The 230686-nt window shown below is 59.5% G+C and carries 207 protein-coding genes and 3 pseudogenes (1 of these 210 cut by a window edge); 85 read left to right on the top strand and 125 right to left on the bottom strand.

Translation table 11 applies throughout. The features are described 5' to 3' along the window. Window positions 1-640 (top strand): VWA domain-containing protein (locus J4E42_RS07695; protein WP_207284944.1); only part of this gene is annotated, 640 nt, incomplete at its 5' end. A 114-nt stretch (window positions 641-754) separates the two neighbouring features. On the opposite strand, the gene J4E42_RS07700 is transcribed toward J4E42_RS07695, so the two are convergent. Both J4E42_RS07700 and J4E42_RS07705 read right to left on the bottom strand, forming a co-directional pair. After that, complete coding sequence (locus tag J4E42_RS07700; RefSeq protein WP_008030537.1) at window positions 755-2731, bottom strand: methyl-accepting chemotaxis protein; 1977 nt, start codon at window positions 2729-2731, stop codon at window positions 755-757. A 181-nt stretch (window positions 2732-2912) separates the two neighbouring features. Further along, a complete protein-coding gene (locus J4E42_RS07705; protein ID WP_008030538.1) occupies window positions 2913-3833 on the bottom strand; it encodes a LysR substrate-binding domain-containing protein in 921 nt (306 codons plus the stop codon). 158 nt (window positions 3834-3991) lie between these two features. Between J4E42_RS07705 and J4E42_RS07710 the strand changes: the two genes are divergently transcribed. Further along, a complete protein-coding gene (locus J4E42_RS07710) occupies window positions 3992-5380 on the top strand; it encodes a NorM family multidrug efflux MATE transporter (protein WP_207284945.1) in 1389 nt (462 codons plus the stop codon). A gap of 105 nt (window positions 5381-5485) precedes the next feature. On the opposite strand, the gene J4E42_RS07715 is transcribed toward J4E42_RS07710, so the two are convergent. Beyond that, window positions 5486-7159 carry a bifunctional diguanylate cyclase/phosphodiesterase gene (locus J4E42_RS07715; RefSeq protein ID WP_008037990.1) on the bottom strand — a complete coding sequence of 558 codons (1674 nt, stop codon included), beginning with the start codon at window positions 7157-7159 and terminating at the stop codon, window positions 5486-5488. A 263-nt stretch (window positions 7160-7422) separates the two neighbouring features. Between J4E42_RS07715 and rep the strand changes: the two genes are divergently transcribed. Both rep and J4E42_RS07725 read left to right on the top strand, forming a co-directional pair. Next, window positions 7423-9432 (top strand): DNA helicase Rep, encoded by a 2010-nt coding sequence (gene rep, locus J4E42_RS07720; protein WP_008030544.1) that lies wholly within the window; start codon window positions 7423-7425, stop codon window positions 9430-9432. A 69-nt stretch (window positions 9433-9501) separates the two neighbouring features. Continuing rightward, complete coding sequence (locus J4E42_RS07725) at window positions 9502-10074, top strand: xanthine phosphoribosyltransferase (protein WP_008030547.1); 573 nt, start codon at window positions 9502-9504, stop codon at window positions 10072-10074. 128 nt (window positions 10075-10202) lie between these two features. Here the strand turns inward: J4E42_RS07725 and J4E42_RS07730 are convergent, their stop codons facing one another. The 6 genes from J4E42_RS07730 to dadA all read right to left on the bottom strand — a co-directional run bounded on the left by J4E42_RS07730 (window position 10203) and on the right by dadA (window position 16434). Beyond that, window positions 10203-12125, bottom strand: coding sequence for an acetyl-CoA hydrolase/transferase C-terminal domain-containing protein (locus tag J4E42_RS07730; protein WP_207284946.1), 1923 nt, complete (start codon window positions 12123-12125; stop codon window positions 10203-10205). A gap of 239 nt (window positions 12126-12364) precedes the next feature. Then, window positions 12365-12778 (bottom strand): cytochrome c5 family protein, encoded by a 414-nt coding sequence (locus J4E42_RS07735; RefSeq protein WP_032828815.1) that lies wholly within the window; start codon window positions 12776-12778, stop codon window positions 12365-12367. 182 nt (window positions 12779-12960) lie between these two features. Beyond that, a complete protein-coding gene (locus tag J4E42_RS07740) occupies window positions 12961-13509 on the bottom strand; it encodes a cupin domain-containing protein (protein ID WP_007947433.1) in 549 nt (182 codons plus the stop codon). 124 nt (window positions 13510-13633) lie between these two features. Further along, window positions 13634-14707 carry an alanine racemase gene (gene alr / locus J4E42_RS07745; protein WP_207284947.1) on the bottom strand — a complete coding sequence of 358 codons (1074 nt, stop codon included), beginning with the start codon at window positions 14705-14707 and terminating at the stop codon, window positions 13634-13636. Between the two features lie 97 nt (window positions 14708-14804). Further along, the gene (locus J4E42_RS07750; RefSeq protein WP_207284948.1) at window positions 14805-15158 is read right to left on the bottom strand and encodes a RidA family protein; all 354 of its coding nucleotides are present in this window, start codon (window positions 15156-15158) and stop codon (window positions 14805-14807) included. Further along, window positions 15130-16434: a D-amino acid dehydrogenase gene (gene dadA, locus J4E42_RS07755; protein ID WP_008030556.1), complete on the bottom strand. Its 1305-nt coding sequence runs from the start codon at window positions 16432-16434 to the stop codon at window positions 15130-15132. The genes J4E42_RS07750 and dadA overlap by 29 nt, the downstream gene beginning before the upstream one ends. A gap of 156 nt (window positions 16435-16590) precedes the next feature. Here dadA and J4E42_RS07760 point away from each other — a divergent pair, with 156 nt between their 5' ends. After that, window positions 16591-17079 carry an Lrp/AsnC ligand binding domain-containing protein gene (locus tag J4E42_RS07760; protein WP_003177284.1) on the top strand — a complete coding sequence of 163 codons (489 nt, stop codon included), beginning with the start codon at window positions 16591-16593 and terminating at the stop codon, window positions 17077-17079. A 112-nt stretch (window positions 17080-17191) separates the two neighbouring features. Here J4E42_RS07760 and J4E42_RS07765 read toward each other — a convergent pair whose 3' ends face one another. Continuing rightward, window positions 17192-17545 (bottom strand): YkgJ family cysteine cluster protein, encoded by a 354-nt coding sequence (locus J4E42_RS07765; protein WP_007947437.1) that lies wholly within the window; start codon window positions 17543-17545, stop codon window positions 17192-17194. Window positions 17546-17692: 147 nt separating this feature from the next. Between J4E42_RS07765 and J4E42_RS07770 the strand changes: the two genes are divergently transcribed. Beyond that, window positions 17693-18985 carry an FAD-binding oxidoreductase gene (locus tag J4E42_RS07770; RefSeq protein WP_207284949.1) on the top strand — a complete coding sequence of 431 codons (1293 nt, stop codon included), beginning with the start codon at window positions 17693-17695 and terminating at the stop codon, window positions 18983-18985. 117 nt (window positions 18986-19102) lie between these two features. Here J4E42_RS07770 and J4E42_RS07775 read toward each other — a convergent pair whose 3' ends face one another. Continuing rightward, window positions 19103-19348, bottom strand: a complete 246-nt coding sequence (locus tag J4E42_RS07775) for a DUF1127 domain-containing protein (RefSeq protein WP_207284950.1) — start codon at window positions 19346-19348, stop codon at window positions 19103-19105. A gap of 179 nt (window positions 19349-19527) precedes the next feature. On the opposite strand from J4E42_RS07775, the gene J4E42_RS07780 reads away from it, so the two are divergent. Together J4E42_RS07780 and J4E42_RS07785 are read left to right on the top strand one after the other, a co-directional pair. Next, window positions 19528-20961, top strand: coding sequence for a PLP-dependent aminotransferase family protein (locus tag J4E42_RS07780; protein WP_192228205.1), 1434 nt, complete (start codon window positions 19528-19530; stop codon window positions 20959-20961). 60 nt (window positions 20962-21021) lie between these two features. Next, complete coding sequence (locus tag J4E42_RS07785) at window positions 21022-22590, top strand: phospholipase D family protein (protein WP_192228204.1); 1569 nt, start codon at window positions 21022-21024, stop codon at window positions 22588-22590. Window positions 22591-22697: 107 nt separating this feature from the next. Here the strand turns inward: J4E42_RS07785 and J4E42_RS07790 are convergent, their stop codons facing one another. Together J4E42_RS07790 and J4E42_RS07795 are read right to left on the bottom strand one after the other, a co-directional pair. Further along, a complete protein-coding gene (locus J4E42_RS07790; RefSeq protein WP_084317777.1) occupies window positions 22698-23843 on the bottom strand; it encodes an MFS transporter in 1146 nt (381 codons plus the stop codon). A gap of 184 nt (window positions 23844-24027) precedes the next feature. Further along, window positions 24028-25521 (bottom strand): aldehyde dehydrogenase, encoded by a 1494-nt coding sequence (locus tag J4E42_RS07795; protein ID WP_008038003.1) that lies wholly within the window; start codon window positions 25519-25521, stop codon window positions 24028-24030. 249 nt (window positions 25522-25770) lie between these two features. Here J4E42_RS07795 and J4E42_RS07800 point away from each other — a divergent pair, with 249 nt between their 5' ends. Then, complete coding sequence (locus J4E42_RS07800; protein ID WP_008030568.1) at window positions 25771-26133, top strand: cupin domain-containing protein; 363 nt, start codon at window positions 25771-25773, stop codon at window positions 26131-26133. Between the two features lie 196 nt (window positions 26134-26329). Here the strand turns inward: J4E42_RS07800 and rpmG are convergent, their stop codons facing one another. Both rpmG and rpmB read right to left on the bottom strand, forming a co-directional pair. Beyond that, window positions 26330-26485, bottom strand: coding sequence for a 50S ribosomal protein L33 (rpmG, locus tag J4E42_RS07805; RefSeq protein WP_007894709.1), 156 nt, complete (start codon window positions 26483-26485; stop codon window positions 26330-26332). An 11-nt stretch (window positions 26486-26496) separates the two neighbouring features. Beyond that, complete coding sequence (gene rpmB, locus J4E42_RS07810) at window positions 26497-26730, bottom strand: 50S ribosomal protein L28 (protein ID WP_003176907.1); 234 nt, start codon at window positions 26728-26730, stop codon at window positions 26497-26499. A gap of 446 nt (window positions 26731-27176) precedes the next feature. On the opposite strand from rpmB, the gene J4E42_RS07815 reads away from it, so the two are divergent. After that, entirely contained in the window at window positions 27177-28763 is a 1587-nt protein-coding gene (locus J4E42_RS07815) for an ABC transporter substrate-binding protein (RefSeq protein ID WP_008038017.1), read from the top strand. Between the two features lie 129 nt (window positions 28764-28892). On the opposite strand, the gene radC is transcribed toward J4E42_RS07815, so the two are convergent. Then, on the bottom strand, window positions 28893-29567 hold the full coding sequence (radC, locus tag J4E42_RS07820) for a DNA repair protein RadC (RefSeq protein ID WP_008038019.1): 675 nt from the start codon (window positions 29565-29567) through the stop codon (window positions 28893-28895). 135 nt (window positions 29568-29702) lie between these two features. On the opposite strand from radC, the gene coaBC reads away from it, so the two are divergent. The 4 genes and pseudogenes from coaBC to argB all read left to right on the top strand — a co-directional run bounded on the left by coaBC (window position 29703) and on the right by argB (window position 33955). Continuing rightward, a complete protein-coding gene (gene coaBC / locus J4E42_RS07825) occupies window positions 29703-30911 on the top strand; it encodes a bifunctional phosphopantothenoylcysteine decarboxylase/phosphopantothenate--cysteine ligase CoaBC (protein ID WP_008030577.1) in 1209 nt (402 codons plus the stop codon). A gap of 5 nt (window positions 30912-30916) precedes the next feature. Further along, complete coding sequence (dut, locus tag J4E42_RS07830; RefSeq protein ID WP_008030580.1) at window positions 30917-31372, top strand: dUTP diphosphatase; 456 nt, start codon at window positions 30917-30919, stop codon at window positions 31370-31372. A 283-nt stretch (window positions 31373-31655) separates the two neighbouring features. Beyond that, a pseudogene (locus tag J4E42_RS07835) lies at window positions 31656-33032 on the top strand (phosphomannomutase/phosphoglucomutase); the annotation flags it as partial. 17 nt (window positions 33033-33049) lie between these two features. Continuing rightward, a complete protein-coding gene (gene argB, locus J4E42_RS07840; RefSeq protein WP_008030582.1) occupies window positions 33050-33955 on the top strand; it encodes an acetylglutamate kinase in 906 nt (301 codons plus the stop codon). 212 nt (window positions 33956-34167) lie between these two features. Here argB and pyrE read toward each other — a convergent pair whose 3' ends face one another. Next, window positions 34168-34812, bottom strand: a complete 645-nt coding sequence (gene pyrE / locus J4E42_RS07845) for an orotate phosphoribosyltransferase (RefSeq protein WP_008038033.1) — start codon at window positions 34810-34812, stop codon at window positions 34168-34170. 82 nt (window positions 34813-34894) lie between these two features. Here pyrE and J4E42_RS07850 point away from each other — a divergent pair, with 82 nt between their 5' ends. Continuing rightward, window positions 34895-35674 (top strand): exodeoxyribonuclease III, encoded by a 780-nt coding sequence (locus J4E42_RS07850; protein WP_008030595.1) that lies wholly within the window; start codon window positions 34895-34897, stop codon window positions 35672-35674. Between the two features lie 168 nt (window positions 35675-35842). On the opposite strand, the gene J4E42_RS07855 is transcribed toward J4E42_RS07850, so the two are convergent. Continuing rightward, window positions 35843-36211, bottom strand: coding sequence for a DUF4870 domain-containing protein (locus J4E42_RS07855; RefSeq protein WP_008038052.1), 369 nt, complete (start codon window positions 36209-36211; stop codon window positions 35843-35845). 29 nt (window positions 36212-36240) lie between these two features. Next, entirely contained in the window at window positions 36241-36963 is a 723-nt protein-coding gene (gene rph / locus J4E42_RS07860; protein WP_008030600.1) for a ribonuclease PH, read from the bottom strand. A 281-nt stretch (window positions 36964-37244) separates the two neighbouring features. On the opposite strand from rph, the gene J4E42_RS07865 reads away from it, so the two are divergent. The 6 genes from J4E42_RS07865 (at window position 37245) to J4E42_RS07890 (ending at window position 42537) form a co-directional block, all read left to right on the top strand. Further along, entirely contained in the window at window positions 37245-38108 is an 864-nt protein-coding gene (locus J4E42_RS07865; RefSeq protein WP_008030602.1) for a YicC/YloC family endoribonuclease, read from the top strand. A gap of 12 nt (window positions 38109-38120) precedes the next feature. Then, the gene (gene gmk / locus J4E42_RS07870) at window positions 38121-38741 is read left to right on the top strand and encodes a guanylate kinase (RefSeq protein WP_192420542.1); all 621 of its coding nucleotides are present in this window, start codon (window positions 38121-38123) and stop codon (window positions 38739-38741) included. 167 nt (window positions 38742-38908) lie between these two features. Further along, window positions 38909-39172 (top strand): DNA-directed RNA polymerase subunit omega, encoded by a 264-nt coding sequence (rpoZ, locus tag J4E42_RS07875; protein ID WP_008030604.1) that lies wholly within the window; start codon window positions 38909-38911, stop codon window positions 39170-39172. Between the two features lie 57 nt (window positions 39173-39229). Further along, window positions 39230-41335 carry a bifunctional GTP diphosphokinase/guanosine-3',5'-bis pyrophosphate 3'-pyrophosphohydrolase gene (spoT, locus tag J4E42_RS07880; RefSeq protein ID WP_008038056.1) on the top strand — a complete coding sequence of 702 codons (2106 nt, stop codon included), beginning with the start codon at window positions 39230-39232 and terminating at the stop codon, window positions 41333-41335. A 25-nt stretch (window positions 41336-41360) separates the two neighbouring features. Beyond that, entirely contained in the window at window positions 41361-41741 is a 381-nt protein-coding gene (locus tag J4E42_RS07885) for a RidA family protein (RefSeq protein ID WP_003229509.1), read from the top strand. 55 nt (window positions 41742-41796) lie between these two features. Beyond that, window positions 41797-42537 carry a hypothetical protein gene (locus J4E42_RS07890; RefSeq protein WP_207284952.1) on the top strand — a complete coding sequence of 247 codons (741 nt, stop codon included), beginning with the start codon at window positions 41797-41799 and terminating at the stop codon, window positions 42535-42537. Between the two features lie 138 nt (window positions 42538-42675). Here the strand turns inward: J4E42_RS07890 and J4E42_RS07895 are convergent, their stop codons facing one another. Further along, window positions 42676-43533, bottom strand: coding sequence for an SDR family oxidoreductase (locus J4E42_RS07895; protein ID WP_207284953.1), 858 nt, complete (start codon window positions 43531-43533; stop codon window positions 42676-42678). A 188-nt stretch (window positions 43534-43721) separates the two neighbouring features. Between J4E42_RS07895 and exbB the strand changes: the two genes are divergently transcribed. From exbB to J4E42_RS07925, 6 genes are all read left to right on the top strand, one after another. Beyond that, entirely contained in the window at window positions 43722-44690 is a 969-nt protein-coding gene (gene exbB, locus J4E42_RS07900) for a tonB-system energizer ExbB (protein WP_008038060.1), read from the top strand. Window positions 44691-44696: 6 nt separating this feature from the next. After that, the gene (exbD, locus tag J4E42_RS07905; RefSeq protein WP_008030611.1) at window positions 44697-45125 is read left to right on the top strand and encodes a TonB system transport protein ExbD; all 429 of its coding nucleotides are present in this window, start codon (window positions 44697-44699) and stop codon (window positions 45123-45125) included. Further along, entirely contained in the window at window positions 45122-45868 is a 747-nt protein-coding gene (locus J4E42_RS07910) for an energy transducer TonB (RefSeq protein WP_008038061.1), read from the top strand. The genes exbD and J4E42_RS07910 overlap by 4 nt, the downstream gene beginning before the upstream one ends. Before the next feature lie 269 nt (window positions 45869-46137). After that, window positions 46138-47067 carry a hydrogen peroxide-inducible genes activator gene (locus tag J4E42_RS07915; RefSeq protein WP_008030615.1) on the top strand — a complete coding sequence of 310 codons (930 nt, stop codon included), beginning with the start codon at window positions 46138-46140 and terminating at the stop codon, window positions 47065-47067. 9 nt (window positions 47068-47076) lie between these two features. After that, window positions 47077-49152 (top strand): ATP-dependent DNA helicase RecG, encoded by a 2076-nt coding sequence (gene recG, locus J4E42_RS07920; RefSeq protein WP_008038062.1) that lies wholly within the window; start codon window positions 47077-47079, stop codon window positions 49150-49152. 78 nt (window positions 49153-49230) lie between these two features. After that, entirely contained in the window at window positions 49231-50631 is a 1401-nt protein-coding gene (locus J4E42_RS07925) for an aminoacyl-tRNA deacylase and HDOD domain-containing protein (RefSeq protein ID WP_008030618.1), read from the top strand. A gap of 96 nt (window positions 50632-50727) precedes the next feature. Here the strand turns inward: J4E42_RS07925 and J4E42_RS07930 are convergent, their stop codons facing one another. Then, window positions 50728-51117, bottom strand: coding sequence for a hypothetical protein (locus tag J4E42_RS07930; RefSeq protein ID WP_008038063.1), 390 nt, complete (start codon window positions 51115-51117; stop codon window positions 50728-50730). 487 nt (window positions 51118-51604) lie between these two features. On the opposite strand from J4E42_RS07930, the gene J4E42_RS07935 reads away from it, so the two are divergent. Continuing rightward, window positions 51605-52003: a DUF6124 family protein gene (locus tag J4E42_RS07935; protein ID WP_207284954.1), complete on the top strand. Its 399-nt coding sequence runs from the start codon at window positions 51605-51607 to the stop codon at window positions 52001-52003. Between the two features lie 72 nt (window positions 52004-52075). Here J4E42_RS07935 and J4E42_RS07940 read toward each other — a convergent pair whose 3' ends face one another. From J4E42_RS07940 to J4E42_RS07955, 4 genes are all read right to left on the bottom strand, one after another. Then, the gene (locus J4E42_RS07940) at window positions 52076-52480 is read right to left on the bottom strand and encodes a hypothetical protein (protein ID WP_207284955.1); all 405 of its coding nucleotides are present in this window, start codon (window positions 52478-52480) and stop codon (window positions 52076-52078) included. 81 nt (window positions 52481-52561) lie between these two features. After that, on the bottom strand, window positions 52562-53560 hold the full coding sequence (locus tag J4E42_RS07945; RefSeq protein ID WP_207284956.1) for a hypothetical protein: 999 nt from the start codon (window positions 53558-53560) through the stop codon (window positions 52562-52564). A gap of 99 nt (window positions 53561-53659) precedes the next feature. Next, entirely contained in the window at window positions 53660-54484 is an 825-nt protein-coding gene (locus J4E42_RS07950; protein ID WP_259331669.1) for a type IV pilus biogenesis/stability protein PilW, read from the bottom strand. A gap of 10 nt (window positions 54485-54494) precedes the next feature. Further along, window positions 54495-55043, bottom strand: coding sequence for a hypothetical protein (locus J4E42_RS07955; RefSeq protein ID WP_207284958.1), 549 nt, complete (start codon window positions 55041-55043; stop codon window positions 54495-54497). Window positions 55044-55208: 165 nt separating this feature from the next. On the opposite strand from J4E42_RS07955, the pseudogene J4E42_RS29415 reads away from it, so the two are divergent. Next, window positions 55209-55445, top strand: a pseudogene (locus J4E42_RS29415) (DUF6124 family protein); the annotation flags it as partial. Between the two features lie 60 nt (window positions 55446-55505). Here the strand turns inward: J4E42_RS29415 and J4E42_RS07960 are convergent. The 27 genes and pseudogenes from J4E42_RS07960 to tssA form a co-directional block, all read right to left on the bottom strand. Further along, complete coding sequence (locus J4E42_RS07960; protein ID WP_207284959.1) at window positions 55506-56873, bottom strand: lysozyme inhibitor LprI family protein; 1368 nt, start codon at window positions 56871-56873, stop codon at window positions 55506-55508. Window positions 56874-56914: 41 nt separating this feature from the next. After that, window positions 56915-57370 (bottom strand): XAC2610-related protein, encoded by a 456-nt coding sequence (locus J4E42_RS07965; protein ID WP_207284960.1) that lies wholly within the window; start codon window positions 57368-57370, stop codon window positions 56915-56917. 95 nt (window positions 57371-57465) lie between these two features. Further along, complete coding sequence (locus tag J4E42_RS07970; protein WP_207285032.1) at window positions 57466-58041, bottom strand: lysozyme inhibitor LprI family protein; 576 nt, start codon at window positions 58039-58041, stop codon at window positions 57466-57468. Between the two features lie 88 nt (window positions 58042-58129). Then, complete coding sequence (locus J4E42_RS07975; RefSeq protein WP_207284961.1) at window positions 58130-59212, bottom strand: M48 family metallopeptidase; 1083 nt, start codon at window positions 59210-59212, stop codon at window positions 58130-58132. Between the two features lie 165 nt (window positions 59213-59377). Continuing rightward, entirely contained in the window at window positions 59378-59881 is a 504-nt protein-coding gene (locus J4E42_RS07980; RefSeq protein WP_259331670.1) for a hypothetical protein, read from the bottom strand. 1 nt (window position 59882) lies between these two features. Continuing rightward, window positions 59883-61643, bottom strand: coding sequence for a peptidoglycan-binding protein (locus J4E42_RS07985; RefSeq protein ID WP_207284963.1), 1761 nt, complete (start codon window positions 61641-61643; stop codon window positions 59883-59885). An 11-nt stretch (window positions 61644-61654) separates the two neighbouring features. Further along, window positions 61655-62053: a peptidoglycan-binding protein gene (locus J4E42_RS29610; RefSeq protein ID WP_404943244.1), complete on the bottom strand. Its 399-nt coding sequence runs from the start codon at window positions 62051-62053 to the stop codon at window positions 61655-61657. Window positions 62054-62062: 9 nt separating this feature from the next. Beyond that, window positions 62063-64090: pseudogene (gene tssI / locus J4E42_RS07990) on the bottom strand (type VI secretion system tip protein TssI/VgrG); the annotation flags it as partial. Between the two features lie 28 nt (window positions 64091-64118). Beyond that, window positions 64119-65120, bottom strand: coding sequence for a serine/threonine-protein kinase (locus J4E42_RS07995; RefSeq protein WP_207284965.1), 1002 nt, complete (start codon window positions 65118-65120; stop codon window positions 64119-64121). Beyond that, a complete protein-coding gene (locus J4E42_RS08000) occupies window positions 65117-65845 on the bottom strand; it encodes a PP2C family serine/threonine-protein phosphatase (protein WP_008030650.1) in 729 nt (242 codons plus the stop codon). The genes J4E42_RS07995 and J4E42_RS08000 overlap by 4 nt, the downstream gene beginning before the upstream one ends. Further along, a complete protein-coding gene (gene tssM / locus J4E42_RS08005; RefSeq protein WP_008038087.1) occupies window positions 65845-69384 on the bottom strand; it encodes a type VI secretion system membrane subunit TssM in 3540 nt (1179 codons plus the stop codon). The genes J4E42_RS08000 and tssM overlap by 1 nt, the downstream gene beginning before the upstream one ends. Before the next feature lie 13 nt (window positions 69385-69397). Continuing rightward, on the bottom strand, window positions 69398-70273 hold the full coding sequence (icmH, locus tag J4E42_RS08010) for a type IVB secretion system protein IcmH/DotU (RefSeq protein ID WP_008030654.1): 876 nt from the start codon (window positions 70271-70273) through the stop codon (window positions 69398-69400). Between the two features lie 5 nt (window positions 70274-70278). Next, window positions 70279-71610, bottom strand: a complete 1332-nt coding sequence (gene tssK, locus J4E42_RS08015) for a type VI secretion system baseplate subunit TssK (RefSeq protein ID WP_008030656.1) — start codon at window positions 71608-71610, stop codon at window positions 70279-70281. A gap of 2 nt (window positions 71611-71612) precedes the next feature. Beyond that, window positions 71613-72113: a type VI secretion system lipoprotein TssJ gene (gene tssJ / locus J4E42_RS08020; protein WP_008030657.1), complete on the bottom strand. Its 501-nt coding sequence runs from the start codon at window positions 72111-72113 to the stop codon at window positions 71613-71615. A 5-nt stretch (window positions 72114-72118) separates the two neighbouring features. Continuing rightward, complete coding sequence (gene tagH / locus J4E42_RS08025) at window positions 72119-73315, bottom strand: type VI secretion system-associated FHA domain protein TagH (protein ID WP_008038089.1); 1197 nt, start codon at window positions 73313-73315, stop codon at window positions 72119-72121. 17 nt (window positions 73316-73332) lie between these two features. After that, window positions 73333-73473, bottom strand: a complete 141-nt coding sequence (locus J4E42_RS08030) for a hypothetical protein (protein WP_008030659.1) — start codon at window positions 73471-73473, stop codon at window positions 73333-73335. Window positions 73474-73566: 93 nt separating this feature from the next. Further along, complete coding sequence (locus J4E42_RS08035) at window positions 73567-75084, bottom strand: sigma-54-dependent Fis family transcriptional regulator (RefSeq protein ID WP_192420516.1); 1518 nt, start codon at window positions 75082-75084, stop codon at window positions 73567-73569. Window positions 75085-75094: 10 nt separating this feature from the next. After that, window positions 75095-77737, bottom strand: a complete 2643-nt coding sequence (tssH, locus tag J4E42_RS08040; protein WP_207284966.1) for a type VI secretion system ATPase TssH — start codon at window positions 77735-77737, stop codon at window positions 75095-75097. Between the two features lie 13 nt (window positions 77738-77750). Next, a complete protein-coding gene (gene tssG, locus J4E42_RS08045) occupies window positions 77751-78758 on the bottom strand; it encodes a type VI secretion system baseplate subunit TssG (RefSeq protein WP_008030662.1) in 1008 nt (335 codons plus the stop codon). Further along, a complete protein-coding gene (gene tssF, locus J4E42_RS08050) occupies window positions 78722-80509 on the bottom strand; it encodes a type VI secretion system baseplate subunit TssF (protein WP_207284967.1) in 1788 nt (595 codons plus the stop codon). Before tssF ends, tssG begins: the two co-directional genes overlap by 37 nt. Before the next feature lie 3 nt (window positions 80510-80512). Continuing rightward, window positions 80513-80899 carry a hypothetical protein gene (locus tag J4E42_RS08055; protein ID WP_081500188.1) on the bottom strand — a complete coding sequence of 129 codons (387 nt, stop codon included), beginning with the start codon at window positions 80897-80899 and terminating at the stop codon, window positions 80513-80515. Further along, window positions 80896-81747, bottom strand: coding sequence for a hypothetical protein (locus J4E42_RS08060; RefSeq protein WP_008038099.1), 852 nt, complete (start codon window positions 81745-81747; stop codon window positions 80896-80898). Before J4E42_RS08060 ends, J4E42_RS08055 begins: the two co-directional genes overlap by 4 nt. A gap of 4 nt (window positions 81748-81751) precedes the next feature. Continuing rightward, window positions 81752-82255: a PAAR domain-containing protein gene (locus J4E42_RS08065; protein ID WP_207284968.1), complete on the bottom strand. Its 504-nt coding sequence runs from the start codon at window positions 82253-82255 to the stop codon at window positions 81752-81754. Window positions 82256-82265: 10 nt separating this feature from the next. Beyond that, a complete protein-coding gene (gene tssE, locus J4E42_RS08070) occupies window positions 82266-82673 on the bottom strand; it encodes a type VI secretion system baseplate subunit TssE (protein WP_008038101.1) in 408 nt (135 codons plus the stop codon). Between the two features lie 13 nt (window positions 82674-82686). Further along, entirely contained in the window at window positions 82687-84162 is a 1476-nt protein-coding gene (tssC, locus tag J4E42_RS08075; RefSeq protein WP_008030678.1) for a type VI secretion system contractile sheath large subunit, read from the bottom strand. 25 nt (window positions 84163-84187) lie between these two features. Continuing rightward, entirely contained in the window at window positions 84188-84691 is a 504-nt protein-coding gene (tssB, locus tag J4E42_RS08080) for a type VI secretion system contractile sheath small subunit (protein ID WP_008030679.1), read from the bottom strand. A gap of 32 nt (window positions 84692-84723) precedes the next feature. Continuing rightward, window positions 84724-86280 carry a type VI secretion system protein TssA gene (tssA, locus tag J4E42_RS08085; protein ID WP_207284969.1) on the bottom strand — a complete coding sequence of 519 codons (1557 nt, stop codon included), beginning with the start codon at window positions 86278-86280 and terminating at the stop codon, window positions 84724-84726. Window positions 86281-86954: 674 nt separating this feature from the next. Between tssA and tssI (J4E42_RS08090) the strand changes: the two genes are divergently transcribed. The 3 genes from tssI (J4E42_RS08090) to J4E42_RS08100 all read left to right on the top strand — a co-directional run bounded on the left by tssI (J4E42_RS08090) (window position 86955) and on the right by J4E42_RS08100 (window position 91832). Further along, the gene (tssI, locus tag J4E42_RS08090; protein WP_207284970.1) at window positions 86955-90374 is read left to right on the top strand and encodes a type VI secretion system tip protein TssI/VgrG; all 3420 of its coding nucleotides are present in this window, start codon (window positions 86955-86957) and stop codon (window positions 90372-90374) included. Beyond that, on the top strand, window positions 90367-91053 hold the full coding sequence (locus J4E42_RS08095) for a DUF2931 family protein (RefSeq protein WP_207284971.1): 687 nt from the start codon (window positions 90367-90369) through the stop codon (window positions 91051-91053). The genes tssI (J4E42_RS08090) and J4E42_RS08095 overlap by 8 nt, the downstream gene beginning before the upstream one ends. A 383-nt stretch (window positions 91054-91436) precedes the next feature. Next, entirely contained in the window at window positions 91437-91832 is a 396-nt protein-coding gene (locus J4E42_RS08100; RefSeq protein ID WP_207284972.1) for a DUF6124 family protein, read from the top strand. A 389-nt stretch (window positions 91833-92221) separates the two neighbouring features. Here the strand turns inward: J4E42_RS08100 and J4E42_RS08105 are convergent, their stop codons facing one another. The 3 genes from J4E42_RS08105 to J4E42_RS08115 all read right to left on the bottom strand — a co-directional run bounded on the left by J4E42_RS08105 (window position 92222) and on the right by J4E42_RS08115 (window position 94026). Beyond that, window positions 92222-92497, bottom strand: coding sequence for an HU family DNA-binding protein (locus tag J4E42_RS08105; RefSeq protein WP_003213368.1), 276 nt, complete (start codon window positions 92495-92497; stop codon window positions 92222-92224). Window positions 92498-92689: 192 nt separating this feature from the next. After that, window positions 92690-93838, bottom strand: coding sequence for an NAD(P)/FAD-dependent oxidoreductase (locus J4E42_RS08110; RefSeq protein ID WP_207284973.1), 1149 nt, complete (start codon window positions 93836-93838; stop codon window positions 92690-92692). Window positions 93839-93858: 20 nt separating this feature from the next. Next, window positions 93859-94026 carry a rubredoxin gene (locus J4E42_RS08115; protein WP_007954349.1) on the bottom strand — a complete coding sequence of 56 codons (168 nt, stop codon included), beginning with the start codon at window positions 94024-94026 and terminating at the stop codon, window positions 93859-93861. 201 nt (window positions 94027-94227) lie between these two features. Here J4E42_RS08115 and J4E42_RS08120 point away from each other — a divergent pair, with 201 nt between their 5' ends. Then, window positions 94228-94779 (top strand): chorismate lyase, encoded by a 552-nt coding sequence (locus J4E42_RS08120; RefSeq protein WP_008038114.1) that lies wholly within the window; start codon window positions 94228-94230, stop codon window positions 94777-94779. Further along, window positions 94779-95669, top strand: coding sequence for a 4-hydroxybenzoate octaprenyltransferase (ubiA, locus tag J4E42_RS08125; protein ID WP_008038125.1), 891 nt, complete (start codon window positions 94779-94781; stop codon window positions 95667-95669). Before J4E42_RS08120 ends, ubiA begins: the two co-directional genes overlap by 1 nt. A 66-nt stretch (window positions 95670-95735) precedes the next feature. Here ubiA and J4E42_RS08130 read toward each other — a convergent pair whose 3' ends face one another. Beyond that, window positions 95736-96125: a hypothetical protein gene (locus tag J4E42_RS08130; protein WP_192228182.1), complete on the bottom strand. Its 390-nt coding sequence runs from the start codon at window positions 96123-96125 to the stop codon at window positions 95736-95738. Between the two features lie 153 nt (window positions 96126-96278). Here J4E42_RS08130 and phoB point away from each other — a divergent pair, with 153 nt between their 5' ends. The 3 genes from phoB (at window position 96279) to J4E42_RS08145 (ending at window position 99800) form a co-directional block, all read left to right on the top strand. After that, on the top strand, window positions 96279-96968 hold the full coding sequence (phoB, locus tag J4E42_RS08135) for a phosphate regulon transcriptional regulator PhoB (RefSeq protein ID WP_007896474.1): 690 nt from the start codon (window positions 96279-96281) through the stop codon (window positions 96966-96968). An 81-nt stretch (window positions 96969-97049) separates the two neighbouring features. After that, window positions 97050-98336: a phosphate regulon sensor histidine kinase PhoR gene (phoR, locus tag J4E42_RS08140; RefSeq protein ID WP_219739792.1), complete on the top strand. Its 1287-nt coding sequence runs from the start codon at window positions 97050-97052 to the stop codon at window positions 98334-98336. 123 nt (window positions 98337-98459) lie between these two features. Then, entirely contained in the window at window positions 98460-99800 is a 1341-nt protein-coding gene (locus tag J4E42_RS08145; RefSeq protein WP_008030693.1) for a hemolysin family protein, read from the top strand. A gap of 123 nt (window positions 99801-99923) precedes the next feature. Here J4E42_RS08145 and J4E42_RS08150 read toward each other — a convergent pair whose 3' ends face one another. From J4E42_RS08150 to J4E42_RS08175, 6 genes are all read right to left on the bottom strand, one after another. Continuing rightward, a complete protein-coding gene (locus tag J4E42_RS08150; protein ID WP_008038129.1) occupies window positions 99924-100820 on the bottom strand; it encodes a peptidoglycan DD-metalloendopeptidase family protein in 897 nt (298 codons plus the stop codon). A 206-nt stretch (window positions 100821-101026) separates the two neighbouring features. Further along, a complete protein-coding gene (locus tag J4E42_RS08155) occupies window positions 101027-101983 on the bottom strand; it encodes a response regulator (RefSeq protein WP_008038130.1) in 957 nt (318 codons plus the stop codon). Between the two features lie 168 nt (window positions 101984-102151). Continuing rightward, window positions 102152-102913: a phosphate signaling complex protein PhoU gene (phoU, locus tag J4E42_RS08160; RefSeq protein WP_008030696.1), complete on the bottom strand. Its 762-nt coding sequence runs from the start codon at window positions 102911-102913 to the stop codon at window positions 102152-102154. 71 nt (window positions 102914-102984) lie between these two features. Next, window positions 102985-103818: a phosphate ABC transporter ATP-binding protein PstB gene (pstB, locus tag J4E42_RS08165; RefSeq protein ID WP_008030698.1), complete on the bottom strand. Its 834-nt coding sequence runs from the start codon at window positions 103816-103818 to the stop codon at window positions 102985-102987. Between the two features lie 160 nt (window positions 103819-103978). Continuing rightward, the gene (pstA, locus tag J4E42_RS08170) at window positions 103979-105649 is read right to left on the bottom strand and encodes a phosphate ABC transporter permease PstA (RefSeq protein WP_008030699.1); all 1671 of its coding nucleotides are present in this window, start codon (window positions 105647-105649) and stop codon (window positions 103979-103981) included. Window positions 105650-105664: 15 nt separating this feature from the next. Further along, entirely contained in the window at window positions 105665-107947 is a 2283-nt protein-coding gene (locus J4E42_RS08175) for an ABC transporter permease subunit (protein WP_008030700.1), read from the bottom strand. 44 nt (window positions 107948-107991) lie between these two features. Between J4E42_RS08175 and J4E42_RS08180 the strand changes: the two genes are divergently transcribed. Continuing rightward, a complete protein-coding gene (locus J4E42_RS08180) occupies window positions 107992-108138 on the top strand; it encodes a hypothetical protein (protein WP_157222763.1) in 147 nt (48 codons plus the stop codon). Window positions 108139-108200: 62 nt separating this feature from the next. Here the strand turns inward: J4E42_RS08180 and J4E42_RS08185 are convergent, their stop codons facing one another. Together J4E42_RS08185 and J4E42_RS08190 are read right to left on the bottom strand one after the other, a co-directional pair. Beyond that, entirely contained in the window at window positions 108201-109202 is a 1002-nt protein-coding gene (locus J4E42_RS08185) for a phosphate ABC transporter substrate-binding protein PstS (RefSeq protein WP_008038131.1), read from the bottom strand. A gap of 220 nt (window positions 109203-109422) precedes the next feature. Next, complete coding sequence (locus J4E42_RS08190) at window positions 109423-110721, bottom strand: MFS transporter (RefSeq protein ID WP_008030702.1); 1299 nt, start codon at window positions 110719-110721, stop codon at window positions 109423-109425. A gap of 361 nt (window positions 110722-111082) precedes the next feature. Here J4E42_RS08190 and J4E42_RS08195 point away from each other — a divergent pair, with 361 nt between their 5' ends. Beyond that, window positions 111083-111487: an acyl-CoA thioesterase gene (locus J4E42_RS08195; RefSeq protein WP_007896491.1), complete on the top strand. Its 405-nt coding sequence runs from the start codon at window positions 111083-111085 to the stop codon at window positions 111485-111487. A 57-nt stretch (window positions 111488-111544) separates the two neighbouring features. Beyond that, the gene (locus J4E42_RS08200; RefSeq protein WP_207284974.1) at window positions 111545-112444 is read left to right on the top strand and encodes a D-hexose-6-phosphate mutarotase; all 900 of its coding nucleotides are present in this window, start codon (window positions 111545-111547) and stop codon (window positions 112442-112444) included. 120 nt (window positions 112445-112564) lie between these two features. Here the strand turns inward: J4E42_RS08200 and J4E42_RS08205 are convergent, their stop codons facing one another. The 5 genes from J4E42_RS08205 to J4E42_RS08225 all read right to left on the bottom strand — a co-directional run bounded on the left by J4E42_RS08205 (window position 112565) and on the right by J4E42_RS08225 (window position 116346). Further along, window positions 112565-113101, bottom strand: a complete 537-nt coding sequence (locus J4E42_RS08205) for a DUF3299 domain-containing protein (RefSeq protein ID WP_008030706.1) — start codon at window positions 113099-113101, stop codon at window positions 112565-112567. A gap of 87 nt (window positions 113102-113188) precedes the next feature. After that, window positions 113189-113434, bottom strand: coding sequence for a GlsB/YeaQ/YmgE family stress response membrane protein (locus J4E42_RS08210; protein ID WP_008030708.1), 246 nt, complete (start codon window positions 113432-113434; stop codon window positions 113189-113191). Window positions 113435-113544: 110 nt separating this feature from the next. Further along, window positions 113545-114627 carry a 5-(carboxyamino)imidazole ribonucleotide synthase gene (locus J4E42_RS08215; RefSeq protein WP_008030711.1) on the bottom strand — a complete coding sequence of 361 codons (1083 nt, stop codon included), beginning with the start codon at window positions 114625-114627 and terminating at the stop codon, window positions 113545-113547. A gap of 11 nt (window positions 114628-114638) precedes the next feature. Then, window positions 114639-115130 carry a 5-(carboxyamino)imidazole ribonucleotide mutase gene (gene purE, locus J4E42_RS08220; RefSeq protein ID WP_008030713.1) on the bottom strand — a complete coding sequence of 164 codons (492 nt, stop codon included), beginning with the start codon at window positions 115128-115130 and terminating at the stop codon, window positions 114639-114641. A gap of 298 nt (window positions 115131-115428) precedes the next feature. After that, window positions 115429-116346, bottom strand: coding sequence for a LysR substrate-binding domain-containing protein (locus tag J4E42_RS08225; protein WP_008030714.1), 918 nt, complete (start codon window positions 116344-116346; stop codon window positions 115429-115431). Window positions 116347-116526: 180 nt separating this feature from the next. Here J4E42_RS08225 and aspA point away from each other — a divergent pair, with 180 nt between their 5' ends. The 7 genes from aspA (at window position 116527) to J4E42_RS08260 (ending at window position 129325) form a co-directional block, all read left to right on the top strand. Beyond that, complete coding sequence (gene aspA / locus J4E42_RS08230; RefSeq protein ID WP_008030715.1) at window positions 116527-117951, top strand: aspartate ammonia-lyase; 1425 nt, start codon at window positions 116527-116529, stop codon at window positions 117949-117951. A gap of 499 nt (window positions 117952-118450) precedes the next feature. After that, window positions 118451-119902, top strand: coding sequence for a sodium:alanine symporter family protein (locus J4E42_RS08235; protein WP_207284975.1), 1452 nt, complete (start codon window positions 118451-118453; stop codon window positions 119900-119902). A gap of 141 nt (window positions 119903-120043) precedes the next feature. Then, window positions 120044-121048: an asparaginase gene (locus J4E42_RS08240; protein WP_207284976.1), complete on the top strand. Its 1005-nt coding sequence runs from the start codon at window positions 120044-120046 to the stop codon at window positions 121046-121048. A 163-nt stretch (window positions 121049-121211) separates the two neighbouring features. Further along, window positions 121212-122204 carry an AraC family transcriptional regulator gene (locus tag J4E42_RS08245; RefSeq protein WP_207284977.1) on the top strand — a complete coding sequence of 331 codons (993 nt, stop codon included), beginning with the start codon at window positions 121212-121214 and terminating at the stop codon, window positions 122202-122204. Window positions 122205-122444: 240 nt separating this feature from the next. Next, complete coding sequence (locus J4E42_RS08250) at window positions 122445-123482, top strand: histone deacetylase family protein (RefSeq protein WP_008038135.1); 1038 nt, start codon at window positions 122445-122447, stop codon at window positions 123480-123482. 5 nt (window positions 123483-123487) lie between these two features. Next, window positions 123488-124588: a polyamine ABC transporter substrate-binding protein gene (locus J4E42_RS08255; protein WP_008038136.1), complete on the top strand. Its 1101-nt coding sequence runs from the start codon at window positions 123488-123490 to the stop codon at window positions 124586-124588. Window positions 124589-124738: 150 nt separating this feature from the next. Continuing rightward, complete coding sequence (locus J4E42_RS08260) at window positions 124739-129325, top strand: dermonecrotic toxin domain-containing protein (protein ID WP_207284978.1); 4587 nt, start codon at window positions 124739-124741, stop codon at window positions 129323-129325. 27 nt (window positions 129326-129352) lie between these two features. On the opposite strand, the gene J4E42_RS08265 is transcribed toward J4E42_RS08260, so the two are convergent. Next, a complete protein-coding gene (locus J4E42_RS08265; protein WP_207284979.1) occupies window positions 129353-130903 on the bottom strand; it encodes a PLP-dependent aminotransferase family protein in 1551 nt (516 codons plus the stop codon). 90 nt (window positions 130904-130993) lie between these two features. On the opposite strand from J4E42_RS08265, the gene J4E42_RS08270 reads away from it, so the two are divergent. The 3 genes from J4E42_RS08270 to J4E42_RS08280 are packed head-to-tail and all read left to right on the top strand — an operon-like array spanning window position 130994 to window position 132762. After that, complete coding sequence (locus J4E42_RS08270; protein ID WP_207284980.1) at window positions 130994-131617, top strand: FMN-binding negative transcriptional regulator; 624 nt, start codon at window positions 130994-130996, stop codon at window positions 131615-131617. A 9-nt stretch (window positions 131618-131626) separates the two neighbouring features. Next, window positions 131627-132073: a GNAT family N-acetyltransferase gene (locus tag J4E42_RS08275; protein ID WP_008038140.1), complete on the top strand. Its 447-nt coding sequence runs from the start codon at window positions 131627-131629 to the stop codon at window positions 132071-132073. Window positions 132074-132090: 17 nt separating this feature from the next. Continuing rightward, window positions 132091-132762, top strand: coding sequence for a GNAT family N-acetyltransferase (locus tag J4E42_RS08280; RefSeq protein ID WP_008030727.1), 672 nt, complete (start codon window positions 132091-132093; stop codon window positions 132760-132762). A gap of 93 nt (window positions 132763-132855) precedes the next feature. On the opposite strand, the gene J4E42_RS08285 is transcribed toward J4E42_RS08280, so the two are convergent. Further along, window positions 132856-133755: a homocysteine S-methyltransferase family protein gene (locus J4E42_RS08285; RefSeq protein ID WP_207284981.1), complete on the bottom strand. Its 900-nt coding sequence runs from the start codon at window positions 133753-133755 to the stop codon at window positions 132856-132858. Between the two features lie 112 nt (window positions 133756-133867). Here J4E42_RS08285 and J4E42_RS08290 point away from each other — a divergent pair, with 112 nt between their 5' ends. From J4E42_RS08290 to J4E42_RS08300, 3 genes are all read left to right on the top strand, one after another. Further along, a complete protein-coding gene (locus tag J4E42_RS08290; protein ID WP_207284982.1) occupies window positions 133868-134689 on the top strand; it encodes an ABC transporter substrate-binding protein in 822 nt (273 codons plus the stop codon). Then, entirely contained in the window at window positions 134686-135522 is an 837-nt protein-coding gene (locus J4E42_RS08295; protein WP_008030736.1) for an amino acid ABC transporter permease, read from the top strand. Before J4E42_RS08290 ends, J4E42_RS08295 begins: the two co-directional genes overlap by 4 nt. 457 nt (window positions 135523-135979) lie before the next feature. After that, window positions 135980-138235 (top strand): autotransporter domain-containing protein, encoded by a 2256-nt coding sequence (locus J4E42_RS08300; protein WP_259331671.1) that lies wholly within the window; start codon window positions 135980-135982, stop codon window positions 138233-138235. 79 nt (window positions 138236-138314) lie between these two features. Here the strand turns inward: J4E42_RS08300 and oadA are convergent, their stop codons facing one another. Next, window positions 138315-140123, bottom strand: coding sequence for a sodium-extruding oxaloacetate decarboxylase subunit alpha (gene oadA, locus J4E42_RS08305; RefSeq protein ID WP_008038148.1), 1809 nt, complete (start codon window positions 140121-140123; stop codon window positions 138315-138317). Window positions 140124-140134: 11 nt separating this feature from the next. After that, the gene (locus tag J4E42_RS08310) at window positions 140135-141550 is read right to left on the bottom strand and encodes an acetyl-CoA carboxylase biotin carboxylase subunit (protein WP_008030739.1); all 1416 of its coding nucleotides are present in this window, start codon (window positions 141548-141550) and stop codon (window positions 140135-140137) included. Between the two features lie 190 nt (window positions 141551-141740). Between J4E42_RS08310 and J4E42_RS08315 the strand changes: the two genes are divergently transcribed. Further along, window positions 141741-142703, top strand: a complete 963-nt coding sequence (locus J4E42_RS08315; RefSeq protein ID WP_008038154.1) for a LysR family transcriptional regulator — start codon at window positions 141741-141743, stop codon at window positions 142701-142703. Here J4E42_RS08315 and J4E42_RS08320 read toward each other — a convergent pair. Together J4E42_RS08320 and hexR are read right to left on the bottom strand one after the other, a co-directional pair. Further along, window positions 142645-142854, bottom strand: a complete 210-nt coding sequence (locus J4E42_RS08320) for a PA3496 family putative envelope integrity protein (protein WP_008030742.1) — start codon at window positions 142852-142854, stop codon at window positions 142645-142647. The genes J4E42_RS08315 and J4E42_RS08320 overlap by 59 nt on opposite strands. 188 nt (window positions 142855-143042) lie before the next feature. Further along, window positions 143043-143909, bottom strand: coding sequence for a transcriptional regulator HexR (gene hexR, locus J4E42_RS08325; protein ID WP_008027445.1), 867 nt, complete (start codon window positions 143907-143909; stop codon window positions 143043-143045). A gap of 352 nt (window positions 143910-144261) precedes the next feature. Here hexR and J4E42_RS08330 point away from each other — a divergent pair, with 352 nt between their 5' ends. Next, window positions 144262-144576 (top strand): hypothetical protein, encoded by a 315-nt coding sequence (locus J4E42_RS08330; protein ID WP_008038170.1) that lies wholly within the window; start codon window positions 144262-144264, stop codon window positions 144574-144576. Window positions 144577-144635: 59 nt separating this feature from the next. Here J4E42_RS08330 and J4E42_RS08335 read toward each other — a convergent pair whose 3' ends face one another. Then, entirely contained in the window at window positions 144636-147503 is a 2868-nt protein-coding gene (locus tag J4E42_RS08335) for an EAL domain-containing protein (RefSeq protein ID WP_207284983.1), read from the bottom strand. Window positions 147504-147761: 258 nt separating this feature from the next. Here J4E42_RS08335 and uvrD point away from each other — a divergent pair, with 258 nt between their 5' ends. The 4 genes from uvrD to J4E42_RS08355 all read left to right on the top strand — a co-directional run bounded on the left by uvrD (window position 147762) and on the right by J4E42_RS08355 (window position 152138). Continuing rightward, window positions 147762-149945: a DNA helicase II gene (uvrD, locus tag J4E42_RS08340; RefSeq protein WP_008027451.1), complete on the top strand. Its 2184-nt coding sequence runs from the start codon at window positions 147762-147764 to the stop codon at window positions 149943-149945. A gap of 156 nt (window positions 149946-150101) precedes the next feature. Then, on the top strand, window positions 150102-150542 hold the full coding sequence (locus tag J4E42_RS08345) for an EamA family transporter (protein ID WP_007934436.1): 441 nt from the start codon (window positions 150102-150104) through the stop codon (window positions 150540-150542). Window positions 150543-150720: 178 nt separating this feature from the next. After that, window positions 150721-151593, top strand: coding sequence for a Tim44 domain-containing protein (locus J4E42_RS08350; RefSeq protein ID WP_192229995.1), 873 nt, complete (start codon window positions 150721-150723; stop codon window positions 151591-151593). A gap of 137 nt (window positions 151594-151730) precedes the next feature. Then, a complete protein-coding gene (locus J4E42_RS08355) occupies window positions 151731-152138 on the top strand; it encodes an SMI1/KNR4 family protein (RefSeq protein ID WP_003187120.1) in 408 nt (135 codons plus the stop codon). Between the two features lie 21 nt (window positions 152139-152159). Here J4E42_RS08355 and J4E42_RS08360 read toward each other — a convergent pair whose 3' ends face one another. Further along, entirely contained in the window at window positions 152160-153923 is a 1764-nt protein-coding gene (locus tag J4E42_RS08360; RefSeq protein ID WP_008027455.1) for a cation:proton antiporter, read from the bottom strand. A gap of 201 nt (window positions 153924-154124) precedes the next feature. Between J4E42_RS08360 and J4E42_RS08365 the strand changes: the two genes are divergently transcribed. Then, window positions 154125-154607: an acyl-CoA thioesterase gene (locus J4E42_RS08365; RefSeq protein WP_008027457.1), complete on the top strand. Its 483-nt coding sequence runs from the start codon at window positions 154125-154127 to the stop codon at window positions 154605-154607. A 92-nt stretch (window positions 154608-154699) separates the two neighbouring features. Here J4E42_RS08365 and pdxY read toward each other — a convergent pair whose 3' ends face one another. Further along, a complete protein-coding gene (pdxY, locus tag J4E42_RS08370) occupies window positions 154700-155572 on the bottom strand; it encodes a pyridoxal kinase PdxY (protein WP_008041336.1) in 873 nt (290 codons plus the stop codon). 120 nt (window positions 155573-155692) lie between these two features. Here pdxY and J4E42_RS08375 point away from each other — a divergent pair, with 120 nt between their 5' ends. Then, entirely contained in the window at window positions 155693-156106 is a 414-nt protein-coding gene (locus tag J4E42_RS08375; RefSeq protein WP_008027461.1) for a DUF3301 domain-containing protein, read from the top strand. On the opposite strand, the gene J4E42_RS08380 is transcribed toward J4E42_RS08375, so the two are convergent. After that, window positions 156103-157068 (bottom strand): GTP-binding protein, encoded by a 966-nt coding sequence (locus tag J4E42_RS08380; RefSeq protein ID WP_207284984.1) that lies wholly within the window; start codon window positions 157066-157068, stop codon window positions 156103-156105. The genes J4E42_RS08375 and J4E42_RS08380 overlap by 4 nt on opposite strands. A gap of 27 nt (window positions 157069-157095) precedes the next feature. Here J4E42_RS08380 and J4E42_RS08385 point away from each other — a divergent pair, with 27 nt between their 5' ends. Then, entirely contained in the window at window positions 157096-157452 is a 357-nt protein-coding gene (locus J4E42_RS08385) for an NADH:ubiquinone oxidoreductase (protein ID WP_207284985.1), read from the top strand. Window positions 157453-157456: 4 nt separating this feature from the next. On the opposite strand, the gene J4E42_RS08390 is transcribed toward J4E42_RS08385, so the two are convergent. After that, window positions 157457-158107, bottom strand: coding sequence for a DUF1826 domain-containing protein (locus J4E42_RS08390; RefSeq protein WP_207284986.1), 651 nt, complete (start codon window positions 158105-158107; stop codon window positions 157457-157459). Then, complete coding sequence (gene zigA / locus J4E42_RS08395) at window positions 158107-159315, bottom strand: zinc metallochaperone GTPase ZigA (RefSeq protein WP_008027470.1); 1209 nt, start codon at window positions 159313-159315, stop codon at window positions 158107-158109. Before zigA ends, J4E42_RS08390 begins: the two co-directional genes overlap by 1 nt. A 144-nt stretch (window positions 159316-159459) precedes the next feature. Between zigA and J4E42_RS08400 the strand changes: the two genes are divergently transcribed. Beyond that, window positions 159460-159837 carry a glutamine synthetase gene (locus J4E42_RS08400; RefSeq protein WP_207284987.1) on the top strand — a complete coding sequence of 126 codons (378 nt, stop codon included), beginning with the start codon at window positions 159460-159462 and terminating at the stop codon, window positions 159835-159837. On the opposite strand, the gene J4E42_RS08405 is transcribed toward J4E42_RS08400, so the two are convergent. Beyond that, entirely contained in the window at window positions 159834-161030 is a 1197-nt protein-coding gene (locus tag J4E42_RS08405) for an N-acetylmuramoyl-L-alanine amidase (protein ID WP_008041344.1), read from the bottom strand. The genes J4E42_RS08400 and J4E42_RS08405 overlap by 4 nt on opposite strands. Before the next feature lie 85 nt (window positions 161031-161115). Between J4E42_RS08405 and folE2 the strand changes: the two genes are divergently transcribed. Genes folE2 through J4E42_RS08440 form a run of 7 tightly spaced genes read left to right on the top strand, consistent with a single transcriptional unit; the run spans window position 161116 to window position 167255 of the window. Next, window positions 161116-162012: a GTP cyclohydrolase FolE2 gene (gene folE2 / locus J4E42_RS08410; RefSeq protein ID WP_008041346.1), complete on the top strand. Its 897-nt coding sequence runs from the start codon at window positions 161116-161118 to the stop codon at window positions 162010-162012. After that, window positions 162009-162677 carry a metal ABC transporter ATP-binding protein gene (locus J4E42_RS08415; RefSeq protein ID WP_207284988.1) on the top strand — a complete coding sequence of 223 codons (669 nt, stop codon included), beginning with the start codon at window positions 162009-162011 and terminating at the stop codon, window positions 162675-162677. The genes folE2 and J4E42_RS08415 overlap by 4 nt, the downstream gene beginning before the upstream one ends. Beyond that, complete coding sequence (locus J4E42_RS08420; RefSeq protein WP_008041350.1) at window positions 162677-163543, top strand: metal ABC transporter permease; 867 nt, start codon at window positions 162677-162679, stop codon at window positions 163541-163543. The genes J4E42_RS08415 and J4E42_RS08420 overlap by 1 nt, the downstream gene beginning before the upstream one ends. Window positions 163544-163554: 11 nt before the next feature. Continuing rightward, window positions 163555-164430, top strand: coding sequence for a metal ABC transporter substrate-binding protein (locus J4E42_RS08425; RefSeq protein WP_207284989.1), 876 nt, complete (start codon window positions 163555-163557; stop codon window positions 164428-164430). Further along, window positions 164427-164987 (top strand): DapH/DapD/GlmU-related protein, encoded by a 561-nt coding sequence (locus tag J4E42_RS08430; RefSeq protein ID WP_207284990.1) that lies wholly within the window; start codon window positions 164427-164429, stop codon window positions 164985-164987. The genes J4E42_RS08425 and J4E42_RS08430 overlap by 4 nt, the downstream gene beginning before the upstream one ends. 2 nt (window positions 164988-164989) lie before the next feature. Further along, window positions 164990-166327: a dihydroorotase gene (locus tag J4E42_RS08435; protein ID WP_192228160.1), complete on the top strand. Its 1338-nt coding sequence runs from the start codon at window positions 164990-164992 to the stop codon at window positions 166325-166327. A gap of 22 nt (window positions 166328-166349) precedes the next feature. Next, entirely contained in the window at window positions 166350-167255 is a 906-nt protein-coding gene (locus J4E42_RS08440; RefSeq protein ID WP_207284991.1) for a His/Gly/Thr/Pro-type tRNA ligase C-terminal domain-containing protein, read from the top strand. 79 nt (window positions 167256-167334) lie between these two features. Here the strand turns inward: J4E42_RS08440 and J4E42_RS08445 are convergent, their stop codons facing one another. Next, window positions 167335-167856 carry a DUF3617 domain-containing protein gene (locus J4E42_RS08445; protein ID WP_008041357.1) on the bottom strand — a complete coding sequence of 174 codons (522 nt, stop codon included), beginning with the start codon at window positions 167854-167856 and terminating at the stop codon, window positions 167335-167337. Window positions 167857-167988: 132 nt separating this feature from the next. On the opposite strand from J4E42_RS08445, the gene cls reads away from it, so the two are divergent. Further along, window positions 167989-169428, top strand: a complete 1440-nt coding sequence (gene cls, locus J4E42_RS08450) for a cardiolipin synthase (protein WP_207284992.1) — start codon at window positions 167989-167991, stop codon at window positions 169426-169428. Here cls and cfaB read toward each other — a convergent pair. The 5 genes from cfaB to hflK (J4E42_RS08475) form a co-directional block, all read right to left on the bottom strand. Further along, on the bottom strand, window positions 169425-170609 hold the full coding sequence (gene cfaB, locus J4E42_RS08455; RefSeq protein ID WP_008041360.1) for a C17 cyclopropane fatty acid synthase CfaB: 1185 nt from the start codon (window positions 170607-170609) through the stop codon (window positions 169425-169427). The genes cls and cfaB overlap by 4 nt on opposite strands. A gap of 190 nt (window positions 170610-170799) precedes the next feature. Further along, window positions 170800-172710 (bottom strand): cation-translocating P-type ATPase, encoded by a 1911-nt coding sequence (locus J4E42_RS08460; RefSeq protein WP_008027494.1) that lies wholly within the window; start codon window positions 172708-172710, stop codon window positions 170800-170802. Beyond that, on the bottom strand, window positions 172707-173765 hold the full coding sequence (gene hflK, locus J4E42_RS08465; RefSeq protein ID WP_008027495.1) for a protease modulator HflK: 1059 nt from the start codon (window positions 173763-173765) through the stop codon (window positions 172707-172709). The genes J4E42_RS08460 and hflK (J4E42_RS08465) overlap by 4 nt, the downstream gene beginning before the upstream one ends. Beyond that, complete coding sequence (hflC, locus tag J4E42_RS08470) at window positions 173762-174802, bottom strand: protease modulator HflC (protein ID WP_032828679.1); 1041 nt, start codon at window positions 174800-174802, stop codon at window positions 173762-173764. Before hflC ends, hflK (J4E42_RS08465) begins: the two co-directional genes overlap by 4 nt. Next, the gene (hflK, locus tag J4E42_RS08475) at window positions 174799-176757 is read right to left on the bottom strand and encodes a protease modulator HflK (protein WP_207285034.1); all 1959 of its coding nucleotides are present in this window, start codon (window positions 176755-176757) and stop codon (window positions 174799-174801) included. The genes hflC and hflK (J4E42_RS08475) overlap by 4 nt, the downstream gene beginning before the upstream one ends. Window positions 176758-176974: 217 nt before the next feature. On the opposite strand from hflK (J4E42_RS08475), the gene lpdA reads away from it, so the two are divergent. Then, window positions 176975-178375, top strand: coding sequence for a dihydrolipoyl dehydrogenase (gene lpdA / locus J4E42_RS08480; protein WP_192228156.1), 1401 nt, complete (start codon window positions 176975-176977; stop codon window positions 178373-178375). Between the two features lie 121 nt (window positions 178376-178496). Here the strand turns inward: lpdA and J4E42_RS08485 are convergent, their stop codons facing one another. After that, window positions 178497-178970, bottom strand: a complete 474-nt coding sequence (locus J4E42_RS08485) for an Lrp/AsnC family transcriptional regulator (protein WP_008027506.1) — start codon at window positions 178968-178970, stop codon at window positions 178497-178499. Window positions 178971-179114: 144 nt separating this feature from the next. Between J4E42_RS08485 and J4E42_RS08490 the strand changes: the two genes are divergently transcribed. After that, window positions 179115-179744, top strand: coding sequence for a LysE family translocator (locus tag J4E42_RS08490; RefSeq protein WP_008041366.1), 630 nt, complete (start codon window positions 179115-179117; stop codon window positions 179742-179744). A gap of 3 nt (window positions 179745-179747) precedes the next feature. On the opposite strand, the gene J4E42_RS08495 is transcribed toward J4E42_RS08490, so the two are convergent. The 5 genes from J4E42_RS08495 to J4E42_RS08515 form a co-directional block, all read right to left on the bottom strand. Beyond that, window positions 179748-181865 carry a hypothetical protein gene (locus J4E42_RS08495; protein WP_207284993.1) on the bottom strand — a complete coding sequence of 706 codons (2118 nt, stop codon included), beginning with the start codon at window positions 181863-181865 and terminating at the stop codon, window positions 179748-179750. Further along, window positions 181852-183048, bottom strand: coding sequence for a DUF3142 domain-containing protein (locus J4E42_RS08500; RefSeq protein WP_207284994.1), 1197 nt, complete (start codon window positions 183046-183048; stop codon window positions 181852-181854). The genes J4E42_RS08495 and J4E42_RS08500 overlap by 14 nt, the downstream gene beginning before the upstream one ends. 129 nt (window positions 183049-183177) lie before the next feature. Next, window positions 183178-185208 carry a pyridoxamine 5'-phosphate oxidase family protein gene (locus J4E42_RS08505; RefSeq protein ID WP_207284995.1) on the bottom strand — a complete coding sequence of 677 codons (2031 nt, stop codon included), beginning with the start codon at window positions 185206-185208 and terminating at the stop codon, window positions 183178-183180. Window positions 185209-185271: 63 nt separating this feature from the next. Beyond that, a complete protein-coding gene (locus J4E42_RS08510; protein ID WP_008041372.1) occupies window positions 185272-185898 on the bottom strand; it encodes a glutathione S-transferase family protein in 627 nt (208 codons plus the stop codon). Window positions 185899-186028: 130 nt separating this feature from the next. Next, the gene (locus J4E42_RS08515) at window positions 186029-186931 is read right to left on the bottom strand and encodes a LysR family transcriptional regulator (RefSeq protein WP_008041374.1); all 903 of its coding nucleotides are present in this window, start codon (window positions 186929-186931) and stop codon (window positions 186029-186031) included. Between the two features lie 106 nt (window positions 186932-187037). Between J4E42_RS08515 and ppk2 the strand changes: the two genes are divergently transcribed. Next, window positions 187038-187859, top strand: coding sequence for a polyphosphate kinase 2 (ppk2, locus tag J4E42_RS08520; RefSeq protein WP_008027519.1), 822 nt, complete (start codon window positions 187038-187040; stop codon window positions 187857-187859). 69 nt (window positions 187860-187928) lie between these two features. Here ppk2 and glmS read toward each other — a convergent pair whose 3' ends face one another. The 21 genes from glmS to rpmH all read right to left on the bottom strand — a co-directional run bounded on the left by glmS (window position 187929) and on the right by rpmH (window position 208214). Further along, a complete protein-coding gene (glmS, locus tag J4E42_RS08525) occupies window positions 187929-189761 on the bottom strand; it encodes a glutamine--fructose-6-phosphate transaminase (isomerizing) (RefSeq protein WP_008041429.1) in 1833 nt (610 codons plus the stop codon). 1 nt (window position 189762) lies between these two features. Beyond that, a complete protein-coding gene (locus J4E42_RS08530) occupies window positions 189763-190539 on the bottom strand; it encodes a DeoR family transcriptional regulator (RefSeq protein ID WP_008027522.1) in 777 nt (258 codons plus the stop codon). A 209-nt stretch (window positions 190540-190748) separates the two neighbouring features. Further along, on the bottom strand, window positions 190749-192116 hold the full coding sequence (gene glmU, locus J4E42_RS08535; protein ID WP_032832630.1) for a bifunctional UDP-N-acetylglucosamine diphosphorylase/glucosamine-1-phosphate N-acetyltransferase GlmU: 1368 nt from the start codon (window positions 192114-192116) through the stop codon (window positions 190749-190751). Between the two features lie 116 nt (window positions 192117-192232). Further along, complete coding sequence (locus J4E42_RS08540) at window positions 192233-192658, bottom strand: F0F1 ATP synthase subunit epsilon (RefSeq protein ID WP_007969909.1); 426 nt, start codon at window positions 192656-192658, stop codon at window positions 192233-192235. Window positions 192659-192703: 45 nt separating this feature from the next. Then, window positions 192704-194083 carry a F0F1 ATP synthase subunit beta gene (gene atpD, locus J4E42_RS08545; RefSeq protein ID WP_008027526.1) on the bottom strand — a complete coding sequence of 460 codons (1380 nt, stop codon included), beginning with the start codon at window positions 194081-194083 and terminating at the stop codon, window positions 192704-192706. A 27-nt stretch (window positions 194084-194110) separates the two neighbouring features. Further along, window positions 194111-194971, bottom strand: coding sequence for a F0F1 ATP synthase subunit gamma (atpG, locus tag J4E42_RS08550; protein WP_008027528.1), 861 nt, complete (start codon window positions 194969-194971; stop codon window positions 194111-194113). A gap of 50 nt (window positions 194972-195021) precedes the next feature. Beyond that, window positions 195022-196566 (bottom strand): F0F1 ATP synthase subunit alpha, encoded by a 1545-nt coding sequence (gene atpA, locus J4E42_RS08555; protein WP_008041439.1) that lies wholly within the window; start codon window positions 196564-196566, stop codon window positions 195022-195024. A gap of 21 nt (window positions 196567-196587) precedes the next feature. Then, the gene (locus tag J4E42_RS08560) at window positions 196588-197124 is read right to left on the bottom strand and encodes a F0F1 ATP synthase subunit delta (RefSeq protein ID WP_008027533.1); all 537 of its coding nucleotides are present in this window, start codon (window positions 197122-197124) and stop codon (window positions 196588-196590) included. 12 nt (window positions 197125-197136) lie between these two features. Beyond that, the gene (locus J4E42_RS08565) at window positions 197137-197607 is read right to left on the bottom strand and encodes a F0F1 ATP synthase subunit B (protein ID WP_008027535.1); all 471 of its coding nucleotides are present in this window, start codon (window positions 197605-197607) and stop codon (window positions 197137-197139) included. 56 nt (window positions 197608-197663) lie between these two features. Beyond that, the gene (gene atpE / locus J4E42_RS08570; RefSeq protein ID WP_002555987.1) at window positions 197664-197921 is read right to left on the bottom strand and encodes a F0F1 ATP synthase subunit C; all 258 of its coding nucleotides are present in this window, start codon (window positions 197919-197921) and stop codon (window positions 197664-197666) included. 133 nt (window positions 197922-198054) lie between these two features. After that, the gene (gene atpB, locus J4E42_RS08575; RefSeq protein ID WP_008027537.1) at window positions 198055-198924 is read right to left on the bottom strand and encodes a F0F1 ATP synthase subunit A; all 870 of its coding nucleotides are present in this window, start codon (window positions 198922-198924) and stop codon (window positions 198055-198057) included. A 16-nt stretch (window positions 198925-198940) separates the two neighbouring features. Beyond that, a complete protein-coding gene (locus J4E42_RS08580; protein WP_008027539.1) occupies window positions 198941-199348 on the bottom strand; it encodes a F0F1 ATP synthase subunit I in 408 nt (135 codons plus the stop codon). Window positions 199349-199496: 148 nt separating this feature from the next. Beyond that, entirely contained in the window at window positions 199497-200369 is an 873-nt protein-coding gene (locus J4E42_RS08585; protein WP_008027541.1) for a ParB/RepB/Spo0J family partition protein, read from the bottom strand. A 9-nt stretch (window positions 200370-200378) separates the two neighbouring features. Next, window positions 200379-201176, bottom strand: coding sequence for a ParA family protein (locus tag J4E42_RS08590; RefSeq protein WP_008027543.1), 798 nt, complete (start codon window positions 201174-201176; stop codon window positions 200379-200381). Window positions 201177-201194: 18 nt separating this feature from the next. Continuing rightward, on the bottom strand, window positions 201195-201839 hold the full coding sequence (gene rsmG, locus J4E42_RS08595) for a 16S rRNA (guanine(527)-N(7))-methyltransferase RsmG (protein WP_007948096.1): 645 nt from the start codon (window positions 201837-201839) through the stop codon (window positions 201195-201197). Then, on the bottom strand, window positions 201836-203734 hold the full coding sequence (mnmG, locus tag J4E42_RS08600; RefSeq protein ID WP_008027545.1) for a tRNA uridine-5-carboxymethylaminomethyl(34) synthesis enzyme MnmG: 1899 nt from the start codon (window positions 203732-203734) through the stop codon (window positions 201836-201838). The genes rsmG and mnmG overlap by 4 nt, the downstream gene beginning before the upstream one ends. A 551-nt stretch (window positions 203735-204285) precedes the next feature. After that, window positions 204286-205656 (bottom strand): tRNA uridine-5-carboxymethylaminomethyl(34) synthesis GTPase MnmE, encoded by a 1371-nt coding sequence (gene mnmE, locus J4E42_RS08605; RefSeq protein WP_192228145.1) that lies wholly within the window; start codon window positions 205654-205656, stop codon window positions 204286-204288. A 79-nt stretch (window positions 205657-205735) separates the two neighbouring features. Beyond that, window positions 205736-207421 (bottom strand): membrane protein insertase YidC, encoded by a 1686-nt coding sequence (gene yidC, locus J4E42_RS08610; RefSeq protein ID WP_207284996.1) that lies wholly within the window; start codon window positions 207419-207421, stop codon window positions 205736-205738. A gap of 2 nt (window positions 207422-207423) precedes the next feature. After that, window positions 207424-207669 (bottom strand): membrane protein insertion efficiency factor YidD, encoded by a 246-nt coding sequence (yidD, locus tag J4E42_RS08615; RefSeq protein ID WP_010207715.1) that lies wholly within the window; start codon window positions 207667-207669, stop codon window positions 207424-207426. Further along, the gene (rnpA, locus tag J4E42_RS08620) at window positions 207662-208063 is read right to left on the bottom strand and encodes a ribonuclease P protein component (protein WP_028620331.1); all 402 of its coding nucleotides are present in this window, start codon (window positions 208061-208063) and stop codon (window positions 207662-207664) included. Before rnpA ends, yidD begins: the two co-directional genes overlap by 8 nt. A gap of 16 nt (window positions 208064-208079) precedes the next feature. Beyond that, complete coding sequence (rpmH, locus tag J4E42_RS08625; protein ID WP_003213577.1) at window positions 208080-208214, bottom strand: 50S ribosomal protein L34; 135 nt, start codon at window positions 208212-208214, stop codon at window positions 208080-208082. A 566-nt stretch (window positions 208215-208780) separates the two neighbouring features. Between rpmH and dnaA the strand changes: the two genes are divergently transcribed. The 5 genes from dnaA (at window position 208781) to J4E42_RS08650 (ending at window position 215747) form a co-directional block, all read left to right on the top strand. Then, window positions 208781-210301 (top strand): chromosomal replication initiator protein DnaA, encoded by a 1521-nt coding sequence (dnaA, locus tag J4E42_RS08630; protein ID WP_192228143.1) that lies wholly within the window; start codon window positions 208781-208783, stop codon window positions 210299-210301. Window positions 210302-210340: 39 nt separating this feature from the next. Continuing rightward, the gene (dnaN, locus tag J4E42_RS08635; protein ID WP_008027555.1) at window positions 210341-211444 is read left to right on the top strand and encodes a DNA polymerase III subunit beta; all 1104 of its coding nucleotides are present in this window, start codon (window positions 210341-210343) and stop codon (window positions 211442-211444) included. 20 nt (window positions 211445-211464) lie between these two features. Further along, complete coding sequence (recF, locus tag J4E42_RS08640) at window positions 211465-212568, top strand: DNA replication/repair protein RecF (RefSeq protein ID WP_008041454.1); 1104 nt, start codon at window positions 211465-211467, stop codon at window positions 212566-212568. Between the two features lie 5 nt (window positions 212569-212573). Continuing rightward, window positions 212574-214991 (top strand): DNA topoisomerase (ATP-hydrolyzing) subunit B, encoded by a 2418-nt coding sequence (gene gyrB, locus J4E42_RS08645; RefSeq protein WP_008027559.1) that lies wholly within the window; start codon window positions 212574-212576, stop codon window positions 214989-214991. A 237-nt stretch (window positions 214992-215228) separates the two neighbouring features. Continuing rightward, window positions 215229-215747 (top strand): Hcp family type VI secretion system effector, encoded by a 519-nt coding sequence (locus J4E42_RS08650; RefSeq protein ID WP_032832632.1) that lies wholly within the window; start codon window positions 215229-215231, stop codon window positions 215745-215747. A gap of 185 nt (window positions 215748-215932) precedes the next feature. Here J4E42_RS08650 and J4E42_RS08655 read toward each other — a convergent pair whose 3' ends face one another. The 4 genes from J4E42_RS08655 to glyQ form a co-directional block, all read right to left on the bottom strand. Continuing rightward, entirely contained in the window at window positions 215933-216712 is a 780-nt protein-coding gene (locus tag J4E42_RS08655) for a 1-acyl-sn-glycerol-3-phosphate acyltransferase (RefSeq protein ID WP_008027562.1), read from the bottom strand. A gap of 82 nt (window positions 216713-216794) precedes the next feature. Next, the gene (gene gmhB / locus J4E42_RS08660; RefSeq protein WP_008027564.1) at window positions 216795-217328 is read right to left on the bottom strand and encodes a D-glycero-beta-D-manno-heptose 1,7-bisphosphate 7-phosphatase; all 534 of its coding nucleotides are present in this window, start codon (window positions 217326-217328) and stop codon (window positions 216795-216797) included. 6 nt (window positions 217329-217334) lie between these two features. Beyond that, the gene (gene glyS, locus J4E42_RS08665; protein ID WP_207284997.1) at window positions 217335-219389 is read right to left on the bottom strand and encodes a glycine--tRNA ligase subunit beta; all 2055 of its coding nucleotides are present in this window, start codon (window positions 219387-219389) and stop codon (window positions 217335-217337) included. Further along, complete coding sequence (gene glyQ, locus J4E42_RS08670) at window positions 219386-220339, bottom strand: glycine--tRNA ligase subunit alpha (RefSeq protein ID WP_003213601.1); 954 nt, start codon at window positions 220337-220339, stop codon at window positions 219386-219388. Before glyQ ends, glyS begins: the two co-directional genes overlap by 4 nt. Window positions 220340-220420: 81 nt before the next feature. Here glyQ and tag point away from each other — a divergent pair, with 81 nt between their 5' ends. The 3 genes from tag to J4E42_RS08685 all read left to right on the top strand — a co-directional run bounded on the left by tag (window position 220421) and on the right by J4E42_RS08685 (window position 222307). Further along, the gene (tag, locus tag J4E42_RS08675; protein WP_207284998.1) at window positions 220421-220978 is read left to right on the top strand and encodes a DNA-3-methyladenine glycosylase I; all 558 of its coding nucleotides are present in this window, start codon (window positions 220421-220423) and stop codon (window positions 220976-220978) included. Window positions 220979-221018: 40 nt separating this feature from the next. Next, window positions 221019-221906 carry a lysophospholipid acyltransferase gene (locus J4E42_RS08680; RefSeq protein WP_192228140.1) on the top strand — a complete coding sequence of 296 codons (888 nt, stop codon included), beginning with the start codon at window positions 221019-221021 and terminating at the stop codon, window positions 221904-221906. 161 nt (window positions 221907-222067) lie between these two features. Further along, a complete protein-coding gene (locus J4E42_RS08685) occupies window positions 222068-222307 on the top strand; it encodes a PilZ domain-containing protein (RefSeq protein ID WP_207284999.1) in 240 nt (79 codons plus the stop codon). Here J4E42_RS08685 and J4E42_RS08690 read toward each other — a convergent pair whose 3' ends face one another. The 5 genes from J4E42_RS08690 to def form a co-directional block, all read right to left on the bottom strand. After that, window positions 222308-222622, bottom strand: coding sequence for a tetratricopeptide repeat protein (locus J4E42_RS08690; RefSeq protein ID WP_207285000.1), 315 nt, complete (start codon window positions 222620-222622; stop codon window positions 222308-222310). A gap of 116 nt (window positions 222623-222738) precedes the next feature. After that, entirely contained in the window at window positions 222739-224112 is a 1374-nt protein-coding gene (gene trkA, locus J4E42_RS08695; RefSeq protein ID WP_008027578.1) for a Trk system potassium transporter TrkA, read from the bottom strand. Between the two features lie 22 nt (window positions 224113-224134). Next, the gene (gene rsmB / locus J4E42_RS08700; protein ID WP_207285001.1) at window positions 224135-225445 is read right to left on the bottom strand and encodes a 16S rRNA (cytosine(967)-C(5))-methyltransferase RsmB; all 1311 of its coding nucleotides are present in this window, start codon (window positions 225443-225445) and stop codon (window positions 224135-224137) included. Continuing rightward, window positions 225442-226401, bottom strand: coding sequence for a methionyl-tRNA formyltransferase (fmt, locus tag J4E42_RS08705; protein WP_008027581.1), 960 nt, complete (start codon window positions 226399-226401; stop codon window positions 225442-225444). Before fmt ends, rsmB begins: the two co-directional genes overlap by 4 nt. A 71-nt stretch (window positions 226402-226472) precedes the next feature. Beyond that, complete coding sequence (def, locus tag J4E42_RS08710; RefSeq protein WP_008027583.1) at window positions 226473-226979, bottom strand: peptide deformylase; 507 nt, start codon at window positions 226977-226979, stop codon at window positions 226473-226475. A 171-nt stretch (window positions 226980-227150) separates the two neighbouring features. Between def and J4E42_RS08715 the strand changes: the two genes are divergently transcribed. From J4E42_RS08715 to J4E42_RS08725, 3 genes are all read left to right on the top strand, one after another. After that, entirely contained in the window at window positions 227151-228176 is a 1026-nt protein-coding gene (locus tag J4E42_RS08715) for a LysM peptidoglycan-binding domain-containing protein (RefSeq protein ID WP_207285002.1), read from the top strand. Window positions 228177-228256: 80 nt separating this feature from the next. Beyond that, on the top strand, window positions 228257-229357 hold the full coding sequence (dprA, locus tag J4E42_RS08720; RefSeq protein WP_207285003.1) for a DNA-processing protein DprA: 1101 nt from the start codon (window positions 228257-228259) through the stop codon (window positions 229355-229357). Between the two features lie 54 nt (window positions 229358-229411). Continuing rightward, window positions 229412-229969 (top strand): L-threonylcarbamoyladenylate synthase, encoded by a 558-nt coding sequence (locus J4E42_RS08725; protein ID WP_192228136.1) that lies wholly within the window; start codon window positions 229412-229414, stop codon window positions 229967-229969. Between the two features lie 111 nt (window positions 229970-230080). On the opposite strand, the gene J4E42_RS08730 is transcribed toward J4E42_RS08725, so the two are convergent. Further along, window positions 230081-230686: the 3' portion of an NADPH:quinone reductase gene (locus J4E42_RS08730; RefSeq protein WP_207285004.1), read on the bottom strand. Its footprint extends 372 nt past the window's final position; the window shows 606 of its 978 coding nt (coding positions 373-978); the start codon falls outside the window, past its right edge — the gene reads right to left on this strand; it ends in the stop codon at window positions 230081-230083.

The following is a 230686-nucleotide window of genomic DNA, read 5'->3' on the forward strand; positions in this document are numbered from 1 at the left end:
AGAGATCCCGCAGTTCGTGGTGGTGCTCGATACCTCGGGTTCGATGGATTTGAACATCAAGTCCGTGAAAGCCGATGAGGACTGGTTCTTCGGCAACGAACTCAACAAGTACCTGGACGCGAACCGCACCATGCAGATCTTCGCCAAACCCAGCCGCATGGACGTCGCCAAGGACTCGCTGGCCGGCATGATCAACGGGCTGGACCCGAAGATCGACACGCGCCTCATCACCTTCGCCGGCTGCGAACGCACACCGGACCAGGGCGTGTTCAAGTTTGGCGACCGGCCACGGCTGATCAACGGGATTCGAGGGCTGGTTCCCAATGACGGCACACCGCTGGCCGACAGCCTGGCTTACGCGGCAAGCACCGTCGACGGGCGTAATAACGATGCCGTGATCGTGATGTTCGTCGACGGTGAGGACGGTTGCCAGAAAGACGCTTGCGCGGTGTCCCGCCAAATCGCCAGGGAACAACCACGCCTGCGGGTCAACGTGGTGAAAATCGGTGCCGGTGGCCCGTCACGCTGCATTGCTGAAAACACCGGTGGCCGGGTTTACAACAGCACCAACGCGGCAGAACTGGCCAAGCAGTTGAAACTCGCAACCAAGGAAGTGTCGAGCAACGCCAAGTGTGATTGATTGGCAGATCTGAATATTGCGGTGTAGCCTTCGCGGGCAAGCCTCGCTCCTACAGGGGTCAACGCTGAACCTGTAGGAGCGGGGCTTGCCCGCGAAGGCGATTTCAGAGGCGACTCAACGAAACCGGTCAACCTCTTGGCGCAGTTCCGCCGCCAGGCTCTCCAGCTCTTTGGCGGTCACCGCCAGGTTCGACACCACTTCCCGCTGCTCGCTGTTCGCCAGCGCAATGCTTTGCAGGTTGCTGCTGAGCAGCGTCGCGGTGCTGCTCTGCTCCTGGGTCGCGGTGGTGATCGCGGCGAACTGTTCACCGGCGGAACGGCTTTGCTCATCGATCCGCGCCAGTGCCGAGGCGACATTGGCGTTACGCGACAAGCCTTCCTGCATCAAGACTTTGCCCTGCTCCATGGTGCTGATGGCGTTGCCGGTTTCCTGCTGGATGCTCTGAATCATCCCGGAAATTTCGTCGGTGGCCTGGCGAGTGCGTGAAGCCAGGTTGCGCACTTCATCGGCCACCACCGCAAAACCACGGCCCTGCTCACCGGCACGCGCCGCTTCGATGGCCGCGTTGAGCGCCAGCAAGTTGGTTTGCTCGGCAATCGAGGTGATCACCCCGACAATGCCACCGATTTCCTGAGAACGCTGGCCCAAGGTGTTGATCACCGTGGCAGTGCTGTTCAGCGCGCCAGCGATTTGCTCCAGGGACGAGGACGCTTCACCCATCGACGTACGACCGATCTGGGTTTGCTGTGCGTTTTCCTGCGCCAGACGCTGAGTGCTGCCCATGTTGTCGGCAATGTTCAACGAGGTGGCGCTGAATTCTTCCACGGCGCCGGCCATGCTGGTGATTTCGCCGGACTGCTGCTCCATGCCCTCATAGGCACCGCCAGACAAACCGGACAAGGCCTGGGCACGGCTGTTGACCTCTTGCGAGGCCCGGCGGATGTGCTCGACCATCGTCGACAACGCCTGGCTCATCTGGTTGAAGGCGCGGGCCAGCTGACCGATCTCGTCGTTGCTCGACACGTCCAGACGCACGCTCAGGTCGCCGGCCCCCAGGGCTTCGGCCTGACGCACCAGATCACCCAGCGGCGCGAGTTTGCTGCGCAGCAGCCAGACTGCCGAGCCGACCGCGATCAACATTGCCAGCAGGCTGCCGATCGCCAATTGAATCCCGACGCTCCAGGTCACCGCGCTGATTTCGTCTTGCGGCATGCTCGCCACGACCGACCACGGGCCGTCCTGGAACGGCACGGAAACACTGTAGAAGTCTTCGGACGTGTCGCTCCAGAAACCGCCCTCGCTCGGGGTTTTCGCCAGGGCGGTGATGGCTGGAACGGCTTTATCCAGCGCTTCCACGCCGGCGATCGGTACCAGCCATTTGTTCTGCTCGTCGAGCAACGCCAAGGAACCGGTCTTGCCGATGCGGAATCGCTTGAGGTTTTCGAACTGGGCTTTCTGCGCGTCGGTGTAGTCGAAACCGACATACAGCACGGCAATGACCTTGCCGCCGCTGTCGCGTACCGGGGTGTACTGCGACATGTAGTAGCGTTCAAAAAGCAAAGACCGTCCGACGAAACTCTGCCCCGCCATCAAACGGGCGTAAGCCGGGTTCGCATGATCGAGAACAGTGCCAATGGCACGACTGCCATCCTGTTTGGTGACGTTGGTACTGACCCGAATGAAGTCCTCGCCGCTGCGCACGAACACCGTGGCCACGCCGGCGGTCATCTGCTTGAACTCGTCCACTTCCTTGAAGTTGTTATTGAGCACTTCGCCGCCCAGTTGCAGGCCCGGAGTCTGGGTGCCCGCCACGTTCACCGGCGCATCCGGGTGCACGCTCAGCCCGCCACTGAAACGCTTTTCGAACAACCCCGCAAGGCGCAGGGTACTTTCACGCAATGTGCCGTGAAACGTACTCAACTGGTCGGCCAGCAACCGCGCCTCACTGGCCAGGTGCTCTTCGCGGGTGGCGAGGTTGGCCGTGTCCAGTGAACGCAGGGCAAACAGGGTACTGCCGCTGATGACAATCGCCAGGATAATGGCGAGCGCAAGGCCAAGCTGTGAAGCGATCCGGGCACGAGGTTGAGACATGACAGCTCCTGGCCGAGCGATCTGATCCTCCTTGATCGGCTACTCAGCAAAATTTCTAATAATGGGAATTACGTCGAACCTGCACGAAGGTTCCATCTGCAGATTTTCGGCGGCAAACCTGAATACTTGAGTAAATAGCCGGGATATGGCTCAAGGCCGCTATTTCGAGGGCTCTATCGATTCAGCACAAGTGTTCGACGTCCGGCAATTTCATCGCCCGCACCTCGCCTTGCAGGAAATCACTGAGGCGGCGCAAACGTTCACCTCCCGGGCGGGTTTTCGGCCAGACGAGGTAATAATTCTCACCACTGGCGACGGCGGTCGGCCACGGCAAACTCAGACGGCCCTGCGCCACATCTTCGGCCACCATCAGCAGATCGCCCATCGACACGCCATACCCCCGGGCGGCGGCGATCATGCCCAGCTCCAGCGTATCGAACACCTGCCCGCCCTTGAGCGACACCTGATCCGTCAGCCCCATGCGCTCCAGCCAGTTGCGCCAGTCACGCCGGTCCGGCGTCGGGTGCAGCAGTTCGGCATGGGCGAGACGCGCGACGTCCCACGGTTGGTCCTTCAGAAGATTCGGTGCACCGACCGGAATCAGCTCCTCCGGGAACAGCAGGCTCGCCTCCCAGTCCGGCGGAAAATGCCCGTTGCTGAGGATCACGGCGCAGTCGAACGGCTCATGGTTGAAGTCCACTGAATCGACGTCCATCCAGGCGCTGGTCAGTTGCACTTCGTTGCCCGGTTGCAGGTGGCGGAAACGGCTGAGCCGCGCCAACAGCCAGCGCATGGTCAGGGTCGACGGTGCTTTCATGCGCAGGATGTCATCTTCGGCGCGCAAGGTATTGCAGGCCCGCTCAAGAGCGGTGAAGCCTTCGCGAATGCCCGGCAGGATCAGCCGCGCCGACTCGGTCAATTGCAAATTGCGCCCGCTGCGATGAAACAGCCGACAGGCAAAATGCTCTTCAAGCGTACGAATATGCCGACTGACCGCACTCTGCGTAATCGACAACTCTTCAGCGGCACGGGTAAACGAGCTATGCCGCGCCGCCGCTTCAAATGCACGAAGGGCATACAAGGGAGGAAGACGACGAGACATGCGGAAAGCTCCTATGGCGCAATTTCGTCAACTTATCAGAAACTCCCCAGGATGAGTTTTAATCATGCCATCCATCCTTTTTATCCCTTTGTGCAAACCCCGCAGAGCGCCGAGAATCGACGCTTTCCTGTTCTCTTTGATAATCGGGCGTGATGACCATGCAGCATCCAGCACGTATTGAACTCTGGGCCATCCTGCGGCTGGCGGGGCCGTTGATTGCCTCGCAGTTGGCGCACATGCTGATGGTCCTCACCGACACCTTGATGATGGCGCGCCTGAGCCCCGAGGCATTGGCCGGCGGCGGACTCGGCGCGGCGACCTATTCGTTTGTGTCGATCTTTTGCATCGGCGTGATTGCGGCGGTCGGCACGTTGGTGGCGATCCGTCAGGGCGCGGGCGATATCGTTGGCGCGGCACGGCTGACCCAGGCCGGGTTGTGGCTGGCGTGGTTGATGGCTTTGGTCGCCGGATTGCTGCTGTGGAACCTCAAACCGGTGTTGCTGATGTTTGGCCAGACCGAAACCAACGTCCAGTCAGCCGGGCAGTTCCTGTTGATTTTGCCGTTCGCCTTGCCCGGCTACCTGAGCTTCATGGCCCTGCGCGGTTTCACCAGCGCGATTGGCCGGGCGACGCCGGTGATGGTCATCAGCCTCGGTGGCACGGTGGCCAACTTCGTGCTCAATTATGCGTTGATCACCGGGATGTTCGGCCTGCCGAAAATGGGCCTGGTGGGTATCGGTCTGGTCACGGCAATTGTTGCCAACCTGATGGCCGTGGCGTTGGCGCTGCATATTCGGCGGCATCCGGCGTACGACGCCTATCCATTGCGCCAGGGCTTGTCGCGGCCAAACCGGCAGTACCTGAAGGAGTTGTGGCGCCTGGGTCTGCCGATTGGCGGCACCTACGCAGTGGAAGTCGGGCTGTTTGCCTTCGCCGCGCTGTGCATGGGCACCATGGGCAGTACGCAATTGGGCGCGCACCAGATCGCGCTGCAGATTGTCTCGGTGGCGTTCATGATTCCGGCGGGGCTTTCCTATGCGATCACCATGCGCATCGGCCAGCATTACGGCGCCGGGCAGTTGCTGGACGCGCGGCTTGCCGGGCGGGTCGGGATCGCCTTTGGCGCAGCGGCGATGCTCGGTTTCGCGATGGTCTTCTGGCTGTTGCCGAATCAGTTGATCGGCCTGTTTCTCGATCACAACGACCCCGCGTTCCGCGACGTCATCAACCTGGCTGTGAGCCTGTTGGCGGTGGCGGCTTGGTTCGAGCTGTTCGACGGCACGCAAACCATCGCCATGGGCTGCATTCGCGGGCTCAAGGACGCCAAGACCACGTTCCTGGTCGGGTTGGGTTGCTATTGGCTGATTGGCGCACCCGCCGCGTGGTGGATGGCGTTCCATTTGCACTGGGGGCCGACGGGTGTCTGGTGGGGCTTGGCGTTGGGCCTGGCGTGCGCGGCGGTGAGCCTGACGCTGGCGTTCGAGTGGAAGATGAAGCGGATGATTCGGCGGGAGCCGTCGTCAGCTCAGCGTTTCGAGATCGCCTAACCCTGTAGGAGCGAGGCTTGCCCGCGAAGGCGTCGTGTCAGTAACAACAATGTCGACTGACTCGACGCCTTCGCGGGCAAGCCTCGCTCCTACAGGGATTCGTCTTTAGCTCACGATCTCTAGCATCGGCTGCTGACTGCTGCCAAAACTCAAATACTCAATCAGCTCCGTCAACGGCAACGGCTTGCTGATCAAATACCCTTGCACCTGATCGCAACCAAACCCGCGCAACAGATCCAGCTGCTCCGGCGTCTCCACGCCCTCGGCGACCACTTCAAGATTGAGGTTGTGCGCGAGATTGATCATCGCGTGCACCAGTTTGCGATTCTCTTCGCGCCCTTCCATTCCGCCGACGAAACTCTTGTCGACCTTCAACAAGGCAATCGGCAGGCTGTTGAGGTGCACGAAAGACGAAAACCCGGTGCCAAAGTCGTCGAGCGAGAAGCGCACGCCCAGGCGCCCGAGGGCATCCATGGTCTGTTTCACCAGATCGCTGCGGCGCATGACCGCCGTTTCGGTCAGTTCGAATTCCAGCCACTGCGCTTCGACGCCACGTTCGGCAATCAGCCGGCTCAGGGTCGACAGCAACTGACTGTCCTGAAACTGGCGGAACGACAGGTTGATCGCCATGTGCAGCGCCGGCAGACCGAGCTCGCGCAACGCCTGCATGTCGCGCAACGCGCGGGAAATCACCCAGTAACCGAGTGGCACGATCAAGCCGCTTTGCTCGGCCAGTGGCACGAACTCGCTCGGTGGCAGCAACCCACGCTCGGCATGGCGCCAGCGCACCAGGGCTTCGAGGCCGACGATCTGCCCGTCTTCAAGGTTCAGGCGTGGCTGGTAATGAAGTTCCAGCTCATCGCGACGCAACGCCCGGCGCAGCTCGCTTTCGAGGTCGGCCATGCTGCGGGCATTGCGGTTGATGCGTTCGTTGAAGATGTGAAAGGTGCAGCCTTGAGTGCTCTTGGCCTGCTGCATGGCGATGTGCGCGTGCCACATCAACGGATCGGCGCCGGCCTGGGCGCGGGCATGGGCGATGCCCAGGCTGGAACCGATCAACAGGCTTTCGCCGTCGACCCAATAGGGCTCAGCCAACGCTTCGGTGATGCGTTCGGCCATCCATTCGGCGCGTTGCGGTGCGCGGCGGGTGTCGATCAGCAGGGCGAACTCATCGCTGCCCAGCCGCGCCAGTTGATCGCCGGCCTCGAGCTGGCTTTTCAGGCGCGCGACCACTTGCAGGATCAAGCGGTCGCCGGCCTGATGGCCGAGGGCGTCGTTGGCGTGGCGGAAGTTGTCGAGGTCAAGGTGCCCAAGGGCCAGGCCACGGCCGTCGTTTTCCGCCAGTCGCGCGGCCAGCAAGGTCTGGAAGCCCTGGCGGTTGGCGATGCCGGTCAGCGGGTCTTGCTCGGCCAGGCGTTGCAGGGTGTTTTCCAGCACGCCGCGCTCGCGCACATGGCGCAGGCAACGGCGCAACATGCCAGGGTCGAGATGATCGCGCACCAGCCAGTCGCTCACGCCATCGGGCGGCAACAGCGGCTCCTGTTCGAGCAACAACACCGTTGGCAAACTGCAACGGCCGGGCGCCGGCTGAAGGGCCGGGATCGTCAACAACACCGCGCTGCGGTTGTCATCAAACAGAGCGCTGACCGACTCCCAGCTCGGAGCGCTGATGAGCACGGCCGAGCTCCCCATCGGAGCCAGACACTCGCGCAACAACGCTGCCCACGCTGGCTCTTCGGCCAATAGCAGCAAACGCAAGGGTTCGACAGGCGTAGACAAGCTAGCTCCCTAGACTCTGCAATGATGTAGGCGGCGGGCATTATGCCGTGCCGATAACCAATGACCAACGACATCAGTTATCAAACGAGGCCTTTGTATCCGGAATTACGAACATTAGTCGCAAATTCGTTGCGCATCCTGCGTGAAAGTAACAAAACCGGCAAATATAGATAGCGTGTTACGTCACAAGTCGGAGAGAGCAGCACAATTCGCTGAGCCTGTTAAAATGCCGGCCCATTTCGTACTGACTCCTGAATTTACGTATGTCCCGACTCAATCCCCGGCAGCAAGAAGCCGTGAGCTACGTCGGCGGCCCTCTTTTGGTGCTCGCCGGTGCAGGCTCCGGCAAGACCAGTGTGATCACGCGCAAAATCGCGCACCTGATCCAGAACTGCGGCATCCGCGCCCAGTACATCGTCGCCATGACCTTTACCAACAAGGCCGCGCGCGAGATGAAGGAACGGGTCGGCACCCTGCTCAAAGGCGGCGAAGGCCGTGGCCTGACGGTGTGCACCTTCCACAACCTGGGCCTCAACATCATCCGCAAGGAACACGTGCGGCTGGGCTACAAACCGGGCTTCTCGATCTTCGACGAGACCGACGTCAAAGCCCTGATGACCGACATCATGCAGAAGGAATACGCGGGCGACGACGGCGTCGACGAGATCAAGAACATGATCGGCTCGTGGAAAAACGACCTGATCCTGCCCGCCGAAGCCCTGGAAAACTCGCGCAACCCCAAGGAACAGACCGCCGCCATCGTCTACACCCACTACCAGCGCACGCTCAAGGCGTTCAACGCGGTGGACTTCGACGACCTGATCCTGCTGCCGGTGAAACTGTTCCAGGAACACGCCGACATCCTCGAAAAGTGGCAGAACAAAGTCCGCTACCTGCTGGTGGACGAATACCAGGACACCAACGCCAGCCAGTATTTGCTGGTGAAGTTGCTGATCGGTACGCGCAACCAGTTCACCGTGGTGGGCGATGACGACCAGTCGATCTACGCCTGGCGCGGCGCGCGCCCGGAAAACCTGATGCTGCTCAAGGACGACTACCCGTCCCTGAAAGTGGTGATGCTGGAGCAGAACTATCGCTCCACCAGCCGCATCCTGCGCTGCGCCAACGTGCTGATCTCGAACAACCCGCACGAATTCGAAAAGCAACTGTGGAGCGAGATGGGTCACGGCGACGAGATCCGCGTGATCCGCTGCCGCAACGAAGACGCCGAAGCCGAGCGCGTGGCCGTGGAATTGCTGACGCTGCACTTGCGCACCGACCGGCCCTACAGCGATTTCGCGATCCTGTATCGCGGTAACTACCAGGCCAAGCTGATCGAGCTGAAGCTGCAACACCACCAGATTCCGTATCGGTTATCCGGTGGCAACAGCTTTTTCGGACGCCAGGAAGTGAAGGACCTGATGGCCTACTTCCGCCTGATCGTGAACCCGGACGACGACAACGCCTTCCTGCGGGTGATCAACGTCCCACGCCGGGAGATCGGTTCGACGACGCTTGAGAAGCTCGGCAACTACGCCACCGAACGCAAAATCTCGATGTACGCCGCCACCGACGAAATCGGCCTGGGCGAGCATCTGGATGCGCGTTTCACCGATCGCCTGTCGCGCTTCAAGCGTTTCATGGACAAGGTCCGCGAGCAGTGCGCCGGCGAAGACCCGATTTCGGCGTTACGCAGCATGGTCATGGACATCGACTACGAGAACTGGCTGCGCACCAACAGCTCCAGCGACAAGGCCGCCGACTACCGCATGGGTAACGTCTGGTTCCTGATCGAGGCGTTGAAAAACACCCTGGAGAAAGACGAAGAAGGCGAGATGACCGTCGAGGACGCCATCGGCAAACTCGTCCTGCGCGACATGCTGGAACGTCAGCAGGAAGAGGAAGACGGCGCCGAAGGCGTGCAGATGATGACCCTGCATGCCTCCAAGGGCCTGGAATTCCCTTACGTGTTCATCATGGGCATGGAAGAGGAAATCCTCCCGCACCGCTCCAGCATCGAAGCCGACACCATCGAAGAAGAACGCCGCCTGGCCTATGTTGGCATTACCCGCGCACGTCAGACCCTGGCCTTCACCTTCGCGGCCAAGCGCAAGCAGTACGGCGAGATCATCGACTGCGCGCCCAGCCGCTTCCTCGATGAACTGCCGCCAGACGACCTGGCCTGGGAAGGCACCGACGACACGCCGGTAGAAGTCAAAGCCGTTCGCGGCAATACCGCATTGGCCGATATACGGGCGATGTTAAAGCGCTAGAATTGAGCACTTTTTAACCGACACCTTTTGACAAACTAGGCGCACATGGCGCCAGTAGAGGAACGCTTCATGGAAGCACTGCACCAGAAAATTCGCGAACAAGGCATCGTGCTTTCCGATCAGGTCCTGAAGGTCGACGCCTTTTTGAACCACCAGATCGACCCGGCGCTGATGAAACTGATCGGCGACGAGTTCGCTGCGCTGTTCAAGGACTCGGGCATCACCAAGATCGTCACCATCGAAGCCTCGGGCATCGCGCCGGCGATCATGACCGGCCTGAACCTGGGCGTACCGGTGATTTTCGCGCGCAAGCATCAGTCCCTGACCCTGACCGAAAACCTGCTGTCGGCGACCGTTTACTCGTTCACCAAACAGACCGAAAGCACCGTGGCGATCTCCCCGCGCCACCTGACCAGCAGCGACCGCGTGCTGATCATCGATGACTTTTTGGCCAACGGTAAGGCGTCGCAAGCGCTGATCTCGATCATCAAACAGGCCGGCGCGACCGTGGCCGGTCTGGGTATCGTGATCGAGAAGTCGTTCCAGGGTGGACGTGCGGAACTGGATGCGCAGGGTTATCGCGTTGAATCGCTGGCTCGCGTTAAGTCGCTGGCTGGCGGCGTCGTGACCTTTATCGAATAACCAGCAGCACCGCATTTCCCCTGTGGGAGCCAGCCTGCTGGCGATGGCGTCGTGTCAGTCAAAATCTTCATGCCTGACAGACCGTCATCGCCAGCAGGCTGGCTCCCACAGTTGTTTTGGGTTGGCTGTTATTGCGCGGTGGCCTTGAGGCCGGTGAGCAGCAGCCGCTGAAACAGGTCCTCTTTCAGCCCTTCCGGGTTGGTCAGTTGCATGCGCTCCAGATGCTCGGGAAACGCTGCCGGTTCGGGCGCATCCAGCGCCGCCTTGCCCAGCTCCAGAATTTCCGTCAGCTTGAACTTGCTCTTCAACCAGTTCAGCGCCCGCAACAAATCCCGCTCATGCGCGGTGAAATCACTCCCCAGCGGATACTCCGGAAACAACTGCGGATGCCGCGCCTGAATCGCCTGTAAACGTTCTGGTCGGTTGTCGGCAAAACGCGGATCGAGACGAAAACTCTTCGGCAGTTTCCCGGCACTCTGCGCCTGCTCGATCAACCCGGGCTGGAACCGTGAATCGCTGATGTTCAGCAACGCCTCGATCACCGCTGCATCGGTCTTGCCACGCAAATCCGCGATACCGTATTCAGTGACCACGATGTCCCGTAGATGCCGCGGGATCGTGCAATGGCCGTACTCCCAGACGATGTTGGAACTGACCTCCCCGCCCGACTCGCGCCAGCTTCGCAGCAGCAGAATCGAACGCGCGCCTTCCAGCGCATGGCCTTGGGCGACGAAGTTGTATTGCCCGCCAACACCGCTCAGCACCCGCCCGTCTTCAAGCTGATCGGCCACGCCGGCGCCAAGCAACGTCATGGTGAATACGGTGTTGATGAAGCGTGCATCCAGGCGCTGCAAGCGTTTGAGTTCCTCCTGACCGTACAGCTCGTTGATGTAGCTGATACGGGTCATGTTGAATTCGAGCCGCTTGCTTTGCGGCAGCTCTCGAAGACGCTCGTAGAAACTGCGCGGCCCGAGGAAGAACCCGCCGTGCACCGAAATGCCGTCGGTCTGCGCCGCTTCATCCAATGTGCCGGCATTCGCCTGTTGTTGGGTGGGCACATCGGGGTAGACCTTGCGCCGCACGATGCCGGCGTCGACCAGCACCAGCAGGCCGTTGACGAACATTTCGCTGCAACCGTAAAGGCCTTTGGCGAACGGTTCCAACCCCCCTTCGCGGTCTATCATCTGCGCCCACTGGCTCAGATTCACATCCGCCAACAACGCCTTGTATCCGTCGTTATCCGCCTGCCGCGCCAGCAACGCCGCCGTCAGCGCGTCGCCCATGGCGCCGATGCCGATTTGCAAGGTGCCGCCATCGCGGACCAGCGCGCTGGCGTGCAGGCCGATGAAATGGTCCTGGAAACCCACCGGCATGTTCGGCGTCGAGAACAGCGTGGTGTTGTCTTTCTCGTCGACCAGCAGGTCGAAAGTGTCGATGCCGATTTCCGCGTCACCGGGCATGTACGGCAAGTCGTTGTGTACCTGGCCCACGAGCAGGACCGTCTCCCCCGCCGCCCTGCGCTTGGCGATCATCGGAAACAGGTCGAGGGTGATGTCCGGGTTGCAGCTCAGGCTCAGGCGATCCGGGTGGTCGGAGTGGCTGGCCACCAATTGCGCGACCAGGTTCAAACCGGCCGCGTTAATGTCCCGTGCGGCGTGGCTGTAGTTGCTGCTCACGTAGTCCTGCTGGGCGGATTCGCTATGAAGCAGGCTGCCGGGCTGCATGAAAAACTGTTGAATATGGATGTTGGGCGGCAGGTTGTCCTTGCGCAGGCCCGCGAGGAAATCCAGCTCCGGATAATCGCCGAATACCCGTTCGATGAAGGGTTCGAGGAAGCGCTTCTGCAAGCCGTCGCCCAATGCAGGACGGCCCAGGCACAGCGCGGTGTAGATCGTCAGCTTGCGCTCGGGCAATTGCGCAACGCGTTGATACAGCGCGTTGACGAAGTGGTTGGGTTTGCCCAGACCGAGGGGCAGGCCCATGTGGATATGCGCCGGCAACCGCGCCAGCACCTCATCGACCGCTTGCTCGATAGAACACAGCTGCACCATCTGATCCTCCCTTACATTCCATGAATTGGGGTTGGACCGAGCTTGCCGGGTCTTTGCTGTAATGAACAGCCCCGGATGCCAACACAAAACCTTGTAGGAGCCGGCTTGCCGGCGATCCAGGCGCCGCGGTTAGCCAGACAAACCGTGTGATCGTTCATCGCCGGCAAGCCGGCTCCTACAGGTGAACAGGCACAAAAAAGCCGCCCGGAGGCGGCTTTTTCGCTAACGATGCGGGCGTGTTACAGGCCGGACATCTCTTTGATGGCGCCTTTCAGCTCGTCGTCGGAGCAGTCGGCGCAGGTGCCTTTAGGCGGCATCGCATTGATACCGGTAATGGCTTTGGCCAGGATGCCGTCGAGGCCGCCCTGGTGATCGGCGCGTTCTTTCCAGGCAGCCTTGTCGCCGATTTTCGGCGCGCCCAACAGGCCGGTGCCGTGGCAAGCGTTGCAATGTTTTGCAATCACGTCTTTAGGTGCCTTGGCACCGCCACCGCCGCCAGAAGCAGCAGCGACTTCCATCCCCTTGCACTCTTGACCCTGAACACAAACTTGGCCAACTGGATCAAGGCGTTTTGCAATATCGTCATTCGTCGCAGCTTGAGCGCTGACAGCCCAAAGGGCCAATACGGTTGCTGGTGCAGCCAGCATTTTCATAATTAGGTTCACGCGTTCACCCTCAATGGTGGCTAGTCACGCCTACGGCCACGGTTCGCAGGCGGGCGCAAGTATAGCGGTAAGCCCGCCGCACTGAAACAACCCCAAAGTCGAAGGGGTCTTGTTGCGCCGCGGAAAAACCCTTTGGGTGCCGCTGCCGTGCTGGCAGGACGCCTCTTCTCTTAGAAATTCGCTGGCGTGGCTGCGCTGATTAGTCGCGCCGGCGCGTCGAACGGATTACGGAAACGGTGCGGCTTGGTACTTTCAAAGTAGTAGCTATCACCGGCTTCGAGCACAAAAGTTTCCAGCCCGACCACCAGTTCCAGGCGCCCTTCCACCAGAATCCCGGTTTCCTCGCCCTCATGGGTGAGCATCTCGTCACCGGTGTCGGCGCCTGGCGGGTAGATTTCATTGAGGAAGGCAATGGCGCGGCTCGGGTGAGCCCGGCCGACCAGTTTCATGGTCACTGCGCCATCGGAAATATCGATCAGCTCGTTAGCCTTGTAGACGATCTGAGTCGGTTTTTCCTGCAGGATCTCTTCGGAAAAGAACTCGACCATCGACATGGGAATCCCGCCCAGAACCTTGCGCAGCGAACTGATCGAGGGGCTGACGCTGTTCTTCTCGATCATCGAAATGGTGCTGTTGGTGACGCCCGCGCGTTTGGCGAGTTCACGCTGCGAAAGACCTTTGAGCTTACGGATGGATTGCAGTCGTTCACCGACGTCCAAGCTTGCGCCTCCAGGATTCAGGTTGTAGGAATATGAGCGTTATCATGGCGACAGCGTTCAGTATTTACAACACTTTGGCCTGAATCCTGTTCGGCGAAGCGACTTCCGGTCCGTGCGGTTCGGGTCAAGCCCCGGAATAGAGCAGCGGAACCCGGCGCAGGTTGCAGAAGATCTGATAGGGAATCGTGTCTGCGGCTTCCGCCACGGTGCTGGCGAGCACGTTTTTGCCCCACAACTCGACGGTCGAACCCAGCCCGGCTTGCGGTACATCGGTCAGATCGATGCAGAGCATGTCCATCGACACCCGGCCGATCAACTGGCTGAGCTGCCCGGCGACCATCACCGGCGTACCGGTCGGTGCGTGACGCGGATAGCCATCGGCATAACCCATCGCCACCACGCCAACGCGCATCGGCTTCTGGGTGATGAATTTGGCGCCGTAACCGATCGGCTCGCCGGCCGACAGTTCACGCACGCAAATCACTTTCGATTCCAGGGTCATCACCGGTTGCAGGCGCGAGGCCACGGCGTTGGCTTCTTCGAAAGGCGTGGCGCCGTAGAGCATGATGCCCGGACGCACCCAGTCACTCGGAATCTGCGGCCAACCGAGCACTGCCGGCGAGTTGCGCAGGCTGATCTCGGCGGACAAACCCTGACGGGCCGCTTCAAACACGGCCACCTGCTCGGCACTGGCTTGACTGTGCAGCTCATCGGCGCGGGCGAAGTGGCTCATCAGCACCACTTTCGCGACCTTGCCGCTGGCCAGCAGCCGTTGATAGGCCGATTGGTAATCCTTTGGATGCAGACCGACCCGGTGCATGCCCGAATCGAGTTTGAGCCAGACAGTGATCGGCTTGCTCAGCGCGGCTTTTTCGATGGCTTCAAGCTGCCACAGCGAATGCACCACGCACCAGAAATCATGCTCGACGATCAGCGCCAGCTCGTCGGCTTCGAAAAAACCTTCCAGCAACAACACCGGCGCGCGAATGCCGGCAGCGCGCAGTTCCAGTGCTTCTTCGATGCACGCCACGGCAAACCCGTCCGCCTCGGCTTCCAGCGCCTGGGCGCAACGCACCGCGCCATGGCCGTAGGCATCCGCCTTGATCACCGCGAGGGCCTTGGCCCCAGTGAGTTCACGGGCGATCCGGTAGTTGTGACGCAGGGCTTGAAGGTCGATCAGGGCACGGGCTGGACGCATGGCGGCAGGGCTTCTAGGCGGTCATGGGAATAAAAACCGGCGCTGGCTGACAGCGTGAACCGCCAACAGCACCGGGAGAGGGATCTTTCTGACAGGCTTACGGCAGAGCGGCTACAACCGACAGCTCGATCAGGATTTCCGGTTCGCACAGCTTCGACTCAACCGTTGCACGGGCCGGTGCGACGCCTTTTGGCAGCCACTTGTCCCACACCGCGTTCATGCCTTCGAAGTGCGCGTCGATGTCTTTCAGGTAAATCGTCACCGACAGCAAATGGTGCTTGTCGGTACCCGCCATATCCAGCAAACGCTCGATATTGGCGAGGGTTTCGCGAGTCTGCTGTTCAATCCCGGCGTTCAGGTCGTCGCCGACCTGCCCTGCCAAATACACCGTACCGTTGTGAGCGACGATCTGACTCATGCGCTCATTGGTGAGCTGGCGCTGGATTGCCATGTTTTGCGGGCTCCTGGACTTTGCTGCCATAACGGGAAATATCGAGGCCTTCTGCACTGATCTGCGGCGTTTTCTTCGCCATCAGGTCGGCCAGCAAGCGACCGGAGCCGCACGCCATGGTCCAGCCGAGGGTGCCGTGACCGGTGTTCAGGAACAGGTTGCTGAACGGCGTTGCACCCACAATCGGCGTGCCATCCGGCGTGGTCGGACGCAGACCGGTCCAGAAACTTGCCTGGGCCAGATCGCCGCCCTGAGGATAAAGGTCGTTGACGATCATCTCCAGGGTTTCGCGCCGACGCGGGTTCAGCGACAGGTCAAAACCGGCGATTTCAGCCATGCCGCCGACGCGGATGCGGTTGTCGAAACGGGTGATCGCGACCTTGTAGGTCTCGTCGAGAATGGTCGACGTCGGGGCCATCGCCGGGTTGGTGATCGGCACGGTCAGGGAGTAACCCTTGAGCGGGTAAACCGGTGCCTTGATGCCCAGCGGCTTGAGCAACTGCGGCGAGTAGCTGCCGAGTGCCAATACGTAGCGGTCAGCGGTTTCCAGCTTGCCGTCGATCCACACACCGTTGATGCGATCACCGGCGTAGTCGAGCTTCTGAATGTCTTGGCCGAAGCGAAATTCCACACCCAGTTTCACAGCCATTTCGGCCAGGCGACTGGTGAACATCTGGCAATCGCCGGTCTGGTCGTTCGGCAGGCGCAGGGCACCGGCGAGGATATCGGTCACGCTGGCCAGCGCCGGCTCAACGCGAGCAATGCCGGCACGGTCGAGCAGTTCGAACGGCACGCCGGACTCTTTCAGTACGGCGATGTCTTTCGCGGCGCCGTCGAGTTGAGCCTGGGTGCGGAACAATTGAGTAGTACCGAGGCTGCGGCCTTCGTAGGCAATGCCGGTTTCGGCGCGCAGTTCGTCGAGGCAGTCACGGCTGTACTCGGACAGACGGACCATGCGCTCCTTGTTCACCGCATAACGGCTGGCGGTACAGTTGCGCAGCATCTGCGCCATCCACAGGTATTGGTCGATGTCGGCAGTGGCCTTGATCGCCAGCGGTGCGTGGCGCTGCAACAGCCACTTGATGGCCTTGAGCGGCACACCCGGCGCGGCCCACGGCGAGGCATAACCCGGCGAAACCTGCCCGGCGTTGGCGAAACTGGTCTCCATGGCCGCAGCCGGCTGACGGTCCACCACCACCACTTCGAACCCGGCACGCGCCAGATAATAAGCACTGGTGGTACCGATGACGCCGCTACCCAAGACCATAACGCGCATTTTCATATCCCTCATCGCGGCGTGCCGCTGACGTTTGTAGAACAGACCGTAGATGTGGGCAGTTTAAAAAAGATTAGCCAGTGCATTTCACTATATAAGCACCTATATTTGGCGACAATTCTCGGCAAAAACGCTTTTCACGGAGGCGCATCCCCTATGCGTACCAACACTCAGACCAAACGTGAGCTGGACAAGATCGACCGCAACATCCTGCGGATCCTGCAAGCGGACGGGCGTATCTCCTTCACGGAGCTTGGGGAAAAGGTCGGGCTCTCGACCACGCCCTGCACCGAGCGGGTCCGGCGCCTGGAGCGCGAAGGGATCATCATGGGCTACAACGCCCGGCTGAACCCGCAGCACCTCAAGGGTAGTCTGCTGGTGTTCGTCGAGATCAGCCTCGACTACAAATCCGGCGATACTTTCGAAGAGTTCCGACGCGCGGTGCTGAAACTGCCCCACGTGCTGGAATGCCATTTGGTGTCAGGGGATTTCGACTACCTGGTGAAGGCGCGGATCTCGGAGATGGCGTCTTATCGCAAGCTGCTGGGCGACATCCTGCTCAAGCTGCCGCATGTGCGCGAATCCAAGAGTTATATCGTGATGGAAGAGGTGAAGGAGAGTTTGAGTCTGCCGATTCCGGATTGAGACTTTGTGGTGCCTGTTCAGACCCCATCGCTAGCAGGCTAGCTCCCACAGTTGAAATGCATTCCAATGTGGGAGCTAGCCTGCTGGCGATTACAGGCGACTCGGTCTCGACTTAGACGAGCACCTGCCGGGTGGAAGCCATGTACTCATGAATCTGCTTCTCCACCCGCGGATGAATCAGCTCCACCGGCCCCCGCCCATTCGGGCACGGCAAGGTCTTGGTGGTGCCGAACAACCGGCAAATCAACGGCCGCTCGTCATACACCGTGCAGCCGTTGGGCCCCAAGTGCACGCAGTTGAGCTCATCCATCGCCGCATCCTGCTCGGCGCGGGTCTTGCGCGGCAGGCGGGACATTTCTTCCGGCGAGGTGGTCACCGGTCCGCAGCAGTCATGGCAGCCGGGCACGCACTCGAACGAGGGGATCTGCTGTCGTAACGTGCGGATTTTCTGACTGTTGCAGCTCATCGAAACGGTGACCCAAAGCGGACTGAAGCGCGATTCTGACGCAAACGCGCCGATCCAGACAGCCACAACCGACCAGTGTTGCCCGCGCCGGAAGGTCCGGCTTATGCTCCGTCAAATTTTCTAAACACAAAAATCAGGATGATGCGCATGAATGCCCGTGCTCAGCACACCGCCTCTTATTACGCCGCCAGCAGCCTGCCGCAGCCCGATCATCCGGCGTTGAAAGGTGAGCTGGTAGCCGATGTGTGCGTGGTCGGCGGCGGGTTTTCCGGGCTGAACACCGCGCTTGAGCTGGCGGAGCGCGGCCTCAGCGTGGTGCTGCTCGAAGCGCACAAGATTGGCTGGGGCGCCAGCGGCCGTAATGGTGGGCAACTGATTCGTGGCGTCGGTCATGGGCTCGATCAGTTCGCCAACGTGATCGGCACGGACGGCGTGCGTCAGATGAAACTCATGGGCCTGGAAGCCGTGGAAATCGTCCGACAACGCGTCGAGCGTTTTCAGATCCCTTGCGACCTGACCTGGGGTTACTGCGATCTCGCCAACAAACCCCGCGACCTCGAAGGATTCGCCGAAGACGCCGAAGAACTGCGCAGCCTTGGGTACCGCTACGAAACCCGATTGCTGCAAGCGCATGAGATGCACAGCGTGGTGGGTTCCAATCGCTACGTCGGCGGCCTGATCGACATGGGTTCGGGCCATTTGCACCCACTGAATCTGGCATTGGGCGAAGCCGCCGCCGCGCAACAACTGGGCGCCAGACTGTTTGAGCAATCGGCAGTGACCCGCATTGATTACGGCCCGGAGGTGAAGGTCCATACGGCTCAAGGATCGGTTCGCGCAAAAACCCTGGTGCTGGGCTGCAACGCCTACCTCAACCAACTCAACCCCGAACTCAGCGGCAAGGTGTTGCCCGCCGGCAGCTACATCATCGCCACCGAACCCTTGAGCGAAGAACAGGCACATGAACTGCTGCCGCAGAACATGGCGGTGTGTGATCAAAGGGTGGCGCTGGATTACTACCGGCTCTCGGCGGATCGTCGCTTGCTGTTCGGTGGCGCCTGCCATTATTCAGGTCGCGACCCGAAGGACATCGCCGCGTACATGCGGCCGAAGATGCTTGAGGTGTTCCCGCAACTGGCTGGTGCGAGGATTGATTATCAGTGGGGCGGGATGATCGGCATCGGCGCAAACCGATTGCCGCAGATTGGCCGGCTCAAGGACCAGCCGAATGTGTATTACGCCCAGGCTTATTCAGGTCACGGCGTGAATGCCACGCATCTGGCGGGCAAGTTGCTGGCCGAAGCGATCAGTGGTCAGCAGGGTGGCGGGTTCGATCTGTTTGCCAAGGTGCCGCACATTACCTTCCCCGGCGGGAAGCATTTGCGTTCGCCGTTGTTGGCGTTGGGGATGTTGTGGCATCGGCTTAAAGAGTTGGTCTGAGGGATTTGTGGCGTCAGTGAAGACGCCTTCGCGGGCAAGCCTCGCTCCTACAGTTGAACGCACATCCTGTAGGAGCGAGGCTTGCCCGCGAAGGCGTCCGGGAGAACGCCACACATTTCAAACCCGCCAAAACGGCTTAAGCCCCTCATCCCGCGCCTGCTCCCGGCTCAACCCGACATCCCGCAATTGCTCCGGCGTCAGTTCCAGCAACGCCTTGCGCGTGTGCAGACGATGCCAGAACAGACCCCAGCGACTCAGGCCCGACGGTGCGTTGCGCATCAACGCCTCGCGCGTACCGTTGATTTGCCCTGCCGCCAGTTCCTGACTGCGTAACGTCAGCCGCACATCGCTCAAGCCGTTCATTTTGATTGCTCCTGTTTACTTGGGTAGCCAGAGCTTTCATGATGCGCGGACGGCGAAAAGCATTACAGATTCAACCAGCCTGTATTAATTCCATACAGATTTGGCGTTTTAGCCTCTGAATTACAATTTTTTGCCTGATCTGTACTGGTCAACCGAATCACTCACACCGAGACTGCGCCATGACCCTTTACGTCAACCTCGCCGAATTGCTCGGCACGCGGATCGAACAGGGCTTCTATCGCCCCGGCGACCGGCTGCCGTCGGTGCGGGCATTGAGCGTCGAACACGGGGTCAGCCTGAGCACGGTGCAGCAGGCCTATCGAGTGCTGGAAGACAGCGGCCTGGCGATGCCGAAACCCAAGTCCGGCTACTTCGTCCCGGCCAGCCGCGACCTGCCGGAACTGCCGGCGATTGGCCGTCCGGCGCAACGTCCTGTGGATATCTCGCAGTGGGACCAGGTGCTGGAACTGATCCGTGCGGTGCCACGCAAAGACGTGGTGCAACTGGGTCGCGGCATGCCGGACATCACCACGCCAACCATGAAACCGTTGCTGCGCAACCTCGCGCGCATCAGTCGGCGACAGGACATGCCCGGCCTGTATTACGACAACATCCACGGCACCCTCGAACTGCGTGAGCAAATCGCCCGCCTGATGCTCGACTCCGGCTGCCAACTGACGGCCAACGACCTGGTGATCACCACCGGCTGCCACGAAGCGCTGTCCACCAGCATTCGCTCCATCTGTGAGCCGGGCGACATCGTCGCGGTGGATTCGCCAAGCTTTCATGGCGCCATGCAGACGCTCAAGGGCTTGAACATGAAAGCCCTGGAAATCCCCACCGACCCGCTGACCGGGATCAGCCTCGATGCACTGGAACTGGCTCTGGAGCAATGGCCGATCAAGGCCATACAGTTGACCCCCAACTGCAACAACCCGTTGGGCTACATCATGCCGGAATCGCGCAAACGCGCGTTGTTGACGCTTGCACAGCGTTTCGACGTGGCGATTATCGAAGACGATGTGTATGGCGAACTGGCCTACAACTACCCGCGACCGCGCACGATCAAATCCTTCGACGAAGACGGCCGCGTCCTGCTCTGCAGTTCCTTCTCCAAAACGCTGGCACCCGGCCTGCGCATCGGCTGGGTTGCACCGGGCCGCTATCTGGAGCGGGTGCTGCACATGAAATACATCAGCACCGGCAGCACAGCGCCGCAGCCGCAGATTGCCATCGCCGAATTCCTCAAGGCCGGTCACTTCGAGCCTCATTTGCGGCGGGTGCGCACACAATACCAGCGCAATCGCGACATCATGATCGATTGGGTCAGCCGCTATTTTCCCGCCGGCACCCGCGCCAGTCGGCCGCAAGGCAGTTTCATGCTCTGGGTCGAACTGCCCGATGGCTTCGACACCCTGAAACTGAACCGCGCCCTGCATGACCAAGGCGTACAGATTGCCGTCGGCAGCATCTTTTCGCCCTCGGGCAAATACCGCAATTGCCTGCGGATGAACTACGCTGCCAAGCCAACACCACAGATCGAAGACGCGGTGCGCAAGGTCGGCGCGGCGGCAATCAAACTGCTGGCGGAAAATGAGAACTTCACTGACTGACCTTTAGCTGAGATCCAGCGTCCATATGTCGACACCTGCCGCCAATCGGACCGATCCCACGTGAGAGTCAGACAGCCCCTACTCGCTCTTCTGCTACTCGCCTCGCTCCTGGGCGGTTGCGCCAGTCTCGATGTTCAACGCGAACCGAGCCAGGCGCTGCCCGCCAGCGACTCGGCATTCGGTCGATCAATCCAGGCCCAGGCCGCGCCCCATGAGGGCAAGTCCGGCTTTCGTCTGCTGTCCAATAGCGGCGAAGCGTTCATGGCCCGTGCCGAGCTGATCCGCAACGCCCAAAGCAGCCTCGACTTGCAGTACTACATCGTCCATGACGGCATCAGCACACGGATGCTGGTGGACGAACTGCTCAAGGCTGCCGACCGTGGCGTACGCGTGAGAATCCTGCTCGACGACACCACCAGCGATGGCCTCGACTGGATCATCGCCACGCTGGCGGCGCACCCGCAGATCCAGATCCGCCTGTTCAACCCGCTGCACCTGGGCCGTAGCACCGGCGTGACGCGGACCATGGGGCGGCTGTTCAATCTGTCGCTGCAACACCGGCGCATGCACAACAAGCTGTGGCTGGCGGACAACAGCGCCGCCATCGTTGGCGGCCGTAACCTGGGGGACGAGTATTTCGATGCCGAGCCCAACCTGAATTTCACCGACATCGACATGCTCGGCGTCGGCCCGGTCGCCGAGCAGTTGGGCCACAGCTTCGACCAGTATTGGAACAGTGCGCTGAGCAAGCCGATCGATGAATTCCTGTCGAGCCGACCGACGCAAAAGGACCTGCAAAACACCCGCACGCGCCTGGAAGAATCACTGGAAGAGACGCGCAAACAGAATCACGCGTTGTATCAGCGGCTGATGACTTACACCACAAACCCGCGCATGGACACTTGGCGCCGGGAGCTGATCTGGGCCTGGAACCAGGCGTTGTGGGACGCACCGAGCAAGGTTTTGTCAGACGGCGAGCCCGATCCTCAATTGCTGCTGACCACGCAGTTGGCGCCTGAGCTGAACGGGGTCAGCAAAGAGCTGATCATGATCTCGGCTTACTTCGTACCGGGTCAGCCAGGGCTGGTTTACCTGACCGGCCGCGCCGATGCCGGGGTCTCTGTCAGCCTACTGACCAACTCGCTGGAAGCCACCGACGTACCGGCGGTGCATGGCGGTTACGCGCCCTATCGCCGGGCGCTGCTGGAACATGGCGTGAAGTTGTACGAATTGCGTCGCCAGCCCGGCGAAGGCGGCGGCAGCGGACCGCATATTTTCTACAGCAAGCCATACCGGGGTTCCGATTCGAGTCTGCACAGCAAAGCGATGATCTTCGACCAGCAGAAATCCTTCATCGGCTCGTTCAACTTCGACCCGCGCTCGCTGCTGTGGAACACCGAGGTCGGGGTGCTGGTAGACAGCCCCGAACTCGCTGTCTATGTGCGCAAGGCGGCGCTGGAAGGTATGGCGCCGCCTCTGAGTTATGAGGTGAAACTGGAAAACAATCGGATTGTCTGGGTGACCGAAGACGACGGAAAAATGCACACATTGACCGATGAACCGGGAAGCTGGTGGCGCCATTTCAATGGGTGGATGAGCACCGCCGTGGGACTGGAGAAGATGCTCTAACCCACAATAAACACCCCTGTAGGAGCGAGCCTGCTCGCGATGGTGTGTCAGTCAAACCTATGTGGCTGACACACCATCGCGAGCAGGCTCGCTCCTACAATTTGGGGTCAGGCAGGCTCGGCAACCGTGCCGAACGCACCTTGGCGCGACAGCAAAATCACCAGCCCAAACGCACCCGCCGCCATCAACAGCGGCAACGCATGACCGCTGATCCACTGACTACCAGCGCCAGCCGCCAATGGTCCGACCAGGCAACCAATGCCCCACAACTGCGCAATATGCGCATTGGCCCGTACCAGCGCATCGTCGCGATAACGCTCGCCAATCAGGATCAGCGACAAGGTGAACAAGCCCCCGGCACTGGCGCCGAACAACACCCACAATGGCCAGATCAGCAACGTGTCGATCAGCAATGGAATCGCCAGGCTCGAGAGCATCAGCACCACAGCGCAACCGGTGAACAACGTGCGTCGCGACAAGCGATCCGCCAGTGCGCCAATCGGCAATTGCAGCAAGGCATCGCCCACCACCACAGTGCTGACCATCGCCAACGCGATTTCCGTGGTAAAGCCCTGACGCAGGCAATAGACCGGCAGCAAGGTCAGGATCATCGCCTCGAACGCCGCGAACAGCGCCACGCCCCAGGCAATCGCCGGCAGGCCTCGGCAAAAGCCCCACAAGTCGCTGAAGGTCACGCTGCAGGCTTCGCTGGTCGGCGCACCGCTGCGGCCGAGCAACAGGAACGGCGCCGCCGTCAGCAAACCGACCCCGACCCAGAATCCATAATCGTGTTCGGTACCCAGAACACCCAACAACAAAGGCCCGGCCAGCTGACTCAGCGCATAGCTACTGCCATACAGCGCCACCAACCGGCCGCGCCATTGCTCGACCACCAACTGGTTGATCCAGCTTTCACCCAGGATGAAGACGAGGGTCAGGATCACCCCGATCATCAGCCGCAGCACCAGCCACACTGGATAACTCGGCAACAGTGCCAGCAAACCGATGGAGACCGCCCCGGCCCACAGGCACAAGCGCATCAGATTGGCCGTGCCGAGCCGCGCCGCCAGATGGCTGGAGATCTTCGCCCCCAGCAATACGCCAATCGCCGGCATCGCGGCCATCACGCCGATGGCGAACGAACCGTAACCCCAGCCCTCCAGGCGAAACGAAACCAGCGGCATGCTGACACCCAGGGCCAGGCCGACACTCAAGACAGACGCCAACACGGCGAAATAAGTCGCCCAACGCATGTTCCACGCTCCTGTGGATATTTTTTGTGCAACACAAAACACTGTGGGAGCGAGCCTGCTCGCGATGACGGAGCAACATTCAACATTTTCGTCGACTGTTACACCGCAATCGCGAGCAGGCTCGCTCCCACAGGGGATTCGCGTCCTGAGGGGGAACCTGTTTTAGACAGGCTCCCCTACTGGCTTACAACTTGATCCAGGTCGCCTTCAGCTCGGTGTACTTGTCGAACGCGTGCAGCGATTTGTCACGGCCGTTGCCCGACTGCTTGAAGCCACCAAACGGTGCGGTCATGTCGCCGCCGTCGTACTGGTTGACCCACACGCTACCGGCACGCAAGGCCCGGGCGGTCAGGTGAGCCTTCGAGATGTCCTTGGTCCACACCGCAGCGGCCAGGCCGTAAGGCGTGTCGTTGGCAATCGCGACGGCTTCTTCGGCGGTATCGAAAGCGATGACCGACAGCACCGGGCCAAAGATTTCTTCCTGGGCGATTTTCATCGCGTTGCTGACGCCGTCGAAAATCGTCGGCTCAACGTAGGTGCCGCCGGTTTCCTGCAGCGTGCGCTTGCCGCCAGCAACCAGTTTGGCGCCGTCGGTGTGGCCGGATTCGATGTAGGACAGCACGGTGTTCATCTGCTGGGTGTCCACCAGCGCGCCGACGTTGGTCGCCGGGTCCAGCGGGTTGCCCGGCTTCCAGGCTTTCAAGGCCTCGATTACCAGCGGCAGGAATTGGTCCTTGATCGAACGCTCGACCAGCAGACGCGAACCGGCGGTGCAAACTTCGCCCTGGTTGAAGGCGATGGCGCCCGCAGCCGCTTCGGCAGCTTCCTGCAGGTTCGGGGCATCGGCGAATACGATGTTCGGGCTCTTGCCGCCAGCTTCGAGCCAGACGCGCTTCATGTTCGATTCGCCCGAGTAGATCAGCAGTTGCTTGGCGATCTTGGTCGAACCGGTGAACACCAGCGTGTCGACATCGTTGTGCAGGGCCAAGGCCTTGCCGACCGTGTGACCGTAGCCCGGCAGCACGTTCAGCACGCCTTTCGGGATGCCGGCTTCAACGGCCAGCGCAGCAATGCGGATGGCGGTCAGCGGTGATTTTTCGGATGGCTTGAGGATCACCGAGTTACCGGTGGACAGCGCCGGGCCGAGTTTCCAGCAGGCCATCATCAGCGGGAAGTTCCACGGCACGATGGCGCCGACAACGCCGACCGGCTCGCGAGTGACAAGACCCAACTGATCGTGCGGGGTTGCGGCGACCTCGTCGTAGATCTTGTCGATAGCCTCACCGCTCCAGCTCAGGGCTTGCGCCGCACCGGGAACGTCGATGTACAGCGAATCGCTGATTGGCTTGCCCATATCGAGGGTTTCAAGCAGGGCCAGCTCTTCGGCGTGCTGTTTCAGCAGGCCGGCGAAACGGATCATGGTGGCTTTGCGTTTGGTCGGGGCCAAACGCGACCAGGCGCCGGAATTGAACGTGGCGCGAGCGTTTTCAACAGCGCGCTGGGCGTCGGCGGCGTCACAGCTGGCAATCTTGCCCAGCAGACGGCCATCGACCGGGCTGATGCACTCGAAGGTCTCGCTGGAGACGGCATCAGTGTATTCGCCATTGATGTAGGCACGGCCTTCGATCTTCAGATCGCGAGCCCGTTGTTCCCAATCGGCACGAGTCAGGGTGGTCATTCGAGTGTCCTCCTCTTATTGAATACGAGCGCCCCGCGTTCTTCGCGGACGTCCCCAGGAATTCTGCCCAGCCAGCCTGCAATTCGGCCGAAGGCAACCGTCACCCTAAACCAGTGGCCGGGGTTGTTTCAATATATTTGACATAAGGTCGGTAAACGGCCTTGCGGTGTTCATTTTAATAAACATAGACTTTGGGCTTTCCGACCATCTTTCCAGCCACTCGCGCCGCAATCACGGGGGATAACAATAATGAGCATCCAGAATATCGTCGATTTTAGCCAAGCCACTACCGAGCCCGAGCGCTACAGGCCGGACCCGGCGAAAATCTTGAAGGGCGACCCCGAGCAAGTGGTTTACAACCACTACAACAGCCCTTGCGGCCAGTTGAATGCCGGTGTGTGGGAAGGCGCCGTCGGTCAGTGGACGGTGAACTTCACCGAGCACGAATACTGCGAAATCGTTCAGGGTGTTTCAGTGCTGCGTGACCTCGACGGCAATGCCAAGACACTGCGCGTGGGTGATCGCTTCGTGATCCCGGCGGGCTTTCGTGGCACCTGGGAAGTGCTGGAGCCATGCCGCAAGATTTATGTGGCGTTTGAACAGAAGGCCTGAAGATTTGCGTTGTTCGGGCCGGCCCCTTCGCGGGCAAGCCTCGCTCCTACAGGGCGGACGCAATCCACTGTAGGAGCGAGCGGTGCGACGATTCGACTTGCCCGCGAAGGCGCCCTGGCAGACAACACAAACCTCAGGCAACAAAAAAGGCCCGTATCTCGCGATACGGGCCTTTTTCGTAAGAGGGAAAAATCAATTACTTGATTTTGCCTTCTTTGTAGATCACGTGCTTGCGAACAACCGGATCAAATTTCTTGATCTCGATTTTGTCCGGAGTAGTGCGCTTGTTCTTGTCGGTAGTGTAGAAGTGACCAGTACCGGCGCTCGAAATCAAACGAATCAATTCACGCATGATTAGCTCCCTTAGATCTTGCCAGCGGCGCGGATTTCGGCCAGCACGACAGTGATGCCACGCTTGTCGATGATACGCATGCCTTTGGCAGATACGCGCAGACGCACGAAACGTTTCTCTTCTTCAACCCAGAAGCGGTGATGCTGCAGGTTCGGCAGGAAACGACGACGGGTTTTGTTGTTTGCGTGGGAAATGTTATTCCCAGTCACCGGACCCTTACCGGTAACTTGACATACTCTCGACATGCCTCAGCCCTCTAAAACCACATGCCCAACCCGGCATGGGTTGGCCGCTTAATCTCTCAGTCATTTGGCGCCAGGCGCCGCGTTTCTTTAGAGGTCTTACCGGCTACACCTACAGTGAAGGAACCGGGCCCCTAGAAAAGAGCGCTGCTTTATACCAGAAAGACTGAGGTGCAACAACATTCCGTGCGCACAGACTTGATAAAAACCCCATTTTTCAGGCTGCGAGCGCCTTGGGTAAAGGCTATCGTCGATAAAGACCGCTCGTCGCAGAAAATCGGCCAACCGGCCAATCCAGGGGTTTTCTCGGCCGGCACTCACCGAAAACGATCGCACATAGTCCCCTTAAAATGAAAAAGGGGATAGTCATTTACAAAAGAGCCCTCTAGGGTAAGCCTTTTCCAGACTGCACTTGCAGATGGGCCTTCGATCTGTAAAGGAATCCGACCATGCGCCTCGCTGCCCTACCGCTGTTGCTCGCCCCGCTTCTACTGAGCCCGCTGGCCCACGCCGCCGCCCTGAGTGTCTGCACCGAGGCCAGCCCGGAAGGGTTCGACGTGGTGCAATACAACTCGCTGACCACCACCAACGCCTCGGCCGACGTGCTGATGAACCGTTTGGTGGACTTCGATACCGCCAGCGGCAAAGTGGTCGCAGGCCTCGCGGACAGCTGGGAAGTCAGCCCGGATGGCCTGACCTACGTGTTCAAGTTGCACCCGCAGGTGAAATTCCACCGCACCGAATATTTCAGCCCGACCCGCGAACTGACCGCCGAAGACGTGAAATTCAGCTTCGAGCGCATGCTCGACCCGGCCAACCCTTGGCACAAAGTGGCGCAGAGCGGCTTCCCGCACGCGCAGTCGATGCAATTGCCGGCACTGATCAAGAAAATCGACGCGCTGGACCCGCTGACCGTGCGCTTCACCCTCGATCATCCGGAATCGACGTTCCTGCCGACCCTGAGCATGGGCTTCGCCTCGATCTACTCCGCCGAATACGCCGACCAGTTGCTGAAAGCCGGCACCCCGGAGAAGCTCAACAGCCAACCGATCGGCAGCGGCCCGTTCGTGTTCACGCGTTTTCAGAAGGACGCCACGATCCGCTACAAAGCCAACCCGGATTACTTCCGTGGCAAGCCTTCGGTGGACCCCTTGATCTTCGCCATCACCCCGGACGCCAACGTGCGATTGCAGAAACTGCGTCGTAACGAGTGCCAGATCGCCCTCTCGCCGAAACCGCTGGACGTACAAGCCGCGCTGAAAGAGCCGACACTGAAAGTCGAAAAGACTGATGCGTTCATGACCGCGTTCGTTGCCATCAACAGCCAGCATCCGCCACTGGACAAGCCTGAAGTGCGCCAGGCGATCAACCTCGCGTTCGACAAGGCCAACTACGTCAAAGCCGTGTTCGAAGACACCGCCGAAGCCGCCAACGGCCCGTATCCGCCAAATACCTGGAGCTACGCCAAAGGCTTGCCGGGCTACGCGCATGACGTTGAAAAAGCCAAGGCATTGATGGCCAAGGCCGGCCTGAAAGACGGTTTCCAGACGACGATCTGGACCCGCCCGTCCGGAAGCCTGCTGAACCCCAATCCAAGCCTCGGCGCGCAACTGCTCCAGTCGGACCTGGCGGAAATCGGCATTCAGGCCGAGATACGCGTGATCGAATGGGGCGAAGTGATCCGCCGCGCCAAGGCCGGCGAACACGACCTGCTGTTCATGGGCTGGGCTGGCGACAACGGCGACCCGGATAACTTCCTGACGCCGCAGTTCTCCTGCGCGGCGGTCAAGTCCGGCACCAACTTCGCCCGTTACTGCAACCAGGACCTGGACAAGCTGATCAGTGCCGGCAAGACCACCTCCGAGCAAGGTGTACGCACCAAGCTCTATGAACAGGCTCAGGCGCAGATCCAGCAGCAGGCGCTGTGGCTACCGCTGGCCCACCCGACGGCCTTCGCGCTGATGCGCAAGGAAGTAGACGGGTACTCGGTCAGCCCCTTCGGCCGCCAGGACTACTCCAAGGTCAACCTCAAATAACAGCCACACGCAAAACCTTGTAGGAGCCAGCTTGCTGGCGATGGCGTCAGCACATTCAACACCCAAGCTGAATTTACTGGCCTCATCGCCAGCAAGCTGGCTCCTACAGGGTTCGCGCTTTGCCCTGCATCACATCCACCCATACTCGGCCATCGACAGCGGATCACCGTCGCCGATGATGAAATGGTCAAGTATCCGTACATCGATCAAGTCCAGCGCCTCTTGCAGGCGCTTGGTCAGCTTTCGGTCGGCATGACTAGGGTCGGGATTGCCTGAGGGATGGTTGTGGCAAAGGATCAAAGCTGCGGCGTTGTGAGCCAAAGCACGCTTGACCACTTGACGCGGATAAACGCTGGTGCAGTCGATAGAGCCGCGAAACAGTGATTCAAACGCCAGTACTCGATGTTTCGAATCGAGGAACAGACAACCAAATACTTCATGAGGCTCATGTCGCAGCATCGACTTGAGGTAATCACGCACCATCAGCGGATTCTCCAACACGGAGCTGTGGCGCAAGCGCTCAGCCAGATGCCGACGGGCCATTTCCAACACTGCCTGCAACTGCGCAAACTTTGCCGGCCCGAGCCCCAACTGTCCGCTGAATGCCTTTAGATCGGCCTCCAGCAAGGCGCGCAGGCTGCCAAATTGACTCAACAAATGTCGCGCCAGATCCACTGCGCTTTTACCCGACACGCCAGTCCGTAAAAAAATCGCCAACAGCTCAGCGTCCGAAAGGCTCGCCGAACCCAACTCCAGTAACCTCTCCCGCGGCCGCTCGGCCACCGGCCAATCGCGAATACTCATAGCACCTCCCTGTCTGTGGGCGCCGCTGTTCCGTAGCGGTCGCTGTGATATCGTAGCCCATCTTTTTTGTGGGCGATTTCACTCCTGGGGAGGGGGTATCGCTACGCAGTCATCAACGAAATGAAAGGCAGACCTATGCAGCGGCTGTATCGGAAACGCATCGTTCTGGGCGTCGGCGGCGGTATTGCTGCCTACAAGAGCGCCGATCTGGTTCGCCGCCTGATCGATCAGGGCGCCGAAGTGCGCGTGGTCATGACCCGTGGCGGTGCCGAGTTCATCACTCCGCTGACCATGCAGGCCCTGTCCGGGCACCCGGTCCACCTGGACCTGCTGGACCCGGCGGCCGAAGCGGCGATGGGCCACATCGAACTCGCCAAGTGGGCCGACATGGTGCTGATCGCTCCGGCGACCGCGGACCTGATCGCCCGTCTGGCCCAAGGCATCGCCGACGACCTGCTGACCACGCTGGTGCTGGCCACCGACGCCGTGGTCGCCGTCGCCCCGGCGATGAACCAGGCCATGTGGCGCGACCCGGCGACCCAGGCCAACCTGCAAACCCTCGAAAGCCGCAGCATCAAGGCCTTCGGCCCGGCCTCGGGCAGCCAGGCCTGTGGTGACGTTGGTCTGGGCCGCATGCTCGAAGCCGTCGAACTCGCCCAATGCGCGGCGGACTGCTTCCAGCGTCAGGCGCTGACCGGTAAACACGTACTGATCACCGCCGGCCCGACCCAGGAAAACATCGACCCGGTGCGCTACATCACCAACCACAGCTCTGGGAAAATGGGCTTTGCCCTGGCCGAAGCCGCCGTTGAAGCAGGCGCCCGCGTGACCCTGATCACCGGCCCGGTGCACCTGCCGACGCCGGATCGCGTTACCCGCATCGACGTGGTCAGCGCCCGCGACATGCTCGCCGCTTGCGAAGCCGCGATCCCTTGCGACCTGTTCATCGCCTCGGCAGCAGTCGCGGACTACCGCCCCGAAGTCGTCGCCCCACAGAAACTCAAGAAAGACCCTACGAACGGCGACGGCTTGCTACTACAAATGGTCCGCAACCCAGACATTCTGGCCACCATCGCCACGCGCCCCGACCGCCCATTCAGTGTCGGTTTCGCCGCTGAAACCGAACACCTGCTCGATTACGCTGCGCGCAAGTTGAAAGACAAGAACCTCGATTTGATCGTCGCCAACGACGTCGCCAACCCGAGCATTGGCTTCAACAGCGAAGAAAACGCCTGCAGCGTGATCGACCGTGAGCTCCACGCCACACTTTTCGCCCAGACCAGCAAGAGCAAGATTGCTCGCCAGCTGATCACTTTTATCGCCGAACGTCTGAACCAGGTTTAATTTACATGCACGCTTTGCAAGCCAAGATCCTCGACCCACGCATCGGTACTGAATTCCCGCTGCCGCAATACGCCACCCCAGGCTCCGCCGGCCTCGACCTGCGCGCCATGCTGGAAAAAGACATCGTGATCAAACCGGGTGAAACCGTGCTGATCCCGACCGGCCTGTCCGTCTACATTGGCGATCCTGGCCTGGCGGCGCTGATTCTGCCGCGCTCCGGCCTGGGCCATAAGCACGGCATCGTGCTGGGCAACCTGGTCGGCCTGATTGACTCCGATTACCAGGGTCCGTTGATGGTTTCGTGCTGGAACCGCGGCCAGACCGATTTCAACATGGTGGTTGGCGAGCGTTTGGCCCAGCTGGTTCTGGTGCCGGTGGTTCAAGCGCACTTCGAGATGGTCGAAGAGTTCGTTGAAACCGAGCGCGGTGCGGGCGGTTTCGGGCATTCCGGCAAGCATTGATTTCTGGTTTTCAGGCTGGGCGCCCTGCCCGGCCTGAAGGGTGCTCTGCATTTTCAGAATGAAAATTGCATAGCCGTCATCTGGAAGGTTTAACACTGGAAAACAAGGCATTGGCTGGCCAAATCCTGGTTGGCGTTGGTGGCATGGCCTTTTCGCACCACGAACTCTCTGCGAAAAACGCCGTCATACCCTTCAGTTCGAGCCCGCCGAAGCGTTCTTCGCGCGCAGGTCCAGCCACTTTCGAGATGGAGCATTCCCACAGATGAGCAACCCAGCCCAAGTCGCACCCAAGTTCCCCGACAGCATTTTCCGCGCGTACGACATTCGCGGCACCGTCCCGGAATTCTTGAACGCTGAAACCGCTTACTGGCTCGGTCGCGCCATTGGCGCCCAAAGCCTGGCCCAGGACGAACCGAACGTCTCCGTTGGCCGCGACGGTCGCCTGTCTGGCCCGGAACTGGTCGAGCAGCTGATCAAAGGCCTGGCCGAGGCCGGTTGCCACGTCAGCGACGTCGGCCTGGTGCCAACCCCGGCGCTGTACTACGCCGCCAACGTATTGGCCGGCAAATCGGGCGTGATGCTGACCGGCAGCCACAACCCGTCGAACTACAACGGCTTCAAGATCGTCATCGCTGGTGACACCTTGGCCAACGAACAGATCCAGGCCCTGCACGACCGCCTCAAGACCAACAACCTGAGCAGCGGCAAGGGCAGCATCACCAAGGTCGAGATCCTCGATCGCTACAACACCGAAATCGTCCAGGACATCAAACTGTCCCGCCGCCTCAAAGTCGTGGTCGACTGTGGCAACGGCGCGGCCGGCGTGATCGCTCCGCAATTGATCGAAGCGCTGAACTGCGAAGTCATCCCGCTGTTCTGCGAAGTCGACGGCAACTTCCCGAACCACCACCCGGATCCGGGCAAGCCTGAAAACCTTGTCGACCTGATCGCCAAGGTCAAGGAAACCAACGCCGACATCGGCCTGGCCTTCGACGGCGACGGCGACCGCGTTGGCGTAGTGACCAACACCGGCAGCATCGTCTACCCGGACCGCCTGCTGATGCTGTTCGCCCGCGACGTGGTGGCGCGCAATCCGGACGCGGAAATCATCTTCGACGTCAAATGCACCCGCCGCCTGACGCCGCTGATCAAGGAATACGGCGGTCGCCCGCTAATGTGGAAGACCGGTCATTCGTTGATCAAAAAGAAAATGAAACAAACCGGCGCCCTGTTGGCCGGCGAAATGAGTGGGCACATTTTCTTCAAGGAACGCTGGTTCGGTTTCGACGATGGCATTTACAGCGCCGCACGGCTGCTGGAAATCCTCAGCAAGGAAAAATCCACCGCGGAAGAGCTGTTTGCGACCTTCCCGAATGATATTTCTACGCCGGAAATCAATATCCATGTGACCGAAGAGAGCAAATTCAGCATCATTGATGCATTGCACGACGCGAAGTGGGGCGAAGGCGCCGACCTGACCACCATCGACGGCGTGCGAGTCGACTATGCCAAAGGCTGGGGCCTGGTGCGCGCCTCCAACACCACACCGGTGCTGGTGCTGCGCTTCGAGGCCGATGACGAGGCTGAATTGCAACGCATCAAGGACGTTTTCAAAGTCCAGTTGAAGCGTGTTGCACCTGATCTCCAACTACCGTTCTGATTCACCCGGAGCCCTGAATGACCCTCGAACGCGAAGCCGCCGCCAACACCGCCAAGGTCCTGTCCGAAGCGCTGCCTTACATCCGCCGCTATGTCGGCAAGACGCTGGTGATCAAATACGGCGGCAACGCGATGGAAAGCGAGGAGCTGAAAACCGGCTTCGCCCGCGACATCGTGCTGATGAAAGCCGTCGGGATTAACCCGGTGGTGGTTCACGGCGGCGGCCCGCAAATCGGCGATCTGCTCAAGCGACTGTCGATCGAGAGCCACTTTGTCGATGGCATGCGCGTCACCGACGCGGCAACCATGGACGTGGTGGAAATGGTCCTGGGTGGCCAGGTCAACAAAGACATCGTCAACCTGATCAACCGTCATGGCGGCAGCGCCATCGGCCTGACCGGCAAAGACGCCGAGCTGATTCGTGCGAAGAAGCTGACCGTCACCCGCCAGACGCCGGAGATGACCCAACCGGAAATCATCGACATCGGCCACGTCGGTGAAGTGGTCGGCATCAATACCGATCTGCTGAACCTGCTGGTCAAAGGCGACTTCATCCCGGTGATCGCGCCAATCGGCGTCGGTGCCAACGGCGAGTCGTACAACATCAACGCCGACCTCGTGGCCGGCAAGGTGGCCGAAGCGCTGAAAGCCGAGAAGTTGATGCTGCTGACCAACATCGCCGGGTTGATGGACAAGTCGGGCCAGGTCCTGACCGGCCTGAGCACTCAGCAGGTCGACGACCTGATTGCCGACGGCACGATCTACGGCGGCATGCTGCCGAAGATCCGTTGCGCGCTGGAAGCGGTTCAGGGTGGCGTGGGCAGCTCGCTGATCATTGATGGTCGCGTGCCGAACGCGATCTTGCTGGAAATCTTCACCGATACCGGCGTGGGTACTTTGATCAGCAATCGCAAGCGTCACTAAGCGATAGCGCATACAAAAAGACCCCGCTCAGCCTGGCTGAGCGGGGTCTTTTTTTGTGCGGACGTGCGCCTGATAAATCGCGGCGCCGCCATCGCCGGCAAGCCGGCTCCTACAAAATCGATGAGATCCCTGTAGGAGCTGGCTTGCCAGCGATGGCGGCGTGCCTGGCACACCGCGTTGCATTGATCGCCAGCAAGCCGGCTCCTACAGGGTCAGACGCCGAATTGGGCGCGGTAAGCTTCTACGGCTGGCAGGTGCTGCTTGAGCTGCGGATCGTCGGCGAGGAATTCCAGCACCTGATTCAGCGAAACAATGCTGATCACCGGAATGCCGAAATCACGCTCCACTTCCTGGATCGCCGACAGCTCGCCATTGCCACGCTCTTGACGGTTCAGGGCGATGAGCACGCCTGCCGCCTTGGCGCCGTCCTGGGAAGCGATGATCTGCATCACTTCGCGGATCGCGGTGCCAGCGGTGATCACGTCGTCGATGATCAGCACATCGCCGGTCAACGGCGCGCCGACCAGGCTGCCGCCTTCGCCATGGGCCTTGGCCTCTTTGCGGTTGAAGCACCATGGCAAATCACGGTCGTGATGTTCAGCCAGGGCCACTGCTGTGGTCGCCGCCAAAGGGATGCCTTTGTAGGCAGGGCCAAACAGTACGTCGAAGGGAATGCCGCTCTCGACGATGGCCGCCGCGTAGAAACGACCCAGCTGCGCCAGGGCCGAACCCGAGTTGAACAGGCCGGCATTGAAGAAGTATGGACTGGTACGCCCGGACTTCAGGGTGAACTCACCGAAGCGCAAAACGCCGCGATCGATGGCAAAACGAATGAAATCGCGCTGATACGCTTGCATGAAAAAAACCCCAAATACCACGGATTTAGCTAATTAGGTTGACGCCGTGTATCATACACGCACGCGATTTTTGGGGCCATTTATGCGGATCATCAGTGTGAACGTCAATGGTATTCAGGCTGCAGTGGAGCGAGGTTTGCTCAGTTGGCTGCAAGCACAGAATGCCGACGTCATCTGCCTGCAGGACACCCGCGCCTCCGCCTTTGAACTGGACGATCCAGCCTTCCAACTGGATGGCTACTTCCTTTATGCCTGCGAAGCCGAAGTTCCCGCCCAGGGTGGCGTGGCTTTGTATTCGCGGTTGCAGCCGAAGGCAGTCATCAGCGGTCTCGGTTTCGAGACGGCCGACCGCTACGGGCGCTACCTGCAAGCCGATTTCGACAAGGTCAGCATCGCGACCTTGCTGCTCCCTTCGGGGCAGAACGGCGATGAAGACTTGAACCAGAAGTTCAAGCTAATGGACGACTTCGCCCGTTATCTGGATAAACAGCGACGCAAACGTCGCGAGTACATTTACTGTGGCTCGCTGTACGTGGCGCAACAGAAGCTGGATATCAAGAACTGGCGCGACAGCCAGCAATCCCCGGGTTTCCTGGCACCTGAGCGTGCCTGGATGGACGAGATTGTCGGCAACATGGGTTATGTCGATGCCCTGCGCGAAGTCAGCCGTGAAGGTGATCAGTACAGCTGGTGGCCGGACAATGAGCAGGCTGAGATGCTCAACCTGGGCTGGCGCTTCGATTACCAGATACTGACGCCGGGCCTGCGCCGCTTTGTACGTAGCGCTCGCTTGCCACGTCAGCCACGGTTTTCGCAGCATGCACCGCTGATCGTGGACTACGACTGGACGCTGACCATCTAGACGTCGTTACACAGACACAAAAAAGCCGACAGCAGTGTCGGCTTTTTTGTGGACGCCTCATTCTTGTAGGAGCGAGGCTTGCCCGCGAAAGCGATTTAACAGCCGACATTTATGCCGGATGTGACGGCCTCTTCGCGGGCAAGCCTCGCTCCTACAGGGCTGTGTCGCCTATTTGATCAACCGCCAAGTGAACGGATACCGATACGGCACCCCTTCATTGGCCTTCACGCCAGCAATGATCGTCAACACCAACGCACCGATCGCCAGCAACCCGAACAGGAAGAACCCGATGATCAACACCATCAACAGGAAGCAGATGGCCGAAGCGATGGCGACGGTGATCTGAAAGTTCAGCGCCTCCTTGCCCTGCGCATCGACAAACGGGTCCATCTCGCGCTTCATCTGCCAGAGAATCAGCGGGCCGATCAGCGTGCCGAACGGAATCCAGATCCCCAGCAAGGCGGACAGGTGACAAAACATCGCCCATTGCCGAACTTCTTTGCTCGGGACGGGAAGCAGCTCTTGCTCGTCACTCATGTTGTCCTCCTTGTCTGGGATGGTTCCGGTCAGTCAGCCAGTGCAGCCTTTTGCAGTTCGAAGATTTCGGTCATGCCTTTCTTCGCCAGTTCAAGCATAGCGGTCAACTCTTCAGGCTGGAACGGCGCGCCTTCGGCAGTGCCCTGAACTTCGATGAAGCCGCCAGTGCTGGTCATCACCACGTTCAGGTCGGTCTCGGCAGCCGAGTCTTCCAGGTAGTCGAGGTCGAGCACAGGCTCGCCCTGGTACATACCCACCGAAACAGCGGCGATCATTTGCTTGAGCGGGTCGCCGCCTTTCAGGCCGCCGCGCTTCTTGATCACTTTCAAGGCATCGACCAGCGCAACCATCGCACCGGTGATGGACGCGGTGCGAGTGCCGCCGTCAGCCTGGATCACGTCGCAGTCGACGTACAGGGTGACGTCGCCCAGCTTGGACATGTCCAGCGAGGCGCGCAGCGAACGACCGATCAGACGCTGGATTTCCAGGGTGCGGCCGCCTTGCTTGCCGCGGCTCGCTTCACGCTGGTTACGCTCGCCGGTGGCGCGCGGCAGCATGCCGTATTCGGCGGTCAACCAGCCTTGGCCCTGACCCTTGAGGAAACGCGGCACGCCGTTTTCGACGCTGACGGTGCAGATGACTTTGGTATCACCGAACTCGACCAGTACGGATCCCTCGGCGTGTTTGGTGTAGTTGCGGGTAATGCGGATCGAGCGGAGCTGATCGGCAGCGCGACCACTTGGACGTTTCATAGGGAATACCTGTACGGGGGACGGAAAACTGCCGAGCATTATAGAGCCGCGCGCCAATACTGGGCACTTCTAAAAAATCCGCCCGACGATTGAAGGCTCTGGCTTGAGCTTGGAACAGCGCTTTACCGACGGCCTGCAGCCCTTTGTCACACCGTGTGTTTGGGCGCATCCGCCCCACTGCGCTACAATCCTGCGCCTTTGCTGCCTGTCGGCTTTAATTCACAGATAGCGGGTCCGCGAAACCTTTGGTAACGCATCGACCTGCATTGCGAGGTACCTCCATGGTGCACAGCATGACCGCCTTCGCCCGCGTCGAGAAAGCCGGCGTCCAAGGCACCCTGAGCTGGGAACTGCGCTCGGTCAACAGCCGCTACCTGGAACCGCACTTGCGTCTGCCGGAGTCGTTTCGCGATCTCGAAGGCGCGGTCCGCGAAGCGCTGCGCCAAGGCATCTCCCGAGGCAAACTCGAATGCACCCTGCGCTTCACCGAAGAGAACACCGATAAACCCCTGCAAGTGGATCGCGAGCGCGCCGCGCAATTGGTTGCGGCCGCCGAGACCATCGCCGGCCTGATCAAGAACCCGGCCGCGCTGAACCCGCTGGAAGTCCTGGCCTGGCCCGGCGTGCTGGTGGGCGATGCCACCGACCCGCAAGCCCTGAATGCCGAAGCGCTGGCGCTGTTCAACGAAGGCCTGAAGGAACTCAAGGCTGGCCGCGAGCGCGAAGGCGCGGAGCTGGCACGGCTGATCAACGATCGCCTGACGTCCATTGAAGAAGACGTGGTGACCCTGCGCGAGCTGGTCCCGCAGATGCTCGCCACCCAGCGCCAGAAAGTCCTCGACCGCTTCGCCGACATGAAGGCCGAAATGGACCCGCAGCGTCTGGAGCAGGAAATGGTCATGCTCGCTCAGAAGAGCGACGTCGCCGAAGAACTGGATCGCCTGAGCACTCATATCATCGAAGTTCGCCGGGTACTCAAGTCCGGCGGCGCTGCCGGCCGGCGCCTCGACTTCCTGATGCAGGAGCTCAACCGCGAAGCCAACACACTGGGCTCCAAAGCCTTCGACCCGCGCAGCACTCAGGCGGCGGTCAACCTCAAGGTGTTGATCGAGCAGATGCGCGAACAAGTGCAGAATATTGAGTAAGGCAAACCCGACATGACCCACAGCACCGGCACCCTGTACATCATTTCCGCCCCTTCGGGCGCGGGCAAGAGCAGCCTGGTCAAGGCCCTGACCGACGCTGATGCGGAGATCCGCGTCTCGGTCTCCCACACCACTCGCGCCATGCGCCCCGGTGAAGTGGACGGCGTGAACTATCACTTCGTCGAACGCGGCGAGTTCGTGAAGATGATCGAGCACGGCGATTTCCTCGAACGCGCCGAAGTATTCGGCAACCTCTACGGCACTTCGCAAAGCCACCTGCAGCAGACCCTGGACGAAGGCCACGACCTGATTCTGGAAATCGACTGGCAAGGCGCCGAGCAAGTGCGCAAGTTGATGCCCCAGGCCCGTTCGATCTTCATTCTGCCGCCGTCCCTGCAGGCCTTGCACCAGCGCCTGACCAATCGCGGCCAGGACAGCGACGAGATCATTGACGGCCGCATGCGTGAAGCCGTCAGCGAGATGAGCCACTACGTTGACTACGACTACCTGATCATCAACGACGATTTCGCCCATGCCCTGCGCGATTTGCAGGCGATTTTCCGTGCCAATCAGCTGCATCAGAAGCGTCAGCAGCAGCGCAACGGCAAACTTTTGGCTGAATTGCTCGGCTAAACAGCTCTTCCCAAAACCGCTGCAAGGGCTTTACATTGGCACTTGCAGCGCGTTGAAGGGCTTGGTCAAAAAATCAGCGCTTCCCTAATCGCTGGTGATTTTTTAAACTGTTGAGTCCGCTCGCCCAACCGGGCAGCGCGCATATTGCATTCGCTCCGAGGAATACCATGGCCCGCGTAACCGTTGAAGACTGCCTAGAACACGTGGAAAACCGCTTTGAGCTGGTCATGCTCTCTACCAAGCGTGCCCGTCAACTGGCCACCGGTGGCAAAGAGCCGCTGGTTCAGTGGGAAAACGACAAGCCTACCGTTGTAGCGCTGCGTGAAATCGCTGAAGGCCTGATGAGCTACGAGTTCATTGCCGAGCAAGAAATCGTCCAGGATGAACCGCTGTTCGCAGCGTTCGAGGACGAGTCCAACGAGGCCGTCTAAGCCTATGCCTGGTCGACGTAGCACGGCGCGGGGTCACAGCGAACGGCAGGAGTCATCATGCCGAGCATAGACGCCCTCGCCGATCGCTTATCGACCTACCTCGGCAAGGACCAGGTCAACCTGGTCCGCCGAGCGTACTTCTACGCCGAACAAGCCCACGACGGCCAACGCCGCCGCAGTGGCGAGGCGTACGTCACGCATCCTCTTGCGGTGGCGAATATTCTTGCCGACATGCACATGGACCATCAGAGCTTGATGGCTGCGATGCTGCATGACGTGATCGAAGACACCGGTATTGCCAAGGAAGCGCTGCAAGCGCAGTTCGGCGAAACCGTGGCCGAACTGGTCGATGGCGTCAGCAAGCTGACCCAGATGAACTTCGAGACCAAGGCCGAAGCCCAGGCCGAAAACTTCCAGAAAATGGCCATGGCCATGGCGCGCGACATTCGCGTGATCCTGGTCAAACTCGCCGACCGCCTGCACAACATGCGCACGCTGGAAGTCCTGTCCGGTGAGAAACGCCGGCGGATCGCCAAGGAAACCCTGGAAATCTATGCGCCCATCGCCAACCGGCTGGGCATGCACGCCATCCGCATAGAGTTCGAAGACCTCGGCTTCAAGGCCATGCACCCGATGCGTTCCGCGCGGATCAACCAGGCGGTCAAACGCGCCCGGGGCAACCGCAAGGAAATCGTCAACAAGATCGAAGAATCCCTCGGCCACTGCCTGGCCATCGATGGCATTCAGGGCGAAGTCAGCGGTCGCCAGAAACACCTCTACGGCATCTACAAGAAAATGCGCGGCAAGCGTCGGGCCTTCAACGAGATCATGGACGTCTATGCGTTCCGGATCATCGTCGACAAGGTCGATACCTGCTACCGCGTGCTGGGTGCTGTACACAATTTGTACAAACCGCTGCCGGGGCGCTTCAAGGATTACATCGCGATCCCCAAGGCGAACGGCTACCAGTCGCTGCACACCACGTTGTTCGGCATGCACGGTGTTCCGATCGAGATCCAGATCCGCACCCGTGAAATGGAAGAGATGGCCAACAACGGCATCGCCGCCCATTGGCTGTACAAATCCAGCGGCGACGAGCAGCCCAAAGGCACTCACGCCCGCGCCCGCCAGTGGGTCAAAGGCGTGCTGGAAATGCAGCAACGCGCCGGCAACTCGCTGGAATTCATCGAAAGCGTGAAGATCGACCTGTTCCCGGACGAGGTCTACGTGTTCACGCCCAAAGGCCGGATCATGGAGCTGCCCAAAGGCTCCACGGCGGTCGACTTCGCTTACGCGGTGCACACCGACGTCGGCAACAGCTGCATTGCCTGTCGGATCAATCGTCGTCTCGCGCCGTTGTCCGAACCGCTGCAAAGCGGCTCCACGGTCGAGATCGTCAGTGCTCCCGGCGCACGGCCGAACCCGGCGTGGCTCAATTTCGTGGTCACCGGCAAGGCGCGGACCCATATCCGCCACGCGCTGAAACTGCAACGCCGCTCCGAATCCATCAGCCTCGGCGAACGCCTGCTGAACAAGGTCCTCAACGGTTTCGACAGCGCCCTGGACAAAGTCCCGGCCGAGCGCGTCAAGGCCATGCTCACCGAGTACCGCCTCGAACTGATCGAAGACCTGCTCGAAGACATCGGCCTGGGCAATCGCATGGCTTACGTCGTTGCCCGTCGCCTGCTCGGCGAAGGCGAACAGCTGCCAAGCGCGGAAGGCCCGCTGGCGATTCGCGGCACCGAAGGCTTGGTGCTCAGCTACGCCAAGTGCTGCACGCCGATCCCGGGCGACCCGATTGTCGGTCACCTGTCGGCGGGCAAAGGCATGGTTGTGCACCTGGACAACTGCCGCAACATCAGCGAAATACGCCACAACCCGGAAAAATGCATCCAGCTCTCGTGGGCCAAGGATGTCACCGGCGAATTCAACGTCGAGCTGCGCGTCGAGCTGGAACACCAGCGCGGCTTGATCGCACTGTTGGCCAGCAGCGTCAACGCGGCCGACGGCAATATCGAAAAAATCAGCATGGACGAACGCGATGGTCGCATCAGCGTGGTCCAACTGGTGGTCAGCGTGCACGACCGCGTGCATCTGGCCCGCGTGATCAAGAAACTGCGCGCACTGACCGGGGTGATCCGCATCACCCGCATGCGCGCCTAAGCCAACCTATTACAAGGAGTCATTCATGACCAAGACTGTTATCACCAGCGATAAGGCCCCGGCCGCCATCGGCACTTACTCCCAGGCGATCAAGGCTGGCAACACCGTTTACATGTCGGGTCAGATTCCTCTGGACCCAAAAACCATGGAACTGGTTGAAGGCTTCGAAGCCCAGACCGTCCAGGTGTTCGAGAACCTGAAAGCCGTGGCCGAAGCCGCTGGCGGTTCGTTCAAGGACATCGTCAAACTGAACATCTTCCTCACCGACCTGAGCCACTTCGCCAAGGTCAACGAGATCATGGGCAAGTACTTTGACCAGCCATACCCAGCCCGCGCCGCCATCGGCGTAGCCGCCCTGCCAAAGGGTTCGCAGGTTGAAATGGATGCCATTCTGGTCATCGAGTAATGCGTTCGGCGCAGCCCGAAAGGCTGCGTCGCTTCTGTTTTGAAAGGATTCCACCATGCGCCAAGCGCTAGCTGTCTCGCTGGTCGCCCTACTCTTGGGCGGATGTGCCAGCAACCCTGCCGACCGCGACATCAGCGGCACCTGGATCAATCAGGTGGCGATCGATGCTGCGTCCAAAGGCGGCCCCCTGCGCGAAGCGCTCCAGGCCTATGGTCCGAACCTGGAATGGGACGTCAACACCAAGGCCGGTCAGGCCCGCTACACCAACGGTTTTGAGAACGTCGAAGGCAAGCTGCTGGGCGAAGCGTCCGGCGCCTGGAAAGTCGACTTCTACGGCAGTTCCGCCAGCGAGCTGAAGCGTGACGGCAAGCAACTGGCCCAAGTCGCCAGCGACAACGAACCCGCACAGGTCTTCGACCGCGCACTGATCCCGGTGCCGGATGGCGCACCGATGGGTGCCAGCTTCGAACGCGCGCTGTATTCCGCCTACATGGGCGGCAACTGGAAAGTCGTCAGCGGTCCTGGCGAAGGCAGCTCCGTGCAGTTCCAGGCCGACGGCCAGGTAACCGGTTTGCCGGGTGCGGATCGCTACGCGCTGTGCCTGGCGGGCGATTGCGCATCGATGAGCGGCGGCAACGACAACATGTGGTTGCAACTCAAGGGCCAGGGCAACACCTGGATCTTTGCGCGCAAGGGCAAGGAACTGGAGATCCTCCAGGCTGTGAACACCGCGCAGGCAGACGAAATGCCGCAGTTCACGCCGGGTGATCGCAAGTGGTTGCTGGAAAAGCAGTAACCCGGCTCTAAAGCCAACGCAAAACCATGTAGGAGCCGGCTTGCCGGCGATGAGGCCATAACATCCAACATCTCTGTTGGCTGGTACACCGCCATCGCCAGCAAGCCGGCTCCTACAGTTGTATGTGGGGCCTGGAAATCAGCAGCGGCCTTCGAGGATAGCGGCGTACCCTTCGCGATAGCTCGGGTACTTCGGCACCCAACCCAAGGCCTTCACCCGCGCATTGCTGCACTGCTTGCTGCCAGTACGCCGCACGCTCGCATCGTCAGCCCATTCGGTCACACCCAGATATTCACGCAACCAATCCACCACTTCGGCCAGCGGTGCAGGCGCATCATCGACGCCGATATAAACGTCATCCAACGCCACACCGCGCCGATCCGCCTCAAGTAGAAACGCCATCAACCCGGCCGCGTCATCCACGTGAATCCGATTGCCATACAACGGCGGATCAATCGCCACGCGATATCCGCGACGAACCTGCGTCAGCAGCCATTCGCGGCCCGGGCCGTAGATGCCGGTCAAACGCACGATGCTTGCCGGAATGCCACTATTGAGTGCCACTTGTTCCGCCTCCAGCATCAGTCGACCTGAATAGCCGGCAGCGATGGTCGGCGACGTTTCGTCGACCCACTCGCCGTCCTGCTGGCCGTAAACGCTGCTACTGGAAACGAACAGCAGGCGATTGGGCACCTGCCCGTAGTCGTCCAGCCACTCGAGCACATGCTGCAAGCCCTCGACATAAGCGGCGCGGTAACCGGCTTCATCGTGATCGGTGGCTGCCGCGCAATACACCAGGTAGTCCACCGCACCGACCGGCCAGGTTTGCGGGCAATCCTTGTTGAACAAGTCACCGGCAACGCCAATCACCCCCTCGGGCAGGCGCGAGACGTCACGGCGCAGGCCATGAACTTCCCACCCCGCAGCCAACAATTGTGTAGCCAGACGACTGCCGACATCACCGCAGCCGGCGATCAAAACAGAGGGCGCGGACATCAAAAAACTCCTATCGGAAAGCCACAGACTAGCGCCGGCAATGGACGAGCGGCTAGCAATGAAGGAAAAAAAGATACTCTATTACTTCTGTTAACAAGAATTACTTGCAATAATGCCCGCCACTTTTGTTCTCGGCCTTCGAGGCCTGGAAGAACATTTACCGTCTTTTCCTCTCAGGTCCGGCCAGCATGACACGCAATCAATTCCCCGCTTCGCCAACCAATCGACCTCGCGCCTGGAGCGCGGTGGCCGCCCTGTTGCTCAGCCTGATGCTGGCGCCAACCGCCGCCTTCGCTGACGCACAAGCCCCGGCCACCCCAGCCGCCGCCACTGCGCCCGCTCCCGCCGACCACTCTGCCGAACACGCAGCACCGGTTGCCACCGATCCGGCCCAGGCCGTAGACACCGCTGGTGAAGACGCGCCGCAAGTCCTCGAAGCCGACAACAGCCTGGGCATGGCCCATGACCTGTCGCCGTGGGGCATGTACCAGAACGCCGACATCATCGTGAAAATCGTGATGATCGGCCTCGCCATCGCGTCGATCATCACCTGGACCATCTGGATCGCCAAGGGCTTCGAGCTGATGGGTGCCAAGCGTCGTCTGCGCACTGAAATCGTCCACCTGAAGAAGGCGGCAACCCTCAAGGAAGCCAGTGTAACGGCAGCCAAGCCCGGCACCCTCGCCAACCTGTTGGTGCACGATGCGCTGGAAGAGATGCACCTGTCGACCAACAGCCGCGAGAAAGAAGGCATCAAGGAACGTGTCGCCTTCCGACTTGAGCGCCTGGTCGCAGCCTGCGGTCGCAACATGAGCAGCGGCACCGGCGTCCTCGCCACCATCGGTTCCACCGCGCCGTTCGTGGGCCTGTTCGGCACCGTGTGGGGCATCATGAACAGCTTCATCGGCATCGCCAAAACCCAGACCACCAACCTCGCCGTCGTGGCTCCCGGCATCGCCGAAGCCTTGCTGGCCACCGCGCTGGGCCTGGTTGCCGCGATTCCAGCCGTTGTGATCTACAACGTGTTCGCCCGCTCCATCGCCGGCTACAAGGCGCAAGTGTCCGACGCCTCGGCAGAAGTCCTGTTGCTGGTCAGCCGCGACCTCGACCACCAGCCTGAGCGCAGCTCGCAACCGCACATGGTGAAAGTGGGGTAATCGGCCATGGGCCTGCATTTGAAAGAAGGCGCAGACGACGATCTGGCCGAGAACCACGAAATCAACGTCACGCCGTTCATCGACGTGATGCTGGTGCTGTTGATCATCTTCATGGTGGCCGCTCCGTTGGCCACCGTGGACATCAAGGTCGACCTGCCTGCCTCCAGCGCCAAACCGGCGCCGCGGCCAGAGAAACCGGTGTTCCTCAGCGTCAAGGCTGACCAGCGCCTGTTCCTCGGCGAAGACGAAGTGAAAGCCGAAGCACTCGGCGCCACGCTCGACGCCAAGACCCAGGGCAAGAAAGACACGACGATCTTCTTCCAGGCCGATAAAGGCGTGGACTACGGCGACCTGATGAGCGTGATGGACAACCTGCGCGCTGCCGGCTACCTGAAGGTCGGTCTGGTCGGACTTGAGACGGCAGTGAAGAAATGATCACGACGCGCCATAAGCTGACGCGTTACGGCGGTAGCCTGGCCGTGGTGCTGGGCGTCCATGCGCTGGCCATTGCGCTGGCGCTGAACTGGACGTCGCGCCCACCTATCGAGCTGCCGCCGCAGGCGATGATGGTCGAGTTGGCGCCGGTTCCGGCACCACCTCCTCCGGCACCGCCGAAGGTGATAACGCCGCCACAACCCCCTGCTCCGGTGGAAGAGCTGCCGATCCCGAAACTGGCCGAAGTGCCGAAGGCAGAAATCACCGTACCGAAGCCGGTCAAACCCAAGCCCAAGCCTCAACCGCCCAAGCCTGTGGAGAAAAAGCCGGAGCCGCCGAAGGAAAAACCGTCCGAGGAAAAACCGAGCGAAGCGCAACCGACCCAGGCGCCGACGGAGAAATCCGCTCAACCGGCACCGGGCCCATCACCTGCGCAGCAAGCGGCCAAGGCCAGTTGGCAAGGCACCCTGCTGGCGCACTTGGCCAAGTACAAAAAGTACCCGGCCAGTGCACAGGCGCGGGGCAAGGAAGGTTTGAACCGTCTGCGCTTCGTGGTGGACGGCGAAGGTAACGTGTTGTCGTTCGAACTGGTGGGCCGCTCGGGCAATGCCGATCTGGACCGGGCCACCCTGGAAATGATCAAGCGTGCCCAACCGCTGCCCAAGCCACCGGCCGACATGCTGAACAACGGCTCCATCGAAATTGTTGCGCCGTTTGTTTACTCGCTGGAACGCCGCCGCTAAAGAGAACCCTGTAGGAGCGAAGCTTGCTCGCGAAAACGGTATGTCATTCACGAATGATTCGACTGACATACCGCTTTCGCGAGCAAGCTTCGCTCCTACAGATTCTGCGGCAGTAACAAGATATGCAAAAGGCACCCGAAAGGTGCCTTTTGCATATCCGCCAGCGGCAAACCGGCATTACCCGGTGTCACTCGACACACTCTCTCTGATAACGTGCGTCTATCGATTGCAGCCGGTATGCTTGGCCCGCAACTTCATGGACGCTCGCTATGACTCTTACAGAATTACGCTACATCGTTACCCTCGCCCAAGAGCAGCACTTTGGCCACGCGGCCGAGCGTTGCCACGTCAGCCAGCCGACCCTGTCGGTGGGCGTGAAAAAGCTTGAAGACGAACTCGGTGTGCTGATTTTCGAGCGCAGCAAGAGCGCCGTGCGCCTGACCCCGGTCGGCGAAGGCATCGTGGCCCAGGCCCAAAAAGTCCTGGAACAGGCCCAAGGCATCCGCGAACTGGCCCAGGCCGGCAAGAACCAGCTGACCGCCCCGCTGAAAGTCGGCGCCATCTACACCGTCGGCCCGTACCTGTTTCCGCACCTGATTCCGCAACTGCACCGGGTCGCCCCGCAGATGCCGTTGTACATCGAAGAAAACTTCACCCACGTGCTGCGCGACAAACTGCGCAACGGCGAACTCGACGCGATCATCATCGCCCTGCCGTTCAACGAAGCCGACGTCCTGACCCTGCAGCTCTACGACGAGCCGTTCTACGTCCTGATGCCGGCCCAGCACCCGTGGACACAAAAAGAATCCATCGACGCCGCCCTGCTCAACGACAAGAGCCTGCTGCTGCTCGGCGAAGGCCACTGCTTCCGCGATCAAGTGCTGGAAGCCTGCCCGACGCTGACCAAAGGCAACGACGGCGCCAAGCACACCACGGTGGAATCCAGCTCGCTGGAAACCATTCGCCACATGGTCGCCTCGGGGCTCGGGATTTCGATCCTGCCGCTGTCGGCCGTGGACAGCCATCACTACGCCCCCGGTGTAATTGAAGTGCGCCCACTGACCGCACCGGTGCCGTTCCGCACCGTGGCCATTGCCTGGCGCGCGAGCTTCCCGCGTCCGAAGGCCATTGAAATCCTCGCTGACTCCATTCGCCTGTGCTCGGTGGCCAAGCCGCCCGCGCCGGTGGCTGCGGCTTAAGTTGCTGTCATGACCGAGTTGTCGCAAGTGTCGGTCACGGCACTCAAGGGTGTCGGCGAGGCCATGGCCGAGAAACTGGCCAAGGTCGGCCTGGAGAATCTCCAGGACGTGCTGTTTCACCTGCCGCTGCGTTATCAGGACCGCACTCGCGTAGTCCCGATCGGCCACCTGCGACCGGGGCAAGATGCCGTGATCGAAGGCACCGTCAGCGGCGCCGACGTGGTCATGGGCCGTCGCCGCAGCCTGGTCGTGCGCTTGCAGGACGGCACTGGCGGGCTCAGCCTGCGCTTCTACCATTTCAGCAACGCCCAGAAAGAAGGCCTCAAGCGCGGCACGCGGATTCGCTGCTACGGCGAAGCGCGGCCCGGTGCGTCGGGGCTGGAGATCTACCACCCGGAATACCGCGCCCTCACCGGCGACGAGCCGCCGCCGGTGGATGAAACCCTGACGCCGGTGTACCCGCTCACCGAAGGTTTGACCCAGCAGCGTTTGCGCCAGCTCTGCATGCAAACCCTGACGATGCTCGGCCCGACCAGCCTGCCGGATTGGTTGCCGAACGAACTGGCGCGGGACTATCAACTGGCGCCGCTGGCCGATGCGATTCGTTACCTGCATCACCCGCCGGCCGACGCCGATGTCGACGAACTCGCCCTCGGTCATCATTGGGCGCAGCATCGTCTGGCCTTTGAAGAACTGCTGACTCATCAACTGTCCCAGCAGCGCCTGCGCGAAAGCATGCGTTCCCTGCGCGCGCCGGCGATGCCGAAAGCCACTCGATTGCCGGCCCAATACCTGGCCAATCTCGGCTTCAATCCAACCGGCGCCCAACAACGCGTCGGCAACGAAATCGCCTACGACCTCAGCCAGCACGAACCAATGCTGCGCTTGATTCAGGGCGACGTCGGCGCGGGCAAAACCGTGGTCGCCGCCCTTGCCGCGCTGCAAGCGCTGGAAGCCGGTTACCAAGTGGCGTTGATGGCGCCGACCGAGATTCTCGCCGAGCAGCATTTCATCACCTTCAAGCGCTGGCTCGAACCGCTGGGCATTGAAGTCGCGTGGCTGGCCGGCAAGCTCAAAGGCAAGAACCGCGTGGCCGCGCTGGAACAGATCGCCAGCGGCACGCCGATGGTGGTCGGCACTCACGCGCTGTTCCAGGACGAAGTGCAGTTCAAGAACCTCGCGCTGGTGATCATCGACGAACAACACCGTTTCGGCGTGCAACAGCGCCTGGCGCTGCGCCAGAAAGGCGTCGGCGGGCGCATGTGTCCGCATCAGCTGATCATGACCGCCACGCCGATCCCACGCACGCTGGCCATGAGCGCCTACGCCGACCTCGACACCTCGATCCTCGACGAACTGCCGCCAGGCCGGACCCCGGTCAACACCGTGTTGGTCACCGACACCCGGCGCGTCGAAGTCATCGAACGGGTGCGCGGCGCCTGCGCCGAAGGGCGTCAGGCCTATTGGGTGTGCACGCTGATCGAAGAGTCGGAAGAGCTGACCTGCCAAGCGGCGGAAACCACCTTTGAGGACCTCACCGCCGCCCTCGGCGAGTTGAAAGTCGGGTTGATTCACGGCCGAATGAAGCCCGTGGAAAAAGCCGCCGTGATGGCCGAATTCAAGGCCGGCAACCTGCAACTGCTGGTCGCCACCACCGTGATCGAAGTCGGCGTCGACGTGCCGAACGCCAGCCTGATGATCATCGAAAACCCCGAACGCCTCGGCCTCGCGCAACTGCACCAATTACGCGGTCGTGTCGGTCGGGGCAGCGCCGCCAGCCATTGCGTGCTGCTCTACCATCCGCCGTTGTCACAGATCGGCCGCCAGCGCCTGGGCATCATGCGCGAAACCAACGACGGTTTTGTCATCGCCGAGAAAGACCTGGAACTGCGCGGCCCCGGCGAAATGCTCGGCACACGCCAGACCGGTCTGCTGCAATTCAAGGTCGCCGACCTGATGCGCGACGCCGATCTACTGCCCGCCGTGCGCGACGCCGCCCAGGCATTGCTGGAGCGCTGGCCGGATCACGTAAGCCCGCTGCTCGACCGCTGGCTGCGCCACGGGCAGCAATACGGCCAAGTGTGAGCACCGTCGCAGTTTCTGGACCCTGCCCTTAAACAAGCTGGTTATACTCCTGCAATTGTTTGAATACGGATACAGACCATGACTGAAGCTGCCCTCGTCCCTGAAACCCCGCACGCTCCGTCTGTTATTCGGCTGCTGCTCGCCAAACTGGGCATCGCCTACGAAGAAGTCCTCGACCACCACGGCCTGAACGCCTCGCGCAAAGTGCAAGCGGTGCTGCTCGACGACGCCGTGGGCGCGCTGATGGTGCTGTTCCCGCAAAGCCAGTTGCTCGACCTCAACCGCCTCGCCGAACTGACCGGCCGCCGCCTCGCCGCCGTGTCGACCGAGCGCCTGGAAAAGATGCTCGGCAAACACAACCTGAGCCTGCTGCCCGGCCTGCCGGCGCTGACCAGCTCGCCCTGCCTGTACGAAGAAAGCCTGCTGCGCGAACCGAAGTTGCTGATCAACTCGGGCGAGCCGGGTGTACTGCTGGAAATCACCAGCGAAGCCTTCAAGACCATGCTGACCAAGGCCAGCGCCGCCAACTTCGGCGAGAACGTGAGCAGCATCCGCCCGAACCTCGACCGCCCCGACGATGACCGCGAGGAAATCACCCAGGCCGTCCAAGCGTTCACCGCGCGACGCATCCAGCAACGCCTGGAAGCCACCATCGAAATTCCGCCACTGGCCGAGACCGCGCAGAAAATCATCAAACTGCGCGTCGACCCCAACGCCACCATCGACGACATCACCGGCGTGGTCGAAACCGACCCGGCCCTGGCCGCACAAGTCGTGAGCTGGGCGGCGTCGCCGTACTACGCCTCGCCGGGCAAGATTCGCTCCGTTGAAGACGCCATCGTCCGCGTGCTGGGCTTCGACCTGGTGATCAACCTGGCGCTGGGCCTGGCCTTGGGCAAAACCCTCAGCCTGCCCAAAGACCACCCGCAACACACCACGCCGTACTGGCAGCAATCGATCTACACCGCCGCCGTCATCGAAGGCCTGACCCGCGCCATGCCGCGCGCCCAGCGCCCGGAAGCCGGCCTGACCTACCTCGCCGGCCTGCTGCACAACTTCGGCTACTTGCTGCTGGCCCACGTATTCCCGCCGCACTTCTCGCTGATCTGCCGCCACCTGGAGGTCAACCCGCACCTGTGCCACAGCTACGTCGAGCAACACCTGCTCGGCATCAGCCGCGAACAGATCGGCTCATGGCTGATGCGCTATTGGGACATGCCCGACGAACTGGCCACCGCGCTGCGCTTCCAGCACGACCCAAGCTACGACGGCGCCTACGCTGAATATCCGAACCTCGTGTGCCTGTCCGTGCGCCTGCTGCGTAGCCGCGGCATCGGCTCCGGCCCGGATGAAGACATCCCCGACGCCCTGCTGGAACGTGTCGGCCTGACTCGCGACAAAGCCAACGATGTGGTCAGCAAAGTCCTCGAAGCCGAAGTGCTACTGCGCGAACTCGCTTCGCAATTCACCCAAGCCTAAAAGCTTCGCGGGCAAGCCTCGCTCCTACAGGGTTTCGTGATTCCTGTAGGAGCGAGGCTTGCCCGCGAAGAATCCAACTCGGTCTACCTGACCACCTCAAACCTTGGCGGCAGCCTTCGCCTTCCGCGGCTTCAAATACTTGGTCAACCCCTGAAACCAGATCACCAGCGCCGGGTTGCCCTTGATCTGAATCGACTTGTCCTGAATCCCCGTCATAAACGCCAACTGCTTGTTCTTCGCCTGCATCGTGGCAAAGCCATACGCCGCATCTTTAAACGCAATCGCAAACGCCGGCTCGGCATACACGCCCGACTTACTGGTAATGCGCTGATCCTTCACAAAGAAATGCCGCGCCACTTTCCCGTCCAGGGTCTGTAGCTGGAACACCAATTCCTTGTCACCCAACTGCTGCTGAAACGCAGGATTAGTCCGACTGGCCTTACCCATCAACAAACCCAGCATCCACAGAAGAAAACGAAATTTCATGCGCACAGCCTCAAAAGGAAAATGAACGGCCGGCGCAGTGTAGCGGCTTCGAGCGAGAACGCCACTATTGTGCAGTGTTAGAAGAAGATGCCGTGGTTTTTGACGCTGATGACTACCAAGTCATTGACGAAACGCTGTTGTTTAAAAGCTGAGGTTTTTTGGTCTTTCTACGCTCGGGGCTATCGGATATTTCCTTCAATGTATGGCGTTGTTCATGAACTAGGCAGCATCGAGCTTCATCGATAGGCTTTGTCCGTCGCCGCAAAATCGGTGATACGGACGTGCAAGTCCGAACCCAGGTGTGCAATTGCTTATGGCTATTCGTCGAGCGTTTTCCTATGCTCGCGGGTCGTTATGGCGGCTGTGCGTCGGAGACCTTCGGGTCTGCCGGTTCCTGGATCGGTCTTGCACACCAACGCACAGCTGCCACCTCTTTCGAAGTGCAAAGCGAAACGGTGTCGGTCTCTTAATTCCAGGAGCTACATCAATGATCAAGCCAACGCCGAATCCCCCAGAACACGAATCCACATCCCCCTACGAATCCTTCGACTCCAAAAAACTCCACGAAGCCGCCGAGCGCGCCCTCGACCATCACCTCGGCACACCACCGGATCAAAAATCCAAACGTCGCAACGGCGACCTCTTCAGCGTCTGCCCCGACATCAACACTGAAACCCTCCTCGCCAACGCCTCGGAAGACCTCTTGTCCATCAGCGCCATCGCCGCCGACCTGGCCGACGGCGTGGAAGGCTCACGCCGCTCCGTAGCCCTGGCGCTCAGCCGCATGGCCGACGGGGTGCATTTGCTGGTTGAACGAGCGCTGGATCATCTGGATGAACCGGAAATGGCGGCGATTTTCGCCAAGCAACAAAACCGAGCCAGCTGACCTGTAGATAGCCGGCTTGCTGGTGGATAGAAAAAGGGGGACGTTAAGTCCCCTTTCTTGGTGATCCCTGACTCACCACTGACAACCAGTCTCTGGCGGCGAATCCATACTGATATCTTGCTCAAATGAATACTTCTTTCCGGATTTATAGTTCGTATATGTCATTCCATAAATCCGAGCACCCTGACTGACCATTTCATACTCCCCCGTCAGCGCACCGTCAGAAACCTCCACCCAAGTCGTCGTGAACTGGTAAGGCCCGCCCTCCGTCATGACTTCTTCTTCAGTGTTCCGATAGACGAGAGGAATGGCCTTCTTCGACTTGCTATACCTAACCCCCGCGCCGCTCCATTTGGTGACCGAGTCGTAATAGGTTCTGAATTCGAAATTGATGTTTTTGCCTTCCAGCGAACGAAAACAAGAAACCTGTGTTGTGATTTCACTGCGGGCCGCCAGCGGCAACACCGACAACATCATTAAAAATAGCCTCTTCACAAATCCCTCTGATCTCATTTTTTTGAAAACAATGACGTGCTCTAAGTAGCGCTTACCGCATGTCTAAAGTGAAAAATCCGAGACCTCTGCAAGCCGCCAACATTGCCCACGAACAAACTGATACTCGAAGACATAATCGGTATCCGGCTTCTGCAGGATCGCCGTGGCGTTGTTGCCCCGCTCTTCCTTGACGGTCAACGTAAGACCGTCAGCCTCTCGTTTAACGCGATCCGGGATGAGCGGAAACTTGATCTGATCGCCGCTCACGCTGCGTTTTTCCAGCTCAGGCTCGGGATCTCCCGCCACGGTCGTGACAAGTTGCAGCGGCTGTTGAACGAACGCTTTTTGCACGTCCGCTCGCTCGGAAAAGGCTGCGATGAACGCTGAAAACTCGTTCGAGGGACAAGCAACATTGGCCGTGTTACCACCGGTTTTGCGCGGCTCCTGGCTGATGCTATGTTCCAGTTTCGAATCCGCAATAATCTTTAAATCCAACTCTGCCAGACGCTTTTTAATACTCGCCGCATCCTTGTAAGCACATTCAACATCTACGCCCGTTTCCAGGTTTCGCCCATCGCGGCAGTTCTGCAATTCAGAATCTGGTAAGTCACCGCGAAAGAACCTCAAAGACAACTGATCTCCGTCCTTGATGAGCGCCAACTCCAGCGTCGAATAGGAATAGCCTTCGAAGCCACTGTTCGACTCTTTGTTTTTCGTCAGCACATACAAGGACTTTCCCGCTCGCTCAGGGAATTTGCGCTCGAAGAAGAACACCGAAGCTATCTGTTCGCCATTGACGGGCGCCACATAAATGAGTTTTGGCTTCGTAACACTCATCGTCGCGTAGAAAACCTCACCATCGGGAACGTATACGCCTTTCGTCTGACCTTTGAGCGTGTTCTTCAAGAACAATACTGTGATCTTCTGCTCGCCCACCGAAGCCACCACTGGAGGGTGCATCTGCTCGATGGTTTGCAAGTCTTTGGCTAACGCTGGTTGTGACGAAAAACCGATGATTGATACAACCACGCACACACAACTAAAAAACCTGGCCACTTCCATTCACTTCCCTGTTGATCCACGAGATTGAACAAATCATCAAAGCCATATACTGGTGATCTTTTTACGATGAATCAGACGTGACGCGTCTCTCCGTCCTGTTCAATTTTTCATTCCTTGATTTACGGATCGCTCAGCTACGCGTTGCGGAATCTTCTGCGCCTTGCCGGCGGCACTCATCGCTTCGCGGTACTCGCTGTAATATTGCTGCGCTTCATCTCTTCGGTTCAGTCGCCATAACGAATCCGCCATGTTCAACATCAACACCGTGCGCTTGCCGACCACCTCGACGCCTCGATAAAACTTCAGTGCAAACTCATCGTTACCGCCCTCGGCCAGGTAAAAACCCAGGTCGTTGAACGCCTGAACATTTTGCGCCGGGGGATGACACGCCATGTAGGATTCCGGACTTAAAAAGCTCAGGCTCCATTCAATGGACTCTGCTCGGGACTGCGCCGGCTCAATGCCCGAGACATGTTTCAGCAGGTCTTTTGGGGACTGCGTCTCCAGGGCGGGATTGAGCACTTGGCCGTCTGCGGAAACCCACTGATTGCCCACCCATTTACCGACACAAAAGCTGGCAGAACGCTCAGCCAGCACGCAACCGGTCTCCATCGAAATCACATCGCAATGCTGTTGCGACACCAGTTTTTCTTCACCACTCTCGACCGACAACATGCCGAAGCTCACCGGATCGAGCAACAAGGTTTTCTTGTCAGGACTGAGCCAGTCGGAGTGCCCATCGGCGCCAACGTCGGAGCCGAAGAGTGGGAAGGTTTTGCCGTTTGCGGTGAACCAGGCGGTCGCCGACTCCACACCGGGCATCGTCCATTTTGTCGCTCGAAACGTCACTGTGCGCCCGTCGATACCGACTATTGGCGGATCTTTGGCAAAGGCACTGGCGGCGATGAACAGACCGCCGATCATCAGCACCCACTTAAGGCTGGCCATAGGCGATCCTTTTCACTGCAGGGCTTTCCGATTGCAGCTGCCTCTTCGTGACGCCATACGCCTCGATCAGCTCTTCCCAGGAACCCTTCGAACCAAAAGAGCGCTGGTTATTATCGAAGCTGTATTGCTCCAGTCGTCCGGCTGTCGAGTAATAACCGCGCCACTCCGGACAGGCGCCACAACCGCCGTAGCCGCCTACCGATACAAGGCTGCCTTTGCTGCCCTTCACGCAATCTATCGCCACCACCACGTTATTCAACATCTTCGTCTTTGCACCGTCGGACGTGAGTTGTGAAATTTTGCCAATATCACGCCGAAGTACTTTGCCGCCGATGTTGATTGTCTGGTCGGAACAGACCGGGATGACATGGGTTTCCGTGTCTTCCACCGTTATTGTTCGGCAAGACGAGACCAGCACCACTTCGACGCCGCCACCCTGCATGACATCGCGCTGGGCATAAGCATCCGCCGGCGCAGCCCAAGCCGGGGACGAGAGCCGCAATGACACGCTGCCTGCGAAAAAAAACTGATTCATTGGGGATCCCTTGTCGCCGTTAACCGGCCTGTTGTCCTGCCAGGCACTTGGCGTAGCCGTCGGCAATACCAGTTCATACCCTCATCCTTAATCAAGCGGCGGCGCTTCTGCGTCTGTCATCGTCAGGAGTCGAAACTCGTTGCCCACAAGCTCGTCGCAACAAATAAATCCGTCCTCTTTGCTCTCTCCAACATCGACACCGAAGCCCTCCTGGCCAACGCCTCAGAAGACCTGAAGTCCATCAGCGCCTTCGCTGCCAACCTAGTTGATGACATTGATGGCACTCGAAGATCAGTAGCCCTGGCGCTCAGCAGAATGGCCGATGGGGCGCAGTTGATGGTGGAGCGAGCGCTGGATCATATTGATTCGCCGAATCCGGCGGAGCTTCGGGCGAAGGCGTAGCAAAAATAAGAAGGGGACTTAAGGTCCCCTTCTTCAGCGTTTATACCTGCACGGCGAAGTTTACAGGCAGTGACTGGCCTTTATGTCTGAGCCTTGCGAAACCAAACGCTTCACGCCGTCGCTACCCCCCGGGCTACCTTTATCAGCTGCCAACTGATAACAGGCCAACGCCCGAGACATATCCTTTGTTCCCAACTGGCCATTCTCAAAAGAAGACCCCAGGTAGTTCATCGCATCTGTGGAGCCCATGGAAACTGCGCGAACAACCTCCCTTTCTGCCTGCTCGGGGTGCAGGCAAGGGCCGTTATAGTCGGTGGAATTACCGTTACAAAAATAAGTGGCATAACCCAGCGCGCCACTCGGTGTCGTCGATGCCGCTTTGAACAAAGCTTCCACCTTGCTGGTTTCCAATTGAGGCGCCATCTGCGAAAGACTCAAACTTGCCGCCGACAGACTCGCCTGTGGATCACCCGAATCCGCAGCACAGACATAGTTTTCCAGGGCCGCTTCAAACAGTTCTTTAGTCAGCCGGTATTGCTCCATCGCGCCTAAACCGCCCAAACCCTCTGCACGTTGATAGCAGAAGTTTTCGGCCCGGCTCATTCCGGGTTTACTGGATGCGACAAGCTCCTTCTCGCTGATGGACCAGTCTTCGACCCCCACAAGCGCCCAGCACGCCTTTCGAGAAAAGTTAAAAATCTTGATGTTGCTGTTACCCGCTCGTTTATCCACAACGTTAACGTGACTGTCGTCGATTTGTTCGATCTCAACCCCTTCATTCTTGCCTTTCCCCACCGCAGCCATCAACGGAAACGCCAAACTGGAGCCTGTTTCCCCAGTAATGGACGGTTCGAATCGGCCAGGGTCTTCTGTACGTTTTAACACCAGCATCTTAACCGCCAGCGCCGTGAGACGCTTCTGGGTCTCAGCATTAGAGGAAAACACCGGTAGAAACTGAGCAAAGTCCTGAGATGGACACGAGACATCTGACCCACGCCCAACAGCCGAACCACTCACGATGTCGGGCGCAATATTGTCTAGAAAGACTGAACGCTCGCGGCTCATTCTTGCGATGCAATTGTTCACGGTCGTCGTGTAGGCAGAAGTGCCTGGCTTAATCTCAAACGCTTCCAGCGGGCAGTTCGCGTCACGCAATTTTATCCACGCGCGCTGCGCTTCTTTGACCTTCGCCGTATACGCCGTACCCGTGTCGGGTTCGGCTCGATACTGAGTTTCGAGTCGAGCCATCAGTTGGTGATAACTCGTATTCAACTGTGAATCGGCAGCGATTTTCGACACCTCAGAGCACTTATCAACTTGTTGGCTTGTGGTGATCCCGGCGCACTCGTCCTGAGCAAGCGCGATTGAAACCGGTAGAACGGCTTGGCATGTCAGCGCACAAATAACGCTTAAAACGAAACGTTTCACGGTCTTCTATCCTTGAACTATTCAGATGAAATCTAGGCAATCTAATCTGGGGAAAAATGGGTAACACAGAGCTTTGGCTCATTCATTTCCCAGTAGGTGCTGAGCAGAGTTCTCTTGTCGTGCTCCACGCGCAGACTGACGAAATCGTCGCCACAAGCTGGGGTCAGCTCCTTGAAAATACGCGCTTCGGGCCGGTAAACAAAAATCCTGTGAATGGTGTAGGTGCCCATTCCGTCATCGATCTGCCAGACCGCAAAATCCTTTTCACCGTCGAAATTGAAGTCGTCTATCTGCACATGCAGTTCGTTTTCAGCTTGAAAAGCGATTGTCCGAGATTCGTTATGGGCATCGCTTTTAACAGCTACCGTTAACATGAACCCTTCCAGCACGAGCGTCGCTTCGACGTTTTTGGTTGGGTTGAAAGTGGTTGCTTCGGCAAATACCGGTGCCGTCCACAGCAGACCGAGCATTGATATGGCTAGATACTTGAATCGCATGTGCTCGCCCTACTCCCACTTACATCCGGTTTCCAAAGAAGAGTCGGAGACCATCTGAGCGCCCTGAGACACCAACTCATAGATCCCCCATTCCTTTAGCGGTTCATGGGCAACTGAAAGCGCATTCGTACAGCGCAATAGGCGAGGTCCTCACGTAACAGACGGAAACTCATGTCGCACTGCGCGTCGGCGTATTGCTTCCAAACCGGATCGTCGAACTCACCCCCTCCCAGCAGATTGATCGAGGCTTTCAAGCCGCTTTCGCGATCCTGCCCTGCCATCAGCGATGCAGCTTTGTAAAAGCCATCATTCGGCAGCCCTGTCTGTAGATAAATGAGCTCACCCAACCGGGCATTGGTTGTTTGCGCCAAACACGTAAGCTTCTCGATGGGCGCCTCCGCTCCAGGTAAAGCGGACTGATAGATATCCTCGCAATACGCTTCTTTAAAGCGCACCCATTTTCTTTGCACATCGATCAGTTGCTTCTTGTCTGCGGGAGACAAACTGGCCATTGCCGTCTTGTATTGCTCATTCAAGACGGCATCGACTTTCTCGAGGCTTTGCTGACCGCAAGTGATCAAATCGGGATTGGTGAAGCTGTCGTGGTTGCAGGTTTCCTGGGCATTCGCCGAGATCATCGACGCCGCTAAAACGAAGCCCGTCAACGCCATCGCAAGCCTCTTAAGTGTTGTGCTCACTGCTGGGCCCCTACGCTACTGCCAAGCTCCAGTTTCTGATTCGCCACAGCCTGCTCGCCCATTACTCCACCGCTCCTTTACTGCGCTCAGCCACTCGATCAGGAATCTTCGACCCCTTGCCTGCGCTGGTCATCAACGAGGCATATTGCTTGTAAGCCTGCGCCGCCCGCACCTTATCTTTCACGCCCCAGTAACTATCCGCGAGATTCAGATAGGCAACTGCTCTGCCGGGGCTTCTGGCAATAACCGCGTTCAACAACTCAATGGATTCTTCGTAATAGCCGGACTCGCCCAATAGAAAACCGACGTCGTTAGACCAGCTTGGCGATTGAGCGAAGTCATACTTTTGCGCGATGTAACTGTGCGGATAGCAGTGGCCTTCGCCCCCATCCATCAGAAAATTCGCCATCACCGTCGAAACGGCCTCTTTCTGCCCTTTTCGATACAGCACCAGCGCTTGGTCGAGCTGGTACGCGATATCCGACATCATCAGTTTTTTGTAGCCCTCGGCGGGTCGCTTAACGTGCAGGTCATGCAACTGCTCAAACACCTTGCGCCCATCGAACGACGACAACGAGGTTTCGCCGATCATGCTTTTTGGTACTTCTTCAACACTGACTACCGAGCGATCACAGGACTCGTTGTTGGTTACCTGCACTAGGCTACTCAGCTCAAACTGTTTTGAGTTTTTGTTGTAGCGGAACACCAGATTGAAGTTGTAAACGCCGTTATCTTCTTCGTTACTGACCAGCACAAGCGCGTCCCCTGCTTCAGCGGAAGACTGCTTGACTGACACGGGCTCCCCTTGCATATCGACAACCGTAAGCACACCTGCCGGACTGTTGATCACGTTGATACTGAAGCCTTCACTCATGGCCGCCGAGTATTGGCTTTTGATTAACGGTATCGCTTTGGATGTATCCAGCAGAATGTCGTCGCTGGCCCCAGGCTCAGGCGCGATCAGCAGTCGGTGATAAGCTTCATCGGTATCACCAGTCAGCACAAACACGTTTTGACGTGATGCATCACCCATTAAACTGACCGGAATCTTCTTGATAACCTGCGGAGTAGCGAGCGCAGGCGAAAGCGACAGAGTGACTTGGCACGCTAACGCGCAAACAAAGCACCAAAAAAAGCGTTTCACTGTCTTCAATTCCTTAATTCAATCAGTTCAAATCCCAGCGACAAAGGGGACAGCAACAGGAGAAAAATTTATTTATAGTCACAACTAGCCTGATAAATAAATTTTTAAGAGGTGTGAACGGGACGGACTAGAAAATAAATCCGCCCCAACTCCCTTTAACCTCACTTATCTTGACTCACCTTCATACAGCTTCGTTTCTGGATTGAAGCGCCAAAGATGAGGAGTAGTCAGCGGCTTTCCATCTCTGTGCATAATTTGATCTTGCTTATCTCGATCATAAGAATAGATTTTAATATCTTTATATGGAGTATTTTCTGGATGACTATCTAGAACTTTTACATCTGCAAAGTAATCGCCTCCCACATTCCTCAGAAAACCTTGGCACTGGACTAAAAATCCGTAAGTAAAATCACCACTAGAACCTGCACTAGAATATGAAAGAAAAATAAAGTCCTTCACGCCATCACCATTGAAGTCTTCGTTATAGACGATTTTCCCTTCCTCGATTGAAAATTTCTCGCCCTCAACCCGTGAAAGCATATCGATTGTGCGTGAGTCCTCGGTCCATTGGGACAAAAAATGCTTAGGCCCTTCCGTGGGATAACAAACATCTACAGGGGCAGCGCGAACAGCAGTAGCAAAGAAAGCAAACACGAAAAGGTACTTCATTTCAATTCTCCAAAATAAACGTATTCCGACCTGTTCTAACCGAGCCTTGAGCTTCACTGGCACCAAAAATTATGGCTCCAGTAATCGTATCGTTCAGTGCCTCTAAAGCCGTAAACAGCTTTGCCGTTAATGCCGATTCGTGCGCGGCTCCCCAGCTAGCAATCGGTAGCTGCCAATTTATCCCAGCGGAACCGTTTATCGTACTTTGAAGGACAGCGCGAAGCCTGTTATTTGGGGGATCACCAACAACATGAGAAGGACGCCAAACATGCCAGCGCAGAAGTATGGCTACTGCCTTTTCGGAAGTATAAATATTTCCTATAGTACTGTTAACCGTTGCCCCACCAGCTTGGAAACCAATGGGATCAGTCAATATTTCCTTCAGTCGAAGCTTGGCCATGGACCACATAGCAGCCCTATATCCCGGAATAGTGCGCGCAGCCATACTCAAGCGATAAAACCAATGCCATGTCTTTAAATAGTGAGCCTCATCCTGGGAGACGCCTAATCCCGTAAACTCACTGTCGGCATGAGTCGATTGGGAGATGGCATAAGTATCATTAGTAAGCTTTACCCAGCCGGCATAGGTCATAGTATTCGAGTCATACAGGCTCGGGCTACTCCATTCTTTAGCTGGATATAAGCCAAAATCACCAAATACTTTCTTGAAGATTTCAGGATTGCGATTTTTAAGATATGCCATGAACCCAACAAACTCACCCTTTCCGTATGCGTTTGCTCCAAAGTTGCCCATGGTCCAATGGCAGGGGCCGCCAGAAATCAGAGCATTATCCCAAGCATTTAGCACGTCAAAACGACCAAAACATTCTGCTTCCGCAACCACCCTTATCGTTCGATAAGTCGATAGGGCTGGGCTATTAACTTGCGTCGGATTAACAGGTGAGCCAGTTATATTTTCTACCGTCATTTCAGTCTGAGATGACCAACTATGCGCTTTTCCCGCATTTGGCCCGCCATAGATACCGCTTTGATAGTAACCTACTGCGTGATATTCCGTCTGAGCGCGACCAGTGGGGAAAGAAAAGTAACTACTGAAGTCCCTTACTACAACTCTTGGAGGCCCTTCGGTAAAGCTATCGTGAGCCCAAATATTGCAACCCTTAGGAGCTAAATCAACCCTAGCACCTGCAGTAATCTTCCAAGCCTCAAAAACAACCGGACACCTATAGTCATTGTCCAGCCAATATTCTATTGCAGCTCTAGTCTTCTCATTTACCACACCACTTATCGGACCAGTATATTTTGCAGCATTCGTTACTGACTTAAGACTATCAACGTAATAACTTACAGGTCCAACTGTAGTCCCGCTGACGACAGGAGCCTTTCCAGCCTTGGCAACAATTCCAGCTGAACCGTCATAATAGACATCTAAGTTATTCACCCGCACAGGAGATCCAGCCTGATCCAGAAGGAGTTGTCCTTTTTTGTCATCTCTTACACATGCAACTTGAGACATCGAAGCGTATATTTGAAACTCTCGGACGGCCCATTCGGTTCTGGGCCCAAAATCCCCGCTAGGCTTGCCGAGCACAGAGAAACCTAAACTAATCAGATCCTCCTGAAGCTTTCTCACGTGCTCTGGCACTGCCAAAGCGGCGCCATTCCCGGTGGTTGCCGCTGCTGTTTCAGCGTTTGCAACGGTAATCGGAGGGTTGTCGATTCCGCTCCAACGCGGGGGTATATTTTGGGCGGGTTTCCCGTCGTGATCTTTGCGACGGAGGTCGAAATTACCGTAAATCATTGCCTATTCCCTTATGCAATATGCTGTTCTTCAAGACGCTTAACATCACTGGAAGAAAGATAATCTTTATCTGCTAAATCACACGAGCGTTGGAAGCATCGGGTGGCGTACTTTGTTTTCGGTCCGTTTTCACCGTCAATTTTTCCGTCATAGAAACCAAGGTTTTTAAGTCGCGACTGGAGTCCCTTAACATCCGAGGCTTCCGACTGCGCTTTTAAATCCAGCTCCCACACCCATGGTTGCGATTCTGCACCGAATGGATAAAACGTAAGTTTTCCCTTCTTCGCATCAGGCGGAACTGGCTGGTCTACAAAACCATCACCAGAAGTCGTGCCTTTATAGGTTATGCCGTCCACTTCCAGCGTATAGGGCTGTCCTGCGATCCCTTTTTTGTCATATGGACGTTTCATCTGAATGCGGAAGCCCTTTTTCTCGGCTTCTACCGGAGGCGGTGGCACCGCATTCCCCAACGCCTGATCCATCAAACTCCCCGCCTTATCCTTATCCGCCGCCCCCGGCAGCACCGGCGGTTTAATCCCGATCCCAGTCCCCGACCCCGCCGCCCCACCCGCATTGATCTTCACAATCGGCCCAACAACCGTCACCCCACCGCCATCCAGCTTGATAAAGCTGCCACCACCCAAGATGGTCAGCTCCGACCCTGCCTCAATAACAATCTTCGCCCCAGCCTTCAGATGAATCTCTTTCCCAACGCTAGTCAGCTGCGCAGTCCCCAACTTCACATGCTGGTTCTGCCCAACCGTCAGGTGATCATCCACCCGCGTCTCAACCTTGCGATCAGCAATCGTGGTGCGATGCTCTTCAGCCTTCAGCTCGGTGTAGGTGTTCTTCACCACCGTGTCGTGCCGTTCATTGCCGACGCGAATCTTCTGGTCGTGCTCGATGTTTTCATCCCAATCCCGTTGGGCATGGATAAAGATCTGCTCCGCGCCTTTTTTGTCCTCAATCCTCAGTTCGTTGTACCCGCCACCACCCGGTGAGCTGAGGGTTTTGAACACGCTGCGCGTCTTGTTCGCCGGCAGGTCGTAGGGAACCTGGTTTTCCTTGTGATACAGGCAACCGGTCACCAGGGGTTGGTCGGGGTCGCCTTCGAGGAAGGTGACGAGGACTTCCATGCCGATGCGCGGGATGACGATGGCGCCGTAGCGGTCGCCGGCCCAGCTTGAGGAGACGCGCATCCAGCAGCTGGTTTTGTCGTCGGCCTGGCCTTCGCGGTCCCAGTGGAATTGCACTTTGATGCGGCCGTATTGGTCGCAGTGGATTTCTTCGCCGGCGGGGCCAGTGACTTTGGCGGTCTGGCTGCCGAGCACGCGGGGTTTTGGATGTTCCAGCGCCGGGCGGTAGAACACGTCCCATGGGGTGGCGAGGAAGCGGTTGCGGTAGCCCTGGTGGAAGTCGTCTTTGTTGTCGGTGGTGTCGCTGGTCACGGACTCTTCGAGGACTTGCGGCTGTTTGCCTTCGTGGACGATTTCGGTGAGCAGCCAGAGGTCGTTCCACTCGGTGCGTGGGTGGTCGGACATTTCCAGAAAGTGGCCGCTGATCAAGCGGGTCTGATCACCGTGGCCTTCGGCTTGCTGGTAGTCGGCGCGGTGGCGTTCGAGGATGCGCTGGCTGAGGAATTTGCCGCGTGCGCGGTCGAGGAAGCGGCCGGGGTAGTCGTAGTCTTCGAGGTCTGGTTCGTCACTCTGAACATCGGGTTTGTAGGCCGCTTCGAGTTGCAGGCGTGGTTTTTCGAAATCGTAGTCGCGGCGGGTGGTGCGGCTGGTGCGGGTTTCCAGGCGCAGTTTGAAGCCTTTGATCACCGGTTCATCGGCGACCATGCCGCTGCCTTGCACGTACGCGGTTGGCTGGCCGAGTTTGGGGAATACGGTCTGATCATCACCGAATACCAGCAAGTGAGCTTTTTCGCTGTGCTGGAAGTGGTAGTGAATGCCTTCTTCTTCGCACAGGCGCTGGACGAAGTGCAGGTCCGTTTCGTCGTACTGCACGCAGTAGTCGCGGTCCGGGCATGGCTGGCTGAGCTGGAAGTTGTAGGCGTTGCCCTTGATGCCGTGTTCTTCGAGGATCAGCGCGATGATTTTTGGCGCGGACATCTGCTGGTAGATGCGCTGGTTGGTGCGGTGATGCAGGTATTGCAGGTGCGGCACCAGGGAGACTTTGTAGCGGGTCAGGCGTTTGCCGGCGTCACCTTGGGCGACGCGGTAGATCTGGCCGTGGATGCCGCTGCCCTGTGGATCGAACGCGAGGAATGCCTGTTTGTGCAGGAGTTTTTCCAGGTCCAGATCGGGGTTTTCGCTGACCAGTTCGAGGTCGAAGCGATACAGCTGGCTGATGCCTTCGGTGCCGGTGAACGACAGCACTTGCAGGTCGCCGACGTAGTCTTCGACAGTCAGGCTGAAGTGCGTTTCGTTAGCTGGGTTGAACATTGCTTGCTCCCTGTTCGGTAGTCATCCGTTACGCCCGAAGTCGCAGACGTTGCAGCAAAGACAAAGTGGCGCCCATGGCGTCACGCAGTTGTGCGGCGGTGATCGTTCGATCGGCCGCATCGAATGCCAGCGCCGTTCGCAGGGCTGGCCAGCAGTGTTTCGGTAGATTTTTCGGGGCGTGCAGCTCGCGTTCCAGGTGTTCGTCACGGGCCTGGGTCGAGGGCAAGCGGCGGAACGGGTGCTTGCCGCCCGCCAATTCGTAAAGCACGCAGGCCACGCCGTAGACGTCGGCGCTGGCGGACAGCGGCTGGCCTTCGAGCAGTTCCGGTGCGGCGTAGCCCGGTGTCCAGGCGTTGAAGCGGTCGCGGCTCAGGTGTGGCAGGCCTGGAAGGATGCCCTCCTCGGCCTGGCCCAGACCGAAGTCGAACAGGCGCACGCCTTCTTCGCTGAGCATCACGTTGCTCGGCTTCATGTCGCCGTGCAGCACGCCGCGAGCGTGGGCGTAGGCCAGTGCGTCGAGCAGCGGCAGCGCGATGTCGCGCAGTTCTTTCCACGGCAGGCCGAGTGGTCGCTCGCAGAGCAGTTTGTCCAGGGTCAGCCCACGCATGAGTTCCATGGTGATGAAGGCACGCTGGCAATCGGTGTCCACTTCAAAGGTGTGCGGGCGCAGCACATTGTTATGGCGCAGACGTCGGGTCAGGGCGAACTCGCTGTAGAGCAAGGCGCTGGCATCCGGCGATTCGGCAAATTCTTCGCTGAGGATTTTCAGCGCGATGTAAGGGTCGGGATCGCCGAACTGTTCGCTCAGCAAGTCCCGTGCACGGTAAACCGCGCCCATGCCACCGGCACCTAACAGACGCTCGATGCGGTAACGCCCTGCCAGCACGTCTGGCAGTTCACCGACACTGGCCCTTGTCGGCGCCAACGCGGGCTCAGCTTGATGCGACTTGGCGAACGCAAAGTAAGTCAGGTTATTGGCTTGCTCTTCGCTCATCAGCAGGTCGTCGAGCGGCGGCATGAGTTGGCTCATTGGCGGATCACCACGGCAGTCAGGTTGTCCCGGGCCGAGCCACGCAGCGCGCCGTCGAACAGACGCTCAAGTGCGACATGCGGCGCGGTCAGGCTCAGGGCGCTACCCAAGGCATCGCTGCTCAGCCCGTTGTACAAACCATCGCTGCACAACAGAAACGCATCGCCGGGGTAAACCTCGAGTTCGAGCACGTCCAGCGTCAGTTGCTCGGCCGCCCCGACCGCACGGGTCAAGGCATGCGCGGCGGGATGCGCGCTGGCGTCTTCGACGCTCATCTGTTGCTCGTCGATGAGTTGCTGTTGCAGCGAATGGTCCTTGGACAGCTGATACAAACGCTGGCCGCGCCACAGGTAGCAACGGCTGTCGCCGGCCCAGATGCAGGCCGCGCGATTGCCTTCCACCAGCAGCGCCACGACGGTGCTGCCCATGATGCTGTCGTGGCGCCCGGCGGTGACGGTCAACTCCTGACCCAAGCGACGGTTCAGCCAGTGCAGACACTGGCGGATGCCTTTGAGTCGTTCGTCGAAGTCATCCTGCGCCGGCAATTCCGCCAGGCTGGCGACGATCAACTGGCTGGCAACGTCGCCGCCCTGATGACCGCCCATGCCGTCCGCGACCACCCACAGCCCCTGCTGCGGACAGTCGAGGAAAGCATCTTCGTTGCGCGCCCGAACCTTGCCGGCATCGGTGCGCGCAGCGCTGCGCCAGGAACTGGCAACCAGCATCAGAGCTGCACCGGCATACGGAAGGTGCGCAGCACGCCCATGTCGAACGGGTTCGGCGTGCGCTGGCTGGTCAGCAAGTAGTTGGCGCGCAGGCCACCGACGTCCGCCTTCAGCACCAGCACGTCACGACCGCTGAGGTACTCGGTCTGCATCAGGTCGAACAGACGGAACAGCGACCACGGGCCGGAGTTCTTCTCGATGCCGATCGGGCGGCCCGCCATCTTGTCCATCACCAGGCTGGTGCGCCCGTCTTCAGCGTCGGTCGGCCATTTGAACGACACCGGCACAATCGGGCCGTGACGGTATTCGATGGTCTTGTCGCCGAACTTGAACTCGGAACGGCTGACGGCCGGGTCGAGGGTGTACGGCTCCAGTTTGAACTGCACTTGCGGTTCCGCCGGGTTGATCGAGAAGAAGCTCTGGCGGATCACTTGGGCCGCGGCCATCTGGTCGAGGTAGACCTTGGAGATCGGCATGCTGTGACCGTCAATGCTGCGCAGACGGTAGTTGCCCGGATCGCCACTCACGAACGGACGCATGTAGGTATCGAAGAACCGATCGGCAATGCCCTGCGCCTTGAAGAACTCGCGGAAGTCGCTGATCGCCACGTCACTGGTGCTGTGGGCGCTGAACGGGTAGCGCTTGTTGATCGCCTTGCCGTAAAAGCTATACAGCTCGCTTTGATAACGCTGGTTCAGGTACTGGTAGGAATCGTTGAGCACCAGACGCCAGGTGTCTTCGGCCAGCACGTTGAACCACACGCTGACCGGGCGCGGCAGACGGTTCGAGGCATTGCGCAGGTTGCTCAGCGCATCACGCTGGCCGCTCATGCGGGTCTTGGCCATTTCGAACGCGGCCTGCTCCGGCGCACTGGCGCGCGCAAGGCTCGACAGTTGCATTTGCAGGTCGTTGAGCGCCGTCAGCGCCGGGGTCAAATCAGCGGCGGGGCCGTTGTTGTCATCCAGCAAACGGTGCAGCGGTTCGAAGCGGCGTTGCAGGGATTTCTTCGCGGTGTCCGGCAGGTTTTTGATCGCTGCCATGTCCGAGGCTTTGTCCGCGGCGGCAGACGCCAGTTTGCCCAGCTTGCCCAACTTGCCTTTCTGCTCGCCCAGTGCGGCAGCGGCATCAGCCGCTTGATCAACCGCCTCGGCTTCTGCCGGGAACCGGGTGTTCTCGCGCACTTCCACCAGCAGTTGCAGCACCGGCGAGTTGGCCGAGGTCAGGCCCGCCAGTTGCTCGGCGCCCTCACTGAAATCGCTGATCGGAGGCAGTGCAACCTGGCCTACGGCTTCGCTCCAGAAGTTGGCGTAGTCGCGGAAGTACAGTTGCTCCAGTTCGACCATCAGGCGACGCAAGTCCATGCCGCTGATGCCCGAACCTTCGCCCAGCACCCAGTTGTCACGCAGGATGTCGGTGACCAGCGCACTGCCCTGCACCGAGAAATACTGCTGATAACCCTGCTGGGTGTAGAAGCCCGGGATCACGTAATCGGTGCCGACAAACAGCGCACCTTGCGGGCCCAGGTGTTGGCTCAAACGGTATTCCGGCAGGTCTCGGGCCTGCTCGCGCAGCATCCGGTAAACCACGTTGGCCAGCGACTCGCTGCGCAATACCTGACGCGCCTGAGCCACCAGTTGATCGTTCAGCGGGTAGATAAACGGAAGCTTGAGCAAGCGCTCGAAGTGCGTGTTCAGGCCGTTCTGCACCGCCGTGTTGCCGGCGTAACGCAGGGACCAGTCAGTAGCGACCCAGTCCTTGAGCCACACCGCATCGCGGCGATCTTTCATGTTCAGCATCAGGTACGCACGCAGGCTGTTGAGCAGGCGTTCGCGGTCCTTCATGTTGGCGCGGATCTGCCCTTCCAGCAGGGTCGCGACCTTCGGCAGCAATTGCTTTTCGAGCTCGCGCTCGTAAGCCGCCTTGACCACCGGGTTGACATCTTCGCCCTGATACAGGCCGCCACGCTCGTGGTAACCCACATCGCCCTTTTTCGGGAACACCTGTGTCGCTGCGTAGCTGGTGTCGAGGGTCTTCAGTACCGCCATCGAATCATCACGGGCAGTCAGGGCCGAGCGCTGTTGCGTCCAGGTTTGCGCCAGGTTGCGCAGGTTTTCCAGGCGCTCATAGTTGGCCGAGAAACCGCTCGCCCACAGCAGGCCGAACAGGCCCAACGCCGCCAACGCACCGACGTACAACGCACGCTGGCCCCAATGGATGCGGCTGCGTTCACGTTTGTCCAGACCGGCCAGATCGGCCTCAGGGAAAATCACCCGGCTGAGCAAATGGTGAATGAACCGCGAACGGCCGCTGCGCAGGGTCGGCAATACGCCGGAATTGATCCCCAGATTGGCGCCGATGCCGGCGGTGGTCTGGTCCATTTCCTGGGTCAGGTGCGGTGCGCTGGTCAGGTAGAAGCCGCGCAACTGGCTGACACGCTGATAACGGTTGCCAGTGAACGCCATGTCGACGAACAGGCACAGGCGCTCGCCGATCTGCCCCAGTTGATGCGGGAAGTCGAGGATGCGGCCACGGCGCTGGGTGTCGCGCTCCTGGTGCATGCGCATGATCACTTGGCTGTTCAGGCGACGCAGCAGCTCTTCGAACTCGGCGCGCAGCACGGTGACGTCGGTGCCGCTCTGCTCTTTGCGGAAGCTGGTGCCGAGCACCTGATCGCTTTCTTCGCGGGTCAGCTGGTCGAAGAACTCGTCGAAACCGAGCAACTGGTCAGCCTTGCTGAGGACCAGATAGATCGGCACATCGACGTGCAGTTTCTGATGCACGTCTTGCAGGCGCGCACGCACCTGACGCGCCAGCGTCTCCAGATCCTGCTCGTTAGCGCCCAGCAGCAATTCCACGGGAATAGTCACCAGCACGCCGTTCAACGGACGGTTGCGACGACGCTTGCGCAGCAGGTCGAGCAAAGTGCTCCAGGCGCTGCCATCGACTTCGGCATCCGCCTGGGTCAGGTAACGTCCGGCGGTGTCGATCAGCACACCGTGGTCGGCGAAGTACCAGTCGCAATGCCGGGTGCCGAGGGTATCGCGGGTCAGTTTGCGGTCGATCTTGTTGATCGGAAACTCAAGGCCCGAGAAGTCCAGCAGGCTGGTCTTGCCGCTGCCCTGCGGGCCGATCAGCAAGTACCACGGCAAATCGCTGCGCCAGCGCTCGCTGCGGCCGCGATAGAGGCTCGAGGTCTTCAGGGTTTTCAGGGCGTCCTTGAAACGCTCCTTCAACTCCTTCTGCTCTTCGTCGATCAACTCTTCACGGCGGATACGATCCTGACCATCCTCAGTCTCTTCGACCGCTTTCTTGCGCACACCGGCACGCCAGCTGACGAAGACCATGGTCAGGCCCCAGATCAGGAACAGCACACTGATGGTCAGCAGGCGGGAGGTCGAACCTTCCCAGAACTTGTAGTCATCGACGGCCAACAACGGCCCGACAAACCAGACCAGCAGCGCGACGAACAGCACCAGCAGCAAGGTCCAGACCCAGGTCTGGCGCACGAACGCGCCGACTTTCTTGAAAAACTTTTTCATCACACGTCCCTGTTTACGGCTGCGACAGCGGCTGGGCCGCGGCGGAATCCAGCGGCTGATAAGGTTGCAGAACGGTGTCGCGCTGCTCGCCCAAGACCCAGGCGAACCCCGAATACATCACCACCAGGCAGACCACGGTGAACAGCACCACCATCCACGCCGGCACGATGCGCACCAGGCTGCGACGCTGGTCGTTCAAGCCTTCCCAATGCGGCGACAGTTCACGCGGCACGTCGCCGCGCAGCTGACGAATCTGCCGATACAAGGCGTCGCGGATGCCTTCGAGTTCGAGCATGCCGCGCGCTTGCACGCGGTACTTGCCTTCGAAACCGAGGGACAGGCACAGGTACATCAGCTCCAGCATCGGCAGGTGCTTGACCGGGTTTTTCGACAGGCGATCCAGCAGCTGGAAGAACTTCTCGCCACCGAAGGTTTCGTTGTGGAAGCTGCTGAGCAGGCTCATCTGCGACCACTCGCTTTCGTTGCCCCACGGCGTGGTCACGACGGCTTCGTCGACCACGGTGCAGAGCACGTAACGCGCAGCCATCACCTGGCTGCTTTCGGCGCCGTTGTGCAGCGCACGCACTTCAAACAGTTTCAGCCCGGCGGTCAGGCGCTCGTTGAGCGCGTACATGTCTTCGCGGCTGTCGCTGTGTTTGAGGCGAACCACTTCCGACAACAGATCGGAACCGGCGGCCACCAGCGAATTGAGGCTGATGTTGAAGGTCTCTGCCGGGCGCAGGCGGGCGGCGTAGATCATCCGCTCTTCGAGTTGTTCGAAACGCGGCGGTGCGGCGAAGTCGGTCAGCGGACTTTGCGCCGGGCCGTGGCCCTGGCGGTCGAGCAAGACGGTTTTATCGTCCTGATGGTGTTCCATGTCCTTGATCATGTCGGTCAGTTCCTGATGGCCCAGAATTTCAATTCAAGCTCGGCGAATTCGCCGGACACGTGGAACGCGAAGCCGCCGGAGCGCTCCAGTTGTGCCAGGTCTTCGGAACTGAGTTCCAGAATGAAATAGGTTTTGTTGGAGTGGAACGCGATCTGCCGTGGGGCCACCGGCAACGGTTTGACCTTGATGCCCGGCAGGTGCAGGTTGACCAGTTGGCGGATGCGCTCCACCGGGCCGACCTTGAGGTGCGCCGGCAAGCGGTGGCGCAGTTCTTCGGAATCGCAGTTGGCACTGGCCGCGAGCACGAACGACGCCGAGCCCAGCAGTTTGTGGTCGTGCAACGGCGAGACGATGATCCCGTACTGACGTGCTTGCAGGACCAGTTCGATGGCGTGCTGTTCGAGCACCATCGACAGCACCTGACGAATCGCTTCCATCAGTTTGCGAAAGCTCGCGCCCTGATCGCTGTGCTGGTAACGGCTGTCCAGACGCGGGCGTTTGCTGTCGCTGGAGAAGGTCGCCAGATCACCGAGCATGGTCAGCAGCGTGCGGTACAACTCTTCCGGGTGAACCTGTTCCAGACCGAGGTAGTGACGCAGCAGCAGCTCGGTGCGGTTGATCAGTTGCAGCATCATGAAGTCACCGACTTCCGCGCCACCGACCTTGCCGTTGGAGCGGATGCGCTCGGCGATGGTGTCGCCCCGGTGACCGAGCATGCTGATCACTTCTTTCAGGCACGACAGCAAATAGCTGGAGGAATGCGCCTGAATGTAGGTCGGCACGAAGTCCGGATCGAGGCTGATCACGCCGTCGGGCGTAGTGTCGAGCACGTCGCAGATCTTCAGCTTCACGTAAGCCTGATCGCTCTGCTGCTCGCCGAGCAACAGTTTGAAGTCCGGGCGACCGCAACTGACCTGGCTGGCGGAATCGTCGCCGGCGTTGGAGTCGGCCACTTCCGCTTCGTACGCGGTGTAGCGCGCCAGCACGTCGGATTGCTCCGGGCGGCGCGACTCGATGTGGTTACCGGTGACCAGCGGCAGCGCCAGGTAAATCGGCGTGTTGCCGGTGTTCGGCGGCACGTCCAGCGCCAGTGGCTCGGTGTTGCCGCCGAGTTCGAACAGGCTGCCGTCCGGCAGAATCCCCGAGGCCTGGCTGATCACCAGTTTGCCCATGTTGAGGAACTGCAAATCGATGTCGAGATTGAGGAAACCCCAGGTGTAACTGCCCAGCAACTGGGTGCGGGTTTTCATCTGGTGGTCGTAGTAGCGATCGTTGTGCTGGAAGTGCTGCGGACGTAGCAGCATGCCTTCCTGCCAAATGACTTTATGGGAATTCATGATCAGTCATCCGCCTTGGCGAGCTTTTCGTTGCTGTTGCGAATACCGGCCTGGTCGAGGGTCAGGTCAGCCTCGGTGACTTCCAGCGGGGTGACTTGCACCGTGTAGCGCCATTTGGTTTCCGGCAGGTCGCGGTAGGCCGCGAGGATCCCGACGTAACGGCTGCCCTCCTCCACACTGAGTTTCAGCTCAATGGTTTCGCCCGGGCGCAGTTCGAGTTCTTCGCTGGCCACCAGGTCTGGGGCCAGGGATTCCTTGGCGCGCTCGTACAGGCTGAAGAAGTCGGCGTTCTCGAATGTCACCGGGTGCTTGAGCTCGAACAGACGCACGACAACCGGCGACGGGCGCCCGTTGAGGTCCGGGTTCAGCTGATCGCTGCCGGTGAGCTTCAGGTTGACCTTGGTCACTTTGGAATACGGCGACAGCGACGAACAACCGGCCAGCAGCACCAGCACCGCGAACGCAGTCAGCATCTTGAAAAAAGCGGTCGAGCAGCGAGACATGCGCATCATCCTTGGTGGTCGGTGTGAAGGGTGGAAATCAGGCGGATCTGTTCTTCGTAGGCCTGAGCGAAGTCGCGGGCCAGCAGGCGCTCGCTCCAGTCATCGTCCTGACGCAGTGCCTGGTGATAACGACCGTACGCTCTCCAGCGGCTGCCGGAGGTGGCCAGCAACGGTTTGTTGTCGCGCTCGAAACGCAGGGTCAGTTGCTGCGGCGAGAAGTGTTCCAGCGTGCCGCGAACGGCGGCGCGGCTGGCGGTCAGCAAGGCCACCTGATGCGCCTGCAAATCGCGGAACGCACGGGAGATCGACTGCTCGGCCGGCAATTGGCCCGGCTTGTTCGGCTGCAACAGAATGCCCAGCGCTTCACCGGCATCGACGGCGAATTTCAGCGGGTTCTTGTTCGTGCCTTGCACGGTGGTCTGGGCCAGACGCAGTTCGTTTTTCAGTTCGCTGCGGGTGCGCAGGCTCTGCTGCAAACCGCCGACGCTTTGCTTGAGCAGACGTGCCGCGTTCAGCGCCAGGGCTTCGCGGGCGTCGTGGTCGAGGCCTTTGAGGTCCACACCCAGCGCCGCACCGAAGTGCTCCCAGAAACCTTCGCTCTGGCGCTCAGGCGCTTTTGCGACAGGGCTTGGTGCAGGATCGGCGGGGGCGTTGATCAACTCCGGCACCATCAGGCTTTCCATGTCGATGCGCGCATAGTCGGCGCGCTGACGGGTGTCCTCGATGGTGGTGCTCGGGGTGATCAACTCTTCGATTTCCGAGTACACGCGCTCTTGCTGATCAAGGGCGTTCAGCGGATCGAGATCAAGGAACGCGTCATCCGGGATGATGCTGCCCGCCGCTTGTGGGCGACCGACTTCAACGTCGAAGGTCGCCGGGTCGCGCACCAGCCGCGCACGGATCTCGAAATCACCCAGCACGTAGGTGCTGCCATGCTCGATGCGCATCGGTTCGCCCTTGCGCAGGCGTGCGCCGCTGCCGCCATCCTGGACACCGTTGCTGCTGGTGTCGGTCAGGAAGAACGTCCCTTCGCGAAAGCTGATGTCCACATGGTGATTGGACAGATGACGCTTGCGGTCCGGGATGATCCAGTCGCAATCCTCGCCCCGGCCAATCACGCCGCCGGCCTGCTTGAAGGTCTTCTGGCACAGCTCCGTGGGCACGAACTGCTTGGTGTTCAGCATTTCGAAAACCAATTCCATGGTGATACTCCTTGCGGTCACTTGCCGCGATTGACCGCCTGCGGATCACCCAATGGGCGATAGGTGTTGTCGTTGAATTTGTAATTGCCGCTGCAGCCGCCAAGGCCGCATAGAACGACGAGGGTCAGCAGGACGGCTTGCCAGTGACGAACAGACATCAGAGGGTCTCCAGGGGTAGACAAAGCACAAAGCGCCGGCCCGTTCGGGCGGCGCTATCAGAAGCGAATGAGGTGAAATCGACGGTCATTTGCCTAGCCATCGAAGTCACCGAGATTGATGTTCAGGCGCCCGAGGCGGTACAGCAGCGTGCGACGCGGCAGCCCGAGTTCGCGGGCCGCGAGGGTCTGGTTGCCGTCGTTTTTGCGCAGACAATCGAGCAGCAGGCTGCGTTCGACCTGCTCCAGGCGTTCGCGCAGGTTCAGGCTGTTGTCTTCCGGCACGGCTTCCATGCGCAGGGAGAAATGCTCGGCCAGCAACTCGCCGCCCTCGCACAGCAACACCGCGCGCTCGACCAGGCCTTTGAGTTCGCGCACGTTGCCGGGGAAGGCATAACCGGACAGGTGATCCAGCGCCGCGTCGGACCAACGCACCGCATCGCGCTGCAAGAACGAGCAGGCCTTGTCGGCGAAGTGCCGGGCGAGATCAAGGATGTCGCCTTCGCGCTGACGCAGGGCCGGCAACTCGATGGGGAATTGCGCAAGGCGGTAGTACAAGTCCTCGCGGAATTTGCCTTCACTCACCAGCACCGACAAATCCCGGTGCGTCGCGGCGATGATGCGCACGTCGATCTTGTGGGTGTCGTTGGAGCCCAGCGGGCGGATCTCGCCCTCCTGCAACACGCGCAGCAACTTGGCTTGCAGCGACAACGGCATGTCGCCGATTTCATCGAGTAACAAGGTGCCGCCATTGGCCGCGTCGAACAGCCCGGCACGGTCGCGATCCGCGCCGGTGAAGGCGCCTTTGCGGTAGCCGAACAGTTCGCTTTCCAGCAGGTTCTCGGGGAACGCCGCGCAGTTCTGCACGATGAACGCCTGGGAACGGCGCGGGCCGCAGTCGTGAATGGCGCGTGCGACCACTTCCTTGCCGGTGCCGGTCTCGCCGCGCAGCAGCACGGTGTACGGGCTGTGCAGGACTTTGCTGATCAGCGAATAGGTTTCGCGCATGGCCTTGCTCTTGCCGATCAAGCCGTAACCACTGGCACTCGGGACGCTGGCCTTCAATGGCCGTGCATCACCCACCGGCTGACGCAGACGTTGCAGCAGATGCAGTTGGCCGAGCACAAACGAACCCAGTTGCCCGAGGGAATCGGCAAAGCCTTGCAGGTCCATGTGCCGGCGACTGGCGCACAGCAGCAAACCTTCGACCGCCTTCTGCTGGTTGACCAGCGGCACGCACAGCAGCGACTGCCACGGCGTGGCTTGCGGCGGCAGGAAACTGGTTTCGTGCAGGCTGCCGCTCAGTTCGCCGAGGCTCACCACGCGGTTCTGGCACAGGGCGAATTGCAGCAGTTGTTCACCGTTGTAATCCGCCGGCAGGCTCGCCGATTCGCGCGGCTGCAGAATGCCGTTGAGGCACTCGGCGTTCATCCCCAGGCACGTGTGGGTCGCGTCCAGCAGGTACAGCTGCGTCAGCTCGCAACCGCTGAGTTCCGCCACGCCGCGCACGAAGTCACCCAGCAGCGCAGCGCCATCCGCCGCGCGCGACAGGCTGGCGAACTGCGCCAGCAACGCTTCGGCATACACCAGCGGCTGCGGCACTTGAGTGAACATCACACCCACCTCAGGCGAACTCGCAGGTCACGCTGGCGCCGCCGTCGAGCGTCGCGTGGACGCGCTTGAGGCTTTCACCCGTGGCCATCGCGTCGAGCAAGCGGTCGGCCACTAGCGGCAGTACGTGCAGGTCCAGCAAGTGGTCGATCAGACGCGCGCCGCTGTCGCTTTGGGTGCAGCGTTCGGCCAAGTGATCGACGAGGTCTTGCGAGTAGCTGAAATCCAGCTGACGACGGTTCAGGCGTTCGCCCAGACGACCAAGTTTGATTTCGATCAGCTCGCGCAGCACCGGGCCGCCGACCGGGTAGTAAGGCACCACGCGCATCCGCGCCAGCAGCGCCGGTTTGAAGTGTTTGCTGAGCACCGGCCGAATGGTTTCTTCGAGCACTTCGGCGGTCGGACGTGCGCCGTTTTCGCAAAGGTCGCTGATGCGGTCGCTGCCCAGGTTCGAGGTCATGAGGATCAAGGTGTTGCGGAAATCGATCTCGCGCCCTTCGCCGTCGTTGGCCACGCCTTTGTCGAAGATTTGGTAGAACAGGTTGAGCACGTCCGGGTCAGCCTTTTCGACCTCATCGAGCAGCACAACGGAGTACGGCTTCTGGCGTACGGCTTCGGTGAGCATGCCGCCCTCGCCGTAACCGACGTAGCCCGGCGGTGCACCGATCAGGCGCGACACAGTGTGCTTCTCCTGGAACTCGGACATGTTGATGGTGGTGATGAAACGATCACCGCCGTACAGCAAGTCGGCGAGGGCCAGCGCGGTTTCGGTCTTGCCGACGCCGCTCGGGCCGACCAGCAGGAACACGCCCACCGGTGCGTCCGGTTTGTTCAGGCCGGCAGCAGTGGCGCGCATCGAGCGGTCCAGTGCGTGAACAGCTTGTTCCTGACCACGGATGCGGGTGCGCAGGTCGGTGGCGAAACTGGCGACCTTGGCGTTGTGTTCGCGGGCCAGTTGCGCCAGCGGCACGCCGGTCCAGGCGCTGATGACTTCGGCGACCAGACGCGGGCAGACTTCGAAGCTCACCAGGCGTTCTTTGACCTGAGCATCGGTCAGGGCTTTGTGAGTTTCGTTGAGCGCGGTTTCGAGGCACGCGACGTCATTCACCGCTTCGAGGGTTTCGATCACGGTGCCTTCGGCGTCTTCTTCAAACGTGACGGTCGGTTCGACGGCAGCAGCCTCGCGAGCTTTGGCCAGTTGCTGGCGCAGATCCAACAGGCGCTCGGCCAGTTCTTTCTGCTCGGTCCACAGCGTTTCGAGGGCGACCATTTCGTCTTCGGCGGCGGCCAGACGATCTTCCAAAGCATCCAGCGCTTCGTGATCAATCAACAAACCGGCTTCAGCATCACGACGCAGCGCCTGACGCTGACGGCCCCCTTCAGCCAGTTCGCCACGCAGACGTTCAAGGCTTTCAGGGGCGGCGGCGAGGCTGATGCGCACGCGGGCGCAGGCGGTGTCGAGCACATCGACGGCTTTGTCCGGCAGCTGACGGCCCGCCAGATAGCGCGCGGACAACTCAGCCGCCGCCACCACCGCGTCATCGCGCAGGTAGATGCCGTGGCTCTTCTCGTACACCTGAGCCAGACCACGGAGGATGGTCACCGCTTCGCTGACGGTCGGTTCGTGCAGTTGCACCGGTTGGAAACGACGAGCCAGGGCCGGGTCTTTTTCGAAGTACTTCTTGTACTCCGCCCACGTGGTGGCGGCGATGGTGCGCAACTCGCCACGGGCCAAGGCTGGTTTGAGCAGGTTGGCCGCATCGGAACCACCGGCATTGCCGCCCGCGCCGATCAACGTGTGGGCTTCGTCGATGAACAGGATGATCGGTTTCGGCGAGGCTTTGACTTCGTCGATCACGCCTTTGAGACGACGCTCGAATTCACCTTTGACGCTGGCGCCGGCCTGCAACAGGCCCATGTCCAGCGACAGCAGCTCAACGCCTTTCAACACTTGCGGCACTTCACCGGCGGCAATGCGCGAGGCCAGGCCTTCGACAATCGCGGTTTTACCGACGCCAGCTTCGCCGACCACAATCGGGTTGTTTTTGCGGCGACGGGCGAGGATGTCGACCATCTGCCGGATCGCGCCATCGCGGCACAGCACCGGGTCGAGTTTGCCGTCACGGGCCTGCTGGGTCAGGTTGTGTGTGAAGCGCTGCAGCAGCGATTCGCCCGGCACGGCAGGCTTACCGGTGGCCGGTTGCTCTTTCTGCGACAGGGCAAATTCTTTCAGGCGCTCGATGTTCAGCTTGGCCAGCAACGACTGGTAGCGGCTGCCGGCGTAGCGCATCGGGTTGCGCAGCAGCGCGAGGATCAACGCGGCTTGCTCGACCTGGCTCTGGCCCAGTTCAAGGTTGGCCACCAGCAACGCGTCTTGCAGCCACTGCACCAGTTCCGGGGCGAACACCGGATTGCGCGAGGCGCTGTGCTCGACCCGCGATTGCAGCGCGGCGCTCAGCTCGCCAGCATCCACTTCGGCGTCTTGCAGCGCGCGTGCGAGCAGGCCTTGCGGGCGCTCCAGCAGGCCCAGCAGCAAGTCTTCGACGAGTATCTTGCTGCCGCCACGGGCGACGCAGCGTTCGGCAGAACTTTCCAGATCACGACGGGTTTCGGCGTCCAGCGCCTGGATAAGTTGTTGCAGGTCTACGTTGATCATTGGTCATCTGTCCTTAATGAATTTTGCTGCCCAGGGTCACCACGCCGTCCGCTTTTTCGCGGCCCAGCCAACTGGTCCATCCCAGGCGACAGGCGTTCTGCTCACCGATGCGCAGTTCGCGGATTTCTTCCTGGCGCAACACCAGGCGAATGTCGTAGTCGAGCGGGTCACGCAGGGTGAACCGCACCAGCGCGCACAACGGCTGGTAGCCGAAACCGATTGGCAGGAATTCGTGAAAGCGCTGCCAGTCGAGTTCGCGGATGTGAATGCGGAATTTGCCGCTGCGGTCGCGCACGTGTTCGCCCAGCACCAGGTCTTCGCCGAGCAGGCTGTTGGCGCGGCCCAGACGGTTGCGCTGCTCGTCGAGAATTTCCACGCGGCGCTCGATGCATTGCTCGATGGTCAGCTCGGCGTGCTTGAAGTAGTAACGCAGCACCGCTTCGATCAGCGCCGCCGAGTGCGCCCGCAAGCTGAGCAAACCGAGGTACGGCAGCAGGCGTTTCCAGTTCAGTTCCTGGGCCTTGCGGATCTCTTCGCCGCCAAGGCCGATCAAGGCAAACAGCTGCGCCGAGAACGGGTCGAGCGCGCCGCTCTGGAAGCTTGCGCGGTAGCGGTACTTGCGCCAGATCGGCAGCATCAGCCGTTGCAGGCGATGGTGAAACAGATCGAGGAAGTTGCGGGTCGGGTTGCCGTCTTCGCTGTCGCCCAACGCCTGTTCGCCGTAGAACGCTGGCAGCGGCGAACCGGAACCGACCAGACCGATCAGGTTGAACCGCAGGCGCGCACGCATGTGCCCGTGCTCTTGGAAAAACTCCACGCGATCAACGTCGCTGCCAGGGAAACCCAGGCTCGGGTTGGCCTGGAATTCCAGCTGGTCGTACAGGTCGTCTTCGCTCAGGTGCGGGTGGGCCTCGCGCAGCCGGTCAATCACCAGCAGCACGGCCTGAAACAGCGAGTACTCGCGTATTCCTCGGGTCAGTCCGCTTAAAGAAGCGGCTGCAGGCCCATACGTGGTGTCCATTGGTACACCTCTCCTTGTGTACTTTTTACCCGCAGCTCGTGGTACGAATTGAGACTGGCGTAAAGCGCGAAAAACTCGTTGAGAACCGAAGCGAAAACGAACAGGTCGCCCTCGCCGATATACCCTTCCGGGTCGATGGTCAGCTCGGTGCGCAACCCGCGAACCGGCAACCCTCGGTGCAACCGGTCGACGTGGTGGTGCTTGATCGACTTGAGCCCGCCGAGCAGGCGCTTGCTGACTTTTTCCGCGTGTTGGTCGTAGTAGCGCGGCAAATCGTAGGTTTCGAGAATCACCTTCAACGCATTGACGTCGGCCAGGGACAAATAGTTAAGCGACATGTTGCTGATCAACTTCCAGAGGAAGTCGCGGTTCAGCGGCGGCGCGAAACTCGACGTGGCCGGGGTGATGTTGCGGAAGCTCAAAAACTCCGGCGTCTCTTCGCAGGCCATGCAGATGTCGCCGAGCTTGAGCTTGCGCGGCAGGTTCTGGTTGGTGCACATCAGCTCGATCGACAGGGTTTCATGGGCTTCGGTGTGGCGGATGCCGAAGCTCAGGTAGGTGTCGAGGCCGTCGTGCAGCAAGGAGGAACGCTGGCGAATGCTGTAATGGGGACGACTGTTGGGCACGTCGAAACTCGGGTCGTGCTCGAAGGATTCGAACGGCACGTACTCCTGATAACCGAGGCCGCCGGGCTTCCAGCCGGTCACGGTTTCCACCGAGAACACACCGCAATTTTGCAGATCGAATTCGGCGGGCAGCAGCAGGTATTCGTCCTGCTTGCCGTCGAGGCGGATCGGCAAGGCGTCGTGCTTGAACAGGTTGACGATGGGCGTGCAGTAGAGCTTCACGTTATCCAGCGTCGGACGCATGCGCATGATGCCGCTCTTGCGAATGTCGAAGCGCAATTCGAGGCCGCGCATCTGCTTGAGCGTGTCTTCCGGCAGGGCTTTGAGCAGGTCCAGACCGTTGATATCAACGAAGAGGAATTTGTCCTGGAAGGCGAAGTATTCCTGCAAGTAGCGGTAGCCGCGGAAGGTGTTCAGCGGATACGGGATCAACGCTTCTTCTTCGGCAAAACCCACCGGCTGCACACGGTCGCCGGGCATCTTGAACGCCATCGGCGTGCCGTTGACACCGTTGATGGGCTTGCCGGCGCCGTCCAGCGGGATCAGCTCGATGCCTTCCAGATTGCGCAGCAGGCTCAGGTACAGCATCTGGCTAATGTAGCGCTCACCGGCGAAGTGCAGACGCAGACGGCTCAACTCCAGCTCACCGAGGTGACCGTCAGCGCTCATCTCCAGACGCAGGCTCAACAGCGAACCGTCGCCCTTCACCGAGTAATTCAGCGCGGCCAGATCCAGCGGCAACACCTCGGTCGGGTAGCAGGTACGGAAGCGGCAGCGCACGTCATCGATTGGCACGCTCTCGATCGGCGTGTCGCGCTCGACCATCAGCGCCGGCCCCGAGCGTTTCAACGGGTCGAACTGCAAAATGCTGAACGCCGGCAGCGGCCGCATGTAGTTGGGCCACAGCAGGTGCATCAGGGAATGGCTGAGCTCCGGCAGTTCGTCGTCGAGCTTCTGGCGCAGGCGACCGGTCAGGAATGCGAAGCCCTCCAGCAACCGCTCCACGTCTGGATCTCGGCCGGCCTGGCCAAGGAAAGGCGCCAACGCCGGGCTACGCTCGGCGAATCGACGACCTAACTGGCGAAGTGCGGTGAGTTCGCTTTGGTAGTAGTGGTTAAAGGACATGGGTTAGCTGCCTGATGGTGAGTTACGTCGGGAAATCAGTCGATCGACTATTAAGCGAGCGACCAGCGCCAAGAGGCTCATACTGCTTGTAAGTCCGCTGTATGCCATTGCCCTTACCGGGTTTTCGGGGAGAAAATAGAACAGAACAACAGCGACCATAAACATTATTGCTACAATTTTCGCAGCCAGTTTTGGCAGTACAAAAACAACCATATTCACAAAAATAAAAAAATAAAAAGTCAACTCGGCAGTTATACCAATAGACACTCCTCTTGCTGTAAATCCACCCGCATGCAACTTATATAAAGCCACCCCATAATCATGAACAAAAAAATAAACCACACCTACCAATAGATAAATAACCAGCCCCGCTAAAACTTTTAAAGTCATGGCGTCCACGTTTTATATTTTGCAAGAACATCCGCAGTAATCGAAGTTTTAAGAAGATCAACTGAGGCAGGCTCAAAAACAGTACTTACCTCTGGCACATCTCCGCCAGCACCCCGCAACCCACCAAAACTCTTTGTACCGACGACTCGACGGAAGTTTTTAGATGCCCACAACGATGCTCTGATAATTATGAAATTGTCATAGACGTTTTCACTTCCATCGTCCTTTCCACCGAGCGAACCGTCCGCCCATTCCAAACCAGTCACCCCGGTTTTTCTGACTGCAGAATCGATGTCATTCGTTTCTTGCCAGTACATTCGGAATGTATCCACCGCAAAGGGTATCTGGCCCAGCCCATCAGTCCAGTAAGGGTCTCCTTCCACGAGGCAAAGCAGAAATCCACTGCCGCCGTCTGTTTGCTTTTTCCAATCACCAGGCATGTTTCGGTAATACATAAGCGACTCGCGATCGACAATGGCGAAGTCTATTATCGATTGCCAAGTGTGTTGTTTATAGGCGCCAAATGCTTCAGATCCCTCCACGCTACTTTCGGGATTGACCCATACCCGTTCACGATAGAAATCAGCCAACGGCTCAAACCATTGGATCGCCTCTGCATAGAGCGCTTCGGCTTTTATAATACGAAAGGGCTTATCTCCATCATCCGGTCGCACTGCAAACAAAGGCACACCATTCGAGCGTGTTATTAACCAGATTTCCGGAAGATTTAAATTTTCCGGATCAGTATCGTCGCTGGCGGTAGTTTTATTGTCGAGCCTTAATGCAGTTGCGCCGTCTTCGGTAACAAAGGTGTAAGGCACGCCGTCAATTTCAACAATCGTTTCCAAGACCCTACTCCGAAGTTACTAAGATAGTGACAGTTTCAGGTTTCTGGCCAGATGAAAAACATCCAGACATTCCAGATAACGCCGTACCCACTTTTTCGATCCCGCTTTCGGAAGTAATTCGGTAGTTCAGCCCCTCAACCGCTTTTCCAGTGGCCGTTTTAAAAGCAAAAACACGATTGAATACCCCGGGGATAATCACAGGTAACGGCGGAACAAACGGCACCGGCGAATGCGAATTCCCGATAATCACCGTCCCGGACCCGGCCGTAACCTTGTTGCCATGAGTCCCGACGGAATCCACCGTCGCAGCCGGTTTCCCATTAATCAAAACCGTCGTCGCCAACCCGCCCGACATCGCACCACCACACGCCGAGGCATCGCCTTGGCGGGCGGCCGCGAGGCCGTCGAAAAAGACGTCGCCGGAACCGGCGGCGATCGGGTTGGTGCCGTGGCCGGGGAGCGGGCAAGCGGTGGGGTCGGATACGCGTGCTGCTGGTTTGCCGGACATACGAATCTCCTTAAGTGACCTTGACTTGACCGCTGCCATCCAGGCGCGCGGCGAAACTGACCTGGCGCTTGAAACCATCAACTTCCAGCAGGCCTTCGATGCTGAAGGACAGGCGAAGCTGATCGTTGTCACGCGGCAGGGAGATGACACGCACGTTGCTCAGGCGCGGTTCGTAGGCTTCGATGAAGCTTTCGATGGCCAGGCGGGCCTGACTCAGGGAGTCGTGCAGGCTCAGGCGCATGTCATTGAGATCGGGTAGCCCGTAATCGGACAGCGTTTGCACGCTGCCCGCACGGGTGCTGAGCATCTTGGCCAGATGGGCAGCCACGGACGCCATGGCGGAGACCTCGCGGCTCCAGCCGACGCGTTTGTCCGCGTCGCCACCCAGGCGTTCGAAAAGGCTGCCGTATCCAGTCATGAGTTAGCTCCGCTTACTCTTTGTCCAGCTTGCCAACCAGCGACAGGGTGAAATCGGCACCCATGTACTTGAAGTGCGGACGCACGTTCAGGCTGACGCGGTACCAGCCAGGCTCGCCTTCGACATCGCTGACGATGATCTGGGCAGCACGCAGCGGACGACGACCACGGACTTCGGCGCTCGGGTTTTCCTGGTCGGCCACGTACTGGCGGATCCACTTGTTCAGTTCCAGCTCGAGGTCGGTGCGCTCTTTCCACGAACCGAGTTGCTCGCGCTGCAGCACTTTCAAGTAGTGAGCCAGGCGGTTGACGATCATCATGTACGGCAGTTGGGTGCCGAGCTTGTAGTTCAGCTCTGCCGCCTTGCCTTCTGCGCTGATGCCGAAGAACTTCGGCTTCTGCACCGAGCTTGCGGAGAAGAACGCCGCGTTGTCGGAGCCTTTGCGCATGGTCAGGGAGATGAAGCCTTCCTCGGCCAGTTCGTATTCACGACGGTCGCTGACCAATACCTCGGTAGGGATCTTGGTTTCGATTTCGCCCATGCTTTCGAAGTGGTGCAACGGCAGGTCTTCAACCGCGCCACCGCTCTGTGGGCCGATGATGTTCGGGCACCAGCGGAATTTGGCGAAGCTGTCGGTCAGCTTGGTGCCGAACGCGTAGGCGGTGTTGCCCCACAGGTAGTGCTCGTGGCTGTTGGCGACGGTTTCTTTGTACACGAACGATTTGACCGGGTTTTCTTCCGGGTCGTACGGGTTGCGCAGCAGGAAACGCGGCACGGTCAGGCCAATGTAACGGGAGTCTTCCGACTGGCGGAAGCTCTGCCATTTGGCGAATTGCGGACCTTCGAAGTGATCCTTCAGATCCTTCAGGTCCGGCAGGCCGGTGAAGCTTTCCAGGCCGAAGAATTTCGGGCCGGCGGCGGCAATGAACGGCGCGTGGGACATGCACGCAACGCTGGACACGTACTGCATCAGTTTCACGTCCGGCGAGCTTGGGGACATGAAGTAGTTAGCGATGATCGCGCCTACCGGCTGACCACCGAACTGGCCGTATTCAGCGGTGTAGATGTGCTTGTACAGGCCAGCCTGCATCACTTCCGGCGAATCTTCGAAATCGTCCAACAGGTCTTCTTTGGAGACGTTGAGGATTTCGATCTTGATGTTTTCGCGGAAGTTGGTGCGGTCGACCAGCAACTGCAGGCCACGCCACGACGATTCCAGGGACTGGAAGTCCGGGTGGTGGAGGATCTCGTCCATCTGACGGCTGAGCTTGGCATCGATCTCGGCGATCATGCGGTCAACCATGGCTTTCTTGACCGGCTCGCCGTTGTTCTGCGGCTTGAGCAGCTCTTCGATGAAGGCCGACACACCGCGCTTGGCGATGTCGTAGGCTTCGTCGTCCGGGGTCAGGCGGGTTTCGGCGATGATGCTGTCGAGAATGCTGTATTCGCCGTTCTCGTTACTCTTTTGCTGCGCTGCACTCGTGCTCATGTTGGCTTCCTTGGCTGATGGAGACTCAGACGTCCTGGGCTGCGGCGTTCAGGCCCAGCTCACCCAGTACGCGACCGCGGGATTCGTCGTCGGCGAGAACGCCTTCGATGGCTTTGCGGAACGCAGGCGCGTTACCCAGCGGGCCTTTGAGGGCCACCAGCGCGTCGCGCAGTTCCATCAGTTTTTTCAGCTCAGGCACTTGCTCGACCAGGCTGGCCGGGTTGAAGTCCTTCATCGAGTTGACACGCAGTTTCACGGCCAGTTCTTCAGTGTCGCTTTCTTCCTGAAGACGGTTCGGTACGCTCAGTGTCAGCTGCAGCTCTTGCTTGGCCAGCACCTCGTCGAAGGTCATCTTGTCGATGCTGATCGGCTTGCGATCTTCGACTTTGCGTTCGTCCTTGCGGTGGGTGTAGTCACCGATTGCCAGTAGTTTCAACGGCAGTTCGATCTCTTCCTGGGCACCACCGGTGGCAGGTTTGAACGTGACGTTGATGCGTTCCTTGGGGGCTACCGAGCCTTCTTTGGCCATGGCTTTTCTCCTTGCGGTTGTGGCCCTGGGGCCTATTCGAGTACCACTTCGAGATCGAGGTGGCACAGCCTGCGATAAATCTCTTCCTTGCGTTCACGTACGGCATGGTTCTGCGGCAACAACTCGCAGCAGCTATGCAGTAAATGCAGCACTTCCAGCGCAAGATCGGGCTCCCAGGCGTGCAGGCCTGAGTCCTGTAATGTTTGGTCGAGGGTTTCGAGTTGGGTCTTGGCCAGTTCGTATTTCTTGGCCATGAAGCACAGTCGCGCGAGGGCGAACTGCCAGAAGAACCGCACGCGCCCGCCGTTGGCGCTTTGCAGGCCCTGCTTGAGGATTTGCACAGCGGCCTTGAGGCCGTCCTTGCGCAGAATCGGCAGGACCTCTTCGAGGGCCAGTTCCCAGGCGGGCTGGGTGTCGGCGACTTCGACTTTGCGCGGCGCACTGGCGCTTTGCAGGTGCGGCATGACGTTGGCGCTGATCCAGGCGCGAGTAGCCGGATCGGCGAACGGCGCGCCGTCATGGAAGCGCAATTCGACAATACCGGGCAGGCGCTGAACCAAAAGCGCGAAGTGGATTTCCACTTCGCGCATCGCCATTTCTGCGTTGAGTGCCTGGAGGCATTCCCAGACTATTCGCTGGCCATCGAACCAGAACGGCGCCTTCGCCAGGCTCGCCTCCAGTTCCACCAACAGGTCGGCGTATTTGCCTTGATCGTAACGGTCCTGATAGGCCTTGAGCTTGTCCGCCGGCAAACCGCGCAGCACGGTGATCTGCTCGGCATTACGTTCGGGGACAGCGTCGATGGGCAACCACAACAGCGTGCGATTGAGGCGCAGGGCACGCAGGTCGGTGGCTTTCTGCTTGAGCCACCAGGCGCACAGCGGCCGGGCGCTTTCTTGCTGCGCGCGCAGGGCTTTGTGGGCTTCTTTTTCGTTGTCGATCGGCGCGCCGGGCGTCAGCAGTTGCGTCGCGACTTGTTTGACCTGAGCCACGGCCGCACCCACCACGCCTGGTTCCGGCTGGTTGTCGGCGGCGCGTTGCACCATGTTTTTCAGACGGCGGGAGATTGGCAGCAGCAACGGCGCGTCGTCACCCAGGTGCTCGGTGCACGCAGCGTCGAGGCCTTCCAGGTGTTCCACCAGACGGCGGAACATCGGCAACTGCTCTTTGATCGCGACGTTTTCGGTCAGCACCTGCTCAAGACGCGGCACCAGCCAACTGATCGCAGCGGAGCGCGTACGCGCCTTGTTCGGGTGGACTTCGGCCCAGTGGCTTTCGCACAGGTAGTGCAGCAAACCGAGGCCGGCGAGCAGGCCTTGGAAGGATTCGCGCTGGTACAGGGCCCAGGTCAGCCAGGCGCCGACGCGCAAATCCTTGGACTGGGTGCGCAGCAGGTTTTCGCTGTTTTCACGGATTTTCAGCCAGTCGATCTGACCGCTTTCGTGCATGGACGAGGCTTTGGCCAGCTCGCTTTCCAGTGACTCATATTCGCTCGAAAAGCGAACATCCTCGCCCGCGAAATTCTCTTTGGAAACAGAGGCTTTTGCGAGATCGAGGTAATGAGCAGAAAGTTTGCTTGAGTAGGACATCCATGGCCTTTAGTTTGGATTACGGTCATACGCTCATTGGAGTTCCAACGGCGTGAGACAGAATCAAAGAGCTGCGAAATGTCTCATCCAATTGAGATCGTGCTCTTTCAAAGTGGGCGCATCGTACTCACGATGATGGCCACTAGCAAGCACCCGATTAAACAATAAGACGAAGCGCGTTTATCACTCGTAGGAGATCTCCCTATATGTAGCAAGGGGATCCCTGATGTCAGTTTAATAATTCAGCGCTCGACCCAACGCCCTGAAACCGTTGAGGTAGAGGCCTCCGGTTCTTTCACCTGAATAAACCGCATATTCATTGCCGATTGCTCCCTTTGGCAGGCGCGCAGCATGCCAAAAACTAAAAAATATAAATGTAGGAGCATTCCGAAATGTTACGGCATCGATGAATAAAACGACGAGTGACAACTGCCGATAAGAAAAGTGCCATCACTATGATGGCCACTTTGAATTTAAAACAAAGTTCCAAAGTGGAACTTCGGGTATCTGGGAAATATCACACCATTCTTCAAGATCCTTCCTACATCAATACTTTGCATGCCTTGTTAGCGTGCCCGGCATTTTGGCGACTTAATCCGGGCACGTATGGCTCGGTTTCGCCGATTTTTCTTTCAGCTTAAGGACGAGCGACTACGTAGCAAAAGGATAAGCGCATGCTTGCATCGGCCAACGTTGCCCACTTCACCCTCCTTATCCCGACGATTCGCAACGACTTCAAAGTGCTGGCCTTCGAAGGCACGGAAACCATCAGCGCCTTGTATTCGATTCAGGTTGACCTGGTCAGCGAGCATCCGGATTTCGATCTGGAAAGCTTGCTCAACCAACCCGCCTTTCTACAATTCGGCCTCAACGGCGAGGGCATTCATGGCCATGTCACCAGGGTGTCCGTAGGCGAAGTCGGCAAGCGCCTGACCTGCTATCGCATGCACCTGGTGCCGGCGCTGCATGACTTGCAGTTCAGTCACGATCAGCGAATTTTCCAGGGCCTGACGGCGCCGCAAATCATCGCTCAGGTACTCAAGGGGCATGGCATTCAAGCCGATGCATTTAGCTTCCACGTCAGAACGAGTCCCGAGCGCGAATACTGCACCCAATATGGGGAAAGTTGTTTTGAGTTCGTCCGGCGACTGTGCGCCGAGGATGGCATTGCGTGGCATCACCAGCACTCACGGGATGGCCATGTGCTGGTGTTCAGCGATGATCAGACCGCCTTTGCGAAATTGGGCGAAACGCCCTACCTGCAAGGCGCCGGCATGGTGGCGGAGCATCCGGTCGTCAGCCAGTTTTCCATGCGTTACAGCACTCGCCCCAGCAAAGTCACCCGCCGAAACTACGACCCGAAACACCCGAGCTTGCTGCTGGAAAGTCGCTTCATCGCCGAGTTCAGCCCCGAGCTTGAAGACTATCGTTACCCGCTGTTTTTCGAGACCGAAAAGCACGGCAAACAGCTCACCCGGCAAGCACTGGAGCGGCACCGCGCCGACTATCAATTGGCCAAGGGCAAAAGCGATCAACCGTGCCTGCGCAGCGGCCACTTTTTCAGCCTGATGGATCACCCACGCGCCACGTACAACGACCTGTGGCTGTTGCTCAGCGTTACTCATATCGGCAAACAGCCGCAGGTGCTGGAAGAGTCAATCACTGACACCGAGGGCAGTTTTACCCAGGGCTACCAAAACAGCTTCAGCGCGATTCCCTGGGACGTGTTTTATCGGCCGCCGATGCCCGCACAACGCCCCGTGCTCGTCTGCCAGACCGCCCGCGTCACCGGGCCTGTCGGGGAAGAGATCTACTGCGATGAAGACGGTCGCGTCAAAGTCGAATTCCATTGGGACCGCGCTGAGCACAACAGCGAACAAAGCAGTTGCTGGCTGCGGGTGGCGTCCAGTTGGGCGGGGGATCATTTCGGCGCGGTGACCATTCCGCGCATCGGCATGGAAGTCCTCGTCACCTACCTCGAAGGCAATCCAGATAACCCACTCATAACCGGTTGCCTGATCAACAAGGTCACACCGGCGCCCTACCCCTTGCCCGAAAACAAAACCAGAACCGTGCTGCGCAGCCACAGCTCGCCGCATACCGGTGGCTATAACGAACTGTCGATCGAAGACCGCGCCGGGCTGGAGTTGATCTACCTGCGAGCGCAGCGGGACATGGAGCAGAAGGTCGGGAACGACAGCCGACTGGACGTGGGAAATGAGCGTCGGGAAGCGATCAAGGGCAACAGCATCGCGGTGCTCGGCGCGGAGGAACATCGCACGGTTACGGCGGATAGAAAGGTTCAGCTCAAGGCCAATGACTATCTGCAAATTGCCGGGAGTAGCCACAACCAGATTGGCGAAGCGTGGGTGGTTGAGGCCGGTGAGCACGTTCATATCAAGGCTGGCGCCCATCTGGTGCTGGACGCGGGCGCCAGCATTACGTTGAAGGCCGGTGGTTACCACGTCGTGATCGATGCGGGTGGAGTGTTCAGCAGTAGCGAGGTTGAGGTCGGTGGTTCGCCGGGAACGGGGATGGCGGCGCATGCGTTGTTGCCGGGGACGGTCGCGGGGTTGTTGGCGGCGGTTGTGCCTGAGCCCCCGTCGTCGGAAGAGAATGAGTCGGATGAGCTGGAGGAGGAGGAGGAAGAGGTTGAAGAAGAAGGAATTACTTTACGTATTGGGGTGTTTTTTGATGGGACTGGGAATAATCGGTCCAACAGTGAAATGGTTGCCGGGTGTTATGCGCGGGATGTGAATCTGCTGGAGGAGGCTGAGGATATTCTGCAGTTTTGTCAGGCGAGGGGTTATGACGGCAAGGGGAATACACCGGATAACAGCTATGGGAATGACACGAGTAATGTGGCGAAGTTGTATGAGCTGTACACCGATGACAGTAAGCGGTTATTGGCTGTTGAAGAAACCATCGGGTACATCCCCGTTTATCTGGATGGCATCGGTACTAGCAGTGGCGAACAGGATTCACTTTTTTCACTAGCAACCGGCGTGGGTGAACACGGTGTATCAGCGCGGGTTGCGCAGAGTCCAACGCTTATTCTCGAAAGGGTTGAACAGTTCAAGCGATCCAATCCTGATCGAAAGGTTGAACGTGTCGAGTTCGATATCTTCGGTTTCAGTCGCGGTGCCGCAGCTGCACGGCATTTTGCCAATGAAGTACAGAAAGGAGAGAAGAGTCCATTGGCGGCGCAGCTACCCGCCAATGCTACGTTGTTTACCGAGGAGTTTTCCTGGCGCGCCAACATCGATGCCTCCATCAACTTTATCGGCATTTTCGACACCGCTGCTGCAGTAGGCAGCGTGGCTGACGGCGACTTTAGCGTCCACGACGCCAATAACCCCGGGGTCAATTTGTACTTGGCACCCGATGTGGCAAAAAAGGTCGTGCATTTAGTGTCGCGGGACGAGCGCCGCCATAACTTTTCACTCAACAGCGCCGGCGCTGCTGATATCGAGCTGCCCGGCGTCCACTCCGACTTGGGTGGAGGGTATATACCCAACGTCATTGAACGAGTTTTGCTTAGCAAGCCGCGCTGCAGCCGCGACATGGAACTTTACGTGCCTTCCACAGCGTCAACCGCCTATCGTTGGGCTCAGCAAGAGCTAGGTCGCCTTCAGGATCAACTCAATCTGTATGGGCTGACATTGGAGGTGAAAACTTGGGCGGTGGAGATGATCAGCAACGCAAAAGGCGACAGATCCAATTCGAAGAATGTCTATGCGGCGGTCCACAGCGAGCGGATTGTGCGCAACGATTTGGCGTTGGTTTACCTGCGAATCATGCACGAGTTGGGGGCCAGGCACGACGTCCCGTTCAAGGTCATTGACGAAGAGGATCAGACGTACGCATTACCAACAGAGCTGAAACCGATTGCCGAAAAATTGATGGCTTATGCGTTAGGCGAAACTCGCCGCACGAGCCTGAGCCTCGACGAAGAGGAGCTGCTGTACCGCCGCTATATCCATCTGTCTGCGAAATGGAACGCAGCCAAAGGCTGGAACAATAGTGACCTGAACATCGTGTTTATCGATCGCCCCGCCGAAAACTATAAACGCGTGGTGCATCCCAATGCATAGGTGCTCACCCTTGCTTAAGTCCGGCTTTGCGTTGCTATTTGTGTTGTTGGGAGGATGTACCTCTGTCGAGAGCAGATCATTACCTTATGACGCATGGAGCCTAGATTTTTTTTCGCCTGACTATATGGAAGTCTGGATCGAAACGGCCGGTGTCGTTGATATCAATGAGCGCGTGTTCCTTCGCGCGGGCAGCGGTATACCGGCTATGGGGTATCCACGAGCCATGAGCAAAGGCGTACCGTCCGAGTTCAGAGGTAAGCCAGCGGGATGGCGAGAAGATCCTGGAGGAAAAGGCCGGTATGTTACCGGGGCTGACCTGCCTCGTTTGGTCTATGTGCGCTGGCAGTCCATGGCAGAACCGCAGACCTACGGGGCCTACATCGAAATCCCCGAATCTGCGCGGAACACCATGCTCAAGGGTGAAAGAGCTTATTGCGGCGCGGTAGGCAAATGGAAAACCGATTACCGAAAGTTTTTGACTATCGGCTTGGCGCCAGGAGGAATCGCCAAGGTGTGGTTAGGTGGGCCTTGTCTTAAATCGACCGAAGTCACTCGAGTCCAAGGCACGATCAGTCCCAAAGGCCCCTACGGGGGAACGTCCAATGGAAAACATCGGCCGCTTTCAGAAGAGTCAAAAGCCTATATCGAAAAGTTCGGAATCCCCTATGGAAGCTGGTAAGGAATGCCAACATTTCCGATGGTTAAACACCGCTCAATAGCGCTTGTTTAAAACGCCTCAAGGTTACGTCCTGCAAGCTACAACACCTTGCGTCGTTGCCTACGGCTACGCCAGAATCCGCCGGCTTGTGCGCCTTGGGGGCGGTCGGTAACTTGGTTCGTGTCACTGCTCATCAGTGATCGGGTTTAGTCGCCCGGCTAGTCATCTACGGTTGCACAAGTGTCATCCAGTCAGGTGTTTGCCTGCACTTGATGGTGGCTGTGCGCATGGCGCCCTTGGGCGCGCCGGGTTTTGGTGACTTTACCGGTCGACTAACTTGCGCACAGCCGCCTCCTTTTCGTTTAGTCGCGAAATGGTCACGGCCCTACTAAAGGAAAGTAACCATGTTCAAGGTCACACCAAACCCACCGGAAACCGATCCGGTTTCCCCATACGAAAGCCCCGACTCAAACAAACTCAACGAAGCCGCCGAACGCGCCCTCGACCATCACTTCCCGCCAACCGAACCCAAACCACCGAAACGCAACGGCCAGCTCTTCAGCGTCTGCCCCGGCATCAACACCGAAGCCCTCCTCGCCAATGCCTCGGAAGACTTGCTATCCATCAGCGCCATCGCCGCCGACCTTGCCGACGATGTGGACGGCTCACGCCGCTCCGTAGCCCTGGCGCTCAGTCGTATGGCTGACGGGGTGCATTTGTTGGTGGAGCGTGCACTGGATCATCTGGATGAGCCCGAGATGGCGGCGGTTTTCGCCAAGCAACAAAGTCGGGGCGGTTGATTCGTCTCGCACGTATACCTGTAGGAGCCGGCTTGCTGGCGATGGCGGTGTGTCAGGCGACATTGATGTTGGTTGATAGGACGCTATCGCCGGCAAGCCGGCTCCTACAGTGAGTGTTGTCGTCCGACATTCAGTTGGCATGCCCATTTTTATGTCGCGGCCTCGCCGCGCGGGAAGCCGGGGGATTCGCCCGGCACGCAGATCTGTAGGAGCCAGCTTGCTGGCGATGGCGGTGTGTCAGGCGACGTTGATGTTGGTTGATCGGGCGCTATCGCCAGCAAGCCGGCTCCTACAAAGGGCACCTCGTCAGCCATAAAAAATGGGCACCCAACCTGGTTGGCGTGCCCATTTTTTGTTCCGCTCACCCGCTATGCGGGCGTCGGTGCGTGTTACGGATTAACGCTGTCTTTCAACGATTTGCCTGGCTTGAACGCAACGGTGTTGCTGGCCTTGATTTTTACTGGCTCACCGGTTTGCGGGTTTTTGCCGGTGCGGGCGCCGCGGTGGCGTTGCAGGAAGGTGCCGAAGCCGACCAGCGTCACGCTGTCCTTGCGGTGCAGGGCGCCGGTGATTTCTTCGAGAACGGCGTTGAGAACGCGGTTGGCCTGTTCTTTGGTGAGATCTGCTTTTTCCGCGATGGCGGCGGCGAGTTCTGGTTTACGCATTAGTGAAGCCCCTTTGACGGTTTTTTGTTGTTATGTCCGTGCTGTTCTCGTTGGAACAGCGCCCAAAGCGCCGCAGGTGCTCTACTCTGCGGCAGACGGGAGTGAGAATGGCACGCACGGAAGAGCCGCGCCAGTCTCGGCGCGACGTTTGTAGGGGCAAAAGCGGGGTGATTCCGACAGAACGACCGGTATTTACGCCAGCAGCGGTGGAAGTTCTTTGTTCAGTGCGAGTTTTTCCATCACCGCCGCGCCTGTCAGGGCATAACCGAGCAGTTTTCCGGCGGCATCGCGGCATAAAACCTTGATGTCAGCGCCCTGCCCTTCGACGGTCCAGACGCCCTCCAAACCCCGTGGCGGCGGCGAAACCACCAACGGGCAAACCGGCGTTTTGACGGTGATCGGCATCGCGCCGTAGCTCACGGCTGTCGGGTTGCCGGCGAGGGTTTGTGCCAGCGCTCTCGCACAGCTCATGAGGGGCATCACGTACAGCAAATTCAGCCCGTCGACTTCGGCGCAGTCGCCCAGGGCGTAGATGTTGGCGTGAGAAGTTTTCAGGTGGCGATCGACCACCACGCCGCGATTGACCTGCACACCGGCGGCGGCGGCCAGGTCGATGCGCGGACGCAGGCCGATGGCGGAGACCACCACGTCGCACGGGATGACCTGACCGTCAGACAGATGCGCTTCCAAACCCTCTTCAACACGCTGCAAGCGGTTGAGCACCGGCCCGAGGTGGAAACGCGCGCCGAGGCTTTCCAGCCCGGCCTGGACCGCAGCGGCTGCCGCCGGGTGCAGCAAGGTCGGCATGACCTGTTCGCACGGTGCAACCAGTTGCACCTCGTAACCGCCAAGGATCAGGTCGTTGGCGAATTCACAGCCGATCAGGCCGGCACCGAGCAACAGCACCCGGCGTTTGCCGGCCGCTGCCGCACGAAAGCGCGCGTAGTCTTCGAGGTCGTTGATCGGGAACACGGCGTCCGCCGCATCGCCTTCGATGGGCACACGCACGGTTTCGGCGCCCCAGGCCAGGATCAGGTCGCGGTAGATCACTGATTCTTCGCCGATCCACAGGCGTTTGTGGCCAGGATCGATACCGCTGATACGCGTGTGGGTGCGCACTTCGGCCTTCAGCTGTTCGGCCATGGCGCCGGGTTCGGCCATGCTCAGGCCGTCGGCGTCTTTGTTCTTGCCGAAGCCCGTGGAGAGCATCGGCTTGGAGTAGGAGCGCCCGTCATCGGCGGTAATCAGCAGCAGCGGGGTTTCGCTATCGAGTTTGCGAAACTCCCGGGCGAGGTTGTAGCCAGCCAGCCCGGTGCCGACGATCACGACAGGTGCGTTCATTCCTTACTCCTCTAAATGTCTTAGTTGATTTCGATCATTTCGAAATCCATCTTGCCGACGCCGCAGTCCGGGCACAGCCAGTCTTCCGGCACGTCTTGCCACAGGGTGCCCGGCGCAATGCCGTCATCCGGCCAGCCGTCGGCTTCGTTGTAGATCAGGCCGCAGACCACACATTGCCACTTTTTCATTCAGGTACATCCTCAGGATTCAGGCTTATTGCCGGCGCGAACGGTCGATGGTTGCAGCGCTGCCGTCCGGCTCAGGGCGTTTTGTACTGATCGGGCCCGGCAGATGCAAGCCTGTTCGACGCAATGGGGCGCCGGATCAATCAAATTCACCGACCGACATGGTAAGCTCGCCGCCTCATTTGCTGCCAATAATGACTCACTGTGCCGCACTCAAAACCTCCTTTCTGGCTTCCCCAAAGCCGACTTTCGCCGCTCCCCGACACGTCTACCCTCGACTGGTTGTTCGACGAAGGTTCGCTGACCCGACGGCTGACCCGTCTGTCGAACGACAGCTTCAGCGTCACGCCGCTTTTCGAAGGCTGGCAACCGCTGCGCGCGGACGAATGCGCGGCACTGGACCTGGCCGAAGACAGTGAAGGCTGGGTGCGCGAGGTGTATCTGCGCGGCCACGGTGAAGCTTGGGTGTTCGCCCGCAGCGTGGCGGCACGCAGCGCGTTGCAGGGCGACGGGTTGCACATGGACGAGTTGGGCAGCCGCTCGCTGGGCGAGTTGCTGTTTTGCGATCAGGCGTTTCAGCGTCGCGCCATCGAGGTTTGTCACTATCCTCAGGAGTGGCTGCCGGTGGAGTGCCGGGCACCTGAATTGTGGGGCCGTCGCTCGCGCTTCGACCGTGGCGCCTTGAGCGTGCTGGTGGCCGAGATTTTCCTGCCGACCTTGTGGCACGCCACCCGCGCCCATCCGGAGAACTGCTGATGTACCAGAGCCTGCTCAAGTCCCTGAACCGCTTGAACCCTCGGGCCTGGGATTTCATTCAGTTGACGCGCATGGACAAACCCATCGGCATTTACCTGCTGCTGTGGCCGACGCTGTGGGCGTTGTGGATTGCCGGCAAAGGTTCGCCGTCGCTGGCCAACGTGGTGATCTTCGTGCTCGGCGTGGTGCTGACCCGCGCCGGCGGTTGCGTGATCAACGACTGGGCGGACCGCAAGGTCGATGGCCATGTGAAACGCACCGAACAGCGCCCGCTGCCGAGCGGAAAAATCAGCTCCAAAGAAGCGCTGGTGTTCTTTGCATTGCTGATGGGCGTGAGCTTCCTGCTGGTGTTGTGCACCAATGCGCCAACGGTGTGGTTGTCGTTCGGCGGTTTGGCGCTGGCCTTCACTTACCCGTTCATGAAGCGCTACACCTATTACCCGCAAGTGGTGCTGGGCGCGGCGTTTTCCTGGGGGATGCCGATGGCGTTCACCGCCGAAACCGGCGAACTGCCGGCGGCGGCGTGGCTGCTGTGGATCGCCAACCTGCTGTGGACGGTGGGTTATGACACCTATTACGCGATGACTGATCGCGACGACGACTTGAAGATCGGTGTGAAATCCACGGCGATTCTGTTTGGCGAGGCGGACCGGGTGATCATCCTGACCTTGCAAGGGTTGGCGTTGGGTTGCCTGTTGCTGGCCGGGTCGAAATTCGAGCTGGGTGGCTGGTTTCACCTGGGACTGCTGGCGGCGGCGGGCTGTTTTGCGTGGGAATTCTGGTACACCCGTGGCAAGGACCGGATGCGCTGCTTCAAGGCGTTCTTGCACAACCATTGGGCGGGGTTGGCGATTTTTGTGGGGATTGTTTTGGATTACGCGGTGCGGTGAGGCGGCTGACGCCTTCGCGGGCAAGCCTCGCTCCTACGGAAACGAGGCCGCCGTTTCGGATCGGCCTTACATCTTCGGCCCTTGGAGCACGTGCCAGACGTCCTTCACTTTGTCGCCCGTTTTGTCACCCGGTTTCGCGTCCTTCTTGAAGTAGTACAGCGGTTTGCCCTTGTAGGCCCACTGCATCGTGCCATCGTCACGCGTGACGATTGTCCAGTCACCTTCGGCCTTGGCGCCCGCTTCCGCCTTGAACGGTGGCCAGTACTCTGCACATTCACCAGTGCACACCGACTTGCCAGCGGTGGTGTCCTTGTCGAACGTGTACAGGGTCATGCCCTTGTGGTCCGCCATCACACCGTCTTTCATCATCACAGGCTCAGCCGCGAAGGCCATTGCCGGCAACGCCAGGGCTGCGGTCAGCATCAAAGCCTTGAAGGAATGCGAGTATTTCTTCATGGAAACCTTCCTTTTGTGGTTGTCAGGATTCGGACTTAGAGCTTAGTTCAGGTTCGCGACAATCGCCGGGCGACTAAAATACTGTCACACGACTGCAATAATTCCGTTATCTAATGCGGCGCAAGACAGTTAAATGACAAGAGGATTAAAGGCATGGTTGGCAGGAGCATTCTGATCGTCGACGACGAAGCGCCCATTCGCGAAATGATCGCCGTTGCGTTGGAAATGGCCGGCTATGACTGCCTGGAGGCCGAAAACTCGCAACAGGCCCACGCGATCATCGTCGACCGCAAACCGGACCTGATCCTGCTCGACTGGATGCTGCCCGGCACCTCCGGCATCGAGTTGGCCCGCCGCCTCAAGCGCGATGAGCTGACCGGGGACATCCCGATCATCATGCTCACCGCCAAGGGCGAAGAGGACAACAAGATCCAGGGCCTGGAAGTCGGCGCCGACGACTACATCACCAAACCGTTTTCCCCTCGTGAGCTGGTTGCGCGCCTCAAAGCCGTGCTGCGCCGCGCCGGCCCTACCGATGGCGAGGCACCGATTGAAGTCGGCGGCCTGCTGCTGGACCCGATCAGCCACCGCGTGACCATCGACGGCAAACCCGCCGAGATGGGCCCGACCGAATACCGCTTGCTGCAATTCTTCATGACCCACCAGGAACGCGCCTACACCCGTGGTCAGTTGCTGGATCAGGTGTGGGGCGGCAATGTGTATGTCGAGGAGCGCACCGTCGACGTGCACATCCGTCGCCTGCGCAAAGCCCTCGGTGATGCCTACGAAAATCTGGTACAAACCGTGCGCGGCACCGGCTACCGGTTTTCCACCAAAGCCTGATTCAGCCCTTTCCCGCCCGACAAGCTGACAAGGACGCGCGTTCAAGTGAACCAAAACTGGCATGGCACCCTGATTCGCCACATGCTGCTACTGGTCACCGCCTGCCTGGTGATCGGCCTGATTACCGGCTACTACGGCTGGAGCCTCGCTGCGGGCCTGGGCCTTTACCTGGCCTGGACCCTCAAGCAATTGCTGCGTCTGCACGAGTGGCTGCGCCTGCACAAACCCGATGAAGCGCCGCCCGATGGCTATGGCCTGTGGGGCGAAGTGTTCGACAGCATCTATCACCTGCAACGCCGCGACCAACGCGTGCGCGGACGCCTGCAAGCGGTGATCGACCGGGTCCAGGAATCCACCGCCGCGCTGAAAGACGCGGTGATCATGCTCGACACCGACGGCAACCTCGAATGGTGGAACCGCGCCGCGGAAACCCTGCTCGGTCTCAAGACGCCGCAGGACAGTGGCCAGCCGGTGACCAACCTGGTGCGCCATCCGCGCTTCAAGGAATACTTCGAGCAGGACAGCTACGCCGAGCCGCTGGAAATCCCTTCGCCGATCAATGATCGACTGCGCATTCAGCTGTACATCACCCGTTACGGCAACAACGAACACTTGATGCTGGTGCGCGACGTGACACGCATCCATCAGCTGGAACAGATGCGCAAAGACTTTATCGCCAACGTTTCCCACGAACTGCGCACGCCGCTGACGGTGATCTGCGGGTATCTGGAAACCCTGCTCGACAACGTCGATGACGTGAACCCGCGCTGGACCCGTGCCCTGCAGCAAATGCAGCAGCAAGGCGGGCGCATGCAGACGTTGCTCAACGACTTGCTGCTGCTGGCCAAGCTGGAAGCCACCGATTACCCGTCGGACAACCAGCCCGTGGCCATCGATGGCTTGCTGCAATCGATCAAGGGCGACGCTCAGCAACTGTCCGGGCAGAAAAACCAGCGCATCACCCTGGAAGCCGATCCGACGATTCTGCTCAAGGGCAGCGAAGCCGAATTGCGCAGTGCGTTTTCCAACCTGGTGTTCAACGCGGTGAAATACACCCCGGCCGAAGGCAATATCCGCATACGCTGGTGGGGCGACGAGCAAGGCGCGCACCTGAGCGTGCAGGACTCCGGCATCGGTATCGACAGCAAACACCTGCCGCGCCTGACCGAACGGTTCTACCGCGTCGATTCCAGCCGCAACTCCAACACCGGCGGCACCGGGCTTGGGTTGGCAATCGTCAAACATGTGCTGCTGCGCCACCGCGCACGAATGGAAATCAGCAGCGTGCCGGGCCACGGCAGTACGTTTACCTGCCATTTCGCGCCGGCCCAGGTCACCAAATCCCGGGTCATCAGCACGGCCGACTGATACCGGCCAGCATTCGCCACTAGGCAAGCACCCGGTCAGCCGCTACATTGGCTGACTTGTGCCTGCCTTTCAGGCACCGCATTGACCCCCTTTTCGAATACACGGAACCCGCAAAACTCCATCATGGACCCTTCCCCTGGCTTGACCCTCGCAACACTCTTTGCCGACTTCGGCATGATTCTTTTTGCTCTGATCCTGGTGTTGCTCAACGGATTTTTCGTTGCGGCGGAATTTGCCATGGTCAAACTGCGCTCGACCCGGGTCGAGGCCATCGCTGATAAAAACGGCTGGCGCGGGCACATCCTGCGCACCGTTCACAGTCAGCTCGATGCCTACCTGTCAGCGTGCCAATTGGGTATCACACTCGCCTCCCTGGGCCTTGGCTGGGTTGGTGAACCGGCGTTCGCGCACATCCTCGAACCGCTGCTGGAAGCCGTCGGCGTGCAGTCGGCCGAAGTGATCAAGGCCGTGTCGTTCTTCGCCGCCTTCTTTGTCATCTCGTACCTGCACATCGTGGTGGGTGAACTGGCGCCGAAATCCTGGGCCATCCGCAAACCCGAATTGCTGTCGCTGTGGACCGCCGTGCCGCTGTACTTGTTCTATTGGGCGATGTACCCGGCGATTTACCTGCTCAACGCCAGCGCCAACACCATCCTGCGCATCGCTGGCCAGGGTGAACCCGGCCCCCATCACGAGCACCATTACAGCCGTGAAGAACTGAAACTGATCCTGCACTCCAGCCGTGGCCAGGACCCGAGCGACCAAGGCATGCGTGTATTGGCCTCGGCGGTGGAAATGGGCGAGCTGGAAGTGGTCGACTGGGCCAACTCCCGCGAAGACCTGGTGACGCTGGAGTTCAACGCGCCGCTCAAGGAAATCCTGGCGATGTTCCGTCGCCACAAGTTCAGCCGCTATCCGGTGTACGACAGCGATCGCCAGGAGTTCGTCGGCCTGCTGCACATCAAGGACCTGCTGCTGGAACTGGCCGCGCTGGACCACATTCCCGAGTCGTTCAACCTGGCTGAGCTGACCCGACCGCTGGAACGCGTGTCGCGCCATATGCCGCTGTCGCAATTGCTGGAACAGTTCCGCAAAGGCGGCTCGCACTTCGCACTGGTCGAAGAGGCCGATGGCAACGTCATCGGCTACCTGACCATGGAAGACGTGCTGGAAGTGCTGGTCGGCGACATTCAGGACGAACACCGCAAGGCCGAACGCGGGATCCTCGCGTACCAGCCGGGCAAGTTGCTGGTTCGCGGCGATACGCCACTGTTCAAGGTCGAACGTCTGCTGGGCATTGACCTGGACCACGTCGAAGCCGAAACCCTCGCCGGGCTGGTTTATGAATCCCTGAAACGGGTGCCGGAAGAGGAAGAGGTGCTGGAAGTCGAAGGTTTGCGAATCATCATCAAGAAGATGAAAGGGCCGAAGATTATTTTGGCCAAGGTGTTGATGCTGGATTGAGCCCTACCCCTGTAGGAGCCGGCTTGCTGGCGATGAACGATAACGCGGTTTCACATGACACCGCGGCGCTGCCATCGCCAGCAAGCCGGCTCCTACAAGGAAGGCGTCAGCCCAGACACCGCATCACTGTTTGCCCAACGCAAAGTTGGGCAATGCCCCCACCGGTTGATTGAACTGGTACGGAATCGACACCAGCCCCATCCCCGTATTGCGCTGCACCACGAAATGCAGGTGCGGCCCGCTGCTGTTGCCGGTGTTGCCCGACAGCGCCAGCGGACTGCCCACCGACACCCGCTGCCCCTCGCGAACACTCACTGAACCTCGCTTGAGGTGCAGGTACACGCCCATCGTCCCGTCATCGTGCAGCACCCGCACGAAATTGCCTGACGGATCGTTGCCGCGCCCGGTCTGGGCATTCTCGGTTTTCACCACTACCCCGCCCCGCGCAGCAATGATCGGCGTGCCCTCAGGCATCGCGATATCCATGGCGTAGCGGTTCTTGGGGCCGAAGTGGCTGTATTGGCCATTGGCGCCCTGACTCAGCCGAAACGGTCCACCGCGCCAGGGGAACGGGTATCGATAGGCCATGGCGGCCCCTGAGGGATCACCCAGGAAGTATTCAAATCTGGGGGTGTACGCGAGCGGCCTTTCGGCCCGCGTCGCCGTGAGCAGCGCCAGACGAATGCTGCTGCGCGCCGGCATGACCCGGCGAATCGGTCGGCTCGGCGCACCGCTGACGTTCTGCAGCCCGGCAAAGCTCAACTCGATCTGTACCGGCGCATACAGGTCGTTGCGCACGTACACGCTGTCCACGCCTTTTTTCTTGGTGATGACGAGGTACACCTGACGCTCAAGGTGCTCGACCATGCGATCACGAAAAGTGAACACCTTGGCGCCTTTCGTGGGGCGGTCGCTGTAGGAGACCACGCCATTGGCATCGGTGGATTTGTAGATGGTCATGGCCATGGCCGTAGAGGACGCCATGAACAGACCACAGCAAAACAGCAGGCGCGCGAGCATGGGCAGGATTCTGTCGAGTAAGGCCTGGGGATGAGCCTAGCAGCTGCAATGGACCCGGGTAGTCGGCAGATGTTTCAAAATGGGCTGTTGCGCAGATGTGCGGTGTATGTGATGGCCCCATCGCTAGCAGGCTAGCTCCCACAGGGAAATGCATTCCAATGTGGGAGCTAGCCTGCTAGCGATGGCGGACTGTCAGGCGACGAAGGTTATGCGCCTGGAACGAAATGCTTCTGCGCCGTACCACGTGCTATCAAACGGGAGATGTAATCCAGCTTCTGCGCATCCTGGTCGACAAAGCGGAACGTCAGTTGCAGCCATTCGCTGTCGGGTTTCTGCTCGTGGGCGACGATGGCGTGCAGGTAACCGTTCAGGCGGGCGACTTCAGCGTTGTCGCCCTGCTCCAGATCGAGCACGGCGCTGTCGAGCACTTGCGGCAGGGCTTCGCTGCGTTTGACCACCAGCAGCGCTTCCTTGAGGCTCAACGCCTTGATCACGCATTGCTGAATGCCATTGGGCAGGCGCAATTGGCCTTGGCCACGACCACCGGTAGGTGCTGCAGACGCCGCCGGTGCTTTTACCGGCGGGCTGTTGAGCAGGCCACGGGACGGGGCAGCCGCCGCGGGTGCTGGCGCTGGTGCAGCGGCGGCAGGTCGGGCAATCGGTGCAGCAGCAGGTGCAACGCTGGCCATGGCAGGCTTGCCGCCGGTCAACGCGCTCAAGGAATCATTGCCGAACGCCGAGTTCATTTTGGTCGGCGCGCTGTTCATCAAGGTGTCGAGCTTGCCGACCTTGTTCAGCGCCTGCTTGACCTTGGTCAGCAGTTGTTCGTTGGTGAACGGCTTGCTGACGTAGCCGGATACACCGGCCTGAATTGCCTGGACGACGTTCTCTTTGTCGCCACGGCTGGTCACCATGACGAAGGGCATGGTCTTGAGGTTGTCCTGCTCGCGGCACCAGGTCAGCAGTTCCAGGCCGGACATTTCCGGCATTTCCCAGTCGCACAGGACCAGGTCGAACGCTTCCCGCGCCAGCAAGGCCTGAGCCTTCTTGCCGTTGACCGCGTCTTCGATCCGGATCCCCGGGAAGTAGTTGCGCAGGCACTTCTTCACCAGGTCACGAATGAACGACGCATCATCCACGACCAATACACTGACCTTACTCATCCATCACCCCTTTAAAAAATCCCGGCAAGCATACCGCTTTACTGATGGCGCATCGCCATAAACCTTCAGTCACGCCGGGACTTTTCGTTCGCGGGTGCTGCATTCAAATTCACAAACCCGTAAACAAAAACGCCCGGCCAAAAGGCCGGGCGCTTTACTTGGGCAATCTTACTTATCGTCAACTTTGCCCGGAACATTAGCGGTTTCACCACTTGTGCCTTCAACTTCTTCTTTCATGCGCTTGAGGCCCAAGTGACGCACGTCGGTGCCGCGCACCAGATAAATCACCAGCTCGGAAATATTGCGCGCGTGGTCGCCGATGCGCTCCAGCGAACGCAGCACCCAGATGATGCTCAAGACCCGCGAGATAGAGCGTGGGTCTTCCATCATGTAGGTGGCGAGTTCACGCAGGGCGGTCTTGTATTCGCGGTCGATGATCTTGTCGTACTGCGCCACCGACAACGCCAGGTCGGCGTCGAAACGGGCAAACGCGTCCAGTGCATCGCGAACCATGTTGCGCACCTGGTCGCCGATGTGGCGCACCTCGACATAGCCGCGCGGGGCTTCGCCTTCTTCACACAACTGGATGGCGCGACGGGCGATCTTGGTTGCTTCGTCGCCGATGCGCTCAAGGTCGATCACCGACTTGGAGATGCTGATGATCAGACGCAAGTCGGACGCGGCCGGCTGACGACGGGCCAGAATGCGCAGGCATTCTTCGTCGATGTTGCGCTCCATCTGGTTGATCTGGTCGTCGATCTCGCGCACTTGCTGGGCCAGGCCGGAGTCGGCCTCGATCAGCGCGGTGACCGCGTCGTTGACCTGTTTCTCGACCAGCCCGCCCATGGCCAGGAGGTGGCTGCGCACTTCCTCGAGCTCAGCGTTGAACTGCTGGGAGATGTGATGGGTAAGGCCTTCTTTGCTAATCATGTTGGCGTCCTTGGAGCGTCCGGTAAGGTGCGGTGGACCGCAGCGTCAGTTCAGTGAGCAACAACAGCTTCCTAGCCGTAGCGACCAGTGATGTAGTCTTCGGTCTGCTTCTTCGCCGGATTGGTGAACAAGGTGTCGGTGTCGCCGAATTCCACCAGTTTGCCCATGTACATGAACGCCGTGTAGTCGGAAACCCGCGCGGCTTGTTGCATGTTGTGGGTCACGATGACGATGGTGAATTTCGATTTCAGTTCGTAGATCAGCTCTTCGACTTTCAGCGTCGAGATCGGGTCGAGTGCCGAGCACGGTTCGTCGAGCAGCAGCACTTCCGGCTCCACGGCGATGGTGCGCGCGATCACCAGACGTTGTTGCTGACCACCGGACAGGCCGAGTGCCGACTCATGCAGACGGTCTTTGACTTCGTCCCACAGCGCCGCGCCTTTCAACGCCCACTCGACGGCTTCGTCGAGGACGCGCTTTTTGTTGATGCCCTGGATGCGCAGGCCGTAAACCACGTTTTCGTAAATGGTTTTCGGGAACGGGTTCGGCTTCTGGAACACCATGCCGACGCGACGACGCAGCTCGGCCACGTCTTCGCCCTTGCGGTAGATGTTGTTGCCGTAGAGGTTGATTTCACCTTCTACGCGGCAGCCGTCAACCAGATCGTTCATGCGGTTGAAGGTGCGCAGCAGCGTGGACTTGCCGCAGCCGGACGGGCCGATGAAGGCGGTCACGCGCTGTTTCGGGATGTTCATGCTGACGTCGTACAGCGCTTGTTTGTCGCCGTAGAACAGGCTCAGGCCCGGCACTTCAATGGCCACGGTTTCCTGCGCAAGGCTCAGGCTCTGTTTGTCGCGGCCCAGGGCAGACATATTGATGCCGTGGGTATGTGTTTCGTGCTGCATGGGAAGCTCCCTGTGCTGACAAATTCGGTTCGGGGCCGCAGGCCGGGCCTGCGGTTACACAATTCTTTTGTAGGAGCCGGCTTGCTGGCGATGCAGGCAACTCGGTCCCGCAGTCTCACCGCGGTGATGCCATCGCCAGCAAGCCGGCTCCTACAGTTGATTAGCTATCCAGCGCTTTGTATTTCTCGCGCAGGTGGTTACGGATATAAACGGCCGACAGGTTCAATGTCGCGATCACCAGCACCAGCAGCAACGCGGTGGCGTACACCAGCGGTCGTGCGGCTTCGACGTTCGGGCTCTGGAAGCCGACGTCATAAATATGGAAGCCCAAGTGCATGATCTTCTGGTCAAGGTGCAGGTACGGGTAGTTGCCATCCAGCGGCAGCGACGGCGCCAGTTTCACCACACCCACCAGCATCAGCGGCGCCACTTCACCGGCGGCGCGAGCCACGGCGAGGATCATGCCGGTCATCATCGCCGGGCTGGCCATCGGCAGCACGATCTTCCACAAGGTTTCCGCCTTGGTCGCGCCGAGGGCCAACGAGCCTTCACGCACGGTGCGAGGAATCCGCGCCAGGCCTTCTTCGGTGGCCACGATCACCACCGGCACCGCCAGCAGCGCCAGGGTCAACGAAGCCCAGAGCAGACCCGGCGTACCGAAGGTCGGTGCCGGCAGCGCTTCAGGGAAGAACAACCGGTCGACCGAGCCGCCCAGCACGTAAACGAAGAAGCCCAGACCGAACACGCCATAAACGATCGCCGGAACGCCCGCCAGGTTGTTCACGGCAATGCGGATAATCCGCGTCAGCGTGTTCTGCTTGGCGTATTCACGCAGGTAAACCGCCGCCAGTACGCCGAACGGGGTCACGATCATTGCCATGATCAGGGTCATCATCACGGTGCCGAAGATGGCCGGGAAAATCCCGCCTTCGGTGTTCGCTTCACGCGGGTCGTCGCTGAGGAATTCCCAGACCTTGCTGAAGTAGAAACCGATCTTGGTCATCGTACCCATGGCGTTCGGCTGATAGGCGTGAACCACTTTGCCGATGCCGATTTCAATCTCTTTGCCGTTGGCATCGCGGGCCGTCAGGCTGTCGCGATTGAACTGGGCGTGCAGGTCGTTCAGGCGTGCTTCGATGTCCTGATAACGTGCGTTCAGCTCGGCGCGCTCGGACTCCATGTCCGCTTGCGCGGTGGCATCGAGCTTGCCGGCCAGTTCCAGTTTGCGACCGTGCAGACGGATGCGTTCGAGGCCTGAGTTGATCGCGCCGATGTCGACTTTTTCCAGGGTCTTGAGCTGAGAGGCGAGCTGGTTGACGCGGGCCACACGGGCCTGCAACTCAGGCCACGCGGCTTCGCCTTCGGCGATGACCTTGCCGTCCTGTTTGACGTTGACCAGGTAGCCGTAGAAATTGCCCCACTCGCGACGCTCGATGGCCATCAGCTCAGGCGGGGTTTTCTGGTTGGTCAGCCACTCACCGACGATCCAGGTGAAGTCGTTGCCATTCAAGTCACGGTTGCCGACCTTGATCAGCTCGCGGGTCATGAACTCCGGGCCTTCGTCAGGTACCGGCAGCCCGGCGCTTTTCAGGCGCGCGCGCGGCACTTCTTCTTTCTGCACCACTTCGCCGATGACCAGGTGATTGGCCTGGCCCGGCACGTCGTAGCTGGCGTGAATCAAATCAGCCGGCCAGAAGTGACCCAGACCGCGCACGGCAATCACCGCCAGCAGGCCAATGGTCATGATGACCGCGATGGACACCGCGCCACCGCTGATCCAGACGCCGGGGGCGCCGCTCTTGAACCATCCATTCAGGGAGTTCTGTTTCACAGACTTCTACCTTTCTTAAAGCGACGAGTATTTCTTGCGCAGACGCTGACGAATCAGTTCTGCGAGGGTGTTCATGACGAAGGTGAACAACAGCAGCACCAGCGCCGAGAGGAACAGCACGCGGTAGTGGCTGCCGCCGACTTCCGATTCGGGCATTTCCACTGCGACGTTGGCCGCCAGGGTGCGCAGACCTTCGAACAGGTTCATTTCCATGACCGGGGTGTTACCGGTGGCCATCAGCACGATCATGGTTTCACCGACCGCGCGACCCATGCCGATCATCAGCGCCGAGAAGATGCCCGGGCTGGCGGTGAGGATTACCACGCGAGTCATGGTCTGCCACGGCGTGGCACCGAGGGCCAGGGAACCGAGGGTCAGGCCACGCGGCACGCTGAACACGGCGTCTTCGGCGATGGAGTAGATGTTCGGGATCACCGCGAAGCCCATGGCCAGCCCGACCACCAGTGCGTTGCGCTGGTCGTAGGTGATGCCCAGGTCATGGGAGATCCACATGCGCATGTCGCCGCCGAAGAACCAGTTCTCCATGAACGGGCTCATGTACAGCGAGAGCCAGCCCACGAACAGGATCACCGGGATCAGAATCGCGCTTTCCCAACCGTCCGGCACTTTCAGGCGGATGGACTCAGGCAGGCGGCTGAAGACGAAGCCGGCCACCAGAATGCCGATCGGCAAGAGCATCAGCAGGCTGAAGATGCCCGGCAAATGCCCTTCTACATACGGTGCGAGGAACAGACCGGCGAAGAAACCGAGGATCACCGTCGGCATCGCTTCCATCAGCTCGATCACCGGCTTGACCTTGCGGCGCATGCCCGGGGCCATGAAGTACGCGGTGTAGATCGCCGCGGCGACGGCCAGTGGCGCGGCCAGCAGCATGGCGTAGAACGCGGCTTTCAGGGTGCCGAAGGTCAGCGGAGACAAGCTCAGCTTCGGTTCGAAATCGGTGTTGGCGGCGGTCGATTGCCAGACGTATTTAGGCTCGTCGTAGTTCTCGTACCAGACCTTGCTCCACAGCGCGCTCCACGACACTTCCGGGTGCGGGTTGTCGAGCAGCAGCGGTTGAATCTTGCCGCCGGCTTCCACGATCACGCGGTTGGCCCGTGGCGACAGACCGAACAGGCCCTGGCCTTCCACGACCTGGTCCACCAGCAAGGTGCGGTGCGCGGTGCTGTGGAATACGCCGAGCTTGCCGGATGCGTCGAGGGCGATGAAGCCTTTGCGACGCTCTTCGGCAGTGATTTCAACGATTGGCGTGGTGCCCATCTGGAAGGTGCGGATCTGCTTCAGGCGCAGTTCGCCATCCGGGTCGCGAGCCATGAACCACTGGGCCAGGCCACCTTTGGAGTCGCCGAGGATCAGCGAGATACCGCCCACCAGTTGGGTGCTGGCGGTGATCTCGGCTTCGCCGTTTTCGAGCAGCTTGTAGCGACCGTTGAGGCTCTTGTCGCGCAGGCTGAACACGTCGGCTTGCGCACGACCGTTAATCACATACAGCCACTGCTGACGCGGGTCGACGAAGATGTTCTTCACCGGCTCGGTCATCTGCGGCAGATCGATGCGTTTCTGCTCGTTGGTGATTTCGCCGGTCATCATGTTCTCTTCGCTGGTCAGCGACAGAACATTGAGTTGCGAACCGGTGGAACCGACCAGCATCAGGGTCGAATCGGTGGCGTTGAGGCTGACGTGTTCCAGCGCACCGCCCGCCTCGTTCAGCGCAATCGGGGTTTCGCCGTACGGATATTCGACGGCCGGCGAGATGGTCTTCTTGCCGTCCGGGTAGCTGACTTTATAGGTGTGACGGAACACCAGCGCCTGGCCATTGGAGAAGCCCACCGCCACCAATGGATGGCCCGGTTGGTCTTCGCCGATGGAGGTCACGGTAGCGCCGGCCGGAACCGGCAGATCGACGCGCTTGAGTTCGGCGCCACTGTCGATGTCGAAAAACAGTGCCTGCCCTTTGTCGGAAACCCGCATGGCGACCTGGTTCTGCTCTTCCAGGGAGATCATCAGCGGCTTGCCGGCGTCCTGCATCCAGGCGGGCGTGATGGATTCCTTGGCGGTCAGGTCGGCACCCTGGAACAGGGGCAGGACGACGTAGGCAAGGAAGAAGAAGATCAGCGTGATCGCGCCGAGAACGGCAAGGCCGCCAACGAGGACGTACCAGCGGGTCAGGCGATCTTTGAGCGCGCGGATGCGGCGCTTGCGTTGCAACTCAGGCGTATTGAAATCAATTCGCTTGGGGGGATTTGTAGTCATGGTGGAATTGGCCAGATCATTCATGCGCACACCCTAGCGATCCTGTATGACAGAAAGATGACAATGCAGTGACGCAACAAATCCGCCGCCAGCGGGAACTGGCAGTGGATCAAAAATTTGGGGAGGCCGGGCTGCCGGAAATGGCAACCCTGAGCCTTGTAGGAGCGAGGCTTGCCCGCGAATGGGTCGTCACATTCAGTATCAATGTCGACTGACCCACCGCGTTCGCGAGCAAGCTTTGCTCCTACAGGTCCGGGATCAACCCGGACCTAGGGTTTTACTTTTTTGCGACTTCAGCGCCGCCTTCTTGCAGACCCAGGTCAGCCAGTGCTTTTGCAGCAACTTTGGCCGGCAGTGGGATGTAGCCGTCTTTCACTACAACTTCCTGGCCCTGTTTGGACAGAACCAGTTTCACGAACTCGGCTTCCAGCGGGGCCAGAGGCTTGTTCGGGGCTTTGTTGACGTAAACGTAGAGGAAACGCGACAGCGGGTATTTGCCGTTCAGGGCGTTTTCTTCGGTGTCTTCGATGAAGTCCTGGCTGCCTTTCTTGGCCAGGGCCACAGTCTTCACGCTAGCGGTCTTGTAGCCGATGCCCGAGTAACCGATGCCGTTCAGCGAGGAGCTGATCGACTGCACGACCGAAGCCGAGCCTGGTTGTTCGTTGACGTTTGGCTTGTAGTCGCCTTTGCACAGGGCTTCTTCTTTGAAGTAGCCGTAGGTGCCGGATACCGAGTTACGACCGAACAGTTGAACCGGCTTGTTGGCCAGGTCGCCGGTCACACCCAGGTCACCCCAGGTTTTCACGTCAGTTTTAGCGCCGCACAGACGAGTGGACGAGAAGATCGCGTCGACTTGTTCCATGGTCAGGTGCTGGATCGGGTTGTCTTTGTGAACGAAGACAGCCAGGGCGTCCACGGCAACCGGGATAGCGGTTGGCTTGTAGCCGTACTTCTGCTCGAAGGCAGCCAGTTCGGTGTCCTTCATCTTGCGGCTCATCGGGCCCAGGTTGGAGGTGCCTTCAGTCAGCGCAGGTGGCGCAGTGGCGGAGCCAGCGGCCTGAATCTGGATGTTTACGTTCGGGTATTCTTTTTTGTAGTTCTCAGCCCACAGGGTCATGAGGTTGGCCAGGGTATCGGAGCCGACGCTGGACAGGTTGCCCGACACACCAGTGGTCTTGGTGTAGCTCGGGATAGCAGGGTCAACAGCGGCGAACGCGTTGGCAGTCGCAACGCCAGCAGCGACAAAAGTCATTGCCGCCATCAAACGCTTCAGTTTCATGCCTTACTCCTAGCAGATAGAGTGTGTTAGTCGGGGCCAAGTATCAGCAGGCCGTGTGAACACTCTATGGCTGAAATATGACAATTGGATGAAAGGCCAGTATTCCGTGTTTCAAAGTGATTCCGCGTTATCGTTCATCGCCGGCAAGCCAGCTCCTACAGTGGTTGTGTAACGACAACGATCGACTGTAGGAGCCAGCTTGCTGGCGATGAGGCCTGTACTAGCGCCCCTTCTTCCAGAGATAACCGCCGACCACAATCCCGACGCCACAAATGATCGCCACGTAATACGCAGGCCCCATCGGGCTCTCCTTCAGCAGCAACGTCACCACCATCGGCGTCAGGCCACCAAAAATCGCATAAGCCAGGTTGTAGGAGAACGACAGCCCGCTAAAGCGCACCACTGCTGGAAAGGCTTTGACCATCACGTACGGCACCGCACCAATGGTGCCGACCAACAGACCGGTCAGGGAATACATCGGGAACAGCCAGTCCGGGTGGTTGAACAGGCTGTGATAGAAGGTCCACGAACTGATCAGCAGCGCGGCACTGCCGAATACGAACACCCGGCCCGCGCCGAAGCGGTCGGCCAACGCGCCGGAAGCCACACAACCCAGGCTCAGGAACACAATCGCCAGGCTGTTGGCCTGCAGCGCGGTGGTCGGTGCGAAGTGGTAAACCGTCTGCAGCACGGTCGGGGTCATCAGGATGACCACGATGATGCCGGCGGACAGCAACCAGGTCAGCAGCATGGAAATCGCGATCGCGCCGCGATGGTCGCGCAATACCGCACGCAGCGGCACTTCCTCGGCCAGGGCCTTGCGCAGTTGCAGCTCAGCGAAAACGGGAGTTTCGTGCAGCCAGCGGCGCAGGTAAACCGAGAACAGGCCAAACACGCCACCGAGCAGGAATGGGATCCGCCAGGCGTAATCGGACACTTCCACCGGGGTGTAAATGCTGTTGATCGCGGTGGCGACCAGCGACCCCAGAAGGATCCCCGCCGTCAGACCGCTCGTCAGGGTGCCGCAGGCGTAGCCGATATGCCGTTGTGGCACGTGTTCGGAAACGAAGACCCACGCGCCGGGCACTTCACCGCCAATCGCTGCGCCCTGAATCACGCGCATCAGCAGCAACAGGATCGGCGCCCACATGCCGATTTGCGCGTACGTTGGCAGCAAACCCATGATCAGGGTCGGCACCGCCATCATGAAAATACTCAGGGTGAACATCTTCTTGCGACCCAGCAGGTCGCCGAAGTGCGCCATCACAATGCCGCCCAGCGGACGCGCGAGGTAACCGGCGGCGAAGATGCCGAAGGTCTGCATCAGGCGCAGCCACTCGGGCATGTCGGCCGGGAAGAACAGCTTGCCGACCACCGTGGCGAAAAACACGAAGATGATGAAGTCGTAGAACTCCAGCGCGCCGCCAAGGGCGGACAGCGATAAAGTCTTGTAGTCATTGCGGGTCAACGGACGTGCGGGCTGGGTCGGCTGCGCGATGCTCGAGGGCGCTGTGGTCATGGCAAGGCTTCTCTTATAGTCGGATCTGCAACCTCAACAACGCTGGCGGAGGCTTGGGCAGGTCCGGCACGATAGCAAATTGTTCGAAAAAGCACATAGAGGTGCGTATTTGACGGTCAAAATGAGAACCGGACGGTCGTCTCGGAGTCTACCGACCGATATACTCGGGATCTTGCAACAGTTTGAAAGGGTTGCTGTGCGAAGACGCTGCTGGCCTACCAGTCGATTTCGCAGAGTTTCCCTTTAGGCGCCTTACGAAAAACGTGACGAACGTAGTATGTTCGGGGCTGAATCGTTTTTTCTGAGACGGCTATTCACCTGAAGTACCAATGAAGAGTCACGGGTCAGAGGCACCCCCGGAATGATAGAGCTCGAACAAGAAGATCCAATCCCGCAAGGCGACCTGGCCCTGCAAATCACCGCGCTTCCGCGTGAAACCAACGGTTTCGGCGATATTTTCGGCGGCTGGCTGGTGGCGCAGATGGATTTGGCCGGCACCGCAATGGCCAGCAAAGTCGCGGGCGGACGCGTGGCGACCGTGGCGATCGACCGTATGGCGTTCCTGGTGCCAGTGGCGGTGGGCGCTCAGCTCTCCTTCTATACCCAGGCGCTGGAAATCGGCCGCAGCTCGATTCAAATGATGGTCGAGGTCTGGAGCGACGATCCACTGTCCAGCGAGTGGCGTAAAGTGACTGAAGCCGTGTTTGTGTTCGTGGCCATCGACGGCAGCGGTCGCACTCGTTCGGTTCCGCCACGCGCACGTTAAACACGGCGAGCGTTTTGCGGTCCATTGCAGTCATTGTTCCTGATCGAGAATTGCCCCATGAGCACGCCCAACGTTGAAGCCGTGAAGCTGGATGAACTGAACTGCTGGCGCATCCGCCACGGTCAGGCCGAATTGCTGGTCGCCCAGCAAGGTGCGCACATCCTCAGTTATCAAATGGCCGGCCAACCGCCGCTGATCTGGCTCAACGACGAGGCCGTGTTCAAGACCGGCAAGAACATCCGCGCCGGCGTGCCGGTGTGCTGGCCGTGGTTCGGCAACCTTGCGCGCAACCCGCAGAGCGTTCAGGCGATGCGCGTCGGCAACGAACCGCCGAGTGCCCACGGTTTTGTACGGGCGATGGACTGGGAACTGGGCGGCATCGAAACCGAAGGTGAAAGCCTGAAGGTGGAGTTCGTCCTGCCCTACCCCGATGGCGGCTTCCCCGGCTGGCCGCATCAGGTGGATTTGAAGTTGAGCATTCGTCTGGATGAGCAACTGCACATCAGCCTGACCAGCCACAACCAGGGCTCGGAAAAAGTCACGATCAGCCAGGCGCTGCACAGCTATTTCGCGGTCAGCGATGTGCGCAATGTGCATGTTGATGGGCTGGATGGCTTGAAGTACATCGAGACGCTGGAAGACTGGAAAACCAAGACTCAGACCGGCGACCTGCGTTTTGCCGGCGAGACCGATCGCATTTACCTCAATACCCCGGCGAAGCTGAGCATTGTCGACCCGGCCTGGGAACGGCGCATCGAGCTGACCAGCAGCGGTTCGCGCTCGGCGGTGATCTGGAACCCGTGGATTGATCGCGCAGCGGCGTTCAGCGACATGGCCGATGATGGCTGGCAACGGATGCTGTGCATCGAGACGGCGAATGTGATGGATGATGTGGTGACGCTGGCGCCGGGTGCGAGTCATACCCTCGGCGTAAGCATCGCCAGCGCACCGCTATAAGCAACACCGCAAAACCAAATGTGGGAGCGAGCCTGCTCGCGAATGCGTCGTGTCAGACACCATTGATGTTAACTGACACACCGCTTTCGCGAGCAGGCTCGCTCCCACAGTTTTGACCGCCTACAGATCCGATTCCTTCACCACCCGCACTTGCGCCGCATCGAGCGCATACGCCGCATCAGCCAGGTCGTTGTTGACCTTCTCGATCTTCAACGTGCCGGTCACCCACAGCGGCGTGTAGATATCATTGAGCTTCAACCCTTTCGGATAACGCACCAGCACCAACTGGTTAGGCGGCGGTGGCGGCACGTGGATGCAGGCGCCCGGATACGGCACGAGGAAGAACAACGTGCTGCGGCCCTTGGCGTCGGACTCCAGCGGCACCGGATAACCACCGATGCGGATGTTCTTGTCGTTCATCGACGCCACGGTCTTGGTCGAGTACATCACTGCCGGCAAGCCCTTGCTCTGCTTCATGCCACCCTTTTCGGTAAAGGTGCCATTGGCTTCGGGGGAGTTGTGATCGATTTCGGGCATGGCCTCGAGGGCTTTCTGGTCCGACTTGGGCATCAGTTCGAGCCAGTCGGTTTCCGGCAGTTCGCCGGCATGGGCAAGGCCCGAACCCAGTAAAAGGACAGTCAACAGAAGACGGCGCATGGAGGTGCTCGGTAAAGGAAGGACGATAAGTCGCCGAGCATTCTAGTCCTCTCGGACTGCGCAGCCGAGAGGACTTTGTCGCCTGAATCAGTTCTTTTTGATCAAGCCGTAGATCACCAGCAACACCACGGCGCCGACCAGCGCACCGATGAAGCCCGCGCCTTGGCCGGCCTGGTAGATGCCCAGGGCCTGACCGCCGTAAGTGGCCGCCAGCGAACCGCCGATACCGAGCAGGATGGTCATGATCCAGCCCATGCTGTCATCGCCCGGTTTCAGGAACCGCGCCAGCAGGCCAACGATCAAGCCGATAAAGATGGTTCCGATAATTCCCATGGCATTTCCCTCTGAGTAAGTGGCTATGCAGAAGCCTAGTCAGACTTTCGCATCCTGCCATGAGAGAACGGCGGCCCCTGAATGGTTCCGCCGCTGCCACATGAAACTATTTATTCGGCGATGAGGGCTTCGACCTTGAGGATCTGTGCCGCCAGCGTCTCGCGGTCCGCGCAACGCAGGTTGGCGTGACCGACCTTGCGGCCGACCTTGAACGCCTTGCCGTAGTGATGCAGATGGCAATCGGCGATGGCCAGGACCTTTTCGGTGTCCGGCACTTTACCGATGAAGTTGAGCATCGCGCTCTCGCCGACCTTGGCGGTCGAACCCAACGGCAGGCCGGCTACGGCGCGCAGGTGGTTTTCGAACTGGCTGCACTCGGCGCCTTCAGTGGTCCAGTGCCCGGAGTTGTGCACGCGTGGGGCGATCTCGTTGGCCTTGAGGCCACCGTCGACTTCAAAGAACTCGAACGCCATCACGCCAACGTAGTTCAACTGCTTGAGCACACGGCTGGAGTAGTCTTCGGCCAAGGCTTGCAGCGGGTGGTCGGTGCTGGCCACGGACAGCTTGAGGATGCCGCTGTCGTGGGTGTTGTGAACCAGCGGGTAGAACTTCGTTTCGCCATCGCGGGCGCGCACGGCAATCAGCGACACTTCGCCGGTGAACGGCACGAAGCCTTCCAGCAGGCAGGCAACGCTGCCCAGTTCAGCGAAGGTGCCCACCACGTCTTCAGCGGTGCGCAGGACTTTCTGGCCCTTGCCGTCGTAACCCAGGGTGCGGGTTTTCAGCACGGCCGGCAGACCGATGGAGGCCACGGCGGCGTCCAGATCGGCTTGCGACTGGATGTCGGCGAACGCCGGGGTCGGAATCCCCAGGTCCTTGAACATGCTCTTCTCGAACCAGCGGTCACGGGCGATGCGCAGGGCTTCGGCGCTCGGGTAGACCGGAACGAATTGCGACAGGAACGCCACGGTTTCAGCCGGGACGCTCTCGAACTCGAAGGTCACCAGATCGACTTCATCGGCCAGTTGGCGCAGGTGATCCTGATCGCCGTAATCGGCCCGCAGGTGTTCGCCCAACGCGGCTGCGCAAGCATCCGGCGCGGGGTCCAGGAAAGCGAAGTTCATGCCCAGCGGAGTGCCCGCCAGCGCCAACATGCGACCCAACTGGCCGCCACCGATTACACCGATCTTCATCGTCAACAACCTCAGGCGATGCGTGGGTCTGGATTGTCCAGGACGCTGTCTGTCTGCTCAGCGCGGAAAGTCTTCAGCACTTCGTGGAACTGCGGGTGCTTGGCGCCGAGGATGCTCGCCGACAGCAGCGCGGCGTTGATCGCGCCGGCCTTGCCGATGGCCAAAGTGGCAACCGGAATGCCTGCTGGCATTTGCACGATAGACAGCAGCGAATCGACGCCCGAGAGCATCGCCGACTGCACCGGCACGCCCAGCACCGGCAGGTGGGTCTTGGCCGCACACATGCCTGGCAAGTGGGCCGCGCCACCGGCACCGGCGATGATCACCTCGATGCCACGCGCCTCGGCCTCTTCGGCGTACTGGAACAGCAGGTCCGGGGTGCGGTGGGCAGAGACCACTTTCACCTCGTAAGGGATGCCGAGCTTTTCCAGCATATCGGCGGTGTGGCTAAGGGTGGACCAATCGGACTTGGAGCCCATGATCACGCCAACCAGTGCACTCATCGTCGTGCCTCTTCTCTCTGGGCGCCCGCAGGCGCGTCAAAAAACAACAAGCCACGCAAAATGCGTGGCTTGATTGTACGAAAAATGGCCGGACGAACCGGCCGAAGGCCGCGCAGTATACCTCAATGAAGCAGATAAACAGCCCCCGATGCGACCATCTGTCATACAGCGCAAAACCCCGGTTTTATTGACTCGAAGGTCAATCCCCAATCCCTTGTAGGAGCCAGCTTGCTGGCGATCAATGCGACGCGGTTTTTACTGACACACCGCGTTGCCTGGATCGCCGGCAAGCCGGCTCTTACAGTCCGGTGGGGGTCTGGGCGGCGCCGCCTTCGAGTTTGCGCCACAACAACCGCACGTTGGCCTTGCGCACCAACGCACAGCGATACAAACGAATTTCCAGCGGCACATGCCATTGCGGGCCGCCGCAGACCACCAGCTCACCGCGGGCCAGTTCGGCACGCACACTCAGTTGCGGCACCCAGGCGATGCCCAGGCCTTCCAGCGCCATGCTTTTCAGGCTGTCGGCCATGGCGGTTTCATACACCGTGGTAAACCGCAACGCACGCTGGCGCAGCAAGCCGTTCACCGAACGCCCGAGAAAGGCGCCGGCGCTGTAGGCGAGCAACGGAACGCTGGCTTCGCCTTCCAGATCGAACAGCGGCTTGCCGTCGGCATCTGCTGCGCACACCGGCAACATTTCCGTGTGTCCCAGGTGCAGCGACGGGAAAATTTCCGGGTCCATCTGCATCGCGGCGTCCGGGTCGTAGAAGGCCAACATCAAGTCGCAACCGCCTTCGCGCAAGGCATGCACCGCGTCGCCAACGTTGGTCGCCACCAACCGCGTGGCGATGTTCAGCCCTTCATTGCGCAATTGCGCGATCCAACGCGGAAAGAAACCCAAAGCCAAGGAGTGAGCCGCCGCGACCTGCATCACTTCACCCTGCCCGCCCTCCAGGTGATGAAGATGACGCAGCACTTCGCCGAGCTGTTCGACCACGGTCCGCGCGGTGACGAGGAACAACTGCCCCGCCGCCGTCAGCTCGATCGGCGTGCGCGAACGATTGACCAGTTGCAGCCCCAGCGCGGCCTCAAGGCTGCGGATCCGTCGGCTGAACGCCGGCTGCGTCACGAAGCGGCGTTCGGCAGCCTGGGAGAAGCTGCGGGTGGCGGCCAGAGCACTAAAGTCCTCAAGCCATTTGCTTTCCAGATTCATCAAGTCCTCCCGGACACGCACCAAATTAGGTCACACGTTCGCCACAGACACGGCGTCACACGGGCATTATGCCGAATATGCATAGGCCAGTGTTTAACAGCATTGGCCGAAAATTCTCTACAAGCCTAGCATTTGCGGTGTTCCGGCACAGACCGGGTCCATATTGAGATGATTTCTATCATGTCCTCCGCTGCATCATTCCGCACAGAAAATGACCTGCTTGGCGCTCTCGAAGTACCGGCTCAAGCGTATTACGGCATCCAGACCCTGCGAGCGGTGAATAACTTCCGCCTTTCGGGCGTTCCGATTTCGCACTACCCGAAACTGGTTGTCGGCCTGGCCATGGTTAAACAGGCCGCTGCTGACGCCAACCGTGAGTTGGGTCACCTGAGCGAAGCCAAGCACGCTGCCATCAGCGAAGCCTGTGCACGTTTGATCCGCGGCGACTTCCACGAAGAGTTCGTGGTGGACATGATTCAAGGCGGCGCTGGCACTTCGACCAACATGAATGCCAACGAAGTCATCGCCAACATCGCGCTGGAGGCCATGGGTCACCAGAAAGGCGAATACCAGTACCTGCACCCGAACGACGACGTGAACATGGCGCAGTCGACCAACGACGCCTACCCGACCGCGATCCGCCTGGGTCTGCTGCTGGGTCACGACGCTCTGCTGGCCAGCCTCGACAGCCTGATTCAGGCGTTCGCGGCCAAGGGTCAAGAATTCAACCACGTCCTGAAGATGGGTCGTACCCAGCTGCAAGACGCCGTGCCGATGACCCTGGGTCAAGAGTTCCGTGCTTTCGCCACCACGATGGGCGAAGACCTGGCCCGTCTGAAGACGCTGGCCCCGGAACTGCTGACCGAAGTGAACCTGGGCGGCACCGCGATCGGCACCGGCATCAACGCCGACCCGCGCTATCAGGCTCTGGCCGTACAGCGTCTGGCCCTGATCAGCGGTCAACCGCTGGTTCCAGCTGCCGACCTGATCGAAGCCACCTCCGACATGGGCGCCTTCGTGCTGTTCTCCGGCATGCTCAAGCGTACCGCGGTCAAGCTGTCGAAGATCTGCAACGACCTGCGCCTGCTGTCCAGCGGCCCACGCACCGGCATCAACGAGATCAACCTGCCGGCGCGTCAGCCAGGCAGCTCGATCATGCCAGGCAAGGTCAACCCGGTGATCCCGGAAGCCGTGAACCAGGTTGCGTTCCAGGTCATCGGTAACGATCTGGCGCTGACCATGGCAGCCGAAGGCGGCCAACTGCAACTGAACGTGATGGAGCCGCTGATCGCTTTCAAGATCCTCGACTCGATCCGCCTGCTGCAACGCGCCATGGACATGCTGCGCGAGCACTGCATCGTCGGCATCACCGCCAACGAAGCGCGCTGCCGTGAACTGGTCGAACACTCGATCGGTCTGGTCACCGCACTGAACCCGTACATCGGCTACAAAAACGCCACCCGCATCGCCCGTATCGCCCTTGAAAGCGGCCGTGGCGTGCTGGAACTGGTGCGCGAAGAAGGCTTGCTCGACGAAGAAATGCTCGCCGACATCCTGCGCCCGGAAAACATGATTGCTCCGCGTCTGGTTCCGCTTAAAGCCTGAACCGACGCGTTACTTGTAGCACCGCTCACCAGGTCGAGGGACTAGACACCTCTCACCTTTTGAGGGCTTGGGGATTTACTCCCCAGGCCCTTTTTTTTAACTCTTTTGCAACAACCCAGAACCTGTGGGAGCGGGCTTGCCCGCGATGAACGACAACGCGGTTTACCTGAAAGACCGCAGCGTCTGCATCGCGAGCAAGCTTGCTCCTACAAGAGCCCGGCGCCGGTAACGTCGGGTGTTTCAAAGGCTTCGCTTCACCGAATGCACCACAATCGTGCAGACGGACGGCACTGTCATCGGTATAGTGCCGCCCCTCTTCGCGTGAGCGGTCGTCGGTAACGAGGCCCAAACCCATGCGAAACCCGAACTAATAACAAACCCGCAATATGAAATCGGGACGAACCTTCGCCTCGCCTGTTGTGCCGTGCGCACAGCGGTGTAACGCGATGTTTCTGACCGCCCAGCATTTGCCTACACAAAAAACAGCGAGGAATAATCCATGCTCGAAGTCATTAACGACTTCCTCTCAGGGAAAGTACTGATCGTGCTCATTGTCGGGCTCGGTAGCTACTTCACGATCCGCTCGCGTTTCGTTCAATTGCGTCACTTCTTCCACATGTTCGCGGTGTTCCGCGACAGCCTCAAAAGCAGCGCCGGTCAACTCAGCTCCTTCCAGGCCCTGATGCTCAGCCTCGCCGGCCGCGTCGGTGCGGGCAACATCGCCGGTGTCGGCATTGCCGTGACCCTCGGCGGGCCAGGTGCGGTGTTCTGGATGTGGGTGACCGCGCTGGTCGGCATGTCCAGCAGCTTCTTCGAATGCTCCCTCGGCCAGCTCTACAAACGCGCCGATGCGGACGGCACTTACCGTGGCGGCCCGTCCTATTACATCCAGCACGGCCTGCAGAAACGCTGGTTGGGCATGATCATGGCGTTCCTGCTGCTGATCACCTTCGGGTTTGCCTTCAACGGCCTGCAATCCCACGCCGTGACTCACTCGCTGAACAACGCGTTCGGCTTCGACACCACCTGGACCGGTCTGGCCCTGGCGGTGCTGCTGGGCCTGGTGTTCATCGGCGGGATCAAGCGCATTGCCAAGGTCGCTGACCTGTTGGTGCCGGTGAAAACCCTGGTGTACATCGGCGTGACCATCTACGTGATCGTGCTGCAATTCGACCACGTACCGGCGATGCTGATGACCATCGTCAAAAGCGCGTTCGGTCTGGACCAGGCCTTCGGCGGCCTGATCGGCAGCGCCATCGTCATGGGCGTGAAGCGTGGCGTGTTCGCCAACGAAGCAGGCCTGGGCAGTGCGCCAAACGTAGCGGCCGTGGCGTCGGTTGAGCACCCGGTTTCTCAAGGTGTGGTTCAGGCGTTCAGCGTGTTCCTCGATACCTTTGTAATCTGCACCTGCACCGCGCTGCTGATCCTGCTCTCGGGTTTCTACACCCCGGGCTTCGAAGGCGACGGCATTGCCCTGACCCAGAACTCTCTGGCCGCCGTGGTCGGTGACTGGGGCCGGATGTTCATCTCCGTGGCACTGGCGCTGTTCGTGTTCACCTCGATTCTCTACAACTACTACCTGGGCGAGAGCAACCTGCGCTTCCTGATCGGTGAAAACCGCAAGGCGCTGATCGGCTACCGTGCGCTGGTACTGGTGTTGATTTTCTGGGGTGCGATCGAGAACCTCGGCACGGTGTTCGCGTTTGCCGACATCACCATGACTCTGCTCGCATTCGTGAACCTGATCGCGCTGTTCCTGCTGTTCAAGGTCGGCATGCGCATCCTGCGTGACTACGATGACCAGCGCGCTGCCGGCATCAAGACACCGGTGTTCGATTCGAGCAAGTTCCCGGACCTGGACCTGGACCTGAACGCCTGGCCAGCCAACCCGCCAGCTGCTGCCACCAAGGCTGAAGCTGAAGCGCAAGGCGTACCCGCAGCGCAACGCTGATCGGTTAAAGTGCGAAAAACCCTGTAGGAGTGAGCCCGCTCGCGATGAGGGCGTGTCAGGCGACATTAATGCTGGCTGATAGACCGCTATCGCGAGCAGGCTCACTCCCACAGAGGAACTCATCGTTCTCGGAGCATCTCCATGAATTCCTCGACCTACCCTGCCGCCCAGCACGTCATGGTGCTCTACACCGGCGGCACCATCGGCATGCAAGCCAGCGAACACGGCCTGGCTCCGGCCTCCGGTTTCGAAGCGCGGATGCGTGAATACCTGCACAGCCAGCCTGAGCTGGTGGTGCCGCAGTGGCGCTTTCGCGAGATGTCGCCGCTGATCGACAGCGCCAACATGTCCCCGACCTATTGGCAGCAACTGCGTGAAGCAGTGGTCGATGCCGTCGACGTTCAGGGCTGCGACAGCGTGTTGATCCTGCACGGCACCGACACCCTCGCCTACAGCGCGGCGGCCATGAGCTTTCAATTGCTCGGCCTGAATGCGCGGGTGTGCTTCACCGGTTCGATGTTGCCGGCCGGCGTGACCGACAGCGATGCCTGGGAAAACCTCGGTGGTGCTCTGGTTGCTTTGGGCCAAGGTCTGGCGCCGGGTGTGCATCTGTACTTCCACGGCGAGCTGCTGGCGCCAACCCGCTGCGCCAAGGTACGCAGTTTCGGTCGGCATCCGTTCAAGCGCCTGGAGCGTCAAGGCGGCGGAGCGAAGGCCCCGTCACTGCCAGCAACGTTGAACTACAACCAGAGCAAGCAACTGGCGAAAGTCGCTGTGTTGCCGCTGTTCCCCGGCATTGGCGCCGAACAACTGGATGGCGTGCTGAACAGCGGCATCCAGGGCCTGGTGCTTGAGTGCTACGGCAGCGGCACCGGGCCGAGCGACAACCCCGAGTTTCTCGCCGCGCTTTCGCAGGCACGGGACAACGGCGTGGTGGTCGTTGCAGTGACGCAGTGCCATGAAGGTGGCGTTGAGCTGGACGTTTACGAGGCCGGCAGCCGGTTGCGTGGTGTCGGTGTATTGTCCGGTGGCGGCATGACTCGCGAGGCAGCGTTCGGCAAGCTGCATGGGTTGCTGGGTGCAGGTCTGGACACCGCTGAAGTGCGGCGACTGGTCGAACTCGACCTCTGCGGCGAACTTAGCTGATACCACCCGACACCTGTGGGAGCGAGCCTGCTCGCGATAGCGGTATGTCAGACACATTGCTGCTGGACGTGCCGACGCCATCGCGAGCAGGCTCGCTCCCACAGGATCTTCATTGGGCACATAACTTGCTGCGTTCCAGCCATCCCAAGGCTGGAAGCCGCTCATGCTGCACTCCCACCTCACCACCCTCAATGCTGTCTCCCTGGTGCTCAACGCCTTCAAGGCCGAAGGCCTGTCCAGCGACGCCTTGCTCGCGGGGAGCGGTATCAGCGCAGCGGACTTGAACCGTGCCGACACGCGCATCACCACCAACCAGGAAATGCAGGTCTGCGCCAACGCGGTCGCGCTCAAGCGTGACATCGGCCTGGAGCTGGGTCGGCGCATGCACGTTTCCTGCTACGGGATGCTCGGTTATGCGCTGCTCACCAGTGCCACCTTCGGTGACGCTTTGCGCCTGGCGATACGTTTTCCGGCGCTGTTGGGAACACTTTTCGAGCTGAGCCTGGAGGACGACGGCGAACGCATCTGGTTCGTCGCCGCCGACTACCGGGAGAGCCCGGCGATGGCGGTGTTCAATGCCGAGTTCTGCCTGGTGTCATTGAAAGTCACCTGCAACGACCTGCTCGGCCACCCGCTGCCGTTGATCGCCGCGCGTTTCGAACATGCCGCGCCGGACTATCAAGCGACCTACGCCGCACACTTCAACTGCCCGCTGCACTTCGAAGCGCGGGACAACGCCTTTGCTTTCGACAAGCGCTGGCTCGACCAACCCCTGCCGCTCGCGGATGTCATCACCCATCAGGCCATGGCCGAACGCTGCCGCAAGCAGAACCTCGAGTTCACCGGGCGTCAGGCGTGGCTGGGGCGGATTCGCCAGTTGCTCAGTGCGCAATTGAATGCCGCACCGGGGCTCGAAGGGTTGGCCGAGCAGATGAATTGCTCGGCGCGGACATTGCGTCGGCACCTCAAGGACCTGGGGTGCAGTTATCAGGAATTGCTGGATGAGCTGCGATTCGAGCAGGCCAAGCAACTGCTCTGCGAAGACCAGATGCCGATCTACCGGATCGCCGAAGTGCTGGGCTTCAGCGAGACCGCGAGCTTCCGCCATGCCTTTGTGCGCTGGAGCGGCGTGGCGCCCAGCCAGTTCCGCCCATAGCCAAGACCTTGTAGGAGCCAGCTTGCTGGCGAAGAACGGTAACGCGGTGTGCCTGATACACCGCGTTAACCGGATCGCCAGCAAGCTGGCTCCTACAGGACCGTCGTTATGCCAACAAGGGGCGAATTTCGGTCAACTATTTTGGCCACATCGATCCCCTTTTGGCCTTTCCTGCCGTTCTCCGAATCGCCATCCGCCGCAAGACTGTGTTCAACCGAATCAGCCTGCGGAGAACAAGAAATGCTGACGATCTACTCGGACGATCACCACCTGCACCACGGCCGTTGTGAATTGATAGACGGGCAACTCAAGCCCTGCTTCGAAATGCCCTCGCGCGCCGACCATGTGCTGTCACGGGTGCAAAACCAGCACCTCGGCCCGGTAGAAGCGCCGAAGGACTTCGGCCTCGACCCGATTGCACGCATCCACAGCCGCGACTACCTCGACTTCTTCAAAGGCGCCTGGGCACGCTGGACCGAGTTCAACACCGACGGCGACTTGCTGCCTTACACCTGGCCGGCCCGTACCTTGCGCCGCATCAAACCCACCAGCCTGCACGGCGAACTGGGTTATTACAGCTTCGACGGCGGCGCCCCGATCACCGCCGGCACCTGGCAGGCCGCGTACAGCGCAGCCCAAGTGGCGCTCACCGCCCAGGCGGAAATCCAGCGTGGCGCGCGCAGTGCCTTCGCGTTGTGCCGTCCACCGGGACACCATGCCGCCAGCGACTTGATGGGCGGTTATTGCTACCTCAACAACGCCGCCATCGCCGCTCAGGCGTTCCTCGATCAGGGCCACAAGAAAGTCGCGATCCTCGACGTCGATTACCACCACGGCAACGGCACCCAATCGATTTTCTATGAGCGCAGCGATGTGCTGTTCACTTCGATCCACGGCCATCCAGAAGCCGAGTTTCCGTTCTTCCTCGGTTATGAAGACGAGCTCGGAGAAGGCGCGGGCGAAGGCTTCAACTTCAACTACCCGTTGCCCGCCGGCAGCGGTTGGGATGTCTGGAGCGCAGCGCTGGAACAAGCCTGCAAAGAGATCGAAAAGTACGGTGCCGAGATCGTCGTCGTGTCTCTGGGCGTCGATACGTTCAAGGACGATCCAATCTCCCAGTTCAAGCTCGACAGCCCGGATTACCTGGCGATGGGCGAGCGCATCGCCAAGCTGGGCGTGCCAACCCTGTTCGTGATGGAAGGCGGTTACGCGGTCGAAGAAATCGGCATCAATGCCGTGAACGTTCTTGAAGGTTTTGAAAGCGCCCAAGGGAAATAACAACAATGAACACACTCAAGCGTTTCATCGTGCCCGCGCTCTGCGCCACGGTGCTCAGCGGGGCCGCTCACGCTGAAGAGCGCACGTTGCGCGTCTACAACTGGTTCGACTACATCACCCCCAAAGCGCTGGAAGACTTCAAGGCGCAGAACACCCAGACCAAGCTGATCTACGACATTTTCGACACCAACGAAGCGCTGGAAGCCAAGCTGCTGACAGGCAACTCCGGCTACGACGCGGTGGTGCCGTCCAACGTGTTCCTCGCCAAGCAGATCGAGGCCGGTGTTTTCCAGCCGCTGGACCGCAGCAAACTGCCGAACTGGAACCACCTCGATCCCAAGCTGATGAAGCTGATCGAAGCCAACGACCCCGGCAACAAATTCGCCGTGCCGTACATGTACGGGACCATCCTGATCGGCTTCAACCCGGACAAGGTCAAAGCCGCGCTGGGCGCCGACGCGCCGGTTGATAGCTGGGACCTGATCTTCAAGGAAGAGAACATCAGCAAGCTCAAGCAGTGCGGCGTCGCCCTGCTCGATTCGCCGTCGGAAATCCTGCCCCTGGCCCTGCAACACCTCGGCCTGGACCCCAACAGCAAGAAGCCGGCGGACTACGAAAAGGCTGAAGCGCTGTTGATGAAGATCCGGCCGTACGTCACGTATTTCCACTCCTCCAAATACATGGCCGACATCGCCAACGGTGACATTTGCGTCGCGGTCGGTTATTCCGGCAGCTTCTCCCAGGCGGCCAACCGCGCCAAGGAAGCAAAGAACGGGGTGACCGTCGACATGCGCCTGCCGAAAGAAGGTGCGCCGATCTGGTTCGACATGCTCGCGATTCCGAAGGGCGCGAAGAACACCGAGGACGCCTACACCTTCATCAACTACCTGCTGCAACCGCAGGTGATCGCGCCGGTCAGTGACTTCGTCGGCTACCCGAACCCGAACAAGGACGCTACGGAACTGGTCGACCCGGCGATCCGCAACAACCCGAACCTGTACCCGACCGAAACGGCCATGGCCACGCTTTACACCCTGCAACCGCTGCCGCGTGATGCCGAACGTGCGCGCACGCGGGCCTGGACCAAAATCAAGTCGGGGACCTGAAGCCCTCCCTGAAAAGCGAAGACCCGCCGTGATGCGGGTCTTTTTTTGCCTGCGATATTTATGTACCGCCAGACACCTGAGCTCGCCCGATACCGTCCCCTGATCCAGCGCTGCGCATTCAACCGCAGCGTACTCAATCAGGAGACGACCATGTCCGATACCCCTTCCCCGAGTGCAGAAAATGTACTGACCCAACTGGTCACCGGCCCCTCGATCAGAGAGGTTGCAGCGACTGCATTGGCGCCTGCACTCAACGCGCTTTACCCGCAGTTGAAGATAGATCCGACGCTCGCCACGGTCGTCACTCCGACCTGGGTCGATACCGGCAGCGAGGTCGCGCCGGGCAATAATCTGTATGAATCGCTCACCGACGTATTGGTGCGGCTCGGGTTGTCGGGTTCGACGGTGATGCTCATCGATGGCGAGCATTTCCTGACCCTGCAACCGGGCGTTGTACCGCCGGCTCAACTGCCCGTGAACATCACGGCCATCGGTTCACTGATCAATACGCTCGCACCGCAGCTGTTCATCGCCTACCAGCAACAGCAACTGGATTACTGGAATCAGCAGACAAGCCCTTCGACCCCACGCTGGCATCAGCTCTCGCAGGCGCTGCAAGACATCTGGAACCTCGATGCGACCACCGACTGGGATGCCGATCAAAAAGCAATGGCCCTTGCCGTGTTCACTCAGCCGGATCGGGCAGCACGGCGCTCACAGGACAAGTACTTGACCAAGGCCTGCCTGATCGATACCGAACACGTTGAAAGCGCGCAGAGCAAACATCTGCGGGTTCTGGATATCGCCGTGTTTGTGGGTACGTTGGACAGTCGAACCCTGGTGCTGACCCACTCGATTACCGAAGGGTTCAGGCGTTACGACTCTGTTGCGGCGCTGGGCGAAACATTGTTTGCAAACCCTGGGGCGTCGAGCACCGGGCAGACCCTGCAATGGCGACTGTATGAACCCGAGGGCAACTTCTTCCATCATCAAGCGTGTGCGCTGATCGCACTCGAAGCCGAAGCCATCGGTGCCTTCAATACATTCCAGAGCACTACGCCAACCAGGCTTTCACCGCAAATCAGCGCGGCGGCGAAGAGCTTCACTGAGTTTGAAGCCCTGCCTTCGTCGCGCTTCAACCAGGTTCAGGGGTTACTGACAGGCTGGCTGAGCAACGCATCGTCAGCGGACCTGACCCGTTACAGCCGACACCTGATGGACCTGGCGCAGTTGCGAGAGCAGGACGCTGGAAAAACCTTCGACGAAGGCATCGCTTCACTGCCGGAATTTACCCTGCAAACCCTGCGAGAGCAGATGATCAAGGATCATCCAACGGCAGCGGACCTGAATCTGAAAGACATTCAAATCAGCATCACCAGCCTCATCGTGCTGGGCACTTTCGTGGTCCCCGGCAAGACGCAGACCGTTACGTTGTCGCTGATCGAATTGGCACTGCAAAACCTGATAGCCGTTCCGTTGGGCAACAAGACGGTGCAGTACAAAAACGGCGACCCTGTGCCCGCCTGGATGACACCCGCCTACCTGGAAAACCTCGTCACCCAGGTCGATATCGGCGCGGTCTACCCGGCACTGATCAAGCGCAAGTTGCTGGATGACTCGCGAGAATCGTTGCGCCGACAAACGCTCTACACGCGTCATCTGCGCACCCAGTTGCCCTTGCAGGCGCTGCAACACAAGATGCGCGGCGAAGCCGGCATTGATGAACGAGGCTACCAATACGTCAACGCAGCCCTGCAGCAAAGCGCGGCCGACCGCCGGGTGAATGGGCAGGAGATTGTCATTCGCCCGTTGGCTTTTATCAGCAGTGAAAGCGCCGACAGCAAGGGCGACGAAGTCGCCAATATGTTCGTCATCGGCCCGCGCTCCACTGATCAAGGACCGTGCCTGCTCTACCGGCCATTGCTCGTGCCCTCGCTGACGCAGTACCCGAACGAAGCCAATCTGCTGTACGCGATCAAGCACGAAAAACCCCTTCGCCAATCGGTCCTGGCATGGCTGGCCGACGACGTGCGCTTCAACTATTCCCAGTACGTGTTTTCCGGTGAGTTGCCTTCGGTCTGGACCCTGACCCAATTGCTGGTCGATCCCACCTCGGCGCTGGGCAAGATGGGCGCGGTGTCGCTCAGTGCGGCAGCCCTTGATGATGATTCACTGGCGCCGCTGTTCAAAGCCAATGCCAACGCCATGATGACGTTGGCTGACCGTCAATCAGTGTCCAATGCACAAGCTCGCTGGGAAACGCTCAAGCACGGTGCATGGATGCTGTTCAACGTCGCCTTGCCCTTCCTCGGGCGCACTGCCGGGGTTGCCGCGTGGATCTGGCAGATCATGGACGACTTGCAGGAAATCACCGATGCCGCAGAAAGCGAAGACAGCCAACTTGCCTGGTCTGCCGTGACCGATTTGCTGTTGATGCTCGGCATGGTACTGGCTCATCGGGCTGCCGCTCGCCATAAACCGGTCTCGCGATTAGCCGAGAAACTCGAGCCACCACCGGTCACACCGCCCATCAAGCCTGCGCAGAAAATCACGGTCACTCGCCTGCCCGACCTTAATCAACTGCCTCACGACCATGAGACGTCTTTGCACGCCGTCGCCACACTGCCGCCTCTAGCGTTGGGCACCTTGCTGGATGAACTGGCCATTGCCGAACCCAAGGGAATGGCCGTCGCCTCCAGCGTGGCCGGCCCTCACCAGCACCTCAGTTCACTAAACGGAAAATGGTATGCGAAGGTCGGCCAGCGATGGTTCGAAGTCACCCTCAACGACAATAACGACGTGCAAATCATTGACTCACGCCAGTCCCCCCCGCGCACCGGGCCGTTGCTGATCAAGAACGCCAGGGGCGAATGGTTTATCGATACACGGCTGAGGCTGCGGGGCGGGGGCAGGGAGAGGCAGCGGCTGGAACAGCAAAACAAAGTGCGTCTGGCTGAACTGAAACAGCAAATGACAGCGTTCGAAAGCCAGGTCAAAAGCCGGGAAACAGAACTCAAGGAAGCTGAAAAAAACGCGAAGGCAGCGAGCGCCACCGACACCCATCGCCGCTTGTACCTTGAAATGCTCGATGCGCAGATGTCATTCATCAGCGCCAACATTGAACAGATGAAAGCGTTCAATGCTCGCGAAGCCATTCCCAATTTCCGAAAAGCGATGATCAGCCGCCTGGATTTCCAACTATCGCTGCTGGAGAAATGGTTCGACCACCAGCGTCCTGTTTTCGACAATCAAATGCGTCTCTCCCTCAATCTTCTCGACACACAACCAACGGAAAACACGCAGGCCGCCCGACAGACCTTTCAACACATGAGCGATCTGACCGAGGGCTACATCAACAAAATCGAATTCGCGCAATCGCGCTTCGAGCAACTGAACCTGCTCGGCAAAGAAGCCGTGGAAGTGATCCGCGACGTCAAGGCCAACATACCGACGTTCGATTTACAGGACCTCAAACTGTTCCAGATCACGCTGGCCCAGGAGTTGTGCCTCGCACCCTCGGTTGCGCTCACGCATGAAGCACGCCCGGCGCTGGAGAGCGTTGTCGAAAACGCAGCGCTCGCCATCCAGGCTTCACTGGATCTGGCCGCTGACGAAGACGTGTTGCGCTTGCCGGAGCGAATAGAGGGGCTCAGTGATCTGGTGGAGCAACTCACGGTCACCGATCAGCGCATCATCGATCTGCCCGGCGAGTTCCCCGGTCAGTTCCTGCAACCCTCGCTCGACCTGATGCGCCAACGTATCGACGCGTTTCAACAGCGCACTGTGAAGCACCTGGCGAGCCTGCTGCGCGAGCGCCAAGCGCTCGAACCGCAACCTGGCCCTTCCCGTCTGCCGACCGCTCCTGTCAAACGCATCATCAAGACCCGTTACAACGGCACGGTGGTCGGCCAACTACGCGCCGATGCCGTGGCGGACGGATCAGAACTGGTCGACGTAACCTCGACACTGACAGGCAAAGTCATCTCGACCTTTCATGAGAAAACCCCGGGTGTCTGGGTTGAACGAGTGGCCGCGAAACCGGTTTCCCCTGCCGTCGTCCAACTCGATTTGGGTACAAGCATTGTTCAAGGTCAGGCAATGCTGGACGGGCTGGAGGCGTTCATCCGCCGAACGGACGCCCATTCGAAAGGAGCGCGGCGAATTCCCGTGGAAATCGAGGAGATGTTCCATCAGCAGGCCCATCGACTGCAGGAGGCCGCCAAGGCAATCGACGAAGCACTGATTTCCAGCAACGCCACCGATGACGGTCCGGGGTCTGCCGTGACACTGATCAAGCAGCTGAGTGACGGAGCAACCCGCCTCTACAGTCAGGGACGCACAACGCGAATCAGCATGACAAAACTACAGCCGCCGACGGCTGAGCGGGTCCAGTGGCTGCAAAGCGAAGGTCAGGTCGACATCGTCAGGAACCCCGGCCGACGCTTGCTCAAAAGCCGTAAAAAAGACTACCTCGAGGAATATGAGGTCCGTGACCACACCAGCAAAAATGTTCTGTGGTACGCACACTTTCACTATGCGCAGCCCGCGTCGCCTGTCCAGACGTTCACGGCGGCGCATCTGAAAACCGTGCAGCAACGGCTGCTGGGCGGCGCATCCGAAGCGCGCAGTGCGAATGACGATCTCCACGCAATTGCGATTTATCGCAGCGAAATCAGCCCACAACTGGCGACTGCACTGTTTTTCGCGAAGGTGCTGCCGTCGGCCTCAAAATCGTAAGTCTTGCGTCGTGGTGAACCGTAACCGCTAACGGCGCCAGACCTTTTCCAGCCGCCCGAGTGCGGTGCTGATGGCCGCCTCGGGCACGGCCGCGAAACCCAGGACCAGCCCGGCACGCTGGTCCACCGGTTTCTGCGAGTCCGGCAACCAATAGCTGCTCAGCGCATTGATCTCGACATCGACGCTGGCGGCTTTTTCTATCAATTCGTACTCGCGCGCCTGTGAGTCGACCGCCACCGTCAGATGCAGCCCTGCCGCGACACTCGGCAGGCTGCCGATGCCGGGGATGTTCTGCGGCCAGCCCGCCAGCAACGTATTGCGTCGACTCAGGGCGGCACGGCGCATGCGGCGGATGTGCCGCTGGAAATGCCCGGCGGCCATGAACTCGGCCATCACCGCCTGGGTGCTGACTTCGGAATGCCGGACGTCCACCGCTCGACGTTGAGAAAACGCCTGCACCAGAGCCGGCGGCAACACCAGATAACCCAGGCGCAACGCCGGGAATGCAACTTTGCCAAAGGTCCCGACGTACAAGACCCGGCCCTGCCGATCGAGTGCCGCCAACGGCGCCAGGGGTGCGCCGCTGTAACGGTATTCGCCGTCGTAGTCGTCCTCGACGATCCAGCCTTGGTTGCGCTCCGCCCAAGCGAGTAATTCAAGTCGCCGCGCCAGGCTCATTACCACGCCGGTCGGGTATTGATGCGAAGGCGTGACATAGGCCAGCCGACAATCGCTGAGCCGGGCCAGTTCGGTGCAGTCGATGCCCTCGCCGTCCACCGCCACCCCATGCAATTTCGCCCCGGCCACGGCGAACGCATGACCTGCCGCCCGATACCCCGGATTTTCAATCGCCACCCCGTCGCCCGGCTCCACCAGCAGCTGTGCACAAAGGCTAATCCCCTGCTGTGCGCCGCTGGTGATCACTATTTGCTCAGCCGTGCACTGCATCCCCCGCGAACTGCGCAAATAAGCGGCGATCAGGCCGCGCAAGCGCGCATCGCCTGCCGGATCGCCATAACACAGCTGCTGCAAATCCGGTTTACGCCAGAAAGCCGCATTCAGCTTGGCCCACACCTCGAAGGGAAACAGGTCGAACGCCGGAACGCCCACCCGAAAAGCCCGAGGCGGACCGCTGGGCGGCGTGGCCAAATGGTTCTTTTCAACGCGCCCCAGCGCTCCGCTGTGGATAACTTTACTGGATGAAACCACAGGTAAATCCAGCCAATTTGTGGATAAGGCTGTGGGTAACCCTGTTGACAACCCTGTGGATACTTTTGTGGATAGTTTTTTCGTGGGCAACGCCGCTTGAGGCAATTGCGCGACGTAAGTCCCGTCCCCGACACGTCCCTCGATGAAGCCTTCTGCGTAGAGCTGATCGTAGGCGCGAACCACGCTGTTGCGGGAAATCGCCAACGCCGCCGCCAAGTCCCGGCTGGCCGGCAATCGAGTGCCACTGGCCAATCGCCCGTCGAGCACCCGCAGGCGCAAGGCCTGATAGAGCTGACGACTAAGCCCCTGACGGCGATCAAGTTCGATACCGGCGGGGTTGAACGATAGGGAAAGCGGCGCTTCGCTCATGGCAATGGACCTATGAAATTGGTCGTTAATGGCTCTTACAACAGACCAATAGCCTGCCTAGGATGGACGCATTCGCCAAGGAATTTTTCCATGTACAACCCCAGCGGCTTTGCCATCAAAGATTTGCATGAACTGCAGCAGCAGATACTCGACACGCGTCTTGCCGTGGTGATTACCCACGACGAGCAAGGCTTGCAAGCCAGTCACCTGCCGTTGTTGTTCAGCCCTGACCAAGGTCCGAATGGCACCCTGTACGGTCATTTCGCCCGGGCCAACCCGCACTGGAAGGCACTGCAAAACGGTGCCGAAGCGCTGGTCATTTTCGCCGGTGCCGACGCGTACATCAGCCCGGGCTTTTATCCGAGCAAAGCCGAGCACGGCAAAGTCGTACCGACCTGGAACTACGTCGCCGTACACGCTTACGGCACCGCAGAGGTTTTCACCGACGCCGACCGCCTGCTCAATCTGGTCAGTGCGTTGACCGATCGCCATGAAGCCGGTCGCGCCCAACCATGGACAGTCGCTGAAGCACCCGCCGACTACATCGACGGCATGCTCAAGGCCATCGTCGGGTTTGCCCTACCGATCCAGCGCCTGGAAGGCAAACGCAAACTCAGCCAGAACCGCAGCACCGCAGACATCGCCGGTGTGCGCGAGGGGCTCGCCGCCAGCCCCGACGTGCACGACCAGGCCCTCGCCCACTTGATGCGCTAAGGATTGAACATGAGTCAGATTGAAATCCGCCAGGTCACCGCTGCTGATCACGCTGCGTGGCTGCCGTTGTGGCAAGCCTACCTGCGCTTCTACAACACCGAACTGCCTGAGGCGGTCACGGACAGCACATGGCAACGCCTGCTCGACTCGAATGAACCGACTCATTCGGCATTGGCGTGGAGCGATGGCAAAGCGGTCGGCATGGTGAACTTCATCTACCATCGGTCGAACTGGAGCATCGAAAACTCCTGCTACCTTCAAGACCTGTTGGTAACACCCGAAACCCGCGGCACCGGCGTCGGCCGAAAACTGATCGAATTTGTCTACGCGACCGCCAAAGCGGACGGCTGCTGCAAGGTCCACTGGTTGACCCACGAAACCAACGCCACCGCGATCCAGCTCTACGAGCGCATCGCCGAGCGCCCTGGTTTCATCCAGTTCCGCAAAGCCCTTTAAGGTTCAAGGAGAACGACATGACGACTTCACTCGCAGACTGGAAAGGCGTCCCGGCGCCAACGGTGCAAACCATCGAAGGGCGCTTCATCCGCCTGGAAAAACTCGACCCGGCACGCCATGGCGACGGTTTGTTCAAAGCCCTGCAAGGCCCCGGTGCCGACCCGAAACTTTGGGATTATTTGCCTTACGGTCCTTTCCCGGAGCGCAGCGTTTTCAACGACTGGCTGAACAATCACGCGGCCAACAGCGACCCGTATTTCTTCAGCGTGATCGACCGTGCCAGCGGCGATGTGCAAGGCATTCTCAGCTTGATGTCGATCGTTCCGTCTCAGGGCCGTATTGAAATCGGCCACGTCACCTTCGGTGCGCCGATGCAGCGTTCGCCGAAAAGTACCGAGGCGGTGTATCTGCTGGCGAAAGAGTCGTTCGCGCTGGGCTACAGGCGTCTGGAGTGGAAATGCAACAACGGCAACGCTCGCTCCAAGTACGCGGCTGAGCGCTTGGGGTTCAGTTTTGAAGGGGTGTTCCGCCAGCACATGGTGGTCAAGGGGCAGAACCGGGATACGGCCTGGTATTCGATTCTGGATTCGGAATGGCCGGTGGTTGGGGCGGGGTTTGAGCGGTGGTTGAGTGATGAGAATCAGACGGGTTCGGGGCAAGTGAAAACTCTGGCTGAGTGTCGCGGGTAAATCAGCGGCGCCTGGACGGACGCCTTCGCGGGCAAGCCTCGCTCCTACGGGATCATACGAACCTGTAGGAGCGAGGCTTGCCCGCGAATGGCATCACACCAATTTCTGGGCAAGCACCGCAATATGCTCCGGCCCAATCCCGCAGCACCCACCCAAATGGCTGGCACCGCGCTCTTTCCAGTCCGCCGCCCAATGCAGGTAGCCCGGCGGGTCCAGATCGTCGCGCAACGGGTCCAGACCGTCATTGGCCGTTGCCTCTTTCGGTTGCGGCGGGAAGGCATTGGCGTACGCGCCGATGTGAATCTTCACTCCCAGACGCTCGAACGTTTCCCGCGCCGCATCAATCGCCGCACCGATCACTTCCGGCTGGCTGCAGTTGAACAGCAACGTCTCGACACCCAGCTGCGCAGCCACTGCAGCGGCTTCGGCCACAGGTTCGCCGGAACGCAAACGCGGGACTTCGTCCGTGTCCTCATCCTTCAGGGTAAACGACAGCCAGAACGGCTTGCCGTCCTTCGGCAGACCGGCGTGAATCGCTCGCGCTTCCACGATCGAGCTTTGGGTTTCGGCCAGCCACAGGTCGACATGCGGGGCCAGCCCCTCGACCAGCGGCGCGAGCAATTCCGTCACCCGAGTCGCGTCGAACAAATCCGGCCGATAGGAACCGAACAACGGCGGCAATGAACCCGCCACACGCACCGGTTTGCCCGCAGCGTCCACCGCACGCCTGGCCAACTCCCCGGCCAGCGCCGCGAGGGCTCGACCCTCAGCCGCAAAACGTTCTTCGCCAATGTGAAAAGGCACCACCGCATAGCTGTTGCTGGTGATCACGTTCGCGCCGCTTTCGATATAAGCCGCGTGCACCGCCTCGACGGCCTGCGGCGCTTCGCTCAAGGCCAGCGCCGACCATTCCGGCTGTCTGAACGGCGCACCGCGGCGCTGCAACTCACGACCCATGCCGCCATCCAGAATCACTGTGCTTGCTGCGCTCATATGCTTTTTACTCATATGCTTATGAAAATAACTCACTACCAGAGTAGTTCTTATAACTATTTAATACGCACCATCCGGTTAATAACAACCATTTTTTTATCAGGGGTCGACTGTGAAACTTCAACCACTACTGGCCCTGGGCCTGACGATTCTGGCTGCCTCCACCCAAGCCTTCGGCGGCGCCACGCTGGACCGCATCGAGCAAAAGAAAGAACTGGTCGGCGTGCTGATGGAAAGCTATCCGCCCTTCTCGTTCCTCAATGACCAGAACCAGCTCGACGGTTTCGACGTTGATGTGGCCAAAGCCGTGGCCAATAAACTCGGGGTCAAACTGCGCCTCGAAACACCGTCCTGGGACGTGATCGCCGCCGGCCGCTGGAGCGGGCGCTACGACATTTGCATCTGCTCCATGACCCCGAGCAAGGCCCGCGCCGAAGTCTTTGATTTCCCGGTCGAGTACTACGCCTCACCCGCGGTGATCGTGGTCAACGCCAAGGACGACAGCATCCACAACGCCAAGGACCTGAGCGGCAAGAAAGTCGGCCTCACCAGTGCTTCCAGCTACGAAAGCTACCTGAACAAAAACCTGGTGATCGAAGGCGCCGAAGACACGCAGTTGCAGTACCCGTTTGAAAACGTGCAGATCGCCCCGTACGACACCGACAACGTGGCGTTCCAGGACCTGGGGCTGGGCGCTGGCGTGCGACTGGATGCGGTCCTCACCAACCTGGTCACCGCGCAGCCGCGCCTGACCGAAGACAAACGCTTCAAGCTTGCCGGCGAACCGCTGTACTCGGAGCCAAACTCGGTGGCCATCGAAAAAGGCGATGCACAGTGGGACGCCAAGGTGCGTGACGTCTTCGCGCAACTGAAACAGGACGGCACCCTGAGCAAACTCTCGCAAAAATGGATCGGCGCCGACATCAGCAAATGACTTCCTTTCCCAACCCACCTCAGCCGCCACAACCGGTGGCTGAGTCCCGGCTGCAACGGATCTTCGGTTTTCGCACGCGGTTGTACCTGACCTGGGCGGCAATGCTGGGACTGTTCGCCAGTTTCTTCCTGAGCTTCGACCTGAAGTTCTCGATCATCCTCGACAAACTGCCCAACCTGATCGGCCTGCACCTGGCACCAAACGGCTTTCTGCAAGGTGCGGCGCTGACCCTGTTTTTGTGCCTGTGCTCAATCGTCGCGTCGTCGCTGCTGGGCTTCATCACCGCCCTCGCACGGTTGTCGAAAAGCGCAGTGGCCTTCGGCATTGCAAGTTTCTACGCCTCGTTCTTTCGCGGCACTCCGCTGCTGATCCAGATCCTGCTGATCTACCTCGGCCTGCCGCAACTCGGCATCGTGCCGGGCGCCGTCGTCGCCGGCATCATCGCCCTGTCGCTGAACTACGGCGCCTACCTCAGCGAAATTTTCCGCGCCGGCATCCTCGGCGTCCCCCACGGCCAGCGTGAAGCCTCGCTGGCACTGGGCATGCGCGAAACCGTGATCTTCTGGCGCGTCACCCTGCCGCAAGCCATGCGCACCATCATCCCGCCGACCACCAACCAATTCATCTCGATGCTCAAAGACTCGTCACTGATCTCGGTGATGGGTGTTTGGGAGGTGATGTTTCTGGCGCAGTCGTATGGGCGCTCGAGCTATCGCTACATCGAGATGCTGACGACGGCGGCGGTGATTTACTGGGTGATGTCGATTGGGTTGGAGCTGATTCAGGCGCGGATGGAGCGGCATTATGGGAAGGCGTATTTGAGTCGTAGTTAGGAAAGGATTGCAGCTTTCGAACCTGCGCAACCCTTGTAGGAGCCGGCTTGCCGGCGATAGCGATCTCAAGGACGCCATCGCCGGCAAGCCGGGCTCCTACAAGTACCTCCAGAGCAATACATCGAGGGCGTCACAGCCTTTGGCTCAACGTGATGAGCTGTAGGTAGACGAGTTTCCAGGCCGTAACAAACAGACCAGTCCTGAAATGCTGTAGGCAAAAACGCTCGCTCATGAAGTCCACTGCGCGATTAGACTTCACGGTTAAATTTTAGCTACAACCGAATGTCCAAGACCCTGCAAAAACGCCGGAAACGCCCGGCATTCAACGCCTGGGCCCGCCTCCTAAAGTTCGACCTCCTGAAAAACGAGGTCGTACTCAATGCCCAAGCCTTACCCTCATCGCCCGCACCGAATCGCGTTGGCGGTCGCCCTCACACTCGGAAGCATCGAGTTGTCCATGGCTCAGCAAGCAGAGCTCGATACCGTCATCGAAGCCCCCGCCAAGAAGGCTCGTGCAACGCCTTGGCCTAAAAGAGATGACCTTCTGGCGATCAAAAATTTCATTGGCCCTATGTCGCATGCCGTCAACGCCGCTGCGCCTGAGCCGATAGAATCGTCCATTCCGGTGGTATCCGCACCACCGGCTCCAGAACCTGTGGATCTTTACGCAGACCTCTACGAGTTTCCCGAAACTCACAACGATTCACTCATACCAAACCTGGCCGAAAAGGTCGCAGAGCGCATCGTCGCCGAACCGGTTATCAATGACCTGTTAGCGACCGGGAAATTGATCCCTGCGACGGAACAGCATAATCAGGCCCACAGGACACCTGACACACCTTCCGAACCGGTAAACGACGACGTCCCGCTCACGTTCGAGGACTTTGCAAAAGCCGACACAACCAAGCGCACTACTGCGTCAGGGCGGTACACAAGCATCGACGGCGTCTCACTGGCGCTAGGGGACGGAAATGACCTGTTGATAATCAACAAGGGCGCCAGCTTTTCAGGGGAAATACAGGGCGGCGACGGGGTGAACGGCATACTCCTGGACTCTTCCGAAGGCGGCGTACTCGGCCAGACCCGTAACTTCCTTGGATTGCGAGTTGCCCGAGGTGCCTGGTCTTTGACCGGCAAAGGTGACTTTGATGTGGGAGCGGAAGTGTTGAGCGGTGCGAAGCTGTTCAACATGGGCAGTATCGCGGGTGATGTCGACGTTCTCGAGGGTGGCACCTACGGTGGGCACGGTGAAGTTCGCGACCTGTTCGTAGGGGGTACGTTAATGGTCACTGAGGCGCTGGGGGCGCCACACGTCAAAGGAGACCTGATCCTTACGCGAAACGCCACGCTGTCTTACGCTGTAACCGCTGCCGGTCAAATGCCAACCCTTGTGGTCGACGGTGTTGCGGACCTTTGGAACGCCTCTCTGAATGTCGCTGCACTGCCGGGCAGCTATTCAACCAGCAACGTATACACCCTGCTCCGAGCCAGCAAAGTGGACGGTGAATTCGATCGTGTCACCAGTAATCTGGCGTACCTGACTCCAAAACTATTCCAGTCCGAAACCGAGGTGATGCTGCAATACACTCGCAACGAATTGCCACTGGATGACTTCGCCCTCGACAACAACAGTGAGAACTTTGCCCTGAGTGTTGTGGAGCCTGCCGCCTCGGCAAATGCCGCCATTACTGCCCTGCTCGGTTCGACCGTGGATACTGCGGCCAATGCCCTTGATCAACTCGCTGGTTACAGCACCGCCAATCTCGCCAAGATAACGCTGAACAGCGACGCTCCGGTGAGCGCCAGCATGCTTTCGGCCATGCGTCAGCTGGATGACGCCTATAGCAAACCCGGCAGGCGAAGCAGCTCACCTCGCCTGGCTGCCGGTAGCGAAAACGAAGGCAGAGTCTGGCTGCAAGCACTGGGGCACGGTGGAAAAGTGGATCGTGATTTTGACGCTCTGCAACATTCCACCAAGGGTCTGGTAATGGGCGCTGATTGGAGAGTTGATGAGGAATGGCGCCTGGGTGTGATCGGCGGCAAATCCGACACTCGCCTGGATAGCCGCACACTCGATGGTCGCCTCGATAGCTGGCATTTGGGGGCCTATGCACTGCGCCGGAATGGACCGATGTCGCTTCGTATGGGGCTCTCCCATAACAGCCACGATGGCAGCACCAAACGTCGAGTAGCCTTCAACGGATTCAGCGACAACCCCAAAGGTCGATACGACGCCAATACGCAGCAAGCCTTTGCGGAAGTGGGTTACAACGTGGGTCGCGACGTCTATACCATCGAGCCGTTCGCCAGCCTCGGCTATCAGCGCTATCAACGCGACGGCTATACGGAAAAAGGTGGGGACGCGACCCTGAAAGTCTTGGGACAAACACGGAACAACGTCAACAGCACCTTCGGTCTGCGCGTGGCGAAGCTCAACACGCTGAACAACGGAATCAAGTTGACCCCACATTTGAGCGCTGGCTGGAAACATACCTATGGAGAGGTCTTAAGCCACACCCGGCAAAAACTGGCGACCGGAGGCACGCGTTTCACCGTGGAAGGTGCGCCGCTGGATCGTAACAGCGTGATGCTCGATGCCGGGCTCGACCTGTCGCTTTCGGCGCGGCATACGCTGGGCGTTGGAGTCACCGGAGAGATCGGCACCGACAGCCGAAATCATGGCGTCACGGGCCAATGGCGAATGACCTTCTAAACCCCATAAATCCCGGGCAAAAAAAAAAGGGGAGCACATGCCCCCCCGAGGTTTAAAGCGTTGTATCGAGGCTGTTAACTCAGCCTTCGATCTCGATCAGGATTTCGCCCGGGTTGACCCGGTCGCCCTTGGCCACGTGGATGGCGGTGACTTTGCCGGCGATGGCCGCCTGCACTTCGGTTTCCATCTTCATCGCTTCGGTGATCAGTACGGCCTGGCCGGCTTTCACAACGTCGCCTTCCTTGACCAGCACGTCGACGATGTTGCCCGGCATGGTGGTGCTGACGTGGCCCGGCGCAGTGGCTTGCTTGCGCTTGCTGCTGCCGCCGCTGACGAATTCGTTGAGTGGTTCGAACACCACTTCTTCCGGCATGCCGTCGATGGACAGGTAGAAGTGACGCTTGCCTTCAGCCTTGACGCCGACACCGGTGATGTCGACGCGGTAGGTTTCGCCGTGGACGTCGATGACGAACTCGGTCGGCACGCCTTCGCCGCCGGCAGAGGCTACGCCGCCCGCTTCCGGGATCGGCAACAGCACTTCTGGAGTGAGGGTGCCGGCAGCGCGTTCCTCGAGGAATTTGCGGCCGATGTCCGGGAACATCGCGTAGGTCAGAACGTCTTCTTCAGACTTGGCCACGGCGCCGATTTCGGCACGCAGCTTGGTCATTTCCGGCTTGAGCAGGTCAGCCGGACGAACGTCGATCACTTCTTCGCTGCCGATGGCCTGGCGGCGCAGTTTTTCGTTTACGGTGCCTGGCGCCTTGCCGTAGCCGCCTTGCAGGTAGAGCTTCACTTCGTTGGTGATGGTTTTGTAGCGCTCACCGGCCAGCACGTTGAAGAACGCCTGGGTGCCAACGATCTGCGAGGTCGGGGTTACCAGCGGCGGGAAACCGAGGTCTTCACGAACGCGCGGGATTTCGGCCAGCACTTCGCTCATGCGGTTCAGCGCGCCCTGCTCTTTGAGCTGGTTGGCCAGGTTGGAGATCATGCCGCCCGGTACCTGGTTGACTTGCACGCGGGTGTCGACGGCGGTGAATTCGCTTTCGAACTGGTGGTACTTCTTGCGCACGGCGTAGAAGTACAGACCGATCTCTTGCAGCAATTCCAGGTTCAGGCCGGTGTCGAATTCGCTGCCTTTAAGGGCGGCGACCATCGACTCGGTGCCAGGGTGGCTGGTGCCCCAGGCGAAGCTGGAGATCGCGGTGTCGATGTGGTCGGCACCGTTTTCGATGGCCTTCATCTGGCACATCGCAGCCAGGCCAGCGGTGTCGTGGGAGTGAATGAACACAGGCAGCGACTGCTCGGCTTTCAGTGCCTTGACCAGTTCGCCTGTGGCATATGGGGTCAGCAGGCCGGCCATGTCCTTGATTGCCACCGAATCGCAACCCATGGCTTCCATTTGCTTGGCCTGGTTCACGAATGCCTCGATGGTGTGCACCGGGCTGGTGGTGTAGGCGATGGTGCCTTGGGCGTGTTTGCCCGCCGCTTTCACCGCTTCGATGGCCACGCGCAGGTTACGCACGTCGTTCATGGCGTCGAAGATGCGGAACACGTCGATGCCGTTGACCGCTGCCTTGGCGACGAAGGCTTTGACCACGTCGTCGCTGTAATGGCGGTAGCCCAGCAGGTTCTGGCCGCGCAGCAGCATTTGCAGCCGCGTGTTAGGCAACGCCGCGCGCAATTGGCGCAGACGCTCCCACGGGTCTTCTTTGAGGAAGCGTACGCAGGCGTCGAACGTCGCGCCGCCCCAGCACTCCAGCGACCAGTAGCCGACTTTGTCGAGCTTGTCGCAGATCGGCAGCATGTCTTCGGTGCGCATGCGGGTGGCGAGCAGCGATTGGTGGGCGTCGCGCAGGATTGTGTCGGTAACGTGGATTTGCTTGCTCATTGTTCTATTCCTCACAGGCCTGCGTGGGCGGCGATGGCGGCGGCGATGGCCAGGGCCAGCTCTTCGGGTTTGCGCTTGATCGAGTAATTGGTCAGTTCAGGGTGGCTTTCAACGAAGCTGGTATTGAACTGGCCGCTACGGAATTCCGGGTTACGCAGGATTTCCTGGTAGTACGCGGCGGTGGTCTTGACCCCTTGCAGACGCATGTCGTCGAGGGCGCGCAAGCCACGGTCCATCGCCTCTTCCCAGGTCAGCGCCCACACCACCAGTTTCAGACACATGGAGTCGTAGAACGGCGGAATGGTGTAGCCGGTGTAGATCGCCGTATCGGTACGCACGCCAGGACCGCCGGGTGCGTAGTAACGGGTGATCTTGCCGAAGCTCGGCAGGAAGTTGTTTTTCGGGTCTTCGGCGTTGATCCGGAATTGCAGCGCGAAACCGCGGTGCTGGATGTCTTCCTGTTTCACCGAAAGCGGCAGGCCGGACGCGATGCGGATCTGCTCACGCACGATGTCGATGCCGGTGATTTCTTCGGTGATGGTGTGTTCAACCTGCACCCGGGTGTTCATCTCCATGAAGTACACCTCGCCCTCGGCGAGCAGGAACTCCACGGTGCCGGCGTTCTCGTAACCCACTGCCTTGGCTGCGCGCACCGACAGGTCGCCGATGTAGGCGCGCTGTTCCGGGGTCAGTTGCGGGCTCGGGGCGATTTCGATGAGCTTCTGGTTGCGGCGCTGGATCGAGCAGTCACGCTCGAACAGGTGCACCACATTGCCAAAGCTGTCGCCGAGGATCTGCGCTTCGATGTGTTTCGGGTTGACGATGCATTTTTCCAGGAACACTTCCGCCGAACCAAAGGCCTTGGTGGCTTCGGAAATGACCCGTGGGAATGCTTGTTCAAGTTCTTCTCGGCTGTCGCAGCGACGGATACCACGGCCACCACCACCGGAAGTCGCCTTGAGCATCACCGGATATCCGATGCGGTCGCCTTCGACCAAGGCTTCGGCGATGTCCGCGACGTTGCCCTCGGTACCCGGGGTGACGGGTACGCCAGCCTTGATCATGCTGCGACGGGCTTCAGTCTTGTCGCCCATGCGGCGAATCACTTCGGCCGATGGGCCGATGAACTTGATGCCGCGTTCTGCGCAGATATCTGCCAGCTCAGCGTTTTCCGAGAGGAAACCGTAGCCGGGATGCAACGCATCACAACCGGTTTCTACTGCCAGATTCACCAGCTTGCGCGCATTCAGGTAACCGGCCAGTGGCTCGGCACCGATGCTGTGGGCTTCATCCGCACGCTTCACATGCAAGGCATGGCGGTCGGCGTCGGAATAGATCGCAACCGAGCGAATGCCCATCTCGGCGCAGGCTCGCACGATTCGTACGGCAATCTCACCACGGTTGGCGATCAGGATCTTTGTTATCACTTGGAGTTTCCCTTGAGCCGGTGGTACCCACGACCTGCTAGACCAGGTCGACGCGTGACCAAATGTTTCAATTCAGTCGCAGGCCCACACTAGCCCCCGCAAGGGATTAACAAAAATGATTAATTATTGGGTCAGGCATAAGTAAAGACTTATAGTTGATGCATCAGCCTGCGGCAGGAGCTTTCAGATAATGCGTAAGTCATTGATGCGTATGACGTTGCGTCAATTGCAGATCTTCAATGAGGTCTGTGATTTACGGTCTTACAGCCGTGCGGCGGACGAAATGTCGCTCACACAACCTGCCGTGAGCCTGCAGATTCGTCAACTTGAGGAGCTGATTGGTCAGCCTTTGTTCGATTACGTCGGCAAAAAACTCTACATGACCGAAGCGGCTGAAGCGCTTCAGCGGGCCAGCCGGGATATTTTCGGGCGCCTGGAAAACCTCGACATGCAGCTATCGGACATGCAGGGATCACTGCAGGGGCAACTGAAACTGGCGGTGGAATCCAGCGCCAAGTATTTCGTGCCGCACCTGTTTGCCGCGTTCAAACGTCAGCATCCGGAAGTGAACCTGCAACTGACCGTGGTCAACCGTGGGCAAGTGATCCGCCGTCTCTCCGACAACCGCGACGACCTGGTGATCATGTCCATGGTGCCGCAGGACATGGGGCTGGAGTTTCTGCCGTTCCTCAACAATCCGATCGTGGCCGTGGCGCCGCCGGATCATCCGCTGTGCCATATGGGCCCGTTGCGCTTGCAGGACCTCGAACCCTACACGCTGCTACTGCGCGAGCCCGGCTCGGGTACGCGGCTGGCGTGCGAAGAGTATTTCAAAGAGAAGCGCGTGCATTTCAACCAGACCCAAGAGGTCGCATCGGCCGAAGCCCAGCGTGAATGCGTGCTGGCGGGTCTGGGCGTCGCGCTGTTGACGCGCCACGCCCTGAACCTGGAGTTGGCGACCGGCGGACTGATCGAGTTACCGGTCGAAGAACTGCCACTGTTTCGCAGCTGGTGCCTGGTGCAGGCCAAGGCCAAACGGCTGTCGCCGGTGGCCCACGCATTCCTTGCGTTTATCCGCAGCGAACGGGTGCAGATCAGCGCCCTGGTTGAGCGTTTCGACGGGAAGTTGCGGGAGCTGCCTGCCAGTAGTTGAGTTCCAGCTCGGGAAAATCACCAATCTCGGCCAGCAACTGGCGGCGTTCGCAGCGATCTTCGATAGCGCGACGAAATTCCATGCGGCGCTGGTCTTCTTGCTGACGACGGGTTTTGACGGCGCTGTTGCGTTCTTCGTAGGGCTGGGCCATTTCGAGTCTCCCAAGGCGATTACGGGAGTTACAGGATGGGCGCGAGGGATGACGGTTTGGCGGCTTGCGCGTTACAGGCAGATGAAAGTTATCGGATTTGAAAACGCCTTCGCGGGCAAGCCTCGCTCCTACAGGTTTGCATTGTTTGTAGGAGCGAGGCTTGCCCGCGAAGACGCCCTCAAGACGAATCAGTCGTCGAGGGCTTTCACCGACTTGGGCGACAACCGCAAGCTGCGCAGGCTGCGCTTGACGCTCTTGAGGTGGTTGACCAGGCTCGGCCCGCGCGCCATGGCTACGCCCATCGCCAACACGTCGATCACCACCAAATGAGCGATGCGCGAGGTCAGCGGTGTATAGATTTCGGTGTCTTCGTGCACGTCGATGGCCAGGTTGACGGTCGACAGCTCGGCCAACGGTGTCTGGCTCGGACACAAGGTGATAAGCGAGGCACCGCTTTCACGCACCAGATTCGCGGTAATCAACAGATCCTTGGAACGCCCGGACTGGGAAATGCAGATCGCCACGTCAGTCGGCTTCAAGGTGACCGCCGACATCGCCTGCATGTGCGGGTCGGAATAAGCGGCCGCCGTCAGCAGCAACCGGAAGAATTTGTGCTGGGCATCCGCCGCCACCGCACCTGACGCGCCAAAGCCATAAAACTCGACACGCTGGGCCTGGGACATCAGCGATACCGCGCGCTGCAACTCCACCGGGTCGAGCTTCTCGCGAACCTCCATCAGGGTGTGCAGTGTGGTGTCGAAAATTTTCAGGCTGTAATCGGCGACCGAATCGTCTTCATGGATCGCGAACTGGCCGAAGCTCGCACCGGCCGCCAGGCTTTGCGCCAGCTTCAGTTTCAGATCCTGAAACCCGGAACAACCGATGGCGCGACAGAACCGCACGATGGTCGGCTCGCTGATGCCCACGCTGTGGGCCAGGTCGGCCATGGAGCTGTGCATCACCGCCGCCGGGTCAAGCAGCACGTGGTCGGCGACCTTGAGCTCCGACTTGCGTAACAGGTGGCGTGACTGGGCGATGTGTTGCAGCAGATTCAAGGGGCTGGACTCTTTGTTATTGGCAGGCGCCGGGGATGTAGCAAGCTTGTAGTTATACTACATGAATTGGCTTTTTGCCTGCTCAATGCGCAACCGAATCCCTCGTTTTCAGGCGTGCGCGCTTCATGTAGCACTCATTATCAGAGCCGCAGCGCAACCGAAGCACACCCTTAGGCTAACAACCCTCCCTGATCGACTCACTCAAAGCAGCAGGGTCTTAGTTGCTACAAGTGCAAAAAACAAAACACTCAAACTTACAAATGCAAATAACAACCCTCTTCCAAAAACAACTTCACCTAGTTACCTTGATCGTGCAGGAAGCAATCAAACTTAATTAAAGGAGTTACACACTATGAGCATTAAAACCAAAGACTGGACCGCACAAATTGACCGTATGCCTGGCGCAGCTTCTTTCCGCGCTTTCGGCACCGTAACCGTTGCACACACAGGCATTACCCCCAAGCTGGTAATGACCGATCTTCAGGATAAATCCTTTGATCTGCGACTGGAGTTGATTCTTGAAAACTCCAACGAAATTTCGCTGCAAGTTGAAACAGACAAAGTTGTCGAATATAAAGCACTGGGGGACTCTAATGTTTCCGGCGTGAGCATCTTTTATAAAGGTGAAAAAATTCACCACATCGATAAAGTTCTGATTACAAACTAAGCCTATAAACACCTTCCCGTCATTTTAGTGGCGGGAAGGTGTGATTGTGCGACACACCTTCAGTCGGCGGATTGCGCTCGCAGAAGGTCCGCCAACCCACCCGCTTCTATCGGGCGACTGATCAAATACCCCTGCACTTCATCGCAGCGCTCAGCCTGCAAAAACTCAAGCTGCTCCGACCGCTCCACGCCTTCAGCCACCACCTTCAACGACAACCCGTGGGCCATCGCAATGATCGCCCGGGTGATCGCCGCATCCACGCTCCCCTCCCCCAGGCCGCGAATGAATGCCTGATCAATCTTCACGTAATCCACCGGAATGCGCTTGAGGTAGCTCAGGGACGAATAGCCGGTGCCGAAATCGTCGATGGCCAGCTTCACCCCAAGATCACGCAGCTGCTGGAACGTCGCGATGATGTGCTCAACGCTGTCCAGCAACTGGCTTTCGGTAAGCTCCAGTTCGAGGTAGTGCGGCGCCAGCCCGGTTTCTTCCAATACCTGACGCACCAGACTGACCAGCTTGCCCTGGCGCAACTGATGCACCGACAAATTGACCGATACCCGAATCGGTTCCAGCCCCTGACGCTGCCATTCGCAGGCTTGCCAGCAGGCCTGACGCAACACGAACTCGCCGATCGGGCCGATCAGCCCGGTTTCCTCGGCCAGGCCGATGAAGTCCGACGGCGGCACGCGGCCCATGGTCGGGTGATCCCAGCGCACCAATGCCTCGGCGGCATTCAGCCGGCCTGTGGCGAGGCAAAGCTTGGGTTGGTAAAACACTTTCAGTTGTTTTTCTTCGATGGCTTTACGCAGCTGGTTTTCCAGCTGCAAGCGCTCAAGCGTGCTGGCTTGCAGACTGTCGGTGTAGAACTGGAAATTGTTGCCGCCCAAGTGTTTGGCGTGTTGCATGGCCATGTTCGACTGACTCACCAGCGCGGAGATTTCCCGTGCGTTGTCCGGCAGCATGCTGATGCCCATGGACGCGCTGACCACCAGCTCATGCCCCTCGACGGTCACCGGCAAACGCAGCTTGGCCGACAGGCGAGTCGCCACCCGCGCCAGGCTCGAAAGGTTGCCGTAAGCGTCGAACAGCACGGCGAACTCATCGCCGGACAATCGGGCGATGGTGTCTGCTTCCGGCAGTGCGTTGACCAGCCGCCGGGCCATTTTCTGCAACAGCTGATCGGCGATTTCATGGCCAAGGCTGTCGTTGAGCAACTTGAAGCGATCAAGATTGATGTGCAACAACGCCAGACTGCGCCCGCCCTGGCGCACGCGCTGATGGGCTTCACGCAACCTTTCGCGGAACAACGAACGGTTGGCCAGGCCAGTCAGTTCATCGTAGTGAGTCAGGTAGCGCATGCGCTCTTCGGATTCGCGCCGCGCCGAGAGATCGGCGAAGAAGCCGACGATATGGCTGACATTTCCCCGCGTATCGCGCACGGCGTTCAATTGCAGCCATTGCGGATACAGCTCGCCGTTCTTGCGCGTTTCCACCAGCTCGCCCTGCCAACTGCCGTGTTGCTCCAGCGCCTGATGAATCGCCCCGTAGTGGCGACGGGCATCGCGACTGCACGGCAGCTCCACGACGTTGCGCCCGAGCATGTCATCGATGTCGTAGCCCGTTAAGCGGCTGAACGCCTGGTTTACCGCGATGAGTGCGTAATTCGGATCGAAAATCATGATGCCTTCGCTGGCGGCCTCGAACACCGTCGCCGCCAGTTGCTGCTGTGCTTCCAGCATCTTGCTGGCGCTGATGTCGCGGCGGGTGCCGACCATGCGGATCACCCGACCGCCGTCACTGCGCTCCACCGCTCGACCGCGGTCCTCGATCCAGACCCAATGACCATCGCCATGGCGCACGCGGTATTCGATCTGATAGTCCTCGCTGCGGCCCTTCAGGTGCTCGACCAGTGCGCGCCTCAGCGACGGCAAGTCCTCGGGATGCAGGCGCGGCTTGAGGTGACGCAGCATGGCCGTCACGAATTCCGGCTCCAGGCCGAACAACTCCTGAATATGGGTGTGATGGACTTCGTCGGTTTGCAGGTTCCAGTCCCACAGCCCCAGTTCACTGGCCTTCAACGCCAGCGCCAGGCGCGCCTCGCTTTTGCTCAGGGCCTGGTTGGCAGCATCCAGCTCCAGGCTGCGCTGGGCGACGCGGCTTTCCAGCCCAATCTGAATTTCTCGCAACTCGTCTTCGGCACGACGGCGCTGATCGATTTCTTTGGCAAGATCTTGGTTCAACTGGTCGCTACGGCTCTGGGCCTGCTGCAAGTGCTCGATCAATGCCTGATTCTGGAAGCGGCGCAACAACCCGCGATCAATCAGCCGATTGACCTGCCAGGCGACCACGCTCAACGCCCCCAGCAAAATCAGGCCGAACCAGCCCCAGCCCTGCTCCTGCTCGTCACCGCCCCAGAACAGGTAAGCGATGGCCGGTAACAGGCACGGCAAGGTGAAGGACAGGAAGGCTGGCAGGCTGACGGCATAAGCGACGCTGGCCGAGAGGGCTGCCGCGCCGATCAGGCCGAACACCCAGGCTTGCTGGATGAAATTGTCGGCGGGCACCAGGGCGATGCCAGCGCCGGCCAGGGTCAGGCCGGTCATGGCCGAACCGAGCAAAAACATGCGACGCCAGACCGGATGGGCCTGGCGGTTGGGAATGGCGGAGTCGAAAGCGGCGACCTGAATCACCCGCAGCGCCACCAGCGACAACAGCCACACCAGCCAGACGCTGACCAGGAAGTAGCGCTGCGGACTCCAGAGCAATCCCGCACACACCAGGCCATTGATCAGCATGAACAGCGTCGGCAGCAACGAGCCTTGATAAAGCAGGCGCGTGCGCTCGACCGCCATTTCCATGGCGTACTGTTTGCGGATAACCCGGGGCTCCACAGTGGGGCCCGACAGGTCGGAGCTGAGGGTCATAGGCAATGTTCTTGTTCTTATAATGATGAGCATGAGCCCGAAACGTGGACGGAGCATACACAAGCCAATGCCCTTACCAAACTGCTCCAGATCATAATTTCTGCAAAAGCCCGGAGCCCTTTTACCCCCTGGAAACGCTGGAAGCGAGCCCCGCCAACGCCTGCAGCCAGTGACCGACCGGTCGTCCCGCGCGTATCTTTCATCGGCTAAAGCAAAGCGGGGTTTGCCCGGTGTGGCGCCGCCCCCTAGAATGCCCCGATGCGCGATGATCTCTCCCTTCTGCTGAACTCCCTCAACGATGCCCAACGCCAGGCCGTAGCTGCCTCCGTGGGTCGTCAGTTGGTCCTGGCCGGTGCTGGTTCCGGTAAAACCCGAGTGCTGGTGCACCGTATCGCCTGGTTGATCCAGGTCGAAAACGCCTCGCCCCACTCAATCCTGTCGGTGACCTTCACCAACAAGGCCGCTGCCGAGATGCGTCATCGCATCGAGCAGTTGATGGGTATTAACCCGGCCGGCATGTGGGTCGGCACTTTCCACGGCCTGGCGCACCGCTTGCTGCGGGCGCACTGGCAGGAAGCCGGCCTGAGCCAGACCTTCCAGATTCTCGACAGCGACGACCAGCAACGCCTGGTCAAACGCGTTATTCGCGAATTGGGTCTGGACGAGCAACGCTGGCCGGCCCGTCAGGCCCAGTGGTTCATCAACGGGCAGAAAGACGAAGGTCTGCGTCCGCAACACATTCAAGCCAGCGGCGACCTGTTCCTGGCCACCATGCGCAGCATTTATGAGGCCTACGAGGCCGCGTGCCTGCGCGCTGGCGTGATCGATTTCTCCGAATTGCTGCTGCGTGCCCTCGACCTGTGGCGCGATCACCCGGGTTTGCTGGCGCACTATCAGAAGCGCTTCCGGCACATTCTGGTGGACGAGTTCCAGGACACCAACGCCGTGCAGTACGCCTGGCTGCGACTGTTGGCCAAGGGCGGCGACAGCCTGATGGTGGTGGGCGACGACGATCAGTCGATCTACGGCTGGCGCGGCGCGAAAATCGAGAACATCTATCAGTACTCCGACGATTTCCCGGACGCCGAGACCATTCGTCTGGAGCAGAACTACCGCTCCACTGCCGGTATCCTCAAGGCAGCCAACGCCCTGATCGCCAACAACACCGGGCGCATGGGCAAAGAGCTGTGGACCGACGGCGGCGAAGGCGAAGCGATCAATCTGTACGCGGCGTTCAACGAACACGATGAAGCACGCTACGTGGTGGAAACCATCGAAAGCGCGCTGAAAACCGGCTTGGCTCGCAGCGATATCGCGATTTTGTACCGCTCCAACGCCCAATCCCGCGTTTTGGAAGAAGCCTTGCTACGCGAGCGCATCCCGTACCGCATCTATGGCGGTCAGCGCTTCTTCGAGCGGGCTGAAATCAAGAACGCCATGGCTTACCTGCGTTTGCTGGAAGGTCGTGGCAACGATGCAGCGCTGGAGCGGGTGATCAACGTTCCGGCACGCGGCATCGGCGAAAAAACCGTTGAAGCGATTCGCGACCATGCGCGCCACAGTGATGTGTCGATGTGGGAAGCCATGCGCCTGCTGGTTGCCAATAAAGGCCTGACCGGTCGCGCAGCGGGTGCGCTTGGCGCGTTTATCGAGCTGATCGAGAACCTCGCCGCCAAGTGCATGGAAATGCCGCTGCACCTGATGACCCAGACCGTCATCGAGCAGTCCGGTCTGATTGCCTATCACGAAGCGGAAAAAGGCGAAAAAGGCCAGGCTCGGGTAGAAAACCTTGAGGAACTGGTCAGCGCCGCACGCAACTTCGAAAACGCTGAAGAAGACGAAGACCTGACCCCACTGGCGGCGTTCCTCGGTCACGCGTCGCTGGAGGCTGGCGATACTCAGGCCGATGAGCACGAAGACAGCATTCAGCTGATGACGTTGCACAGCGCCAAAGGCCTGGAATTCCCTTACGTGTTCCTGGTGGGCATGGAAGAAGGCCTGTTCCCGCACAAAATGAGCCTGGAAGAGCCGGGGCGTCTTGAGGAAGAACGTCGTTTGGCCTACGTCGGCATTACCCGGGCGATGCAGAACCTGGTGATGACCTATGCTGAAACCCGACGCCTGTATGGCAGCGAAACCTACAACAAGGTCTCGCGTTTCGTACGTGAAGTGCCGAAAGGCCTGATCCAGGAAGTGCGCCTGTCCAACAGTGTCAGTCGCCCGTTTGGCGGTGGTCAGCAGCAGAGTTCCAGCAGCCTGTTTGGCGGCAGCGAGATTCCCGACACCGGGTTCAGCCTCGGTCAAACCGTACGGCATTCGGTGTTTGGCGACGGCGTGATCCTGAACTTCGAAGGTGCCGGCGCGCAGGCCCGGGTGCAGGTGAACTTCAGCGAAGGCAGCAAGTGGCTGATGTTGGGCTACGCCAAACTGGAAGCGATCTAAGGGTTGTCGGCTTTTCTGTAGGAGCGAGCCTGCTCGCGATTGAGGGCGCCGCGGTTTATCCGGAAAACCGTGGTGCGGCTATCGCGAGCAGGCTCGCTCCCACAGGGGTTTGTGGTTAATCCACCTCGGCAGGTTGATCTTATAAAGGCGCGAACCATGGGCTCAGGTTTCTTTTCTTCCTGGACATTCTGGGCCCTGATGTCGGCAGCTTTTGCCGCCATGACCGCGATCTTTGCCAAAATCGGCATCGAAAACGTCAACTCCGACTTCGCCACGTTGCTGCGCACCGTGGTGGTGTTGGTCAGCCTGGCCTTGATTTTGTACGCCACGGGCCAATATCAGTCATTAGGATCGATCTCGGCCAGGAGCTACCTGTTCCTGCTGCTGTCGGGACTGGCCACCGGTGCCTCGTGGATCTGCTACTTCCGCGCATTGAAACTGGGGCCGGCCTCGCTGGTCGCTCCGGTGGACAAACTCAGTGTGGTGCTGGTGGCGGTGCTCGGCGTGATCCTGCTGGGTGAAAAACTCGACCTGCGCCAATGGGGCGGAATCGGCCTGATCACGGCCGGTGTGGTCATGCTTGCGCTACGACGCTAGGCCCCTTCCTACAGAACCTATCCACTCGTCCTACGGACCAAAGTTAACAGGCCTTATTGCCCTGACTGAAGCTGAACACGACCTGTCAGGCAAAAGCCCGAAACACTCTGCCGCTAGCCAGTAACACTTCAGCTGTGCAACATGGCGCGCGTGCCATCCACAAATGGGAATTCCCTTTATGAAACGTTTTCTTAGCATCGCCATGGCGTTGTGCATCGGCCTGACGATGAGCCTCGACGCCAACGCCAAGCGCTTTGGTGGCGGCAAGAGCTCCGGCGCTGCGCCGACTCACCAGACCAGCCAAATGGCTCCTTCTTCTGCTGCAGGTGGCGCTGCTGCCACTGCGGGCGCGGCCGGTGCCGCTGGCGCTGCCGCCAAGGCCGGCGGTGCTTCGCGCTGGCTCGGCCCTCTGGCCGGTATCGCGGCCGGTGGCCTGCTGGCTTCCATGTTCATGGGCGGCGGCTTCGAAGGCATGCAGATCTTCGACATCCTGATCATGGCCGTCATTGCCTTCCTGGTCTTCCGTTTCATCGCCGCTCGTCGTCGCAAGCAACAGGAGCACCTGGCTCCGGCTGGCGCACCGATGCAGCGTGAAGTGTTCGAGCAGAAGCCAAGCGCCATGGGTTCGATCTTCGGTGGTTCGGCCGCTCCGGCTGCCGCTCGTCCGGTCATCAACGCGCCAGCCTGGTTCAATGAAAAGAACTTCATTGAAGCGGCCCGCAACCACTTCCAGTCCCTGCAGCAACACTGGGACGCCAACGAAATGGACAAGATCGCCGAGTTCGTGACCCCGCAGCTGCTTGAGTTCCTCAAGCGCGAACGTGCCGATCTGGGTGAGGGCTTCCAGTCCACCTACATTGATAACCTCAATGTTCAACTGGATGGCGTCGATGATCGCGCCGACAAGACCATCGCCACCCTGACCTTCAGCGGCGTGTCGAAAACCTCGCGTTTCGACCAGGGCGAAGTGTTCAGCGAAAGCTGGAACATGGAACGTCCACAGGGTGAGAACCAGCCTTGGCTGGTTGCCGGTATCCGCCAGAACGGCTGAACCGACCTGCGTTAAATGTGTCGCAACAAAAACCCCGGCCTCGGCCGGGGTTTTCTATTTCACGGTTGCATCTATAGCGAGCTACTGTATAAACCGCCCCAACTAAACCGCGCCATACAAGCAAGAGGATCCCGGACGTGGAAGAAATCATCGAACAACTGCGTGAAGCCAACGAACCGGTACCGGTCCCCTTGGAGCTGCCCGACGAAGATCTGCTGGTCGAAATCGAAGAACAACTGTTCATCGACATCCCATTTGTTTTCAGAGAATTTTTGCTGACCGTCAGCGACGTGGTCTACGGCAGCCTGGAGCCGGTGACCGTCACCGACCCGCAATCCCACACCTACCTGCCGGACGTTGCCGCCAACGCCTGGGACGCCGGTGTCGATCGCAGCCTGATCCCGATCTGCCAGGACGGTGACGACTACTACTGCGTCGAAGAAGACGGCACTGTAGTGCTGTGGCAAGCCGAAGAAGAGCTGATCGCCGAAGAAACCTGGGAATCGGTGTGGCACTGGGCGCGAGACGTCTGGCTGGAAAGCTGAGCCGTCTGACGCGCCGCGTGGTCAATGCCCCGAAGATTCCTTGTGATTGTCCAGGGTTTCCAGCAAGGCCACCTGCATCCGCGTGTGCACGCGGATGAACCAGCGCCAGAGCAGCGCCGCCACGGCGGCCGCGACCACGACAATCAGCACCAGCAACTTGTTGGTCGGCAGAATACTGGCCGACAAGGCTGCCAACAGCAGGAAGATCACCAACAGCGAAAGGATCGGGATCACCTCGGCGATCACCCGACGCACTCGCTGCGTGTGACGGCCGGCCATCTCCGGTTTCACGCCCATCTCCGCCAACAACATCGACAGCGCCTTGAGCTTGCGATAGGCGGCGATCAGGAACGGCAGCGACAACAGCAATGCCCCGCCCCAGATCAACGCCTTCTGCCAGCTTGGGTCGCTGATCCAGTCCTGCAAATAGGGAGACATCCGCTCGGCAAAAAAAGCGCCCGAGAAGAAAATCGCAATCACCAGCGCCAGATTGACCCCCACCTGCAACAGAATCCTCCGGATCATCGACGCCAATAGCGCGCCCTCGCCCTGAGGCTGGATGCTGCGCAGCCATTCGCCATACATCCCCAATACGCGGCCCAACCGCTGCGGCATCACGCCAGCCAGTTTGATCGACAGCGGATCAGCCGCGCGGATCAGATACGGCGTCAGCAGCGTAGTGATCACCGACACCGCCACGGCGACCGGGTACAGGAAGTTGCTGGTGACCTGCAGGGTCATCCCCAGTGCCGCGATGATGAAAGAAAATTCGCCAATCTGCGAAAGCCCCATTCCCACGCGCAGTGAGGTGCGTCCGTCATTGCCAGCGATAAAGGCTCCGAGGCCACAGGACAGCATCTTGCCGAGTACCACCGCGACGGTAATGACTGCGATTGGCCAGGCGTATTGCAGCAGGATCATCGGGTCGAGCATCAGCCCGATGGCGACGAAAAAGATCGCACTGAACAGGTCGCGAACCGGCTCGATCAGGCGCTCGATCTTCAGCAATTGCCGCGACTCGGCCATGATCGCGCCAATCAGGAACGCGCCGAGCACCATGCTGTATTCAAGCTTGACCACCAACAGGCAGAAGCCGAAACACAGGCCCAGCACGGTGATCAGCAGCATCTCGTTGCTTTCGAATTTGGCCACGTAGGCCAGCAGGCGCGGCACCAGCAGAATCCCGATTACCAGCGCGACGATCATGAACAGCGAGAGCTTGCCGACCGTGGAAAACACTTCGCCGGAACTGACCGTGCCACTGACCGCGATGCTCGACAGCAAGGCGATGATGCCGATGCCGAGGATGTCCTCGACGATCAATACGCCGAAAATCAGCTGCGCGAAACGCTCGTTTTTCATCTTCAGGTCATTGAGTGCCTTGACGATGATGGTGGTCGATGAGATGGCCAGGATCGCGCCAAGGAACAGCGAGTCCATGGTGTTCCAGTCGAACCAGCGGCCGATTTCGTAGCCGATCCAGATCATCAGCACGATTTCCAGGAACGCCGCGATAAACGCCGTGGCGCCGACCTTGAACAGTTTGCGCAGGCTGAACTCCAGGCCCAGGCAGAACATCAGGAAAATCACCCCGAGTTCGGCGAGGGTCTTGATGGTTTCTTCGTCGTGGATCAGGCCGAAGGGTGGCGTGTGCGGGCCGATGATGAACCCGGCGACGATGTAGCCGAGGACGACCGGTTGTTTGAGGCGGTGAAACAGTACGGTCACCACGCCTGCGACCAGCATGATCACTGCCAGATCCTGAATAAAACTGATGGCATGCATGGCGTGGGGCTCCTTAAGGTCGACTTTCGGAGGTTAACACCGCGACTTCCGTCAGAAAGGCGGTGCAATATATGGAAACAGATCGATCCGGCGTGACGGCGATCACCCGCCCGGCGTCCCGATAACTGTGGTTTGAAAAAACCGAACAGGCACCCGCAGAGGTGCACTCCTCCGAAACCTGCCTTGAACCGTGAGAACGTTATGGAACCCGGAAACGCCCAGCTGTCGATGACGGTACTGATGACTCCCGACATGGCCAACTTCTCTGGCAATGTCCACGGCGGCACCTTGCTCAAGTACCTGGACGAAGTGGCCTACGCCTGCGCCAGCCGCTATGCCGGCCGCTACGTGGTGACCCTGTCGGTGGATCAGGTGATTTTTCGCGAGCCGATCCATGTCGGCGAACTGGTGACCTTCCTGGCGTCGGTCAACTACACCGGCAACACCTCCATGGAGGTCGGCATCAAGGTGGTGACCGAAAACATCCGCGAGCGCTCGGTGCGCCACACCAACAGCTGCTTCTTCACCATGGTTGCGGTGGATGACGACCGCAAACCGGCCGCCGTACCGCCGCTGCAACCGCAGAACAGCGAAGACAAACGCCGCTACATGCAGGCCCAGCAGCGTCGGCAGATTCGTCAGGAGTTGGAAAAGCGGTATCAGGAGATCAAGGGCGACGCCTGATACGTTTGACCGTTAAATCGCATTCGCGGGCAAGCCTCGCTCCTACAGGGATCGCATACAAACTGTAGGAGCGAGGCTTGCCCGCGAAGCTTTTAAAGGCTGATCGCGGTGGCTTCAAACCGTACGCGCGGATGCGCAATCCGGTCCTGCGCCCGCACCAGCTCCAACTCGTAACTGGCGCACGCCTGGGTCTCCAGCAGCACTTCATGCACCGCCGACGCAGCAAATTCGAACGCCGCCACCAGGCTGTCGCCCAGCAGTACACGCGCCAGAAACAGGCCGGATGTCAGGTCGCCAACGCCCACCGGCTGACGCGGAAACGCCAGCATTGGACGTCGCAGGTGCCAGCTGCCTTCGCTTGTCACCAGCAACATCTCGAACACATCCTCCGGTTTGCCGGGATAGGCCAGATGCTTGACCAGCACCGCCTGCGGGCCGCGTGCCAGCAACGCTTTCGCCATGGCCAGGCAATCGAACAGCGACTGCGGCTTGCGGCCCGAGAAGCTGTCCAGCTCAAGTTGGTTCGGGCACATGAAGTCCGCCATGGCTGCCGCTTCCTCCAGCAGAAAATCGCTGACTTCGGCCGGCACGCTGCACCCCTTCTCTGGATGGCCCATCACCGGGTCGCACAGATACAGTGCCTTGGGATTCATCGACTTGATCCGCGCCACGCCCGTCAGGATCGCCCGGCCCTGGGCTGCACTGCCGAGGTAACCGGACAACACCGCATCGCAATTGCCCAGCTCGCCAATCGCTGCGATGCCCTCGACCAATTCGGGAATCTGCTGCGGTGCCAGCACGTCGCCCGCCCATTGCCCGTATTGGGTGTGGTTGGAGAACTGCACGGTATTGAGCGGCCAGACATTCACCCCGACCCGCTGCATCGGGAAAACCGCGGCGCTGTTGCCAGCGTGGCCGAACACCACGTGGGACTGAATGGCGAGCAGATGGGGCGTACGTTTCATGCGGTGAGTTTTCCGTAAACCGATTGAAATTCAAGCCGCGCAGTATGCGACTAAACGCAGCCTGTACGACAGGCCGGCGACGCAGTTAAGCTGACACTATCTAGTTGGAGCACCCTGTTGATGCTGACCCTCGGAAATATCTTCGTGTTGATGCTGCTCGCCACTGGCGGCGCGTGGCTGTGGCACAACCATGGCTTGCGCGAGCGTGCGCTGGAGCGGGTCAAGCTGCACTGCGTCAAGCTCGGCATCGAGTTGCTGGACGGCAACGTGGCGCTGAAAAAAATCGCCTTCATCAAGGATGCCAACGGGCGGCGACGCCTGGCCCGCGTGTATAACTTCGAATTCACGGTGACTGGCGAAACCCGCCACAACGGCACCATCACCCAGTTCGGCGCCCACAGCGCGCAGATCGAACTGGCGCCCTACCCGATGCCGTTCGACGACACGCCTCCGGTGGTCGACGTGGCGAAGCCTCGCGCTGAAGTGATTGAGCTTAGTCAGTGGCGGCAAGAACACACAAAATGGCGTCCTTAATTCAACCGACAGTCGGCCAGTGCGCTCTGCAATGAATCAATCTCCTGCGGCTCGCTGAAGATCAGCTCGATCCGTGAATCCCGACGCCATTCGCTGGGCTGCCAATCCAGCGTCGAGTTATCCAGGGCATTCGCTGAAACCCAGCCGTCGCTGCTGTGGATAACCAGCTTGGCACGTCGCCACGTAAGGCTTTCAAGCCATCGGCATACGCGCGCGGAATCGAATGCCTGGCTCGGATGCCAGCGCCAGCCAATGCTCCAGCCACCCTCCTGCTCCTGACTCAAGCAAATCGGCACTTCGGGATCGGTCCAGACGGTCGGCATCTGCGCCATTCCTTTGGGTTGGATGAAGTTATCCACACCCGCCACAGCCTTCGCCTCCAGGCCGGGCAACTCGCTCAATGGCAACCGCGCCTGTTGCGTCCAGTACACGCGACGCGCCGGCAACTGCGCAACGATTCGCTGACGATCGCTCGTGTCGAAGTTTTCCGACTTGTTCAGCAGCAACAACCCGGCGCTGCCCAACGCCTCCTGCTGCGTCACAGGCAGCGGTTTGCCGGCCGCCAGCGCTTGGGCATCCAACACCAGCACGCTGGGCTGGACGGCCAGCACACCCAACCACGGCGCCTCTTGCAGTTGCCTGAGCAACTGCGCCGGATGGCCCAGCCCGGACGGCTCGATAAACAACCGATCCGGCCGCGCCTTGCGCAGCAAACGTCCGAGGCCGATCTGAAACGGCGCACCATTGACGCAACACAAACAGCCCCCGGCCACTTCGCCCAGTGCGATACCATCGGCGTCCCGGGTCAGCAACGCAGCGTCGAGGCCGATCTGGCCGAACTCGTTGATCAACACCGCCCAGCGCTCGTTCGCCGGCCGCTGCGCCAACAGATGCTTGATCAAACTGGTCTTGCCTGCGCCCAAGGGGCCGGCAATGACGTGCGTGGGAATGTTCTGCAACATGGTCGGTGTTTTCTGAGGAGGTAAAGGATGCGGTTGATTGGCTGTACGTTGCTTCTGGCGCTGGTTTGCGGCGAGGCGCTGGCTCAGGCTTGCGTAGTACATAGCACGGCTGAGCGCCTCGACGTAAAAGTCTGCCAGCAGAACCGCAACATCCCGGAAAAGCTCTTCGCCGACGGGTTCTGCCAGCCCAACCTTGCAGGCCAGAAAGTCGACGTGCAATACGTCGACCAATGCCCCGGCGGCGCATTCGGTGTGTGCAGCAATGCCCAAGTCGCCAATATGCCTTACCGGCAGGATATTCACTATTACGGCGTGGCCACTGATGCTGTGTACCTGAAGCCGTTTTGCGAAGGCCAGAGCCAGGGCAACTGGCTCAAGCCTTGATTCGCTAACCCAACCAGTCGAGGGTCAGGATCAAACGGCGCTCGCCCGGCGCGGGTTGCGGCGAGCGGTGGATCAGGCCAAAGCCTTCGTTGCCGTGCCATTTCTCGCCCTTGAGTAAAGCCACGTAACCGCTGCCGATGTGCTGGATCAGCGAATCATCCGTGGGTTCGGCTTCGGGCTTGCTCAATTGGCGGCGATCCATTGCCCCTTCCTTCAGCCATTCGCTGCCGATTCCGGCGTACGTGGTGATCAAGCGCACGGGCACATGATCGACGTGAAAACGCGGGCACATGGCTTTGTCCAGAACCCGTAGACGCACGCCGATACGCTTGGCGCCCAACAGACAGGCGAATGCGCTGACCAACCAGGAAACGTCGGCGATAAAGCCTTCGTAGCCCTCGAGATCGCTGAAGCCTGAGGCCAGTCCCTGCAGATTGGGCTCGGTGTCGTCACCGGGCATTTCCAAAACCAGCGACTCGGCCAATGGCTCGTTCAGGGACAGCAACAAACGGCCGAAATCGATGATGTGCACCGGGAGTCGGCGCTGCCAAATGGCGAGGTTCACGCCGTCGTCCAGAATTCGCGCGAGGGCTTGCGGCGTCTCGCCCTGAACCTGGCAAATGACCGGTCGTAACTTCAAGGTCGGCGCCAGCATCACGCGGCTTCCTCTTCATGCCAGGGGCCAAACGGATCTGGCAACAATCGCCAGCCCTCGACGCCGGACGCCATTTCTTCATCACTCAGCAGGCAGTCGTCGAGTTCCGCAGTGAGTAAGTTGAAGTCGATGTTCTGGCCAATGAACACCAGTTCCTGCCGGCAATCGCCAGTGGCGGCGGTCCAGTTTTCCATGATCCCGGCGGTGCTTTCTTCGTCCTGCGGCCATTGGGTTTTCGGCACGAAACGCCACCAGCGGCCGGCAAAACCATGGCGCATCAAACCGCCCGCCTGAGACCAACTGCCCGCGTCCATGGGTTTGCTCGCCAGCCAGAAAAAACCTTTCGAGCGCAGCAATTTGCCATTTACCCACGGACGGTCGATGAAGCTGAAAAAGCGCTGTGGATGAAAGGGCCTGCGTGCTCGATACGCCGTGGAAGCGATGCCGTATTCCTCTGTTTCCGGCACGTGCTCACCGCGAAGCTCCTGCAACCAGCCTGGCGCCTGTGCCGCTTTTTCAAAGTCGAAACGACCGGTGTTGAGGATCTTTTTCAGCGGGATTTCGCCCATGACCATCGGGATGATTTCGGCTTGCGAGTTCAATCGTTCGAGGATCGCGATCAGCTCCTGACGCTCGCGGCTGCTGATCAAATCGATCTTGCTGATCAGGATCACGTCGGCGAATTCGATCTGCTCGATCAATAGGTCGGTGATCGAGCGCTCGTCCTCTTCGCCCAAGGTTTCGCCACGCGAGGCGAGGCTTTCGGCGGCCTGATAATCGAGCAGAAAGTTCATGCCATCGACCACAGTGACCATGGTGTCGAGCCGCGCGATGTCGGCCAGGCTTTGCCCTTCTTCGTCGCGGAAAGTGAAGGTTTCCGCCACGGGAAGGGGTTCCGAAATGCCGGTGGATTCGATCAGCAAGTAATCGAAGCGGCCGTCCCTGGCGAGTTGGCTGACTTCTTCGAGCAGGTCTTCGCGCAAGGTGCAGCAGATGCAGCCGTTGCTCATTTCCACGAGTTTTTCTTCGGCGCGGTTCAGGGTGACATCACGCTGAACTTCGCTGCCATCGATGTTGATTTCGCTCATGTCGTTGACGATCACGGCGACTCGCAGGTTGTCGCGGTTACGCAGCACGTAGTTGAGCAGCGTGCTTTTGCCGGCGCCGAGAAAGCCCGACAAAACGGTCACGGGGAGACGATTGGGCATCAGGTAGTCCTCACAGGAGATGCCCGGTCGCAGTGTCGGGCTTAACTCAATGTTATAGTATAACAATGCAATTAAACCACTCCCCTCTTGCCGGCAGTGACAAAGGGCAGGATGCTGAAGCCCGTTCGCCCCGAGAGAAACCCCATGCGCACTGCCTTGAAATTAACGCTGATGAGCGTTTCGTTGCTGCTCGCCGTAGACGCCTGGGCGCAAATCCCGAGCCTGGCCAGCTGCACCCGCAGCGCTAACCTGCTGGCCTGCGTGGATGCCGACGGCAACGCTTACAGCGTCAACACCGTCGGCAGCACGATCTACTTGCGAGGCTTCGAACGGGCGGGCAAGCGCTATTGGGCGCAAACCAACAGTCGCTACGGGCAACTGACATTCTTCACAGGGATCGCTTCCGACGGCGAAGCCTGGGTGGGCTACAACCGTCGGGTTGGCTGGACCACCATCAACCGGTTTTCCAGTTCCGGTGGCAGCAGTGCCAGGTTCACTTGCAGCCGGATCACCGGCTGCTAGGCCTGCGCTTTTTGCTGTTCCTGCTGCCAGGCGATGTAACTGTTGACCGGCGGATTCTTCTGGAAGTAGCGCTGTAACCCTTCGAACAATCCGTCAGCCACGGCCTGCTGATGCCGCGCCGTGACCAGCCGCTGACTGTCGCGAGCGTTGGAAATGAAGCCGGTTTCCACCAGGATCGACGGCACGTCCGGCGATTTCAGCACGGCAAATCCTGCCTGCTCCACGCGCTTCTGATGCAACGTGGTGATGCCCGCCAGACTGCCGAGCACCGTGTTGCCCAACTGCAAACTCGCGGCGAGGGTGGCGTTCATCGACATGTCGAGAATCACCCCGGCCAGCATCGGGTCCTTGTCCTTGAGATTGAGCAGGCTGGTGGCGCCCAACAGGTCCGCGCCGTTCTCTCGCTGCGCCATGAAGCGTGCCGTGGCCGACGTCGCTCCGCCCTCAGACAAGCAATACACCGACGCGCCAGAAGCCGTGAGACGCGGCGCCGCATCGGCATGCACCGAGATGAACATATCGGCATTGTGTTTGCGGGCGATCTCCACGCGCTTGCGCAGCGGGACGAAGAAGTCGTCGTTGCGCACCAGTTTCACGTCGAAGCCCTTCTCCCTTTTCAGCCGTTTGGCCAACAGCTGAGCAATGGACAACACCACATCTTTCTCACGTTCACCTTTGGCACCGACCGCGCCCGGGTCTTTGCCGCCATGACCGGGGTCGACCACCACGATGATGTCCCGTTTCGGGTGAGCCTTGTCGATGGCTGCCATGGGCGCTGCAGCGATTTGCAAGGGTGCCGCTGTCTTCAGGTCGAGTACCAGCCGATGACCCTGTCCGTCCTGCGGCGGCAGCAGGAAGCTGTTGAGCTGCACCGGGCCGCTGAGGTCGAGGACGATCCGCGTATCGCCCAGACCAAAGTGCCCGGAGCGGATCGAGCGAATCACCGTGTTGCCAAGCACCAGCTGGCTGAAGTCGCCACTGAGGTCGGCGCCACTGAGGTCAATGATCAGCCGCTCAGGCGCGCTCAGTGAAAAGGTTTTGTACTGCACCGGCCCGCTCAGATCGAACACCAGGCGCAGCTTGTCATCCGAGCGCCAGAGCCGCGCGTTGCGAATTTGCGTGGCGCCAACACCGAAGGGCAATGCGAAGGCCGCGCTGGCCAGGATCAAGTTGAGCAAGTGACGTCTGTGCATGGTGAAAGCCGCTCGTGAAAAAGGCGTAGTCGATTTTAATGTAATAACATAACATGTCGAACCGACTTCCACGATGGACCTGCTCATGAATGCGCTGACTCTGCCGGATATCGCCGCGCAGGCCTCACGCCAAGCCCTGCCACTTGAATGGGTGGGCATGTGCGGCATTGCTCTTCCAGTTTTGTTCGATGGCCAACGATTGAGCGTGAAGGCCGATGCGGGCGTGAGCCTCGACGATGGAGAAGCGCGCGGCATTCATATGTCGCGGCTGTACCTGGCGCTGGAAATGCTCGAACAGGAACGGCTGACACCCGCCCTGTTGCGGCGTGTCTTGCAGCGATTTCTTGATACCCATGAAGGTCTATCCCACAGCGCTTACCTGAACATTCACGCAGATTTGCTGCTCAAACGGCCAGCGCTGATCAGTCCATTGTCCGGTTGGAAATCCTATCCCGTCAGCATCAATGCGCGTTTGAAAAACGCGATGTTCCACGTGGAACTAAACATCGACATCCCCTATTCCTCAACTTGCCCCTGTTCAGCTGCACTGGCGCGGCAGTTGATTCAGCAGCAATTCGTCGACGACTTTGCCAACCAGCCACTGCAACACGCCGATGTTTTGGCTTGGCTCGGCACCACAAAAGGCATCGTTGCCACGCCTCACAGCCAACGCAGCAATGCGCAGCTAAGGCTGCGTCTCGATGATTATCTCGATGACCTGCCACTGATTGCGCTAATCAACGACGCCGAAGCCGCACTCGGCACCGCCGTGCAAACCGCGGTAAAGCGTGCCGACGAACAAGCCTTCGCGCTGGCCAATGGTCAAAACCTGATGTTCTGCGAAGACGCCGCTCGCCGTTTGAATCTGGCGTTGAGGCGCTCGCCCGGCATCAATGCCTTCCACTTGAAAGTCGTCCACGCCGAGAGCCTGCACGCCCACGACGCCGTCGCCGAAAGCCGATGGAATTGGGAGGCCGCATGATTCGCTGCGAGGCATTGCGCTGGGGTGCGCCGGGTCAACCGCTCACGCCGCCGGTAGATTTCGAACTGAACCAAGGCAGCCTGACCGCCGTGATCGGCGCCAACGGCTCAGGCAAAAGCAGCCTGCTGAAAGTCATCGCTGGCCTGCAAAAACCACTGACCGGCAAAGTGATCCTGGATGTTCCACGCAAAGGCTCACTCTCGTTCCTTCCCCAGCAACAGCACCTCGACCGGCAATTCCCGATCAGTCTGCAAGAGTTGGTTGCCGCGGGTTTCTGGGGCAGCAAGCTATCCCCCGAAGTCCGAAGCCAACGCCTTAAAGCCGTACTGGAAAACTGGTGCCTGACCGGTCTGGAGCAGCGCCCATTGATGGCCCTCTCCGGCGGCGAATTGCAGCGCGCCCTGCTCGCCCGATTGAGCCTCGCCGAAGCGCCCTTGTTGTTGCTCGATGAACCTCATGCTGCCCTCGACGAACTCGGTCAATCACTGCTGTGGAGAAACATCCACGCCTGGCACGCCGAAGGTCGAACCCTGGTGGTCGTGTGTCATGACCTCGCCGCCGTGCGCCAACACATTCCTCAAACGCTGCTGATCAAAAGCAGCGGCTGCATCCTCGGCTCAAGCACCGAGCTTATCCGCCAACAACCACAGACGCAGGTGGCCTGATGCTCGCCGCTGCCCATCTTTGGCAACCGTTCCACGAGTTCGTGTTCATGCGCCGGGCACTGCTCGGTGGATTGGTGTTGGCCTGCAGCACGGCACCGCTCGGGGTGTTTCTGATTCTGCGACGCATGAGTCTGATCGGCGACGCGGTCGCTCACGGCATTCTGCCCGGCGCCGCGCTCGGCTTCTGGTTCGCCGGGCTGAGCCTTCCGGCACTGACCTTCGGCGGCCTCGGTGCAGGCCTGAGCATGGCCGGGCTCGCTGCATGGATCACCCGCCGCACAGGTCTGAGAGAAGACGCGAGCCTCGCCGCAATCTACCCAATCTCCCTCGCCAGCGGCGTGCTGATCCTCGGCATCGCCGGCAAACGCCTGGACCTGCTGCACCTGCTTTTTGGCTCGGCGTTGGCGGTCGACGGTCCGACGTTGACCGGCATGTTGTGGGTCTCAGGGCTCAGCCTTATCGCCATGGCGCTCATCTACAAACCGTTGTTGCTGGACACCCTCGACCCACTGTTTCTGCAAACCGTCAGCCGTCTTGGTCCGCTGGCACACGGCGTATTTCTGACATTGGTGGTGCTGAATCTGGTGATCGGATTTCAAGCCATTGGTGCGTTGATGGTCGTCGGTCTGATGATGTTGCCCGCCGCCGCGTCGCGTTTCTGGAGTCGACGCTTGCCCGTGTTGATGGCCATCGCCGGGCTGCTCGGCTGCCTCTCGGTGTGGCTCGGCTTGTTGCTGTCGTTCTATTACTCGCTGCCCAGCGGCCCGGCGATCGTGCTGGTGGCTGGCGGTGGGTATTTGCTGTCCGTGGTGTTCGGACCGGTGCACGGCTTGCTGCGCCGCCCGCCCTTGCTCACATCCCAATGAGGTGTTTCCCGATGCGCGCTTTACTCGTGCTGTTCAGTTTGATGCTGTCGATGTCGTTGTCTGCGGCGGAAAAACTGCAGGTGGTCACCAGCTTCAGCATCCTCGCCGACATGACCCATCAGGTCGGTGGCGAGCACATCCAGATCACCAACATGGTTGGCCCCGACGCCGATGCTCACACCTATGAGCCGACTCCGGACGATGCCAAGGCATTGCTCAAGGCCAGACTCATCATCAAAAACGGCTTGGGTTTCGAGCCGTGGCTGGACCGCTTGGTGACCAGCAGCGAGACCAAAGCCCCGGTCATCAGCGCGAGCCACGGCGTCATCCCACGCTCGCTGGATGAAGATGGCGAGACCGTCCCCGACCCTCACGCCTGGCACAACCTGGCGAACACCGAGCTGTACATCAGCAACATCACCAAGGCGCTGATCGCCGCCGACCCGGCGAACAAAGCCGACTATGTACGCAACAGCCAGGCCTACCTGAAACAGATCTACGCGCTGCTCGCCGAAGCCAAAGCCAAGCTCGGTTCGCTGCCACCGGGCAACCGCAAGATCGTGACGTCCCACGACGCATTCGGTTATCTCGGTCAGGCCTATGGCATCGACTTCATGGCGCCACAAGGTCTGTCCACCGAGCGCGAACCTTCCGCCGCCGAAGTCGCTGCGCTGATCACCCAGATTCGCCAGGCCAAGGTCAAAGCGGTGTTCATGGAGAACATCAAGGACGCCCGCCTGCTCAAGCAGATTGCCGATGAAAGCGGTGCGCACATCGGCGGCACGCTGTACTCCGATGCGCTCGCTGCCACCGGTCCGGCGAGCACCTTCACCGGGTTGTTCGAGTACAACCTCAACACCTTGTACGAGGCGTTGAGCAAGCCATGATCCGCAAGAATCCCTCAGGTGATTTGCCGCTGATTGCGGAGTCCGCCTACGTCGATAAGACCGCGATCATCTGCGGCAAAGTGGTGATCGGCGAGAACGTTTTCGTCGGCCCCTACGCAGTGATTCGCGCGGACGAAGTCGACGCCTCGGGCGAGATGGAGCCGATCACCATTGGCGCCAACTCGAACATCCAGGACGGCGTGGTGATCCACTCCAAGTCCGGTGCGGCGGTGACGATCGGCGAGTTCAGCTCGATCGCCCACCGCTCCATCGTTCATGGACCGTGCTCCGTGGGCGACCGGGTGTTCATCGGGTTCAACAGCGTGCTGTTCAACTGCGCCGTCGGTGATGGCAGCGTGGTGCGGCACAACTCGGTGGTCGACGGTCGCGACTTGCCTGCCGACTTCTACGTGCCCTCCACCACCCGCATCGGGCCCAACACCGACCTGTCGCAATTCCCGCCGGTGAGCGTCAGCGCCTCGGAGTTTTCCGAAGACGTGGCGCGCACCAACGTCGATCTGGTGCGCGGCTACAAAGCCCTGCAAAACGAGTTCTGACCATGAACAACGTGCTGATTCGCAATGCCCGGCTGGTGAATGAAGGACGTGAGTTTGACGGTGATCTGTTGGTCGGCCATGGTCGCATCGTCAAGATCGCGAGCAGCATCGAAGGGGAAAATGCTGCCGTCGAAATCGATGCTGACGGCCAGTGGTTGATGCCTGGAATGATCGATGATCAGGTGCACTTCCGCGATCCCGGTTCGCCCGACAAGGGCAGTTTCTACACCGAATCGCGAGCTGCGGTGGCCGGCGGCATCACCAGTTTCATGGACATGCCCAACACGAATCCGGCGACCCTGACGCTGGCAGCATTGGCCGACAAGAAGCGCCGCGCAGCGATCAATTCGGTGGCCAACTACGGTTTTCACTTCGGCGTGAGCAACGACAATCTCGACACCGTCGCCGCGCTCAATCCTTGCGAAGTGGCCGGCGTAAAAGTGTTCATGGGCGCGTCAACGGGCAACATGCTGGTAGACGATCCCAAGGTCCTGGAGCGGCTATTTGCTGAAGTGCCGACGATTCTGTTGGCCCACTGTGAACACACGCCGAGCATCGACGCCAATGCAGTGAACCTGCGAGAGCTGTTCGGCGAGCACATTCCCGCAGCAGCCCATCCGCTGATCCGCAATGCCGAGGCCTGCTTCCGTTCGTCCTCGATGGCCGTGGATCTGGCCAAGCGGCATGGCACCCGGCTTCACGTGTTGCACCTGACCACCGCCCGCGAACTGGCGTTGTTCGAAGACAAGCCACTGACACAAAAACGCATTACCGCCGAAGTCTGTCTGCACCATCTGCTCTTCGACGATCGCGACTACGCAACGCTCGGCAACTTGATCAAATGCAACCCGGCGATCAAGACCCAGGCCGACCGAGACACCTTGCGCCGGGCCCTGATGAGTGATCGACTGGACGTCATCGGCAGCGATCACGCGCCTCACACCTGGGACGAAAAGCAACGTCCCTACTGCCAGGCACCGTCCGGCTTGCCATTGGTGCAACACGCCCTGCCCGCCCTGCTGGAGTTGGTGGCGGATGACGTTCTACCGATCACCACCCTTGTGGCCAAGACCAGTCACCGTGTCGCCGATCTGTTTGCGATTCCCGACCGAGGCTATTTGCGCGAAGGGTATTGGGCCGACCTGGTGTTGATCAAACCCGAACCTGGTGGCGTTGCCGTCTCCCAACAGCCGATCCTGTCTCAATGCGGCTGGACGCCCTTCGCGCAACGGCGCTTTCGCCACAGCGTGAGCACCACGTTGGTATCGGGGCAAATGGCGTGGCACGACAAATGTCTTAATGACAGCTGCCAGGGTTTACCGCTACGGTTTACACGCTAGTGCAGCACTCGAGAGCACCGACATGATCCACATCACTCTGAGCGATGGTTCATTGCGTGAATACGACCAACCGTTGTCGGTGTACGAGTTCGCCGCGAGCATTGGTCCCGGGCTTGCCAAAGCAGCCGTCGCCGGCCGGGTGGACGGCGTATTGGTGGACTGTCAGTTCTTGATCGAAGCCGATGCCCGGGTCAGCATCGTCACGCCCCAAGAGCCCGATGGCCTGGAGATATTGCGCCGCTCCTGCGCATTGATGCTGGCGATGGCCGTGAAACAGCTCTATCCAAAAGCGCAATTGCAGACCGGATCGGCGCTGGGTGACGGGTTCTATTATGAGTTTGCCTTTGAACGACCGTTAAACCCGGACGACCTTGCGGGCATCGAAACGCGCATGAAGACCCTGGCGGCGACCAATCATTCGATCCGCCGGCGCGAGCCGTCACCGCGTTCCAAGTACATGGAAAAACTTGCGACCTACCTGCTCGGGGACTTCGAATGTGTGTCGATGGGCCCGCATGCTCCGGCAACCAGAGTGTTGCAGGCATTCGCGCTCGATCACATCAGCGGCACGGCGCCACAGCGGATCTATGGCACGTGCTGGTCTTGCCAGGAGGAACTGGACGACTGGCGCGCACCGCCGCACGTGATGGTCGTGAGCATGGATGATCGCCAAACGGATTACGCACAGTGGGTGACCGAGGCCTTGCGCCGAAGCGGCGTACGCGCCCGTGCGGACCTGCGCAACGAGAAGGTACGCCACAAGATTCGCGAACACAGTCAGCAAGTGCCGTATCTGGTGGTGATCGGGGAGAAAGAAAAAGAAGGCGGGTTTGTCAGCGTGCGCAGTCGCACCGGGGAGGATTTTGGCCGGATGGCCATTGAGGCGGTGTGTGATTGGCTGAGATCAACGGGGATTGCGGGTGTCTGAAATGACGCCTTCGCGGGCAAGCCTCGCTCCTACAGGATTCACACCGTCCCCGTAGGAGCGAGGCTTGCCCGCGAAGCTTTTAAGCCCTTGGCTTCACTGTTCCACAATCCTGCCCCAACCACACCGCGCGAGTATCAAGGCTACCCTTCTGCTGAATGCCGGTAGCGTTGAACGTGCCATTCACCTTGGTGGTGAACTCACGATCACTGAGGAATGTGGCGACACCCGCACCCTGCGCTTTCGGGCAGCTGAAGCGGAATTTCCACTGGTTACCGGTGCGCTCGGTGATTTCCTGCTTGCAGCCCGATTGCGGATCCGTCAGCGGAATGTTGTCGGTCTTCACTTGCTCCGGCGTCAGGCAAGCCCGGATCCCCTTGCCGCCCATGGTGATGCCCTGCTTCTCCAGCTGCGCACGCTGTTCAGGCGTCATCTGGCTCTGTATCTGACCGAGGATCAGTTGCAGATCCGGCATGTTCTGGTCATCGACCTTCATGTTGCTCGAGGTCAATTCCCACAAACCCGGCTGCAGCATCTGCGCCTGAGCGGCCACCGGAAGTGCTAAACCTAAAGCTACGGCCAAACCCAGCAGACGAACGTTCATTGAGTAACTCCTGATCGATAGTGGCCGTTAGACGTCAGCCACGAGCTTCGGTTCATGGGCCAATTAAATAGCGACATTCTGCACGGAACATGGTCTGTTAAGCACTGAATCTTCAGGAGCAAGGCTGCCCCCATGGATTACTTTGGACCGCACATTTTCGGTTACCTGATCGCGCTGCTGCACTCGTTAGGCATGATCGCCGCCATTCATGCCGTGTTGACCGTTCGGACCGCTCAGGGCTCGATCGCCTGGGCCTTGTCGCTGCTGTTCATTCCCTACTTCACACTCATTCCCTATCTGGTCTTCGGCCGCAGCACCTTCGATGGCTACATCAAGGCACGGCGACAGGCCAACGAGGAAATGCGCAAGGCCATCTCCGATTTGAACTGGCGCCCGTGGGTCGAAGAAGCACTGACCGCCCGTGCCTCCAACGCCTACGCATCATTGAGGGCGATGCCAAAACTGGGCCGCATGCCCTGCCTGGCGAACAACGAAGTCAGCCTGCTGATCAACGGCCACGCCACTTTCGAGGCGATTTTCGAGGCCATCAGCCAGGCGAAGGAAGCCGTGCTGATCCAGTTTTTCATCATCCACGACGACCGTCTGGGCCAACGCCTGCAAACCTTGTTGCTGAAAAAAGCCGCCGAAGGCGTCGCCGTTTATTTACTGTACGACCGCATCGGCAGCCACTCCCTGCCCCACAGTTATGTGCAGCCGTTGCGCGATGCCGGTGTCGAGGTCAAAGCCTTCGCGACGCGTAGCGGCTGGCTCAATCGCTTTCAGGTCAACTTCCGCAACCATCGCAAGATCGTCGTGGTGGACGGCGTGTTGGGCTTCGTTGGCGGGCATAACGTAGGCGACGAATACATGGGCGAGAAACCACCCCTCGCCCCTTGGCGCGATACCCACGTGCGGGTGCGCGGGCCGGTGGTGGCGTGCATGCAGGAGTCTTTCGCCGAAGACTGGTTTTGGGCAGCGCGCTCGTTGCCGCCGTTAATACTGCCGGACGCGTATCCGGACAACGGTGTGCTCTGCCAATTGCTTGCCAGTGGGCCGGCAGATTCCTACGAAACCTGTTCGTTATTCTTCGTCGAAGCCATTCACGCGGCGACCGAACGGGTGTGGATTACCAGCCCCTACTTCATCCCCGATGAAGCGGTGTTTGCCGCCTTGAGGCTGGCGGTTCTGCGCGGCGTGGATGTGCGATTGCTGCTGCCTTCACGACCGGATCACCGCATCGTCTACGCCGCCTCCAGCCTGTATGCCTTCGAAGCCGTGCGCGCCGGTGTGCGGGTATTTCGCTACCAGCCCGGTTTCCTGCATCAGAAAGTGGTGTTGATCGACAGCGAAATCAGCGCCATCGGCAGCGCCAATATGGACAACCGCTCGTTCCGGCTGAATTTTGAAGTGATGTTGCTGACTGTCGACAGAGTGTTTGCCGGCGAGGTGGAACAGATGCTCAACGACGACTTCGACCAGGCGCATGAAGTCGCCAAAGAAGAAAGCCGGGAGACCCACCGCCTGCAACAGGTCGGCATGCGGATCGCCCGGCTTATCTCACCGATACTTTAAGGGTTGTAGATGTCGTCGCGGGTCCAGGGCAGTTCATGGCTGCCATCGGGGTGGGCTTTCACTGCGAGGATCTGGTGCAAGTTGATCCAGCCCCGGGCGAATGCATAAGCACATCCCGCCAGGTACAGCCGCCAGATTCGCAAGGCCTGCTCCGGCACCTGCCGGGCGGCCGCTTCCAGGTTGTCCTCCAGGCGCTCGCTCCAATGGTCCAGGGTGCGCGCGTAGTGCAGGCGCAAACTCTCGACATCGACGATCTCCAGCCCCGCTTCGCTGATCTCGGCAGAGATCATCGACAGGTGCGGCAGCTCGCCGTTGGGGAACACGTATTTCTCGATGAAATCACCCGCACCGCGTCCCACCGGCCGGCCATCGGTGTGCTTGGCGGTGATGCCGTGGTTCATCACCAGGCCGCCCTCTTTCACCGCGCCGAACAGGGTTTTGCAGTACTCGGCCAGGTTCTCGTGCCCCACATGCTCGAACATGCCGACGCTGACCACTTTATCGAAGCGCCCGTCCTGAGGCAGATCGCGGTAGTCCAGCAGTTGCAGCTCGACCAGATCGTCGAGGCCTTCCTCCTTCACCCGCTCACGGGCCAGGGCCAGTTGCGCTTTGCTCAGTGTGATCCCGAATACCTTCGCGCCAAACTCCCGCGCCGCATAGCGCGCCAAGCCGCCCCAGCCACACCCGACATCCAGCAGATACTCGCCAGGTTGCAGGCGTAGTTTGCGACACAGGTGGCGGAATTTGGCTTGCTGGGCCTGCTCAAGCGTTTCGCTGCCGGTCTCGAAATAGGCGCAGGAATACGCCATGTCACTGTCGAGCCACAGCTGATAAAACGCGTTGGAAAGGTCGTAGTGATAGGAAATCGCCTTGGCGTCGGTTTCCTTGTCGTGGGCGGTGCGAACAGGCTGACTGTCGATGTCGCCCAGCAAGGCCTGACTCCATTCATCAACGACGCGGATCACCTCGCTGATGGAGCCTTCCAGCTCAAGTTTGCCCTCGACGAATGCCGCTCCGAGCGCATCGAGGCTGGGATGAGTCAACTGGGTAACCATTTGTGGGTCCTTGACCACAATCGTGACGCTGGGCGTCGGCCCCAGATTAAATTCATGGCCGTCCCAGAGTCGCAGGCGTAGCGGTAACTGCAGATTCTGTAAGGCCGGTGGAAGTTGCGCGAGCATGGAATATCCCCCTTGTTTCAGACGTCTGATGTGAGGGTAGACCATCCTTGAAAAATAGCAGGCTATCGAATTAATAGCCGTTTTCTATGATTTGCAGCGCTGGAAAAAAGCGCCGCAAAATCACAGAAGTGATTGCCCTCACACTAGATGACTGCGAATTTCGCGCACAGTTCTGAAATGTTCACATCGCTTAGACGTCATCCTTCATCTTGAGCAACGGCTCCTGGAAACGCAGCAGCCGTCCGGCGTTGCCCAATACCAGCAACGTGCTCAGGTTATGCAGCAGCGCAGCAATCATCGCCCCTGCCGCACCGAGCCAGCCGAAGGCAGCGAAAGCAACAATTGCCAGTGTCCAGCCCAGACCGATGATCACGTTGACCTGCAACGTCTGCCGGCATTGACGACTCAAACGTACGCAAGTGCCGAGCCGACGCAGGTCGCTGCCGATCAGCACGATATCGGCTGAAGCCAAGGCAATATCCGCACCGCCCGCCCCCATGGCGACGCCGACCACACCGGCCTTGAGTGCCAGCGAATCATTGATGCCATCGCCGACCACCATCGGCCGGAAACCGCTGCCGATTTCTTTCAGCACACGGTTGAGTTTGTCCTCGGGCAAGGCCTGGGCTTCGACATCGCTGATCCCGACATCCAGGGCCAACGTATTCGCGACGCTTTGGCGATCGCCGGTGAGCAACAATTGCCGGCCCAACCCGAGTTCTCGCAATTCACTCAAGGCGAATCGCGCTTCAGGCTTCACGCTGTCCGCGAGCAACAGCCAGGCCAGGAATTCACCGTTGAGCGCCAACCCGGCGATCGGGCCATCGTGTTCAGGAACCGCTGAAGTGGCGATTGCCAATTGCGCGAACAACTCCGGCCGCCCGAGTGCTGCTTCGCCTTGTTCGGTCATCGCTACCACGCCCAGGCCCTGACGTTCGTGAATGTCCGTGAGCAGCAGAAAATGTTCCTGAGTAACCAACCCGGCGAGCGCGCGACTGACCGGGTGACTGCTGGCAGAGCCCAGGCTGGCAGCCAGTTTCAGCACGTGGTTGCGATCTTCCAGCGGACTGTCGATCGATTGCAGGCGCAAGGTGCCGAAGGTCAGCGTCCCGGTCTTGTCGACCACCAGCGACGTCAGATCAGCCAGCTCCTCGAGAAACGCCGAGCTGCGGATCAGAATCCCATGTCGTGCGGCAACCGCGACGCCGGCAATCGCCGTGGCCGGTGCCGACAACACCAACGCACACGGACAGGCTGCCACCAACACCGCGAGCATCGCTTGCGCATCGTTGGTGATGAACCAGGTCACTGCGGCCAGCAACAACACCAGCACCATATAGCTACCAGCGTAGCGCTCCAGCAAACGGGTGATTGGCGGCTTGGAACGCTCGGCGCTTTGCATCAGCGCGATGACTTTACCGAGTGTCGATTCATTGCCGGTACGGGTCACTTCAATGCGCAGCAGGCCATCAAGGTTGATCGCCCCGCCGAACACCGTCATGCCAACGCCCGCCTCCACCGGCACCGACTCGCCCGTGATCGATGCGGTATCGAGACTCGCCTGACCGGAGAGCACACGACCATCGGCCGGCACTCGATCACCGGCGCGGACCTCCACGCGGTCGCCAGCCTTGAGCGTGCCGTTGTCGACTTCGACGATGGAGCCATCCGCCTGAACCTTGCGCGCATGGCTGCGTGTCAGTTTGCCGAGTGCGTGAATCGCCTCCTGGGAACCGATCACGCTGCGCTCTTCCAACACATGACCGAAGATCATGATGATCGGCAACAACGCAGCGGTCAGCAGATCGCCCGTTGCCCAGGCACCCAACATCGCCAACGCAATCAACTGATCGGTGATCCCGTGCAAGCTGGGATAACGCAGGCTGTACCAAGCAGAACGCATCACCGGCACGGCCACCAGCAACGAGGCAAAACCCAGCAGCAATTGACTGACGCCCGTCTGCTCCGGCGACCACCAGCGCCAGATCAAACCGAGCGCCAGCAAGCCGAGCGCGAGCATGGCCAGGGTCAGTTGGCGTGCAGCGCTGCGTTGTTCGGCCGAGGACAACATGCTCGGTGCGGCGGCAGTTTGGGCGGTCATTGTGCAGCTCCCTGAATGATCAGGCGGGAATCGTCTTTCGGATTAACCGTGGTCACCGAGCCGGCCTGACCGAGGATTTTTGGCAAGCGCTCGCGGTAAATGCGCAACAGCATTTGCGGGTCGGTGCCTTGTTGTTGCGCCTTGGCCAAGCTCAATACCGTGGCCGTGTCGGCGGAGGCTTTGGCCAGCCGTTCGCTGGCTTGAGCGTGGGCGACTTGCAGCGCACGGTCGGCTTGCTCGTTGGCGGCCTGAGTGAGTTTCTCGGCTTCGGTGCGGGCATTGGCCACGGCTTTATCGGCTTGCTGACTTGCCGTCAGAACGGCGTTGAAAGCATTGACCGCAGGTCCTGGCAGACTCGACTGCACATCCACGCGCGCCACTTCGATCCCCAGTCCCTGCCCCGTTGCGGTCAATTGCGCGAGTCGTTGATTGATGCCTTGTACCAAATCCCCGCGCAGGCGTTCGCGTCTTTCCGCCGCTTGATTATCCGCGCCGATCAACTCCGGGCGCGCCACCAGGATGGTGTCCAGATCTCGTGCGGCGGTGAGTGCCACGGCGCTGCGAGTCACCAAGCGATCCAGTGCCGGCAGCACATGTTCACCTTGAACAACGAACGCATACGGTTCGGTGACTTTGTAAAACACCCGCACATCCAGTTGCACCACACCCGCGTCACCCGTCAGCAGATAACCGGAACCTGCCAGCGCATCACTGAGCGGCGTGGCGAAAGTGGCTGCTCGGTCGGCCTGCAGCGCAGCATCGCTGCGCAGCAGATTATCGACTCGACGCTCGATCACCCGATCCGCCGCTGGCAACAAAACCACTTGCTCGAACGGCCTCGGCCACGCCAACAGCAGACCGGCATTCTGAATGCGATCCAGCGCGCCAAAGTGCAATACCACCGCGCGATTTTGCGGATCGATTTGCCGCACGTTGGAGAATGCCCACGCCAACGCGGCCAAGACTGTCACCGCATACAGGGCGAGAAAAGCCAATCGCCCGGCCTGAATCCAGGGGCTGCTTAACTCATTTGTTCCACGTGGAACCAAACTCATGGCTGCGATCCGGACTTGTTATCGAGTGTCGGCGGACCGTCAACCAACACCCGGAACGGCGCGGCATCGGTGCGCAGAATCAGTTTGGTGCCAGGTGTGACGATGGTGCCCAAGGTGTCGAGGGAGCGCAGCAAGTTATACAGCTGCGGCGAACCCGCGTAAGCGCGGCCGTAAATCTGTGCGGCTTCGACCCGTGATTGAGCTTCGATGTCGGCGGCTTTTACCGTGGCATCGGCCTGGACGATTCGCGCATCACGCTCGGCAGCAGAGCGAATTTGCGCTGCCTCACGTTTGCCGATGGCCGTGCGTTCGGTGGCGATTGTTTCACGCTCGGCGCGCATGCGATCGACGGTGGCGGTCAGGGTCACCGACGGCAAGGTCAATCGTTCGATGCCAACTTGCAGCACACGAACGCCATAAGTGGCGAGTAACTGCTGATCGATTTGCTGACGCAACTGCGCTTCAAAATCAGCGATGTGCACCTGGCTGGCATCGGTGTTCACCAGATTGGCCAGGTCAAAACTGCTGGCCGTGGTTTCCAGTGCCGAGCCGACGAAGGTGCGAATCTGCCGCGCCGCTTCGTCCGGCTGATTCTGCACGGCGCGCATGAAGCGCTGCACATTGTCCGGATCGCCCTGCACCTGCCACGCCACGTAAGCCTGAACGATGATGCGCAAACCGTCGCGCGTGCCCACATCCTGCAAACCACTGGACGTGGTGCGCAAACGCAAATCGACCGGAATCGCCGCTTCAAAAGGCGCGGGCCAACGCCAGCCCAGCCCCGGCTCCAGCAACACCCGCGACGGATTACCGAAGCGCGTGATCACCGTGGCTTCGCCGGAGCGCACCTGCACCAGGCTCGCGGCGGCGATGGCAAACGCCACCAGCAACGCCGCCCACCCCATGCGCCGCCACGGGAATGGACCCGCTTCCTGCGGATCGCCGTGGTGGTGATGGTGATGCCCGTGATGATGCCCGCCATGACCGTGATCGTGGCCGGCGTGATCATCGTGATCGTGAGTGTGCGACTGGCTCAATTGGCAGCTCCTGGCTGAGCAGTTTTACGCGCCGATGCAGGGTCAACCGGCAGCGTGAAAGTACGGAGGTCGATGGTCGGCGCGTTGCCGCTGCCGCCCAGACGATGATCGAGAACCAGCAACCTGGCGTTGGTCAGGCCTTGGGAGAGCTGGCTGAAATACTGTTCCAGCACGAAAGCCTGGCCCGCGCTGGCGTAGGCCTTTTGCTCGGCGCTGAATTTCAGATCGGCCGCTTGCGCAGCCGCATTGATTTCACGCGCGCTGACCGTCGCTTGATCCCGTGCGATGCTGGCCTGCAATTGCGCCTGATTGGTGGCCTCTGCAGCCGCGCCGCGCTCACGCGAGATCAAGGCCTGCGCAGCAATTTGCGCCGCTTGCACACCGTGATAAGCGTTGGCCGCGCCGGCCGGTGGGTGAATCGCTTCAACCACAGTCGCGAGAATTTCCACGCCGCTGTCGAGTTTTTCCAGGTCCGCCTGCACCGCGCGGCCAATCTCTTCGGCGAGCCCTACCCTGTCCTCACCGAGTAGTCCGTCTAGGGTACGAGACGCGAAGTCGTGCACCAGAATCCGGCTGGCGGTGCTGCGGATCAGTGTCGGCACGTTGGCGCTGTTGTACGTCGCGGCCAACGCCGCTTGATCCGTGAGGCCGATGCGATAGACAAAACGCACGTCCATGTTGACGATCTGGAAGCTCTGTTTGTCGGCCCGACTGCTGGCAATCACCTGAGACTTGTCGTTCACGTGGCTGGCGTCCCACAAGCGATTGGCCGTCGTCGGCGCCGGACCTTCTGCCGGTTCAGCCACAATCGGCGCCGCCGCTTCGCCAACACTGGTGGCCAACTCGTGGACCACGCCGTTCTCGACACTCAACACTCGGCCCAGCGGCCACGGCAGGCCTGCGTGTAAACCGGGACCGAAGACCTCCACCGGTTTGCCGAAACGCTCATAGATGCCCCGCCCTTGCAGGGAAATTTCGTGAATGCCGGTGAGCGACCAACCGACCAGTGCCACCACCGCCAGCACCGGAACGAATGCCCGGCGCATGTAAGTGAAGGCCCAGATCTGTCGCAGATCGATGCCGAAGCGGTTATGTAATTCGTGTTGCAGCGCCAGCAACGGTTGGGGCGGCCAGCGCAGCATGTCGGCGACGAAGCTTCGCGCCAGCAACGCAGGTTCGAGTTGTTCACGCTGCGGACTGAACAGTGACAACACCGCGCGTAGCAACAGCTCGACCGCGACCAGACCCGGCAGCAGGCCAATCAGTACAGCCAGACGTACCGGCCAAACCGACGCTTCGCTGCCCAACAACAGGCACAGCGCGCTCAGCACAAGACAGATGATTGCCACGCGCGTCAGCTGCGCAAGCGAACCTGCTTCGGGCCACTGGGCCACGTTTTCCTGGGCAAGTTGCCGCTCCAGCACCAGCAAACCGAAGGCCAGCAGTAACGACAATGCCGCCGCGACACTCGCGGAAAAACCGAGCGCAGCGGGAGGCAGGGCCAGGTTCCAGACTTGATTGATGCTGAACACTACCAGCAGCGCCCAAGCGCCAAGCCACAGCGTCGAGGCGCCGATCTGCGCCAGCAGCCGCAACCATCGCTGGCTGATCCGCTCCAGCAGCCGTTCATACCAGCCCTCCGGCGGCGATTCAGCGGCGACTTCCACAGGGAGCATCGCAGGGTTCATCGCCCTTTCACGCCACTGCGTCACCCACCACGCCGATTGCAGCCCGGCGACCAGCACCAGCAAACCGGCGCTCTGATTGACCAGCACCGCAGGCCAAAGCGACTGCGGTGCAAACAGCCCGACGAAAAACGCCAGCACCCAGCCTGCTCCTGCGAGCGCGCCGAGGCCGATTGCCAACTGCCGCAATCGCCGCCCTTGAAAGACTGCCTGCTGAAAGCGCGGTAGCCCGGCTACCGTTGCGCCCTCAATCTCGAGATCGACTTGCATACCACCCCAGTGATTTTCTTTGCTCACGTCGCAATTCGTTACGATATAACGAAAGCCGTGAAATTTTCGTACTAAATCTCTTTATCTAAAGACGCTCAACCTGTCGCTTGGCTGAAGCCTTGACCGAAAGGCGTGGCTGCGCACATATTACGCTCGTAATTTTATTCAGGAACTACGTTTATCCAGCCCGATTCCCATCCAATTCAGGAGTACATCCATGAGCAACTATGACGTCGTGATACTGGGCGGAGGCCCCGGCGGCTATAACGCGGCGATTCGCGCCGGCCAGTTGGGCCTTAAAGCCGCCTGTGTCGAAGGCCGCGCCACCCTCGGCGGCACTTGCCTGAACGTCGGTTGCATGCCGTCCAAGGCATTGCTGCATGCTTCTGAATTGTATGACGCGGCCATGGGTGCGGAATTTGCCAACCTCGGTATCGAGGTCAAACCCACGCTGAACCTCGCGCAAATGATGAAGCAGAAGGATGACAGTGTTGCCGGACTGACCAAGGGCATCGAGTTTCTGTTCCGCAAAAACAAGGTCGACTGGATCAAGGGCTGGGGCCATATCGACGGGCCGGGCAAAGTCACGGTAACGGACAGCCAGGGCGGCAAGACTGAGCTGAGCGCCAAGGACATCATCATTGCCACCGGCTCCGAGCCCACTCCCCTGCCCGGCGTGGACATCGACAACACGCGCATCCTCGATTCCACAGGTGCGCTTTCTTTGTCCGAAGTGCCCAAGCATCTGGTGGTGATTGGCGCCGGGGTCATTGGCCTGGAATTGGGCTCGGTGTGGCGGCGTTTGGGCGCACAGGTGACCGTGGTCGAGTTTCTCGACCGGATCTGCCCTGGTGTGGACGGCGAAGCGGGCAAAACCCTGCAACGCTCGCTGAGCAAGCAAGGCATCAGCTTCAAGCTGAGTTCGAAAGTCACCCGCGCCACGACCTCGGCGAACGGCGTTCAGCTCAGCGTCGAACCGGCCGCCGGCGGCACTGCCGAACTACTCGAAGCCGATTACGTGCTGGTCGCCATCGGGCGCCGGCCTTACACCGAGGGGCTGGGGTTGGAGAACGTCGGCCTCGCCACGGATAAACGCGGCATGCTCGCCAACAAGGGTCATCGCACTGAAGCGGCAGGCGTGTGGGTCATCGGCGATGTCACGTCGGGGCCGATGCTTGCGCACAAGGCCGAAGATGAAGCCATGGCCTGTATCGAGCAGATCGTCGGCAAGGCAGGCGAGGTCAACTACGACCTGATCCCCAACGTCATTTACACCAGGCCGGAGCTGGCCAGCGTCGGCAAGACCGAAGAGCAACTCAAGGCTGAGGGCCGCGCGTACAAGGTCGGTAAATTCCCCTTCACCGCCAACAGCCGGGCGAAGATCAACCACGAGACTGAAGGCTTCGCCAAAGTGCTGGCCGATGAGCGCACCGACGAGATTCTTGGCGTGCACCTGGTAGGCCCGAGCGTCAGTGAAATGATTGGCGAATATTGCGTGGCTATGGAGTTCAGTGCTTCGGCTGAAGATATTGCCCTGACCTGTCATCCACACCCGACTCGCTCCGAGGCGTTGCGCCAGGCGGCGATGAATGTTGAGGGGATGGCGACGCAGATGTAGGGCTGGAGACCTGATGAGACTGATCTATCGCCATCGCGAGCAGGCTCGCTCCCACACTGGTTTTGTGTACGCCACAGATCACATGTGGGAGCGGGCTTGCTCGCGAAGGGGGCAACTCGGTTTAAAGCGGCAAATGCTCTAGAGGCAACGCGCCCGGCGTTTTCACAGTGTGAATCGCAAAGTTGCTGCGGATGTCGCTCACGCCCGGCAACTTCAGCAAACGCCCGGTGAGAAAGCGGTCATAAGCACGCAAATCCGGCACCACCACCTGCAACAGAAAATCCGATTCCCCTGACACCAGAAACGCCGAAATCACCTCGGGCAACGCCATCACCGCCACACGGAAGGCTTCGGCCTGTTCGTCGTTGTGGCGTTCGACCTTGACCCCGACAAACACCGTCAGCCCCAACCCGACTTCATCGCGATCCAGATTGGCCTGATAGCCGCGAATCACCCCGGCCTCCTCCAACATCCGCACCCGACGCAAACAGGGGGACGCGGACAGACCAATCTCGTCAGCCAGTTGTACGTTGCTCAAACGACCGTCACGTTGCAGGGCCGCGAGAATTTTTCGGTCGTAAGCGTCCAGTTTCATGTTTGGCAGATCCTGATGGTATAGGCGTCAGAGAATGGCAGGTTATGCCAATTCAAGACTGTTTAGAAGCAAACTACGCAACCACCTGCCCTGTGTTTCAGCCCTAGACTGGCGCTACCGAATCGACAACGAAAGGGGTGCAGCATGGCGGGGCTTTGGCTGTTTTTCATGGCGCTGGCAGTGGTTTACCTGCTCCCAGGCCCGGACATGATTTTGCTGCTGCAAACCGGCGCTCGTCAGGGCAAAGGCGCGGCGCTGGCCACGGCGGTGGGATTGGGCATTGCCCGGGGTTGTCACGTGGCGTTGGCGGCACTGGGGCTGGCGGCACTGTTCAAGGCCGCGCCCTGGACGTTCGATTTGGTGCGCCTGGCCGGGGCCGCGTACCTGTTGTGGATCGGCATTCAATGCCTGCGGACCACGATGCTCCCGAGCCTGAACGGCGCAGATTCAGCCTGTGGAAAACCTCGTTGGCGCGAAGCCATTCAGCGCGGATTGTTGACCAACCTGCTGAACCCCAAGGCGCTGCTGTTCTGCTCGGTGCTGCTGCCGCAGTTTATCGATCCGCATGCAGGGCCGGTGCTCGCACAATTCGCGACCCTGGGCGTGGTGCTGGTCAGTGTCGGTTTGTTGTTCGACAGCGCGTACGCCTTGGCCGGCGCCGCGCTTGGCCGCTGGCTGCAACGCAGTCCTTCGGCCCAGCGCGTACAGCAGTGGTTGTTTGGCAGCCTGTTGATTGGTTTTGCCCTGCGACTGACCTTTGTTCAACAGGTTTGAACCTTACTGCGACTTACGGCGACGACGATTGATCAGTAACAATGCCGCTGCCGTGACCGCCAACACACCGCCGATCTGCAAAGTTTTTTTGTAAGGCCGCAGCTCGGAGCGCACGGCGTCGGTGACCTGGGTGACGTAGCGCTTGTCGGCGCGCTGAAAGTCCGGGTCCTGGCATTGGTGACCGAAATCCCCCGCCCAGACGACATACGGGCCTTCCTCGACATAACGACGGTAGAACGCGCTTTGCTCTTGCAGGTTCGTACCCCACGACGAAGCCTTGCACAGCACCGACGCGAAAGCCTGACTGCTGTGGGGTAAAAGATCAGCCGCTTTACTCGCCAGCGCGGTGGCAACAAACCGGTAATGGAAACGCTCATCAGGTTGCGCCAACGTGGCTTGCTGGCGTTTCACCTCACCCTCGGCCATCAACGGGCCGACCTTGAGCTCGGGAGCCTCGAGACTGTAATTACCACCGAAAGTGGCGTAATCCGGAGACATCTCGTAGCCCAACAGCTCCATTCCGTCGAAACGAGCCACGGTCGCGGCATGGTAATAAGCGAATGCCCGTTTGGTTGGCCACCATTTCGATTCGGCGTCGTGGCGCAACTCCCCGTACCACTTGGCCTTGGCCTGCAAGTCGGCATTGTCGAAATAGCCTGGCGCCTCATCATAACGGCCCTCACGCAACAATCGCCGCCCCAGCAGGTTGCGCAACTTCGCCGCCACCGACAACGGCACGTAGTTATCGCGATCCTCCTGAGTCAGTGCTGGCGGCGCCGGCACTTGAGTGTCGACGTAATGCTTGAGTTCATCGACGGTCAGCACACGCTCAGCGACGGTCGCAGCGTCGAACCAATAAATGTCGTTGCTGCGATAGAGCTGATCGAATGCCTGCAAATAATCCCCACGTTGCAACGCCAGGATCGCGCTTTCCCCCTCGACACGACACTTGGGATGAAGCGTTTCGAAATCCCAGTCCGGCGTCCGTCGCTCGCCCCAGGATTCGTTCTGCGGGAAGGCCTGGGCAGCCTTGGCGTACGCGGCGGCGGCAGCCGTCTTATCACCCTCGCGCATCGCCAGTTTCGCCCGCAGCCACCACGCCAGGCCACCGTCGCCGGCGTGTTCAAGGAAGGCCTTGGCGCTGGCGTAATCGCCCTGTTGATAATTCACGGCCGCCAGCCGATCAGCATTGTCGAGGCTGCCGCGCGTGCTGTTCTGCAGCAGCTTGATCAGTTTTTGCTCGCTCGGCGGTTGATCACCAAATGACCAACCCAACCGGCTGATCAGCGACGCCGTGACCAGCTGCTGCACCGGTTTTCCTTTAAGCAACGCGGCCAGTTGCTCGTCAGGCATCGCCGCCAGATCGGCCATCAACAGCTTCAATGAGGTGTAACCCACTACGGAACCGTGGAGGTTTTGCGTGGCGTAGAGTTTTATAGCGTTGTCCCAATCGCCCGCCGTGCGAGCGACACGCGCCTCTTCGCCGAGGCTGGCGACGCCAAGCTCCAATGGGTCGCTGAAACCGTCGATGCTCAACTGGCGCGCCTGCTCAAAGGCCTTGCGCGACTGCGTCAGCAGATCGGGCGTGGCGTCCGCTTCGCTGCTCATGGCAAACAGCGCCCGGCCCAGCGAATAAGCGGCCCACGTGCTGCGCAACGCGCGTTGATCCGCCGGCAATGCGAGCACTTTCTGGAAGTAATCGGCGGCCAATCCATGGTCACCGGCGCTGAACGCCACGGCGCCTGCCAGATAGAGCCTGAGCTCGGTCGGCAGACTTGCGCCCTGCGCCTCGACCTGATGAGCATCGCTCAGCGTGCGCAGTTGTTTGACCAACGCCTGCTGCTGCGCCGTCAAACCAGCCTGTTCGGCGTCGTCGCGCTGCACGGCATAGTCAGGCGCATCCATGCTGTAGACGACTTCGCTGACGTTCTTCAAACCCGTAATCGCCTGCCCGAGACGACTGATCTCGAACCGGAAGTTGCCTTCCGGCAGCTCCGCCAGCGACTGGCCCCGGTTATCGAGCAGGCGCATAGGGAAATCCGGCCCGCAGGCCACTGCCGAACCCAGTGGAAAACCGAGGCTCAGGCAAAGCAAATGGCGGGGCCAGTTACGGGTGAACATTCGAACCTCCTTGATCAATGTTTGTGCAGCGTGCCCAACCAATGGCGCGCTGCCCACCGGCCGGGATCCGACCGTCGCGCAGGCGGGTGAAGGTAAGCAGATCCGGGCTTTGTTGCAACGCATAACCGGCCAGCGCATCGGCGCCTTCACAACCTCGTGCGGCGAGCGTCAGGCGTTCGGGCCAGGCGCTGTCGAGGTTGCCTTGATTGCTGATGCTGACGTCATAGAGGCCATCCTGCGCCGAGAGTTTCAGCGTCAGGCGACTATCGAGGGCATCGCCACGGGCCACGGCGCGCAAGGTCGTCAGGCTCCAGGCCCGGCGATCATTGACCAATGGCAGGCGAAACCAGATCAGCCCGGCCAGATGAGCCGGTGGATCGTCGCGCAACTGGGTAGCAAGTGTGCTCAGTTGCTGCGGATCGGCCAGCAATTCCCGGCGCTCGCCGACGCGCTCAATGGGCACTTCGCTTTCCACGTCGGGTGCGCCGCCGGCCTGCGGCAACAACGCTACGCCATAGGCCGGCAGCGCCAGATAAAAAGGTTTCGACGTGATGCGGCTCCAGGCACCGGCCCATTTTCTGGCCTGATCCGGGTCAAACAATCCCATGCGCGGGTCGCTCACCGCATGCACCTGCAACACGCTGCTATCGACTGTGGATAACAATGCAGGCAGTTCAGGACTGTCGAGCCACGCCGGCAGCGCAGTAATGCTCAACGGCATGGAAGCCGGCAGCACCGCGCGCAAATCCGTGAGGAATTTCCGATAAGCCGGTAGCCGAGCGTTCCCGGCATCGTGGTCGATTTCCACGCCGGAGAGCACCAGCCCCTGCGCCTGCCAATCGCTGAGCACTTGCAGGATCTGCGCAGAGACCTCGTCCTGATCCAGCGACTTGAGCTGGCCATCGAGACGAATCACCGCAATCAGCGGCCGGCCATCCCGTTTGAGCAGCACCGGGTCGATTCGCGCCCGGTTCCAGCCCGCCTTGGGGAATGCCTGCAAGGCCAGCACCCGCAGGGTCGCAAAATCCGCACGGCTGTCTTTGAGTGCGGCTTCGTGGGCCGGCGTCCATTGTCGTTGCCATACATAAAGTTGCTGATCGAGCGGCGGTGCGTCCTGTTGTTCGCAGCCGCTAAGCAAAGCCAGCATCACCAGCAAGCCTGACAGGCGAGCGAGAAAAACCATAAAACTCCTAAGCCTGAATCTCATCTTGTAGGAGCGAGGCTTGCCCGCGAAGCATTTGGCGGAGTTTAGGACGCCTTCGCGGGCAAGTCGGGTCGCCGCATCGCTCGCTCCTACACGCCGCGTCAGATGCTACAGGTCGAGCACCAAAGGCTGCGAGCCCTGCGCCGGAATCGCACAACAAATCAGGACATGTCCTACTTCCGGCACTTCCGCTGGTGGCTGTGGATAATTCACCTGACCGCTGATCAGGCGAGTCTTACAGGTCCCGCAGGAACCGCCGCGGCAACTGAACTCCGGGCGCAAACCGCGGCTTTCCGCCAACTCCAGCAAACTGCCGCCGTCGGGTTGCCAGCGGGCTTCTTTGGCCGAACGCTCGAACACCACCGGCACCGACGTGGTAGCGGCGGGCGGTTGCTCGATGACCACCGCGTCGGGGTCCGGCCGGCGACGCAAGGTCGACGGGCCGAAGGTCTCGGCGTGAATCCTGCTGTCACGGATGTCCAGTTCCCGCAGGCTGTCGTACAGCCCCTGGGTAAAACTGCCCGGCCCGCAGAGTACAAAATCCAGCTGATCGTAGTCTTCCACTTCAAGGATGTTCTTCAGCAACGCGGCGTCTATCCGTCCGGTCAGGTCAAAGTCCTCACCCTCGTGAGCATCGGCCTCCGGCTGACTGAGCAGACGCAGCACCCGCACCGAATCTCCGGCGTCATCCAGCAAACGATCCAGCTCGGAGCGAAACGGTTGATCCGCCAGCGTGCGCGAACTCTGGAAAAACCATGTAGGCCGAATGTGCCGGGTGCGCAGGCCTTGATACACCACCTCCCGCACCATCGACAGCAAAGGCGTAATGCCTACGCCGGCGGCCAACAACACCAGCGGCCGACGCTCATGGGTTGCCACGGTGAAATGCCCTTGCGGCGCGCGGGCTTCCAGCAGGTCACCGACACGAACCTGCTCATGCAGATGCGAAGACACCCGCCCTTCTCGCTTCACGCTGATGCGGAAAAAGTCATCGGACGGCGCGCTCGACAGGCTGTAGGTGCGGATATGCACCTCACCGCCAATGTTGAACCGCAGCGGTAAATGCTGCCCCGCTTGAAACAGCGGCAACCCGGCGTCATCGGCGGGCTCCAGATAGATCGAGCGGATGTTGTGGCTTTCCGCTTCGATGCGCACCACCCGCAGCGGCCGCCAATGATCACCCAGCGCCCGGGCTTGCAGGCGTGCGTTGGCCTGCTCCCAGGTGCCCGTCAGCAAACTGGTGGGCGATACGCCGTCGAAGCGCCAGCGCAGAGCCAGTGCCGCGGGCCGACGTACCACCTGCTCCACCTCGAATGTCCACAGACGCTCGGCGCCTTGAAAGGCTTCTACTTGGGGGCCTTCAAGGATGATTTCGGTACGACCGCTGAGGTGCAGCAGGTCGCCGGAGTTGAAATCGATAAACAGCAAACCCGCCCGTGGATTGATCAACAGGTTGCCCAGGGTATTGAAGAACAGATTGCCGGCGAAGTCCGGGATGGTCAGTCGATTACCTTCCACGTGTACGAAACCGGCCTGACCGCCACGGTGGGAAACGTCCACCGAACGTCGGCCGTCCACATCCACATAACTGGCGACAAAGAAGGTATCGGCGTCGGCAATCATGGCTTTGGCAGCGTCATCCAGACCGCCCATGTGCTGCGCGATGCGCGTCGAGGGATCCGCCAGCGGCACCGAACGAAACTGCCGCAATTGAATGTATTGCGGGCAGTTGCCGAAGGACTGTTCGACCGTTACGCCGAAGCCATTCGCCGTCACGGCGCCGACGCGACCATTGAGGCGGTTGCGCCGCCGCGTGTGCAGTTCGATCCCCAACAAGCCGATCGCCGCGCCATCGGTCAATTGCGCCGGGTCATCCGCCCCCGGCAAGCTGTTGAATTGCAGCGCACCCGGCTGGGGCGAATGAGCGAAGCCCGGTTGCCCTTCAAGAATGCTCGCCCAAGGATTGCCGTCGATGTCCACTGCGCCGTACAGCATGAACGGCAGTTGCTCATAGAATTTGCGGTGTTGGTCCGGCATCTCAGTGCGAACCACCCTACGACCCAACTCCTCCATTCGCTGGGCAACACCGACGTGTGCCTGCAACTGTTTTTCGCCCGCGTGCCAAGGTGACTGGTCCATTACGGCTTCTCCCGTGCGCGCCAGGCGCAGTGTGAACGGCCCGACAATGCCGGGCCGCAGGTATCAGGCAGTTTTTTGCAGGCCGGCGACGGTGCGCGGCATGCCGACAAACCCTGGCAAGGCTTCGATGCGCGCCAGCCAGGCCCGCACGTTGGCGTAGTCCTCGAGCGACACGTTGCCTTCCGGAGCGTGGGCGATGTAACTGTAGGCGGCCACGTCGGCAATGGTCGGTTCGCTGCCGGTCAGGTAAACCGTATCCGCCAGTTCCTGATCGATCAGTTTGAGCCAGACGTGGGCGTAAGCGATCGTCTCTTCAGCCCTGTAAGGCGCGCCAAACACCGTGATCAGCCGGGCCCGGCCCGGACCAAAGGCAATCGGTCCAGCCGCCACTGACAACCAGCGTTGAACCTTGGCGGCGCCGAGCGGGTCGTCAGGCAGCCAGCGACCGTTACCGTATTTTTTCGCCAGGTAAACCAGAATCGCGTTGGAATCGGCCAGCACCACGCCTTGATCATCGATGGCCGGGACCTGTCCGAACGGGTTGATCGCCAGGTAATCGGGCTGTTTGTGCGCGCCCTTGGCCATATCGACCAGGATCAGCTCGGTCGGCAGTTGCAGCAGGGATAACATCAGCTCCACACGGTGAGCATGGCCGGAACGTGGGAAGTTGTAGAGTTTGATCGCTTGCATGGTCGACTCCGCTGGGTGGTGGCGCCGTTCTGAAACGATCAGCGCCGATGGGAGCCATCTTCCACCCCCAACCAAAACAACAGAATAACCAGCAAACGCAATCAATTATTTCAGCCAGTGCAATAACCCATCAGCCCTGCAAGGCCGGGTGTTCGCGCAGCGCTTTCACCGTGAAGTCGACAAAACTGCGAATCCGGGCCGGCGCATTGCGGCCGCCCTGATACACCACATGGATGGGCAATGGCGGCAGTTCGAAGTCAGCCAATACGATTTCCAGTTCGCCGGAAGCGACTTTACTGGCGACTTGATAAGACAGGACACGGGTGAATCCCAGCCCGAGACACGCAGCCGTAATGGCTGCCTGATTCGCCGTCACCACCAATCGCGATTCAACCCGCACGCTGAGTGGCTCGCGCGCATCCTGAAAAGGCCAGCTTTTAAGCTGACCAATAGCGGACGTCGAAATAACCGGTGCACGCGCCAGATCCTGAGGATGCACCGGCCTGCCTTGCGCCTCCAAAAATGGCGGAGCAGCGCAAATCACCCGCCGTACTTCGCCGACGCGGATCGCGTGCTGGTTGCTGTCGGGCAACTCACCGATGCGCACAGCCACATCAATCCCCTCCTCGACCATGCTCACGACCCGATCGACCAGCAAGCCGTTGATGCAGACTTCAGGAAACTGCTTCAGATAACTCACCATTACCGGCGTAACGAACAACTCGCCAAATAACACTGGCGCGGTGATCGTCAGTTGCCCACGGGGTTCGGCATGACTGCCCGCAGCTGAATCCTCCGCTTCCTGCACCTCGGCAAGAATCCTCCTACAGTCTTCGAGATACCGCTGACCCGCCTCGCTCAAATGCACGCTGCGGGTGGTGCGCGTCAGCAACCGTGTGCCAATGCGTTTTTCCAGCGCGGCCACGGCACGGGTAACACTGGCCGCCGACAGGCCCAAACGCCGCGCCGCAGCCGAAAAACCTTGGTCCTGGGCGACGGCGGCGAAGACCTGCATTTCCTGGAATCGGTCCACTGGGTATGTCCTCTACTCAGATAATCGCTACCGTCAGGCTGCGAATCCAATACGGCGTTCAAAACAATCTAGTCTGACATAACCGGGAATTTGCGAGGTCTTGATTATGGCAAAGGATAAGAAGCGCCCGCTTAAGCAGAACGCTGCCGACAGCTCGAAGATGTCTAACAAGGACTACCTGGAAGAACTGCGCCGACTGCACGTCGAAACCGTCAAATTGCAGGAGTGGGTAAGGCAAAAAGGGATCAAGGTGTGCATTGTTTTCGAGGGCCGCGACGGTGCCGGCAAGGGAGGGACAATCAAGGCCCTGACTGAACGGGTGAGCCCACGTATCTTTCGGGTGGTGGCGTTGAGCGCGCCGACCGAACGTGAGAAAACCCAGATGTATGTCCAGCGGTACCTGCCGCATCTGCCGGCGGCTGGCGAAGTGGTGATCTTCGATCGCAGTTGGTACAACCGTGCGGGCGTTGAGCGTGTGATGGGGTTCTGCACCCAGGAGCAGGTCGACCGTTTCCTGAAGTCGATTCCGTTGGTGGAACGTGCAATCGTCGATTCAGGCGTCATCCTGATCAAATATTGGCTGGAGGTCAGCCAAGAGGAACAGACACGACGTCTCCAGGCACGCATCAAGGATGGACGCAAAATCTGGAAGCTCACCGGCATGGATCTCAAGTCATACAGCCGCTGGTACGACTATTCACGCGCCCGTGACGACATGTTCAAGATGACCGACACCGAACATGCCCCCTGGTTCGTGGCCAACTCCAATGACAAGCGACGGGCTCGCCTGAACATCATCACCGACCTGCTCAGCCGCATTCCTTATAAGGATGTTCCGAGGGAGCCCGTGAAGTTGCCCAAACGCCAGAAGCCAGGCAGCTATCGAGAGCCGGATTATCCACTGCGATTGATAGAGGAAAAATTCTGAGCTGAATGTAAAAGGGGCAAGGTCCTGTGAACAACAGGAACCCTGCCCCTCGATTCAGCTGTGGATAACTTATTCCACGGTGACTGACTTCGCCAGGTTGCGCGGCTGGTCAACGTCTGTGCCTTTCAACACCGCGACGTAGTACGACAGCAACTGCAGCGGGATGGTGTAGAGGATCGGCGACAGAATGTCGTGGATGTGCGGCATGTGCACAACGTGGGTGCCTTCGCCGTTGGTCATGCCGGCCTGTTCGTCAGCGAAGACGATCAGCTGGCCGCCACGGGCGCGCACTTCCTGGAGGTTGGACTTCAACTTCTCCAGCAGTTCGTTGTTGGGCGCCACGGTCACGACCGGCATGTCGTTATCCACAAGCGCCAACGGGCCGTGTTTCAGTTCGCCGGCCGGGTAAGCTTCAGCGTGGATGTAGGAGATTTCCTTGAGTTTCAAGGCACCTTCCATCGCTACCGGGAATTGCGCGCCACGACCGAGGAACAGGGTGTGATGCTTCTCGGCGAACAACTCGGCGATTTTCTCCACAGTGCTGTCCATGGCCAGGGCTTCGCCAAGACGGGTAGGCAGGCGACGCAGTTCTTCGACCAGGGTGGCTTCGACGCCTTTGGCCAAAGTGCCGCGCACCTGACCGAGGGACAGCGTCAGCAACAGCAGGCCTACCAACTGAGTGGTGAAGGCTTTGGTCGAGGCCACGCCGATTTCGCGACCGGCCTGGGTCAGCAAGGTCAGGTCGGACTCACGCACCAGCGAGCTGATGCCAACGTTGCAGATCGCCAGGCTGGCGAGGAAGCCCAGCTCCTTGGCGTTGCGCAGCGCGGCCAGGGTGTCGGCGGTTTCGCCGGACTGGGAAATGGTCACGAACAGGGTGTCGGGCTGCACCACGACTTTGCGATAGCGGAATTCACTGGCGACTTCGACCTGGCACGGGATGCCGGCCAGTTCTTCCAGCCAGTAACGGGCGACCATGCCGGCGTGGTAGCTGGTGCCGCAGGCGACGATCTGCACGTTGCGCACTTTGGCGAACAGCTCGGCAGCCTGTGGGCCGAAAGCTTGCACCAACACACCGTCCGGGCTCAGACGACCTTCGAGGGTACGCTGCACCACAGCCGGTTGTTCGTGGATTTCCTTGAGCATGAAGTGGCGGAACTCGCCCTTGTCAGCCACGTCGGCACCGTCACGATACTGCACGGTTTGGCGCTCGACGACCTTGCCGCTAACGTCCCAGATCTGCACGCTATCGCGACGAATTTCGGCGATATCGCCTTCTTCCAGGTACATGAAGCGGTCAGTGACCTGGCGCAGGGCCAATTGGTCGGAAGCGAGGAAGTTTTCACCCAGGCCAAGGCCGATCACCAACGGGCTGCCACTGCGAGCGGCGAGCAGACGATCCGGTTGCCGAGCGCTGATCACGGCCAGGCCGTAAGCACCGTGCAACTCTTTAACGGTGGCCTTGAGGGCCACGGTCAGGTCGTTCAGATCTTTGAGTTTGTGGTTCAGCAGGTGGGCGATGACTTCAGTGTCGGTGTCCGATGTGAACACGTAACCCAATGCCTTGAGTTGTTCGCGCAGGGCTTCGTAGTTCTCGATGATGCCGTTGTGCACCACCGCCAGATCACCGGAAAAATGCGGGTGAGCGTTGCGCTCGCACGGCGCACCGTGAGTGGCCCAGCGAGTGTGGGCGATGCCCAGGCGGCCGGCCAGCGGCTCGGCTTCGAGCGCCAGTTCCAGTTCGCTGACTTTACCCGGACGACGCATGCGCTCGAGCTGTTGGTCATTGGTATAGACCGCCACACCGGCGCTGTCATAGCCACGGTATTCCAGGCGCTTGAGGCCTTCGAGGAGGATGGCAGTGATGTTACGTTCTGCGACTGCACCGACAATTCCACACATGCTATTTCTCCTGACTGACAGCCGCGCATATCAGCGTGATACCGCGGGCTTGTATCTGATCGCGTGCCTCCAGCGGCAGGCGATCATCGGTAATTAGGGTATGGACGCTGCTCCATGGCAGCTCCAGGTTGGGAATCTTGCGGCCTATCTTGTCGGACTCCACCATCACGATCACTTCGCGGGCAACATCCGCCATGACGCGGCTGAGTCCCAGCAATTCATTGAAGGTGGTGGTACCGCGCACCAGGTCGATGCCGTCGGCACCGATGAACAACTGATCGAAATCGTAGGAGCGCAGCACTTGCTCGGCGACCTGCCCCTGGAAAGACTCGGAATGCGGGTCCCAGGTACCGCCGGTCATCAGCAGCACCGGTTCATGCTCGAGTTCACTCAAGGCGTTGGCGACATGAAGCGAGTTGGTCATCACCACCAGGCCCGGCTGCTGGCCGAGTTCCGGAATCATCGCTGCCGTGGTGCTGCCGCTGTCGATGATGATCCGGGCATGCTCGCGGATCCGCGCAACGGCAGCGCGGGCGATCGCCTGTTTGTACCTGGAAACCGGCTGCCCGATATCGGCGACCAGTTCCTGAGGCATGGTGATCGCACCGCCATACCGGCGCAACAAAAGACCATTGCTTTCGAGCGCCGCCAGGTCCTTGCGAATCGTAACTTCCGAGGTTTCGAAGCGCTTGGCCAATTCATCAACACTGACTTCGCCCTGCTCATTGAGCAAGGCGAGGATATTGTGACGGCGTTGAGGTGTATTGCGCTTCGACATGACCTGGTAAGTTTCGATTCGAAAGATAACGGAAGCAATCAAAACCTATTGGCGAAACTTCGTCAAGCGCGAGGCGATAAAAAGGTCTGTGGATAAAAGCTTCGCGGGCAAGCCTCGCTCCTACAGATTTCACGTCGTTCTCCGATAGTGAACGAATCCTGTAGGAGCGAGGCTTGCCCGCGAACACGATGTCATGAACTGTGGATAACTCAGGCCTTTTTGATTTTCACTGGCCGTTTCCAGCCATCGATATTCTTCTGGCGCGCACGTCCGACGGCCAGCTGCTCTTTATCCACATTCTGCGTGATGGTCGATCCGGCCGCAGTGGTCGCACCGCTAGAGATATCCACAGGGGCCACCAACGAGTTGTTGGAACCGATGAACACATCCTCACCCAACACGGTTTTCCACTTGTTGGCACCGTCATAGTTGCACGTGATGGTGCCCGCACCGATGTTGGTGCGTGCGCCAATCTCGGCATCGCCCAGATACGCCAAGTGGCCAGCCTTGGCGCCTTCACCCATGTGAGCGTTTTTCAGCTCGACAAAGTTACCCACATGCGCGCGAGCCTCAAGCACGGAGCCGGGACGCAGGCGCGCGAATGGACCGGCATCACTGCCTTCGCCCATGATCGCGCCTTCGATATGGCTGTTGGCCTTGATCACCACGCCTTTGCGCAAAGTGCTGTCCTTGATCACGCAGTTCGGGCCGATCACCACGTCATCTTCGATGACAACCTTGCCTTCGAGAATCACGTTGATGTCGATCAGCACATCGCGACCGACAGTGATGTCACCACGGACATCGAAACGGGCCGGGTCGCGCAGGGTCACGCCCTGGGCCATCAAACGACGACCCGCGCGCAGTTGATAATGACGCTCGAGCTCGGAAAGCTGCTTGCGATCATTGGCGCCCTGCACTTCCATCGCATCGTGAGGCTGCTCGGTCGCCACCACCAGACCATCGCTGACTGCCATGGCAATCACGTCAGTCAGGTAGTACTCGCCCTGGGCGTTGTTGTTGGAAAGACGGCTCATCCAGCCGCCCAGTTGCGCGAACGGCAGCGCGAGAATACCGGTGTTGCCTTCAGTGATCGCACGCTCGGCTTCGTTGGCGTCTTTCTGCTCGACGATAGCCGTCACCTTGCCGGCAGCATCACGAACGATGCGGCCATAGCCGGTTGGATCATCCAGCTGAACGGTCAGCAAACCCAATTGCTGCGGCGCAACCTGCTTGAGCAAACGCTGAAGGGTCTCGACTTCGATCAACGGTACGTCGCCGTAAAGAATCAGGACGGTGTCGGACTCAATGAACGGCACTGCCTGAGCAACCGCGTGGCCAGTACCCAGCTGTTTGTCCTGCAGGACGAAATTCAGATCATCGGCTGCCAGTCGCTCACGTACGGCGTCGGCACCATGGCCAATCACCACGTGGATGCGCTGTGGATCAAGTTGCCGCGCGCTGTGGATAACATGGCCAAGCATCGAGTTGCCGGCAATCGGATGCAGGACTTTCGGCAGTGCCGAGCGCATGCGAGTGCCTTGGCCGGCAGCGAGGATAACAATTTCAAGAGACATGACTGGCTACCAATCCTGGATGGTCAGCGGCTGCGACCAGGTTATGAAAATCGGAAAAGAAAAAAGGGTAGCCGAGGCTACCCTTTTTAATCAATCGCGCAACAAGTGATGGCCTGTTAGTGGCCAAACTTCTTGCGGATCTGCTGGACGGTGCGCAGCTGAGCTGCAGCCTCGGCCAGACGTGCGGCAGCAGAACCGTAATCGAATTCCGCGCCCCGCTCATGCAAGGCCTTCTCGGCAGCCTTAACGGCTTCCTGAGCGGAGGCTTCGTCCAGGTCGGCAGCTCGTTGCACGGTGTCGGCAAGAACCTTGACCATGTTCGGCTGAACCTCGAGGAAACCACCGGAGATGTAATACACCTCCTCTTCCCCGCCCTGCTTGACCAGGCGGATCGGGCCAGGCTTGAGATTAGTGATCAGCGGCGCGTGGCCCAGGGCGATACCAAGATCACCCAGTGCACCGTGCGCAATCACCATCTCGACCAGGCCGGAAAAGATTTCTCCTTCCGCGCTGACGATATCGCAATGGACTGTCATAGCCATCTGATTGCCTCAACCTAAATTAGCGCCCGTTGCCGGGCGCCGGGATTACAGTTTCTTGGCTTTCTCGATCGCTTCTTCGATGCCGCCGACCATGTAGAACGCTTGTTCTGGCAGGTGGTCGTAGTCACCGTTGAGGATGCCTTTGAAGCCAGCAATGGTGTCTTTCAGGGAAACGTATTTACCCGAGGCACCGGTGAAGACTTCAGCCACGAAGAACGGCTGCGACAAGAAGCGCTGGATCTTACGAGCACGGTTTACCAACTGCTTGTCGGCTTCCGACAGCTCGTCCATACCCAGGATCGCAATGATGTCCTTCAGTTCTTTGTAACGCTGCAGAACGTACTGTACACCGCGAGCGGTATCGTAGTGGTCCTGGCCGATTACGTTCGGGTCCAGCTGGCGAGAAGTCGAGTCGAGTGGATCGACCGCTGGGTAGATACCCAGGGAAGCGATGTCACGGGACAGAACGACGGTCGCGTCCAAGTGGGCGAAGGTGGTCGCTGGCGACGGGTCAGTCAAGTCATCCGCAGGTACGTATACCGCTTGGATCGAGGTGATCGAACCGTTTTTGGTCGAAGTGATACGCTCTTGCAGAGTACCCATCTCTTCGGCCAGGGTCGGCTGGTAACCTACTGCGGAAGGCATACGGCCCAGCAGTGCGGATACTTCAGTACCGGCCAGGGTGTAACGATAGATGTTGTCGACGAACAGCAGAACGTCGTTACCTTCGTCACGGAACTTCTCGGCCATGGTCAGGCCGGTCAGTGCTACGCGCAGACGGTTACCCGGCGGCTCGTTCATCTGACCGTAAACCAGTGCCACTTTGTCCAGAACGTTGGAGTCCTTCATCTCGTGGTAGAAGTCGTTACCCTCACGAGTACGCTCACCCACACCGGCGAACACGGAATAACCGCTGTGCTCGATGGCGATGTTACGGATCAGTTCCATCATGTTTACGGTTTTGCCTACACCGGCACCACCGAACAGACCAACTTTACCACCCTTGGCGAACGGGCAAACCAGGTCGATAACCTTGATGCCGGTTTCCAGCAGGTCGTTGCCGCCCGCTTGCTCAGCGAAGGTTGGCGCAGGACGGTGAATGCCCCAGCGCTCTTCGGTGGCGATCGGACCAGCTTCGTCGATCGGGTTGCCCAGTACGTCCATGATCCGGCCCAGAGTCGCTTTACCGACCGGTACGGAGATGGCTGCGCCAGAGTCGGTGACTTCCAGACCGCGCTTCAAGCCCTCGGTGGAACCCATCGCAATGGTACGAACCACGCCGTCGCCCAGCTGCTGCTGAACTTCGAGAGTGGTGCCTGCATCGCTTTTTACACTCAAAGCGTTGTAGATGCTCGGTACGCTGTCGCGTGGGAATTCCACGTCGATAACGGCGCCGATGATTTGAACGATACGTCCGCTACTCATAGCTGGATCCTCTGAATATTTGAACCGTTAAACCGCGGCAGCGCCGCCGACGATTTCCGAGATCTCTTGGGTGATCGCAGCCTGACGCGCCTTGTTGTAGACCAGCTGCAAATCGCTGATCAAATCACCGGCGTTGTCGGTAGCGTTCTTCATCGCGATCATCCGCGCAGCTTGTTCAGCCGCGTTGTTCTCGACCACCGCCTGGTAGACCTGCGACTCCACGTAACGGACCATCAAGCCGTCAAGCAGCTCTTTGGCGTCCGGTTCGTACAGATAATCCCAGTGGTGCTTGAGTCCTTGATCCGGGGTTGCCACCAGTGGAATCAACTGCTCCACGGTAGGCGTTTGCGTCATGGTGTTGATGAACTTGTTGGATACCACGGACAGGCGGTCAATACGGCCGTCCAGGTAGGCATCCAGCATCACCTTGACGCTGCCGATCAGGTCATTGATCGACGGCTCTTCACCCAGGTGGCTGATAGCTGCTACGACGTTACCGCCGAAGTTGCGGAAGAAAGCCGCACCCTTGCTACCAACAACACACAGATCAATCTCGACGCCGTTTTCGCGGTTTACCGCCATGTCCTTGACCAGAGCCTTGAACAGGTTGGTGTTCAAGCCACCACACAGACCACGGTCACTGCTCACCACGACATAACCAACGCGCTTTACTTCACGGTCGATCATGAATGGGTGGCGATATTCCGGGTTAGCGTTGGCCAAATGGCCAATAACCTGGCGGATGCGCTCCGCGTAAGGACGGCTAGCAGCCATGCGCATTTGTGCCTTGCGCATTTTACTGACCGCCACTTTTTCCATGGCGCTGGTAATCTTTTGCGTGCTTTTGATGCTCGCAATCTTACTGCGAATCTCTTTTGCGCCTGCCATGTAACACCTATCAGGTTAGCAAGCGGGAGCCTTGCGGCTCCCGCTGCGGCTTACCAGGTTTGGGTGGCCTTGAACTTCTCGATACCGGCTTTCATGCCAGCGTCGATTTCGTCATTGAAGTCACCCTTCACGTTGATCTTCGCCATCAATTCGGCGTGATCGCGGTTGAAGAAAGCAATCAGCGCTTGTTCGAAGCTGCCGATCTTGGCGATTTCAACGTCAGTCAGGAACCCACGCTCAGCGGCATACAGCGACAGCGCCATGTCAGCGATCGACATTGGTGCGTATTGCTTCTGCTTCATCAGCTCGGTAACGCGCTGACCATGCTCAAGTTGCTTACGGGTCGCTTCGTCCAGGTCAGAAGCGAACTGGGCGAATGCCGCCAGTTCACGGTACTGAGCCAGAGCGGTACGGATACCACCGGAGAGCTTCTTGATGATCTTGGTCTGAGCGGCACCACCCACACGGGATACCGAAACACCGGCGTTCACAGCAGGACGGATCCCGGAGTTGAACATGGCCGATTCCAGGAAGATCTGACCGTCGGTGATGGAAATCACGTTGGTCGGAACGAACGCGGAAACGTCGCCAGCCTGGGTTTCGATGATCGGCAGTGCGGTCAGGGAACCGGTTTTGCCGGTCACTGCGCCGTTGGTGAACTTCTCTACGTATTCTTCCGAAACGCGGGATGCGCGCTCCAGCAGACGGGAGTGGAGATAGAACACGTCGCCTGGGTAAGCTTCACGGCCTGGTGGACGGCGCAGCAGCAGGGAAATCTGGCGGTAAGCCACTGCTTGCTTGGACAGATCGTCATAAACGATCAGCGCGTCTTCACCGCGGTCGCGGAAGAATTCACCCATGGTGCAACCGGAGTACGGTGCCAGGAATTGCAGTGCTGCAGATTCCGAAGCGCTCGCTGCCACGACGATGGTGTTAGCCAGTGCGCCGTTTTCTTCCAGCTTGCGAACCACGTTGGCGATGGTCGATTGTTTCTGACCGATCGCTACGTAGACGCAGAAAATGCCGCTGTTTTTCTGGTTGATGATCGCGTCGATCGCCAGAGCGGTTTTACCGATCTGACGGTCACCGATGATCAGCTCACGCTGGCCACGGCCGACAGGGATCATGGCATCGACAGCCTTGTAGCCAGTCTGTACAGGCTGGTCTACCGACTTACGCCAGATCACGCCTGGAGCAACTTTCTCGACCGCGTCGGTCTCGGTGTTGTTCAGCGGACCTTTGCCGTCAACTGGGTTACCCAGTGCGTCGACTACGCGACCCAGCAGTTCCTTACCAACCGGAACTTCGAGGATGCGGCCGGTGCACTTGGCGCTCATGCCTTCAGCCAGAGTCTGGTATGCGCCCAATACAACGGCACCTACAGAGTCTTGCTCCAGGTTGAGGGCCATACCGAAGACGCCGCCCGGAAACTCGATCATCTCGCCGTACATTACGTCGGCCAGACCGTGAATCCGCACGATACCGTCAGATACGCTGACGACAGTGCCTTCGTTACGGGCTTGGGAGGTCACATCGAGCTTGTCGATGCGGCCCTTGATAATTTCACTTATTTCGGAAGGATTGAGTTGCTGCATTGCTCTGCTGCCCCTTCAAACTCAAGATTTCAATGCTTCGGCAAGGCTCGCGAGTTTGCCGCGAACCGAGCCATCGATAACCAGGTCGCCGGCGCGGATGACAATGCCCCCAATAAGGGATTTGTCTTCCTCGACTTGCAGGCGCACTTCCCGGTTGAGTCGTGCACTGAGAACCTTGGCGAGTTTGTCTTGCTGTTCTTGGTTCAATGCAAAAGCACTGGTCACTTCAACGTCTACCGACTTCTCTTGTTCGGCCTTGTACAGGTCGAACAGAGCGGATATCTCCGGCAACAGCGGGAGACGGTCGTTTTCGGCAACGACGTTGATGAAGTTCTGTGCCTTGGCATCAAACTTGTCGCCGCACACGTCAATAAACGTGGCGGCCTTGTCTGCGCTCGTCAGTCGCGGGGCCTTGAGCACGCGCTGCATGGTGTCGTCTTGCGACACTGCTGCAGCCAGGCCGAGCATGGCTGACCAAGAGGCCAGTTGCTGGTGGGCCTGGGCGTGCTCGAAGGCTGCCTTAGCGTAAGGTCGGGCCAACGTGGTCAATTCTGCCATGATCGCCCTCGCTTAAATTTCAGCAGCCAGTTTGTTTACCAGCTCCGCGTGCGCGTTTTGATCGATTGTGGCACCCAGGATCTTCTCGGCGCCGCCAACGGCCAGTGCACCCAGTTGGGCACGCAGCGCGTCTTTGACACTGTTCAGTTCCTGCTCGATCTCGGCCTGAGCCTGAACCTTCACACGGTCAGCGTCGATACGGGCTTTTTCAACAGCCTCTTCAACAATCTGGTTACCGCGTTTCTTGGCTTGCTCAATGATTTCAGCTGCCTGAGCCTTAGCTTCGCGCAGTTGTTGACCCGCTTTATCTTGGGCCAACTCCAGGTCGCGAGCTGCTCGGGCGGCAGCGTCCAGTCCATCCGCGATCTTCTTCTGACGTTCGTGCAAAGCCGCGATGACCGGAGGCCACACGAACTTCATGCAAAACAGTACAAAAATGAAGAACGCAACGGACTGGCCAATCAGGGTTGCATTAATGTTCACGCCAACACCTCGCTCGTTCGTTGCACATCAAACCAATCACTCGAAGGTTCGAGTGATTAGCCAGCGAGTTGACCAACGAATGGGTTCGCGAAGGTGAAGAACAGAGCGATACCAACACCGATCATGGTTACGGCGTCGAGCAGACCGGCAACGATGAACATTTTAACTTGCAGCATTGGAACCATTTCTGGCTGACGCGCTGCGCCTTCCAGGAACTTGCCGCCCAACAGGCCGAAACCAATTGCGGTACCCAGTGCGCCCAGGCCGATCAACAGTGCAACAGCGATAGCGGTTAGACCAACTACAGTTTCCATCTTTCCTCCCGACTTTTACGTCGTATGGTTTAGGTTTTTTAGATTTTAAAGCGGTAAAACAAATCGTTTCATAGCCCTGTTCGGGCCCCCACCCGTTTGACCGGGTGGGACATCAGACTAGTCGAGACTGGCCTTAATGGTTCTCTTCGTGCGCCATCGAAAGGTAAACGATGGTCAGCATCATGAAGATAAACGCCTGCAGGGTGATGATCAGGATGTGGAACACAGCCCACGCCCACTGCAGAACTACGCCCAGGCCGCTAAGCCAGAGCAGACCGCTGCCGAACATCACAGCAATCAGAATGAAGACCAGCTCGCCGGCGTACATGTTGCCGAACAGACGCAGTGCCAGGGAGATTGGCTTGGCTACCAGCGTCACGAACTCCAGCAGGAAGTTCACCGGAATCAGCAGGGCCTGAACGAAGATGTTCTTGCTGCCGAACGGGTGCAGGGTCAGCTCGCCGACAAAGCCGCCGATGCCCTTGACCTTGATGCTGTAGAAAATGATCAACGCGAACACCGACAGGGCCATGCCCAGGGTAGCGTTCGGGTCAGTGGTCGATACGGCACGGAACGGAATGTGCGCATCACCAGTGATCAGGATGGCCAGCTGAGGAATCCAGTCGACCGGGATCAGGTCGACGGCGTTCATCAGGAAGACCCAGACGAAGATGGTCAGTGCCAGCGGTGCAATCACCGGGCTACGGCCATGGAAGCTGTCTTTCACGCTGCCATCGACGAATTCGACCAATACTTCAACGAAGTTCTGCAAAGCACCAGGCTGACCGGAAGTCGCTTTCTTTGCCGCCATGCGGAAAAGAAGAACGAAGATCAGACCCAAAGCGACCGACCAGCCGAGGGTATCGACGTGGAAAGCCCAGAAGCCCATTTCTTTGGCTTCTGCTGCGGTGTGGGCAAAACCCCACCCGCCGGTTGGGTGCTGACCGAAGGTCAGGTTCTGCAAGTGGTGCTGGATATAGCCCGAAGCGGTTGTTTCTGCCATGGTTGCCTCAAACGCCCTAAGGTCTCGAAAGTCTTGTTCTCATCAGCAGGGGCGCGAACCAGCTGACCAGTTGGGTCAACACGAAGACGCCGAATACAGCTAGCGGCGCCAATGGCTTCACACCTGCAAACGTCAATGCAAAAAGCACTGCCGTCAAAATCAGTTTGCCCGCCTCGCCGGCATAAAAAGACCGGACGATGGCTTGAGCTGCTCGGGCGCCGGAAAACCGAAATGCCCTGTGAGCGAAATAAACATTGGGTAGCAAGGCTATCAGGCCTCCGCAGAGTCCTGAGTACCCGGCAACGACTCCGTGCCATTGCCACAGCGCCAAAGCGGCGATCAGCAACACGACAAACTGAGCCATCAACACCGGAAAAACTGCCAGGCGATGGAACGGCAAGCGGTTTGGCGTGCGGGTTTCCATCACTAATACTCCCCAATGGTCGGCTGCCAGAATTCAATAACTTGGCATAATTTGTGCCGACAAAATGCGCGCAGAGTATAGGGGCGGTTCTGCCCCTATTCAACTGTCAGGTAGTGATTTCCGACTGCACGCTACATGAGGAAATGTTTCAGCGAATGTGTGCGAGCACACCCTGAAGCTCATCGAGGGAGTTGTAACCAATGACCAACTGCCCTTTCCCCTTCTTTCCGTGTCGGATCTGCACCGCAGAGCCTAGGCGCTCAGCCAGACGCTGCTCGAGTCGGGCGATATCCGGGTCCGGTTTTACCGGTTCGGCAGGCTCCTGTTTGCCACTCAACCACTGGCGAACCAGTGCCTCAGTCTGACGCACAGTCAGCCCCCGTGCGACAACATGTCGCGCCCCTTCAACCTGTTGATTCTCCGGCAAACCAAGCAAAGCACGGGCATGACCCATTTCCAGGTCACCGTGCGACAGCATGGTCTTGATAACTTCAGGCAATGCGATCAAGCGTAGCAGGTTGGCAACAGTCACGCGGGATTTGCCCACCGCTTCGGCCACTTGTTGCTGAGTCAGCTGGAATTCCTGCTGCAAACGCTGCAAGGCCACCGCTTCTTCGATCGGATTGAGGTCTTCGCGCTGGATGTTCTCGATCAGCGCCATGGCGATGGCGGTTTCATCCGGCACATCGCGCACCATCGCCGGGATGGTTTCCTGGCCAGCCTGCTGGCTGGCACGCCAGCGACGTTCGCCGGCGATGATTTCGAAGCGGCCGCTGCCGATCGGGCGAACCACAATCGGCTGCATCACGCCCTGGGCCTTGATCGATTGCGCCAGTTCTTCCAGCGCTTGCGGGTCCATGTCCCGACGCGGCTGGTACTTGCCGCGCTGGATCAGGTCCAGGGGCAAATGCTGCAGCTCACGCTGATCGGCTTGTACAGCCTGCTCTTCCAGCGAGCTGACGGTCGGACCGCTCAGCAGTGCATCCAGTCCACGTCCGAGACCTCGTTTCTTGACGGCCATGGGGATTCCTTAAGTTGCCTGAGCTGCGGCAGTGCGTGAGTTTTTGCGCTGACGGCGAACCATCTCGCCGGCAAGTGCCAGATAGGCAATGGCGCCCCGCGAAGTCTTGTCGTAAGCCAGCGCCGGCATGCCATAGCTTGGCGCTTCGGCCAGGCGGATGTTACGCGGGATAACCGTGTCGTAGAGCTGCTCGCCGAAGTGTTCTTTCAACTGCGCCGACACGTCGTTCATCAGGCTCAGGCGCGGGTCATACATCGTGCGCAACAGGCCTTCGACTTTCAGGTTCGGGTTCAGCAGTTCTGCGATGCGCTTGATGTTATCCACAAGGTCGCTCAAGCCTTCGAGCGCAAAGTACTCGCACTGCATGGGGATAATTACCCCGTCAGCCGCGACCAAAGCGTTCAGCGTGAGCATCGACAGCGACGGCGGGCAGTCGATCAAAATGTAATCGTAGTTTTCACGGATCGGCGCCAGCGCGCTGCGCAGGCGGCTTTCCTTCATCTGCATTTCCAGCAGAACCACTTCGGCCGCGGTCAGGTCGCGGTTGGCCGGCAACAGCTGGTAACCACCGTGCTCGGAGAAGTGCATGGCCTGGGCCAGATCGCATTCGCCAATCAGCAAATCGTAGACCGAGTTTTCCAGGCCGTGTTTATCCACACCGCTACCCATGGTGGCGTTGCCCTGTGGATCGAGATCGATCAACAGCACCCGGCGCTTGGTAGCAACCAGGGAAGCTGCGAGGTTGATGCAGGTGGTGGTTTTACCCACACCACCCTTTTGGTTCGCTATCGCGAATACCTTAGCCATTCTTGCTTGTGTTCCCAATCATGCCGTGCGGCGCAGTATCAGCAGATGGCGTTGGCCTTGGCAACCAGGTACGGCCAGGGCGTGTTCGCTATCGAGGTGGAAGTCTGCCGGCAATGCTACCAGCTCATCGGCCGGATGAACGCCCTTCATTGCCAGCCAACGTGTATCGGCATCGCCAAGGTGGCGCGTCCAGTTGCTGAAGTTCTCCATGCTGCTGAACGCCCGGGAAATGATCCCGTTGAAAGGCTGTGCAGGCTGGAAGGCTTCGACGCGACTGTGGATAACTTGCAGGTTATCCAGTTTGAGTTCGAGTTTGACCTGGGTCAGGAAGCGGGTTTTCTTGCCGTTGCTGTCCAGGCAGGTCACTTGGGACTCTGGAAACAGGATTGCAAGTGGAATGCCCGGCATGCCGCCGCCACTGCCAACGTCCAGCCAGCGACCGTTTTCGATGAACGACATCACGCTCAAACTATCGAGCAGGTGACGCGAGACCATTTCGTCCGGATCGCGCACGGCGGTCAGGTTGTAGGCCTTGTTCCATTTGATCAACAGGGCCAGATAACCCAACAACTGCGCGTGCTGGGTTTCGGTCAATGTGACACCGAGCTGGCGAGCACCTGTGGATAACTCTTCGGCGTGTTGCGAGGTGACCAACGAACTCAAGCGCTTTGCTCCAACTGACGGCCCGCGCCGCGTTTTTTCAAATGAATCATCAACAGCGAAATGGCTGCCGGTGTGACACCCGGAATGCGTGACGCCTGGCCCAGTGTTTCTGGACGGGTCGCACCGAGCTTGCTCTGGATCTCTTTGGAGAGACCGGAAATGTTCGTGTAATCGATATCCACAGGCAGTTTCGTGTCTTCGCTCGCCCGCAGACGTGCGATTTCATCTTGCTGACGATCGATATAACCGGCGTATTTGGTCTTGATTTCGACCTGTTCGGCGACTTGTGGATCTTCTGCGCCCCCGCCAGTCACGGCGATCAGACCAGCGTAGTCGATTTCCGGACGGCTCAAGAGGTTGAGCAGGTTGTATTCGTGAGTCAGCGGCGTGCCGAATTTTTCGGATATCGCATCGCCCTGCTCGGTGCCCGGGCGAACCCAGGTACTTTTCAGGCGCTGCTCTTCCAGCGTGATGCTTTCGCGTTTGGTGCAGAACGCCGCCCAACGCGCGTCATCCACCAGACCCAGCTCGCGACCTTTTTCGGTCAGGCGCAGGTCCGCGTTGTCTTCACGCAAGATCAGACGGTACTCGGCGCGGGATGTGAACATCCGGTACGGCTCTTGAGTTCCAAGGGTAATCAGGTCGTCGACCAACACACCGATGTAAGCCTCGTCGCGACGCGGGCACCAGGCGTCTTTGCCTTGCGCACGCAGTGCAGCGTTGGCCCCGGCCAGCAAACCCTGGGCGCCGGCTTCTTCGTATCCGGTGGTGCCATTGATTTGCCCGGCGAAAAACAGACCGCCGATGACTTTGGTTTCCAGGCTGTACTTCAGGTCACGCGGGTCGAAGTAGTCGTACTCGATGGCGTAGCCCGGACGCACGATGTGCGCGTTTTCCATGCCGCGAATCGATTGCACGATCTGCAATTGCACGTCGAACGGCAGGGATGTGGATATCCCGTTCGGGTACAGCTCGTGAGTGGTCAAACCTTCCGGTTCGATGAAGACCTGGTGGCTTTCCTTGTCGGCAAAGCGGTGGATCTTGTCTTCGATCGACGGGCAGTAACGCGGGCCGATACCTTCGATCAACCCTGCATCGGAATACATCGGCGAACGGTCGAGGTTCGCTGCGATGATTTCGTGGGTCCGGGCGTTGGTGTGGGTAATCCAGCAGCTGACCTGTTTCGGATGCTGCTCTTTGGAACCCATGAACGACATCACCGGGATCGGCGTATCACCTGCTTGCTCGGTCATCACCGAGAAATCCACAGACCGACCGTCGATACGCGGCGGAGTACCGGTTTTCAATCGGCCAACACGCAGTGGCAATTCGCGCAGACGGCGAGCCAGGGCGATCGACGGCGGATCACCGGCACGACCACCGGAATAATTCTGCATTCCGATGTGGATAAGTCCACCGAGGAAGGTGCCAGTGGTCAACACCACGGAGTCGGCGAAGAAACGCAGGCCCATTTGGGTGACAACACCGCGCACTTGTTCCTGTTCAACGATCAGGTCATCAGCGGCTTGTTGAAATATCCACAGGTTCGGCTGGTTTTCCAATGCTTCGCGGACAGCGGCCTTGTACAGAACCCGGTCTGCCTGGGCGCGGGTTGCACGCACGGCCGGGCCTTTGCGGCTGTTCAACACGCGAAACTGAATGCCGCCTTTATCGGTAGCCATGGCCATCGCGCCGCCGAGGGCATCGATTTCTTTTACCAGGTGGCTTTTGCCGATCCCGCCAATGGCCGGGTTGCAACTCATGGCACCGAGGGTTTCCACGTTATGCGTCAGCAACAGGGTTTTTGCCCCCATACGTGCTGAGGCCAGTGCTGCCTCGGTACCGGCATGACCGCCGCCGATGACGATCACTTCAAAACGGGAAGGGAAATCCACCACGCACCTCGTGCCTGCTTAAGTAGGTAATTCAGGAATAGTTTGAGCTCAGGTTTTTGGACCTGGTCGACAAGTATAGGGACTTCGCCCTTCCTAAAGAACCCTTTGCACAAAATTTAACCAGCTGTGGAGAAGTCGGGGTTATAGAAATTAAAAAGAAAGAAATTTATTAAATCTTTGTTTTTATGTTTATTTCTACTGAGCACCATTTCTGTGGATAGATTACTACAGCCCTTTGTTTTCAATATGTACAGAGAATCAAAACCCTGTGGTCATGTGCCAATGAGGCCCTTGGATAACCGGTGTAAGCCTGTGGATGAAAGGGGTGGTTATCCACAGAGGCGGTTATCTTCAGTTTTGAGGCCCTGTTATCAACTGCCCTTAGCGGCAGTTATTCACAGGGCTTAATCCACAGAAAAGCAGCGATTGATCAAATCCCGGGCGCAGAAAATCCGCCCGGGCAGAAAGAATCTGCTCGGCACTGGAGGCAATTCAGGAAAAGGGGTGAGAACAGACAGGCGCGAATGGCCTGTCTGTGGACAACGATAGGGCTATTTGCCGATACAGAAACTGGAAAAGATCCGTCCCAGCAGGTCGTCGGAGCTGAATGCACCGGTGATCTCGCCCAAGGCATGTTGAGCCTGGCGCAAATCTTCGGCCAGTAGCTCACCGGCACCCGCCAGCGTCAGCTGCGCACGGCCGTGCTCGAGGGACGCACTGGCATGACGCAACGCCTCAAGGTGACGCCTGCGAGCACTGAAGCTGCTTTCCGACGTCTGCTCATAGCCCATGCAGGCCTTGAGATGATCACGCAGCAGTTCCAGGCCTTCGCCGGCCGACTTGGCACTCAGACTGATGGTCACATGGCCATCCTCACTGACTTCCAGGGCAATCGCTTCGCCCGTAAGGTCGGCCTTGTTACGGATCAACGTGACTTTTGCCGGATCCGGGCGGGTTTCCAGGAACTCTGGCCACAACGCAAACGGATCAAGCGCTTCCGGTGCGGTGGCATCGACCACCAGCAGCACTCGATCAGCTTCGCTAATGGCTTTCAACGCCCGTTCAACACCAATTTTTTCCACATGGTCATCGGTATCTCGCAGACCAGCGGTATCTACCACGTGAAGCGGCATGCCATCGATGTGGATATGTTCGCGCAAAATGTCACGGGTGGTGCCGGCAATCTCGGTCACGATCGCTGCTTCACGACCCGCCAGTGCGTTGAGCAAACTGGATTTACCGGCATTTGGCCGACCGGCGATCACCACCGTCATGCCGTCACGCAGCAACGCACCCTGCCCGGCTTCGCGCAGCACGGTGGATAACTCTTCCCTGACTTTGTCGAGCATGCTCAGTACATGGCCATCGGCAAGGAAGTCGATTTCTTCTTCCGGGAAGTCGATGGCCGCTTCTACGTAAATCCGCAGGCCGATCAGTTGCTCGGTGAGGTTATGCACACGATCGGAAAATGCCCCCTGCAAGGAGCGCAATGCATTGCGGGCGGCCTGTGCAGAACTGGCCTCGATCAGGTCGGCGATTGCTTCGGCCTGTGCCAGATCGAGTTTGTCATTGAGGAACGCACGCTCACTGAATTCACCTGGTCGTGCCAGACGGCACCCCAGTTCAAGGCATCGCTTGAGCAGCATGTCGAGAACAATCGGGCCGCCATGACCCTGGAGTTCCAGCACATCTTCGCCGGTGAACGAGTTCGGGCCCGGAAAATACAAGGCAATGCCCTGGTCCAGCACCTCTTCGTTTTGATCGAAAAACGGGCCGTAGTGGGCGAATCGCGGCTTGAGTTCACGACCGCTGAAGGCCTTGGCCGCAACGCTCGCCAGCGGCCCGGAAATACGGACGATGCCTACGCCGCCACGACCTTGAGCGGTGGCGACGGCGGCGATGGTTTCACGAGGAGCGCTCATAAACCGGTATCCAGACAAAAGTGACAGATAGCAAAACGCCCCACTAGGGGGCGTTTTGAGTGGTTATCCACAGTGTAAATCAGGCAGCTGCTTTAGTAGCCGCTTCGATTTTACGAGTGATGTACCACTGTTGGGCGATGGACAGGCAGTTGTTCACTACCCAGTACAGCACCAGACCAGCCGGGAACCACAGGAAGAAGAAGGTGAAGATGATTGGCATCAGCTTCATCACCTTGGCCTGCATCGGATCCGGAGGAGTCGGGTTCAACTGCTGCTGGATGAACATGGTTGCACCCATGATGATCGGCAGAATGAAGAACGGATCCTTGATCGACAGGTCAGTAATCCACAGCATGAACGGCGCTTGGCGCATTTCAACGCTTTCCAGCAGAACCCAGTACAGCGAGAGGAAAACCGGCATCTGCACGAGGATTGGCAAGCAACCACCCAGCGGATTGATCTTCTCTTTCTTGTACAGCTCCATCATGGCTTGCGACATTTTCTGCCGGTCATCGCCATGTTGCTCTTTCAGCGCGGCCAGTTTCGGTGCCACTGCGCGCATGCGGGCCATGGATTTGTAGCTGGCTGCCGACAGCGGGAAGAAAATCCCTTTGATCAGCATGGTCAGGAAGATGATCGACCAGCCCCAGTTACCGACCAGCGCGTGGATGTGTTGCAGCAGCCAGAAGATTGGCTGGGCAATGAACCACAGAATGCCGTAGTCGACGGTCAGTTCCAGACCTGGGGACAACTCTTTCAGCACAGCCTGGCTTTTCGGACCGGCGTACAGAACAGCGCTGGTTTCGGCTTTCGCACCTGGCGCAACAGTCATTGCCGGGGCGGTGTAGCCGATGATGTAGTTGCCTTTGCTGTCTTTACGGGTCTGGACGACGTTGTTTTCGCCCTTCGCCGGAATCCATGCGGTCACGAAGTAGTGTTGCAACCAGGCAACCCAACCACCGTTCACGGTTTCTTTCAGCTGAGCCTTGTCCATGTCCTTCATCGACACTTTCTTGTACGGCTCGTTACTTGTCCACAGGGCAGCGCCCAGGTAAGTCGCGGTGCCGGTGGCGGTGCTGGAAGAAGGATCGGAGCTGGCGTCACGCTTCAGTTGGGCGAACATCGCGCCCGACCAAGGCTTGGCGCTTTCGTTGTCGATCACGTAGGAAACGGTTACGTCGTACAGGCCACGTTTCAGTGTGAAACGCTTGATGTAGTTGACGCCGTCCTTGCTGAACTTCAGGTCTACAACCAATTGGTTCTGACCGTCGGCCAGTTGGTAGATCTTCTTCTCGGAGGAGTAAACCGGACGACCGGCAGGACTTGCGTCCGGACCATCGGTACCGATCAAACCGCTTTGAGCCAGATAAGTCCGCTCGTTGCCGTTATCGAACAACTGGAATGGAATTTCCGGATGGTCCTGGCGACGTGGATACAGCGGCAGCGTCAACTGTGCAACATCGCCACCTTGTGGATCGATAGCCAGGTTGAGCACATCCGTTTTGATCTGGATGAGGTCTTTGCTTGCAGCTACTGGTGTTTCAGCAGGTGCAGTGGCACTGGTATCGCTTGCGGCGCGCGGAATGTCGTCACTGACAGAAGCATTATTGCCAGTCGCCGTATCCGGTAGGCCCGGTGCGGAAGTACTGGAAGCAGCATTCTGAGTCGGCAGGGCAGCCTGGCCATAGTCCTGGTTCCATTTAAGAACCATAACGTAGGACACGATTGCCAGGGCGACGATCAGGATCGTGCGTTTGATATCCATGATTACTCGGCCATCGAAGAAGAACGGGAGGTAGGGATAGGTGGAACCGGGTCATAACCACCGGGATTCCACGGATGACAGCGACCTAAACGACGAAAGGTCAGCCAGCCACCGCGCAGAAGGCCATGATTTTCTATGGCTTCTAACGCGTAGCAGGAACAACTGGGGTAGAAACGACAGTGACTGGCCATCAGAGGACTAATGGCATAGCGATAAAACTGGATCGGAACGAGTGCCAGTTTACGCATCGGGACTGTCTACCCCTACAGTTTCGGTTTTGACTGCTGGTACCGGCGTGCTGCGTGCCAGACGCTTCCAGAGTTTGCCGAAATGCTGAATCAATTCGGGGTTTTCTACGTCACCCAAACCTTTGCGCGCGACGATAACGATATCCCAGCCGACCAGTGAATCCTGGTTCAGACGGAACGATTCGCGCATCAGACGTTTGAGGCGATTGCGCTCGACGGAGAGCTTTACGCTCTTTTTCCCGATAACCAGCCCGAGACGGGGGTGATCAAGATCGTTGTTGCGCGCAAGGAGCAGGAGATTTTTCCCCGGAACCTTGCCGGTAGGGGAGTCAAAGACTGCCTTGAAATGCCGGGGAGTAAGCAGACGCTTTTCCCGACTGAAGTCCTGACTCACCTCCAGTGCCGGCTTATCAAACTGCCAGACGCGCACGACCTTTGGCGCGACGACGCGACAGAACGGCACGACCGTTCTTGGTAGCCATGCGAGCACGGAAACCGTGGGTACGAGCGCGTTTGATAGTGCTTGGTTGGAAAGTACGTTTCATTGTCGTGTTACCTGGTTCGTCCACAACGGGCCGGAATGGCCCCCGTTTTAAGAGACCGGGGATTCTAGAGAAAGCAAGCCTCTAGGTCAATTTCCAACCAACGTTTCCTTATAAATAGATCTCCAGACGTTTTGCTCGTCTTCACCTCCAGCCAAATATAAAAATAAAGAAGGAAAGTATTTAAAGCTTTTCTGTAAAGCTTATAAAAGCTAGGACACCGATCATCTGTGGATAACTACCTTCAGGCCTTCTATCCCGTGCTGTACAGAGAATGACAACTACGGTGGAAAACGGTGGTCAGCCTGTGCTGCGCTGTCGGATAAGCTGTGTGTGAAAGGGGGTGTTATCCACAGGCAGGTTATCCACCGAGTTTCGCCCCCACTTGTGCAACGACCTCAAGGGCGGTTATCCACAGACCTTATGCACAGACCACTGGTCGTCTTTTTTACCTATAAAACGTTGATTCTTCTTGGTCAGTGACCCACCTACGTGTGGATAAGTCGGCGTCTGGTCGCTACAATGGCCGCTTGTTTTTGCCTCACCGGCTTTCAACTTAGGGGATATCCGTGTCAGTGGAACTTTGGCAGCAGTGCGTGGAGCTTTTGCGCGATGAGCTGCCTGCCCAACAATTCAACACTTGGATCCGTCCACTACAGGTCGAAGCCGAAGGCGACGAGTTGCGTGTCTACGCACCGAATCGTTTTGTTCTCGACTGGGTCAACGAAAAGTACCTGGGCCGCGTCCTTGAACTGCTGGATGAGCATGGCAATGGCATGGCGCCGGCGCTTTCCTTATTAATAGGCAGCAAACGCAGTTCGGCTCCACGGGCTGCCCCGAATGCGCCACTGGCTGCCGCCGCGTCTCAGGCACAGGCGGCTCAAGCGCCTGTCAGTGCTCCGGCACCTGCCCCGACGGCCACACCGAGCAAGCGTTCGACCCAGAAAGTTGCCGAAGTCAGTGAAGAGCCATCGCGCGACAGCTTCGATCCGATGGCCGGCGCCAGTTCTCAACAGGCCCCGGTACGTTCCGAGCAGCGCACGGTGCAGGTCGAAGGTGCGCTCAAGCACACCAGTTATCTGAACCGCACTTTCACCTTCGAGAACTTCGTCGAAGGTAAGTCCAACCAACTGGCCCGGGCTGCAGCCTGGCAGGTGGCGGACAACCCCAAGCACGGTTACAACCCGCTCTTCCTTTATGGCGGTGTTGGCTTGGGTAAAACTCACTTGATGCACGCTGTGGGTAACCATCTATTAAAGAAGAACCCGAATGCCAAGGTCGTGTACCTGCATTCGGAGCGTTTCGTGGCCGATATGGTCAAGGCGCTACAACTGAACGCGATCAACGAGTTCAAGCGCTTCTACCGTTCGGTGGACGCATTGCTGATCGATGACATTCAGTTCTTTGCCCGCAAGGAACGTTCGCAGGAAGAGTTTTTCCACACCTTCAACGCCCTGCTCGAAGGTGGCCAGCAGGTCATTCTCACCAGTGACCGCTACCCTAAAGAAATCGAAGGCCTTGAAGAGCGCCTCAAATCCCGCTTCGGCTGGGGCCTGACGGTAGCCGTCGAGCCGCCGGAGCTGGAAACCCGTGTCGCGATCCTGATGAAAAAGGCCGACCAGGCCAAAGTCGATCTGCCCCACGACGCAGCGTTCTTCATCGCCCAACGTATTCGCTCCAACGTCCGTGAGCTGGAAGGTGCGCTTAAACGCGTGATCGCCCACTCGCACTTCATGGGCCGCGATATCACCATCGAGCTGATTCGCGAATCCCTGAAAGATCTGTTGGCGCTGCAAGACAAACTGGTCTCTGTGGATAACATTCAGCGCACTGTCGCCGAGTACTACAAGATCAAGATTTCCGACCTGCTGTCCAAGCGTCGTTCACGCTCGGTCGCTCGTCCGCGTCAGGTTGCCATGGCGTTGTCCAAAGAGTTGACTAACCACAGCCTGCCGGAAATCGGCGATGTGTTTGGCGGCCGCGACCACACGACTGTTTTGCACGCCTGCCGCAAGATCAACGAACTTAAGGAATCCGACGCGGACATCCGCGAGGACTACAAGAACCTGCTGCGTACTCTGACAACTTGATGAACACCAGCGCAGCTTATTAAGGCAAGGGACTAGACCATGCATTTCACCATTCAACGCGAAGCCCTGTTGAAACCCCTGCAACTGGTCGCAGGCGTCGTCGAGCGCCGACAGACCTTGCCGGTGCTCTCCAACGTGCTGCTGGTTGTCGAAGGCCAGCAACTGTCGCTGACCGGTACCGACCTGGAAGTCGAGCTGGTCGGTCGTGTACAACTCGAAGAGCCGGCTGACCCGGGTTCCATCACTGTGCCTGCGCGCAAGCTGATGGACATCTGCAAAAGCCTGCCGAACGACGCGCTGATCGACATCAAGGTCGACGAGCAGAAGCTGGTGGTGAAGGCTGGCCGTAGCCGCTTCACCCTGTCGACCCTGCCGGCGAACGATTTCCCGACTGTTGAAGAAGGCCCGGGTTCGCTGACTTGCAGCCTTGAGCAAAGCAAACTGCGTCGTCTGATTGAACGCACCAGCTTCGCCATGGCCCAGCAGGACGTGCGTTATTACCTGAACGGCATGTTGCTGGAAGTCTCGGCAGGGATCATCCGGGCCGTGGCCACCGACGGTCACCGTCTGGCCATGTGCTCGATGCAGGCCGACATCGGTCAGCCGGATCGCCACCAGGTCATCGTGCCGCGCAAGGGTATCCTTGAGCTGGCGCGCCTGCTGACCGAGCCGGACGGCAATGTCAGCATCGTCCTGGGTCAGCATCACATCCGCGCCACCACAGGCGAGTTCACCTTCACCTCTAAACTGGTCGACGGTAAATTCCCGGACTATGAGCGTGTTCTGCCGAAGGGCGGCGACAAACTGGTGCTCGGCGATCGTCAGGCGTTGCGTGAAGCTTTCAGCCGTACCGCAATTCTGTCCAACGAGAAGTACCGCGGTATCCGTCTGCAACTGGCCAGCGGTCAGTTGAAGATCCAGGCCAACAACCCGGAGCAGGAAGAAGCGGAAGAAGAAGTGGGCGTTGAGTACAACGGCGGCAATCTGGAAATCGGCTTCAACGTGAGCTACTTGCTCGACGTGCTGGGCGTGATGACCACTGAGCAGGTTCGCCTGATCCTGTCCGACTCCAACAGCAGTGCGCTGGTGCAAGAGTCCGACAATGATGACTCGGCCTACGTTGTCATGCCGATGCGTCTGTAATCATGCTCAGCAGAAGCTAGATGTCATTAAGTCGCGTCTCGGTCACCGCGGTGCGCAATCTGCACCCGGTGACCTTCTCCCCCTCCCCCCGAATCAACATTCTTTACGGCGCCAACGGCAGCGGCAAAACCAGTGTTCTGGAAGCCATTCACCTGCTGGGGCTTGCCCGTTCGTTTCGTAGTACCCGCCTTTTGCCGGTTATTCAGTACGAGCAATTGGCCTGTACCGTATTCGGTCAGGTTGAGTTGGCTGAAGGTGGGCACAGCGCACTGGGGATATCACGGGACCGCCAAGGCGAGTTCCAGATCCGTATTGACGGGCAGAACGCGCGCAGTGCGGCACAGCTGGCGGAGATCCTGCCGCTGCAACTGATCAACCCTGATAGCTTCCGCCTGCTTGAAGGCGCACCGAAGATTCGCCGGCAGTTTCTCGACTGGGGCGTGTTCCACGTGGAACCGCGGTTCATGTCCACCTGGCAGCGCTTGCAGAAGGCCCTGCGCCAGAGAAACTCTTGGCTGCGGCATGGTACACTTGACGCCGTTTCGCAAGCGGTTTGGGACAGGGAACTGTGCCAGGCCAGCGCTGAAATTGATGAATACCGCCGTGCCTATATCAAAGCCTTGAAACCAGTCTTTGAACAGACCTTGAGCGAACTGGTTGAGCTTGAAGGTTTGACGCTCAGCTATTACCGAGGCTGGGACAAAGACCGCGAATTGAGTGCAGTGCTCGCTGGGTCCGTTCAGCGAGACCAGCAGATGGGGCATACCCAGGCCGGACCACAACGCGCTGATTTGCGCCTCAGATTGGGCGCACATAACGCCGCGGACATCTTGTCCCGCGGTCAGCAGAAGTTGGTGGTCTGTGCATTGCGGATTGCCCAAGGGCACCTGGTCAGCCAGGCCCGACGCGGCCAGTGTATTTATCTGGTGGATGACTTGCCGTCCGAACTGGACGAGCAGCACCGCCGCGCGCTTTGCCGCTTGTTGGAAGACTTACGCTGCCAGGTGTTTATCACCTGTGTAGATCACGAATTATTGAGGGAAGGCTGGCAGACGGAAACGCCAGTCGCTCTGTTCCACGTGGAACAGGGCCGTATCACCCAGACCCACGACCATCGGGAGTGAAGGCATTGAGCGAAGAAAATACGTACGACTCAACGAGCATTAAAGTGCTGAAAGGCCTGGATGCCGTACGCAAACGTCCCGGTATGTACATTGGTGACACCGACGATGGCAGCGGTCTGCACCACATGGTGTTCGAGGTGGTCGATAACTCGATCGACGAAGCTTTGGCCGGCCATTGCGACGACATCAGCATCATCATCCACCCGGACGAATCCATCACCGTTCGCGACAACGGTCGTGGCATCCCGGTAGACGTACACAAAGAAGAAGGCGTCTCGGCAGCCGAGGTCATCATGACCGTGCTGCACGCCGGCGGTAAGTTCGACGACAACTCCTACAAAGTATCCGGCGGTCTGCACGGTGTTGGTGTTTCGGTAGTGAACGCACTGTCCAAGGAACTGGTCCTGACCGTTCGCCGCAGCGGCAAGATCTGGGAACAGACTTACGTCCATGGCGTCCCGCAAGAGCCGATGAAAATCGTTGGCGAGAGCGAAACCACGGGCACCCAGATTCACTTCAAGCCATCGGCTGAAACCTTCAAGAACATCCACTTCAGCTGGGACATCCTGGCCAAGCGGATTCGTGAACTGTCCTTCCTCAACTCCGGTGTCGGCATCGTCCTCAAGGATGAGCGCAGCGGCAAGGAAGAGCTGTTCAAGTACGAAGGTGGCTTGCGTGCGTTCGTTGAATACCTGAACACCAACAAGACTGCGGTCAACCAGGTGTTCCACTTCAACATCCAGCGTGAAGACGGCATCGGCGTGGAAATCGCCCTGCAGTGGAACGACAGCTTCAACGAGAACCTGTTGTGCTTCACCAACAACATCCCGCAGCGTGATGGCGGTACTCACCTGGTGGGTTTCCGTTCCGCCCTGACGCGTAACCTGAACACCTACATCGAAGCTGAAGGCCTGGCCAAGAAGCACAAGGTCGCCACCACCGGTGATGACGCCCGTGAAGGCTTGACCGCGATCATCTCGGTGAAGGTGCCGGATCCGAAGTTCAGCTCCCAGACTAAAGACAAGCTGGTTTCTTCCGAAGTGAAGACCGCGGTCGAACAGGAAATGGGCAAGTACTTCTCCGACTTCCTGCTGGAAAACCCGAACGAAGCCAAACTGGTCGTCGGCAAGATGATCGACGCGGCACGTGCGCGTGAAGCAGCACGTAAGGCCCGTGAGATGACCCGCCGCAAAGGCGCGCTGGACATCGCCGGCCTGCCGGGCAAACTGGCTGACTGCCAGGAAAAAGACCCTGCCCTTTCCGAACTGTACCTCGTGGAAGGTGACTCTGCTGGCGGCTCCGCCAAGCAGGGGCGTAACCGTAAAACCCAGGCCATCCTGCCGTTGAAGGGCAAGATCCTCAACGTCGAGAAGGCGCGCTTCGACAAGATGATCTCTTCGCAAGAAGTGGGCACCTTGATCACCGCACTGGGCTGCGGTATTGGTCGCGACGAATACAACATCGACAAGCTGCGCTACCACAACATCATCATCATGACCGATGCTGACGTCGACGGTTCGCACATCCGTACGCTGCTGCTGACGTTCTTCTTCCGTCAGCTGCCAGAGCTGATCGAGCGTGGCTACATCTACATCGCTCAGCCACCGCTGTACAAGGTCAAGAAAGGCAAGCAAGAGCAATACATCAAAGACGACGACGCCATGGAAGAGTACATGACGCAGTCGGCCCTGGAAGATGCGAGCCTGCACCTGAACGAGGAAGCCCCGGGTATCTCCGGCGAAGCCCTTGAGCGTCTGGTGAACGACTTCCGTCTGGTGATGAAGACCCTCAAGCGTCTGTCGCGCCTGTACCCTCAGGAACTGACCGAGCACTTCATCTACCTGCCAGCGGTGAGCATGGAGCAACTGTCCGATCACGCAGCGATGCAGGATTGGCTGGCCAAGTATGAAGTCCGTCTGCGCACCGTCGAGAAGTCCGGCCTGGTCTACAAGGCCAGCCTGCGTGAAGACCGTGAGCGTAACGTCTGGCTGCCAGAGGTCGAGCTGATCTCCCACGGCCTGTCGAACTACGTCACGTTCAACCGCGACTTCTTCGGCAGCAACGATTACAGGACTGTCGTATCCCTGGGCGCTCAGCTGAGCACCCTGCTGGACGACGGCGCGTACATCCAGCGTGGCGAACGCAAGAAGCCGGTCACCGAGTTCAAGGAAGCCCTTGAATGGCTGATGGCTGAAAGCACCAAGCGTCACACCATCCAGCGATACAAAGGTCTGGGTGAGATGAACCCGGATCAGCTGTGGGAAACCACCATGGACCCAAGCCAGCGCCGGATGCTCAAAGTGACCATCGAAGACGCCATTGGCGCGGACCAGATCTTCAACACCCTGATGGGTGATGCGGTCGAACCTCGTCGTGACTTCATCGAAAGCAATGCCTTGGCGGTTTCCAACCTGGATTTCTGATCCAGCGGTTCTGCCAACAATAAAAAAGGCCAGCGCATTGCGCTGGCCTTTTTTATTGCGCTATCTCGCCCTTCAGCGGCGGTGCCAAATCGTATGGAACGCAGGCGTTTTGCCTCGGATCCTCACAGATAAGTCCTACATACGCTATCCCGAGTGCTCTTTATCCTACAGCCTCTTCGTCAAGTGTATGACTGACGGGAGCTATCATTTTTGGGATATCGAACAGGGAATGCAGTTATGCCAACACCCGCGTATTTAGTTATAAATGGAAATCGGCAAGGGATGATTACTGCCGGGACATTTACTCCAGAGTCGGTTGGTAACGTCTATCAGGAGGGGCACGAAGACCAAATCCTGGTCCAGGCATTCAGTCACCAAATTATCATTCCGAGAGATCCCCAATCGGGTCAGCCAACGGGCCAGCGTGTGCATAAGCCGCTGATGATCTCAAAGGTATTTGATAAATCATCACCGTTGATTTTTAACGCGTTAACGAGCGGAGAAGTGTTGAATAGCTGCCATATCGCTTGGTATCGGACTTCGTCGGCGGGGAAACAGGAACATTACTTCAGCATCGAGCTGGAAGACGCAGTGATCGTCGATGTGCAGACAAGAATGCCAAGCTGCCAGGATCCCAATATGGCCCACTTTACGCATCTCGAAGACGTGTATTTCACCTATCGAAAAATCACCTGGACTCACGAAGCCTGCGGTACTTCCGGTTCTGATGACTGGCGTGCTCCGATTATCAGCTAAGCCTCCCTGCTCTATTCGCAGGCATAAAAAAACCGGCTATATCAGCCGGTTTTTTTACGTCCGAAAAAAACTTATGCACCTTTTTCCATATTTTATGAGCTTAAGAAATATGTATATAAATCATAAACCTACAAACTAAATACGTTACTTTTCAGCAAAACGGTACACAGGTTATCCACAGAATCTCAGACAGCCATCTGATCATTGGCAGCCGGTGCTTGCGGAGCGGGTGGGAGCGAGCCCATTTCCCGTTGCATCTGCTCGTTCCAGGCCTGAACCCGGTCATTGAGGTTGGCAATCGCGCGGGGGCCACTGCCTTCGGCGTACATCGGCTCGCCGATGATCACAGTGATGACGCCCTGCTTCTTGGCCCAACCGGTTTTCGGCCAGAATTTGCCGGCATTGTGCGCAATCGGCAGCACCGGAAGTTCGGCGTTGACGGCTAACGCCGTACCACCTCGTGAGAATTTTCCGATGGTGCCGTAAGGGACCCGCGTTCCTTCAGGGAATATCAGTACCCAGACGCCGTCCTTCAGCAGTTCATCGCCCTGCTTCGCTACATGTTTGAGCGCGGCCTTCGGGTTGTCGCGGTCGATGGCGATCGGCCGCAGCATGGCCATGGCCCAACCGAAGAACGGTACAAACAGCAATGAGCGTTTCAGTACCTGGCTCAACGGCTCGAAATAGGCCGAGAGGAAGAACGTCTCCCAGGTGCTCTGGTGGTTCGACTGAATCACGCAGGGCTGGTCTGGCACGTTCTCGGCACCTTTCACTTCGTAGCTGATGCCCAGAAAGACTTTGCTCAGCCACAAGGCGCAACGGCACCAGTACACGTTGATAAAACGATAGCGCGCCTTGAACGGCAGAAAAGGCGCGATAAAAAAGCTCAGGCTGCACCAAAGCAAGGAGCTGGTGCCCAGCAGCAGGTAAAAGAGGAAGGTTCTGATGGCCTGCAATATCGACATGGCGACGTTTACCGTGCGGGCTCTGCCCGTCTATATAAAGCGCACTCCCGATCAATCCTTGGTCAGGAATCTCGAAAACGCTCTAATTGTGGATAAGTTCTGCGGCAATCGCCGCGAGATCGTCAAAAATCAAAGTGCCTACCGGTAGGGTTTTGCCCAAAGTCTTTTCGCCTTTCCCGGTCTTTACCAAAACTGGCTGAGAATCGACGGCTTTGGCGGCTTCCAGGTCACCAAGACTGTCGCCGACGAACCATAGATTAGTCAGCGATACGTTGTAATGCGTGGCGATGGTTTTCAGCATCCCGGGTTTTGGCTTGCGGCAATCGCAGCCTTCGTCCGGCCCGTGCGGGCAATAGACGATCAGCCCGACTTCACCGCCCTGCTCCGCGACCAACGAGCGCAAGCGCTCGTGCATGGCGTCCAGGGTGGCGACGTCGTAATAGCCGCGAGCGATGCCGGACTGGTTGGTAGCGACTGCTACCGTCCAGCCGGCCTTGCTCAACTGCGCGATGGCTTCGATCGAACCGGGGAGCGGTTTCCACTCCTCCACCGACTTGATGTAAGCGTCGGAGTCGTAATTGATCACCCCGTCCCGATCGAGAATCAGCAGTTTCAAACAGTCTTACCCCAGCAACGAAATATCGGCGACGCCGAGGAACAAGCCACGCAGACGCGCCAGCAGCGCATAGCGGTTGGCACGGACCTTGGCATCTTCAGCGTTGACCATGACGGCTTCGAAGAAAGCATCCACAGGCTCGCGCAAGGCTGCCAGACGTGCCAGCGACTCGCTGTACTGACGCGCAGCTGCCATCGGTTGAACCGCTTGGTCTGCCTGTTGAATCGCCGAGTACAGGGAGAATTCGTTGGCGTTGTCGAAGTACTTGGCTTCAACGACTGTAGGAACAGAACCTTCGACCTTGCTCAGCAAGTTCGAAACGCGCTTGTTCACTGCAGCGAGGGCCGCCGCTTCAGGCAATTTGCGGAACGCTTCCACCGCTTGTACGCGCTGATCGAAGTCCAGCGCAGAACCTGGCTTCAGGGCACGAACCGACAGGTAAGTCGCCACGTCCACGCCTTCATCTTCGTAACGGGCACGCAGACGGTCGAACACGAATTCCAGTACCGAGTCGGCCAGGCTAGCAGCCTTGACCTTGGCGCCGAACGCATTTACGGCAAAGGCCACGGCGTCGTTCAGGTCGAGGTCGAGCTTCTTGTCGATCAGGATGCGCAATACGCCCAGTGCAGCACGGCGCAGGGCATACGGGTCTTTGCTACCGGTTGGCAGCATGCCGATCCCGAAGATACCGACCAGCGTGTCGAGTTTGTCGGCGATGGCCACGGCCGCACCGGTCAGGGTGGTCGGCAGTTCAGCACCGGCACCGCGCGGCATGTATTGCTCGTTCAGCGCCAGCGCGACTTCTTCCGGCTCGCCATCGTTCAGGGCGTAGTAGTAACCGGCGACGCCTTGCATTTCCGGGAACTCACCGACCATCTCGGTCGCCAGGTCGCACTTGGACAGCAGGCCGGCACGGGAAGCCCATGCGGCGTTGCCGCCAATGCGTTGCGCGATGAACGCAGCAAGCTTGGAAACGCGCTCGGCCTTGTCGTAGACGCTGCCGAGTTTTTCCTGGAACACCACGTTTTGCAGGCGCAGGTTGAAGTCTTCGAGTTTCTGCTTCTTGTCTTGCTTGAAGAAGAACTCGGCGTCGGTCAGGCGTGGGCGAACCACTTTCTCGTTACCGGCGATGATTTGCTGCGGGTCTTTGCTTTCGATGTTGGCCACGGTAATGAAACGTGGCAGCAACTTGCCGTCGGCATCCAGCAGGCAGAAATACTTCTGGTTGTCCTGCATGGTGGTAATCAGCGCTTCTTGCGGCACGTCGAGGAAACGCTCTTCGAACGAGCACACCAGCGGCACCGGCCATTCAACCAGCGCGGTCACTTCGTCGAGCAGGGCTGGCGGAACGATCGCCGTGCCTTCCTGCATCGTCGCCAGTTCTTCGGTGCGCTTGCTGATAATTGCGCGACGCTCGTTGGCATCGGCCAGAACGTAAGCGGCACGCAAGTCGGCCAGGTAGTTGGCTGGCGAGGTGATGCGTACGCTTTCCGGGTGATGGAAGCGGTGACCACGGGAGTCGCGGCCGGCTTTCTGGGCGAGGATCGTGCAATCGATGACCTGGTCACCGAGCAGCATGACCAGCCATTGGGTCGGACGAACGAATTCTTCCTTGCGCGCACCCCAGCGCATGCGCTTCGGAATCGGCAGGTCATTCAGGGAATCTTCGACGATGGTCGGCAGCAGGCTTGCGGTCGGCTTACCGGCGATGCTCTGGCTGTAACGCAGTTTCGGACCGCTCTGATCGATTTCGCTCAGCTCTACGCCGCACTTCTTGGCGAAACCCAGTGCCGCTTGAGTCGGGTTGCCTTCGGCATCGAACGCCGCCTGACGTGGCGGGCCGTCGAGGTTGATGCTGCGATCCGGTTGCTGGGTAGCCAGCGCGGTGATCAGCACAGCCAGACGACGCGGCGCGGCGTAGACAGTTTTGGTCTCGTAGTTCAGGCCAGCGGCTTGCAGGCCTTTGTCGATACCGGCCAGGAATGCTTCGGCCAAGGTGTTCAGGGCCTTGGGTGGCAGTTCTTCGGTGCCCAGTTCAACCAGGAAATCTTGAGCACTCATTGTGCAGCCTCCAACTTGGCCAGTACTTCATCACGCAGGTCCGGGGTCGCCATCGGGAAGCCCAGCTTGGCGCGAGCCAGCAGGTAGGCTTGCGCAACGGAACGCGCCAGGGTGCGCACACGCAGGATGTATTGCTGACGCGCAGTCACCGAGATCGCCCGGCGCGCATCCAGCAGGTTGAAGGTGTGGGACGCCTTCAACACCATTTCGTAGCTCGGCAACGGCAGCGGCTGGTCAAGTTCGATCAGGCGCTTGGCTTCGCTTTCGTAGAAGTCGAACAGTTCGAACAGCTTCTCGACGTTGGCGTGTTCGAAGTTGTAGGTCGATTGCTCCACTTCGTTCTGGTGGAACACGTCGCCGTAGGTCACTTTGCCGAACGGACCGTCAGCCCAGACCAGGTCGTAGACCGAGTCCACGCCTTGCAGGTACATGGCCAGACGCTCGAGGCCGTAAGTGATCTCACCGGTCACCGGATAGCACTCGATGCCGCCCGCCTGCTGGAAGTAAGTGAACTGCGTCACTTCCATGCCGTTCAGCCAGACTTCCCAGCCCAGACCCCAGGCGCCCAGGGTCGGCGATTCCCAGTTGTCTTCGACGAAGCGAATGTCGTGGACCAGCGGGTCCAGGCCGACATGCTTGAGGGAGCCCAGGTACAGTTCCTGGAAGTTGTCCGGGTTCGGCTTCAGAACCACCTGGAACTGATAGTAGTGCTGCAGACGGTTCGGGTTTTCGCCGTAGCGGCCGTCAGTCGGGCGACGACTGGGCTGCACATAAGCGGCGTTCCAGGTTTCCGGGCCGATGGCGCGCAGAAACGTGGCTGTGTGGAAAGTCCCGGCGCCTACTTCCATATCGTAGGGCTGAAGTACCACGCAACCTTGCTCGGCCCAGTATTGCTGGAGGGCGAGGATCAAGTCTTGGAAGGTACGCACGGCTGGCGTAGGCTGGCTCACGAAATTCACCTGTTTCTTGGGCTGCGATTTAAAGAGCGGGAGTATACCCGATTCATTGCTGCGCACGCCCCCTGGAGCCTTATGCCACGCTGCTTTTGGTGTTCCGAAGATCCGCTGTACATGGCTTATCACGACCAGGAGTGGGGCACGCCGCTACGCGATGCGCAGGGTTTGTTCGAGTTGCTTTTGCTCGAAGGGTTCCAGGCCGGCCTTTCCTGGATCACCGTGTTGCGTAAACGCGAGCGATATCGCGAGGTGCTGTTCGGCTTCGATGTACAGCGCGTGGCGCAAATGAGCGACGCCGAAATCGATGAATTGATGCTCGATCCCGGGATCATCCGCAATCGCCTCAAACTCAACGCCGCCCGGCGCAATGCCCAGGCCTGGCTGGCGCTTGAAGACCCGGTCGAGTTTCTCTGGTCTTTCGTTGGCGGTACGCCTGTGATCAATCATTTCAAGGATCGCACCGAAGTCCCGGCGGTCACGCCAGTCGCCGTGGAAATGAGCAAAGGCCTGAAAAAAGCCGGCTTCACCTTCGTCGGCCCGACCATTTGCTATGCGTTGATGCAGGCCTCGGGGATGGTCATGGACCACACCCAGGATTGCGATCGCTACGCGACGTTGACGAACGGCGGTTAGAATAGCCGCCTCGCGCACAGCACAAGATCAGGAGTGACCTGTGGATAAGTTGAAAGGCGCCTTGCTGGTAGGCGCTCTGCGGCTGTTTGCCCTGCTTCCCTGGCGAGCAGTGCAGGTGGTTGGCTCGGCCATTGGCTGGGTAATGTGGAAAACCCCTAACCGTTCCCGTGATGTGGTGCGGATCAATCTGGCCAAGTGTTTTCCGGAGATGGACCCTGCCGAGCGCGAGCGTCTGGTCGGCCAGAGCCTGAAAGACATTGGCAAGTCGCTGACCGAAAGTGCCTGCGCGTGGATCTGGCCGGCGCAGCGTTCCATCGATCTGGTGCGCGAAGTCGAAGGGCTCGACGTCTTGAAAGACGCCCTCGCCTCCGGCAAAGGTGTGGTCGGCATCACCAGCCACCTCGGCAACTGGGAAGTGTTGAACCACTTCTATTGCAGCCAGTGCAAACCGATCATTTTCTATCGCCCGCCAAAGCTCAAGGCTGTGGATGAATTGCTGCGCAAGCAGCGAGTGCAACTGGGTAACAGGGTCGCCGCCTCCACCAAGGAAGGCATCCTCAGCGTCATCAAGGAAGTGCGCAAAGGTGGTGCAGTGGGCATTCCCGCTGACCCGGAACCGGCCGAATCCGCCGGGATCTTCGTGCCGTTCTTTGCCACTCAGGCACTCACCAGCAAGTTTGTGCCGAACATGCTCGCTGGCGGCAAGGCGGTTGGCGTGTTCCTTCACGCGCTGCGGTTACCGGACGGTTCGGGCTACAAGGTGATCCTCGAAGCGGCGCCAGAGGCCATGTACAGCACGGATACCGAGACGTCCTGCGCTGCCATGAGCAAGGTGGTCGAGCGTTATGTGCGGGCGTATCCGAGCCAGTACATGTGGAGCATGAAACGCTTCAAGAAGCGGCCTCCGGGTGAAGAGCGCTGGTATTGAGTTGATTGGCATGATCTGTGGATAACTTGAACTTGTAGGAGCGAAGCTTGCTCGCGAAGAGGCCATTACATTCAACATTGATGTTGGATGTGATATCGCCTTCGCGAGCAAGCTTCGCTCCTACAAGTTATCCACAACTGTTCATAAAAAGGGCGCAGAAGATGTCCGAACACCGCAAATCGTTTCGCATCAAGATCAGTCACGAAAGCTTCGGCGAATGCCTTGGCCAGACCCGAAATCTCTCGACCACCGGCGTCTACGTCAAGCATCCGGGCTTGTCGGCGTTGACCAAGGGGGCGGTGGTCTATGGTCAGGTACAGGATTTACCCACAGGCGCGCCGCGGGTTCGCATGGAAGTGGTGCTGGTAGACGCTGACGGCATTGGCCTGCGCTACCTCTGATCAGTGCGCCTGGCGCTCAAGTTTCTTCAGGAACACCGTCATCTCCTTCTCCGCCTGCTTGTCGCCGTGAGCACGAGCAGCTTCCAGACCCTGCTCCCACGCCTGACGCGCGGCCGGATAGTCCGCCAGCGCCAGATATGCCTTGCCCAACAGCTTCCAGGCCGCTGAATACTTCGGGTCGAATTCGACGCAACGCTGGAAATGCTCGGCGGCCTTGGCGTTTTCCCCAAGATCCAGATAACCCTTGCCGAGGCCGAAGCGCAGCAATGAGTTATCCACACCCTTGGCGAGCATTTTTTCCAGGGATTCGATCATGGGAATAATTCCGGATGGTTGTCGTTATCGAAATCGCATCGCCGGCAAGCCGGCTCCTACAGGTTGCACGCAATCCCTTGTAGGAGCCAGCTTGCTGGCGATGGCGGCGTAACGGTTTAAAAGAAGCTGAGCCCCACATGGAACAACTTCTCCACATCCCGAATATGCTTCTTATCCACAAGGAACAGAATCACATGGTCGCCCGCCGCGATCACCGTGTCATCGTGGGCAATGATCACTTCTTCATCACGAATGATCGCGCCAATCGTGGTGCCCGGCGGCAAACCGATGTTCTCGATGGCCTTGCCAATCACTTTGCTCGACTTCGCATCGCCATGGGCAATGGCCTCGATGGCCTCCGCCGCACCACGGCGCAATGAATGCACGCTGACGATGTCGCCGCGCCGCACGTGGGCCAGCAAGGTGCCGATGGTCGCCAGTTGCGGGCTGATGGCGATGTCGATGTCGCCACCCTGGATCAAGTCGACGTAAGCCGGGTTGTTGATGATCGTCATCACCTTCTTCGCGCCCAGACGCTTGGCCAGCAGCGACGACATGATGTTGGCTTCGTCATCGTTGGTCAGCGCCAGGAAGATGTCGGCGTCGGCGATGTTCTCTTCCATCAGCAAATCGCGGTCGGAGGCACTGCCTTGCAGGACCACGGTGCTGTCGAGGGTGTCTGAGAGATGGCGGCAGCGGGCCGGGTTCATCTCGATGATCTTCACCTGATAACGACTTTCGATGGCCTCGGCCAGACGCTCACCGATCTGCCCGCCCCCGGCGATGACGATGCGCTTGTAGCTCTCATCGAGGCGGCGCATTTCGCTCATCACTGCCCGAATATTCGCCTTGGCGGCGATGAAAAATACTTCGTCGTCCGCCTCGATCACCGTATCGCCCTGAGGCAGGATCGGCCGGTCACGGCGGAAAATCGCCGCTACGCGGGTTTCGACATTCGGCATGTGTTCACGCAACTGACGCAGTTGCTGACCCACCAGCGGTCCGCCGTAGTACGCCTTCACCGCGACCAGCTGCGCTTTGCCTTCGGCGAAATCGATCACCTGCAACGCACCCGGATGCTGGATCAGGCGCTTGATGTAGTTGGTGACCACTTGTTCCGGGCTGATCAGCACATCCACCGGAATCGCTTCGTTATCGAACAGCTCGGAGCGCGTGAGGTACGCGGCTTCGCGGACGCGGGCGATTTTCGTCGGGGTGTGGAACAGGGTGTGGGCGACCTGACAGGCGACCATGTTGGTTTCGTCACTGTTGGTCACCGCCACCAGCATGTCGGCATCGTCCGCGCCGGCCTGGCGCAGCACCGTCGGCAGCGAGCCGCGGCCTTGCACGGTGCGGATGTCCAGCCGGTCGCCGAGGTCGCGCAGGCGTTCGCCATCGGTGTCGACCACGGTGATGTCGTTGGCCTCGCTGGCCAAGTGTTCCGCCAGCGAACCGCCGACCTGCCCTGCGCCGAGGATGATGATTTTCATCCAGTCACTCCCTTAAAACCGGTTAACCGCGCGCGGCGGCGATCTTGATCAGCTTGGCGTAATAGAACCCGTCGTGGCCGCCTTCCTGTGCCAGCAGCTGGCGACCGTGGGGCTGCTTGATGCCGGCCGTGGTGGCGAGGTCCAGCTCACGGGCGCCCGGCGTGCGGGCGAGGAAGGCTTCGATGACTTCAGTGTTCTCGGTCGGCAACGTGGAACAGGTGGCGTAAAGCAGAATTCCGCCGACCTCCAGAGTTATCCACATGGCATCCAGCAACTCGCCTTGCAGCACTGCCAGCGCGGCGATGTCGTCCGGTTGGCGAGTCAGTTTGATGTCTGGGTGACGACGGATCACGCCGGTGGCCGAGCATGGCGCATCGAGCAGGATGCGTTGGAACGGTTTGCCATCCCACCAGGCGGCCGTGTCGCGGCCGTCGGCGGCGATCAGTTCGGCGCTCAGGCCCAGGCGTGCGAGGTTTTCTCGCACACGCACCAGACGCTTGGCTTCCAGATCCACGGCGACGACGCCCGCCAGTGCGGGTTCGGCTTCGAGGATGTGGCAGGTCTTGCCGCCCGGTGCGCAGCAGGCGTCGAGCACTCGCTGGCCCGGCGCCAGGTCGAGCAGGTCGGCGGCCAGTTGCGCCGCTTCGTCCTGCACGCTGATCCAGCCTTCGGCGAAGCCCGGCAGGCTGCGTACGTCGGCGGCGGCGTCGAGAATGATGCCGTCCCGGCTGTAAACGCACGCCGTGGCGGCGATGCCCGCTTCGGTCAGCAGACCCAAGTAGGCATCACGAGTGTGATGACGACGGTTGACCCGCAGAATCATCGGCGGATGCGCGTTGTTCGCCGCGCAAATGGCTTCCCACTGCTCAGGCCAAAACGCTTTCAGGGATTTTTGCAGCCAGCGTGGGTGGGCGGTGCGCACCACCGGGTCGTGTTCCAGCTCGGCCAGCAGCGCTTCGCTTTCACGTTGGGCGCGGCGCAACACGGCGTTGAGCAAGGCTTTGGCCCACGGCTTCTTCAGCTTGTCGGCGCAACCGACGGTTTCGCCGATGGCGGCGTGAGCCGGGACGCGGGTGTAGAGCAATTGGTAGAGACCGACCAGCAGCAACGCCTCGACATCGGCGTCGGCAGCCTTGAACGGCTTCTGCAGCAACTTGGCCGCGAGCGCCGACAAACGCGGCTGCCAGCGCGCGGTGCCGAACGCCAGGTCCTGGGTGAAGCCGCGATCGCGGTCTTCGACCTTGTCCATTTGTGTCGGCAGCGAACTGTTGAGTGAGGCTTTTCCGTTGAGAACTGCAGCAAGTGCCTTGGCGGCGGCCAGACGTGGATTCATTGAGCGTCCGCCGTTTGACCGAGCACGGTGCCGACGGCGAATTTCTCACGACGGCTGTTGAACAAATCGCTGAAGTTCAGCGCCTTGCCGCCGGGCAATTGCAGACGGGTCAGGCACAGCGCTTGCTCACCGCAAGCGACGATCAGGCCGTCTTTGCTGGCGCTGAGGATTTCACCTGGTGCGCCCTTGCCTTCCGCGAGGCTCGCGGCCAGCACTTTCAGCGCTTCGCCATTCAACGTGCTGTGGGTGATCGGCCATGGATTGAAGGCGCGGACCAGACGTTCCAACTCAATGGCCGGGCGGGTCCAGTCGATGCGCGCTTCGTCCTTGTTCAATTTGTGTGCGTAGGTGGCGAGGCTGTCGTCCTGCACTTCGCCTTCCAGAGTGCCGGCGGCGAGGCCGGCAATGGCTTGAATCACTGCCGGTGGGCCGAGTTCCGCCAGGCGGTCGTGGAGGCTGCCGCCGGTGTCTTCAGCGCTGATCGGCGTGGTGACCTTGAGCAGCATCGGCCCGGTGTCGAGGCCCAGTTCCATGCGCATGACGGTCACGCCGCTTTCGCTGTCGCCGGCTTCGACGGCGCGCTGGATCGGCGCCGCACCGCGCCAGCGTGGCAGCAACGACGCGTGGCTGTTGATGCAGCCCAGGCGCGGAATATCCAGCACCACTTGCGGCAGGATCAGGCCGTAGGCGACCACCACCAGCAAATCCGGCTTCAGCGCGGCCAGTTCGGCTTGAGCGTCTTCGTTGCGCAGGGTTGGCGGTTGCAGCACCGGGATGTTGTTTTCCAGTGCCAACTGCTTGACCGGGCTCGGCATCAACTTTTGCCCGCGACCTGCCGGACGGTCCGGTTGGGTGTAGACCGCGACGATCTCGTAAGGGCTGTCGAGCAGGGCCTTGAGGTGTTCGGCGGCGAATTCCGGGGTGCCGGCAAAGACGATGCGCAGTGGCTCAGTCATGGGAAGCTCTCATTTACAAAGCAGTCGCAAAAGAAAAAGGCTTGCCGCAGCAAGCCTTTGAAAGGAGGGCATCAAGCGTTCTGGCGATGGAGCTTTTCCAGTTTCTTCTTGATTCGGTCACGTTTGAGATTCGACAGGTAGTCGACGAACAATTTGCCGTTCAGGTGGTCGCATTCATGCTGGATGCACACGGCGAGCAGGCCTTCGGCGATCAGTTCGTAAGGCTGGCCGTCGCGGTCCAGGGCCTTGACCTTGACCTTCTGCGGGCGATCGACGTTTTCGTAGAAACCCGGCACCGAGAGGCAGCCTTCCTGGTATTGCTCCATCTCGTCGGTCAGGGGCTCGAACTCGGGGTTGATGAACACCCGCGGTTCGGTGCGGTCTTCGGAGAGGTCCATCACGACGATACGTTTGTGCACGTTGACCTGGGTCGCGGCGAGGCCGATGCCTGGCGCTTCATACATTGTTTCAAACATATCATCGACCAACTGACGCACTTCGTCGTCCACTACGGCCACAGGTTTGGCGATAGTGCGCAGGCGCGAGTCGGGGAATTCGAGGATGTCTAAAATGGCCATAAGCTTGATTGCTGCACGTGTGAGGTAAAGTCGGGTCGATGGCCTGGCAGGTCCGAAGATGCAGGCTACCGTTGTGAAGCGTAGCTCCTTTTCTTTTAGGTAAAGAGTCGGGAGCGAGCCACGAGGGCTCTGGCGTTTCACGCGAACGCACATAATAAAGGGATTCACCGCATGAGGAAATCACTACTCGCCTTGCTCCTTCTGGCCTCGGCCGGTTTGGCGCATGGGCAAGTGCAACTCAAGGAAGGTTTTCCACAGCAATACACAGTGGCGGCGGGTGACACACTCTGGGACATCTCCGGGAAATTCCTCCGTGAGCCGTGGAAGTGGCCCGAGCTCTGGCAGGCCAATCCGCAGATCCAGAACCCCAATCTGATCTACCCCGGCGATTTGCTGTCGCTGGTCTACGTTGACGGGCAGCCGCGTCTGACCCTCAATCGCGGGGCTTCCCGGGGCACCATCAAGCTCTCGCCACGGGTGCACAGTTCGCCGGTGGCCGACGCCATCCCGAGCATTCCGTTGCAGTCGATCAACAGTTTTCTGCTGAGCAACCGCATCGTCGACAAGGTCGAGGATTTCGACAAGGCGCCTTACATCGTCGCCGGCGATGCCGAACGGGTGCTCAGCGGCACCGGCGACCGGATTTTCGCCCGCGGCCATTTCGATCCGAACCAGCCGGTCTACGGCATCTTCCGCCAAGGCAAGGTTTATACAGACCCCGAGAGCAAGGAGTTCCTGGGGATTAATGCCGACGACATCGGCGGCGGTGAAATTGTCGCTACCGAAGGTGATGTCGCGACGCTTGCACTGCAACGCACCACTCAGGAAGTTCGCCTCGGCGATCGCTTGTTCAGCGGCGAGGAACGATCGATCAACTCGACCTTCATGCCCAGTGCGCCAAAAAACCCGGTCAACGGCCTGATCATTGACGTACCGCGCGGGGTTACCCAGATCGGCGCGATGGATGTCGTGACGCTGAACCGGGGCCAACGCGACGGTCTCGCCGAAGGCAACGTGCTGGTGGTGATGAAAACCGGCGAAACCGTGCGTGACCGGGTCTCCGGCCAGCCTCTGAAAATTCCCGATGAACGCGCCGGTTTGCTGATGGTGTTCCGCACCTACGACAAACTCAGTTACGGATTGGTGCTCACCGCATCGCGCTCCTTGGCGGTGATGGACAAGGTGCGAAATCCGTAAGCAGGCTCCACAAGTTACCAACAGAGTTATCCACAGCTTATTCCCGTTTGAACGGGGCTCATAACGATCAAGGATGATCCATGTCGCTGCCTGCTGTTACACCGGTTTCCCCTGCGGAACTGGAAGCCCGTTTACGTCTGCATCGTTTGCCGGAGCTCGGTCCTGCGCGTTTCAGGAAACTGCTCGAAGCCTTCGGCTCGGGGTCCAAAGCCATCAGCGCGCCGGCCAGTGCCTGGCGTTCGCTGGGCTTGCCGTTTGCTTGCGCCGAGGCTCGCCGGGCCGATGATGTCCGGGACGGCGCCAGCCACGCATTGGCCTGGCTAGACCGTCCCGGCCAGCATTTACTGATGTGGGACCAGCCTGACTACCCGGCATTGCTGGCGGAAATCAGCGACGCGCCGCCACTGCTATTCGTCGCGGGCGATCCGGGCATACTGGAAAAACCGCAATTGGCGATGGTCGGCAGTCGTCGCGCTTCCCGTCCGGGGATGGACACGGCCGCCGCGTTTTCGCGCAGTCTGGCTGGCGCCGGTTTTGTCATCACCAGCGGTCTGGCGCTGGGGATCGATGCCGCCGCGCACCAAGCCGCTCTGGACGTGGGCGGGCAAACGGTCGGCGTACTTGGCACGGGACTTGAAAAGTTTTATCCACAGCGCAACCGCAGGCTTGCCGATGCCATGATTGCGTCGGGCAGCGCGGTGCTTTCAGAGTTCCCGCTGGACGCCGGGCCTACGGCCAGCAACTTTCCGCGACGCAATCGAATCATCAGTGGTTTGTCCCTCGGCGTGCTGGTGGTCGAGGCCAGTGTCGCCAGCGGTTCCTTGATCACCGCGAGGCTGGCGGCGGAACAAGGTCGTGAGGTGTATGCGATTCCGGGATCGATCCATCATCCCGGCGCCAAGGGGTGTCATCAGCTGATTCGCGACGGTGCGATGCTGGTGGAAACCATCGAACATATCCTCGAAGCGTTGCGCGGCTGGCAGCAGTTGCCGTTAGCCATGCAGGCTCCGTCGGTGGCTCATCCGCTGTTGATGCTGCTGCACGCGGCGCCGCACACCAGTGAAGCGTTGTCCGTCTCCAGCGGCTGGGCGCTGCCCAAAGTGCTGGCGGCGTTGACGGAACTGGAAATGGACGGCCGGGCGGTCTGCGAAAGCGGGCGCTGGTTTGCGCGGGTGAGCTAGGTTTTATAAGGAACATCGGTAAACTGCGCAGAGCCTTATTCCGGAGAGTTTTTCATGGTCAACAGTTGGCGTGTGCAACAAGCCGCGCAAGCCATTCGCGCAGGGGCGGTGATTGCCTATCCAACCGAGGCGGTCTGGGGCCTGGGTTGCGACCCGTGGGACGAAGAAGCGGTCGAACGTCTGCTGATGCTAAAGGGCCGGTCGGTGGACAAGGGCCTGATTCTGGTTGCCGACAACATCCGCCAGTTCGACTTCCTGTTCGAAGACTTCCCTGAGCTGTGGATGGACCGCATGGCCAGCACCTGGCCGGGGCCGAATACCTGGCTGGTGCCGCATCGGAATCAGTTGCCGCAGTGGATTACCGGCGTGCACGAAACGGTGGCGTTGCGGGTCAGCAATCACCCGTTGGTGCGGGATTTGTGCGCATTGGTCGGGCCGTTGGTGTCAACCTCGGCCAACCCGCAGGGCCGGCCGGCGGCGCGGACGCGGATTCGCGTGGAGCAGTATTTCCGCGGGCAGCTTGATTTGATTCTTGGCGGCAACCTCGGTGGGCGCAAGAATCCGAGCGTGATTCGCGATCTGGCGACCGGGAACGTCATTCGCCCGGGTTGAGACCGCGTCATCGTTCTTCGCTGGCAAGCCAGCTCCTACAAGGTCCAAGTCGTTCGCAAAATATTCAAACGACTCGCACCTGTAGGAGCTGGCTTGCCGGCGATGGCGTCTTTAAGGCAACAAAACAGTCGAACCTGTCGTCCGCCGCGCCGACAACTCGGTCTGCGCCTTCGCCGCGTCAGCCAGTGAATACTTCTGGCTGATCTCCACCTTCAGCTTCCCGCTGATGATCATCTCAAACAACTCATCCGCCATCCGCTGCAGGTTTTCAGCGTTGTTGGCATAAGTCGCCAGTGTTGGCCGGGTCACGTACAACGATCCCTTCGCCGACAAAATCCCCAGGTTTACCCCGTCCACCGCGCCCGAAGCGTTGCCAAAACTCACCACCAGGCCCCGAGGCGCTGTGCTATCCAGCGAAGTCAGCCAGGTGTCTTTGCCGACACCGTCGTACACCACCGGGACTTTTTTGCCGTCGGTCAATTCCAGTACGCGTTGTGCGACGTTCTCGTGGCTGTAGTCGATGGTCGCCCACGCACCGTTGGCCATTGCCAACGCGGCTTTCTCCGGCGAGCTGACCGTGCCGATCAACTTCACGCCCAGCGCCTTGGCCCATTGGCAGGCCAGCGAACCGACACCCCCGGCAGCGGCGTGAAACAGAATGGTTTCGCCACCCTTGAGTTCATAGGTCTGACGCAACAGGTACTGCACGGTGAGGCC

The sequence above is a fragment of the Pseudomonas sp. FW300-N2A2 genome, assembly GCF_017351735.1.
In the GTDB taxonomy this organism is placed as follows: domain Bacteria; phylum Pseudomonadota; class Gammaproteobacteria; order Pseudomonadales; family Pseudomonadaceae; genus Aquipseudomonas; species Aquipseudomonas migulae.

Excerpts from the sequence above, each read along its gene's own strand:
- J4E42_RS07700 (WP_008030537.1), bottom strand. The coding sequence starts at position 2,731 with ATGTCTCAACCTCGTGCCCGGATCGCTTCACAGCTTGGCCTTGCGCTC.
- J4E42_RS07705 (WP_008030538.1), bottom strand. The coding sequence starts at position 3,833 with ATGTCTCGTCGTCTTCCTCCCTTGTATGCCCTTCGTGCATTTGAAGCG.
- J4E42_RS07710 (WP_207284945.1), top strand. The coding sequence starts at position 3,992 with ATGCAGCATCCAGCACGTATTGAACTCTGGGCCATCCTGCGGCTGGCG.
- rep (WP_008030544.1), top strand. The coding sequence starts at position 7,423 with ATGTCCCGACTCAATCCCCGGCAGCAAGAAGCCGTGAGCTACGTCGGC.
- J4E42_RS07725 (WP_008030547.1), top strand. The coding sequence starts at position 9,502 with ATGGAAGCACTGCACCAGAAAATTCGCGAACAAGGCATCGTGCTTTCC.
- J4E42_RS07730 (WP_207284946.1), bottom strand. The coding sequence starts at position 12,125 with ATGGTGCAGCTGTGTTCTATCGAGCAAGCGGTCGATGAGGTGCTGGCG.
- J4E42_RS07735 (WP_032828815.1), bottom strand. The coding sequence starts at position 12,778 with ATGAAAATGCTGGCTGCACCAGCAACCGTATTGGCCCTTTGGGCTGTC.
- alr (WP_207284947.1), bottom strand. The coding sequence starts at position 14,707 with ATGCGTCCAGCCCGTGCCCTGATCGACCTTCAAGCCCTGCGTCACAAC.
- J4E42_RS07750 (WP_207284948.1), bottom strand. The coding sequence starts at position 15,158 with ATGGCAATCCAGCGCCAGCTCACCAATGAGCGCATGAGTCAGATCGTC.
- dadA (WP_008030556.1), bottom strand. The coding sequence starts at position 16,434 with ATGCGCGTTATGGTCTTGGGTAGCGGCGTCATCGGTACCACCAGTGCT.
- J4E42_RS07760 (WP_003177284.1), top strand. The coding sequence starts at position 16,591 with ATGCGTACCAACACTCAGACCAAACGTGAGCTGGACAAGATCGACCGC.
- J4E42_RS07765 (WP_007947437.1), bottom strand. The coding sequence starts at position 17,545 with ATGAGCTGCAACAGTCAGAAAATCCGCACGTTACGACAGCAGATCCCC.
- J4E42_RS07770 (WP_207284949.1), top strand. The coding sequence starts at position 17,693 with ATGAATGCCCGTGCTCAGCACACCGCCTCTTATTACGCCGCCAGCAGC.
- J4E42_RS07775 (WP_207284950.1), bottom strand. The coding sequence starts at position 19,348 with ATGAACGGCTTGAGCGATGTGCGGCTGACGTTACGCAGTCAGGAACTG.
- J4E42_RS07780 (WP_192228205.1), top strand. The coding sequence starts at position 19,528 with ATGACCCTTTACGTCAACCTCGCCGAATTGCTCGGCACGCGGATCGAA.
- J4E42_RS07790 (WP_084317777.1), bottom strand. The coding sequence starts at position 23,843 with ATGCGTTGGGCGACTTATTTCGCCGTGTTGGCGTCTGTCTTGAGTGTC.
- J4E42_RS07795 (WP_008038003.1), bottom strand. The coding sequence starts at position 25,521 with ATGACCACCCTGACTCGTGCCGATTGGGAACAACGGGCTCGCGATCTG.
- J4E42_RS07800 (WP_008030568.1), top strand. The coding sequence starts at position 25,771 with ATGAGCATCCAGAATATCGTCGATTTTAGCCAAGCCACTACCGAGCCC.
- rpmG (WP_007894709.1), bottom strand. The coding sequence starts at position 26,485 with ATGCGTGAATTGATTCGTTTGATTTCGAGCGCCGGTACTGGTCACTTC.
- rpmB (WP_003176907.1), bottom strand. The coding sequence starts at position 26,730 with ATGTCGAGAGTATGTCAAGTTACCGGTAAGGGTCCGGTGACTGGGAAT.
- J4E42_RS07815 (WP_008038017.1), top strand. The coding sequence starts at position 27,177 with ATGCGCCTCGCTGCCCTACCGCTGTTGCTCGCCCCGCTTCTACTGAGC.
- radC (WP_008038019.1), bottom strand. The coding sequence starts at position 29,567 with ATGAGTATTCGCGATTGGCCGGTGGCCGAGCGGCCGCGGGAGAGGTTA.
- coaBC (WP_008030577.1), top strand. The coding sequence starts at position 29,703 with ATGCAGCGGCTGTATCGGAAACGCATCGTTCTGGGCGTCGGCGGCGGT.
- dut (WP_008030580.1), top strand. The coding sequence starts at position 30,917 with ATGCACGCTTTGCAAGCCAAGATCCTCGACCCACGCATCGGTACTGAA.
- argB (WP_008030582.1), top strand. The coding sequence starts at position 33,050 with ATGACCCTCGAACGCGAAGCCGCCGCCAACACCGCCAAGGTCCTGTCC.
- pyrE (WP_008038033.1), bottom strand. The coding sequence starts at position 34,812 with ATGCAAGCGTATCAGCGCGATTTCATTCGTTTTGCCATCGATCGCGGC.
- J4E42_RS07850 (WP_008030595.1), top strand. The coding sequence starts at position 34,895 with ATGCGGATCATCAGTGTGAACGTCAATGGTATTCAGGCTGCAGTGGAG.
- J4E42_RS07855 (WP_008038052.1), bottom strand. The coding sequence starts at position 36,211 with ATGAGTGACGAGCAAGAGCTGCTTCCCGTCCCGAGCAAAGAAGTTCGG.
- rph (WP_008030600.1), bottom strand. The coding sequence starts at position 36,963 with ATGAAACGTCCAAGTGGTCGCGCTGCCGATCAGCTCCGCTCGATCCGC.
- J4E42_RS07865 (WP_008030602.1), top strand. The coding sequence starts at position 37,245 with ATGGTGCACAGCATGACCGCCTTCGCCCGCGTCGAGAAAGCCGGCGTC.
- gmk (WP_192420542.1), top strand. The coding sequence starts at position 38,121 with ATGACCCACAGCACCGGCACCCTGTACATCATTTCCGCCCCTTCGGGC.
- rpoZ (WP_008030604.1), top strand. The coding sequence starts at position 38,909 with ATGGCCCGCGTAACCGTTGAAGACTGCCTAGAACACGTGGAAAACCGC.
- spoT (WP_008038056.1), top strand. The coding sequence starts at position 39,230 with ATGCCGAGCATAGACGCCCTCGCCGATCGCTTATCGACCTACCTCGGC.
- J4E42_RS07885 (WP_003229509.1), top strand. The coding sequence starts at position 41,361 with ATGACCAAGACTGTTATCACCAGCGATAAGGCCCCGGCCGCCATCGGC.
- J4E42_RS07890 (WP_207284952.1), top strand. The coding sequence starts at position 41,797 with ATGCGCCAAGCGCTAGCTGTCTCGCTGGTCGCCCTACTCTTGGGCGGA.
- J4E42_RS07895 (WP_207284953.1), bottom strand. The coding sequence starts at position 43,533 with ATGTCCGCGCCCTCTGTTTTGATCGCCGGCTGCGGTGATGTCGGCAGT.
- exbB (WP_008038060.1), top strand. The coding sequence starts at position 43,722 with ATGACACGCAATCAATTCCCCGCTTCGCCAACCAATCGACCTCGCGCC.
- exbD (WP_008030611.1), top strand. The coding sequence starts at position 44,697 with ATGGGCCTGCATTTGAAAGAAGGCGCAGACGACGATCTGGCCGAGAAC.
- J4E42_RS07910 (WP_008038061.1), top strand. The coding sequence starts at position 45,122 with ATGATCACGACGCGCCATAAGCTGACGCGTTACGGCGGTAGCCTGGCC.
- J4E42_RS07915 (WP_008030615.1), top strand. The coding sequence starts at position 46,138 with ATGACTCTTACAGAATTACGCTACATCGTTACCCTCGCCCAAGAGCAG.
- recG (WP_008038062.1), top strand. The coding sequence starts at position 47,077 with ATGACCGAGTTGTCGCAAGTGTCGGTCACGGCACTCAAGGGTGTCGGC.
- J4E42_RS07925 (WP_008030618.1), top strand. The coding sequence starts at position 49,231 with ATGACTGAAGCTGCCCTCGTCCCTGAAACCCCGCACGCTCCGTCTGTT.
- J4E42_RS07930 (WP_008038063.1), bottom strand. The coding sequence starts at position 51,117 with ATGAAATTTCGTTTTCTTCTGTGGATGCTGGGTTTGTTGATGGGTAAG.
- J4E42_RS07935 (WP_207284954.1), top strand. The coding sequence starts at position 51,605 with ATGATCAAGCCAACGCCGAATCCCCCAGAACACGAATCCACATCCCCC.
- J4E42_RS07940 (WP_207284955.1), bottom strand. The coding sequence starts at position 52,480 with ATGATGTTGTCGGTGTTGCCGCTGGCGGCCCGCAGTGAAATCACAACA.
- J4E42_RS07945 (WP_207284956.1), bottom strand. The coding sequence starts at position 53,560 with ATGGAAGTGGCCAGGTTTTTTAGTTGTGTGTGCGTGGTTGTATCAATC.
- J4E42_RS07950 (WP_259331669.1), bottom strand. The coding sequence starts at position 54,484 with ATGATCGGCGGTCTGTTCATCGCCGCCAGTGCCTTTGCCAAAGATCCG.
- J4E42_RS07955 (WP_207284958.1), bottom strand. The coding sequence starts at position 55,043 with ATGAATCAGTTTTTTTTCGCAGGCAGCGTGTCATTGCGGCTCTCGTCC.
- J4E42_RS07965 (WP_207284960.1), bottom strand. The coding sequence starts at position 57,370 with ATGCGATTCAAGTATCTAGCCATATCAATGCTCGGTCTGCTGTGGACG.
- J4E42_RS07970 (WP_207285032.1), bottom strand. The coding sequence starts at position 58,041 with ATGGCGTTGACGGGCTTCGTTTTAGCGGCGTCGATGATCTCGGCGAAT.
- J4E42_RS07980 (WP_259331670.1), bottom strand. The coding sequence starts at position 59,881 with ATGAAGTACCTTTTCGTGTTTGCTTTCTTTGCTACTGCTGTTCGCGCT.
- J4E42_RS07985 (WP_207284963.1), bottom strand. The coding sequence starts at position 61,643 with ATGATTTACGGTAATTTCGACCTCCGTCGCAAAGATCACGACGGGAAA.
- J4E42_RS29610 (WP_404943244.1), bottom strand. The coding sequence starts at position 62,053 with ATGAAACGTCCATATGACAAAAAAGGGATCGCAGGACAGCCCTATACG.
- J4E42_RS07995 (WP_207284965.1), bottom strand. The coding sequence starts at position 65,120 with ATGAGCCAACTCATGCCGCCGCTCGACGACCTGCTGATGAGCGAAGAG.
- J4E42_RS08000 (WP_008030650.1), bottom strand. The coding sequence starts at position 65,845 with ATGCTGGTTGCCAGTTCCTGGCGCAGCGCTGCGCGCACCGATGCCGGC.
- tssM (WP_008038087.1), bottom strand. The coding sequence starts at position 69,384 with ATGAAAAAGTTTTTCAAGAAAGTCGGCGCGTTCGTGCGCCAGACCTGG.
- icmH (WP_008030654.1), bottom strand. The coding sequence starts at position 70,273 with ATGATCAAGGACATGGAACACCATCAGGACGATAAAACCGTCTTGCTC.
- tssK (WP_008030656.1), bottom strand. The coding sequence starts at position 71,610 with ATGAATTCCCATAAAGTCATTTGGCAGGAAGGCATGCTGCTACGTCCG.
- tssJ (WP_008030657.1), bottom strand. The coding sequence starts at position 72,113 with ATGTCTCGCTGCTCGACCGCTTTTTTCAAGATGCTGACTGCGTTCGCG.
- tagH (WP_008038089.1), bottom strand. The coding sequence starts at position 73,315 with ATGGAATTGGTTTTCGAAATGCTGAACACCAAGCAGTTCGTGCCCACG.
- J4E42_RS08030 (WP_008030659.1), bottom strand. The coding sequence starts at position 73,473 with ATGTCTGTTCGTCACTGGCAAGCCGTCCTGCTGACCCTCGTCGTTCTA.
- J4E42_RS08035 (WP_192420516.1), bottom strand. The coding sequence starts at position 75,084 with ATGTTCACTCAAGTGCCGCAGCCGCTGGTGTATGCCGAAGCGTTGCTG.
- tssH (WP_207284966.1), bottom strand. The coding sequence starts at position 77,737 with ATGATCAACGTAGACCTGCAACAACTTATCCAGGCGCTGGACGCCGAA.
- tssG (WP_008030662.1), bottom strand. The coding sequence starts at position 78,758 with ATGGACACCACGTATGGGCCTGCAGCCGCTTCTTTAAGCGGACTGACC.
- tssF (WP_207284967.1), bottom strand. The coding sequence starts at position 80,509 with ATGTCCTTTAACCACTACTACCAAAGCGAACTCACCGCACTTCGCCAG.
- J4E42_RS08055 (WP_081500188.1), bottom strand. The coding sequence starts at position 80,899 with ATGACTTTAAAAGTTTTAGCGGGGCTGGTTATTTATCTATTGGTAGGT.
- J4E42_RS08065 (WP_207284968.1), bottom strand. The coding sequence starts at position 82,255 with ATGTCCGGCAAACCAGCAGCACGCGTATCCGACCCCACCGCTTGCCCG.
- tssE (WP_008038101.1), bottom strand. The coding sequence starts at position 82,673 with ATGACTGGATACGGCAGCCTTTTCGAACGCCTGGGTGGCGACGCGGAC.
- tssC (WP_008030678.1), bottom strand. The coding sequence starts at position 84,162 with ATGAGCACGAGTGCAGCGCAGCAAAAGAGTAACGAGAACGGCGAATAC.
- tssB (WP_008030679.1), bottom strand. The coding sequence starts at position 84,691 with ATGGCCAAAGAAGGCTCGGTAGCCCCCAAGGAACGCATCAACGTCACG.
- tssA (WP_207284969.1), bottom strand. The coding sequence starts at position 86,280 with ATGTCCTACTCAAGCAAACTTTCTGCTCATTACCTCGATCTCGCAAAA.
- tssI (WP_207284970.1), top strand. The coding sequence starts at position 86,955 with ATGCTTGCATCGGCCAACGTTGCCCACTTCACCCTCCTTATCCCGACG.
- J4E42_RS08095 (WP_207284971.1), top strand. The coding sequence starts at position 90,367 with ATGCATAGGTGCTCACCCTTGCTTAAGTCCGGCTTTGCGTTGCTATTT.
- J4E42_RS08100 (WP_207284972.1), top strand. The coding sequence starts at position 91,437 with ATGTTCAAGGTCACACCAAACCCACCGGAAACCGATCCGGTTTCCCCA.
- J4E42_RS08105 (WP_003213368.1), bottom strand. The coding sequence starts at position 92,497 with ATGCGTAAACCAGAACTCGCCGCCGCCATCGCGGAAAAAGCAGATCTC.
- J4E42_RS08110 (WP_207284973.1), bottom strand. The coding sequence starts at position 93,838 with ATGAACGCACCTGTCGTGATCGTCGGCACCGGGCTGGCTGGCTACAAC.
- J4E42_RS08115 (WP_007954349.1), bottom strand. The coding sequence starts at position 94,026 with ATGAAAAAGTGGCAATGTGTGGTCTGCGGCCTGATCTACAACGAAGCC.
- ubiA (WP_008038125.1), top strand. The coding sequence starts at position 94,779 with ATGTACCAGAGCCTGCTCAAGTCCCTGAACCGCTTGAACCCTCGGGCC.
- J4E42_RS08130 (WP_192228182.1), bottom strand. The coding sequence starts at position 96,125 with ATGAAGAAATACTCGCATTCCTTCAAGGCTTTGATGCTGACCGCAGCC.
- phoB (WP_007896474.1), top strand. The coding sequence starts at position 96,279 with ATGGTTGGCAGGAGCATTCTGATCGTCGACGACGAAGCGCCCATTCGC.
- phoR (WP_219739792.1), top strand. The coding sequence starts at position 97,050 with ATGCTGCTACTGGTCACCGCCTGCCTGGTGATCGGCCTGATTACCGGC.
- J4E42_RS08145 (WP_008030693.1), top strand. The coding sequence starts at position 98,460 with ATGGACCCTTCCCCTGGCTTGACCCTCGCAACACTCTTTGCCGACTTC.
- J4E42_RS08150 (WP_008038129.1), bottom strand. The coding sequence starts at position 100,820 with ATGCTCGCGCGCCTGCTGTTTTGCTGTGGTCTGTTCATGGCGTCCTCT.
- J4E42_RS08155 (WP_008038130.1), bottom strand. The coding sequence starts at position 101,983 with ATGAGTAAGGTCAGTGTATTGGTCGTGGATGATGCGTCGTTCATTCGT.
- phoU (WP_008030696.1), bottom strand. The coding sequence starts at position 102,913 with ATGATTAGCAAAGAAGGCCTTACCCATCACATCTCCCAGCAGTTCAAC.
- pstB (WP_008030698.1), bottom strand. The coding sequence starts at position 103,818 with ATGCAGCACGAAACACATACCCACGGCATCAATATGTCTGCCCTGGGC.
- J4E42_RS08175 (WP_008030700.1), bottom strand. The coding sequence starts at position 107,947 with ATGAATGATCTGGCCAATTCCACCATGACTACAAATCCCCCCAAGCGA.
- J4E42_RS08185 (WP_008038131.1), bottom strand. The coding sequence starts at position 109,202 with ATGAAACTGAAGCGTTTGATGGCGGCAATGACTTTTGTCGCTGCTGGC.
- J4E42_RS08190 (WP_008030702.1), bottom strand. The coding sequence starts at position 110,721 with ATGACCACAGCGCCCTCGAGCATCGCGCAGCCGACCCAGCCCGCACGT.
- J4E42_RS08195 (WP_007896491.1), top strand. The coding sequence starts at position 111,083 with ATGATAGAGCTCGAACAAGAAGATCCAATCCCGCAAGGCGACCTGGCC.
- J4E42_RS08200 (WP_207284974.1), top strand. The coding sequence starts at position 111,545 with ATGAGCACGCCCAACGTTGAAGCCGTGAAGCTGGATGAACTGAACTGC.
- J4E42_RS08205 (WP_008030706.1), bottom strand. The coding sequence starts at position 113,101 with ATGCGCCGTCTTCTGTTGACTGTCCTTTTACTGGGTTCGGGCCTTGCC.
- J4E42_RS08210 (WP_008030708.1), bottom strand. The coding sequence starts at position 113,434 with ATGGGAATTATCGGAACCATCTTTATCGGCTTGATCGTTGGCCTGCTG.
- J4E42_RS08215 (WP_008030711.1), bottom strand. The coding sequence starts at position 114,627 with ATGAAGATCGGTGTAATCGGTGGCGGCCAGTTGGGTCGCATGTTGGCG.
- purE (WP_008030713.1), bottom strand. The coding sequence starts at position 115,130 with ATGAGTGCACTGGTTGGCGTGATCATGGGCTCCAAGTCCGATTGGTCC.
- J4E42_RS08225 (WP_008030714.1), bottom strand. The coding sequence starts at position 116,346 with ATGAATCTGGAAAGCAAATGGCTTGAGGACTTTAGTGCTCTGGCCGCC.
- aspA (WP_008030715.1), top strand. The coding sequence starts at position 116,527 with ATGTCCTCCGCTGCATCATTCCGCACAGAAAATGACCTGCTTGGCGCT.
- J4E42_RS08235 (WP_207284975.1), top strand. The coding sequence starts at position 118,451 with ATGCTCGAAGTCATTAACGACTTCCTCTCAGGGAAAGTACTGATCGTG.
- J4E42_RS08240 (WP_207284976.1), top strand. The coding sequence starts at position 120,044 with ATGAATTCCTCGACCTACCCTGCCGCCCAGCACGTCATGGTGCTCTAC.
- J4E42_RS08245 (WP_207284977.1), top strand. The coding sequence starts at position 121,212 with ATGCTGCACTCCCACCTCACCACCCTCAATGCTGTCTCCCTGGTGCTC.
- J4E42_RS08250 (WP_008038135.1), top strand. The coding sequence starts at position 122,445 with ATGCTGACGATCTACTCGGACGATCACCACCTGCACCACGGCCGTTGT.
- J4E42_RS08255 (WP_008038136.1), top strand. The coding sequence starts at position 123,488 with ATGAACACACTCAAGCGTTTCATCGTGCCCGCGCTCTGCGCCACGGTG.
- J4E42_RS08260 (WP_207284978.1), top strand. The coding sequence starts at position 124,739 with ATGTCCGATACCCCTTCCCCGAGTGCAGAAAATGTACTGACCCAACTG.
- J4E42_RS08265 (WP_207284979.1), bottom strand. The coding sequence starts at position 130,903 with ATGAGCGAAGCGCCGCTTTCCCTATCGTTCAACCCCGCCGGTATCGAA.
- J4E42_RS08270 (WP_207284980.1), top strand. The coding sequence starts at position 130,994 with ATGTACAACCCCAGCGGCTTTGCCATCAAAGATTTGCATGAACTGCAG.
- J4E42_RS08275 (WP_008038140.1), top strand. The coding sequence starts at position 131,627 with ATGAGTCAGATTGAAATCCGCCAGGTCACCGCTGCTGATCACGCTGCG.
- J4E42_RS08280 (WP_008030727.1), top strand. The coding sequence starts at position 132,091 with ATGACGACTTCACTCGCAGACTGGAAAGGCGTCCCGGCGCCAACGGTG.
- J4E42_RS08285 (WP_207284981.1), bottom strand. The coding sequence starts at position 133,755 with ATGAGCGCAGCAAGCACAGTGATTCTGGATGGCGGCATGGGTCGTGAG.
- J4E42_RS08295 (WP_008030736.1), top strand. The coding sequence starts at position 134,686 with ATGACTTCCTTTCCCAACCCACCTCAGCCGCCACAACCGGTGGCTGAG.
- J4E42_RS08300 (WP_259331671.1), top strand. The coding sequence starts at position 135,980 with ATGGCTCAGCAAGCAGAGCTCGATACCGTCATCGAAGCCCCCGCCAAG.
- oadA (WP_008038148.1), bottom strand. The coding sequence starts at position 140,123 with ATGAGCAAGCAAATCCACGTTACCGACACAATCCTGCGCGACGCCCAC.
- J4E42_RS08315 (WP_008038154.1), top strand. The coding sequence starts at position 141,741 with ATGCGTAAGTCATTGATGCGTATGACGTTGCGTCAATTGCAGATCTTC.
- J4E42_RS08320 (WP_008030742.1), bottom strand. The coding sequence starts at position 142,854 with ATGGCCCAGCCCTACGAAGAACGCAACAGCGCCGTCAAAACCCGTCGT.
- J4E42_RS08330 (WP_008038170.1), top strand. The coding sequence starts at position 144,262 with ATGAGCATTAAAACCAAAGACTGGACCGCACAAATTGACCGTATGCCT.
- J4E42_RS08335 (WP_207284983.1), bottom strand. The coding sequence starts at position 147,503 with ATGACCCTCAGCTCCGACCTGTCGGGCCCCACTGTGGAGCCCCGGGTT.
- uvrD (WP_008027451.1), top strand. The coding sequence starts at position 147,762 with ATGCGCGATGATCTCTCCCTTCTGCTGAACTCCCTCAACGATGCCCAA.
- J4E42_RS08345 (WP_007934436.1), top strand. The coding sequence starts at position 150,102 with ATGGGCTCAGGTTTCTTTTCTTCCTGGACATTCTGGGCCCTGATGTCG.
- J4E42_RS08350 (WP_192229995.1), top strand. The coding sequence starts at position 150,721 with ATGAAACGTTTTCTTAGCATCGCCATGGCGTTGTGCATCGGCCTGACG.
- J4E42_RS08360 (WP_008027455.1), bottom strand. The coding sequence starts at position 153,923 with ATGCATGCCATCAGTTTTATTCAGGATCTGGCAGTGATCATGCTGGTC.
- J4E42_RS08365 (WP_008027457.1), top strand. The coding sequence starts at position 154,125 with ATGGAACCCGGAAACGCCCAGCTGTCGATGACGGTACTGATGACTCCC.
- pdxY (WP_008041336.1), bottom strand. The coding sequence starts at position 155,572 with ATGAAACGTACGCCCCATCTGCTCGCCATTCAGTCCCACGTGGTGTTC.
- J4E42_RS08375 (WP_008027461.1), top strand. The coding sequence starts at position 155,693 with ATGCTGACCCTCGGAAATATCTTCGTGTTGATGCTGCTCGCCACTGGC.
- J4E42_RS08380 (WP_207284984.1), bottom strand. The coding sequence starts at position 157,068 with ATGTTGCAGAACATTCCCACGCACGTCATTGCCGGCCCCTTGGGCGCA.
- J4E42_RS08385 (WP_207284985.1), top strand. The coding sequence starts at position 157,096 with ATGCGGTTGATTGGCTGTACGTTGCTTCTGGCGCTGGTTTGCGGCGAG.
- J4E42_RS08390 (WP_207284986.1), bottom strand. The coding sequence starts at position 158,107 with ATGCTGGCGCCGACCTTGAAGTTACGACCGGTCATTTGCCAGGTTCAG.
- zigA (WP_008027470.1), bottom strand. The coding sequence starts at position 159,315 with ATGCCCAATCGTCTCCCCGTGACCGTTTTGTCGGGCTTTCTCGGCGCC.
- J4E42_RS08400 (WP_207284987.1), top strand. The coding sequence starts at position 159,460 with ATGCGCACTGCCTTGAAATTAACGCTGATGAGCGTTTCGTTGCTGCTC.
- J4E42_RS08405 (WP_008041344.1), bottom strand. The coding sequence starts at position 161,030 with ATGCACAGACGTCACTTGCTCAACTTGATCCTGGCCAGCGCGGCCTTC.
- folE2 (WP_008041346.1), top strand. The coding sequence starts at position 161,116 with ATGAATGCGCTGACTCTGCCGGATATCGCCGCGCAGGCCTCACGCCAA.
- J4E42_RS08415 (WP_207284988.1), top strand. The coding sequence starts at position 162,009 with ATGATTCGCTGCGAGGCATTGCGCTGGGGTGCGCCGGGTCAACCGCTC.
- J4E42_RS08420 (WP_008041350.1), top strand. The coding sequence starts at position 162,677 with ATGCTCGCCGCTGCCCATCTTTGGCAACCGTTCCACGAGTTCGTGTTC.
- J4E42_RS08425 (WP_207284989.1), top strand. The coding sequence starts at position 163,555 with ATGCGCGCTTTACTCGTGCTGTTCAGTTTGATGCTGTCGATGTCGTTG.
- J4E42_RS08430 (WP_207284990.1), top strand. The coding sequence starts at position 164,427 with ATGATCCGCAAGAATCCCTCAGGTGATTTGCCGCTGATTGCGGAGTCC.
- J4E42_RS08435 (WP_192228160.1), top strand. The coding sequence starts at position 164,990 with ATGAACAACGTGCTGATTCGCAATGCCCGGCTGGTGAATGAAGGACGT.
- J4E42_RS08440 (WP_207284991.1), top strand. The coding sequence starts at position 166,350 with ATGATCCACATCACTCTGAGCGATGGTTCATTGCGTGAATACGACCAA.
- J4E42_RS08445 (WP_008041357.1), bottom strand. The coding sequence starts at position 167,856 with ATGAACGTTCGTCTGCTGGGTTTGGCCGTAGCTTTAGGTTTAGCACTT.
- cls (WP_207284992.1), top strand. The coding sequence starts at position 167,989 with ATGGATTACTTTGGACCGCACATTTTCGGTTACCTGATCGCGCTGCTG.
- cfaB (WP_008041360.1), bottom strand. The coding sequence starts at position 170,609 with ATGCTCGCGCAACTTCCACCGGCCTTACAGAATCTGCAGTTACCGCTA.
- J4E42_RS08460 (WP_008027494.1), bottom strand. The coding sequence starts at position 172,710 with ATGACCGCCCAAACTGCCGCCGCACCGAGCATGTTGTCCTCGGCCGAA.
- hflK (WP_008027495.1), bottom strand. The coding sequence starts at position 173,765 with ATGAGTTTGGTTCCACGTGGAACAAATGAGTTAAGCAGCCCCTGGATT.
- hflK (WP_207285034.1), bottom strand. The coding sequence starts at position 176,757 with ATGCAAGTCGATCTCGAGATTGAGGGCGCAACGGTAGCCGGGCTACCG.
- lpdA (WP_192228156.1), top strand. The coding sequence starts at position 176,975 with ATGAGCAACTATGACGTCGTGATACTGGGCGGAGGCCCCGGCGGCTAT.
- J4E42_RS08485 (WP_008027506.1), bottom strand. The coding sequence starts at position 178,970 with ATGAAACTGGACGCTTACGACCGAAAAATTCTCGCGGCCCTGCAACGT.
- J4E42_RS08490 (WP_008041366.1), top strand. The coding sequence starts at position 179,115 with ATGGCGGGGCTTTGGCTGTTTTTCATGGCGCTGGCAGTGGTTTACCTG.
- J4E42_RS08495 (WP_207284993.1), bottom strand. The coding sequence starts at position 181,865 with ATGTTCACCCGTAACTGGCCCCGCCATTTGCTTTGCCTGAGCCTCGGT.
- J4E42_RS08500 (WP_207284994.1), bottom strand. The coding sequence starts at position 183,048 with ATGGTTTTTCTCGCTCGCCTGTCAGGCTTGCTGGTGATGCTGGCTTTG.
- J4E42_RS08505 (WP_207284995.1), bottom strand. The coding sequence starts at position 185,208 with ATGGACCAGTCACCTTGGCACGCGGGCGAAAAACAGTTGCAGGCACAC.
- J4E42_RS08510 (WP_008041372.1), bottom strand. The coding sequence starts at position 185,898 with ATGCAAGCGATCAAACTCTACAACTTCCCACGTTCCGGCCATGCTCAC.
- ppk2 (WP_008027519.1), top strand. The coding sequence starts at position 187,038 with ATGGCAAAGGATAAGAAGCGCCCGCTTAAGCAGAACGCTGCCGACAGC.
- glmS (WP_008041429.1), bottom strand. The coding sequence starts at position 189,761 with ATGTGTGGAATTGTCGGTGCAGTCGCAGAACGTAACATCACTGCCATC.
- J4E42_RS08530 (WP_008027522.1), bottom strand. The coding sequence starts at position 190,539 with ATGTCGAAGCGCAATACACCTCAACGCCGTCACAATATCCTCGCCTTG.
- glmU (WP_032832630.1), bottom strand. The coding sequence starts at position 192,116 with ATGTCTCTTGAAATTGTTATCCTCGCTGCCGGCCAAGGCACTCGCATG.
- J4E42_RS08540 (WP_007969909.1), bottom strand. The coding sequence starts at position 192,658 with ATGGCTATGACAGTCCATTGCGATATCGTCAGCGCGGAAGGAGAAATC.
- atpD (WP_008027526.1), bottom strand. The coding sequence starts at position 194,083 with ATGAGTAGCGGACGTATCGTTCAAATCATCGGCGCCGTTATCGACGTG.
- atpG (WP_008027528.1), bottom strand. The coding sequence starts at position 194,971 with ATGGCAGGCGCAAAAGAGATTCGCAGTAAGATTGCGAGCATCAAAAGC.
- atpA (WP_008041439.1), bottom strand. The coding sequence starts at position 196,566 with ATGCAGCAACTCAATCCTTCCGAAATAAGTGAAATTATCAAGGGCCGC.
- J4E42_RS08560 (WP_008027533.1), bottom strand. The coding sequence starts at position 197,124 with ATGGCAGAATTGACCACGTTGGCCCGACCTTACGCTAAGGCAGCCTTC.
- atpE (WP_002555987.1), bottom strand. The coding sequence starts at position 197,921 with ATGGAAACTGTAGTTGGTCTAACCGCTATCGCTGTTGCACTGTTGATC.
- atpB (WP_008027537.1), bottom strand. The coding sequence starts at position 198,924 with ATGGCAGAAACAACCGCTTCGGGCTATATCCAGCACCACTTGCAGAAC.
- J4E42_RS08580 (WP_008027539.1), bottom strand. The coding sequence starts at position 199,348 with ATGGAAACCCGCACGCCAAACCGCTTGCCGTTCCATCGCCTGGCAGTT.
- J4E42_RS08585 (WP_008027541.1), bottom strand. The coding sequence starts at position 200,369 with ATGGCCGTCAAGAAACGAGGTCTCGGACGTGGACTGGATGCACTGCTG.
- J4E42_RS08590 (WP_008027543.1), bottom strand. The coding sequence starts at position 201,176 with ATGGCTAAGGTATTCGCGATAGCGAACCAAAAGGGTGGTGTGGGTAAA.
- mnmE (WP_192228145.1), bottom strand. The coding sequence starts at position 205,656 with ATGAGCGCTCCTCGTGAAACCATCGCCGCCGTCGCCACCGCTCAAGGT.
- yidC (WP_207284996.1), bottom strand. The coding sequence starts at position 207,421 with ATGGATATCAAACGCACGATCCTGATCGTCGCCCTGGCAATCGTGTCC.
- yidD (WP_010207715.1), bottom strand. The coding sequence starts at position 207,669 with ATGCGTAAACTGGCACTCGTTCCGATCCAGTTTTATCGCTATGCCATT.
- rpmH (WP_003213577.1), bottom strand. The coding sequence starts at position 208,214 with ATGAAACGTACTTTCCAACCAAGCACTATCAAACGCGCTCGTACCCAC.
- dnaN (WP_008027555.1), top strand. The coding sequence starts at position 210,341 with ATGCATTTCACCATTCAACGCGAAGCCCTGTTGAAACCCCTGCAACTG.
- recF (WP_008041454.1), top strand. The coding sequence starts at position 211,465 with ATGTCATTAAGTCGCGTCTCGGTCACCGCGGTGCGCAATCTGCACCCG.
- J4E42_RS08650 (WP_032832632.1), top strand. The coding sequence starts at position 215,229 with ATGCCAACACCCGCGTATTTAGTTATAAATGGAAATCGGCAAGGGATG.
- J4E42_RS08655 (WP_008027562.1), bottom strand. The coding sequence starts at position 216,712 with ATGTCGATATTGCAGGCCATCAGAACCTTCCTCTTTTACCTGCTGCTG.
- glyS (WP_207284997.1), bottom strand. The coding sequence starts at position 219,389 with ATGAGTGCTCAAGATTTCCTGGTTGAACTGGGCACCGAAGAACTGCCA.
- tag (WP_207284998.1), top strand. The coding sequence starts at position 220,421 with ATGCCACGCTGCTTTTGGTGTTCCGAAGATCCGCTGTACATGGCTTAT.
- J4E42_RS08685 (WP_207284999.1), top strand. The coding sequence starts at position 222,068 with ATGTCCGAACACCGCAAATCGTTTCGCATCAAGATCAGTCACGAAAGC.
- J4E42_RS08690 (WP_207285000.1), bottom strand. The coding sequence starts at position 222,622 with ATGATCGAATCCCTGGAAAAAATGCTCGCCAAGGGTGTGGATAACTCA.
- trkA (WP_008027578.1), bottom strand. The coding sequence starts at position 224,112 with ATGAAAATCATCATCCTCGGCGCAGGGCAGGTCGGCGGTTCGCTGGCG.
- rsmB (WP_207285001.1), bottom strand. The coding sequence starts at position 225,445 with ATGAATCCACGTCTGGCCGCCGCCAAGGCACTTGCTGCAGTTCTCAAC.
- fmt (WP_008027581.1), bottom strand. The coding sequence starts at position 226,401 with ATGACTGAGCCACTGCGCATCGTCTTTGCCGGCACCCCGGAATTCGCC.
- def (WP_008027583.1), bottom strand. The coding sequence starts at position 226,979 with ATGGCCATTTTAGACATCCTCGAATTCCCCGACTCGCGCCTGCGCACT.
- J4E42_RS08715 (WP_207285002.1), top strand. The coding sequence starts at position 227,151 with ATGAGGAAATCACTACTCGCCTTGCTCCTTCTGGCCTCGGCCGGTTTG.
- dprA (WP_207285003.1), top strand. The coding sequence starts at position 228,257 with ATGTCGCTGCCTGCTGTTACACCGGTTTCCCCTGCGGAACTGGAAGCC.
- J4E42_RS08725 (WP_192228136.1), top strand. The coding sequence starts at position 229,412 with ATGGTCAACAGTTGGCGTGTGCAACAAGCCGCGCAAGCCATTCGCGCA.